Below are 230,686 nucleotides of genomic sequence, written 5' to 3'. Positions count from 1 at the left end.
CTGCTGCTGGGCGGTGGTTTGGCGGCGACACAGGCCATGGCGGTGACGACTGGTCTGCCGTTTACCATGGTGCTGTTGCTGGGTACTTTCTCATTGATCAAAGGGTTGATGAGCGAACCGAGAAAGCCGGCCAGTAAGCCTTCCGGTAAATCTGGTCCACTGCCAAGCGCGGCTAAATAAATACGGCGCTGGTCTATCGAAAAAGGGGCTTTGTGCCCCTTTTTTCGGTCATACCTTCGACACCAACTTTATGTTTGACGGAAGCAAAGATGGAAGCGGAACAGCTGGAAGTCCTCAACTTTATCGCGCAGTACCCGCCCTTTGACGAACTGCCGGAAGAGACGCAAAAGGAGATCGCTCTTAACGCGGAAGTCGCCTACTACCGTGCGGACAGCATGATTCTCAACCTGGGTGATAGCATCCATGACCTCTACCTGATTCGCAGCGGTATGGTTGAGGTCTACCGGCATGATGGTGAACTCTATAACAGACTCGACCGTGGCGCGGTGTTTGGCCATAAAGGCCTGTTGATGAACAACAAGGTGCGTATGCCGGCCAAGGCGATTGAGGATACGCTGGTCTACTGCATTCCCGATGCCCTGTTCAAAAGTCTTTGTGATGAGTTTGACCACTTTGCCGACTACATGGAGTTACAGGATGGCAACCAGCTCCGCAACGCTATCTCAACCCGTGCCAAAGGCAATGATCTTACGACAGTGAAAGCCCGTAAGCTGATTAGCCGGGAGCCGGTCAAGGTCGCGCCGGATATCTCTATTCAGGCTGCTGCCCGGTTGATGGATGAGGAAAACGTCACTTCTTTGCTGGTGGTTTGCCAGCAGGATGAACAGCATGAAGATGCCGACACACTGTTGGGTATTCTGACTGAGCGTGATCTCTGTGTGCGGGTGCTGGCTGCCGGCCTGGATAGAGATGCCACTGTAGCCGAGGTGATGAGCACCGATGTGGTCTCGGTGGATTACAACACCTACGTTTTTGAAGCCATGCTGATGATGTTGCGTTACAACCTACATCACCTGCCTATTCTCAAGGACAGAAAGGTTATTGGCATTATCGGGATGACCGATATCGTTCGCCACGAATCCCAGAACAGCCTGTTGCTGGTTCACTCACTGTTTACCTGCCATACCGTTGATGAGTTGAAAGCTGTTTCACGACAGGTGAAAGACTGCTTTGTTCGTATGGTGGATGAGGATGCCAACGCTCATATGGTGGGCAGTGCCATGTCGGTGATTGGGCGCAGCTTTAAACAGCGTCTGGCAGAAATTGCCGAAGAGGAGCTGGGCCCGCCACCTGTTCCGTATTGTCTACTGGCCATGGGTTCCATGGCCCGGGATGAGCAGTTAATCGTCACCGATCAGGATAACGCCCTGCTGCTTGATGACAGTTACGACGAAGCTCTGCATGGCGAGTACTTTGAGAAGTTCGCCGGCATTATTTGTGATGGTCTGGATGCCTGCGGTTACAGCTACTGCACCGGCGGTATTATGGCTTCCAATCCCAAATGGCGTATGACCCACACCCAGTGGGAAGAGTGTTTTGCCAACTGGATTGATCACCCCACACCGGAAACCCTGCTGAACTCTTCTATCTTCTTCGATATCGAAGGCGTCTATGGTCGTGTGAAGTGGGCCGAGCAGCTGCACAGTTTTGTTATACGACGTGCCCGCCGTAACAGTCGGTTCCTGGCCTGTATGGCTCATAACGCCGTGATGCGTACACCGCCGCTTGGGTTCTTTAAGGATTTTGTGATGGAGCAGGATGGCCGCCATCGCAACTCCATTAACCTTAAACGGCGTGGAACTGCTCCTTTAGCCGACCTTGTGCGTGTGCATGCCATGGCTGTGGGATCGCTGGCGAAAAATTCCTTTGAACGACTGGATGACATTATCGCAGCTGGCATTCTGCCCAAAGGTCGGGCTCAGGACTTGCGTGATGCCATGGAACTAATCTACATGGTGCGCATTCGCCATCAGGCACTGGATGTGGAACAGGGCGAACAACCGGACAACAGTGTTGAGCCGGAAAATATGTCGGACTTTGAACGACGGAATCTTAAGGCTGCGTTCCAGATCCTCAGCAATGCTCAAAGCTTTATCAAATTCCGTTATCAAAGGAGTCACTCATGATCTCCTTATTGGGATCTAAGGCATGTGGCGAGGCTGAAGCTGATAGTGGTGAAACGATTAACTGGCCTGAGCGGTTTGCCGTGCTGGCAGCGGAAGCCAAAGACGTAAGGTTAAAACGTTTTTATGAAACCTCGCTGGTTGGACCGGAAACGCCCATCAGTCAGGTGCCGTTTGTGGCATTGGATTTTGAGACCACGGGATTGAAGCCGGATGAAGATGAGATCATCAGTATTGGTCTGGTGCCTTTTACCCAGCAGCGCATTCAGTGCAAAGGTTCAGCGCACTGGATTGTGAATCCGAATCGCCCTCTCAATGATGAATCCATCGTGATTCATGGTATCACCCACTCGGATTTGGAGCAGGCGCCGGATCTGGAGGTGGTTCTTGATGAAGTACTGGATGCACTGGCCGGCAAAGTTGTGGTCGTCCATTACAAGTGGATAGAGCGGGAGTTTATGGACCGGGCGCTGCGGGCACGGTTGGGGGAGGGGATACTCTTCCCGGTGGTGGATACACTGGATATTGAAGCGTCGGTGCAGCGAAAAGCGTGTAAAGGTTGGTTTAACAAATTGATGGGCAAAAAACCTGGTACGGTTCGGTTAGGCGGCTCTCGGGAACGTTACGGATTGCCGGCTTATCAGCCTCATCATGCTTTGACGGATGCGCTGGCAACGGCGGAACTGTTGCAGGCGCAGCTGGCGTGGCATTTTACGCCCGAAACCTTGGTAGGGGAGATTTGGCAGTAAGGCTTGGGCTCAGTTTATTATTACGAAATCGTCGTTCACTTCATCGGGCTGATATTGGATGATAGCGGAGTTGTAATTTATCTGGTCTGCAGGGAATGTCAGATTCTGAATCCACTCAGCAAAGTTATCGCAAGATCATTGCCCACTATTCATCACGGGCTGATGAGTTAGGTGCCCAATATGATGCCTTGCCTGCCACGCAGGTACACGGGCAATGGATGCATACCCTTCCGAAAGCGCCAGGTCTGGCGCTGGATATTGGTGCGGGCTCCGGCAGAGATGCCGCGTGGCTGAGTAGCCTTGGTTTTGATGTGGTGGCGGTTGAGCCGGCTGAAGGTCTGCGTAATCGGGCCAGAGAAACCTAGCGCGCTCATCCCATCCAGTGGCTGGACGACACACTCCCGGCACTTAAGAAAACCATTGCGTTGAATTATCGGTACGACCTGGTTCTGGTGAGTGCTGTTTTTATGCACCTGTTAACGGCCGATGAGCGTAAAAGAGCTTTTCGCAAGCTGGCCGGGCTGTTAAAGCCCGGTGGTCGTCTGGTTATAACCCTGCGTCATGGGCCTGAGCCGGAAGGGCGCCCGATGGCTGAAGTCAGCAATGATGAGCTGTTGGCGTTAGGGCGCACTCAGGCACTCGATGCACTGGGTTTTGGTACTACACAGGATGAGCTGGGCAGGGGTGATGTTTACTGGAGTTATGTGGTTTTTCAGTTGCCGGATGATGGCACTGGCGCATTGCCTCTGCTTCGCCACCTAATTCTTCTGGATGATAAATCCTCTACCTACAAGTTGGCTCTTTTGCAGGTGCTGGTGCGTATTGCGGACAGTTGTCGTGGAGCGGTACTCCGCCGCGATGAAGAGTTTGTGACGCTTCCATTTGGGTTGGTCGCTCTTTACTGGATCAAGATCTATAAGCCTTTATTGTTGGATAACCAGTTTCGGCAGCAGCCAGGAAACCTCAACTGTGGATTTGCTAAAGAGAGCTTTCAAAGGCTGAATCAGATTGGGCATGATCTCCGCCTGGGAGCTGTACTCAGTGGAGAGCGTGCCAAAATACTTTTTGGCGCTCTTCGCGATGTCAGAGCGACCATTAAGGATATGCCGGCCCGTTACCTCACATTACCTAACGACACAGCACCGGTATTCCCTTGTTATAGCGAAAAGATAAGAGCACCAGACAGCATAACTCTGGACCTTCAATTTCTTTCAGCCTTTGGTGAATTTCGAGTTCCCACTCATCTTTGGGATGCCATGACCCACTATGCCTGCTGGATAGAGCCTGCGATTAATAATGAGTGGTGCCAGATCATGATGAGCTACCACCGTCGGCAGGGTGAGGATGTGAGTCTTGGTAATCTGTTTCAGGCACTGACGTGGAAAAACGATGAGCGAACGACGACGGAAGTGCGTGCCATTGTTGAGCGTATGAAGCATTCCGGGCAGACTCCACAGTGTGTGTGGACTGGTAATTCACTGGCAAGAGCTAAGTATGAGGTTGATCACTGCTTCCCTTATGCCAACTGGTTTAATAATGACCTGTGGAACCTGATGCCTGCCACTGAGAAGGCCAATGGCAGTAAGAGCAATAAATTACCGGCGGGCGAGTTGCTGCTGTTATCGAAAGACCGCATTTTGGAATGGTGGGAAGGGGCGTATCAGACACCGGTGCTGGAAAGCCGATTCTTTACCGAAGCTATTGCCTCACTGCCGGGGATTCGGGAAAGGTCGCTGGGCAGTGTGTTTGATGGCGTGGTCCGGCAGCGGGTGCATCTCAAGCATGAGCAGAATATGCCGGAGTGGAGTTCACCTTGAAAGTGCTGATTAGCACCCGGGAAAAACTATTACCTTCCCCCTAGAGCGCACTCAGCTATACCCCTGCAAGGTGATTAGTGGCAATATTCTTGTATGGATAACCAAGAAGCCCTGACTATTGTTGTCAGTAAAATACAGTCCCATTTTGGTGCTCAGTTGCAGGGAGTTCTGCTGTACGGCAGTAGAGCCAAAGGTAACTCGCGTCCCGGCAGCGACTACGATATAGCTATACTTTGCGACCAAAACATTCCTGCAAGTGAATGTTGGCGGCTTGCTCAGGATATCGCCGCTACGCTTAATCAGGATGTAGACTTGATAGACCTATGGCAGGCGACGACAGTTTTAAGGAAAGAGGTGGTCGTATATGGTGTTTGGTTGTATCAGCGTGACAGGGTGCAATGTGAGGAGTTTGTAACTCATACTTTGTCACAATATCAGAATCTGAATGTTGAACGTCGTGATCTTCTGGCGGCCATAGAAAACGATATCCGCAATAGCACTAAAGGAAACAATGCTGATGGATGATGTACTGCTCAATAAAATGGCCATCATTGAACGCTGTCTGGCCCGAGTTGATGAGGAGTACTGCGGGCATGAAGAAGAGTTGATGACCAATTTTACCCGTCAGGATGCCATTATCCTTAACATCCAGCGTGCCTGTCAGGCCTGCATAGATATGGGTAACCGTACTCTGGCATTGCTGAAATCGCAGACCGTTCAGGAGTCCCGGGAAGTTTTTGATGTTCTGGCGGAAAAAAAGATCATCAGCGCAGAGTTGGCGCATCGTATGAAAATGATGGTTGGCTTTCGCAATATTGCCGTTCACGAGTATCAGCGGTTGGATATTAATATTATGAAAGCCGTGATCGAAGAGCATCTTGGGGACTTAAGGTTTTTTGGTAAAACCTTGCTGGCTTCACAGCTCGACTAGTATCTCACTGGGGATAACACCAGTATTGGTCTCCGGAAGAGTGGTTTTTCTATTGGCTGGCTAGGCTGGTTCCTGCAAAACAATGAGCCGCAAGGACTCGGCGGTAATTGTGAATCCCTATCATATCTTCTGAAGGTTCACCTGCCACCAATTGTACAAGTCATCAATGTTGTTCGAGCAGATTAAAGGTATAGCTGCTTGAACCTGTTCATTGCTCCAAAGCCACCATTGCAATTCCAGTAGCTGGGCAATCTGTTTTTCATTAAAGCGATATTTGATAATGCGAGCAGGGTTTGATCCGATGACTGCATAGGGTGGTACATCCCGGGTGACAACAGCACGGCTGGCTATGATTGCACCATCGCCCACACTGATGCCGGGCATAATCATTGCCTCTGTGCCAATCCAGACGTCATTGCCAATGACCGTATCTCCAGCGCGCACATATCCGTCTTGTGCAGTGGGATAACCTTGTTGGTGAAAGAAGGGAAAGGTACTTGCCCAGTCAGTTCGATGACCCTGGTTGCCAGCCATCATAAAGACAGCTCCTGATCCAATAGAGCAGTAGCGGCCAATGATGAGTCGATCTACGTCATTTCGGTCTGGAATCAGATAGCGGGCACAGTCGTCAAAGCTGTGACCATGATAATAGCCGGAGTAGTAGCTGTGTTCGCCAACGATAATATTGGGGTTGGTAACCTGCTCTTGCAGAGATTTTCCGACGAAGGGACTTTCAAAGTAATTCATGTAGCGCTAACTCACGAGGCCATATGTAAGATTGGAAAAGGCTTTTCCTGACCATCCAGTGGTGAGCGGGAAACAACTTTAAATCCGCAGTGTTCATAAAATCCCCGAGCTTGTGGGTTCTGTTCATTGACATCTACCCGGTTGCAGCCAAACTCTGCCACCACATGATTCAGTAATGCCTTGCCAATCCCTTGCCCTCGAGCGTCGCTCAGAACAAACAGCATCTCGATACTCTGTTCATGAACGCCGATAAAGCCAAGAATGGCTCCGGCGTTATTTTTCACACAGCGAAGGATGACGGCTGGGAAAGCTTGTTCCAGCACAATAGGCTTCAAAAACTGGATATCGTCTTCGGAGAGGAAATCATGGGTAGCTCGAACAGAGTCTTCCCATACGGCAAGCATTTCTGGGAAGTCAGATGTTGTTACTTCATGAATCTGCATAAGGGTTCCAAGGTGGAGGAAAATTTTCGGAATTGCCAGCTCGCTCACCCAAGGCAAGTCAAATGGCATTGTCGTATATTGTCGTTATAACGCGCTGCACTAAAAGCCAAAAAACGGGGGCGATTTTGCTCTATCCTCTCTGTTTTCGAGCCAGGGAGCCAAAAGATGCAAAAATACTACAAAATGCTGGTTTTGTGTTTGGGGTAGTAAAACTTGGGAAGGTCTGGAAATACCGCCGTAGACAGGGGCGTTTCTTGAGGTGTGCACTTAGAGGAAAAGGTCTTCTGGAGAGAAAGTGGCAGGCCACGAGAGAATCGAACTCCCAACCCCCGGTTTTGGAGACCGGTGCTCTACCAATTGAGCTAGTGGCCTGCAGAAGACGGTGCAATTTATACCCCAATAGATTTTTTAAGTCTATCTTTTAGAACGATTTTTTATCGGTGGGAGTATCTGGCTTTCTATTAAAGTCTGTGTCGTTTACTTTCTTCATTTATATGGGAAGTAGTTTTCTGATCCGGTAGTGGAATTTTTCGGATTGGTGTTGACACTTTCCCGGTAGCTCAATAGAATTCGCTTCGTTCTTGGCGCTTCCTCTGAAGTGTTTAAGAGTTGGATGTAGGGGCCTTAGCTCAGCTGGGAGAGCGCAACACTGGCAGTGTTGAGGTCAGCGGTTCGATCCCGCTAGGCTCCACCAATTCAAAAGAACGTTGTGTCCCGTTCGTCTAGTGGCCTAGGACACTGCCCTTTCACGGCAGTAACAGGGGTTCGAGTCCCCTACGGGATGCCATTTTTAAAGGCATTGCATGAATTTGCGGTGTTTGTGCGGGAATAGCTCAGTTGGTAGAGCACAACCTTGCCAAGGTTGGGGTCGCGAGTTCAAGTCTCGTTTCCCGCTCCAGATAAAAGGCCTCGATCGAAAGATCGAGGCCTTTTTCGTTTTAAGCATGTTTCTAGCTTTAAAGCGGTTGGGGTCGTCTGCTTTCAAAAGATGGCGAGTCTCGTTTCCCGCTCCAGATAAAAAGCCCAGCCCTATATGCTGGACTCTTCCTCTTCTCGGCTACTTGTTCAAAAACGCAGCCACATCCTGGGCGCTCTGTTCAGGTATCTCTTCCATCGGCATGTGGCCGACTTCCGGATAGATGATCAGCTCGCTGCCTTTTATGGCATCGTGAAACTGCTGGGCGTGCCGCACCGGTATCCAGTTATCTTCTTCCCCCCAGATAATCAAAACCGGCATGGTCAGTTGATCGAGCTTACTGAGATCAAAGCCCATGCTGTTGCGGATATGGCGCACCATGCGTCCGCCCGCCTCTCGGTTGCCTTCCCGGCTTAACAGATCTGCGTAACGGTTAAGTTCTGTGTCGGTGACCTTGTCGGCATTGTGGTAGGCGTTCTTCAGCAGGCTTTCCATTACAAAGCGGGGCGGTTCTATTTCATCAACCAGTTGTCCCACAACAGGTGTGCCCCACAGCATCATCGCCGCTGGAGGAACAAAGAAGAACCCGGCAGGGTCCAGCATCACCAGCTTCTTAACTTGTTCAGGATTTCGGGCCGCATACTGGTAGGAGAAGTACCCGCCCAGAGAGTTGCCGGCCAGGTAGAACTCTTTAAGTTGCAGTTGTTCCGCGACTTCCTCCAATACAGCCATATAGGCGTCATCACTGGTCTCCCCGGAAGGGAAGGGGCCGGTCATGCCGAAGTTGGGGAGATCCAGGGAGATCAGGCGGAAGTCTTTCTCCAGATGCGGACGCCATTTCTCCCAAGTGTGCAGGGAGGAAAAGATACCGTGCAGCATAACCAGAGCCGGTTTGTCGGGATTGCCCTGATCCCGCACATGCACCCGCATGCCTTTTATAGATAGAAACTGCGAAGGTGGTTGTGCATAGCGGCTCAGCTCAGTAACAGGTACCTGTGTGGCACAGCCTGCTAAAAAAAACAGCGCCAAAGGCAGGACAAAACGGAGAATATGGCTTTTTATTATCATTCGTAGACCGTTGTCAGTGTGATGTTTTGCGCCAGAAGACTACAAACTGTAACAGTCTGAGCCTATGGCACTTGTGACGGAACTGTCAGTCAGGATAACGGTCATACAGGCATGTTGAGAAGAAACCCAAGCCATAATTATTCTCCGTTCTGGTGCTGTGTCAGGCAGTGGTTGGTCTGTGTGTGTGCAGCGATAACCTTGCTTTGCTCTACCTTTGCAACGGCGGAGAGTGATATCCCCGTCCCCGCGTCTCGCTCTTTTCATGTGACACCGGCCGGAACATTTATCCCGCTTGAGAATGGCCAGTGGCTGTTCTTTGAGGGGGTGGATGTGTTCACCGAGTTTGGGTTGGCTGTTCATGATGGCGTTTACTCGGCGCTGTTTAGCATGGTCGCTACGCCAGTGGTGATGATGACTATCGGTTTGCTGCCCTCAGCACTGTCAACCGGGCCGGTTGGGGCGATGCTGGTTCTGGCCTGGAAGTTTCGTACGCCGCTGAAGGGCTGGTGGTCTTATTTGCAGGGAGCGCGTGGGCTTTGGAATTACCAGTCCTGGCGTATCGGGCGTATGCCGGTGTACTTCTCCTCTGATGCCATTACCCGTAAGTTGCTGGTCAGTGTTCGCTACCCTCTGGGTGTCGAGCATCAACCGCAGCTGGAGATTGTACGCCTGCCTGATCATGAGGAGCTCTCTTTCCACACGCAGCCATTAACACCCGTCGAGCAGGCTTTTGATGAGCTGGCTGAGGCGATGGGAAAAGAGAGGCTGGCTCGGATGGTGGCAACGGTGAAGAGTCATAATATTGTTCTGTCGGTGCAGGATGCGGAAGGGCATTGGGTGCATCGGGATATGGTGCGGCCACAACAGCCCCTGCTGTTGGAGCAGTTATATTCCTGGTCTGGTCGCACCGCGAGTACACAGCTTCACTCCCTGCTTAAGCCCGAAGTGGTCAGTGCCTTTACCAAGGCGTTGTATTGCCGGGATCGTGCCAAAGACGCCTGGCAGATGATTTCACCTAAACTGGCTGAGAGTACGCAGGCCAGCCAATACCAGCTGGCACGTTCTGAGGGGCAATGTGATCTTTTGGAGGTGTCGGATGGGAGTACGCGTCTGGGTGGTTTTGCCGGCTTCATGCATGTGAACACTAACCGGAATTGTGAAGTGGCTCAGGAGCAACTTTCCCTCTTCGATGATGGTTATTATGAGAATGCTCTGATCGCTAACAGTCGGGTGAAAACCATCCCTTACTGGCTGAACCGGTTGGTGGCTCGCACGCTGGCAGAATCGGTGTCGCTGACCACTCAACTGGCCTTTACACCGTTGTGGTCAATCGCTGCTGGCAGCAGTAAGGGTGGTGTTGAAAGCACGGCAGCCCAGACCGATGGCGGCATGCTGGGGCTGATGGAGCGGCAAAGTCTGCGCTGTATCTCGCTCAGTCGGCCGGAGGCGGGTTCCATCACGCCGGCAGAAAGTGAACGTATTTGCAGCTGGAGACTGAGGCCTGCGCAATAATCAGGTATTCTAAAGGAAAGGTACTATTTGGCATGGATCGTCATTGATGACTACAGCAGCACTTCTTTTCTTTGTCATTGCTCTTCTTACCGTTTTGTTGTCCTCCTGGCTGAGCTGGCGGCTCGGCAGTAAGTCCACCCGTCATAAACTGGAAGCGGAGCAACGTGCCGAACAGCAGGCACGTTTGCACGAGCTGGTTGAGATGCGGCAGAAGGCCAGCCTCTATGGTGAGTCCATTCAGGAACTCAAGAAAACCCTTCAGGAAAAAGAGCAGAAGCTCGAGCAAACCCAAAAGGATTTGCGTCAGCATCATCTTGCCTATGTCGCAGCTCGTAAAGAGTTGGAAGCGGCTACGGATAAGCTGGCGCTGTTGGAGCAGTCCGAGAAGCGTCTGGGGCAGCAGTTTGAGAATCTGGCTAATCGCATTTTTGAAAACAAGGCCAGCCGTTTTTCCTCCCAGAGTAAAGTGGAACTGGAAAGTCTTCTGGGGCCATTCAAGCAGCAGATTGCGGATTTCCGTCAGCAGGTCTCCCAAGCTTACGATAATGAAGCTCAGCAGCGTCGTTCCCTGCGTGATGAAATTACCGGTCTGAAAGAGCTGAATCAGCGCATGAGCGAGGAAACACTCAACCTGACCAAAGCTTTGAAGGGCGATAAAAAACTTCAGGGTAACTGGGGCGAGCTGGTTCTGGATCGGGTTCTGGAAGAGTCCGGCCTGCGGGAAGGACATGAGTATGTGCGTCAGATTTCCCTGCGTAACAGCGAGGGCGAGCGGCAGCAGCCGGATGTGATTGTTCACCTGCCGGATGGCAAGGATGTAATCATTGATTCCAAGGTCTCGCTGGTGGATTACAATCGGGCTATTGAGGCGGATAATGATGTGGCGCGGGATCGGGCACTCAGTGCCCATGTGCAGTGTCTGCGCAACCATATCCGTACGCTGGGTGCCAAGAGTTATCAGGATCTGGATGCGGTGCGCACGCTGGATTATGTGCTGATGTTTATCCCGGTGGAAGCGGCCTTCTATAGCGCGATCGAGCATCAGCCCGGTCTGTTCCAGGAAGCTCTGGATAACAACATTATGCTGGTCAGCCCGACCAATCTTCTGGTCACCCTGCGTACTATTGAAAATATCTGGCGGTATGAGCATCAGAATCGCAATGCTCAGCAGATTGCCGAGAAGGCGGCTGCTCTTTATGACAAGCTGCGTGGCTTTACGGAAGATATGCAGAAGCTGGGCAACCAGCTGGACACCGCTCGTAAAACCTATGATGGCGCGATGAACAAGTTTTCAACTGGTCGTGGTAATGCGGTCAGTCAGGCGCAGAAGTTTGTTGAGCTGGGGGTGAAGGTGAAGAAGCCGCTATCACCAGAGCTGGTGGACAGGGCGACTACCGAGTTGGATGATGTGACTTTTGCTTTAGCGAAATCTGATACGTGATATTACTTATTATTTTTTGACCTGTGTCAAAACTCTTATCCCGGTAACAGGTAAAGTTGGATCCAGCAGCGGGGGGAAGCGGCTACCAACCAAGCCAACAAAAGCCGCTGCAGAGAGGCCGACTCGGTCACCCAGTTCAGGGAATTAATAATACCAACCGGGATGACTCAGGGAGCCGATCGATAGCCAGTGATTCTGAGGGGAAGTCACTGGCTTTTTTTTGCCTGTCATTTACCGGTCTGCTACCCGCGAACTGTCTTATTTACTGCTACATTTCTTTGCTCTTAATCGGCTATGAGACAGAGCATGTCTGCAGAGCACAGTCATACAGAATCTGAAAACCCAGAGCAGCGTGAACAGAAATCTGCTGCACCGGTCATTCTGGTCACTGGTGGTGCCCGGGGAATTGGCAAAGGGATTTCTTCTTACCTGCTAGGTTGCGGCTACCGGGTGGTGATGCTGGATATTCTCCGTGAGGATGGCGAACGGCTGGCGCGGGATCTGGCGCATCTGGGGGATATTCGCTTTATTCGTGCCGATGTTGCCGATGAAGATCAGGTGAGCAGTGCGATCAACCGGATCCGCAACTGGTTCGGTTATTTGAACGGCGTCGTTAATAATGCGGCAATTGCCGAACCCTACACCGGTCCGTTGGAGTTTTTAGCACTGGAAGACTGGCAGAGTTATATAGATGTCAATGTGACCGGTACCTTTCTGATATCCCGTGCCACCATTCCTTTGTTGCAGCAGAGTCAGGGGGCGATTGTGAATATTGCCTCGACTCGCTGGCTGCAGTCCGAGCCTCAATCGGAAGCCTATGCCGCCAGCAAGGGGGCGATTGTTTCTTTTACCCATGCGTTGGCAATCTCTCTCTCCGGACAGGTGCGGGTGAACTGTATCAGCCCGGGCTGGATTGCGGTGGATGCCGTAAGTGAAAACGGGCATCTCAAACCTGTGCACCTGACCGAAACCTGCCATCGACAACATCCTGCCGGGCGGGTAGGGCGGCCGGATGATATTGCGAGTATGGTGAAATTTCTGTTGTCGAACGAGAGTGGGTTTATCACAGGCCAGAATTTTGTGATCGACGGCGGCATGACCCGCAAGATGGTGTACGAGTAATTATTCAGTCTCACTCAGTGTTTCCAGAACTTCAGAGAACGAGTTTAAATCCAGAGCATTGAGGCAGGCCAAAAGTTGTTGTCTTGCCGTTGTGTGCTCGGGCTCGGAAAGCAGAGTGTTGACCAGTGCCTCCAGCTCCTCAATATCGCCGATATCAAGCAGAGTGTGGAAGCGTTTGGATAGCGTGTTGTCCAGCTTGATGTGGGGGGATCGGGTTTTTGTGTCATCCGTAGCGTTTTGCTCTGCAGTCTCCATAGTCTGGTGAGATGCAGGCTCGGGGTGGATATGCAATGCATCGTAAACCGTGCCCAGAAGCTTCGGTAGAGAGCAAGGTTTGGGGAGAAAGGTCCGGAAGCCCGCTTTGAGTACCTGCTGAATCTGATCCGGAAACACACTGGCAGAAATTGCAATACAAGGGATATTGGCCAGCTTGGGCTCTTGCAGGATGCTGGCGAGTAACTCCAGGCCTCCCATGACTGGCATACGCAGGTCGGAAAGCACCAGATCAAAGGTTCTCCGGTGGAGTTTATCCAAGGCATCCTGCCCGTTTTCGGCCAGACTGACCTTGAATCCTGCCATAGTCAGAATTTGTTTGAGAATATCCCGGTTAGATTCCCGATCATCCACCACCAGAATGCGTGGCGGTGGGTCCAGCTTCAATTTTTCATAGTTAAAGTTTGTCGTATCAGAGATATCTCTCTCGGGAAGGGTCGCCTCTTCAAAAGGAATGGTAATTGTAAACCGACTGCCTTCACCGACTTCGCTGTCGATAGCGATATGTCCATGCAGGGCATGGATAATATGGCTGGTGATGGCTAGCCCAAGCCCGGTGCCCTCGACGCTGTAGTGGTTGTCCAGCCGGGCAAAGGGTTGGAAAATGGTTGTCAGTTTATCCCTGGGGATGCCACAGCCGGTATCGGTCACCACAAACTGCAACTGTTCCTGTTGGCGCTGAACATGCAGGTCCACATGTCCCTTGTCGGTAAATTTTACGGCATTGTTCAAAAGGTTGATCAATACCTGCTTCAGGCGTGTGGCATCAATAAGAATACAGTCGGGTAAATCTGTGGCGGTGTGCAGTGAATAGTTCAAGCCATGGGAGGCTGCCAGAGGCGTGATCACGGAGCCGACATCAAATAATAGCTTCTGCAATAGAGTGGGTTTGGCCTGAAGTGATAAACGGCCACTCTCAATTCTGGCCATATCCAGCACATCATTAATGACGGCCAGCAGATGTTTGCCGCAGCGCTGCAGAGATTCAAGGTTGCGGGCATTCTGGCCGGTAAGGTCCAGCTGCCGGGAAAGAATCTGCGAATAACCCAGAATACCATTCAGAGGGGTGCGCATCTCGTGGCTGACACTGGCCAGAAAAGCACTCTTGGCTTTGTTGGCCTGCTCGGCTTTCTTTTGTGCGAGGCGCAGCTTCTTTTCCAGACTTTTCTCACGGGTGATATCAACAAAGTTGCTGACTCGGATTACGCTGTTGTCCGCCAAGGTGCCAAAGTGGCGGCTGGAAACCCGAACCCAGCTGGTTTTACCATCCGGCTTAATTACCCGCCAGCTGTAAACCCAATCTTTATTTTGGCTGACCGCTTCATGGATGCTGGCTTTCAATGGGGGAAGATCATCAGGGTGGCAGATATCAAAAAACAGCTGACTGTTGGCCTTCAGGGCTGAGCTTGATACCCCGAACACTTCCCGTGCGCCCTTGGATACGTAGAGAAAGGCTCGCGGGCCATCTACGGTATAGTTGCCCTGAACAACCACCCCCGGCATAGAGTTAAGAATCTCTTCCAGCTGGTTGTCCATAACCTCCGGCAGCGGCACACCGGGCATGGGGGGAGATGGGCGCTGATGCATGGCTGCGCTCCGATGGCTAAGACCGGTTATAGCATAGGCGGGAAAGTTTGGGCGTGAGAGGAGAGCAAGGAAAATGAGGCAGCCGAAGCTGCCATCAATTCAGTTTAGTGATTGAAGATCTGGCGCTTGGCATCGCTCCAGGACAGATTGTCATCTGCCATCTTGTCTTCCACTTTCTGGAACTGATCAATCTCCTCGTCTGAGAGGAAGTGCAGGCAGTCGCCACCTAAAAACCACAGCAGATCACGAGGCACAATCGGCGTGAGCTGAGGATGGTTGCCGATAAAGCTGAAAAACCAATTCTGGGCCAGGTGCCAGCCGTTGGCATGATCCTGATCCAAAGCTTCACAGGCGGCGGCAAGGTTGGCTACCAGTTCGTTTTTTTGTTCTTCCTGAACAACCTCGGCCAGAGCCACAGGCAGCTTTTCGGCAAACTCGGCCAGCTGCTGGCGGTGGAACTGAAAGGAGGCAACAGAGGAATCGCTCATAGGAGTGCTCATAACTCTTCAATATTTTGAGGCAGATTCTAAAGAAAATTCTTCAAAGTAGACAGTCAGACGCAACCGGGCAAGGTCTCTCTGTGTTCACCGGGAGGGTAAACCGATATGATGGCTGCCTCGAAAAACAACAATGCGTGACCGCTTTCCATGACGGATGCCTTAACAGATGCGCTGACACTCAGGCAGCTGACAAAAACTTACGACAATGGCCATCAAGCTTTAAAAGGGATCGATCTGACCGTCGCACCGGGTGATTTCTTTGCCCTGCTTGGCCCCAATGGTGCGGGCAAATCCACCACAATCGGTATTGTCTCCTCTCTGGTGAATAAAACCTCCGGCTATGTCGATATCTTCGGTTACGACATGGACAAGGATATGGTGCGGGCCAAGTGCCAGCTGGGTGTCGTTCCCCAGGAGGTGAACTTCAACCAGTTTGAAAAGGTTGAAGATGTGGTGATCACTCAGGCCGGTTATTACGGGATTGCCGGCCGTGAGGCTCGGATACGCTCGGAGAAATTTCTCAAGCAATTGGGGCTTTGGGATAAACGTGATGTCCAGTCCCGCATGCTGTCCGGTGGCATGAAGCGTCGTCTGATGATTGCCAGGGCGCTGATTCACCAACCGCGTCTGCTGATTCTCGATGAGCCCACTGCCGGGGTTGATATTGAGCTGAGAAGAAGTCTCTGGGAGTTTATTCGGGAGATTAACGAGCAGGGCACCACCGTTATTCTGACGACACACTATCTCGAAGAAGCCGAACAGATGTGCCGTAATATCGCCATTATTAACGAGGGCGAGATTGTCGAGAACACCAGCATGAAAGAGCTGCTGCGCAAGCTGGATCGAGAAACCTTTTACCTGGATGTACGCCAGCCTCTGCCCCTGGCTATGAATGAATCGGCCCGTTTTGCCGGGTATCAGGTTACACGACTGGATGAACATACTCTGGAAGTGGAGGTGCAGAAGCAGCAGGGCTTGAACGGTCTGTTCCGCCAGTTGAATGATTATCAGGTGGATGTCGTCAGCATGCGTAATAAAGCCAACCGACTGGAAGAGTTGTTTGTCGGCATGACCCGACGCTAACCGAATAACAGAAATAAGAACGAGTTTTATGGGATTTCAACAAAACTGGATTGCCTTCTGCACTATCTACATTAAAGAGGTGCGCCGCTTCCTGCGGATTTGGCCGCAAACCCTTTTACCGCCTGCGATCACAATGACTCTGTACTTTGTGATTTTCGGACATGTGATTGGTAGCCGGATCGGACAGATGGCCGGCTTTGACTATATGACTTTTGTCGTACCCGGACTGGTGATGATGTCAGTGGTCACCAACAGCTACAGCAATGTGTCGTCCAGCTTCTACAGCAACAAATTTCAGAAGAGTATCGAGGAGCTGCTTGTTTCGCCGGTACCCAACTGGATTATTCTGCTTGGCTTTGTGATGGGGGGCGTGACCCGTGGATTGATGACAGCCTTTATCGTCATCTTGCTATCGTTGTTCTTCGTAGACTTTCAGGTTTTTGATATTGTCGCTACTATTGCCGCCGTTCTGCTGACAGCCGTGATGTTTGCCCTTGGTGGCTTTATTAATGCCCTGTTTGCCAAAAGCTTTGATGATATTTCCATCATTCCAACCTTTGTGCTGACGCCACTCACTTATCTGGGCGGTGTGTTTTATTCCGTCTCTGTGCTGCCGGAGTTCTGGCAGGGGGTTTCTCAGATCAACCCTATCCTGTATCAGGTGAATGCCTTCCGTTACGGGATGCTGGGCTATAGTGGTGTGGTTGATCTGACGCTGGCATTTTCCATCATGACGGCTGCAGTTGTGGCTCTGTTTGGTATCTCCCTGCGCCTGTTGAACAAGGGCTGGGGACTGAGAAGTTAAGATAATGAGTAATACCGTTAATGATTCTCCCCTCGGGCGGCACAGTGAATACAAGAGTGAGTATGATGCCTCACTGCTGTTTCCGATCCCCCGTGCACCGAAGTGGGAGGCTCTGGCGCTGGACAGCAGCAACCTGCCTTTTACCGGTACCGATACCTGGAATGGCCCGGAGCTGTCCTGGCTGAATGAAAAGGGCAAGCCAGTGGTGATGGGCGGTGCATTTATCCTGCCTTGTCACTCGCCCAATATAATTGAGTCAAAGTCGTTCAAGTTGTATCTGAACTCCTTTAACCAGACCCGTTTTGGTTCACCGGAGCAGGTGCAGGCGATTATGGAGAAGGACCTTTCCGCGGCGGCAGGCGCTCCGGTAAAGGTTGCTCTGTATACGCTGGATGAGCTGACCGGTCAGGGGCTTCACCACATAGCTGGTGACTGCATTGATGATCTGGATGTCACCATTGATACCTATACGCTGGAAACCGGTTTTCTTGCAGCAAATACAGATGCGGTGATGACAGAAACCCTGTACAGCCACCTCCTCAAATCCAACTGCCCGGTTACCGGTCAGCCAGACTGGGGAACGCTGGTGATTGAGTACACTGGCCCGCAAATTGATCGTGAAGGCCTGCTGAAGTATCTCTGCTCTTTCCGTCAGCATCAGGATTTCCACGAGCAGTGCGTAGAGCGGATCTTTATGGATCTCAAGCGTCTGTGTGGTGCAGAGCAGCTGACGGTTTATGCCCGCTATGTGCGTCGCGGTGGTCTGGATATTAATCCATGGCGCAGTGACTGTGGTAAGGTGGTTGACAACCGTCGTCTGGCTCGTCAGTAAGTACTCTCTTTAAGCTCTATGAGTGAAAAAGGCGATAACGGTTGCACCGCTATCGCCTTTTTAATGAACTTAATTTTGATGATTAGCGACGGGCCGCTTCTTCAGTGGCAGGGCTTTTCGTGTTGGAGAGTGAATGCTCTTTCAACTGCTGAGCCGCACGATTCAGCGCTTTGATGGCTTTGGTGCGCTCAATGGGATCCAGGCGGGCGGTATCCAGCATCAATGAGAAGCCATCAATATTTTCTTCCACCCAGTTGCAGCGAGCCCCCAGATTTTTCCGGTAGTCGGTGACTTGATAAATCTGCACCGGTTTATGAAAACCTTTCACCTGTATCTGGTTGCTGCGTCGGCACATAATCTGATCTTCGATCAGGGAGTGGGTCTCTTCGGTAATTAATATCTGGTTTGATTCGGCCAGCCCTTCCAGACGGCTGGCCAGATTCACAGCCCGGCCAACAATGGTGTAATCCATACGATCGCGGGTGCCATAGTTGCCCACATTACAGTAACCGGTACTGATGCCCATGCGGATATTCAGGGGATGCATGATGCCCTGGCCGCGCCAATAACGGCGAATCACCGAGAGCTGACGACGCATCTCCAGAGCCATGGCAACGGCAGCCTTGGCATCCTGCTTATCACCCTGGCTGACCGGGTCGCCAAAGAAGACCATCAGGCTGTCGCCAATAAATTTATCGATAGTGCCGCCATGCTTTAAAGCAATGCGAGACATCTCATCCAGATAATGATTCAGCACCCTGGCCAGCTGGTCGGGTTCAAGGTCATCACTAAGCTGGGTAAAGCCTTCAATATCCGAGAAAAAAACTGTCAGTCGCCGTTTGCGGTTCTCCACCCGCTGCATAGAGCTGCGGCCACGGTAGATGAGTTCCCGTACCTGTGGTGATAAATAGCGGGCCATGGTCGTTGTCAGCCAGGCCTGCTGTTTGCGCAATTGCTTCTCGTTGGTAATGCCGTCAGCCAGTGTGCTCTTCTCCCGAGCCAGAAGCACACCGTTGATAACCAGAAAACTCAGCAGCCCGGCACAGGCTGCAAGGGTTGCCATCAGTGAGCTTTCAAATTGCAAAGGGCGTAAGGCGGTTGCAGCCAGAATAAGCATCCATCCGGCAAAGAGCAGAGTCGGGCCGACAGCGAGCCAGGCAAAGCGGGTGAGTGCTCCCGAGAGGGTGAGCATGGCCATGATCAGAGCTGATGCGGGAAGGCCGGGTTGAAGCGAGGCCAGAAAGGTCATCAGTATGACGCTGTCCAGTGCCAGCTGATAACGGTAGTTACGTTGCTCATAGGTCGCCCTAGCGAACAGGCGCTGGCTTAGAAAAGGGTAGATAAACAGAAAGGAGATGCCGGCAATCAGATAGATTGCTAGATCATTGTCGTACGACAGAGTCAGCAGAGCCACAACCCCCGAGGTAATCCATGGGAGTGCTTGGGCAAAAGCGAACAGGCGATCATTCCATTTCTGCTTGTTATTGTCGATCCTTGAGGTCACCGTCATCAGGATTTGTCAGCTTATTGTCGTATGCATAGAGTTATCGGGCAGATGTCGAATGTCAACATTTTTGATGTCTGGCTTATTACACAGGCTTGACGCTATGATGCGGACATCATAACAAAGAGGGGGAGCAGAGTGGACGCTCTGGATGTTTTAACACAACGCATTTCCAGACCGGTTCTGACGGAACCGGCACCCAGCTCTGAGCAGATTGAGCTGATGATCAGGGCCGCCTGTCGGGCACCGGATCATGCAGGTCTTCGCCCTTATCGTTTTATCCGTATAGAAGGTGAACGTCGGAAGGCACTGGGGGAGCTGCTGTGTGCAGCTGGGTTGGAACTCGATCCACAGTTAAGTGAGGTGGCTCAGGAGAAGCTGCGTAATGCGCCCCTGCGTGCCCCTATGTTATTGCTTCCCGTGCTTACTTCAGTATCGCATCCGAAGGTGCCTGAAGTGGAGCAGGTACTGACTGTAGGCGCTGCGGTGTCCAATATTCTTAATACAGCCTTTGCCCTTGGTGTCGGTGCCATGTGGCGTAGTGGGTTGCCCAGTTTTCAGCGCAGTCTGGCAAGAGGGCTGGGACTGGCTGAACATGAGCAGTTGCTGGGCTTTCTCTATCTGGGAACGCCGGCAGGTCGGGCCAAGCCTGTGTCCGAGGTTAACTTGGAAACGGTGCTGTCTGACTGGTAACCGATAAAATCCAGACTTCGCAGCGGTGTCACGGGGTAGCCGCTGTCCTGCCTGTATGCCGAAGCCGGCGCGATGATCGTCAAGGCTTCGGCTGAATCCTTTCACTTCCTTCTTTCCAGAGCTTTTTATATAGCCAAGACGCATAGCCTGAACCAATGCGATTCCCAATTACAACAAGCCCGGCACCTGCGGCTTTATAAGCTAATGGGAGTTACGTTCATAAGTTCAAGGAGAGACCAATGGGTGTACTCAGGGATGTACTTGGTGCCCTTGGGGGAGATCACCGGTTGCTGGGCCGGTTGCAGGATGGGGTGACGATCGCCCAGTGCAAGAATATTCCAGATGAGGTGCTGGAGGGTATTTATGCCCAGGGTTATGGGCACTATCAGTCCGGCAATATGCAGGAAGCCCATAACCTGTTTCTCTACCTCAGCTTTCACGACCATACCAATCCACGCTTTCTGGCGGCCTTTGGTGCGTCCTGTTTCAAGCTGGGCAAGGCGGATCAGGCGGCGGAAGTGCTGAAGAGTGCTTTGGACATGAACCCTTCCGATCCTGGCCCGGCTCTGAATCTGGCCCAGACGCTGGAATCACTGGGGCAGCATGATAAAGCCAGAGATGCACTGCTGCATGTATGTGCAGTCTCCAAAGGGAAAGATAACTATCAGCCACTGATGGCCATGGCGGAAGGCATGCTGGAGCGCCTTCCTGTTCAGACCGCAGGGCGGGGGGAGTAAGTTATGGCGATTTCAGGCGTTGATAGCAGTCAACATGCACAGCGCATGCACGATATGCGCGAGCTGGAAGCCCTGCGCGATAAGGATCAGATGGCCGCCGGGATGCTGGGTGGACAAAACACGGTCAGCTATTACGACGGTGGTCTTCAGGTCTCTTCGGGTGGCCAGACCATGCCGATCGCTGCGGCTCAGCCCGGTGCGACCGAGATGCTTGGGCAGATGGATACCAATGAGCTGATGGCTCTGCTGGAAGGTTTGAAGACCGATAGCGAAGACACCATGAATAAAGTCTCGGAAGAGGCCACCCTGGCCAACCGTGACAAAATGAAGACCGCCCGCGATCAGCGTATTCAGCAGCTGACTGATCAGCTGGACCCCAGCAAGAGTGACAAGGATGACAAGTGTGCCACTGCCAAAATCGTTATTGGCTCTCTGTTGCTACCGGCGGGAGCGGTACTGATTGCCGATGGTGCTTTGGATAAGAAAGCGATTTCTGCGACCCGGGAAGCACATGGGCAGATGATGCATTCTCACTTCGGGCAAGGGATGGAGCAGATCGAAAGCTTCCAGAAAGATTACAAAGAAGATGCCATTGTTGAGCGCATCACCGGTCAGCCTATGGACAAGATCAAGCATGTGAATCAGCTGCATGCTATGGAAAAGAGTGGCGTTATCTCCCCGGAGCTGCGCATGAATCTTGAGCGTATGGTGCTTGATGGTGCCGGCCCGGATGCAATAGGCGATCGTCTGCTGGCCGATGCAGTGGCGGCTTATGTGGATGGTCAGATGCCACCGATGTATAAGGTGGATAATCTGAATCAGCAGATTCAGGAGATGCGGGTCAGTGATAAGGAGATTGCCGGATCGGTAGAGTCAGTGGAATCTGATCTTGCCCAGGCTAAAGCCATGAAGGAAGCTGATGGCGATGATTTTCAGACCTTCCTGGCCAAACTGGCTGCGATGATGGAAGAGCAGGATGAAATCATGCGTCAGGTGCAGGAGGATTTGACCAGCGGTGTCAGTACCGCCATCCAGGGGCAGCAGAACAGCCAGTCGATGATGGGGCAGAGACAAAACCCGATCTAAGATTGTTCACGCATGTAAAACAAAGGGGCTTATTCGATAAGCCCCTTTTGCTTGGTTATTCCACCCAGTTAATCACGTGCTCTTCCCAGTCTTCTTCCGGGACAGAGTTATCCGGAATGACCCGGTCGCGTACGGAAATGCCCGCCAGATAAACCCCTTCCTGGGAACCGGTAATCAGCGGATGCCACAGTGGCAGATCCTTGCCTTCGGCAATCAGGCGATAGGCGCAGCTGTTAGGCAGCCAGTGGAACTGTGGAATATGTTCCGGCTTGAGCCAGACACAGTTCGGCACCTTCTCGCTGCGGGTTTCATAGATGGTGCACTGGCACTTGCGTTCATCCAGGTAATGACAGACCAGATCGGTGTAGTAAACCTCACCGGTGTCTTCATCTTCCAGTTTCTGCAGGCAGCAGCGTGCACAGCCATCACAGAGACTTTCCCACTCTTCGCGGGTCATCTCTTCCAGAGTTTTGGTTTGCCAGAAAGGTTTGTAAGGCAGGGCCATTCGTTCAGGGACTCAACTACAGTCAGCGCAATAATTATTGCGGGTCGTTAAAAGAAAGAAATTCATCCGGCAGGGTGATCATATAATCATCTTTCTGCTCGGCTGGCGGCATCTGCAGATAGTAGCCGGTTTCATTAATTTTGCTGAGCACTTCTGCGCTGTCAGCTTCTGCCAGATTACGCTCCGGGGTCAGCAGAAAATCTACAACATGCTGCGGCTGGCCCATCAGGGTGCGCAGCTGCTCGGGAATGCTGTCGAGACCCTTGAGCTTGTTAATGTACAGGTAAAGCCCTTCTTTCCGTTTGGTTTTGTAGACGGAAACAACCATTTTCATACTCACGTCCTCGGGCTGTTTTATTTATTGAATGACGGATTGCGCAGGTGATCAGGGAACTGTCTGGCATTCAGATGTTCGATCAGCGGCTGCAGAATTTCTTCCCGGCGCCAGCCGCCTTTCAGATTGTTCAGGTTGCTGTTATCAAAGCTGCCGGTCTTCAGCCAGCCGCGCAGCAGTTTACCCACCCAGGGCTTGGATGGTACCAGCTCCGGTAACAGTCCCAGTTGCTCAGCCCGCTGACGGCAGAAGGATTTGATCGCTTCCACCACCGGCTGTACCTGCTTGGGCAAAGGACCATTCGGGCGTTCCGGATAATGCTCCGGATCAACCTGTTGGCCTTGTTCAATCTGGACAAGGATCTCCTGCCCGGATTGGCGAATATTCTGTGGCTTCATGGCTTTGATCCGGCGCAGATCATTCAGGCTGTCCGGTTGATAGCGGGCCAGATCCCACAGTGCGCCGGCTGGAGCCAGACGGTTGCGGGAGAGGTTGCGGGCACGGGCTTCGTTCTCTCGCCACTCGCACAGTCTTTGCAGAACCGCCAGTTGCTGAGGACGCAGTTGCCAGGCCATTTTGACATCGCGCCAGGCCTCCCGTGGATCCGTATCCGTGCCAATGTTGCGAACCTGGTTGTCGCAGTCTTCCCGATGCCATTGGGTAAATCCCTTGTCTTCAAGCATCTCGCGGAGCAGTGGGTAAGCCTGACCGAGATAGAACACATCCAGTGCCGCATAGTCCACCTGACTTGGGGTCAGTGGCCGGGCCAGCCAGTCGGAACGGGTTTCCCCTTTGGGAATATCAATTTCCAGCAGGCGGGCTATCAGTTTCTGGTAGCCCATGGAAAACTCCAGCCCGGCATAGGCAGCCGCCAGTTGGGTATCGAACACATTCTCCGGTAGTGCATCCAGCAGATAGCGGAACAGTTCGATATCCTCGCTCATGGCATGCATCACCTTGGTGATATTTGGGTTGAGCAGGAGATCACGCAGTGGCTGCCACTCGCTGATGGTCAGAGGGTCGATCAACCAGACATCTTCGCCGTAGCCCAGCTGGATCAGGCCGGCCAGGGGCCAGAAGGTTTTGGTGCGAACAAACTCGGTATCCAGAGTCAGCCATGGCAGCTGTTGCCAATCCCGGGCCGCAGAGGCCAGTTGCTGGTTGGTGGTAAGCCAATGAATAGCAGGCTGAGACATGGAGAGTCCGGTTATAAAGAAAAGAGTGATTATACGGACAGAACGAGTTAGCGGCTACGGACTTTGTCGTTGTGGTGCGACCCGTGTCCGGAGCGATGATCAAGGTGATGTTGCCTCTGTTTTCCCGTCTGGCTTTGTCTATGGTGTACCGACGAAACGGCGGTTTTATACGTTTGCGATCCGGATGCACCGGGGCGGCGTGAGCGCACGGTTTTTTGGAACGTCTCAACAGATGCCTGATAGCTCTTTAAATAGCTTTGGTATTGATCGGCTTTGAGAAGGCGCAATTCCGGTTGTCCATCTCTGCGATGCTCTTTCAGCCGCCACTTGCTGGCATTCTGGCTATGCTGCCGGAAATTGTTGTGCATCTGTTGATCATCAAGGCCAGACTTCCGGTGTTTTTGCTTCTGGTAGCGGGCATAGATCTGACAGCTTTCACAGACTGGAACGTCCTTTTTATAAAGTTCTGGAACCATCTCAGGGTGTTTTTCATAGAACACCAGAGCCTGTCCACTTAATTTCGGATGTCGGTCCAACTGCTTGCGCCATTTCTTATAGGTACGGTGGGCATCCCGGAACTGTTGGTTTTTTTCCTGTATCAAGGCCAGCTTGGCGACAAGACTGTATTCCTCGGGGAAACGCTTGATGGCCGCTCTTGTCAGCCCCACCGCCGTTTCTGGTTCATAAGCTTTGTTGTTGAAGTGGTGAATGGTGGAATACAGCTGCTTTTGTGCCTGATCACCGTAAAAATTGCTGATGGTCTCCACCGCTTCCGGATACATCTTCAGGTGTGTTTCCACGGCAGAGCGACTGTAGACAATATGTCCAGGGCTGCCGAGATTGTTTTTGCTGGCATGCTCAAAGAACGTCAGGCTTTTTCTCAATACGGCTTCGTTCCTTTGCATGCTTAGGGCCGTCATCAATGTGTTCATATCGCTCGTGCTGGCTTGATCTATACAGACCGGCAGAATCAGGTTTAGAGCCTTCTCCGGTTCATCGGCTTTGGTATACGCCGAGGCCAGAGTGCGAACGACTTTTGGCAAGTGTCGATAATTAGGGATATCGGTCAGGGTTTTAATGCCTTCTTCAGTATGGGCATCACTGGCGAGCAGTGCGGCCAGACTGGTTTTTACATCAATATCCCATTTCACCTGCTCATCGATTGAACGAGCCAATGGAACCGCTTTCTCCAGTTGATGAATTTTGTCGTACATCACCGCACGCATCAGGCTCAGGCGTCGTGAGCTAAGGGTAATTTCCTCATAGGTTTCCAGTAGGGCTCGCGAGCGATGGTAAGCCTGCAGATGGAAGTCATTTATCGAAGTCAGTTCATGGATCAGGAAGGTCTGTAGATGGCGTGGAAGCCCCGGTTTCTTGAGTTGCTTCTCCAGCAGCTGGGCGCTGATATGAAAATCTTTTGCACGATAAGTCAGTTCGTACCTCAGGTTCACCAGTGCTGTCTGCCATTCCGGAGTATGGGGCCAGCTTAACGCATCAAGCTTCTGGCTGAGTTCCGGGTTACGAGAGCCAGAGGGTGTCTGGAAGAGCTCCCGCATCAGGGATAACAGCTGAAGATAGGGCAATGCCCCTGAAAGCTCACCATCAATAGTGATGTGCGCGGGGTAATCCGGGCCTGGGGTGCGATTTTGCATCATGGGCAGCATGGTTGCACTGAGCCAGGGAGCTTTGGCGGCAAGCGTATCGGTCTGGCGGGTCTCTGGCAGTGTATTCCAGAGCGTATGCCGAGGTTTGCGTTGATGAGGAGTTGTGGAGCGCCAGCGGCTGAAACGGTCTGCGCCTCCGCTATGGATAAGCGTGACGGGCTGATGCTCCCCAACCCACTCCGGCAGATTGTCATCACGAATAATCTTTCCGGGCTGCCAGGGCAGAAACAGCATCCCGGTATTGTCGGGTGTTAACGGGCTCAGCAGCAGAATCGGGGTGTTGTACAGACTGGCCAGTGTCGGGAGCAGGCAGGAGCTTTTCCAGGGATTGTGGCTGAAATGGTTGAGTTCTTGCAGTGCTCTGGTCAACGGTGACCGGTGGGGATCGCCATTCACACAAAAGGACAGGGCGCGTTCGACGCTTTGCCCAAGCACGGGCGTGGTGCTGGTTCGCTCCAGCAGCAGACGAATCTCCCGAATCATGGTCAGGTCGTGCAGGCGTTCTTTGTCGGACTGATGTCGAACCTGCACCAGACTGCGTCGTGAATAAAGCGCGCTGGCAAGTGCGCCATAAAAGCCACCAGCGATCTGGGTAATACCGGACATACCGATACGCAATGGATATCTCTGAAAGCTTTTACTCAACTCTTGATAGTTGTGAAATTCCCTAGCTAAGCCAGCCTGCCAACTTTTCAGTGGGAGTGGCAAGAAAAGGGACGTATCAATATCGTGGCTGTGGATCGTCCGAACTTCTACTTCCCAGGGGACGTCCTCATTAACGGATGAAATGGGCGAAAAAGCATCGGTAATAAAGATCTCGATAGTATGTTCAACCGAGTCATCCTGTTCTGTTGTTGAGGGCTCGGTCTGTTCGGATGGTGGTAGAGGTTTATCTGTCGTTTCACTCACAACGTCAGTAGGCGGAGGCGAGGTTTCGCGGGAGAGTGCGTTGAGTGAGTAAGCACCTTCATAGTGCCCTGAGCCATTACTGATTAAATAAAGTGGGTTATCAGGAATCAGGGATTCCCAGCTGGATGTATCCAGGTCCTTACCGGTTGCGCTGGTGGCCTGAATTTCCGGGAGTGATGATGATGGGCTGCGATTAATATGCAGCACCGGGCGCTGGTAAGTGAAGGCAATCAGTGGCGAAAGAATATAGGCATTGCCCCAGATTTGAGTATCACGCAGTTCTTCCAGCAGTCTTGGCGTGTTGTCCTTGGGGTTAATAGTCTGGGTATAGCCGTCCCAGAAGTGGTGAAGAGGGCTGTCGGCAAGTGAAGTTTCTGCCTGATTGATGGTGGCAATCAGATCCCGGCGAACATCATTGGAGGAGAAACCGTCTGGCTTTCCTCCAAGCAAGATCAGCTGCTGGGCCACGGCTTCATAAATACAGCTGCCATCGGGGGATGTTTCCAGAGATTCCAGCTCCAGACGTGATTTCAGCTCCCGCAGGCCGGTCTGATAGCGGCGTAGATTTTTGCGGGAGGTTTCAAGACGGGTCAGATCCTGAAGATAGTCATCTGTAATCGCCTTGCTGCTGCGGGTGTGGTAACGGCCGGTTTTCAGATCAGACTCTCCTGCCGCCCAGCCGAGGTTGTGCAGGATGAGTAGCAAGACTGCAAGAAAGATAGAGTGTGAATAATGTCCGAAGGTTCTCACCCATGCCTCCGTGGCTGTTTATTCTGAAAACCTGCCCAAAATTAGCTTATTTTTTCAATGTGTGTTCATTTTGTGATTCCCCTGAGATACTGGCAGAAAAATAATAGGGGAGTTATCGCTATGCCTCTGAATGTATGGATTCTTTTTGCTGCCCAGGCACTGGCTCTGTGTACAACACCGTTGATGGTGTTCGCCGGTGCGCTGGCGACCCGAAGCTTTGCACCTTCGCCGGCCTACGCCACCTTACCGGTCGCGGCGATTGTGGTCGGTACCGCACTCTCAGTTTTTCCTGCTGCGTTGTTGTGTCAGCGCTTCGGGCGTAAGGCGGTATTTCTTGGTGCGATGGTGCTGGGGGCAGGAGCATCGCTGTTGGCTTTGCAAGCCATGACGCTGCATTCCTTCTGGGGATTTGTCGGTGCTTCTTTGATACTGGGCGTGGTGGTTGCCGTGACCCAGCAATTCCGCTTTGCCGCCATGGAAAGTGTGACCCAGGAGCGTATGCCTCTGGCGGCTTCTCGCTTATTGGCGGCTGGGTTGATTTCGGCAGTGTTGGGACCGGAGCTGGTGATGCTGGGCGAGCAGGTTTATGGTGAACTGTTTACCGGTGCTTTTCTGCTGTTGGCCGGTTTGTTTGTGGTGGCCTTTGTGATTCTGGCGTTCGGGTTTAAGAATCCCCAAATGCACTCTGCCCCTCAACAGGGGAATCAACAGGAGCGTAAGCGGGATCTACTGACGCACAGCGGCTTTCTGGTCGCGGCCATGAGTGCGGGGATTGGCTACGGCGTCATGAGTTTTATTATGACGGCCACGCCCATCAGTATGCATGAGATGCAGGCGTTTTCGCTGGTGGATACCAAGTTGGTGATTCAGAGTCATATTTTGGCGATGTTTATTCCATCACTGTTTGCTGGCCGCTTAATTATTATGTTTGGTCACACCCGGCTGATTGTATTGGGGCTGGTGGCCTATGCCATCTGTGTGGTACTGGGAGTTCTGGATCATAGCTGGCTGCATTACTGGTGGGCACTGGTGCTGCTGGGTATTGGCTGGAACTTTCTGTTTGTGGCCGGTACCTCACTGCTGCCAAAAATGTACCGACCCGAGCAGGCCCACCGTGCTCAGGGAATTAATGATGCCGTTGTATTCAGTACCCAGGCGCTGGGCGCATTAAGCTCCAGTGCCGTGCTTTACTGGTTGGGCTGGAATGGTCTGTTGCTGCTGACACTGCCTCTGCTGGTGTTTATGGCGGTGATTCTATATCGCTGGCTCAGAGCGGGGCAGCCTGCGGCTATGCCTATGCAGCCGGAGCCTGTTTCAGAGCCTGATGGCAGGCCTGCCAGCGACTGATTGTTTCCGGCAGCGCTGGTGGATTGCCAAAGATATTGATAGGTGAAACAAGAGTCCCGTTTTTCAACAGGGCTTCCTTCACCAGTCCGTTCGCGACCAGAGATTCTTTGCAGAACACCTTGTGGGCGTAGTAAACATATTTGCTATCCCACCCGGCTATTTCTGTGGTGACTTTGAAACTCTGCAGCCGGCCAATCGGTTTGATATAGACAAGGTCCTGAGCGGCGATCATTCGGTGGGTGAACAGTCCTTTCAGTGCCAGCCTGCGGCTGTGCAGTAAATGAAAACGTCCCAGCTCCATAAAGTTAAAAAAACGCTGATTAGGCAGATGATCGCGCAGGCGCAGATCATGGGGCCAGGCTCGAAAACGGGCAGTGGACAAAGTCATACCGGGTTGTGCAGGAGTCAGGTAGGTTTTTAGCAGCAGCAGTGCCAGACGTAATACCAGATTCATAACAGCCTCATCGTCAGAGGTCATGATTGTTATGGTCTGGCCCGTTTCAGGCAATGTCCGTTTCGCTCACAGGTCTTGTCATTCTGGTCTTTCTGGCAGAAGCGTTACGTAGGCAAAATTACGCATAACAGCCCATTCCCGGGTGTCGTATTGTGTGGGTTGTTTGAATTTAAAGCAGAGATACGACATGGCACGTACTGTTCATGGCCGCAAGGTTTTGATGATGGTTCTGGAGTCCGGGCGTCATTGGCCACGGGCTGAGCTGGTGCAGGAGATGGCTGACAAGTTTGGCGCAGATTCCACTTTTCACACCTGCTCTGTTCAAGCTCTGAGTGCTAACGACCTGATCGATCTGTTTGTCGGCAAGGGCAAGATGGTTGAAAGTGACGAAGGTCTGTTTATCGATGCCGGTAAAATGTGCAGCGGTAATCACGCTGAAGGCCACCGCTGTGGCGGCCATCAGCACTGATAAGTCATGTATGAAAGAGAGCTGCCCGGTGCAGCTCTTTTTCATGGGGCTAAAAACGGGATGGCTTCAGCTTGAGCGCGTGAGCGGGAAGGTGGTGAACTGAATTTCAGTCACTCCGTCTTGTAACAAGCGGCGCAGGTTGTGGTGATTGTTTTCACCCGGAGTGGCCAGTACGTCCCGGTAGTGTTCACCAAAGCAGCACAGTGTTTGCTCTTTGCTGAGGTTGAGTAGTTGGGAAAGCGCCAGAACCTTGCAACTGCCCTGATTTTGTTCGGCACTGTTTCCGACGGGACCATTCTGGAAGGCAGTCGGTGCGAAATCATACCAGTTATCGACAAAGCTCAGCGTTTGGGCAAATGCGTGCGTGCCACTGTTCAGGCTATCCAAAAAATCTGCGCAAGCCTTGTTGAAGGCATCCATGATATCCATCCCCGTTTTATTGTTAACCACTATTGTTGAACGCAGTGGGCATTAATCAGGAAGTAGCTGGGTGCCGGCCAGGCTGTCGGTCAGTACCGCATAGCGATCCAGGTTTGGCAGCTCATAATGCCACCACTCGGTTGCCAGGCACTGAAAGCCGGCCGTGTGCATCAGGCCTGCCAGTGTCAGCCGGTTCTTCAAAGCTTCTTCGCTGATCTCGGTGTTGTTGTGGTGGGCCAGCTCCCGAAAGTCATCAAAAGCTGTCCCCATATCCAGTTCATTGCCATCGCTGTCGATCAGGGTCAGATCAATGGCCGCTCCACGGCAATGGGAGCGCGGGCCGTTGTCTGTAGGTGAGACATAGCGAGGGTCCGGGGTATGATCCCAGAGCTTCTGCTGAACTTCCAGTGGTCGGAAGGCATCCCAGATATGCAGTGTGAAGCCCGCTTTCAAGGCGATCATGCGGGCAATTTCCAGCTTCTTGGCTGCATCACGATGCAGGAAGGCTGCTGCCCGACCATAGAGAGTCTCTCCGGTAAAATTATCCGGAGTCGCCAGTTTGATATCGAGTTCCAAACCCTCGGCGGGGTGCAGTTCGACCAAAGAGTTCAGCATAAAAGAGCCCGTTACCAGTATGTGACTTCTTTCAGATTAGGTGACGCAAACAAAAACGGCTGAACATTCCTGTTCAGCCGTCGGATTCCGAGTTTGATCACCTGATGACTTTCGAGAGCTTCAGGATTTTATAAAGAGCTTCAGGATTTATTAGGGGCCAAATATTTCTGCAGGGCGTTCAATACCAGACCGTAGGCCGGCAGGAAGAACAGCATGCTGATCGCCAGCTTCCAGCCATAATCCACCATGGCAATCTCCATCCAGTGCTCGGCCATAAAGGCATCGCTGGACTGGAAGAACGCGACCGCAAAGAAGGCAATCGTATCAATCAGGTTGCCGGCAACGGTGGATGCCGCCGGTGCAACCCACCAGGCCTTAAGCGTGCGCAGCTTGTTAAATACGGTGATATCAAGCAGCTGGCCTACCAGATAGGCGGTAAAGCTGGCCAGAGCAATACGGGCTACAAAGCTGTTGAAGCCGTTCAGGCCATCAGGCTGGAAGCTGCCATTAGCAAACAGCACAGAGATCAGATAAGAGATCGCCAGTGCCGGGAACATGGCCCGGAAAATAATTTGTTGAGCCGGCTCACGACCAAACAGACGGACAGTCAGGTCAGTCGCCAGGAAAACAAACGGAAAAGTGAATGCGCCCCAGGTGGTATGCAGGCCAAACATCTGGAAGGGAATCTGCACCAGATAGTTGCTGGCGGTAATAATGGCGATATGGAAAAACGCCATAAGCAGAACCAGCTTGTGCGGGCTTTTGAAGGTTGCCGAAGAAGCGGCAGGCGATAAAGAATCAGTGTACAAAACAATTAACCTTTTTCTTGTACGAGGTGAGGGAACTCGGGAGGAGGTGATTGTAGGGATTTAAATGGCGGAGTCCACCCCTGACTTATCAGGATGTATACCGATGATGGCGTTAATCAGTGCGGGAACAGGTTGTTTGGTGAAGCACTGGGATCTGTTTCGATGATTTCCGCAGAGAGTGGTGGGGAGAGGCTGCTGATCTCAAGCTGCCAGGCACTGTTGCAGGCTGGGCAGCTCAGGGGAATCTTACCCAGCTTCTGACTCCATAGTCGGGCCATGGGGATTTCCAGGCGCGTGCCACAGCCCTCATGGCAGAACCAGCTAACGGTGTTGGCGTCCCAGGCGGCTTCAAAATAGCGACCATCAAAATAAAAGCCATCAAATCGCGATGAGTGTGCGCCATGACTGCTTGGTCGTGCAGGGTTCATGGCAGGTGACTCGTGATGTCTGCCAGGGTTTCCAAACGCTGGATATGATCAGGAGCCAGCGGAAAGGTCGTCTGCTGAATGCGCAGATGGGAGTGGGTGAGCTCTTCTGCCAAGGTCTCACAGCTGCCTGAAGCCTGCTGTTCGATGAAGCAGTGTTCTGCGTAACCTTCCAGTCGTTGAACAATGGCTTCCACTTCGCTCCAGCTTGAGAAGCGCTGTGGCGGGTTGTAGGGCTTGTATTTGAATGGGTAGTTGGCGCAGCCGCTGACAATCAGGGTAAGCAGGGCCGTGGCGGCCAGCTTGGGGAGGAATCCTTTCCGAACCATCTTAAACCTCACTGGTACTATCAAACGTCTCCAGACTTCCTTAAGCGTAGGTCTGGAAAGGCTTGTATGGCGTCAATCGCCTGCCAGATAAGGTCTTTTGTTCAGTTGGTGGTTGGTGTCTTTTTCCGTTTCCTCGCCCGGATGTTGAGGATTTCCACACCAAGCGAGAAGATCATCGCAAAGTAGATATAGCCCTTTGGAATATGAAAGGCGAGCCCTTCGGCGACCAAAGTGACGCCAACCAGAATCAGAAAGCTCAGTGCCAGCATCTTCAGAGTGGGATGGCGATCGACAAAGTCGCTGATGGTTTTGGCCGCAAACTGCATGATGCCCACCGAGATCACAATCGCTATCACCATCACCGCCAGATGCTCAGCCATACCGACGGCGGTAATCACTGAATCCAGAGAGAAGACAATATCGAGAATGGCAATCTGAACCAGCACTGAGACAAAGCTGCTCACCTTGCCCGGTTTATGCTCGGTTTCATGATCGCCTTCCACTGTGGCGTGGATTTCATGGGTACTTTTCGCTAATAAAAACAATCCGCCGCCAAAAAGAATCAGGTCTCGCCCGGAAATAGCTCTGGCGTATTCGGATTCTACCAGCAGGGTAAACAATGGTTCGGTCAGGCCAATCACCCAGGTAATGGAAATAAGCAGCAGGATGCGGGTGCCCATGGCTAACAGCAAACCAATTGTGCGGGCACGGTTGCGCTGGTGTTCGGGGAGCCGGCCAGCAAGAATACTGACAAAGATAATATTGTCGATGCCCAGAACGATTTCGAGGGCAGTGAGCGTTAGCAGGGATAGCCATGCCTGTGGATCACTCAACCATTCCATGGTCTTTTATCCGTGAGTTCTGCTGGTAGGAAAATATGATCGTTTGAGAAAAGAGTAGCGGGAATTGGAATGGAAATAAAAATGGAGCAGAAATAAAAACGCCACCTTGCGGTGGCGTTTTGGAGAGCGGGAGATTAACGCTGATCCAGAGGAACAAAGTCGCGTTTTTCTGGCCCGGTGTACAGCTGACGTGGACGACCGATGCGGTAGCTGCCGCTGATCATTTCATGCCAGTGAGCAATCCAGCCCGGGGTACGGCCGGTTGCGAAGATAACAGTGAACATCTCAACCGGAATACCCAGAGCTTTCAGGATAATGCCGGAGTAGAAGTCTACGTTCGGGTACAGCTGGCGATCGATAAAGTACTCGTCTTCCAGAGCGATCTGCTCCAGACGCTTGGCGATACGCAGCTGTGGATCGTTGATGCCCAGTTCACCCAGTACTTCGTCACAGGTCTTCTTCATCACTTTGGCGCGAGGGTCAAAGTTCTTGTAAACCCGGTGACCGAAGCCCATCAGACGGAACGGATCGTTCTTGTCCTTGGCCTTGGCAACAAATTCTTCAATGCGGGATTCATCACCGATTTCATCCAGCATCTTCAGTACGGCTTCGTTGGCACCACCGTGGGCTGGTCCCCACAGGGCGGCAATGCCGGAAGCGATACAGGCGAACGGGTTGGCACCACTGGAGCCGGCCAGACGCACGGTAGAGGTGGATGCGTTCTGTTCATGATCCGCATGCAGGGTGAAAATCTTGTCCATGGCGCGAGCCAGAACCGGATTCACCTTGTACTCCTCACATGGGGTAGCAAACATCATGTGCAGGAAGTTGCCGCCGTAGCTGAGGTCGTTGCGTGGGTACATGAATGGCTGGCCAACAGAGTGCTTGTAAGCCATGGCCGCCAGTGTTGGCATCTTGGAGATCAGGCGGTGCGCCGTGATCTGACGATGAGTCTCATTGGTGATGTCCAGGGAGTCATGGTAGAAGGATGACAGAGCGCCAACCAGACCACACATGATCGCCATTGGGTGAGCATCACGACGGAAACCTTTCAGGAACTCCACCATCTGCTCATGCACCATGGTGTGCTTCATCACCATGCTGGAGAACTGTTCCTTCTCAGCAGCGTTTGGCAGCTCTCCGTACAGCAGCAGGTAGCAGACTTCCAGGAAGTCAGACTCTTCAGCCAGCTGTTCGATAGGGTAGCCGCGATGGAGAAGAACCCCCTTGTCCCCATCAATGTAAGTGATTTTGGATTCACAGGCTGCTGTGGATACAAAGCCTGGGTCGTATGTGAAAACGCCGTTTGCGGTCAGCTTTCTTACGTCTATGACGTCGGGTCCAAGTGTTCCGCTATAAACCGGTAGTTCCAGAGTGTTATCACTACCTTCAATGGTCAGCCGCGCAAGCTTCTCAGCCATGGGCCCTCCTACTTGTACTATCAGATTGTGTATTACTTATTAGTATTCAGGTCATTAGTCGTTTGTGTGGAAAACCGTTTCTGACCTGAGTAAATCTGCCGGTATTTTGGTAGGCACCACTATAGAGAGATTAGTTTTTTTGTCAAACGACCTGTTGTGGTTGTTTTTGCTTAACTTTTCCCGCTGCATGTGCAGGCAGTAAGCGGCAAAACTACAGAAAGAGGCAGCGGGGTAACGGTGATTGAAAATCCGTATGTCTGTCATTGGTGCAGGCTATTGGTGGCGTTTTCTGTAGTCTTTGCAACACTTTACGGGGTGTGGTGGTGGCTGGTTGCTTCGTTGTAATCAAATACCGAAATGAATATACTTGCCCACGAAATTGTGGGGGTGGAACTACCTAAAGCTTTGTTCTTGATCAATTTTGACCGATAGGTTGGGAATCTAGTCAAAAGCCTCTCAGAATTTTCCATCGATAATGCATAATTCCAAAAACCCGTTCGGGTTACAGGGTGTCAGACCGTGAATAGTAAGAGACCAGTCAATCTCGACCTCACAACAATAAGGTTGCCCTTACCCGCCTACACATCCATCTTGCACCGTATCTCCGGTGTGATTCTGTTTGTGGGTATCGCCTTCCTTCTTTATGGGTTCGAGCTCTCTCTCTCCAACGAGCAGGGGTATCAGCAATTTGTAGCCATGCTGCAGTCACCGATCGCCAAGTTTATCACCTGGGGGCTGTTGACAGGCCTGGGCTATCACCTGGTTGCCGGTATCAAGCATCTGTTGATGGATGCTGGATTTGCTGAAAGTAAGGAGTCCGGAAAAATCGCCGCGCAAGTGACGCTGGTTCTGGGTGTTGTATTGAGCGTACTGGCAGGGGTGTGGGTATGGTAACCAATATTACAAACTTGTCCCGCAGTGGCCTGTACGACTGGATGGTGCAGCGGGTAACCGCCATCGTCCTTGCCGCCTACACCATCTTTATGGTGGTCTGGCTGCTCTGCAATGGCTCTGTTGATTTTGCCGCATGGCAGGGGCTGTTCCAGCAGACCTGGATGCGTATTTTCACCCTTATGGCTCTTATCTCTCTCGGCGCGCACGCCTGGGTGGGGATGTGGACTATTTCCGGTGACTATTTAAATGAGCGGGCCCTGGGTAAAAAAGCGCTGGTTTTCCGTTTTCTGTTTCAGGCGCTGTGCGGTGTAGTGATGTTCAGCTACGTCGTCTGGGGTATTCAGATTCTTTGGGGGCATTAAGGAATGTCGAAGATCCGTACCATGACATTTGACGCCATCGTAATCGGTGGCGGCGGCGCAGGTATGCGCGCGGCTCTGCAGCTCACCGAATCCGGTGTCAGCACAGCCTGTATTACCAAAGTGTTCCCAACCCGTTCGCACACGGTATCCGCCCAGGGTGGTATTACCTGTGCGATTGCCAGTGCTGATCCGAACGATGACTGGCGCTGGCACATGTACGATACCGTCAAGGGTTCCGACTATATCGGTGACCAGGACGCGATCGAGTACATGTGCTCCGTTGGTCCTCAGGCTGTTTTTGAGTTGGACCACATGGGTCTGCCGTTCTCCCGCACTGAAGAAGGTCGTATCTATCAGCGTCCTTTCGGTGGTCAGTCCAAGAATTTCGGTGAGGGTGGTCAGGCTGCCCGTACCTGTGCCGCAGCTGACCGTACCGGTCACGCCCTGCTGCACGCCCTGTATCAGGGTAACCTGAAGGGTGGCACGACTTTCCTGAATGAGTGGTATGCCGTTGACCTGGTGAAGAATGCCAAGGGTCAGATTGCCGGTGTTATCGCCATCTGCATGGAAACCGGTGAAACCGTATATATCAAAGCCAAGGCAACCGTTCTGGCGACTGGCGGTGCCGGCCGTATCTATGCCTCTACCACCAATGCTCTGATCAATACCGGTGACGGTATCGGTATGGCCCTGCGTGCCGGCTACATGGTTCAGGATATGGAAATGTGGCAGTTCCACCCAACCGGTATTGCCGGTGCGGGTGTACTGGTAACCGAAGGTTGCCGTGGTGAAGGTGGCTTCCTGATCAATGCCGACGGTGAGCGCTTTATGGAGCGTTATGCGCCGAACGCTAAAGACCTTGCCGGTCGTGACGTGGTTGCCCGCTCCATGATTCTGGAAATTATGGAAGGCCGTGGTGTGGGGCCAAACAAGGATCACGTACTGCTGAAGCTTGATCATTTGGGTGAAGAAGAGCTGCACAAGAAGCTGCCAGGTATCTGTGAGCTGTCCAAGACCTTTGCTCATGTTGACCCTGTAAAAGAGCCAGTGCCGGTTGTGCCAACCTGTCACTATATGATGGGTGGTATCCCGACCAATATCGGTGGTCAGGCGCTGATGCGTAATGCGGCCGGTGAGGATGAGATTGTTGATGGTCTCTACGCCTGCGGTGAGGCGGCCTGTGTGTCCGTGCACGGTGCCAACCGTCTGGGTGGTAACTCGCTGCTGGATCTGGTGGTATTTGGTCGTGCGGCCGGTCTGCAGATCAAGAAGAGCCTGGAAGAAGGTTTTGATTCTGTTGATGCCAGTGATGCAGATATCGAAGCAGCTATGTCGCGCCTCAACCGTCTGAATAACTCTACCGGCGGTGAGAAGGTGGCTGATGTTCGTCGCGATCTGCAAAGCATTATGCAGCTCAACTTCGGTGTGTTCCGTCAGGAAGACAAGATGGTTGAAGGTCTGAAAGAGCTGGATGCCCTGAGAGAGCGTGTGAATAACACCCATCTTGGTGATAAGAGCAAGGCCTTCAACACGGCGCGTATTGAGGCGCTGGAGCTGGATAACCTGTTTGAAGTCGCTTACGCCACAGCGGTTTCCGCTCTGGAGCGTAAAGAGTCTCGCGGTGCTCATGCCCGTAATGACTACCAGGAGCGTGATGATGAGAACTGGCTGAAGCACTCTCTGTACTTCCCGGTTGATAAGAGTGTTGGCAAGCGTGATGTAAACTTTGCTCCCACGACCATGGAAGCGTTTCCGCCGAAGAAGCGGACCTACTAAGAGACGGGAGGATAACGACTATGACTTTGAAGGTGAGCGTTTATCGCTACAATCCGGAAAAAGATGCTGTCCCTTCCATGCAGGACTTCGATATCGAAGTGCCTGAAGGTAAGGACCTCATGGTTCTGGATGTGCTGGCCTTGATCAAGGAGCAGGACGACAGTTTTGTCTATCGTCGCTCCTGCCGTGAAGGCGTGTGTGGTTCCGATGGTATGAATATCAGCGGTACCAACGGTCTGGCCTGTATTACCCCGATCTCCGAAGCTGTTCGCAAGGGCAAGCTGGTGTTGCGTCCGCTGCCGGGCCTGCCGGTGATTCGTGATCTGGTGGTGGATATGTCTCTGTTCTACAAACAGTACGAGAAGATCCGTCCGTTCCTGATCAACGACGCACCGCCGCCGGCAATTGAACGTCTGCAAAGCCCGGAAGAGCGCGCCAAACTGGATGGTCTCTATGAGTGCATCCTGTGTGCCTGCTGCTCTACGTCCTGTCCGTCCTTCTGGTGGAATCCGGACAAATTCGTTGGTCCGGCCGGTCTGCTGCAGGCTTACCGCTTCCTGGCGGATAGCCGTGACACCGCAACGGAAGAGCGTCTGTCAGCACTGGATGATCCATTCAGTGTTTTCCGCTGCCGTGGCATCATGAACTGTGTGAATGTCTGTCCGAAGGGGTTGAACCCAACCCGTGCTATCGGTCACATTCGCAACATGTTGCTGGCCAGTGGTACTTAACAGCGTTCGATTGATCGATTGAACGGCTGTATAAAAAATCCCCGGTTTGTCCGGGGATTTTTTATTTATGCTTATATTTGATCATATAGGTTTGTTCTATTGGGCTGATTGATAAAAAAAGTCACAGAAAACCGTAAGTTAACAGGTGATTTGTGTAGGGGAAAATGCCTATAATTGTCACCAAGTTTTCAGCATTCTCTTGATGGCTCTCTTTGCGTCGGCGTGAAACCCTGCGCAAGGTGCTGATGAAGCACGGATATCACTTAAAAAGTGGTGTGTTGAGAGAATGTGATCGAGACGTAACGAGACACCAGTTGTCGTCTGATTTAGCAGGGCTGCTGGTAAAAAGGTTGGTATCTCTTCTTTTATGTGTACTCGCCTGGTGTCGTGATATCTCTTTAGGTTTAACCAACAGGGGCTGCCGGGCACAACCCGGGCTGTTCGTGGGGGAGACCGGCCAGTGTTCAGGCTTGTTATCCGTTAAAGGCCTGTTATTTCATGACCAGTCGTTACCTGCTGGCAGATTTGCCCCATATCCCAGGGGTGGAAATTAATAATGCAAGATAGTGTCATGCAGCGTATGTGGCAAAGCGCCCACATATCCGGGGGGAACGCTGCATATGTAGAAGAAATGTACGAGCGCTATCTACGTGATCCCAACTCTGTGCCAGAACAGTGGCGCGATTACTTTGCCAGCCTTCCCCAGGTTGAAGGCGTCGGCGTTCAGGATGTACCCCATTCCACAGTTCGTGAAAACTTCCTTCACCTTGCCCGGAACCGTCACCGTGTTCAGCCGGTGGCTGCCAGTGCGGTCAGCAGTGAGCATGAGAAGAAGCAGGTTCAGGTTCTCCGTCTGATCAGCTCTTACCGGATTCGTGGCCATCAGAAAGCCAAGCTTGATCCTTTAGGTCTGATGACCCGTGAAAATATTCCGGATCTGAAGCTGGATTATCACGGTCTGACCGAAGCCGATGCGGACACTGTATTCCAGACCGGCTCTCTGTTTATTGGCAAAGATGACGCAACACTCGGTGAAATTCGCGAAACCCTGGAGGCTGCTTACTGTGGATCCATCGGTGTCGAATTTATGCACATCGTTGATACCGAAGAGCGCAGCTGGTTCCAGCAGAAGCTGGAAAGTGTTCGTGGCCGTCCGGATATGAGCACCGATGCCCGTCTGCACCTGCTCGAGCGTCTGAGTGCTGCCGAAGGTCTGGAAAAATATCTCGGTACCCGTTATCCGGGCACCAAGCGTTTCGGTCTGGAAGGGGGCGAATCCCTCATCCCGATGCTGGATGAAATGATTCAGCGTACCGGCGCCAGCTCCGTGCAGGAAATTGTTATCGGCATGGCCCACCGTGGTCGTCTGAACGTTCTGGTGAATATCCTGGGTAAGAACCCGGCCGAGCTGTTTGCCGAATTTGAAGGCAAGATCAGCCTGTCCGAAGGTTCCGGTGACGTGAAATACCACCAGGGCTTTTCTTCCAATGTGATGACCCCGGGCGGCGAAGTGCATCTGGCACTGGCCTTTAACCCATCTCACCTGGAAATTGTCAGCCCGGTAGTTGAAGGCTCGGTGCGTGCCCGTCAGGATCGTCGTAACGATAATGAACGTAAGGAAGTGCTGCCGATCTCCATCCACGGTGATGCGGCGTTTGCCGGTCAGGGTGTGGTGATGGAAACCTTCCAGCTGTCCCAGACCCGTGCCTACGGCACCGGCGGTACCATTCATATCGTGGTGAACAACCAGGTTGGCTTTACCACCAGTAAGCGTGAAGACGCCCGTTCCACCGAATACTGCACCGATGTTGCCAAGATCGTCGGCGCGCCGATTCTGCACGTGAATGGTGATGATCCGGAAGCCGTAATCTTTGCCACCAAGCTGGCGGTGGATTATCGGAAAGAATTCAAGAAAGACGTGGTGATCGATCTGGTCTGCTACCGTCGTCGTGGTCATAACGAAGCGGATGAGCCGTCTTCCACCCAGCCACTGATGTACGGTCAGATTAAGGTTCAGGAAACCACCCGTAACCTGTATGCCAAATCTCTGGTGGAACTGGGCGTGTTGTCCGGTGAGCAGGATACTGACATTGTAGAAGGCTACCGCAACGCCCTGGAAAACGGTGAGCACGTAGCTAACAGTCTGGTACGTGAACCAAACACCAGTCTGTATGTGGATTGGGCGCCTTACCTGAATCACAAGTGGACGGCCCAGCACGACACCCGTGTTGCGCTGGGAACTCTGCAGGAACTGGGTCAGGCTCTGACTCAGGTGCCGGAAGGCTTTGCGGTTCAGCGTCAGGTCAGCAAGATTATTGATGACCGTCGCAAGATGGCCGCCGGTGCGCTGCCAATCAACTGGGGTATGGGTGAATCCCTGGCTTACGCCACTCTGTTGATGGAAGGTCATCCGGTACGTATCACCGGTCAGGACGTAGGTCGTGGTACCTTCTCCCACCGTCATGCGGTTCTGCACAGCCAGAAAGATGGTGCCACCTGGGTGCCTCTGGCGCATCTGGCCGAAGAGCAGCCACCCCTGCAGATTTATGATTCTGTTCTGTCTGAAGAAGCAGTACTTGCCTTTGAATATGGCTATGCCACCACGCAGCCGAACTCACTGGTGATCTGGGAAGCCCAGTTCGGTGACTTCGTAAACGGCGCGCAGGTGGTGATTGATCAGTTTATCTCCAGCGGTGAAACCAAGTGGGGCCGTCTGTGTGGTCTGACCATGCTGCTGCCACACGGCTATGAAGGTCAGGGCCCGGAGCACTCTTCTGCACGTCTGGAGCGCTTCCTGCAGCTGTGTGCTGAGCACAACATTCAGGTGTGTGTACCGACCACACCTGCGCAGGTCTTCCATATGCTGCGTCGTCAGGTGCTGCGTCCACTGCGCAAGCCGCTGGTGGTGTTTACGCCGAAGTCCCTGCTGCGTCACAAACTGGCCGTTTCCACATTGGAAGATCTGGCTGACGGCTCTTTCCAGACCGTACTGCCGGAGCTGGATGAGCAGGACAAGAGCAAGGTTGAGCGTCTGGTGATGTGTAGCGGCAAGGTTTACTACGACCTGCTGGAACAGCGCCGCGCCCAGGAAATGGATAATGTTGCCATCGTTCGTATCGAGCAGCTGTATCCGTTCCCGGAAAACGATCTGCAGGCGATCATGGATGAATATCCAAACCTGACTTCTGTCGTCTGGTGCCAGGAAGAGCCTATGAACCAGGGCGCCTGGTACTGCAGTCAGCATCATATGCACCGTGTTATCGCTGGCCACAAGAACAAAAAGCTTTCACTGACTTACGCTGGTCGCCCGGCATCGGCAGCACCAGCCTGTGGCTACATGTCCGTGCATGTAGAGCAGCAGCAGAAGCTCGTTGCCGATGCACTGGGTACTAAGTAATCAGCCACTGGAGAATAAGGAACACAACACTATGGCCACTGAGATTAAAGCCCCAACGTTTCCGGAGTCCGTAGCTGACGGCACCATCGCTACCTGGCACAAGAAGCCTGGCGAGGCCTGTAAGCGGGACGAACTGCTGGCTGATATTGAAACCGATAAGGTGGTACTTGAAATTGTTGCCCCGGCTGATGGCGCACTCTCCGAAGTATTGAAGGAAGAAGGCGACGTTATCCTGAGCGAAGAAGTGATTGCTCGCTTTGAAGTCGGTGCTGCTGGCACGGCTGCGCCTGCCGAAGCAGCAAAGGCAGAAACAGAAAGGGCTGAAGCGGCTGTTCCAGCTGTTGCCAATAACGAAGATCCTATCCTGAGCCCGGCGGCCCGTCGTGCCGCTGAGGAAAATGGCGTTAATCCATCCCAGGTAACTGGCACCGGTAAAGATGGCCGGGTGACCAAGGAAGACGTTCTGGCCTTCGCCAAGAGCGGAGCCGCCACTCCTGCACCTGCCGCAGCGCCAGCACCTGTTGCCGCACCGGCTCCACAGCCAATTGCCGCCGGTGAGCGGGTTGAAAAGCGCGTACCTATGACACGTCTGCGTGCCAAGGTTGCCGAGCGTCTGGTGGAAGCCCAGCAGACTGCGGCCATGTTGACCACCTTCAATGAAGTCAACATGAAGCCAATCATGGATCTGCGCAAGCAGTACAAAGACGTGTTTGAAAAGCGTCACGGCACCAAGATGGGCTTTATGTCCTTCTTCGTGAAGGCGGCCTGTGAAGCTCTGAAGCGTCAGCCAGTGGTCAATGCCTCTATCGACGGCAACGATATTGTTTATCACGGTTACCAGGATATCGGTGTTGCCGTATCCAGCGACCGTGGTCTGGTAGTGCCTGTTCTGCGTGACGTAGACGACATGAGCCTGGCTGATATGGAAAGCTCCATCCGTGACTTCGGCATTAAGGCCCGTGACGGCAAACTGGGCATCGAAGATATGACTGGCGGTACCTTCACCATTTCCAACGGTGGTGTGTTTGGTTCCCTGCTGTCCACTCCGATTCTGAATCCACCACAGGCGGCCATCCTGGGAATGCACAAGATCCAGGAACGCCCGATGGCTGTTGATGGAGAGGTCGTTATCCTGCCAATGATGTACCTGGCCCTCTCCTATGATCACCGCCTGCTGGACGGCAAGGAAGCAGTTACCTTCCTGGTAACCATGAAAGAGCTGCTGGAAGATCCGGCTCGCATGCTGCTCGATATCTAAGCGGATCAACCGGTTATTAATTTGGGATAATGAAAATGTCCGATAAATATGATGTTGTAGTTATTGGTGCCGGCCCAGCAGGCTATGTCTGCGCTATCCGTGCCGCACAGCTGGGTCTGAAAACGGCCTGTATTGATAAGTGGATTGACGACAAGGGCAAGGCCAAGCTCGGCGGAACTTGCCTCAACGTTGGCTGCATTCCATCCAAGGCGCTGCTGGATACCTCCCACAAATTCCATGAAGCTCAGAAAGGCTTCAAGGTACACGGTATTTCCATGGACAATCTGTCCATCAATGTTGGCGAGATGCTCGATCGCAAGAACAAAGTGATCAAGCAGATGAACCAGGGTATCACCGGTCTGTTCAAGGCGAACGGTGTGACCTCCATCCTGGGTACCGGTAAGGTTCTGGCCGGCAAGCAGGTTGAAGTGACTGATACCGATGGCAAAACCTCCGTGATCAGCGCGGAAAATATTGTTATCGCGACCGGCTCCCAGCCAATCAATATTCCACCAACGCCTCTGCATGAAGATGTGATCGTTGATTCCACCGGCGCACTGGAGTTCACTGAAGTGCCTAAGCGTCTGGGTGTTATCGGTGCTGGTGTTATCGGCCTTGAACTGGGCAGCGTATGGTCCCGTCTGGGTTCCGAGGTTGTGGTTCTGGAAGCTCAGGACAGCTTCCTGGCTCTGGCTGATCAGCAGATCGCCAAAGAATCCGCCAAGATCTTCAAGAAGCAGAAGCTGGATATCCGTCTGGGTGCCCGCGTTGTTGGTTCCGAGCTGAAAGGCAAAGAAGTCGACGTACGCTACGTTGGCAGCGATGGCGAAGAGCAGACCGTGACTTTCGACAAGCTGATTGTTGCTGTTGGCCGTCGTCCGTTCACCGAAAACCTGTTTGCTGCGGATGCAGGCATCAACCTGGACGAGCGTGGTTTCGTCTTTGTTGATGACCAGTGCCGTACTGACGTACCTGGCGTATATGCGATTGGCGACGTGGTTCGTGGTCCAATGCTGGCGCACAAAGGTTCCGAAGAAGGTGTAATGGTTGCCGAGCTGATTGCCGGCAAGGTTGCCCAGGTGAACTACGAGCTGGTGCCTTCCGTTATTTACACCCATCCGGAAGTGGCATGGGCCGGTAAGACCGAAGAAGAAGTGAAGGCCAGCGGCGAAGAGTACAAAGTCGGTACCTTTCCGTTCGCAGCCATTGGCCGTGCAGTGGCTTCCAACGAAGCTGACGGTATGGTCAAGGTGATCGCCGACAAGAAAACTGACCGGGTTCTGGGCGTACACGCCGTAGGTCCGGTCGCTGCTGAACTGGTTCAGCAGGGAGTTATCGCCATGGAATTCCAGGCCAGCTCTGAAGATCTGGCACTGACCATGTTTGGTCACCCAACCTTTGGTGAAGCTTTGCATGAAGCGGCGCTGGCGGTTGATGGCCACGCCATTCACATGCCGAACCGCAAGCGTAAATAATCACCGCGACGGCATTGAATAGACTTCAATAATAAGAATAAAGGAGAGAGGCCGGCGGCGCTGGCCTCTCAAGAATGATAAAACGGCGCACAAAGCGCTCAAGGTGTTTGAATGAATCTGCACGAATATCAGGGCAAGCAACTGTTTGCCGAATACGGGCTGCCGGTTTCTACCGGTTACGCCTGCGATACCGCGGATGAAGCTGTAGAGGCAGCTGAAAAGATCGGAGGGGATATCTGGGTTGTTAAGGCTCAGGTTCATGCCGGTGGTCGTGGTAAGGCCGGCGGTGTAAAACTGGTTAAGACCAAAGATGAGGTCCGCGCTTTTGCCGAGCATTGGCTGGGTCGTAATCTGGTGACTTACCAGACTGATGAGAAAGGTCAGCCGGTCAGCAAGATCCTTGTTGAGAGCTGCACCGATATTGCCAGCGAACTCTATCTGGGTGCCGTTGTCGATCGTACCACTCGCCGTGTTGTATTCATGGCATCCACCGAAGGTGGCGTGGAGATCGAGAAGGTTGCCGAAGAGACTCCTGAAAAAATCCTGAAAGCAGAAATCGATCCACTGGTTGGCGCTCAGCCATACCAGGCGCGTGAGCTGGCTTTCCAGCTGGGTCTGGATGCCAAGCAGGTGAAGCAGTTCACCAAGATCTTCCTCGGCCTGTCCAAGCTGTTCCACGACTACGATCTGGCCCTGCTGGAAATCAATCCGCTGGTTATCACCGATGCCGGTGATCTGCACTGCCTGGATGCCAAGATCAATATCGACAGCAACGCTGTATACCGTCAGCCAAAGCTGAAGGCGATGCACGATCCATCCCAGGAAGATGCCCGTGAAGCACACGCTGCTGAGTGGGAACTGAACTACGTAGCACTGGATGGCGACATAGGTTGCATGGTAAACGGTGCCGGTCTGGCCATGGGTACCATGGATATCGTTAAGCTGCACGGTGGCGAGCCTGCCAACTTCCTCGACGTAGGTGGTGGTGCGACCAAAGAGCGTGTTACCGAAGCGTTCAAGATCATCCTGTCTGACGACAAGGTGAAAGCGGTTCTGGTTAACATTTTCGGCGGTATCGTACGTTGTGACCTGATTGCTGAAGGTATCATCGGCGCCGTTAAGGACGTGGGTGTTAAGGTGCCGGTTGTTGTCCGTCTGGAAGGTAACAACGCAGAAAACGGTTCCAAGCTTCTGGCCGAAAGTGGTCTGGATATTATTGCGGCCACCAGTCTGACTGACGCGGCCCAGCAGGTAGTTAAGGCAGCGGAGGGCCAGGCATGAGCATTCTGATCGATAAAAACACCAAAGTGATCTGCCAGGGTTTCACCGGTTCCCAGGGTACTTTCCACTCCGAGCAGGCGATTGCTTACGGCACCAAGATGGTTGGTGGTGTAACGCCGGGTAAGGGTGGTCAGGAGCATCTGGGCCTGCCAGTGTTTAACACTGTTGAAGAAGCCGTTAAGGCTACTGGCGCTGAAGCCAGTGTCATCTACGTGCCAGCACCTTTCTGTAAGGATTCCATCCTTGAAGCCGCCAATGCCGGTATCAAGCTGATCGTCTGCATCACTGAAGGCATTCCTACCCTGGATATGCTGGACGCGAAAGTGAAGTGCGACGAGCTGGGTGTGGTTCTGATCGGCCCTAACTGCCCGGGCGTTATCACTCCAGGCGAATGTAAGATCGGCATCATGCCAGGTCATATCCACAAGCCAGGTAAGGTTGGTATCGTATCCCGTTCCGGCACCCTGACTTACGAAGCCGTTAAGCAGACCACTGACTTCGGTTTCGGTCAGTCCACCTGTGTCGGTATCGGTGGTGACCCGATCCCTGGTTCCAACTTCATCGATATCCTGGCTCGTTTCGAGAAGGATCCAGCCACTGAAGCGATCGTTATGATCGGTGAAATCGGTGGTACCGCTGAAGAAGAAGCGGCTGCTTACATCAAAGAGAATGTGACCAAGCCTGTGGTTTCTTACATTGCTGGTGTGACTGCTCCTGCCGGTAAGCGTATGGGCCACGCGGGCGCAATCATCGCCGGTGGTAAGGGTACTGCGGATGAGAAATTCGCGGCACTGGAAGATGCTGGCGTGAAGACTGTTCGCAGTCTGGCTGACATCGGTCAGGCCCTGAAGGAAGTGACTGGCTGGTAAGCACTGCCTGGCCTGACACTTTCTCGGTAAACCCAAAACGGACGACCAAAGTCGTCCGTTTTTTTGTGCTCTATTTTTCTCGGCTATTTACTGTTTGGCCAGACGTTCAACCACAAACGGGTTATCCCAGCCCATAATCTTGCTGATCCGTTCATGGCGTTCCTCTTCCCACTCTGATACCGGATACTGGTTGTTCCAGGCGGTGTAGAGCTTCTGTTCCTGCTTACTGAGTTTTAATTGGTACTTGGCAGCCATATACAGGTAGGCGCGGGCTATCTTGCCGCGCTTGTTAACCGGCGGTTCTGCCCGGCGCTGTTTGAAATCGACTTTGAATTCGCACTGACCATACATATCCGGTTTGCTTGAGAGGTCACCAAAGCGGAAGTTGGAACGGTCACCATTCACCTCACCAATGCTGGGTACCAGGTTGAACAGGTCGGCTTCCATGGCGCGGAACTCACGATCCTTGTGGCAATTCTTGCGGCCGCCATCCTGCCAGCACTGGCGCTGATGGCCAAAGGCCCAGGCCGGCATAACATGTTCCCATTCTATGCGATTGGCGCGGGTTTCCTGTTTCCTGACTTCATAGCCACAGCTCTCAAGGTCAGGAATTAATTTCCAGCGTCCACGCTCATCCCGTATTTCCTGGTACGGACAGCTGCAATAAAAGGTTTGCTGATGATCCTGATAAACAACAGCGGCCAGTTTTTTTGCCTTGGAGAAATTGTCCGGTGCAGCCTGTGTGAAAGGGCTGATCAGAAGCAAAATCAGCAGGAGGTTTTTTATCGGTGCCATGAAGGGAAATAAAGTCAGGTGGAAAGACTTTATTCAATCATGTTTATGTCGTGTAAAAAAGAGCCGGCAAAAGGTTTGCGATTTGTGGACAATGCGTGTGGTAGTCTGGCCTGCGCTTCTCTATGATTGTCGTTTTTTCAGGACTGTCAGGCATCCATGTCTTCTGAAAGAACAGCACTTCCTGGACCGGCCAAATATTTCTTTTTGCGCGCCCTGCGTCCTTTTTCCCTTTCTGTCACTCTGGTGACCTGTGGGCTCGGTATCACTCTGGCCGGGCATGACGGTATGCTGGATGTCTCCCGTGCTGTACTGGTCATGATTGCCGGTATGCTGCTGCAATCGGCCGTTAACCTGTTTAATGATTATGCGGATGTTGAACTGTGGGAACGCAGTGATGGTTACTACGCCAATAATGTTCTGGCGATGATTCGTCGTAACCTGCTGGTGGCCAAGATTATGGCCGGCCTGTCTGTGGCTATTGGTCTGGTGCTGGTTTTCCAGGCGGGCTGGGAGCTGCTGGTGATTGGTGCCCTTGGTCTTGCCGGTGGTTATTTTTATACCGGACAGCCTATCGCCTATAAAAACCGTGGAGGTGGTGTATTCGCAGTTTTCCTGTTCACCGGTGTATTGATGGTGGTGGGCAGCTATGTTGCTGTGACCGGGGAGTGGTCTTACCCGGTGGTTCTCTATTCCATTCCTGTCAGTATGATTTCCAGTATGCTGTTGCTGGCTAATGAGCTACGGGATGTGCAGGACGATGCCGTTAATAATATCGGCACCTTCACCGTTCGCGCTGGTGCTCCGCTGGCAGAGTTGCTGTACCGGACGCTGGCTATTGGTGCATTGCTGTACGCATGGGGGCTGGGTTTCTCCGGTGGAATGAACTTCCCTTGGATTATGTTTGTTCCGGCGTTGGCTTTAAAAGAACCTTTCCAGATTTTGAAAGCGTCCAAGATGGCACACCAGCGTAATATTCTGGTGAAACTGCCACCTGTGACCGGACGCTACTTTGTTGTTTTTGGCATCTGCATGATGCTGGCTATCTAGTCCGTTATCTCGTTCAGGATTGCCTCGTGCCCATGATCATGTTCACTGTGATCGTGGGCGGGGTTGCCATTGATCCAGTCACTCAGTGCCTCTGCCAGCTCATAAATATGCAGGCCGGTATGAAGGGTTTCCACAAGTGCCATAATTTGCCCCCTCGCACTGTGAACGTGTTCATGATGTCCGTGTTCATGGAGTCTTTCGATAATGTCCAGAATCAATGCTGCGCTGGCCCAGCTAATGCTGGTTGCGTGTGGGTAGGGGCTGGCCTCGATGATGTCTCCGTGGAAATCGAGATGAATATGATTCCCAACACCGGCATGATCAAGGTGTTCCAGACTTTCCAGTCCATGAATCAACATGGACAACAGGTTCAGACCCAAATGACTCCAGTCACGGTGGTTTAAATAATGTAGTGCACCAGCAGTATGAATGCCCAACTCGCCACTGTGCCAGGCAGCCAGTGTCAGATTACCAAGGCTTTTATAGCTACCTGCAAGCCACTCCCAGAGGGCAACCGGAAGCGGTTCAGGGTGGATTCCCAGCCCTTTGTACAGGAGACCGTTACGCGTGGACATATCGAGCAGCTGTCCCTGCAGGTCAAACAGATGGTACATGCTGGGAGGGCTCAAAGGCGTATCAGCAAAGCGCATGCTTAGGGTACGCCAGCCGTTATGCCAGTGCAGCTCATGAACATGCCAGCGATCGCCTTCATAAACCAGCGTCGCATCCGAGCCAATGCGATGTATAAAGTTGTTACTGCAGTGATAGTGGGTATTGGCTGAAGACTGGGAAGATTCAAATGCCTTCCGGGCCTGATGAAACAAATGGCTGCACTCTGGTCTGTGCTCACTGTCGAGTGGAGCCAGAATGGAGTGAATGCCCGTTGGTGATCGTAAGCTCAAGGTTATTGCGTGTTTGTCTTCGAGCTTCCAGTTTTTAATTTGAATCCCACCGAAAGCCCACTTCTCTGGCTGCTCTTGCTCCTGATGCGGGAGCTCGGGTGTGGTTTCGCTCTCAGCCTGGGCAAGGCCTATATGCGCGGCCGCCAGAAGCGAAATCGAAAAACTGGAAATAGCTCTCCATAGCTTTCGCGAGGCGGAACAGTACTGCTTGTTCTGCATTATCTTCAGCCATTTTTATTGGGGTTGGCTTTTATTTAGCAGAAGACAGAAGGTTTGCCGGGAAAAGTGAGTATTTCCTTAGGTGCAGAGAGTAGTCGGGGAGGTTTGTTACAGAAGCACCTGGATGATGGGTACTTCTGTAACGGTATGTGTTATTTCTTTGCAGCGGGCTCCGGGAGAGCTTCCCGTTCAAACAGCTGGCCGACATCTTTCGGCAGAGAGCTATTCAGCGGTGACTTGTACTTGCCGGATTGAATCAGTTTGATCGCAGAATACTTATCATGGGTCGCTGATTCCAATTCACTGCTGTTACGAACAATGCTGGGCTTGAGGAACAGCATCAGATTCTGCTTCTCAACAATATCCTTCTTGTTTTTGAACAGCCGGCCCAGCAGAGGGATATCGCCCAGCAGGGGAACCTTATCGGTGTTTTTGGTCACAACATCCCGCAGAATGCCACCGAGAACAATGGTTTCCTGATTATCGACCACAATGACCGTCTTCAGCTTACGCTGGAAGGTGATTGGATCACCGGCACTGGCGGTCTGTTGGGTCAGGCTGGACAGCTCCTGTTCGATTTCCAGTCGCAGGGTGTTGCCATCACCAATGTGAGGGGTCACTTTCAGGGTCAGACCAACCGGCTTACGCTCGGTCGTGGTGAACGGGTTGCCGGAGCTGGTGTTGTTCTGCTGGTAGGAGCCGGTGGTAAAGGGCACTTCCTGGCCAACCACAAACTCGGCTTCTTCATTGTCCAGAGTCATCAGGCTGGGTGTCGACATCAGATTGGTATTGCTCTGGCTGCTAAGAGCATTCACCAGTACCCCGAAGTTACTGTTCCGGAGCAGCACCGAACCGTAAGGAATGCCATTCAGATTATTGGATGCATTAACCGCAGCACCAACTACTGAAATCGGGTCGCTGATGGAGCCTTCCCCGCCAGTACGCTGACCCACACTGTTCTTACCCTGATAACCCCACTGAATGCCCAGACTGTCGTTAACATTACCGGTCACTTCCACAATCGCGGCTTCAATCAGCACCTGGGAGCGGCGGATATCCAGCTGGCGTACCAGACCTTCCAGTTCAGTCAGCGTATCCGGGTCAGCAATCATCACCAGGGCATTGGTGGTTTCATCAGCGCGAATAAAGGTACCGTTGGCAAGACCGGACTTTTTACCGGATTTGCTGGAAGTCTGTGGTGTTCTTGAGCTGGTTGAGCGTGATTTGCTGTTGGGCGAAGCATTCGCTTTGCCATCAGGGCTGTCATCTTGAATGGTCTGTGAGGCTTCGTTGAGCATATCGGCCAGATTCTGGGCATCGGCATGGCGCAGGAAGATAACCCGGGTGGAGGATTTACGAATGCCTTCCTTATCCAGGGTATTAACCAGCTTGCGTACCCGAGCCCGCTTGTTGGCATTACCCTTGATGACCAGTCGGTTGCTGCGTTCATCGGCAATCACCTGCATGCCGCTGGGCAGCTGACCTTTGGCGGTTGCCAGAGTGTCCTGAATAATTTTGGCAACATCCCCGACCCAAGCATGTTCCAGAGAAATGACTTCGTAATCATTGTCACTGGCCTGATCCAGCTCCCGCACCAGACGGGTAATCCGGTCAACATTGTCTTTTTGATCGCTGATCACCACCGCATTACCGGAGGCGGAAGCCGCCGCATGGCCATACTGGGCAATCAAGGGACGAACAATGGGAATGACTTCCACCGCAGAGACGCTGTGCAGATCAATAACCCGGGTCACCATGGTGGCGCCGGCCGGACGTTCTTTGCCAACGTTTTGAGGGCTGGCGGTTTTAGCCGTTGTGCTGGGAATAATGCTGCGTACATCACCCTTCGGAATCACGGCATAACCGTTGGCATTCAGCACTTCCAGAAAAATATCGTAGATCTGGCCCTTGGTCATTGGCCGGGTGGAGATCACGCTGACGGTGTTGCCACCCTTGATGCGGGGATCAATAACAAAGGTTTCCCCGGTAATGGCAGCTACCTGGGCAATAAATTCGCGAATGTCGGCATTCTGCTGATTCAGGGTCCAGCGCTTTTCTTCAGCGCTTTTTTCCTGAGCCGGCTGACTGGCAGCTTCCTCGGAATAGGCCGGTACGGCCCAGGCGGAGCCCAGGGCCAGCAGTAATACACCAGCAGTTAGGCTGCTATGTAGAGATCTGCTGTGCAAAAAAAAGTTATGCATCGTCATTCGTTGGCCAATTCTTGAATTCTTTGGAGGTTATCGACTGTCCGTTAATTTCCTTGCCCGCCCGCATCATTATTAACACGTTGACGCAGACGTTCCATTCTCTCTTCTAACTCCCGGGCTTCGGCAACTGGGCCATCCGGCAACCGGTCGGAGCGGGCAGAGGATGGCGGTGGCGGAGTATAGGACTCCACCTGCTGGCTGCGGGCTTCCGGGAAAAGTAGTTTTTGCAGTCGTCCGTTGTGATTGATCACCACATGCTGGGTATGGACACTCTCCAGTACCGCACCGCCGGCAATGGTTTCACCTACCAGATAGAGTCGATCCTGACCGTCATTGCCTTGAATTATGGCACTGGCAGGCTCGCCGCCGGCCAGCGCACCACGCAGAATCAGGCTGAGGGTGGTGGCTGGAATCTCAGCACTACGAAGGTTACGGGGCTTGTCTTCGGCTTGCCCGAACAGCAGTTTGAATTCATTAATGGCCAGGGCTTTCTGGCGAGGTGCTTGAGTCTGCTGAATTTTTTCCGGGGCGGGTGTGGTGAAATCCAGATAGAACCGCTGGACATGGACACCCACGGAATAAATCAGACCGATACAGATCAGAATCAGCAGCAGCTGGCGATGGTATTTCATCAACCATTGTTGTGCCCGTACCATGGAGTCTGTGTTCATTATGTGGCTCAGCTGTCCGTAAGCGTGCTGGCTGTGATGCTGACTCTGGATTTCCCCGGCTGGTTTGATCCATCGTTTGGTAGAGCATTCACCGCATCATTCTTGTTTATGACCAAAATAACAGTCTCAATTTAATATCGTCAAATCAGACAAATAGTAGATGATTTGAACATCTCCTTATAAGTATTGCTACTTAGTCTAATTTATGATCAGGTACAGATGGGCAGATAAGGGAAAATAGTTATTACTATGTTCATTCGGAAAGTGGCCGATTGGAATAAATAACAAGACTGTCTGATTGGCACAGTTGATGTCGGATTGATTTCACTTGCAGGAGCCTGGAGTTGAGTACAGAGCTTACGGACATAGCTGATGAACAGGATACGCAGCTGGCTTTGCTGCCTTTTCCCTTTGCCAACCGTAATCAGGTCATCCTTACTCTTGAGCAGGGCCAGCCTGTGCTCTGCTGTCTGGGGCGGCCGCGCCCGGAGATTCTGACTGAGGTCCGCCGTTTTGCCGGCCAGCCCCTGCAATACCGGCAGGTCAGCAAGGATGATTTCGCTGAGCTGATGAGCCACTGTTATCACCAGAACAGCGGTGATGCCCTGCAGCATGTGGCCGGGATTGGTGATGATCCCGATCTGGGCAGTCTGGCCGATGCTGTTCCTGAAACCGAAGACCTGCTGGAACAATCGGATGATGCACCGGTTATTCGGTTAATTAATGCCATCCTCACCGAAGCTATTAAAGAAGGCGCTTCGGATATTCATATTGAAACCTTTGAATCCCGGCTGGTGGCCCGTTTCCGGGTCGATGGCGTATTGCAGGAGATTCTCAGCCTGAAGCGCACGCTGGCGGCTTTACTGGTGTCCCGGATCAAGGTTATGGCCCGTCTGGATATTGCAGAAAAGCGGGTGCCCCAGGATGGTCGTATCTCCCTGCGGGTAGCTGGTAAGGAAGTGGATGTGCGGGTTTCCACCCTGCCTTCCAGTAATGGTGAGCGGGTGGTGCTGCGTCTGCTGGACAAGGCGGCTGGCCGTCTGCGGCTGGAACACCTCGGGATGCCGGAACGGCATATGAGCCGTATTCGCAAAATGCTGGGCCAGCCCCACGGTATTATCCTGGTCACCGGTCCCACCGGCTCCGGTAAAACCACCACGCTTTATGCCGGGCTGTCCTCTTTGAATGATGCCACCCGTAATATTCTCACCGTTGAAGACCCCATCGAATACAACCTCGAAGGTATTGGTCAGACTCAGGTGAACACCAAGGTGGATATGACCTTTGCCCGGGGATTGCGGGCGATTTTGCGTCAGGATCCGGATGTGGTGATGGTGGGGGAAATCCGGGATACCGAGACGGCCGATATTGCGGTGCAGGCTTCATTGACCGGTCACTTGGTGCTTTCCACCCTGCATACCAATACAGCAGTGGGTGCGATTACCCGTTTGCAGGATATGGGTATCGAGCCATTTCTGCTCTCTTCCAGTCTGGTGGGGGTGATGGCCCAGCGGCTGGTGCGTTTGCTGTGTGATAACTGCAAAGAACCCTATACCGCTGATGATGCCGAGTGCGAACAGTTGGGTGTGGAGAAAAACAATGCGCCAACCCTTTACCACGCCAAGGGCTGCAAAGAGTGCAAGATGCATGGTTACCGGGGCCGAACCGGTATTTATGAGGTCGTCACTATTGATGACACCATCCGCCGGATGATTCACCGCAATGAAGGGGAGATGGCGATTGTTGATTACATGCGCCAGACCTCGCCCAGCATTCGTGCCGATGGTATGAGCAAGGTGCTGGATGGGCGCACCACGCTGGAGGAGGTCCTGCGGGTCACGCAGGACGATTAAGGCATGGCAGCGTTCGAGTTTACAGCCCTTGATGAAAGCGGGCGTGCCCAGAAAGGCACCCAGGAAGCTGACAGTGCCCGTCAGGTGCGGCAGATGCTGCGGGACAAGCAGTGGACGCCGCTCTCGGTTGAGCAGGTTGCCGAAGGCAAGGCCAAAAGCAGTCAGAGCTTTCAATTTTCCTTTGGTGGTGGGCTTTCCGCTTCCCAGCTGGCGCTGATTACCCGTCAGCTGGCCACGCTGGTGCAGGCGGCCATGCCGATTGAGGAAGCTCTTAAGGCTGTGGCCGAACAGCAGGAAAATCGCCGGGCCCGTAATGTGGTTTTGGCAATTCGTTCCAGGGTTCTCGAAGGTTATACCCTTGCCAAAAGCATGGATGCCTTTCCCAGCCAGTTTCCCCAGATGTACCGGGCTACCGTCGCGGCCGGTGAGCATGCCGGTTACCTCGACAAGGTTCTCAACCGGCTGGCGGATTACACCGAACAACGTATGCAGTCCCGCCAGAAGGTACAGTTGGCGCTGCTCTATCCCATGATTCTGGTGCTGGCCGCGATTGGTATTGTCAGCTTCTTGCTGGGCTTTGTGGTGCCGGATGTGATCAAGGTGTTTGCCGATGGTGGTCAGGAGCTGCCATGGATTACCAGTGTGTTGATATCTGCCAGTGACGGGTTTCAGGTGTGGTGGCCCTGGCTGCTGGTAGGCTCGGTCGCGCTGGTGTTTCTTATCCGCTATCTGCTGAAGCGACCAGCTATACGTTTGATCTGGCATGAGCGCCTGCTGTCTCTGCCGGTGATTGGTCGATTCAGTCGCGCTCTGAACACATCCCAGTTTGCCAGCACTCTGAGCATCCTGACCCGCAGTGGGGTTTCTCTGGTGGATGCACTGGCGATTTCCTCCCAGGTGGTCAGCAACGAAGCTATGCGCAAAGCTGTGGTATTGGTCGCCCGCCGGGTCAGTGAAGGTGCTAGTCTGCACCGCTCACTGCAGGACACCACGCTGTTCCCACCGCTGATGCTGCATATGATTGCCAGCGGTGAAGCGACCGGTGAGCTGGATAATATGCTGGAACGGACCGCCAACAATCAGCAGATGGAACTGGAAAACCGGATCGCCATGCTGGTGGGGCTATTTGAGCCATTGATGCTGGTGGTGATGGGCACCATTGTACTGGTGATCGTGCTGGCAATATTGCTGCCCATATTGAATATGAACACTTTGATCAGCTAGTGGTCGGAGTGTAAGGCCCTTATCGGGTCGCTTTTTTAAGAGCTAATTTAAGAACTATTTTAAAAACTAATTTAAGAACGAATCAGTTTTAAAGGGAGTGTGAGGTTATGACGCAGGTTCGAGGTGTATCCCGCAGACAGGCCGGCTTTACGCTGATTGAAATTATGGTTGTGGTGGTCATCCTCGGCGTACTGGCTGCGCTGGTGGTGCCGAATATTATGAGCCGTCCGGATCAGGCCAAGGTCACCGCTGCAAAGAGTGCGGTGAGTCAGATCAGCAGTGCCCTGGAACTGTACCGTCTCGATAACGGTTTCTATCCCAGCACTGAGCAGGGGCTGGAAGCGCTGGTCAATGAACCGACTGGTAACCCGGAACCCCGCAACTGGAATCCGGATGGTTATCTGAAGATGCGTGATCTTGAAGACCCCTGGGGTAACCCTTACCAGTATGAGCAGCCAGGCGCTCGCAACACCAATGGTTACGATATCTACTCATTGGGTGCCGATGGCCGGGTCGGTGGTGACGGTTTTAATGCTGACCTTGGCAACTGGGATCAATAAGTGAACGCAGGTCAGGCAGGATGCCTTTCCCGCTTTCCGGGTAGGATGCGCAGAGGCTGGACATGTCAGGGTAAGAGCCAAGGCTTTACCCTGATCGAAATTCTGGTGGTGTTGCTGATTATCGGCCTTGTGGTCGGATTGGCACTGGTGACACCGCGTTCTGCCGGGCCGGGTCAGCAGCTACAGGAAGAGTCCAACCGTCTGCAGATATTGATTGAACAGGCCCGGGAACGAGCCTTGATGGAAGATCGGGAACTGGGTTTTTCGTTGTCCGGCCAGTTTGGCTATCGCTGGTGGGTTTGGTCACGGGAGCAGGAAATCTGGCAGGAGCTGGAAGAGCAGAGCTTTCGGACCTACAAGCTCCCTGATGGAGTGCTACTCAATGATGTATCGGGTAAAAATAGCTCGACCACCGGCTCCCGGTTTATAGAAGAAGCCAAAAAGACACCCTCCTGGGTGATGTATTCCGATAACCAGATGACACCGTTCCGGCTGGAGTTTTCCCTGCGGGATGATGATCGACGAACAATGATACTGGAGAGTGATGGGATTGGACCGGTTACCAGCCCATGAGCCGCCAGGTCATGTTACCAACAGACGACAGCGCTCATCTGGCTTTACCCTGCTTGAAGTTCTGATTGCGCTGGCGGTCTTTGCCCTGGCGGCTTCGGCATTGCTGGTGACCGATGGTCGGGCCATCAAGCAGACCGCCCGTATCCAGGAGCTGGTGCAGGCTTCCTGGCTGGCAGAAAATCACCTCAACCGTTATTACGTCGAAGAAAACTTCCCGCCGACTGGAAAGCGTGCAACCAGTGTAGAGCAGAATGGCAAGAGCTGGACGGTTCGTGACCTGGTTACAGAGACCGGTCAAACCAATTTGCGCAAGGTGGAGGTGCAGGTCTTTGCCGGAGCCCGCAAGCCTGCCGACAAGGCCAAACCTCTTTACCGGCTGACCGGTTATGTGCGGAGGCCGGTCAATGACAAGTAGAGGTCGTGGTGCCGGTTTTACCTTACTGGAACTGCTGATCGCCGTTGCGATCTTCAGTCTGCTGGCTACGGCCTGTTACCGGTTATTCAAGTCGGTCAGCCGCACCCATGAAGTGTCTTCTGCGCTGTGGGAACAGAATGGTGATATCCAGCGGGCGCTGCTTATTCTGAATAAAGACTTTGCACAGCTGATACCCCGGCCTATTCGTAATGAGTTTGGTGATAAGGAAGCCTCACTGGTCGCTGCCAGTAATGGCAATGTGGTGATGAGTAAGGCCGGCTGGCGTAACTTTACCGGTGAGAAACGCAGCAATTTGCAACGGGTCGGTTACCGGGTTGATGGCGGACGGCTGATTCGCCGCTACTGGAACACTATGGACCGGGCGCCGGATACACCTTATGTGGAACAGGTTGTGCTGGATAATGTGCAGGGCTTTGTTCTGCGTTTCAGAGATGAGAAAAAGCGCTGGCAGAACAGCTGGCCGCCCTCCAGTGACAAGCAAAGTGAACGTTTGCTGATGTTGCCCTCGGCGGTTGAGTACACCATCGAGCATCAACGTCTGGGTAAGGTGCAGCAGCTGGTGGTCGGACCGGGCTTTGTGTTTAAGGAGCAGGAGGCCAAACCACCTGCGCCAGGGCCTCAATCTGGACCGCAATCGGGGCCCGATGGCAGGCCCGCACCACCTTCAGGTGATGAAACTTCTTCCGGTGATGCCACGATCTATCCGGGTGGAGCTGGCGGATGAGTTTCCAAAGCCCGAAGCGACAACAGGGTGTCGCGCTGATTTTTGTGATGTTGATCTTTGTGATGGTCACAGTGATGGCCAGCCGAATCATTACCGATCTGCATTTCAATACCGAGAAAACCGCCCGGCAGCTGCAATATCAACAGGCTCACCATTATGCGATGGGCGCGGAACAGTTTGTGGCTATGTTACTGGAAGAGGATTTTCAGCGGGACAAGCAATCCAAAAAGCCCAAAGATCACTGGTTTGAGCCCTGGGCAGAGCAGGATCAGCCGCTGGATACCGAAGAGGGTGAAATCACCATTATGACCCTCGATGATCAGGGTCGTTTCAATCTGAATATGCTGGCCAGCCATGGCAAAGAGGATAAGCCGGATAAAGACAAACTGGAGATGCTGATTCGCCTGCTGGCCTCACAGAATATTGATGCTCAGGTGGCTTACCGTCTGCAGGATTGGGTGGACAGTAATCAGGACCCGCTGCCCGGTGGTGCCGAAGATAATACCTATCTGTTGCTGACACCGCCGTACCGCACCAGCGACAGTGCGCTGGCTTCGGTGTCGGAGCTGCGGCTGCTGGATGTGCTGACTCCGGAAGAGTTTGATAAGTTGGTACCGCTGGTATCGGTTCTGCCCTCGGGTGATGGCATCAATATCAATACCGCCACGGCCGGCGTGCTCCGCAGCCTTAGCGAGCGGATCAGTGAGACAGACGCCAAAGGCTTTGTTGACGGGCGCAGTAAGGATGGCTTTGCTGATATGAAGGAAGTCACCAACCATCCATTGCTGAAAAACAAGATCAGTAAAAAAGCGGAAAGCCTGATCACCCTGAACAGCAGTTATTTCAGTGTCTATGTAAAGGCGCAGTATCGGGACATGACCTTTTACCAGCACAGCCGGCTGGCCCGTGACAAGGAAGGTAAGGTCCGCGTGATTTCCAGAGAGATGGGTGTGTTTCCCGGCTGGGTAAAAACTTTAAGAGAATCGGTGAGGTGACCATGAAAATACAGCTGGTGGTCAGACAACTTGCAGGTTTTTGGCTTGATGAGGGAGCCGGAACTCTGGAGTGGTGCTGGGTTGACCGGGATGGGCAACCGGATGGTCACTGCCTGACCGGAAGCCTCACAGAGCTGGGCGATTGGTATGGGCAGCTCTCCGATGATGATCAGGAGCTGCCGGTCAGCCTTGTGGTGTCGGGGGATCTCAGTGGTTGTTTCCGCAAAACTCTGCAAGATAATCAGCGCAAGCACTGGCAACAGGCCTTGCCTTATCTGCTGGAAGAGCAGCTGGCTTCGGATATTGATGCCCTGCATCTGGTCTCCAGCCCGGAAGAAGGGTTGGTGGCCGCCAGTGCCGGCTGGATTCGTGCATCCACCTTGTCAGCATTGATCAGGGTTTACCGTGAGGCTGGCGTCGAACTGCAGCGGGTGTTGCCGGAAAGCCAGTTCCTGCAGGCTGATGAGCAACAGGTTTCAGTCTGGATTGAAGGGGCATCGGCCTATGTCGCCATCCCGGGAAATTATGGCCAGTGGCTGGATAGCACGGCACTGGAACTGGTTGTGCCGAGTCTTCTGGCTGATGACGATGAACAGGACGAACTGGCGGTAGAGATTGAGTCGGATGAAGAGAATCCTGAACAGGAAACTGTGGTGGCCGCAGGTGTGCAGATCAGTTACGGCCCGGCGGACCAGGCAGCAGCGCAGCATTTAGCCGAGCTTGCCGGTGTCCCGGTGGATAGTCAGGAGCGGGCTGGTGAAACTCTGCTGCCGGTGATTCTTCCTGCCCTTGCTACCCGCATGCGTAATCGCAAGCTGTTGGATCTGCGAACCGGTGCGTTCAAATGCACGCGCCGATCTTCCAAACGCTGGCGGCTGTGGCGGCCTGTTGCGATAACTGCAGGTGTCTGGCTGGGGTTGGAACTGCTGTTTAATGTGGGTAGCGGTTTTTACTTCCAGAGCCGGACGGAAGCACTGAAAGAAGAGAATCTGGACACCTATCTTGAGTTGCGCCCGGATGACCGACGGGTTGTTGATGTGCGGCATAACCTGACCCGGTTTCTGAAAGAAGCCAACAGTCAGAACAGTAACCCTGCATTTCTGGATATCCTGAAAACCGTTTCGGTGGTTTCGGCCAGTGATGCTGGTGAACCGGTCACGCCCCGCAGTATCGACTTCAACGAATCCAATGGCCGGCTGTCTCTGGATGTGCGGGCCGAGAGTTTTGAATCCCTGAACCGTTATCTGGACGCTCTGAAATCTGCCGGCCTGCGCGCCCAGATGGAAACCGGTAACCAGGATGGTGAAGGTGTGGCTGCCCGACTGACTGTAAGGAGTGCCTGATGAGCGTCATTATGGATAAGCTGTCGCCTTACCTGGATCAGGCCCGTGATCGGTTTGAGCAGTTGCCGGTCAAGGATCAGCGTGCTCTTAGCGCACTGACTATTTTTCTGGTGATTGTGGTGTTCTGGTATTTGATCTGGGTGCCATTGGATCAGTGGGCGGACCGTGAGCATGATCAGCTGGTCACCGAGCGGGAGACTCAGGAGTTTCTGGCCAAGAACTATCAGCGGGCCAAAGAGATTGTGAAGTCTCGCAGCTCAGGCCCGAAAAAGGATGCGGCTTCCGTGATTGCCAGCAGTGGTCGTGCTGCTGGTCTTGAACTGGCGCGAGTGCAGCCGGCTCGGCAGGGCGTATCCGTCTGGCTGGATGAAGCGCCGTACCAAAAACTATTGGGCTGGCTGGTGCAGTTGCATAACCGGGAAGGTTTGGATGTGCGGCAGATCAGAATAGAAAAGACTGATCAGCCCGGTGTGGTCAAAGCCTTTCTGCGTCTCTCAAGATAATCCCATCATCGGGTTAGCTGGCTGAACAGCTAACCCGTACGCTTTTCTACTCTTAGCTCGACATCACAAAGAACGCCACATTACAGGCGACAGCGGCGACCCATACCAGGGAGCGCAGCAAGTGTTTATCGATCAGATAAAAAATACCGAACAGTACCCGCAGGCCAATATAAGTCAGTGCCAGGGTATCCATGGTGGACTGTTCCATCTTGCCAATCTGGTGAGCGATGATCACCGCAGCAGCAAAGAAAGGAAACGCTTCAAAACTGTTGAGGTGAGCCCCGTGAGCGCGGGCACCAAAGCCTTCCAGCGATGCCATAAACTGTCGTGGACGACGGTTGCTAAAACCGGGCTTGGATTTTTTTGCGATCAAGGCCCAGATCATGGGCATGAGAGCAGCAGCGAGTACGCACCAGTAAGCGATGGTCATGGATATCTATCCTTTGTTGTTATTGGTTATCAGGAAATTTCAAGGATTATGAATGGCTGAGCAGCAGGTGGGAAGTCTTTCAGGCTGGCGAGTGATGACTTGTCAGCCTGAAAGAGTGGATAACCGCTTTATTGTCTTTTCGATTTACGTTGAGCGGAACGCTTGGGGCGTGGCTCAATATCCTCTTTTATGCGTTTGGTTTCTGGCAGCGCATTGAATCTTTCTATCAGTTCAAGATGACGTTTTTGGGCGCGTGCTTTCACATCTGCCATAGAGCCAGAAAGGTTGCGTCGTGCGATCTCTTCCAGCATCTGACTTTTATAGCCTCTGACCTTGTCCTGATCCTCATCGCTCAGTCCATGTCGAGAATGCAATAGGTACTCACAGAGTGATTGAACATTGTTCAATGCATCCTCTTGAGCGGTCATAATTTTTGACAGGCTACCATGTCTGGTAAAGAGATAATCCAGGCCCGCCAGTACAGCCTTGGGCTCTTTAAGCGCCAGTTCACAGAACAGTCTTTTCTGGGTTGGATGTCCTGGCAGCGTTTCTAATCCAAAGACATAAAGATAGCTCCAGGGAGTAGGGGTGTGGGATTGCAGTGTTTCCAGAAAGCCTGGCTGTTGCTCGACGACAGTTGCAGTACGGGTTTGGATATTGGTATCGGCTGGTGGATTGACGGTTGCCTCATCTTTTGTTGGGAGTTGGTTGTGGGTGGAGCTGCTACCAACCGGTGATGCTGCTGGTGTGCCCCATAGCATTCCCCAAAGACTGGATCCTTTTTGAATCGCCCACTGCATACCTGTTACCTCGAATTGGTTGTCAATATCAGAGGTAAGACCGCCGGCAGGCTGAGTGTCGTCATCAAAGTATGGTTTGGTTAGTGGTTATTGCTGGCTAGTCAGTATTAATTGTTCACTGGCTGGTTCTGCCGGCGGTATTCACCCGGCGGCAGGCCGGTCCAGCGTTTAAACGCTCGCTGGAAGGCTTCTGTTGATGAGAAGCCGGTCAGGTAAGCGACCTCGGAAACCGCAGTGGCGGTATTGGCCAGATAGCTGCCGGCCAGCTCCTTGCGTGTCTGTTCAAGGATTTCTTTAAAGGTGGTGTTTTCTTCCTGGAGTTTCCGGCGAAGGGTCCAGTGCGGTGTTTTCAAAGCCTCGGCAATAATTTCCAAGGTGCATGGTTTTGGCAGGCAGGCTGCAATCGCTCTGGCGGTTTTATGGCTGATAGTCAGTGGATGAGAGATGCTTTCCAGCTGTGTTTGGCAAAGACTAACCATACGGCGATGGTCTGGTAGGGAAGCGAACAGCAGACGTGTTTGTTCGGCACCTTCTTTTAGAATGACGGCATTTTGCGGCTGGCCGAATTCAATCCTGCAGCTGAGTTCCCGGGTGTAGTGGCTGACATAGTGGGGGGCCTCAAACTCGATAGTCATGGCTTCCACCAGATCACTTCGTCCGGTCAGTTGTTCACAAAGTTGTACCCAGCCAGCCAGAATACTGTCCACGACAAAACGGTTGTACTCGTTATAAGGGGCAATGGAATAAAAACAGAGATGTGACTGAAGAGCATCTCTGTGCCACTGACTGCTGCCTCGGATATTGCGGGCATAGAGCGGCTCAAATCGGGTCAGCGTTTCCAGAGCATCACCTAAAGTTGGCGCGGTTATGGCCGCCATACCTGCCAGTCCGGCGCCAGTCAGGCCACCAAGTCTTCCAGCCTCAAGGCCTAAGCCTGGATTATCAGTCAGATCAATCAAAGCTTCGCCAATACGCATAAAACGGGCAATGCTCAACCACTGCCCGGGATGCTGCAGCTGCTCTTCCTGAAAGCCGTACTGAGCCAATACCTGTTCCGGGTTGCGGTCGTTTTGTCGGGTGGCTTCCAGAAGCGGGAGCAGGAAGTCGGTGGAGAGCTCGCCAAGATTCATATGCAACGTGCTCTCCCTTGGCCCGCTCGCAGTATGCCGTGCGGGATACTGTGCAGTGAAATCAACTTTTTGTTGGCGTTAGTCATTGCTGCGACCGGTTTCTATGGTTATGTTTTGCTGCAGTCAGTACATATCCCTAAAAATTATACTGAATTTATACGACGACAGATAACAACAATACCGCCATTGCCGCGATAACCGAAAGAATGAGAAAGCACCATGAGTGAACACTATCCCCACTTGATGGCTCCACTGGATCTTGGCTTTATGACGCTGCGCAATCGGTCCCTGATGGGTTCGATGCATACCGGTCTGGAAGAGCGTCCCAATGGTTTCGAGCGAATGGCCGCCTATTTTGCTGAGCGGGCCCGTGGTGGGGTTGGGCTGATCGTAACCGGTGGTATCGGTCCCAACGAGGAAGGCTGTGTGGCTATGGGGGCTGCCAAGCTGACCAATGAAGAAGAAGCTTTTCAGCACCGCAAGGTCACCACTGCGGTTCATCAGGAGGGTGGCGCGATCTGTTTGCAGATTCTCCATGCCGGCCGCTATGCCTATAACCCGAACAGTGTTGGCCCTTCTGCCGTCAAAGCTCCCATTAATCCGTTTACCCCGAAAGAGCTGAGCGAAGAAGAAATTGAAAAGCAGATTCGCGACTTTGTGAATTGTGCCGCTCTGGCTAAGCATGCCGGCTATGACGGTGTGGAGATTATGGGCTCAGAAGGGTACTTCATTAACCAGTTTATCTCTGAGCGGGTAAATAAGCGCACCGATCAGTGGGGCGGCAGTTATGAGAACCGCATCCGTCTGCCGCTGGAGATTATCCGACGGGTGCGCGAATCGGTTGGTGAAAACTTTATTATTATCTACCGCCTTTCCATGCTGGATCTGGTTGAAGGTGGCAGCAGCTGGGATGAAATTGTGACCCTGGCCAAAGAGGTGGAAAAGGCTGGCGCGACCATTATTAATACAGGTATCGGCTGGCACGAGGCGCGAATTCCTACGATTGCCACCATGGTGCCGCGAGGCGCTTTTGCCCAGGTGACTCAAAAACTCAAAGGCGAAGTGACCATTCCTTTAATTACCACCAATCGGATCAATACCCCGGATGTGGCGGAAAGCATTCTGGCTGCCGGGATGGCGGATATGGTGTCTATGGCCCGACCTTTGCTGGCTGACCCGGAGTTTATGAATAAGGCCGCAGCGGGCAAGAGTGAAGAGATCAATACCTGCATCGGCTGTAATCAGGCCTGTCTGGATCATACCTTCTCCGGCAAGCTGACCAGCTGCCTGGTCAACCCGCGAGCCTGCTATGAAACCGAGCTGAATTATATTCCGCTGCATCATAGTGATGGTGGAAAGAATATTGCTGTTGTCGGTGCCGGCCCTGCGGGTCTGGCTTTCTCTACCATTGCCGCCGAGCGTGGCCATACCGTGACATTGTTTGATCAGGGGGATGAGATTGGTGGGCAGTTTAATATCGCCAAAAAGATTCCTGGCAAGGAAGAGTTTCATGAGACCTTGCGCTACTTTGCCAACCGCCTGAAAAAGACCGGCGTTAAAGTACGATTGGGTAAACGTGTAGAGGCTGACCAATTAGCTGAGGCCGGGTATGACCATGTGGTACTGGCGACCGGTATCAGTCCACGCACTCCGGAGATTGAAGGTGTCGATCATCCCAAGGTGCTGAGTTACCTCGATGTGTTGAAGTCTGGCAAGCAGGTAGGCGACAAGGTTGCAGTGATTGGTGCGGGCGGGATTGGTTTTGATGTTTCTGAATATCTGACCCATGTCGGTAAATCATCCAGTACTGATATCAAGACCTTCTATAAAGAGTGGGGCGTTGACCCTGAACTTCAGGCCCGTGGTGGTGTGGAGGGGGTGGTTGCCCAGCCCGGTAAGTCTCCGCGTCAGGTCTGGTTGTTACAGCGCAAGCGTAACAAGGTCGGTCAGAATCTCGGTAAAACCACCGGCTGGATTCACCGTGCCACTTTAAAAACCAAAGGTGTGCAGATGCTGAACCTGGTGGAGTACCGGAAGATCGATGATGCCGGTCTGCATATCACCCGCGATGGAGAGGAGATGCTGCTGGATGTGGATAATGTGATTATCTGTGCCGGGCAGGAACCTTTGCGGGACCTTCAGGACGGATTGCAGTCCGCAGGTGTGGATGTGATTCTGATTGGTGGTGCCGATGAAGCCCGTGAGCTGGATGCCAAGCGGGCTATCGACCAGGCTTCACGGCTGGCGGCGGAGATCTGAATCTAATGGATAAACAGGCGTTGATCGACGCCTGTTTATCAGGCCGGATTGGTTAGCTTCTGGTTTAGCCGATCCAGCCAATCATCCGGTGTTACGAAAAAGGGTCGCCCTTCCGGAATTTGTGGCATCACCAGCTGTGGGCGTTTGCGTTGTTTGTTCTCGCCTGAGAAGTGTTGCTTTAGGTGGGCAATCAGTTCGTCTTCTGATAAGGCGGATACGTCATCGGTTTCCCCCTGTTCCGCCAGGGCGGTAAGGTTGAGCCACTGCTGCCGCGAAGGAATCATAAAGGCCTTTGCCGATAAGGTCGCAAGATAATCCGATAACTGTTCAAAGGGTAGCCAGTCACCACGCAGGTGATTCGGATTGACCTGTTCAGGCTCGGCGCAAGGCTGCTGCCAGGGGTAAAACAGATAGCCTTGCAGCAAAACTTCCTGCTGCCAGTCAGTATTTGCCGGGCTGATATGAGAAAGGGTCTGTTCACCGGGCTCGGTTTTGGAGAGATTGATCTGGTGTTCAAACATCAGCGCCATCTTTCGGCCCAGCTGATCGGCCTGATCCGGTCCCACCCAGTCATACCAGTCGCCCTTGCTCTCGGGTTTGCCAAGATAAAATTTTATCGCCAGCTCTTGATGAATATATCGGTCACCCGCCCGATAAAGCAGATCAAACTCTCCCAGTGTTCTTCCTTTCTCCTGAACCTGCAGGTTGGTCGCCAGCACCTCATATTCAGTGATGGACTGATACAGCGACAGCCACAGGGTTTCATAACGAATGCCCAGACGGGTGGAGCGCCGTGCCGTCAGGGTTTCCAGAAATGCGGTGGTTTGTTCATGGGAAGGATGGCTCAGATCATGGCAGACCTGCTTGCGCCTGTCCGGAGAAAGCCAGGGCAGCTGGCTGGATAGCAGGCACGGGTGGGCTGAAGGATCGAGAAGCATGGGGCTTTGTAACAGCCACTTGAGTTCGCCGGTTGTCAGAGCCAGTGGCTGTGTAACATAACCCATTCCCGCTCCCCGGCGATTGTTGATCCTGTACTTCATGCTACCAAACTCATGGCCTGCGGACTAACGTCTGGGCAGGTCGTACTTTTCACAGGCATCGCCGCAGGTTTTAGCAGAATCCTGCTTCACGATCGGGTATGCTCATTATTAGAGGCCAGAACCCATACCGCCCATGGAGGGATTTTTCTTGTTCGCTCTCTGACTGAGTGGGTAGTTTGTTTATAATGGCTATATAAATTAATTTCATAACGTCCCGCATTTATGGAACAGTTCAAACACATTGGGGTGATCGGTCGTATGGGCAGTGTCCAGGTTGTGGACACCCTGAAGCGTCTGAAAACCTTTCTGCTCTCCCGCGATCTTCATGTCATCATCGAAGACAGTATTGCTCAGCTGATGCCCGGTCATGGGCTGCAGGTCTGCAGTCGCAAGATGATGGGCGAGATCTGTGATCTGGTTATTGTTATTGGCGGTGACGGCAGTCTTCTGGGCGCGGCCCGGGCGCTGGCTCGTTCCAATGTGCCGGTGCTGGGAATTAACCGTGGCAGCCTGGGCTTTCTGACCGATATTCAGCCGGACAAGCTGGAAGAGCAGATCGGCGATGTGCTGGATGGCAAGTATATTGTTGAGAGCCGCTTCCTGCTGGAAGCCGATCTCAAGCGTAATGGTGAATCCATTGGTCATTCCAATGCCTTGAATGAGGTAGCGCTGCAGCCGGGTAAAGTGACCCGGATGATCGAGTTTGAACTGTTTGTGGATGGTCAGTTTGTTTACAGCCAGCGTTCTGATGGTCTGATCGTAGCAACACCGACCGGTTCCACTGCTTATGCGTTGTCTGGTGGCGGCCCGATCATGCATCCGCGGCTGGATGCGGTGGTGCTGGTGCCGATCTTCCCTCATACCCTGAGCAGTCGTCCTATCGTGATTGATGGCAACAGTGAGGTGAAGATTGTGATCAGCCGGGATAACCCGACCTACCCGCAGATCTCCTGTGATGGGCAGGTGCATATCACGGCTGCACCGGGTGATACCCTGTCGATTCGCAAGAAGCCGTTTAAACTGCGGCTGATTCATCCGTTGAATCACAATTACTATGAAGTGTGCCGAACCAAGCTGGGCTGGGGTAACCGCCTCGCCTGATGATTGATCCTGTGATGACAGATAGGCTGATTATCCTCAGCTCTGTTAAGGAAAAGCCCATTCATGCTGCGTCTATTTGACCGTCCGGTAGAAGAGGATCTTCTGCCTTTTTCCGCCTTTCTCTGGCGGCAGCGCGTCCCCCATAAAATTACCGAAGAGGGTGGTCGGCAGGTGCTCTGGCTGGAGCACCCTGCGCAGGAGGATGAGGTGCTGACCTGGTTTGCCCAGTGGCAGTCCGGTTTGCTGCAGTTAAGTAAGGTTAAGGTTTCCTGGAAGGGGGCTGGTGGTTTTCTGTCCGGCCCGCTGGCGGATTGGATGCGTATCCCGGTTACTCTGCTGCTGATAGTTGCTTCGCTGGTGGTCGCGTTTCTGACCGGGCTGGGCAACAACTATGAAACTGTCGCCTGGTTCAGTATGAGTGAGTATCTCGTACAGGGCGATAAGATCCGTTATCTGCCTTTGTCGGCTATGTATGAGCATGGTGACTTTTCCTGGCTGTTCAGTTGGCGGGTTATCACTCCTATCTTTCTGCACTTTGGTGTTTTCCATCTGGTCTTCAATATGCTCTGGCTTTTGGATCTGGGGCATCGTATAGAGTTACGCCATAAAGGGCTGTTTCTGGCGCTGCTGGTGCTGTTTACCGGAGCGGTGTCCAATATCGTTCAGTTTGTTTCCGCCGATGGTTTCCCCTTGTTTGGTGGTATGTCCGGGGTGATCTTTGGCCTGTTGGGCTTTTGCTGGATTCGGGAACGGTTTGAGCCCGGGTGTTATAAGGTTCCGTCCGGCATTTATATGTTTATGATGGCCTGGCTGTTGATTGGCTTTACCGGGATTCTCGGGAGTCTGGGGTTGGGCCAGATTGCCAATGGCGCCCATGCCGGTGGTTTGTTGTCCGGCGTCGCCTTTGGTTATCTTTATAATCGTTTTTTTGTGCGGTCTGCTATTTGAGCTTTCGGAGAAAAAACTTTGATTCACCACGCTGCAGGACTATCCCTGTCCTGAAGCGTTCTCAGGCCATCCCTGGCCTTTGTTCATTCAAAGCTTTTTCTCCTCTTTGAACGTTTCGCCACCGGCCTGTTTGTTGGTGAGTTGAGGGGGGAGTATGAGTTTCCAGGATTTTGTTGCGTCATTAACGCCGGAAGTTGTCGCCAATCTGCGTCGTGGTGTGGAACTGGGGAAATGGCCTGATGGTCGTCCGCTGACCCCGGAGCAGCGTGAGCAGAGTCTTGAAGCGGTGCTGGCCTGGGAGGCCAAACATCTGCCGGAAGATCAGCGTACCGGTTATATGTCCCAGAGCTGCAAAAGCGGTGGGAAAAAAGATGATGCCCAGGAAGAGTCCATTCTTCGTTTTCAGGATGCCTGATGTCTGAGTTGCTTTTAGAGACAGGTTCGGTGACCGGATCTGTCGTCAAAATGAAATCTGTTCTCGGTGAGAATGGGGAACCGGTCAGCTACAACCTGCCGATTGGTGATGAGCTGATCGATATGAATGCCTTGTTGGGCAGGCAGGTCTCTCTGGCTGCGACCGGTAATATCTTTTGTACCCACTGCAGCCGTAAAACCAAAAAAAGCTTTAGTCAGGGGTTTTGCTGGCCGTGCTTCCAGAAGCTGGCCTGCTGTGACTCCTGCATTATGAGCCCGGAGAAATGTCACTACGATAAAGGCACCTGTCGTGAGCCGGCCTGGGGCGAGGAGTTCTGCATGACAGATCATATCGTCTACCTGGCTAACTCTTCCGGCATGAAGGTGGGTATTACCCGTGCTTCCCAGGTGCCGACCCGCTGGATTGATCAGGGCGCTGTTCAGGCACTGCCGATACTGCGGGTAGCGACACGACAGCTGTCTGGTTTTGTGGAGGATATGCTGCGTCAGGAAGTGAAGGATAAAACCAACTGGCGGGCGATGCTGAAAGGGCAGGTGGATGTTCTTGATCTTGAGCAGGCTCGGGAAGATCTGCTGGATCGGTATGCCTATGGCATTGAGTCTCTGCTGGAAGAGCATGGTCTGCAGGCTGTGCAGCCGATCAGCAGTGATGTGCTGCCGATTGAAATTCGTTATCCTGTGCTGGAATATCCAACCAAAGTGACCTCTTTTAATCTGGATAAAAATCCGGTGGCCGAAGGAACGTTGCTCGGAATCAAAGGGCAGTATCTGATATTTGATACCGGTGTGATCAATATCCGCAAGTATACGGCCTACGAACTAACAATAACGACACCATGATTATTGCCGGGGCATTGGGTGATCCCTGATGTTCCGGTTCAGGAGATTGCATGAAAGACGCTCAACCCCGCGCGATTTATCTCAAAGACTACCAGCAGCCAGATTACTGGATTGAAACCACCGCTCTGAGCTTTGAGCTGGGTGAAGAGTCCACGCTGGTCACCTCGACCCTGAACTTCAAACTAAACGACACCAAGACCCACGCTCAGCTGCCTGAGCTGACGCTGGTCGGTGAGAATATGGAGCTGGTGTCCGTTGCTATTGATGGTGCGGTTCTGTCTGGCGACCAGTACAAGGTTGATAGCGAGCAGCTGGTGCTTCAGCCACAGAGTGAAGCATTTGAAACCTACATCGTGACCCGTATCAAGCCTCAGGAAAACACTTCTCTGGAAGGTCTGTACAAGTCTGGTGGCATGTTCTGTACCCAGTGTGAAGCTGAAGGCTTCCGCAAGATTACCTACTACCTGGATCGCCCGGATGTGATGTCCATCTTCACCACCACGGTGATTGGAGACAAAGACAAGTATCCGGTTCTGCTGTCCAACGGTAATGCCATTGAGCGCAAGGATCTGGACGACGGTCGTCATATGGTGACCTGGAACGATCCATTCAAAAAGCCGGCTTACCTGTTTGCGCTGGTGGGCGGTAACCTGGAATTTATCGAGGATACCTTCACCACCATGAGTGGTCGTGAAGTGACTCTGCGTATTTTTGTTGAGCCGCACAATATCACCAAGTGCGACCACGCCATGCGCTCTTTGAAGAAGTCCATGAAGTGGGATGAGGAAGTCTACGGTCGTGAATACGATCTCGATATCTTTATGATCGTGGCGGTGGACGATTTCAATATGGGCGCCATGGAGAATAAAGGTCTCAATATCTTTAACTCCACCTGTGTACTGGCCCGCCCGGATAATGCCACCGATGCTGCCCACGAGCGTATCGATGCCATCGTTGCCCACGAATACTTCCATAACTGGTCCGGTAACCGTGTGACCTGCCGCGACTGGTTCCAGCTGAGCCTGAAAGAAGGCTTCACAGTATTCCGTGATGCAGAATATACCGCTGATATGTATTCCCGCACTGTTAAGCGTATTCAGGATGTGAACTTCCTGCGTTCTGCCCAGTTTGTAGAAGACGCCGGCCCGATGGCTCACCCGATTCGTCCTGAGTCGTTTATCGAAATTAGCAACTTTTACACCCTGACTGTTTATGAAAAGGGTGCGGAAGTCGTGCGGATGATTCACAGCATCGTGGGTAGCGAAGGCTTCCGCAAAGGCAGTGATCTCTACTTTGATCGCCACGATGGTCAGGCAGTAACTACCGAAGACTTTGTGGCTGCGATGGAAGATGCCAACGGTGTTGATCTCAGCCAGTTCAAGCGTTGGTACTCCCAGGCGGGAACCCCGGTTCTGGACGTGTCTGATAGCTACGATGAAGATGCGCAGGAATATAGCCTGACCATCAAGCAGAGCTGCCCGGCCACACCGGGGCAGGACACCAAGTTGCCATTCCATATTCCGGTCGCAATTGGCCTGCTGGATGGTGAAGGTGAGCCAATGCCACTGAATGGCGAGGGTGAAACGACAGTAGTTCTGGATCTGAAAGAGCCAGAGCAGACTTTCACCTTCAAGGCTGATGAGCGTCCACTGCCATCTCTGCTGCGCGGCTTCTCTGCGCCTGTTAAGGTGAATTACGACTACAGTCGTGAAGATCTGATCTTCCTGATGAGTCACGATGAAGACGGCTTCAACCGTTGGGACAGCTGTCAGCGTCTGGCGATCAATGTCCTGATGGAGCTGGTGGCGGATATTCAGGCCGGTCGTGAACTGGCGGTTGATCCTCAGCTGTTGGCGGCCTATGGCAAGGTGCTGGCTGATGAATCTCTGGATCTGGCCATGATTGCCGAGATGCTGCTGTTGCCATCGGAAACCCTGCTGGCTGAGCAGATGGATGTGATTGATGTTGATGCTATCCATCAGGCGCGTGAGTTTGTTCGTGGAGCTATCGCTGAAGCGCACAAAGAGCGTCTGCAGCAAATCTACAACTCTCTGAATGTGGACAAGCCTTATCAGGCTGAGCCGGAAGATATTGCCGAGCGCCGCCTGAAGAATATTGCTCTGAGCTATCTGGTTGAGCTGGATGATGCTGCCAGTGTTGAGCTGGCTCAGGCTCAGTTCGCTGCGGCTTCCAATATGACCGACAGCATTGCTGCATTGTCCAATCTGATTGGCGCTGTGCATGAAAGTGGCAAGGCTGTTGCGGAGCAGGCGCTGGCCGAGTTCGCCGAAAAGTGGGCCGACGATACCAATGTGATGAATATGTGGTTCAGCACGCAGGTTACGGATTCCCGCTTTGGTACCCTCGCGAAAGTGCGTGAGCTGATGGAGCATCCGGGCTTCGATAAGAAGAACCCGAACAAGATGCGCTCGCTGGTTTCAGGCTACTGTTCCGGTAATCTGGTGAACTTCCACAATATCTCTGGTGAAAGCTATGAGTTCCTGGCTGATGAAGTGATCCGCATTGATGCCCTGAACCCGCAGCTGGCTTCCCGTTTGATTAACCCGCTGACCCGCTGGAAGCGTTATGACGAGAAGCGTCGTGAACTGATGTTGGCTGCCCTTAAGCGTATCCAGCAGCAAGACCTGTCCAAGGATCTGTTTGAGGTGGTGAGCAAGTCTCTCGCCTGATCAGATTTTCCTGCCTGAAAGTGGTCGTTTGTCGTCTTGTGACTCAAACGACCACTGGCATCTACCAAAACATTCACTTCCGGAATAGCCGATTGTCATAATCGGCTATTTTCTATGCATATAGTCGGCATTACCTAGCAAAATGACGACAGGGTCTATACAAATTCGACCAATCACGATAAATTGACCCCCAGCCCGGCGCGCCCAGGTCAGAAAGGTCAACCAGACGCTCTATTGCGGGGGGATTCGCGATGCGAGAGAAGTGGGAAGGCTGGTGATCTGCGTGAACGGAAGGGGCTCGTGTTTTTGCACAATTTTGGCCTCTCCATGCCACGGTGCAAAACAATAATAAATCCACAAGGTGATAATAAGAATGAAGCTGCGCAGGATTTCTATCTCCTCACCAATGCACTTAGCTCCAGCAAAAGCGGGTTTCGCTCTCGCTTCCATACTGGCAGTGTCGCCAGCCAACGCTATTGAGTTCGATCTGATGGACGGTGAAGTCGCCGGTTCATTGGATACTACTGTGTCCTACGGCGCCATGTGGCGTGTACAGGGACAGGACAAAGACAACGATGGTATCAATGGTAACGACGGTAACCGTAACTACGATACCGGTCTGGTTTCCCAGGTTTACAAGGTCACTTCCGACCTGAGCCTGAGCTGGGAAAACTACGGTCTGTTTGCCCGTGGTACCGCTTTCCACGATGCCGAAATGAATGGCAAGACCAACTTCGGTCAGGAATCCTGGCATGCAAGCCAGCCAAGCCAGGCTGGTATGCAGGGCTCCAAGCCTGCCAACCGCTTCACCAAAGATGCGGAAGATATCTCCGGTCAGGACGCCCAGCTGCTCGACGCCTATGTTTACGGTTACTGGGATCTGGGCGAAATGCCTGTTGATGCCCGTCTGGGTAAGCAGGTACTGAGCTGGGGTGAAGGTATGTTCTACCGCAGTGGTATCAACACAACTAACCCTATCGATGCGGCCCGTTTCCGTCTGCCGGGTTCCGAGCTGAAAGAAGCTCTGGTGCCGGTTGAAACCCTGTCTCTGAGTGTTGGCCTGACGGATAACCTGTCTGCCAATGCCTTTTATCAGTGGAACTTCCGCAAGACTCAGATTGATCCGGTAGGCACCTACTTTGCTGAAACCGATCTGTTTGCTGAAGGTGGTAATACTGCTTACAACGAGCTGGGTTCTCTGGCTGGTGTTAAGCCGCTTTATGATCAGCTGGCTGCAGGTGGTGTTGTTGGTGGCTCTGACTACCTGAAAGACGATGGTTTTAAGGTCGCTGCTATCGGCTCAGACATCAATGCCAAGGATGATGGCCAGTTCGGTATCTCCTTCCGCTATATTGCTGAAGAGCTGAATGACACCGAGTTCGGTTTCTACTTTGTAAATTATCACGCTAAAGAGCCTGTAATCTTTGCACAGATTGATGATGGCTATAACGGTGTGAATGTTGATGCGATTAAAGCTGCTGCAGTTACACCAACGGTATTGCAAGCATTTGCCGGCGCTAATACTGGTGGTGATGTAGAAGCGATGCAACGAGTTTTGGCTACAAATCCAGCAGTCAAAGCACAATTTGATGGTGCCGTGGCAGCTTTGTCGAATGGTCAGGCTATTCCAGGAGTCTCAGAAGAAGAGGCTGCGATGGCCGGCGCTCAGGCAGCCGCCGCTGCTGGTGGTGTTGCTGCTATTGACCTTGGCTCCAATCTGACCGGTCACCGTAAGTATCTTGAAGATATCCGTATGTACGGCGTAAGCTTCAGCACCACTTTCGGTAACACCTCTTTTGCCGGTGAACTGGCCTATCGCCCAAATATGCCTATCACCATCTCCGCAACTGATGATCTGATTGGTGATGCTCTGGCTCAGGCTGGTGCGCTATCTAGTGGCGCGACCATCAAGGTTGCCGATCAGATGGTTAACTATGCCAACCTGCGTGATCTGAATAACTACGAGCGTGTTGAATCCTACAACATCTCTCTGTCTGCGATTCACAGCTTTGGTCCAATGCTGAGCTTTGACTCCCTGTTCGGTGTGGTGGAAGTGGCTTCCGAACATCTGCGTGGTTCCGATCTGGAATACACCGATCAGGACGGCAATGTTCGTAAGTTCGCCGGTCGTGGTGACTGTGAATACGCTTCCTCCAACTGTGATGAAGACGATCAGATCGATGCCGATGCGTTCGGTTACAGTGCCGTACTGGCGGGTACCTGGAACGATGTCTATGCAGGCGTTAACCTGAACCCGTACATCCGCTGGAACCAGAATGTGAAGGGTAACTCCCACCGTACCGGTAACTTCCTGAAAGGTGCGAGCTCGACCACTCTGGGTATGAAGGCTCAGTACCTGGATCTGGAAGCTGAACTGCAGTACACCGAGTTCAATGGCCCGGATACCTACAGTCAGCGTGATCGTGATAACGTTTCCATTGGCGTGAAGTACTCCTTCTAAGCTTTTGGTTGACCGGAAAAAGGGCTGAACGGCATTTGTCGTTCAGCCTGATAAAAGAACCAACCAACAAAAACAATATCTTCCCGAAAGGGGCTTTACGGCAAACCGTGGAGTGAGAGACGATATGAAAACAAAAAGAACACTGATTGCCAGTCTGGCAGCGCTTATGTTGTGCGCCGGCCCGGTTTCGGCCAAAGTGTCTCCGGCTGAAGCAGCAAAGCTGGGGAATGAACTGACTCCTCTTGGCGCTGAGCGCAAGGGTAATGCGGACGGTTCGATTCCCGAGTGGAAGCCAATGACCGAAGCCGACATTCCAAAGAGTTATCAGGGTCCTGGCTCTCATCTGGCCAACCCTTACCCGAATGACAAGCCACTGTTTACGATTACCTCCAAGAATCTGGATCAGTACCGTGGCAACCTGACAGCTGGTCAGATCGCACTGTTTGAAGCTTATCCTGAAACCTTCCAGATGCCGATCTTCCAGAGCCGTCGTAACGCGACTCACCCAGAGCGTATTTACGAAAACACCAAGAAAGCCGCTGTAAACGCTGAGTTGCTGGATGGCGGTAACGGCTTTAAGGGCGCTTTTGATGCCTTCCCGTTCCCAATGCCTAAGAATGGTCTGGAAGCCCTGTGGAACCACGTGGTTCGTTACCGTGGTGAATACCTGGTGCGTCGTGCCTCCGAAGTGGCGGTACAGCGTAATGGTTCCTACTCTCTGGTAACCTCCCAGCAGGAAGTGTACTTCAAGTACAACGATCCTAAGCTGGCGGAAGAAGATCTGGATAACATTATCTTCTACTACCTCTCTTTCACCACGGCTCCTGCCCGTCTGGCCGGTGGCGCGGTACTGGTTCACGAGACTCTGGACCAGATTAAAGAGTCCCGTAAAGCCTGGGGTTACAATGCTGGTCAGCGTCGTGTACGTCGTGCACCGAACCTGGCTTATGACACCCCGATTGCTGCCGCTGAAGGTCTGCGTACCACCGATGACACCGATATGTTCAGTGGTGCTCCGGATCGCTTCAACTGGAAGCTGGTTGGCAAGAAAGAGATCTACATCCCGTACAACAACTACAACCTGATCAGCGACAAGCTGAGCTATGACGATGTACTGGATGCCGGCCACCTGAACCCTGCCAACACCCGTTACGAGAAGCACCGTGTATGGGTTGTTGAAGGCAGCCTGAAGGACGGTAAGCGCCACGTTTACTCCAAGCGTGTCTTCTACATGGACGAAGACAGCTGGAGCATCGCGGTTGCCGATCAGTATGACGGCCGTGGTGAACTGTGGCGTGTGAGCATGGCTTACCTGGCCAACATCTATGACCTGCCAACGACCTTCACGACTCTGGACGTATACCACGATCTGCAGTCCCGTCGTTACCACGTGCAGGGTCTGGCCAACGAAGAGAAGACCATGCTGGATTACACCAAGGCCATCCCTTCCAAGAGCTACTTCAAGCCGTCCGCTCTGCGTCGTCGCGGACGTAAATAAGACGACCATAGCAGTATCGGGCCCCTGTTCTGTGTAACGCAGACAGGGGCCTTTATGGAACACGAACACGAAAAAAGGGTTTTCTATGAAGTCTCCCTCAAAGTTTCTCGTGGCCAGCCTGCTTTCCAGTGCCGTTATTGCCAGCACGGGCATGTTGAGCGCACAGGCTGTGGCCGAGCCGGTCTCAGACCAGATTCTTTCTTCCCTGATGTTGGATGTCGATAAAGCCGGCACCAGTAATCACCTGGTCGCTGTCGGCGACCGTGGTCATGTGCTCTGGTCCGAGGACGAGGGCAAGGCCTGGCAGCTGGGTGAAAACAGCACTCAGGTACTGCTGACCGCCGTTGATTTTCCTACCGTAAATATCGGCTATGCCGTGGGCCATGATGCTGTGGTGCTGAAGTCCACCGACGGTGGCCGCAGCTGGAACAAGGTCTACGAAGATAAAGAAGCAGAAGTCCCGCTGCTGGATGTTCTGTTTACCGATGCCAACAATGGCTTTGTGATGGGCGGCTACGGCTACCTGCTGCAGACCACCGATGGCGGCAAGACCTGGCATAACCGTTTCGACAGTGTCGAGAACTTTGACGAGTTCCATTACAACGGTATGACCCAGCTCAAGAACGGTATGCTGATGATGGTCGGTGAAGCCGGCACCATGTACCGCTCTTCCGATAATGGCAAAAGCTGGGAAACTCTGGAAAGCCCGTATGAAGGTACCTTCTTCGGCGTCAGCGCGCTGGAACAGTTGAATGGTGCAGTGGCTTACGGCCTGCGTGGCAATGCCTTTATTACCAACGACAGTGGTGATACCTGGACAGAGCTGGACACCGGCACGGAACAGACCTTTTTCTCCGGTCTGGTGCTGAAGGGCAATATGCCTCTGCTGGTAGGAACCGGTGGCACCTTCTCCCGTAACGATGGTGATGATGTGCTGGTGAATAACCAGTCTGACCGCGCTGTGCTGACCGGGATTGTCAAAACTTCGGATAACGTCTTTGTGGTCACCGGCGAGAATGGTATTCGTCGCGTTGATCCGAGTGTTATCGGTCTTTAAGCCGGAACAGGAAATGCTGTTATGAGTAAACATATCTCTACTGAACCGGTACTCGAAAGACTGTTTTTTAACAATCGTGTGCCGGTTGTCATTCTCTTCTTTATTGCTTCGGTGGTGCTCTCTTTCCAGTTAATGGGCCTGAGAGTCGATGCCAGCTTTGAGAAGATGATCCCGCTCAAGCACCAGTACATTATGAACTGGCTGGAGCGTCGGGATGATCTGGGCAGTGCCAACAGTCTGCGTATTGCTGTGGCTCCGCAGGACGGTGATATTTTCGACGCGGAATACATGGACAAGCTGCAGAAGCTGACGGACGAAGTCTTCTATCTGCCGGGTGTTGACCGTGCGGCCATGAAGTCTCTGTGGACGCCAAACGTACGCTGGCTGGAAGTAACCGAGGAAGGCTTTGAAGGCGGCCCGGTAATTCCCCAGACTTACAATGGTGATGCGACTAGTCTGAAAGAGCTGCGGATTAATATTTTGCGCTCCGGTACGGTTGGCAGCCTGGTTTCCAACGATTTCAAATCCAGTATCGTGGAACTGCCGCTGTTTGAGTCCAACCCGGAAACCGGTGAAAAGCTGAACTATGCCGAGCTGTCCCAGGCTCTGGAAGAGATTCGTGACCGTTATGCCGAGCAGGGCATCAACCTCCATATCATTGGCTTTGCCAAGGTGGTGGGTGACCTGTTTGAAGGTGTGCAGTCCATCGGTATCTTCTTCCTAGTGGCGCTGGCGATCACTTTTGTTCTGCTGTTCGCTTACTCCCGCTGCCTGAAGTCCACTATTGTTCCGATCATCTGTTCCCTGATCGCTGTCGTCTGGCAGTTGGGGCTGCTGTCGGCGCTGGGCTTTGGTCTGGATCTGTACTCGGTACTGGTACCGTTCCTGGTCTTTGCCATCGGGGTCAGCCACGGTGTGCAGATTATTAATAATATTGCCATCGAGTCGGCCAAGGGGGCGGAAGCCCTGAAAGCAGCCCGTCTGACTTTCCGTGCTCTTTATATCCCGGGCATGCTGGCTCTGATCTCTGATGCGATCGGCTTCCTGACCCTGCTGGTGATCGAGATCGATGTGATCCAGTCTCTGGCGATTGCTGCCAGTATTGGTGTCGCGGTAATTATCCTCACCAACCTGATTCTGCTGCCGGTGTTGATGTCCTGGGTTGGCGTCAGCAAGGGCGTGCGTGAGCGTGGTGATATCTCCAAGCAGAAGTCACCGGTCTGGTCTTTGATCTCCCGCTTTGCCCATCCTTATGTTGCGCCGGTTTCTATCGTGATCGCCCTGTGTGGTTTCGGTTACGGTCTGATGATGAAGGATCAGGTAAAGATTGGTGATCTGGATCCGGGTGCTCCGGAGCTTCGCGCCGACTCCCGCTACAACCAGGATAACGCCTACATTACCGCCAACTACTCCACCAGTGCGGATACCTTTATCACCATGGTGGAAACCGGCCCTGAAATGTGTGCCAGCTTCGAGACCATGCAGGCGCTCGATAACTACATGTGGCATATGAAGCAGGTGCCGGGTGTGCAGGATGCGGTATCCATGGTCACGGTTGCCAAGCAGGTTATTAAAGGCCTGAACGAAGGTAACCCGCAGTGGCAGACCCTGTCCCGTAACCAGTACGTGCTGAACAATGCCATCAACAACGGTACGGCCTCCCAGCTGTATAACAAGGATTGCAGCCTGGCCCCGGTTCTTCTGTTTCTGGAAGACCACAAGGCGGAAACCCTTGAGCGTGTTGTTGATGCCACTGAAGCCTTTGCTCTGGCCAACAATACCGACGACATCAAGTTCCTGATGGCGACCGGTAATGCCGGTGTGGAAGCGGCGACCAACGAAGTGATTGGTTCTGCTCAGAATCTGATGCTGGTTTGGGTTTACTCTGTCGTGAGTATTCTGGTACTGATCACTTTCCGTTCCGTACGTGCCGTGGTCTGCATTATTGTGCCGCTGGCGCTGACCTCGCTGCTGTGTCAGGCGCTGATGGTGCATATGGGTATTGGCGTTAAGGTTGCAACCCTGCCGGTTATCGCGCTGGGTGTGGGTATCGGGGTGGATTACGGTATCTATATCTACAGTCGTCTGGAGAGCTTCCTCAAGCAAGGTATGAATCTGCGTCAGGCTTACTACGAGACGCTGCGCACCACAGGTAAGGCGGTTGTCTTTACCGGTGTGACTCTGGCAATCGGTGTCTGCACCTGGATCTTCTCGCCAATCAAGTTCCAGGCGGATATGGGCATGCTGCTGACCTTCATGTTCCTGTGGAATATGTTCGGCGCTATCTGGCTGCTGCCAGCACTGGCCCGCTTCTTTGTTCGCCCGGAAAAGGTGAAGAAGGATGAAGATATGCCGGCCGTTACCCTGTAACGACAGCTGATATCTCTGTAAAAATGCCCCGTCTGTTTAAACAGACGGGGCATTTTTTATGGCTGGGCTAATAGGGTAGTGAGTATCCGCTCGCTGTTTTTGGCTTAGTTCTCAATGGTTGCCAGCATTCGGTGCACGGCCTGACGCGCGCGCTCCAGTTGCAGCTCCCTGCTTAGTTCCTTGGCAACAAAACCCTGGGCTGCCCCTTTCCAAAGCTCTTTGCCGGTTTCTGCATGAATCAGACTAACGGCAATGGTCATCTTCTCTTCCCCGGGAACGGTCGTTAGCCCCGGTGTATTACCAAAGAAGTTGATGAGTGAGCTGTCACTGACCAGTTGCCCGGAGACCAGTCCGTAACGGACAGTCAGTGCCCCCAGTCGTGGGCCTTTCTCAGTCGAAAGTTTTGGCTTCAGTTCGCTGACCAGAATCGATTCTATTGCTGCATAAGCCTGCTTGCGCTCTGGCAGCAGCTGATCCTTCTTGCCAGCATAGATGGGTTCGATAATCAGCCGGTCATAACGGCCCGGCTGGAAATGTTGTTTGTGGGTCGCGGTGACTGCCAGTGCCTGTGGCCCTGAAGGCAGAAGTGACTCCGGTGCTTTTGGTGTTTGTGAACAACCGGATAGCACCAAAGATAAGGACAGGCCGGCTGCAATACAGAAGGCCTGGTGACGATTGTTATTTTTTCCCATGATATCCCCGTTCTTTGCGCTCGCCTCCCTGGAGCAGGAGCCTGTCGTGGAAGACAGGCTCTACAAACGATCAGGGATTAATGCGCAGGGTATTGTTGGACTTCTCTGATTGCTGATTGAACCATTGTTTACGGGCCTCTGTCAGCAGATTAACGAGTGGTGTCGTATCCAGTGCGGATTTCTCTGTACTGTAACGCTGTGACAGGAGTAGATTCCAGCCCTTGCTCAGCTCATCAGAGTTCAGAGTGCTGATGACCTCACTGCTGGTCAGTGACTCCTTACCGATCAGCTCTGTGCCCCAGCTCACCAGCCGTTGCTCAAGAATTGCCGCTTCGTTGTTCTGGCAGGCGTTGATCAGTGCCTTGAATAGCTCGGATTCCGAGGTATGACTTGGGAAGGATGTTTTAGTGGTTTTTGTTAGGGAAGGCGAGCCGCGTTTCAGGCGGACAACATAAGCCAGAGTCAGCAGCCAGAGCAGGGCAAAGACGGCGGTTGCTGCCTGCCAGATGAACAGTGAGTTCTCGCTTACCGGTTCTCCAATAGTCTGCAGGTCGCCACTTTGTAGCGTCTGCTCTGATGCGTTGGAGGACGGCGTTGTTGTGGTTGGACTCACTGCCACAGGTGCCTGTGGCTGCACAGCAGGCTGACTACCAGCCGCAATATTCAGCGTCTGTGCCGCCAGTGTACTGATTTCAATCTGTCCGGTTTTGGTATTAAACCAGGTGAGCTCAACGGCAGGCAGGGTGATCTCACCGGCCTGAGTCGGTACCAGGGCCACAGACTCACTGCGAATACCGGTGGTTTGTGTTCCCGAGAGACGGTTATCAGTAGCAGGCTGATCCGGATAGCTGTTCACACCATTCAGATTCAAGGCTGGTAATGGCGGAATCAATGCACTGTTGGTTCCTTCGGCCGTCACGGTAATGGTGCGGGTAATGGAATCCCCGGTCTTCAGTTGAGCCGGGTTACTGCTCCAGCTCTCCGAGAGTGACAGTGATTCTGCTGGCAGCCACGGTGTACCGGCCGGCCAGTTTTCTGGAGGAGGATTCACCGTCAGCAGCATCTCCGGCGAGCTGATCCGGAAAGGGCGGGAGCGGGTCATCCGCAGAAGGCTAGGGCGGCCGTAAGGGTCATCCTCAACCAGCGCGCCAGTGAGTACCTGCCCACTGATACGCAGTTCACCTGCGCGGGTTGGTGTTACCAGATATTCCAGACTGATCACCTGATAGCGCACGCCATTGATAATCCGTTCTTCACGTTTATCGTTGCTGATCAGCTTGATGATGGCACCTTCGGCCTGTGGGCTGCTCAGGTCGGGATTGTCGGCAAAGTCGGCACGGGTAAAGATTTTCAGGGTGAGTACTGCTTCCTGACCTTCCCAGAGTGTTTCTGCACTGAGGCTGCTGCGCATATAAACAGGAGAGCTGGCAGTGGCACCTTGTTGGGCGGAGGTTTTGTGAACCTTGATCTGAATGGGATTACTGGTGCTGTCACCAAAGGTCAGGGCAGGCAGAGTCAGAGTGCCTTCCCGCTTGGGCATCAGAGTGATATTCCACTCGACCCAGGATGCATTCTCGCCATTGATCATCCGGATCTGGTTGCTGCGGCTGGTGCCAAGAATATCAAAGTCTTTTTCCAGTGGTGCAAAGTCTGGTGAGCCTCGTAACGTCAGGCCATCACTGCGCAGGGTATAAACCAGTGCTTCCCCTTCCGTGATTTCGTTGCGATCAACCGTAGCGGAAAGACTGGCCCAGGCCGGCAGGCTGCCCATAATCAAAAGGATCAGAAGAGCCATAGCCAGGGCCGGCTGTTGCATCAGGTGCCGTATACTGTGTTGTTTTACCATGGCTGTGTATCCTGCGGAGCGTGTTGGCGTTTCTGCTGCATCTGTTTCTGTTGCTGCTCGAATTTACGGCGTAATAGACCACCCGGGTCGTTCGGTATACGCCGGAGCCAGGCTTCGGTCTGCTCGGCATCCATATCCTGTTCGGTTGCTTCCGTAGCTACTGGAGCCTGTTGTTCTTTACCGGTTTCATCGGATGGTTCAGTTGTTGCCTGTGACTGTTGAGACTCCGAATCAGCCTGCTCTTCCTCGTTCTGACCTTGTTCAGCGGATGAGGCATCTTGCTCTTGATCCTGTTCGCCTTGTTGCTCAGAGTCATTCTGTTGATTTTGCTGATCTGCAGAATCACTGTTTTGGGATTGGTTCTTATCAGATGGCTGATCTTTACCTTGGTCAGCAGACTCGTTCTTTTGCTGGCTTCCGGAGTCATCCTGCTTTTGCTCAGAACCTTGCTGATCCCCGGACTGCTCCTCTGAGTTGTTCTCAGACTTGTCCTGCTGATCGCTGTTTTGCTGCTGGTTGTTATCCTGATTCTGGTTTTGCTGATTTTGTTGCTGTTGTTTCAGCTCTTCCACAATCTTTTGATTGGTGCGGGCCTGTTCCATATCCGGATTAGCTTTTAGCGCTTCCTTATAGGCGTCCAGAGACTTTTGCAGCTCGCCGGCGCGGGCCAGAGCATTGCCCTGGTTATAGAAGGCATCCGCTTTAGCCATGGGATTGGAAGCAGCTTTAGCCTGCTCGCCAAACAGGGAGGCGGCTTCTGCATATTGGCCGGCCTGATCCAGTGCTTCGGCTTTCCATTGAGGATTGTCAAAGCGGGCGGCTGCCGCTGCACTGTTGCCTTGTTGGAGCAAAGCCTGCCCTTGTTGGTCCGGTGTTTCCCAGGCATTGCTCCAGGCCTTGTCTAGCACGCTTTCTTTATTGGCTGGAACTTGCTGTTGCTCTGCCAAAGAGTCCGGGCTGTGTAATCCAAGAGCACTGACCAGCAACAGTGGCAAAATAAGTCCTCGACGGAACCCGACCAGAACCAGAGGAATCAGCAGCAGGGTGAGCCAGCGGCCTTCGTCATACCAGCTATCAAAGTTACGATCGACCCGTTGCGTTGCATCCAGTGCTGAACTCTTGGGCAGCAGTCGGGTGATATCGCTGTTATCCAAAGTAAGGTCACTGTAACGGCCACCACTGGCGCGGGCTGTGGACTGCAGCAGATTACGTTCCAGCTGTGCCATAACAATCCCGCCTTGAGCATCACGCATAAACCCACCGCCCTCGGCCGGTACCGGGGCGCCGTTCTCTGAACCTATACCCAGAATCGACAAGGTATCGCCACTGTCAGAAACTTCACTTTCAATCGCCTTGCTCTGTTGTTCGGTCAGGCCATCGGTGATCAGCAGGATGCTGCCAGCCTGTCCACTGCCCTGACGCAACAGTTCAATTGCTTTGGCAACACCTTGCTGTGGCTGACTGCCTTGTACCGGCATTATGGATGGATCAAGGGCCCGCACCAGATTGGTCAGGGTGGCATTGTCGTCGGTTAATGGTGAGACTACATGGCTGCTGCCGGCATAAGCGACAATCGCCGTCAGACCATCCTGTCGTTGTCGGAGGATATCCGTCAGTTTCTGTTTAGCGCGTGTTAATCGATTAGGCGCCGGGTCAGCCGCCAGCATCGAGCGGGACAGATCCACCACAATCACCAACGGCGCTACGCTCTTTTCGACCGGGGTTTCAATCTGTTTCCAGGCCGGTCCAGCCATGGCCACAATAGCGATAATGCCAGCGATTGCGGCAACCAGTGCCGGCCAGCGGCTGCGGGTCTGTTCCTCACCTTCGAGAAGGTGCTCAAGCAAGTGCGCAGGAATCAGGGTTTGCCAGCTGCCTTTGTTGGTGTGGCTCTGCCAGAGCTGCCAGATCACCAGAGCCAGTGGTGCCAAAGCCAGCAACCACAACGGCCGCAGAAAATGAAAATTCTCAATCATAGTCATAGGGGCTGCTTCTCCTTATTGCTGGAGAAGCGGGAAGCAAAATGGATCAGTGCCATCAGGGCACTCAATAACAGCGCCAGACCAAGAGGCCAGTAGAACAGCTCTTTGACCGGGCGGAAGGTTTCCTTGCTCTGTTCGATGGGTTCGAGGCTGTCGATGGTACGGTAGATCTCCTGCAGGTCTTCCTGAGAGCGAGCCCGGAAGTAACGACCGCCGGTTTGTTCGGCAATTTTGGTTAAAGTCTCTTCATCCAGATCCGCAGACGGATTGACCCGCTGTGCACCAAAGTTGCTGCCAAACAGTCCGGGAATAATCATCTCGTCAGCGCCAACCCCGACAGAATAAATGGTGACGCCTTCCTTGGCCGCCAGCTCGGCGGCTTTTAAAGGACTGAGATTGCCGGCGGTATTGGCACCGTCGGTCAGTAACACCATTACCCTTTGTTCTTTCGGGCGTTTGCGCAGTTGGCGTACACCCAGACCAATGGCATCACCGATTGCTGTCATCGGGCCGGCAATACCGATAGTGGATTCATTCAGCAATGTGCGAACGGTTTCCACATCAAAGGTCAGGGGTGTTTGCAGGTAAGCATTAGAGCCGAACAGAATCAGACCCAATCTGTCGCCTTTGCGGTTATCAATAAATTTGCTGACCACATCCTTGATGACTTCCAGACGATCCGCTTCCCGACCATTCAGGGGCAGATCCTTGATAGTCATACTTTCGGACAGATCGACCGCCAGCATGGTGTCACGGCCAGTTACCGGCAATTCTACTGGATTGCCAATCCAGCGTGGACCGGCTGCGGCAGTGAGTACAGACAACCAAATAACGACAGCCAATGGCAGATTCCATCGGTTAGCGGGTGAGCTGGCGGCCGGTGTGCTGCCCAGTGGCAGGTCCGCATAAAACGGCACCAGCAGTGCACTTTGCTGACGACCCATGGGTTTGCTGAAGCGATACACCAACCAGGCCAGTGGCAGCAGCAGGAATAGCCAGGGCAGACCGAATTCAAACCGGCCAAACAGATGGGTGAGGGTAGGGAACCATTCAGTCATGATTGCTTCCCATACCGGCTTTTTTCAGGGAGTGTTTGCTAATCCACTGACGGGTCAGGGTTATAAGTTGCTCCCCTGAACCTGCCTGTTCTGTTTGGGGTTTGGCGTAGAGATTGGCGCCGAGTTGTTGACCGGTTTCTGACTGAAAATCGTTAAGGCCTGAGGAACGGGCTAAAAAGTCCAGCCAGTCTTTATCCACCAGATTCGCGACCTGTTCCCGAGGCCACACTTGCAGAGCAGTAGCTTTGAGCAGCAGATTGCAGTTTTTGGCCAACTGTCGGGCATCGCCGTCAAACTGAAAGCTTTGGGCGATCTGGTCGAGCTGCTTCAAAGCCTCGCGGCGATAAGCATTCCGGCGGTGACGCTGCACCAGCCAGATAACGACAGCTGTGATCAGGGTAATAATCAACAGAGCCAGAATCCACCATCCGGGGGCAGGCGGGAACCAGCTAATCGGTTCCGGCAGAATATTGGGTTCCAGGGCATCCAGTGGGTTGGCACCCTGCGCCATGGGTGAGGCGGATGGCATGGGAGCGGTGCCGTTCATTGTGCGCCTCCCCGATGCATGGCGATCAGCTGCTCATCAGTGGGCTGGCTGCTGTCGATGCGTAATAAAGGAATACGGTAACGCTGCAAGTGTTCTGTCAATGTCGTTTGTTTCTGTTGGGCCTGCTGCTGGTAGTGCTCCCGGGTCTGACGGGCGCGGGTATCCAGCAGGCCACGGTGTCGTCCATCACTGACGGCATAAAGGCCGGCAGGTGGCAGGTAGTAGTCCAGCGGGTCAAACACCTGCACAGCCATTACATCGTTATGGCGGGAGAGCAGGGCCAAATCTCTAAGACCAGTCTGGCTGATACCGTGAAAATCACTGATCACTACTACCAGCGTACCGGGATGGGCCAGTCGGGTGGCGCTGGCCAGCATCTTATCCAAGGCCTGGTCATCCCTCGGGATACCGGCTTTCAGGTTCTGGTTCATGGCTACTGTATGCTGGAAAATCTGCAGCAGATGCTGGCGTGAGCGACGTGGTCGTAGTTCCAGATGCTGCTTCTCACTGTTGTGTAAACCAGATAATAGGGCGCCGACACGATCACCATGATGCAGGGTTTTCCAGGCCATCAGGGCCATAACCTCTGCCGCTGCCACGGATTTGAAATTCAGTTGACTGCCAAAGAACAGCCCCGGCCCCTGATCAACCACCAACAGTACCGGGCGTTCCCGCTCTTCCCGGTAAACCCGGGTCTGGGTTTTGTTAGTGCGGGCACTGGCGCGCCAGTCGATAGTGCGGATGTCGTCACCGGGCTGGTAACCGCGAAACTCTTCAAAGTCCATGCCCCGGCCACGCATCCGTGATTGATGACCACCGGACATCAAGGCCCGGGCCGGACCGGGCTGATACAGAGGAATCCGCCGGGCCGGGCCTGCCAGACGGGTTAGTTCTTCAAGGCTGGTATAGGCGCCGCTCATCGGTCACTCCTTTGATGAGAGGCTTAGGCGACAGCGACTTGTTGAATCAGCTGGGCCAGAATGCGGTCGGCATTCATACCCCGGGCTTCGGCTTCATAGCTTGGGATAATCCGGTGGCGCAGCACATCATGGGCAGTGGCCTGCACATCGTCCGGAGTGACGAAGTCACGACCCGCCAGCCAGGCGTGGGCACGGGCACAGCGATCCAGAGCGATAGTGCCCCGCGGGCTGGCACCATATTCCAGAAGAGCGCCGAGGTTCTGCTGATACTTGGCCGGGTTGCGGGTGGCATCGATCAGATGAACGATATAATTTTCCACCGCTTCATCCATATGCAGCTCCAGCACTTCCTTGCGGGCGGCGAAGATCACGTCTTGGGAAATCACTTCCGGCTGAGGTTGTTCCAGCTCCAGAGCCTCGCCCCGTACCAGTTTAAGAATGCGGCGTTCATCTTCTACGGATGGATAGCTGATGCAGACATGCATCAGGAAACGGTCGAGCTGGGCTTCCGGCAGCGGGTAGGTGCCTTCCTGTTCAATCGGGTTCTGGGTGGCCATAACCAGAAACAGTTCCGGCAGCTTGTGAGTTGTGCCGGCAACACTCACCTGACGTTCAGCCATGGCTTCCAGCAGCGCGGCCTGCACCTTGGCCGGGGCGCGGTTGATTTCATCCGCCAGGACCAGATTGTTAAATACCGGTCCCTGCTGGAAACGGAAGCTGCCATCTTCCGGGCGATAGACTTCAGTACCAGTAATATCTGCCGGCAATAGATCCGGGGTGAACTGGATACGCTGAAAGCCGGCCGCAAGGCCGTTGGCCAGATCCTTGATCGCTTTGGTTTTTGCCAGACCAGGTGCACCTTCAACCAGCATATGGCCATCAGCCAGCAAGGCGATCAATAGTCGGTCCAGCAGGCGCTCCTGACCAATAATCATCTGGCGCAGGTAATTACGAAGAGAGAGTAGGGACTGGCGTGCCTCTGTGTTATTGGTGATGGATTCCATAGTTGACGCGGTCTCTCTGTGATTCCTGATAAGGGGATGACAATGAAAAAAGTTCAATGAAGCGTTGATGATTTATCAGTGAACAGAGGCGGGCTGTCAAGGTGGTGGACAGTACCCGCCCGCATCATTGACCACAGGTCAGCAAAAAAGTTCCCACAAGTGATGAAAAAATATCTGTGCATTTAAATGGATGGCGCCTTGTCTATTAGATGTCTCTAATGTATTGTTTGATAAAACATTAGGATTCTCTAATATAAAAATGAAAATACTGTTCACCACTTTTGCTCTTCAGCATCCCCGTAAGGTTTATGGGCTGGTGCTTCTTCTTACTCTGGCCTGTCTGGCCATGATGCCTCTACTGACTATTGATACCGACCCGGAAAATATGTTGCGGGAGGATGATCCCGCCCGGATTTTCCATAACCAGGTCAAGCAGCAGTTCATCATGCACGACACCATCGTCGTGGGTGCGGTCAGCGCGACGGGAGAGGGTATCTACAATCCCCAATCCCTGCAGGCTCTGCATCAGCTTTCCCGCGGCATTCTTGATATTGATGGTGTCGTCAGTCGGGATCAGATGTCTCTCGATACCGTAGATAACATCACCCAGCAAGGGCCAGGCACAATTCGATTTGAATGGTTGATGCAGCAGGCGCCGCAAACCCAGGCTCAGGCCGATGCCATTAAGCAGGCTGTGAACCGTCTGCCGATGCTGAACAATACTCTGGTATCCGGTGATGGTCAGGCCGCTGCCGTTTATGTACCGGTGGCAGATAAAGACGAAAGCTATCGTATAGCCGAAGAGGTTCGTGGGCTGGTGGCCGGTCTCGACAGCTCCGATCAATATCACATAACCGGCCTGCCGGTTGCTGAAGATCAGTTTGGCGTAGAAATGTTTATCCAGATGGGTATCTCAGCTCCGCTGGCCGGGCTGGCGATCTTTATCCTGATGTGGGTGTTCTTCCGCAGTCTGCCGCTGGTCACCGGGCCGATGATTGTGGCCATGGCGACGGTGATTATCACTATGGGCCTGCTCATTGGCATGGGCTTTACCGTTCATATTATGTCGTCGATGATTGCAATCTTCCTGATGCCAATCGCGGTGGTGGACTCAACCCATATCCTGTCCGAGTTTGCCGATCGGTTCCACCCTGGTGAAGATCCCAAGGCTGTCATCATTAAAGTGATGGATCATCTGTTTACCCCGATGCTGTATACCTCGGTTACTTCGGCGCTGGGCTTTCTGTCGCTGATGCTGACGCCGATTCCACCGGTACAGATTTTCGGAGCCTATATTGCCTTTGGTATCTTCCTGGCTTTCTTGCTGACCATTATTTTTATTCCGGCGTATATCTCTCGGATGTCTCCGGAGGCTTTGAAATCCCTGCAGAATGCCATTCATCGAATGGAGGACGGTGGTCGTCTGGGACGTTGGCTGCCAAGACTGGGTGGTTTTGCCACGGGTCGTCGGTTTGTTGTATTGCTGGTTGCAGCCGGTGCCTTTGCCATCAGCGTGGCGGGTATTACCCGTATCCAGATCAACGACAATCCGGTGAACTGGTTTAAGGCCGATCATGAAATCCGGGTGGCCGACAAGGTCCTTAACAACCACTTTGCCGGTACCTACGATGCCTGGCTGGTTCTGGAGAGCACTTCAGCGGATAACACCAGTCTGGCTAATGAGGTCAATCAACTGATTGCAGGGGCCGAGGCGCAGGGCATTGATCTGAGTGCTTATGCCGTTATTGGTAATCTTGAGCTGGATGTACTGGCCAGCCGTTTGGATGATCAGCTGTTTGCAGCTGGTGCGGATGAAGCTGTTTGGCTGGAACAGATGCTGGCTGTGGTTGAACAGGAGCAGCAACAACGTCGTACATTCCTGAACCCGGCGGTGTTGCAGTGGATGGAAGGTCTGCAGACGCATCTGTTGGCCTCGGATCTGGTCGGCAAGGTGAATGCTATGCCGGATGTGGTGAAAACCGTGAACCGGGAACTGCGTTCCGGTGCTGATGCCGACTTCCTGCTGCCCGATACCGCCAATGGCGTTGCCCAGACCCTGTTGCAATATCAGTCTTCCCACCGCCCGCAGGAGCTCTGGCACTTTGTTACGCCGGATTACCGTGACAGCCTGATCTGGCTGCAACTGACCAGTGGTGACAATCAGCATATGAGTCAGGTTGTTGCGCTGGTGGATGCTTATATTGCAGAGCATCCGTTGCCGGAAGGTTTACGCTATGGCTGGGCTGGCAAGGCGTATCTGAATGTGGTCTGGCAGGATGCCATGGTGAGCGGTATGGCGGACAGTTTGCTTTCGTCGTTTGTTGTGGTGTTTGTGATGATGGTGGTGCTGTTCCGTTCGCTCAAATATGGCGTTCTGGCCATGCTGCCACTGACATTTACCATCACCCTGATCTACGGCCTGATTGGCTGGGTTGGCAAGGATTACGATATGCCAATCGCAGTTCTGTCGGCACTCACTCTGGGCCTGTCTGTCGATTTCGCAATTCACTTCCTGCAGCGCTACCGGGAATTGCGCAAGCAAGGCACTAACGATATATCTCTGGCTGAGATGTTTCAGGAGCCCGGCCGTGCCATTACCCGCAACGCCATTGTTATAGCTGTTGGCTTCACCCCGCTGTTGTTTGCCCCGTTGGTGCCGTATATCACCGTGGGTATCTTCCTGGCGAGCATTATGGCGGCTTCGGCGCTGGTCACGCTGGTACTGCTGCCGGCTTTGTTGAAGTTTGAAACGATTGGCAAGGCTTAAGGAGCTGTTATGAGAGTGATCAAATCCCTGTTGGCTTTCGCACTGCTGAGCAGTTCCATGGCGCAGGCGGCAGTGCTGACGGATGCTGTCGAAATTGTCGAGAAAGCCAACCTTTCTTCCTATTACGCCGGCAAGGATGGCCGGGCGAAAGCGCGGATGCGTATCACCGATGCCCAGGGGCGTCAGCAGCTCCGTCAGTTCACGATTCTGCGCCACAGTAAAGAACCGGGTGGTGAGCAGGACATGATGGTGTTTTTCAGCCGCCCCAGTGATGTGCGTAACACGGTTTTCCGGGTAGTGCGCCACCCGGGTGAGGATGATGATCGCTGGCTCTATTTGCCGGGATTGGATTTGGTGAAACGTATCTCTGCCGGTGATAAACGGACGTCGTTTGTTGGCTCTGATTTCTTTTATGAGGATGTCTCCGGGCGTGATCCTTCTGCTGATCACCACCGTCTGGTTAAAACTACGGACGAGCATTATGTGCTGGAAAGCACGCCTAAGGATGCGCAGTCGGTTGAGTTTGCCAGTTATCAAAGCTGGATTAGTAAAGAGACGCTTATGCCAGTGACTGTGGAATATAAAAATCACAAAGGTGTTGTTTATCGCCGGATGGAAGCCCTGAAGGTTGAGTTGATTCAGGGTTATCCGACAGCGGTCTCTGCAAAGATTACCGATCTGGAGCGGGGGAGCAGTACTGAGATGCAGATGCGTGGAATTCAGTACGATATTGGTTTGCCTCAGTCTCTGTTTAGTGAACGCAGCCTTCGTAACCCTCCAGTTCAGTGGCTGAAGGGGCGTTAAGCTATGGATATGTCAGAGTTATCGCGCGACAGGCGGTTACTTGCTGTTTCCCGCTCTGGTGGACTGTCCTGTCCAGCAGAGCTATCAGGCCATCCCTGGCCTTTGAAAACATCAAGCAACCACCCATCACGCTCGGCATTGTCGAGCGTCTCGGAACTACTTTGTATTGCTCTTATCCTGGCTATCTCTGCCGAGGGCAGTTTTGCCAGTGAGGAAAGCTGGGATGAGTGGGGAGATGATAGCTGGGACGATATCGCAGAATCTTCTGCGCCTTTGTTTACAGGTTTTATTGAAGCCAGTTATGGGCGTCGTCTGCAGACTGACCCGGTTCTGCCTCATCACACAACGCTGTCAGAGTTCCGTGGTCGTCTGGAGTATGAGTACCAGCACGACAGCTTTACCGTCGAAGCTCAGGGCGATGTGGTGTACGACGATGTAATGGCTGAAACAGATTGGCAGACCCGCAGGTTAATGGTGCGTTTCAGTCCGACAGAGAATACCGATGTGAAGTTGGGACGGCAGGTCCTGACCTGGGGAACCGGGGACTATCTGTTTCTGAACGATCTGTTCCCCAAGGACTGGCAGTCATTCTTCTCTGGGCGTGAGGATGAATACCTGAAAGCGCCATCTGATGCTGTGATGGTGAGTTGGTACAACAACACATGGCTGGATAGCGAGCTGAGTCTGGATATGATCTGGCAGCCGGAGTTTACCCCTGATATCAGCCTGACCGGTGAACGCTTCTCGCTGTTCTCGCCAGAGCAGGGCGGCAATACTGCACCAAAGAATGGCTTAAACCCTGATGAGCCTTCCGGTGATGTCTGGTCAGCTCGTCTTGCGACCACTATTCACGGTACCGAGTATGCCCTTTACGGGCATCAGGGTTACTGGCCTGTGCCTCGTGGGATAAATGCTCAGCGTCGTATGACTTATCCTGAACTGGATGTCTGGGGAGCCAGTCTGCGAACCCCAGTAGGCTCCGGTCTTATTAATACGGAACTGGCCTGGTATGACAGTCGGGAAGATCGCTCTGGTGATGATCCGATGATTCCCAACTCTCAGCTGCGCTGGCTGGTGGGTTACGAGCAGGAAGTAGCCACCAACCTGACGGCAGCTGTTCAATATTACCTGGAATGGACTCATGATCACGATGAACTGCTGAAACATTCCATGGCTCGTCAGTTTGAGCCGGAAGAGTATCAGCAGCTGCTGACTCTACGGCTGACACAAATGACCATGAACCAGAAGCTGACCCTGTCGCTGTTTACCTTCTGGTCTCCAACCGATGAAGACGCTTATCTGCGCCCGAGTGTCAGCTATCGACTGGATGATAACTGGCAGCTGGCAGCCGGTATGAATCTGTTTGCCGGTAACGAGTCCCATACCTTCTTTGGCCAGTATGAAGACGCCAGCAATGCCTGGTTAAGAGTTCGTTACAACTATTGAATAACAACAAGTCTGATAACAAGAAATGAAAAAGGAGTGATCTTATGACTGTTGAACGTGCGGTATTTTGTTTTGCCGGGATTATGGTGTTGCTGTCGGTGGCTTTGACCCATTTTGTCAGCCCATTGTTTTTCTGGTTCACCGTATTTATTGGCGCCAATATGTTCCAGTTTTCCTTTACGGGTTTTTGCCCGGCTGCGATCGTATTTAAAAAGCTGGGCCTGAAAACCGAGCGGGAGTGTGGCGCGCAGGCCTGAGTATGCTGTCCTGCAGTCTATGAAGAACCACTACTTTGTCTGTTGCAATAAAAAGTAGTGGTTCGGTTAAACAAGACAGCGGCTTAAAGTGTTGTCTCAAATCAGCTCATGTCTTTTGGCGGCATCCAGTCCCGCCTGTCGTCCCTTGCGGTTGTAATGCACCTTGCCCCAGAGTCCATCCTGATACCAGGATGCTTTCAGTATCTGAGGCAGTGCCGGCAACCAGAAGTTATCAGCCGTTTTTCGGGTCACCTCTTGAGCGCCAATTTCTATATCCGCTGTAACAATGCCTGGCCCGGCATCACCATGACGGCGTGCCAGAATATGCCCATTGGCATCAACAATCTGGGTATGGCCGACAAAGTGGGAGCGGAACTTCAGGCCGGCAGTTGTGCCGGGAATGCAGCTGCTGGTGGTTTCAAAGTATCCGCAGTGATTGGCATGAACCAGTGGCGCTCCCAAACGCTGGGCAAATTCCACCGGCGCATTTTCGGCCAGATAACGGTTGTACTGTGCGGTTGAGGCCGACATCTTATTGAACAGCCAGCCCCAGTTGGACGGTGTCGTCCACCAGTGGGAGCCGGTCATTAACAGGTCCACTTTGCCGGACAGGCGTTGAATGCTCTGGCTGCGGATCAGCTCCCAGCAGACTGCCGCGCCAACACCACCCAGTTGGGTTTGAAAGTGTCCGTCATCTTTACCGGCGGTATAGAACGCCGCTTCCCACATGGTAGGAATATCCTTGTCATGGGGATGAACCGTGCCGTCCGGCTCGACAAAGTAGTAGCGGTTATAAACCTCGTCGCCATCGGCCACCATCATTGAACCACCAATCCAGCAGTCATGTTGGCTGGCCAGGCCGGTCATCATCCTGAGGGCTTCATTGTCTTTTGGCAGTACAGAGTCATAGACCTGCTGATCCAGCACAATCCGGGTGGTGAAAAATTCAGGCAGGGCGATCAGGCGCGCGCCTTCCTCAATGGCCTGCAGGCAAAGCTGTTCAGCGTTATGAATATTATCGGCGACATGGCCGGTTTGGACTTCCAGCTGGAGAGCTGCAGCTTTTATTGTTTTCATGAGCCTGCTTCTTTTATTTATAACGGCTGTTTGAATGCGCTGGAAAATTATGTGGGGTGCTGCCGGTGATGTAAAGGCGGAGCCTGTACGCAACCGGGCTACCCCGCCAATGCCTTCAGTACTGGCGAAACCAAAGCCTCACCCAGCAGCCGGTTGGCTTCCCTGTCCAGATGAACACCATCCTCATGGCTGGGAATGCAGACATGCCCGGCATCAAAAAAGGCCACACCCAGTTGCTTGGCGGTTTGTCGGTAGCAGCTGGCAAAGTTCTCGGAGTACACAGGATTGCCGTGGCAGAACATGTTCAGGTCGGCGGATAACGTGCCCAGTAGGGGTGGTGCCAGCAGCAATATCTTTGGAGGCCGATCATCGGGGCCACACTCAGATATCAGAATCTTTTTTATCAGTACCTCAGCGCCTCGTGCGGCATCCGCAGCGGTCACATCCTTCATATGCAGGATATCGTTGGTGCCCAGCATCAGTACCAGCAGATCAATTGGTTTGTGGGATTCCAGAACCGGCATCAGCAGGGTGTTGCCATTGCGGGCTTCATGCCAGGGATCATCATGAACGGTGAACCGGCCGCATAACCCTTCAACGATCACCTTATATTCATCCCCCAGGAAGTCCTGCAGAACAGAAGTCCAGCGATTGGGGTAGAGATGACGGCCACCGGTCGCCGGATCGAACCCCCAAGTGATGGAATCGCCAAAACAGAGAATGGTTTTCATGGTCCGCCCCCGATTTTTCCACCAAGGATAGGCGAGCCAGACCGAGCCGGTTAGGTTTGTGAGTGCAGGGGGGTGAGGGGTTAAATTATTGTTTGGCAGAAGCTGGTGAAGAGCAAAGGAAAACACTAAAAACCGGATGGTTTTTGGTGGAGTGTTTTGTTTAACAAATCTCTACAAAAAAATGTCGGTATCTGCCTGCAAACCGCTGGACAGAAGGGGGTGAGATAGGTGATTGTCACCAAAAAATAAGTAATAAGATCGAGCTTGCCATTTAGCAGTCATACTTATTACAGAAAGCATCATTAAGCTCGTAAAGGAACCCGTTTCCAGGCTGATCTGGATGGCGGTTCGCAGAACGCGTTTAGTTATACAGGCAATCATCCGGAAATCATCGACGTGTATAGTCAGGACGAATTTCTAAGCAAGTTGGAGAAGGAACTCTCCAAGCATCTCCCCGATGAGCAGCGTGCAGGACTGCAGGCATTTCTCAAGCCCTTTTTCGCTATCTCGACCCTGGACGAAATCACCGCCTACCGGCGTCGTGATCTGGTCGGCAGCACGCTGGCCTTCTGGCGCTTCTTCCAGACCCACGATCACACCAGCCCGAAGATCGAGGTGTTTAACCCCGACTATGAGAACAACGGCTGGCACTCGACCCATACCATCATCCAGATCGTCCAGCAGGATATGCCGTTTATTGTTGATTCCGTGCGGATGAAGCTGAACGAGCGGGGCATTACCATTCACCATCTGCGCAACTGTGTACTGCCGGTCGCGCGGGATAACAAGAACCAGCTGGCCGAGGCTGGCGAGGGCGGAGCCAAAGAGGCTCTCCTCTATGTTGAGGTGGATCGTCAGACCGACGAGGAAGACCTTGAACTGCTGCGTCAGGAACTGGCGGATGTGCTCTCCGATGTCCGTCGGGTGGTCACTGATTACCGTCCGATCTGCCGCAAGGTGGAAGAGCTGCTGGCCAGTCTGGAAGCCCGCAAGGATCAGGACACCAGCGAAGTCTGCGAATATCTGCGCTGGTTGCTCAGCAATAATTTCACCTTCCTGGCTTATGAAGAGCTGGCGATTGACTGCAGCAAAAAGGGTGAGCCCTGTGTGCGTCAGGTCGAGGGCGAGCGCCTTGGCCTGCTGCGCCCGCGCCACAGCGGCCAGCTGAACCGCATGAATCTGGAGCCGGAGCTGGACCGCAACCTGTTTGCGGACCAGAGCCAGCTCTCCTTTGCCAAAGCGTCTGTTCGCTCCAGCGTTCATCGTCCGGCCTATCCGGAATTTATCCTGATCAAGCGTTTTGACGACGAAGGTAAAGTGATCGGTGAATGCCGGATTATGGGTCTCTACACCTCTCCGGTGTATTTTCAGAGCCCACGCACTATCCCATGGCTCCGCAACAAGGTCTCCGCCATTCTGGAGATGTCCGGACTGGATATCCACTGCCACCACGGCAAGGAACTGGTGCAGATTCTGGATGTGTACCCGCGGGAAGAGCTGTTCCTGACCCCGACCGAGCAGCTGTTTACCACGGTGATGAGCATTCTGCAGATTCAGGAACGGAACCAGACCCGGGTGTTTATCCGTCGTGATCACAGTGATCTGTGCTGCTCCGCGCTGGTATACGTGCCCCGTGAACAGTACGACACCGCCCTGCGGATCAAGATGCAGAATATACTCTGCCAGCGCCTGAATGCGGTCGATGCCGAGTTCACCACCTACTTCTCAGAATCCACTCTGACTCGAGTGCATTATATTCTGCGCCGGGAAGACAACAGCACGACCGACTTTGATCCGGAGGCGATTGCCGCCGAGATTCAACAGGCGGCCTACTCCTGGGAAGCGGAATTCCGTGATGCCCTGCTGGAAGGGAAAGGTGAAGGGGATGGCAATGCCATACTGAAAACCTTCCGGGACAGCTTCCCGGTTAGCTATCGGGATGCCTTCTCACCACCAACGGCTGTGGCTGATATCGAGCATATGTATGGTCTGACCGCCGAACAGCCATTGTCGATGAGCTTTTATCAGCCAATTGATGATGATGGCCATCTGCACTTCAAGGTGTTCCATTACGGCTCAACCCTGCCACTGTCTGACCTGATTCCGATTATGGAGAACCTGGGGCTGAAGGTACTGGGTGAGCATCCGTACAAGATTCGACTGAGCGGCAATCGTGCCGGTGAGAAGATTTGCCTGCACGACTTTACCTTGTCCCTGACCGATGGCCAGCAGCTGCCATTGCGTAAGGTGGCGGATAAGTTCCGGGAGGCGTTCAAGCGTTCCTGGTACAAGCAGGCCGAAAATGACCGCTTTAACCGACTGGTGATGACGGCCGGTCTGGACTGGCGGCAGGTCACCATGCTGCGGGCCTATGCCAAATATATGAAGCAGATTCGTTTCGGCTTCAGTCAGGCCTATATCGCCAGCACCCTGACCAAGAACATTGACATCACTCTGCAACTGGTAAAGCTGTTTGAGGTGTCCTTTGATCCGGATATGGACCTGACTGTTGAACAGCGTCAGGCGCGCCGTCAGCAGTTGCAGCAGAAGATTATCGAGGCACTGGAAGAGGTCAGCGTACTGAGCCAGGATCGTATCCTGCGCCGGATTATGGATCTGATCGTCGCTACTCTGCGGACCAACTTCTACCAGCAGGATGCGGACGGCCAGCCTCACGATTATATCTCCTTCAAATTCTCGCCACGGGATATCCCCGATCTGCCGAAGCCGGCACCGATGTATGAGATCTTTGTCTACTCCCCGTATGTGGAAGGTGTGCATCTGCGCGGTGGCAAGGTGGCCCGTGGTGGTCTGCGCTGGTCTGACCGGGTGGAAGACTTCCGTACCGAAGTGTTGGGTCTGGTGAAGGCGCAGCAGGTGAAGAACGCGGTGATTGTGCCGGTCGGTGCCAAGGGTGGTTTTGTACCCAAGCGTCTGCCAGCCAACGGTACCCGCGAGCAGGTCATGGAAGAGGGTATCCGCTGCTACAAAACCTTTATCCGTGCTTTGCTGGATGTGACCGACAATCTGGTGGATAACGTTGTTGTCCATCCAGAACGTGTCGTGCGTTACGATGCCGACGACACCTATCTGGTGGTCGCGGCGGATAAGGGCACGGCCACCTTCTCTGATATCGCCAACGGTATTGCTGAAGATTATGGCTTCTGGCTGGGCGATGCCTTCGCCTCCGGTGGCAGTGTTGGTTATGACCACAAGAAGATGGGTATTACCGCTCGCGGTGCCTGGGTATCCGTGCAGCGTCACTTCCGTGAGCGCGGCATTGATGTCCAGAAAGAGCCGATTACTGTCGTCGGTATCGGGGATATGGCCGGTGACGTGTTTGGTAATGGTCTGTTGTCGTCCGAAGCCCTGAAGCTGGTAGCCGCGTTCAACCATATGCATATCTTTGTCGATCCTGATCCGGATCCTGCCACCAGCTTTGCCGAGCGTGAGCGTCTGTTCAAGCTGCCACGGTCAAGCTGGGAAGATTACAACAGCAAACTGATCTCCGAAGGTGGCGGTATCTTTAACCGCAGTGCCAAGTCGATCACTATCTCTGCTGAGATGAAGAAGCTGTTTGGTATCCGGGCCAGCAAGCTGACCCCGAATGATCTGATCTCTGCAATCCTGCGTTCCCAGGTGGATCTGATCTGGAATGGCGGTATCGGCACCTATGTGAAGTCTTCTGCGGAAAGCCATGCCGATGTTGGCGACAAGGCCAACGACACCCTGCGTATTGATGGCCGGGCTCTGCGCGCCAAGGTTATTGGTGAGGGCGGTAACCTCGGTCTGACCCAGCTGGGCCGGATTGAGTACACCCTCAACGGCGGCGCGATGAACACCGACTTTATTGATAATGCCGGTGGTGTGGATTGCTCTGACCATGAGGTCAATATCAAGATCCTGCTTAACCAGATCGTGGCTGCCGGTGATATGACCCGCAAGCAGCGTGATCGGATGCTGGCTGCGATGACCGACGACGTTGCCCGTCTGGTGCTGGGTAACAACTACCGCCAGACCCAGGCTATCACCATGGCTGAGTCCGAGTGCCTGAGCCAGATGGAAGAGTACAAGGGCTTTATCCATGATCTGGAAGAGCGTGGTCGTCTGGATCGGGCGATCGAGTTCCTGCCGGATGACGAAACCATCCGTGAGCGTCATGCCGGTGGTCAGGGTCTGACTCGTCCGGAACTGTCGGTGCTGATCTCCTACAGTAAAGCGGATCTGAAAGAGAAGCTGCTGGACTCCGCCATTCCGGATGATGCTTATCTGGCCCGCGAGCTGGTCACCGCCTTTCCGGCCCAACTGGTGAAAAAGTATGGCGAGCCGCTGGCGGAGCACCGTCTGCACCGTGAGATTGTGGCGACCCAGCTCTCCAACTACCTCATCAATATGATGGGTATCACTTTTGTCAGCCGTCAGCAGAAGTCCACAGGTGCCAGTGCGCCGGATATCGTGCGCGGTTTTGTGATCGCCCGGGATATTTTCGGGGCCGAGCAGCTCTGGTCGGATATCGAATCTCTGGATTACACCATCGACAGCAAGTTGCAGCTGGAGCTGATGGGCGAAGTGATGCGTATCCTGCGTCGTGCGACCCGCTGGCTGGTACGTATGAAGGTGGTGGATCGGGAAACCGGTGTCTGCGTCGAGCACTACAAGGGCCGTATCACTCAGCTGATTGATGGGCTGGATGATCTGCTGCCAGAGCGTCAGCGCAAGGAGTGGCTGAAGCGGGTAGAGCAGCTGACTGGTAAAGGTGTACCAGAGCCTGTTGCCCGTCGTGTTGCTGCCGTACGTCATCTGTTCAATATGCTGCCGGTGATTCAGGCGGTGGAAGAGACTGGCCAGTCTCTTGAGCGCGTGGCGTCCATGTTCTTCGCGATTGGCGAACATCTGGACCTGCATGGTTTCTACCAGCAGCTCAGTGCGCTGGATGTGCAGAACCAGTGGCAGTCTCTGGCCCGGGAAGGGATTCGTGATGAGCTGGTAATGCAGCAGCGTACCCTGACCGTGAACCTGCTGACTCTGCCGGATGCGCCGAAAGATCTGGGTGAACTGTTCACCTTCTGGAGTGAAGCGCAGGCCGCACCGCTGGCACGCTGGCATTCAGTGCTGGATGAACTGCGTGGTGAAGCGGCCAGTGAGTTTGCCATGTACACCGTGGCGACCCGCGAGCTGCTGGATCTGGCCCAGCGTCGTTAATCACTGTCAGCTGTAAACAAAAATGGGGTATCGCGTGGCGATACCCCATTTTTTATGGCCAGTTCGGCAGGTTGTTCTGGTTCCCACGCTCTGCGTGGGAACCCATAGTTTGGGAATGCGTTCCCACGGCGGACCGTGGGAACGAGATCGCAAGGGGATCAAGCAGCTGCGGCGGCAGCGGCACCCATCAACTTGTCGATGGTTCCTTTGTCCATATTCAAACCATGGGCCCGGAACTGGTGCTGCAGACGCTTACGGTTCTGCTTTGTAGCCATGGCCATTTCCGAGGTCATTATCGCGGTCAGTTCCTGCTTCATGGCGTCCTTCAGGCCGCCATCCTGACTCAGATCATGCTCGAACTGATCCTTGCGCATCTGTCCATTTACCCGGTTCTGGGAAGCCTGGGCGCGGTTGGTCATCAACTTTTGCATGGCTTTTACCAGTTCGCCGTCCAGACGTTCCTTCATGCGGGTATGGGTGTCCGCCAGCATCTCGTCTTCCTGCTTCACCGTCAGCCTGGCCAAAGCTTTGCCAGCCTTACCTTCGTTGGCGATATACAGACCCTTCTGGCGGTTGGTGTAGAAACGGGCCAGCTGGTCGGCAACCGCCTGATCGTCGACCGGAATCGTAGTGGTACCCAGGTGGATAGCCAGCTCCGCCCGCAGGGTGTCCTGTGCGGTGCGGATCCAGAATTCCAGATCACGGCCTTCGGCGGTCTTAGGCAGGTAGGCGGCATCTTCGGCCGGTAACAGCTGCTTCAGTTCATCCAGAGTGACCTTACCGGGATCAATCGTCTCAAGGGCGCGCAAGGTCGCTGCCATGTTTTGCAGACGAGTCACATCCTGCAGGTAGCTCTGATCCTTGGCCAGATTTAGCTCCACTTCCTGCATGATGTTGGCAGCCAGATCAGGGTGGTCGGCAACAAAGCTGTCCCACTCCTGCTCACCCAGCTCGGCATAGGCGCGGTTCTGAGCTACAGCATGGATATGGTTGCGATAGCCACTTTCGGCAAAGGCCTCATCAATATATTGATCGAGGTTAATAGCCGGATCAGCGGCCCACTCCCGGGCGCGTTCCATGGCCAGAATACCGATATCCACCAGACCCGTGTGGTGTGCCAGATAGCTGGCCCAGCGCCAGCCCAGATAGATGGCACCCGGGATGGTGGTGGCGGCAATGATAATAAAGGCCGGGCCAAGCAGCGGTACGGTCAGCAGCGAGAGGCAGGATGCGGCTGGAATACCGACAATCGGTGCCATCCGGACTACGTTCCATACCAGCTTGCCCAGTGCGCCCGGTTTGCCGGCGCGCCAGTCCTTGTAGGAATTCACCAGGCCTTCAGCCAGTACCTGGAACGGGTAGAAGATCGACGCGTTCAAGGCGGTGCGGACCAGACTCTTGCCACAGGCGACATCAGCCATGACGCGGCTGGTGCGTTCCATCACCTGCTGGTTGAAGGCGGCGTAGGCCGGGCCTCCGTACAGCAGATCCAGAGCGGTATTGGCAACCTTCAGGTCGCGGCCGTCCATGGCGTTGACCTTCTGATCGATCATATGGGTGGCCAGAAGGCGCAGACCGGTCTGACCGACATTCCACACCAGATTGAACGGTGAGGTGCCGCCAGCGGCTGTGCGGATCACGCCATCCACAACCACCGGAATATATTTACCGGAAGACATCAGCTGATTCAGGGCGACCAGACGCTTGACCTTGGCCATCTGCTCCGGTGTCAGTTTGTCCAGAGTCGGACGGTCACCGTGACGGTTCAGGGCTTCGATAAAGTACTGAACCTTGGTTTCCCCGCTGACCCGGGCATGGAATTCGTTATACACCGCGAACACCGGTGAGGTGCCGCTGACAGCCGAGCGTAGGTTGGCCCAGGCCTGCTCGGTATTCCCCTGCAGCGCACGCAGGGTTTCCGGGCTGACTTCGGCAATAGCCGCCGCGCCGTTGAGGGTATCGTTGATCATCTTGGCAACGCCGCTGGCGGCATCGCTGCCCAGTAGTTTCACCAGGTAGCCGATCAGCTCGGCAGACGACAGTTTGCCTGCGTAGCAGTCAACAAATTTCTGGCTGACTTCCCCATACAGCTCTTTGGCAAGGCCAGGGATCTCGCTGACCATGGCATAAACTTCGTCGTTGAAGTTGTAGTTATTCTTGGCCAGCTCGTGCTCCAGACGCAGCGTTGAAATACGACGGCCAAGCGGTTGTTCGTTATCCATCAGCATGGCGTAACCGGCACGCTTGCCGCGTTCCAGAAGCGTGAGGTTTTCAGCCAGCATGCATGGCAGAGGACGGTTCTGCTCGATCATGGCGATCTGGTCGAGAATGGCGTTAAAGGCTTCGTCGTTACCGCAGGCCTGTTTGGCCTGCTCCAGCAAATAGTTCTGCTGGGCGGTCAGCTGCTTATCCAGCAGTTGCAGATGGGCACGGTACTCTTGGGTGTTGGTACCCTGAGGCTGAGCCATATAAGCCTGCAGCGCAGCCAGAGCTGGCGTCAGCGGATGGCCGCTGTCCGGGTTCATGGCTTTGGCGACTTCCGCCAGAGACGGGGTGTTATCCAGATGCCAGACCTGCTCGCCGTTGACCTGTCCGGTCACCAGCACCTTGTGCAGGGGAATGGCGGCCATCTTGTCGAATTCGGTGTGGTACTCATCCATGCTTTCGCTGAGTGACCACTGGCCGAGGTTCTGAGCCAGCACCTGGCAAAGCCGGGTCTGTTCACGCAGTTCATCGATGGCTGCTTTTGGAAGCTCTTCGTAGGTTTTCAGAACACTCTGCATGCGCTCCTGTAACTTCGCATGGCTGTTCTGCAGGTACAGTTGCTGTACCCGTTGGGCCATGGTGTCACGCAGGACAGTCTGTTCGTTCAGCAGAGCAGCCAGCTGGACCGGATTCTGAGTTGAGTTTTGGACAGCCGCAGCCAGTTGTGCCTGTTTGGCGGCAGCCTGTTCACGAATCTTCGGATCGTGCTGGCAGGCCATATAGGTGTAGATATCCTGCAGCATCTGCTGCACCTGAGCGGGCTGGGAGCGGGTTAGTTCGACCACCAGCTGCTCTTTGTTTTCCAGCGACGTGCGGTCGGTAATATCCTGATCAGTAAAGCCGGCCACCATTTCCTGTTGTTTGGACAGCAGCACCTGCTGGTTGTGATCCACCAGAATTTTGCGGTTGAACTGCTGCAGGTTGTGGGCCTGGCTGAACACATAGCCGTCTTTGTACTTGGGCACCTGGGTCGGGTCGAGCAGAGCGGCATCGCCGGCTTCCAGCTGAGCAGCCGGCAGCAATGTCTTGAGCTGTTCGCCGAACTTGCCGGCCAACACATTGGCTGCACCCAGGAAGGCGAGGGTGGCCTTCTCGATCCAGGACTCTTTCTTGTAGGTGGCTTCGTAGTGACGAATGGCGGCCAGCAGATCGCGGAAGGCTTCTGTCGGAGATACATTGCCGATCTCTAACGCTTCATCAAGGGTTTCCAGCGCAGCACGCAGATGGCCGTGATCGGTCTGGGCCTGACGCTTGTTGCCCCACCAGTTGGAGAAGGTGCGGTCAATATCTTCGCCCAGAGCATCAACCCGGGCGGCAACCAGATCACGGGTACCTTGCGGATCGCGACGGTACTGCTCTTCCAGAATGGTGTGGCCGGGCAGGGTGAACAGCAGAGCTTCCGGTGCCTGACCGTTCAGATCGTCACGGATGGCCTGTTGGGTGGCAAGGGCGCTGTCGATCAGTTCGGCTGCGGGGATTCTGGCTGGCTTGGGAACAACTGTGAACGAGCCTTCAACCAGCGAACCTTCTATGAGGGAAGATTCGGGCGTGCGGAAATTGTCTTCCTGATCGGACTCCGACTGACGCAGGCTGGTATCCGGCGTGGCCAGTGAGGCTTCACGGTCGGTGATGGAGGTGTCCGAGGTAAAGCTATGGAAGGAATCGTCAGGGCGAAACGAGCCCTGTGCCGAGCAAAAACTGCCAACACTGTCTTCTGGCAGGGTGTAGCCCACCTGTTTGCCAGCAGCGGTCAGGGAACCGCTCGCACTACTCACCAAGGATGAGAATGACGTTGTTAAATCCATACCAAGCCTCCATGCCCGGGTACCCGGGGAACCGATCTGTTTCCCTTTCAGACCCGTCTATAGGAGGTTGGTTCAATCTCGACATAGGGCTTAAGACCAAGGTAGAAGCCGGAAAAGAGCGACTTGAGGCCAGCTGTGGCAAGGGTTTGGAGGTGTTGAAACTCATGCAGGGCTAGGCATAGAGAGGGGCTGTCCTTATAATGCCGCGTGGTTATAACCACACCCGGGTTTAACCGTATCCATCCCATATCAGAATAATCAAGGATCACGTATGTACAGGCTGGCTCGCTCCCTGCTGTTTCGCCTCAACCCGGAAACGGCCCATGATCTGACCCTGGATATGATGGGGGCCGCCCAGCGTCTTGGGCTGATGGGCACACTGGCCCGGTCCATGGCCCGACCGGTGATCAGCACCCCGGTCAAGGTGATGGGGCTCGAATTTCCTAACCCGGTCGGTCTGGCTGCCGGTCTGGATAAGGATGGTGAGTGTATCGATGCTTTCGACAGCCTCGGTTTTGGCTTTGTCGAGGTGGGTACGGTCACGCCGGTCGGGCAGGCCGGTAATGATAAACCCCGTATTTTCCGCCTGGCCGAGAATGAAGCCATTATCAACCGGATGGGCTTCAATAACCGGGGTGTGGATCATATGGTCGCCAACCTTAAGAAGGTGAAGTCCAAGGCGATCATCGGGGTGAATATCGGTAAAAACAAGGATACGCCGGTGGAAAAGGCCAATGATGACTATCTGGCCTGCCTGCGCAAAGTCTATGAATGGGCCGGTTATATCACCGTGAATCTGTCCTCCCCGAATACTCCCGGGTTGCGTGAACTGCAGTTTGGCGAGCACCTGCGTTCCCTGCTGAAAGCCCTCAAAGATGAACAGGCGATTCTGGCTGAGAAGCATGGCCGCTATGTGCCGGTGGCGATCAAGCTGGCCCCGGATATGACTGATGATGAGCTGCGGGAGATTGCTGCCGAGCTGGTGGCCTTTGGTATCGATGGGGTGATCGCGACCAATACCACTCTGGAGCGTGATGCGGTTGCCGGTCATGTTTATGGCAATGAGCAGGGCGGCCTCAGTGGTGCACCTCTGACCACACTCTCCACCGATAAGATCCGGGTGTTGGCGGAAGCCGTCGATGGCAAGCTGCCGGTGATCGGTGTTGGTGGAATTATGAGCGCTGGTGATGCGGTTGAGAAAATCCGTGCCGGTGCCAGCCTGGTGCAGATTTACACCGGCTTTGTCTACAAGGGGCCGGATCTGGTGTCTGAGGTTGCGGAAGCGGTAGGTGCTGAACTGGTGCGTACCGGCAAGGCAAGTCGCTAAGCAAGGCTGACCGTCTGGTTAGTGATAATGACGTTTGAAGGTGGTGGCTCGAAAGCAGCGCCACCAAAAGAGAAGGCCCTGACCAGGGCCTTTTTTATGCCCGGCGGGTGGCCGGGCTTTCAGCAAGAAAAGATTCTGCAATAAGAGTCTGAAGAGAGATCAGCTCATGTCGTACTCGGTCAGACCATTAACCCGGCTCAGACCGGAAATACCTACAAAGCCATTAACGTGATCAGTCCAGCCTTCCCGCCAGCCGTTCAACCAGGCCTGGCGCTGTTCGCTGACTTCATGGTGGGGACAGATTTCATTACCTCTGCCAGCGTTGCCAACATGATATCCCTTGGCAAATGCCCGTTCAGTCTTATCTCGTTTTTGTCTCTTCATTGCGAAGTAGCCTCCTTTACGGGAACTACGTCTCGGGGAGCTTCGCGGGCCGCCCGAAACTCATAGCTTCTGGGAAGGCATTGCTGACCAGTCCTCCACTGGGAGCCTTCCCGAGGTTGGGAGGGAATGTGTGGGTACGATGAATCGTACCGCTACGATGTTAAGTTCTATCGGAATAATGACGGGCTGTCGAGAAAACTCTGTTGATCGCCGTATAATTATTTTGCCTAACGGCTGAATTTTATAAGCGGAAGCGCGGCTAACAAATTGAATGGCAAGGAATTTGACCGTTGGTCAGATTTTCGGCGGGGCAGGGGAAAATAAGCTAAGACGTTTTCTATGCGAAGACAGTCGTCTAACTGCCTTCGCAGAGCCTTTTAAGAGCGATCAGCTCTTGCGGGAATTATCCCAGTCATTGGCCAGCAGGTAACCCAGAACGTGTACCTTCTGCTGGCTCTTGTCCACAGCCAGAAAGAAGGAGCCACCGTAGGTTTCCGGCTCGTGAATATCGAACTCAATCAGCTTGTTACCTTCCTTTTCTCCCAGTGCATCAATACAGGTGCTGTGGGTAACCAGAATCAGGTTTTTGCCATCCTGTTTGTACTTCAGAATATCCTGCAGCAGGTTTTCTTTGCAGCCTTCACGCAGCCAGTTTTTGGTTTCGCTGCGCTCGCCAAACATAAAGTCCGCTGACTGTTCGGTCCGTTTGACCGGACTGTTGTAGATGATGGTGTTGTCCATGGGCAGATGCTGCAGGTAGTCTTTACCGAGCTCGATGGTCTGCTCCTTGCCCACCAGGGTGATACCGTCCTCTCCATCCAGACAGATATTATCGGAGCGATCACAACGCTCCCCATGGCGCACCAGAGAAACAATATTGCCCTGAGCCCAGTGGCTCTTCAGATCAAACAGACCCTTGGCATCGTCAGCCAGCAGACTTTCGGTATCCTGCGGCAGCTGCTGAGTGAGCAGGCCGGTGAGAAAACCGGCTCCCAGAATGGCCACTGTAAAAAAGAAGCGGGTGAGGTATCGTTTCATGCTTAACTGCTTGCAACTACAGAACGCTGATAATGGCCTGCATGGTAGGGGCTCGATTCCGGGCTGTATAGTGGGTAAAGGTGCAGAGAGCTAGGTAGTGATGCAAACTTGGATATGGGCCTCCTTAGGTAATGCCTGCAGTTCGTTTTCGTGTTGAACACCTGTACAATCAGCGCCATTTTATCTGGCTGTCCGTTCCTGAAACGCAGTCCGTAAATCAGTGCGCGAACGATACGCGAAGGTCCTGATGTCCGAACATTCTATCTCTGAAGAATACGAATTCTTTGCCTCCTGCCCGAAAGGGGTGGAAGGTCTGCTGGCGGAAGAGCTGGCTTCGCTGGGCGGCGAGAGCATTCGTCTGACCACCGCCGGCTGTTATTTCCAGGGTGGCCTGAAGGCTGCTTACCGTGCCTGTCTGTGGTCCCGTCTGGCCAACCGGGTGATGCTGTCCCTGCGCCAGATCGATGCCGAGTCCCGTGACTTCCTCTACGATGGCGTAAAGGCTATTGCCTGGGAAGATCATTTCGAGCCGGGCTCTACTCTGGCAATCACCTTTAACGGTACCAGTAAATCCATCAATAACAGCCACTTCGGTGCGCTTGTTGTGAAGGATGCCATCTGTGACCGTCTTCGTGACAAGGCTGGTTTCCGCCCGGATGTCAACAAGACCCGCCCGGATATCCGGGTGCATGTGCGCCTGAACAGCAAGAACCGTGCGGATGTCTCTCTGGATCTGTCCGGCGATAGTCTGCACCGCCGGGGCTACCGTCTCGATACCGGTAAGGCACCGCTGAAAGAGAACCTTGCGGCCGCGTTGCTGATTCGTGCCGGCTGGCCGCAGATCGCCAAAGATGGCGGTTCGCTGGTGGACCCGATGTGTGGTTCCGGCACCTTCCTGCTGGAAGGCGCGTTGATGGCGGCAGATATCGCTCCGGGTCTGCTGCGCCTCGATTACGGCTTCCATAAATGGTCCGGCCATATTCCCAAGCTGTGGAATGATCTGATCGCTGAAGCCCGTGAGCGTCGTACCGTAGGTCTGGACAATCTGAAGAGCCGGTTTATCGGTTATGAAGGCGATGTGCGGGTGGTGCGTCAGGCCCATGAGAACCTGCGCCGTGCCAGTTTGGAGAAGCGTATCCATATCGAAACCCGCGAACTGGCGACTCTTGAGCCAATCAAGGGTTATACCGGCCTGGTGATCTGTAACCCTCCATATGGCGAACGTCTGGGTGAGGAGTCCAGCCTGGTGTGGCTGTACCAGCGTCTGGGTGAAACCTTCCGTACCTGCTTCGATGGCTGGCAGGGCGCGATCGTGACCAGCAATATGAATCTGGCCAAGCGTATGGGCCTGCGCTCCCGCAAGAGCTACAGCTTCTTTAACGGTGCGCTGGAAGTGAAGCTGCTGAATTTTGATATTCAGCCTGAGTCTTACTTCGGTTACCACAAGAAGGTGCAGGAAGCCGAGCAGGGCGGTCAGCCGGTAGAGGTAACAGCGACCAGTGTGACCCTGGGCAAGGGCGCAGAAATGTTTGCCAACCGCCTGCGTAAGAACCTGAAAACCCTGCAGAAATGGGCCAAGAAGAACGAGATCGAATGTTACCGTGTGTACGATGCGGATATGCCGGAGTATGCCGTAGCCATTGATCTCTACCGTGATCAGGTGCTGGTGTCCGAGTACAAGGCCCCGGCCAGTATCGATGAACAGAAGGCCCAAGAGCGTTTCAACGATGTGCTGCAGGCCATTCCAACCGTATTGCCGGTTAAGCCTGAGCAGATTCAGCTGAAGCAGCGCAGCCGTCAGTCTGGCAAGAGTCAGTACCGCAAGCTGAGCGATGAGAAGACTTACTTTGAGGTGACCGAAGGCGGCGCCCGTCTACTGGTGAACCTGACCGACTATCTCGATACCGGCCTGTTCCTGGATCACCGCCCGATGCGTCTGCGTATCCAGAAGGAAGCCCGAGGCAAGCGGTTCCTGAATCTGTTCTGCTACACCGGCGCGGCGACTGTGCATGCAGCTGTAGGTGGTGCCAGTCAGACCACCAGTGTTGACCTGTCCAAGACCTATCTGGAATGGGCGCGGCAGAATCTGTCTCTGAATGGTTTCAGTGATCGCCATAAGCTGGAGAACGCCGACTGCATTAAGTGGCTGAAAACCTGCACCGAGACTTACGATCTGATCTTTATCGATCCGCCAACCTTCTCCAACTCCAAGAAGATGCGCGATGTGTTCGATATCCAGGAAGAACACAAGGATATGCTGATCCGCGCCATGGGACGTCTGGCCCGTGATGGTGTGTTGTACTTCTCTAACAATTTCAGGAAGTTCAAGCTGGATGAGGAACTGAGCGAGAAGTTTGTGGTGGAAGAGATTTCCAGTCAGACCATTGATCAGGATTTCAAGCGTAACCAAAAAATTCACCGCAGCTGGAAGCTGACCCACCGCCATTAATGGTAAGAAGGTAACGCCTTGCGTCGTAAGGCGTTATCTTCCCCACTATTTCCAGTTAGCCATTATCAAGAGATTCTGAGAGATCCAGAGAATCTGAGAGACTGTCAATGGTGCTTGCCGAATCCGGCTCAATAGCTGGCAGATGAATCTCGTCATCATCTGGTACCCAGGGGTCCTGAGGATGGGTGTATGTATAAGCCGGTGTAATTCCCATCATGCCAAGATTGTCAGCGATAGCCCCGGCTTGCTCATCCAGAAAACGTTCAGCGGAATAGCTCAATCTCGGCCTTCTCGGGTTCTCCCTGGTTTGAAGATCTGCCATGAGAAGCCTCAAACCGTGAAACAGTGAATGCGGGATAACCAGATCACCAAGGTTGTTTAATCGGTGAAGTTTTGCGGGACAAGTACTGACATGATCGATTAAAAAACTGCGGGTATAGCCATTGTGGCAGGTTTGGCATCTCTCCTTTTCAAGGTGGCATATGCTCCGGTGATCGCTGAGGTAGTAGGGCGTGGCTTCATAGGTGCAATGCGTATTGATACAGGGAAACTTTGTCCGGCAGGAGCGTTCGTGAAATTTCAGCTGTGAAAGACGTCCTTGCCATCCACAGGGTTGGCAGCGAGCGGGTTTCCCTGCGTCCTTTCGTTCCACAATGCCGTATCTCAGTTCTTCGGGGCGAAAGTGGTAAGACATTGTGCATTGGGGGCACTCGGGTTTGAGATAGGGGTTGGCATAGCAGGCGACGCACACCCGGTGAAAGATGTTCTGTCTGGCGGCACCGCACATAAGCTTGATCTGTCCCAGTGAGTCCGAAAGCTGGCAGCAGCCACACTTATCAGTCTCAATGGGAACCAATACCTGATATCTGGCCCCAGAGCGACCATGATAGGTTCTCCACTCCTTCGTTGGCTCATCAGGCTTCGTCCGTTTGAGTGCGGGCTCGGGCAGACTCTTGGGTGAAGGCTGTTCCACCGGGCGTTGGCGTTTGCTCATACTGCGGGTGATCATCTGGACCTCTATGCTGTGTTCTTCTCCTGAGGTGTGGTTAGAGCGTTTGAACGGATATTCCGTGATGTGCAGTTAGGAAAAATAACTGTCTGGTTAGAAAAGTGTTGGTTTCTCTGAGACTGACGTTTAATTAGAAAGCCCCCAATCCCGTCCAACGATGGTTGACTACACTCCTCCCTCCGCTCCATCGTTTACTCTACGGATGCCGATATGACTGAAGCTGTACAGTTATTCTCTCGGAAAAGGTTTAGTGGGCACTGGTTGTCCAATATGTTGAAAATTGCACCGGCCTTGTTGCTGGTTGCTGCCAGCCACCTTTTTGCCGGTACTGACTGGGAACAAACCCCCTGGTTCGAGCATTTTCCCCCATCTATACAGGCAAAGCTCAAGGCCAATCCCGATCTGGACCTGACCGACAAAAGTATTCTCAAATTATGGGATGATTATTTTGATGCCAGCGATGCCGAAAGCCGCATCGCGGTGTCCGGACTGAAAAAGAGCCTGACCATTCGTCAGCTGGATGAGGAGAGCCGGGATCTGGCAGCTTATCTGCAAGCGCGATTGCAGGGGCAGAAACACCGGGTTGCGGTGATGATGCCGTCGTCACCTGAGCTGATGGTTGTGCTTTTGGGGGTGATCAGAGCCGGGTATGTGCCGGTTATCGTCTTGACCGCAGGCGATAACGATTTACTGACGCAGAAGCTGAAGAAACAACTGCAGCTCAGCAAACCTTCTGCCATGATCGGTATGGCAACCCATTCCAAGGTTATCCAGGATGCTTTGGAAGGGGCGCAGCAGGAAGACAATCCTGATGGTGACAGCTATACGTCAATGCCTTTGATTGTCTCGGGTCTTTTCGATACGGATCAGACAACAGGCTTGGTGGCCGGCGCCACAAGATGGCTTAGGTCGACAGGCGCGAGTTGGACAGGGATTACCCAAAGTCTTCCCGCAGGGGCAGTGACCTTGAAGAGCGCTATTCAGGAGGGTTCTGATAAGCAAGTTGCCAAAGTGCGTATGGGCTTGGATGATGAGGCCCTTGTGCAATTTACCAGCGGTACAACCGGTAATCCTAAAGCGATCTCTATCACGCAGAAAAACCTGTTAGCCAATCTTGAGCAGGTTGGCGATGTTTTGCGTTTTCAGATGGAAGGGGCTCCTCCCCAGCCGTCTTTGTGGATGCCGTTACCCATGACCCATGCTTTTGGTTTAATGATTGCGATGGGGGCTATGCCACTTTTGAAGGGCAGCCTTCAGCTGGTAACAGATCCGAGAAACCCCGAGGAATTGTTTTCAACCCTTGGCAGCAGTAAGCCTGATGCGCTATTTGGTGTTGATAAGTTGCTGGCGGGGATTACCGGGGAGAAAGGCCAGCCAAAAACCCTGAACGCCATGGGTGATAAAAAACCGACCATGATTGTCGCCGGTGCATCGGCGATCAAACAAACTACGCGGGATAGTGTGAAAGCAACCCTTGGTGTTGATATAACCGAAGGGTACGGAATGTCGGAATCTACCGTGGGAATCGCTTTGGAAATGAAGCCCGGTCAGGGACTGGTGCCACTGCCTTATATTGATGTCCGAATTGCCAAAATTCCTGAGGATGAACTCCTGCAGGAGGAGCAGTTTGATTTGAACAATTATGAAGTCCAGTCTGGAGATGAAGGAGAACTCTTTGTTTCCGGGGATAATATTTGTGGCGGCTATGACCAGTGTCCAGAGGAGACTGCCAAGACTTTTGTGACCGATAGCAATAGGGTGCGCTGGATCAGAACGGGCGACAATGCGGCATTTAATCCAAATGGTACGTTGAGAATTACTGCACGTGCCAAAGAGATTATTGTTGTGAATGGGCAAAACGTAAATCCGGAAAAGCTGGAGTCTATCGCTGCACAGATGGGCGATATTGAAGAGACTATGGCATTTGGCGTTCCCAAGGATCCCGCTTATCCCGCAGGTGATGAACGGGTTGCATTAATCGTCCGGCCCAAAGTGAGAGCCAATGTCTCTTCGATTGATGTCGTCAACTTCTTGAATACATCGAAAAGACTGGAGACCTATGAAACACCACTGTCAGAGCTGGTGCATATTGTTCCCCATGATGCTGTTTTACCCAGAAACCCTCTGACAAAACCCTTGCGTACCTTTCTGAAACGCGAGGCTTTAAGTCAACTACGCTCTACCTATGGCTCCCAGAGCCAGGAGCTTCAGCCAAAGGATATAACAGGGATCTTTGCTGCGATGTCTCTTAAGCCGGGCAAGTAGATAAGCAAGCAGGCCTGTTGCTTCTAATAGAGGCAGCAGGCTCTATTGAGCTAGGGCTTGTATCGGCAGCCAGGCAATGGAAAGAATTCAATTTATAACATTATGTTTTAAGAAATAAGTGAACTATTAAGTTGAGTGGGTATCAAAAAGGGAAGGGAAGATCCAAATAGATGATGGAAGGAATGCCAAAATGAAAATCAAAACCAAATGTTTTTTAATGTTGTTTTTAGTGCTTCAATCTAGCGCTTCATTTCTTTATGCGAACTCATTTCTGATTGAGGCTTCCAGCAAAGCACAAATAGCAGAATTTAAAGATACAATAGACAAGAAAATGATCAGCTGTCTGGGAGGCTGTAAAGTCCAAAGTGGATCCTCATATTCTGCAGTTGCAATCCCTAATTTTGGAACATATCTCATTAGTTCAAAAGCTTACGGATTTGCTGTTCTCTTCAAGAGATCGAAAAATGCGTATCGGCTCTCTCCACAAACAAACGCTCTTGCCCTGCTAAAGGGTTTTACATCCGATTCAGTCTGTCAGTTGTTATCTAATCCAGATGGTGGAATGGCAAAAATAAAAGAGTACGCGCGGGATGATTTCAATTATTTTATAGAGACGATCTCAGAGAGGAGAACTCCCAGAGAAAGTAAAATATTTGTTATGGTTCAACCAAGCGATTTAGATCCTCGAAAAAAAGACTACTTTTATTGCTCAGAGCATTCCTATTAAAATCAGTTTCATCCTGAAACACTATCCTGATACGTTGGCGTGAATCCCGCCGTATCAGGATTTCAAGAGGCCTTTGTTTATTGAAAAGCCTTGCTCTTGCTTGCACACTCGCTGCATGAAAACTCCCTACGAATTTCTTCAAGCCATTCGTGATGGCAAGGACGTGCCCTGGAATAAGGGCGTACAGCTTTTGGCGCGAAGGGGCGTTAAACCGGCCCGGCTGAATCGTATCTTTGAGCCTGATTCCAGCTTTGATACCAAGACCTCGGTACAAGTGCTTGACTGGGAAGCCTTTGAGGCTCTCTGCTCGCAGTTTCCCGCACCTGTTGAAGTCACTAATCGTCAATCGGCAACCGAGGCGGGTGACTCCCATCGCAAATCGGTTACCGGAAGTATGTTGACCCTGTTCAAGCCCGGCTGGCCGGAACCCCGTGCTGCGGTGTGCTGGGATGGAGTTGAGTGGACAGGTCTACCTGAGCCTGAACAGCATCTTCTGCTGGTGGAAAACCTTGAAAACTTTCTGCGCCCGAATGAAACCCTTGATCTGGCTCTGACCCGGTGTGGTCTTAATGTTCCAGCTGATCAGGTGATGCTGGCCTTTGGCTCTGGCAATGCAGCAGCCAAAGCCTGCAATGCTCTCTTTTATCAGCACTTTATGTCGGTAAATTGTCTGTTTGATGTGGATTTGGGTGGTATCCAAATCTGGCAAAATATTAAACAGTTACTGGTTATCCGTGATATGCCGGTTCGGTTTCTGGTTCCGGAAAATATTGCCGATCTTTTGCAGCAATCACGGCGCAAGCTCTCGCAGGACGAGCGCCAGCAGCTTAAGGCTCTGCATGAACAATGCCCAGAACTTCGATCACTCATCGCCATGATGTACAAGAGCCACCGCAAGCTGGAACAGGAAACTTATCTGGATTGATATTCGAGCGCCCCTGGGGAAATGACCTGCAGGCTCTGGCTACAGGTCGATCGGAGAGGTAGGTTGGGGCGATGTCACCTTAGTTTGAACGGTGCTGATTAAAGCCCCGTATGCCGTATCAAAGGGCGTGATACCCTGCAAAACAGATGTGTATCTCCTTCAGATTCTTCATTGATAGTGTTCCGGGAATAGAGGCCAACGGAATATATGTTCTCATAAGATGCACAGACGGACGTGTTGCTGAACTGAAAGACGCTGGCGTTCCCCCGGCAGCGAAGCAGCAGCAAATCGGTTGAAGAGTTGTAGGCGACATCTTCAGGTGTGCAATTGGTGACGCCACCTGAGTGAAGCATGAAGCCAGGGTTATGGCACGTTATGATATTGCCGACCCTGCGATGGGTCATCCCCTGATCCGCACACGTTCTCATGATTTGATACCAGGCACCAATGGGCTGCGTGTAGTCCTCTTCCCTGGCTTCGCTTACGGGATTAACAGGTTTCAGACGTCCATCACTGTTGATGATGACAGCGCCATGTTTTCGGTAAATGGAAAGATAGGTGATCGAACTCTGAATGTGGGTCTGGCCATGAAAACGACCCTGATGCTCTTCTTTTTTACAGGACGCATGCAAGGTATCCGTCTCGTTGTCGTAGATAATATCCTTGCAGCCGTATTTGAAGGAGTTTTCGTGCTTGTTCAGCCATTCGGTCATTGAAAGAGCATCGTCGGGCCTGTCGTTCTTCTGCTCCTGAATGTTGTCATATCTTGGGAACTTAAGATTGTTCAGCTTTTTAATGGCCAGAAGCTCCGTATGATTGTAATAAATCCATCCGGAAACTATGTTGACATGAAGTTTGAAGCCTTTATTAACAAGGGCGCAAGCGTTACTGACAACCATGGTTTTCTCCCCGGGAAGACTAAAAATGCCGGGGTCGTCCAGAATAATCCTGAGCTCATCATTGTGAGGCAAATAGGATACTCGTCTGTTCAGGCAATCATCATTGTCCTCACAGAGTTCTTTGAGATAAGGGCCGTCGGGTACTTGCCATAAGCCGTTAAGGCACTGTTGGAGATCAATGTTCGCGTAAACGGGTATGTTCATACCAAGCACTATGGCGACACTCAGCCACTTGATGGCCTTGAAAATACACTTTCGTCTCTCTGCTGGCATAAAGCCTCCTCCATTGGGATTATTGCGAACATTTTGTGCTGCAGATCCCTTAGACCAGCCAGAACGGGAAAAACCTTAAGCGAACTGTTTTTGGGAGTGTCTCTGACCATCTGTTCAGAGTCTCTTACGGGGATGGAGTACCTTTTTACGTCATTTCAATAGAATCTCCCCCAGATTTGAGGCATCTGCGAATACTCTTGGTGCCTTCAGGCAAGGCGGCTGCAAAAGCCTGCATCACTCGCTTTTATCAGTATTTTATTTCGGTAAACTGTCTGTTTGATGTGGATTTGGCAGGTATCCAAATCTGGCAAAATATTGAACAATGGTCGGCTGGTAGTGATCTTGCTGTTCATTGCCTTTTTCGATTACTCATCGCCTTGATGTACAAGAGCCGCCGCAAGCTCGAACAGGAAACCTATCTGGATTGATATGCAATTATTGGATGATTCTTTAACTGGCCCTGAAGGCTCCCTGTTCGACGGTGATCGCTACGAAGTTCTGCGGCTGATTATGGTGAACTCCGGCAGCTCCGCCTATGTCGAGCTGCCCTTGGATCAGACTGCAGCGCTACTGGGCAGCAATAACCAGGGCAAGACCTCGGGTCTGCATACTCTCAAGCTGTTCCTGCTGCCGGAGGTGAATTTCCGCAACTGTGAAAACAAATTTGGCTTTGCCTCCAAGGATCGTGAGTACACCGGCCTGGAGAGTTATCGCTATTATTTTCCCAGCGCCAGCTCCTTTATCATTCTGGAAGCCAGCAACCCCCGTGGTGAGTTCTGTATTGTCCTCTATCAGAGCAATCAGGAGCTGGGCTATAACCGTCTGGCGGTGCCACGCCCTTATGAACATATCAAGCATCTGTTCTGGGATGAGAACAGTGGTGCCAACCAGGGCGTAGGCTCCCATCCGTCCGATATGGATCTCAGTGCGATTACCTCTCGCCTGAAAAAGCTCGGCGGCCGCACGCTTAATGATGTGGCTTCCATTCGAGAGGCCCTCTACACCCGGGTTGACCCGAGTGATGACGATACCCGTTTCTGCCTGATGCCGCTGGTGCAGTCACCCAGCCAGCATATGATGCGTTCTATCAAGGCGCTGCTGCAGCTCTCCTTTGATATCAAGGGCGCAGACCATAAGAACCTGCCCCAGGCCATCGCCAATATTATTGATGCGGATTTGTCTTCCCAGAAGGAGACCATCAGCATCGACTTCCGCCGGATTCAGGATGACCGTGAGCGTCTGAGCCAGAACCAGCGGGAGATTCGCGCCATCCGTGATCATATGGATGACTGGAACAGCCTGCGAAAAAATTATCAGGTGAGCTATCAGGAGCAGAGCTTAGCTCTGCGTAATGGTTATCAGTCTCTTCTGGCAGCTTTAGCGCAGCATTCTGACTCTATCGATCCGCAGCTAAGTGATGCTCGTGCAGAACATGAGAGCATTCAGTCTCGATTCAAAGATGTTAACGGGCAATTGGACAGTATCCGGAGTCAGTTTGATGAGGCGAAGGGTATTTACGGAAATCTTTCTAAAGATGTTTCTGATCTTGGAGAAGCCATTGCCCTGGCCAATGATGTGGTGGAACGGGAAGCGCCTGCTGCAGGCAGCTCTGATCCTGATCGGGTACAGGCCTGGTTGAAGGAGTGCTTGCAGGAAGTTCAACAGGAGCTGATCGAGATTCAGAATCTGGAACAGACCCAGAATGCCCTGCAGCGAGAATTGTCCCGAAAACCCCAAATTCAGCAGGATATTGCTCGGGCCACGGCTGTGCTTCAGCAGCAGAAGGGCAGTACGCTCTCCTATCTCGATAAGCACAGCGCGCTGGTACTGAACAGCCTGAACGGCGGCTTTTGCGAGATGGTGACTGTTCCGTCCGATGAGCAGAAAGCCGCACTTCAGCCATTTACCCAACTGTTTACAGTGAACGAGCAGGGTCGCCTGTTGTTCTGTGGCGAACCGATGCCTCGCACTCAGGTTGTGCCGTTTGATGCGCTGGCAGTGAAGGAAGCTCACACCGCCCGCCTGCATAAGCTGGAAGATGATCTACAGAACTGCGAACGCCGCATTGAAGAATACCGCCGTGCATTGACTGGCAGTGATGAGCAGCGCAAGGAATCCCTGAAAGAGAAGCAGACCGAGATTGGTGAGATCAATCGGGAGATTGAGGTGATTTCTGGCTTGGCTTATACATCTAATCGCTATGCTCAGAAAAAACCTGAACTGGAAGCCCTGGCTCTTTATCTGGAAGAGCAGGGGAGCTGTAAGCAAACTTTAACCGAGCAACTTCAGCAGCTTAAAGCAGATCGGGAAAACAGTCGTGAGTTAGTTCACAGTCTAGAAATCCAGAAGAAGAGTTTACAAGGGGCTTCTGAAAGCTTGGACACTCTGCAGAAGTTAACAGGTTTTCAGCAAATACCAGCAGCAAATACAGAAGCTTATTCACCTCAAGAAATTGCTCTGAAGGCAAATGAGCTGATTCGTCTTTATCACAACGAGTTTGTGCCAACTAGAGAGCGGTGTATAGCGAAGTTTCAGCTTCTCATTAGTGAGGGGATTGCTGGACTTGATCCTCAAATGGCATTCAGGGTCGATCTGAAAGGCAAAGAATTTGATGATGCTTATCAAAAGCTTAAGGCCGAGTTTGAAAATATTGATTCGCGGGAACGTGATCACCGCAGCCAGGTTCAGAACCATAACCACGACACTGGTCGCCAGATCAGTCTGCTGGATAAGATGGACCTGGCCATCCGTAACTTCCAGGATCGGATTAATGGGGAACTGTCCCATATTCGTATCTCCAACCTGACCGGTGTACGGGTAGAGATTGGCACCCTCGACAGCTTTAATACCCTGCGCCATGAGCTGAAAGACCATGGCACGGAGTCCGACCGGTTGATGAAGGAATCCTTCTACAACCGTCTGCAGGACTTCTGCGAGAAGTATCTGATGACGGGGCACAATGCTGGTCGCCTCGATCTGGAACGGATCGTTAAGAGCGTGAAGTTTATTTACCAGATCAATGGTCGCGATGAGGTGACGCCACAGTCCAACGGCACCAGCTCGATGGTGAATGCGGTGCTGCTCTCCATTCTGATGCATAAGCTGGTGCCGGAAGATGTGGTGTTTGCCCTGCCGGTGATCTTCGATGAGGTGGGCAGTCTGGACGACAGCAACCTGGCTGAGCTGCGCCGGATTGTGGAAGAGCATAACTTCCAGCTCCTCGTCGCAAACCCGACCAACCAGGGCAATATCGCTCAGCATATCGGGGTCTGGCACGATCTGTTCCTGCATCAGGTCACCGAAGGTTCCCCGATAGGCAAGTGTCTGGCTATTTATACCGGCAGCAGCGAATCCCTGAAGGATATTGTTGATACCGTTGAACTTGCGGTCAACGAGCCGGAAACTGAGGATTCAGATCTTGAGGCTGAAGCATGATGCGGGTTGGCAGCGACCGTACGCTGGTCGCAATACTTCAGCATAAGTCGTTGTTTTTCCAGCTGATGGACTTTGTGCAGCACAGCCTGAACAACCCATCACTGGAATTTACTATCAGCGATTACCAGAAGCTGCTGGCCCGTACCGCAGAAGGGATGGATTCTGGCAAACGCCGTACCTTTCTCAATACCCTCGGCCTGGAAAACCTGAATCAGAATGGTCTGCTCAGTTATCTGGATCGCCGTAGCGGCCGCTTTCGTCTACAGCAGTTTGTGCTGGATATGCTGCGGCATCTGGACAGCAAACGTCTGCGGGAGCTGTCGTCCGCCGAATTGAACCAGTTGCTGAAACAGCTGGAAGAGTGTGAACGACAGCTTTCTGATAGCAATATCATCTGGTTAGACGACAATCCTGACTTTCAGGAGATGGTAGAATCCGCTCATAACACCCTGAACGAGGTGAATGCTCGGCTTCAGTCCAATGTGCGGGCGCTCAAGGGCCAGGCCTCTCATCTTGCTGAGCTGGTAGACCGGCAGGACTATACCCGGCTGGAACGCAGCGAGCAGGTGGGCTTTGCCTTGAATGAGATTCTGCGTATCCATGAGCGGCATGTGACGCCTATGCTGCAGTTTCTGGACGAGCGGCTGGATATCAGCCGTGCCGCTCACAGTACCAAGTCGGAGCTGCATGGCAGCCAGTCGCCTATGGCGCTGGTGCAGAAGATTATTAACCGCTTCTATGAACACCGGAAAGGCGACCATGTCACCCGTCTGCAGCGGGTGCAGTTCCATATTCTGCGCCTCGGTGAAGAGGTGGCGGCCATTGCCAAAAGCCTGGAAACCTATGTGCGCTATGCCCGCCAGGAGCGTCAGCGTTATAACCGCACCGAAGAGCTCTACAACAGCCTGTTGACTGCCGTGCAGGAGAAACAGCAAGGCCAGTTGCGGGACTTTCTGCTGAAGCCGGAACATCCGGTATTTGAGCCTTCCCGGGTATTTGGCAACTTCAAAAACTTCAGTAGAACTCTTGCAAGTAATATTAACTGGCCGGCCGAGCAGGGCACCGATGCCCTGGATGAAGTGCTGCGGGTACGGCTGGAACGCACGCCAAAGGTCTTGCAGGATAACCATTCCAAACCGGGCAAGCCCCGCTCGGAAGAGGAAATGCTCAAGCGCACCACCATCAACCGGATTATGAAGGCGATGGAACGGTTTGAGTACGATGTGCAACAGGATGATATCTATACCGTTTTGCACGAACATCTCTGTGCGCAGATGCAGTCCTATGGCTTGCCGAACCTTGTGGATGCGTTGGCCTTCCTGGGTGCCCATGGCAAGGTTGAGATTGTTTCGCCACCCCGGTTTAACAAGCTGGTGTATCAGGGGCAGCAGCTCAGTTACCGGCTGCGCAGCTATACCCCGAAAGGGCAGAAAGAGCCGGTACGACAGGCGGTTAACGTCGTTAAATCAATTGAGATGCAGGAGCGGGAAGCCCCATGAGACAGGATTTAAGCCGGGCGATTTACCGTCAGCTGATTAACGGCAATGTGATTAACAAGCAGATGCTCGATGGCAGCCTGCTGGTGCCTAACCCGTTGTTTGATGAGCTGGCCAGCGATGAGAATCGGGAGCACTACGATCATCTGTACAGCTATATCGGTTATGAGCTGAAGCAGCTGGGTGACAGCTTCTTCCTGAATGAGATCGGCAAGGATGATGTCTTGTCGGAAGTGGCGATGAAGGTGCAGACACTGCTCGTCGTGCTAACCCGTGGCGTGGCTGATCGTCATCTCTATACCGGTATTCTCACCGATCTGCGCGGTGGCCTGACCCGCCAGCAGATTGATGAGATGGGGGACCAGGAAGAGAACCAGCAGATTCTCGCCGCTGTCGGCTTTAAGGGCCGACTGATTGTGGAAGTGCAGAATGTTCTGGTTACCCGCCAGCTGGCGTTCTGGAATGGCCAGGATCATCTGGTGCTGTCAGATGGCGGCAAAGGTTTTCTGGATCATCTGCACGGGGTGTAGTGCTCCTGGGTTGACCATACCCAGTTCCTGCTGTTGAGGGCTGGGTATATAGGGGATCTGGTCGATAACTCTGGAAATAACCGGGTTATTGATTATGAAAATCCCACGCTTCTTTCGCTCCAACAGTGCACCGGCTCGCATGAATCCCATTGAAGAGTCGTCTTCTGGAAAATCCCGTATCAGCAAACGTCAGCTCAAGCGAGCTCTGGCGCGGCTTTTGCCCAAGTCCTTGTCCGATAAGCTCTTAAGTACCCGATCGGCCAAAGTGGTTGAGCCCAGACTTTCCATGAAATCGGATGCGGTCGTGTCGCTTGCCGCTCTGCGCCCGGAAGGGCAGCAGCGCTTGCAGCAGGATCTGGAGGCTTTGCAGCAGCCCCTGCGTAATGATGATTACACCGCCTTTGTGACCGGTATGACACAGTTTCTTGAACATCTGCAGGCCGAGACAGCAGAGCTGAAATTAACCCCTGAGCAGCGGGAGCGTATGGTTGAGAGTCTGGCTCGGAATTGTATAAAGCAGCTGCCCGCAAGTCAGAGACGAGCCGTGCGCAAGGCACTGCAGCAGCGGGGCTCGGCCATGGAACAGTGGATGGGGATAATGAAAATGCAGGCGACAATGGCCGGTAATCAGAAGCTGCAGACTATTTGTCAGGCGACTGAGCGCGTGCTGGCCGGCTTTGAATCCCGTGCCCATGCCGGAAAGAGCAAGTCTCTGCCAGAGCGTGCCGAGGGACTGGCTAAAGCGTTGCTTGCCCGTGATAGTTCGGCGTTGTCAGCGTCTTCAGTACGGGGTATTGAGCGTCATATCAGGCTCCAGCCTCTCTCCAAAGAGTGTCTGGACTTATTCCCGCACTGGGATCGGGGCGAGGAGTTTACAGCTCGGGCAGATAAAACCCTGCAAACCTATAATGCCAAACCCAATGCTACTCTTTCGCAGCAGATGCAGCACAGTACCTCCCGGTTTCTGGACGCGATGGTGAATCAGGATAGGGATGCTCTGGTTCTGGGCAGTTATGCACTGGTGCGGGATGCGTGCATGCTGGCGGTGGATAAAAATCCCGGTAAGGGGATAGGCACAGAAGATGCCATTGCCGAGGCGGAACCATTCTTTAAAGAAGCACTTGCACAACTTGCAGAATCAAACCGTGAGGTGCTGGTAAAAAATCTTAACCAGAGGGCCCCGCGCCTGCCGGAAGTTCTGGCTTCGGTGATTACCTGTATGGAGTGGCATGCCACCCAGTTGGGGCATAGGGATCATATGGTACAGAATGCCGCAGTGAATGGTCTTCCGCTGGTGACAGCTCTGGTAAACCAATTGCTGCCTGACGGCAGCAAGTCATTTCAGGATCAGGTGAATGCTATGGCGGCAGCCTCGGATAAAGGGCTCAATCCCCCCAAGGCATTATCGACAGGGCAGGTGGCGCAGACGCTGGGGCTACTCACCCATATTTCATCCTGAACGCTGTTACTGTGATTTGGTTATCATGCCGGGGTAACTGGTGCTGATATTCCAGCCTTTTCTTTTTAGGCGTGCAAGAAGCCCGCTGGGGCCGGGATAATGGGCTGCGCCTGTCAGGACAAAGAGTGAGGCATCCGGATTGTTTTCAATATAATCGGCAATCTTGTCAGTCATGACTTTATTGCGTGCCGCGCATTGGAATGCATCGCCAAAATCACCGGCATGAATCGGAATTTTATTGAATATCTGTGATTCCGTGGCGCCATTAAGTATCTGACCCAGATTATTCATGGCCTGATTCAAACTGGCCGTAGATGAGTGGATGCGATCAAGAATCTGCTGCAGTATCGCCTGACTTGAGGCATTTGTTTCCAGTGAAATCAGCGCCGGGCCATAGGGCGACTGGCAGTAGTCGCTAAAGGCTTTCTCCATGGAGCTGGTTTCAAGGTCAAAATGTTTAAGCCATATGTCCTGCAGCTGATTTGAAAATTCAACCATAGATCCGGTATGGCTACAGAATGTGTGGCTGCATCCGGTTGATTCGCAAAAGGCATGGTAAAGCGCTTTGTTATCCTCTGACAGTTGCTGATAGCCATGCAGGCCTGCAGCCTTAGGCGTGCGATGGGAGCCGTGTTTTTTGCCCTTGAAGAGCGCGTCATAATCTTTACCGGCTATTTCCATGGCGACGGCCGTTGATCGCCGGGCCTGCTCCATCACCTTTTTAGGCACCGGGAAGGTTTTCAAGTCGGTGCTGTGAATGGAACCGTAGAGATGAATAACAGATTTGCATCCAGAGCGCCGCGCTTTCCATAAAGGTCGCTGGTCCTGCAGCCTTTTTACGCGGGTAAGATGTTTATGGTTTTTGGCGGCCAGATGCTGCAGGGCTTCCCGGTATTGAGCGGCTCTTTTCTTCAACGCCTTCGGTGTGCGCCGGGGCAGATATCCCGGAGTTGTTCCTGGCAGCCTTGATGGCGCAGACAGGGCTTTTACAGTTCGTAAACCTGAACGGGTGGTGCAACGGCCGTTTTGGTCAAACCTGCTGCTTGAGCGCAGCCGGTAAGGACTGATGTTTACTGTGCTGGCAGCTGCTTTCGGGGTTTTGGGCATGCTGAACGTTCCTTTTCAGGCAAGCCGCCATAATCACTGATCCGCCAGTAAAATAGACTGTCAGTGCTGTCAGAATGTCTGACAGAACTGACAGTTGAGCGAGGAGAGCGGTCAGACCGAAGCAATCTCTTCAGCGGTCAGCTCACGCCATTCACCCGGCTCCAGGTCCGCATCCAGAGCAATGGCGCCAATCTGCTCGCGATGCAGGGCAATTACCCGATTATCCAGGGCGGCGAACATACGCTTGACCTGATGGTATTTTCCTTCACAGATGGTCAGCAGCACTTCATGATCAGAGAGCCGTTCCAGCTGAGCCGGTTTGGTCAGCTTCTTCTCGTTGTGCAGTTGAATACCTTCTGCGCAACGCTGCTCAGCATCTTCTACCAGCGGTGATTCCAGCGTCACCCGGTAACGCTTGCCCAGATCCTTGTTCGGGGAGGTGACCCGGTGATTCCACTGACCGTCACTGGTAATTAACACCAGACCGGTGGTGTCCGCATCCAAACGGCCGGCAATACCCAGCGTATGGGCCTTGGGAATATCCAACAGGGTCAGGATGGACTCATGGCTGCCTTCGCCAACATTGGAGCAGACCATATCCATCGGCTTGTTGAGCATGATGTAGTGTTCACTCTGGTGGTGCAGGCGTTCGCCGACCAGACGCACATCATCGCTATCACTCACTTTGAAACCGGAGTTTTTCACCACCTCACCATTAACGGTGACATCGCCCCGGTGCAGGGCCTTTTTGGCATTGGCGCGGGAGAGTTCGGTGCACTCACAAAGGAAACGGTCGAGGCGCATAGTTCGGGACAGGTCAGGAAGAAAGGGCGGGCATTATGCAGCGGACTCCGGTGTTATACCAGCGTCATCCTCTCTGAGCAGGGCACGGTAATTGCTTTACGGTGGCAGGCAATCGCTGTGGGGTGACCGTTATGGACGCACTTCAGGAAGTACAGCAGGAGGTACTGGTAAGGGCTCTGGATGCCCTGTTTATTATTCAGGGTGGTGCGCTTGTTCTGTTAATGCATGCGGGGTTTGCCTTTGTGGAGGTTGGCACTGTTCGTCGTAAGAATCAGGCGAATGGTCTTTGTCGCGTGTTGTGTGATCTTTCGGTGTCGGTGCTGGCCTATACCCTGATCGGAAGTGTGATCTTTGCGTGGCCGTTCAGCCCGCCTGCCATTTGGTCGTCTTGGGCAGCACCTGCGGATATTTGGCCCCGACACTTCTTTATTCTTCTGTCGATAGCCGCGATTCCAGCCATTATTTCAGGTGGCATTGCAGAGCGGGTGCGATTTGTGCCCCAGCTTCTGGCAACGGCTCTTATCATGGCCTTTCTTTTCCCGTTTCTGGATGCACTGGTTGTTCATGACCGGTTTGGCTTTCAGGCGCAGCTCTGTTGTTGGTTTGCCGCACCCTTTCATGATTATGCGGATGCTGTGGTAATCCATGGGTTTGCGGGTTGGGCCGCCCTTGCCGCCACGCTGGTGATTGGTCCGCGTCAGGGACGGTTTGGCCCCAAAGGCCGTAAAGATTTTCCTCCCTCAAATATCCCCTTTATGGCACTGGGTACCTGGATTCTTATGGTGGGCTGGTTTGGCTTTACCGTTCTGGCCGTTCCGGCCATACATCAGATAAACGGTCTGGTGGTGATGAATGTGGTGATGGCAATGGCCGGAGGCATCGTAGCCGGTCTGATTATCGGTCGTGGTGACACCGGTTTTATTCATAATGGTGCGCTGTCGGGGCTGGTTGCAATCTGTGCCGGGGCCGATGTTATGCACCCGCTGGCGGCCCTGCTGACTGGCAGTGTCGCCAGTGTGGGCTTTGTGCTGATTTTTACCCGAATTCAGCAGCGGCGCAGGGTGGATGATGTTCTAGGCGTGTGGCCTCTGCATGGAGTGAATGGAATCTGGGGTGTTGTGGCTGCTGGCCTGTTTGGTCAAACCGCACTGGGCGGGCTGGGCGGTGTTTCCTTATATGCGCAGATCGTGGGAGCCCTGGTGGGCATTGTTGTCGGGTTTATCGGTGGATTGCTGGTGTATGGGCTGATTCATCTCTTTATTGGTCTGAGGCTCTCTCCCGAACAAGAGGCCAGAGGGGCCGATCTCTCGCTGCACCGCATTCGATCAAGCCGTAATGAGTGAACAGATTGTGCACTTGTTTAATCCGGCATGGGAATTGCTCACACCCTCAATGGTTGGTTTTGGTGCAGTCCATTCGGTGGAGAGTGAGCCTGTCGAGTGCACGAAACAAGAATAAAGCACCGATATGGTGCAAATGTGTAGACGAAAAGAGGTGATGTTATGGAGTTATCCAGTGCGGTTGAATCCCTGATGCAGGGCACCAATACCCTGTTTATTCTGCTGGGGGCCATTATGGTTTTGGCCATGCATGCCGGGTTTGCGTTTCTTGAGGTGGGAACCGTTCGGCTGAAGAATCAGGTGAATGCACTGTCCAAGATTATCAGTGATTTCGGTGTCTCTACTCTGGCTTATTTCTTTATCGGTTATCAGCTTTCCTATGGCGTGAACTTTTTTGGCAGCGCAGATGAGCTGGTCGCAGGGCAGGGCTATGAGCTGGTGAAGTTCTTCTTCCTGCTGACGTTTGCGGCGGCCATTCCTGCGATCGTCTCTGGAGGTATTGCCGAGCGGGCAAGGTTTATGCCCCAGCTGCTGGCGACCTTTCTGATTGTGGCGCTGGTTTATCCATTGTTTGAAGGTATGGTCTGGAATGGCAACTTTGGTTTCCAGGGCTGGCTGGAGCAGCAGTTCGGGTTTGGCTTTCGGGACTTTGCCGGTTCTATTGTTGTTCATGCCGTGGGTGGTTGGATTGCACTGGCTGCGGTGTTGCTGTTGGGTGCCCGTAATGGCCGTTACCGCAATGGTCGGCTCGTAGCTTTTGCCCCTTCCAATATTCCTTTTCTGGCATTGGGCTCCTGGATTCTGACTGTGGGCTGGTTTGGCTTTAATGTGATGTCTGCCCAGACCGTCGACAGTATCAGCGGCCTGGTTGCCGTGAACTCCCTGATGGCGATGGTTGGTGGCACGCTGGCTGCACTGGCCGTAGGCCGTAATGACCCGGGCTTTATTCATAATGGACCGCTGGCCGGCCTGGTGGCGATCTGTGCCGGTTCCGATATTGTCCATCCGATCGGTGCGCTGGTGATTGGTGCAGTGGCGGGTGCGTTGTTTGTCTGGGCCTTCACCGCGACCCAGAACAAATGGAAGATTGATGATGTTCTCGGTGTGTGGCCGCTGCATGGTTTGTGCGGTGCCTGGGGTGGTTTGGCGGCCGGTATCTTTGGTTTACAGGCGCTGGGCGGTCTGGGTGAGGTGTCTTTCCTGTCCCAGCTGGTAGGTACGCTGACCGGTATTGTGATCGCTTTTGTGGGTGGTTATCTCGTCTATGGCCTGATCAAAGCGGTCTTTGGTCTGCGCTTGTCCGACGAGGAAGAGTTTATCGGGGCTGATCTGGCGATTCACAAGATTGGTGCGGTAAGCGACGATTAAGGCTTGAATGGTTTGTCTGGCAAGGCTTGGTTAATTCGACCGGGTCTTGTCTGTTACTTTTCACTCATTTTCCATCCAGCGGAAAGCATTCGGCTGTTTGCCAGCGGCCAGATATCTTCTGGCACAGCGCCACATCTCCCACTGTAAAACGTTGTGGCTGATCAATCTCCATATCCAGATAGTCCTGAACTGCCTGATCCAGAACCGGAACCGAGGCTGAGCAGGCAATGCTGATATGAAAGACCGGTTCGCCTTCCCAGGGAATGCGGTAATGAAAAATATCGGGAAAGGCCTGCCCTAAATCACGGTGCATCTTCATCAGGGTGTTATGGGGCTCTATTGCCAGATAGAGTGCTTCAGGGAATCCACACAGACCCTGTATATCGAGATCAAAACTGTGCCAGCGGTTGGCCAGCTTTTGTAGAGTGCTGATATCACTTTCACTCAGGCGCGTGGGTTCGATAAAGGGATACAGCAGGCTGATATGGGCTACGCTGCCTTGCTGCCAGGTGGAGTCATAACGCTGTCTCAGACTTCCATAAACCTGATCGACTTCGGGGAGCAGAATAGAAATGGCAGTACAGTCACCCTCTGCATAAAACTGCTCCTCCAATGGCATACAGGCCAGATCCTCCCGAGTTCTTATTCTTTGTAAATGTTATAAGAGCCGACAGGGTGCCATTTCCGGGGTAATTTTCCCAGAGGTTGAGATCTTAACTTTCAGGATCGCCAGTCTCTGGCATAATGGACGTTTTCGTTTCGGCTCTTGGACAGAGTCGGGCTGTGAACAGGCAAAAGGAGCCCTGGATGTTCAGACCCCTGCCGTTCTTTATTGGCCTGCGTTATACCCGGGCCAAAAGGCGCAATCATTTTATTTCGTTTATTTCTGCCATTTCCATGGGGGGACTGGTGCTGGGTGTGATGGCGCTGATTGTGGTGCTGTCGGTCATGAACGGTTTTGACCGGGAGCTGCGTCAGCGCATTCTCGGAATGGTTCCCCACGCTACGATTACCGCTGCCCGTGGTGAACTGACCGGCTGGCAGGATATCCAGAAGACCGTCGAAAGCATTGATGGTATTGAAGCCTCGGCCCCCTTTATTGAAGGGCAGGGGATGGTGACCAGTAATGGTCAGGTAAAGGGTATGATGCTGTACGGCATCGATCCCAAGCTGGAAAAGACAGTGTCCATTCTGCCAGACCATATGACTGCCGGCTCTCTGGAAGGGCTGGAGTCTGGCTCCTTTGATATTGTGCTGGGTGAAATTCTGGCCCGTTCGCTGGGGGTCTCTGTCGGCGATAAGGTCACTGTTGTACTGCCGGATGCGGCGGTCAATCCGGCGGGTATCTTTCCGCGGATGAAACGTTTCCGGGTTTCTGGCCTGTTTGCTGTGGGGGCGGATCTGGATGCCTCGCTGGCTTATATCCATATTGATGATGCTGCTCGCTTTATGCGTTACAAAGAGGGCGTGGAAGGTCTGCGCCTGCGGATGGATGATCTGTTTGCTGCGCCTCGTCTGGCCTGGGATGCAGCGATGCAGCTGCCGGGACAGTATTACATTAATGATTGGACCCGCACCCAGGGGCGATTGTTCCAGGCGATTCAGATGGAAAAGACCATGGTGGGTCTGCTGCTGACTCTGATCGTGGTGGTCGCGGCATTTAATATTGTTTCCACGCTGGTGATGGTGGTCACCGACAAACAAGCAGATATTGCCATCCTGCGCACCTTTGGCGCCAAGCCGGGTGCGATTATGGGCATCTTTATGGTGCAGGGCTCGGTGATCGGTGTGATCGGTACCATTGTCGGAACCTTGCTGGGGATTCTGTTGGCGCTGAATGTCTCCGCAGCGGTGGAATTTCTGGAGATGATTCTCGGAGTAACCTTCCTCGACCCGGGCGTTTACTTTATCAGCGATTTGCCTTCCCAGCTGCTTTGGAGCGATGTGGTGATGATTGCCAGTGGCAGTCTGCTGCTCAGCTTTATCGCCACCCTGTATCCGTCCTGGCGCGCTGCCAAAACCCAACCGGCGGAGGCGCTGCGTTATGAGTGAACACTGTTTAAATGATCCAGGCTTGAATGATGATGTCGTGCTGGCCTGCCGGGATTTGGTGAAGAGCTACGAAGAAGGCCCGGAAAAACTGGTTGTTCTTAATGGCGTGAATGTCGAGATTCGTAAAGGCGAGCGGGTAGCGATTGTCGGCAGTTCCGGCTCCGGTAAAACCACGCTGCTGAATATGCTGGCCGGACTGGATACTGTCTCTTCCGGCGTGGTGTCTATCTGCGGCACCGATATGGCCACCTTAAGCGACAGTCAGCGTGGTGATCTGCGTAACCAGTCCCTCGGCTTTGTTTACCAGTTTCACCATCTGTTGCCAGAGTTTACTGCGCTGGAAAATGCGGCGATGCCGCTGCTGCTGCGCAAGAGCTGCTCGGTCAGTGAAGCTCGGAAAAAGGCGGAAGAGATTCTGGTACTGGTCGGACTAGAGCATCGCCTTAGCCATAAGCCGGGTGAGTTATCCGGCGGTGAGCGCCAGCGTGTTGCGATTGCCCGTGCTCTGGTGGCGCAGCCTTCGCTGGTATTGATGGATGAGCCGACCGGTAATCTGGATAACCATACTGCCGAACGAATTCATCAGCTGATGCTGGATCTGGCGGAAAAGGTGGATACGGCATTTGTGGTGGTCACCCACGATCCAGAGCTGGCCCGCCGTATGAACCGGGTTCTGCATCTGACAGAAGGTCAGCTGGTAGAAGAGTAATTGTTCTCCGGACTCTTTCCAGAGAATATAAAAACGCCAGCATTTGAAGCTGGCGTTTTTATTACAGATTCAGGGTTGCCGGATCGATGGCAATGCCCAGGGAGCGTTTGTCGATACGCTTCTCTTTGCCCATTTCCTGGTAGCGGAAGCAGACCAGATCACCAACATTCACTTCCAGTTTTTCATCGCCGCTCAGGTATTTGTAATCTTCACCTTCCACGGTCAGGGTGTGGAGGTAGTAATCCGGCATGCCCAGCCAGTCACTGTGCGGGCCATCGGTAACAACATTTTCCAGGGTACCGCGACCTTGCAGTTTTGGTTTACGACGGCTGAAGCCACGATTGCTTCTGTTCATAGTGCACTCTTGCTAAAACAAATAATTAACAGGTAACCAGAATCGGTATGGAAAATACGGTTATCAGGTTATCAGGAACGACAGGCTTTGAAAAAGCCTGTCGTCAGAGGTGTTGGGTTCGTTGGCTTAACGTTTGGTCCGGCGTCGCCAGGAGCGGACAATATGCCAGCGCCAGAACAGGCGGATGCCAACATAGCTCAGCCCGCCCAGAACCAGCCCAGAGATAATCGAGCCAACATATAGAGGCAGCCAGATACGGCCCAGCTCACTGGCCAGCCATTCCATGCTGATCTCAAAACCGTGATGGGGAACAACCGGAGTCTGCAGAATAAAACAGCCAAGCTTGTAAGTGCCAAACCACATAATCGGCATGGTGACCGGGTTGGTAATCCAGACCAGCGCTACGGATACCGGCAGGTTACAACGCACCAGTAATGCCAGCACAGCAGCCAGTACCATCTGGAAAGGCATAGGGATAAATGCGACAAATACGCCAACGAAGAAAGCCAGCGCAGCTGAGCGCCGGTTAAGATGCCAGAGGTTCGGGTCCAGCAGATGTTCGCCCAAAAACTTCAGAGAGCGGTTTTCCCTGATTCGGGCCGGGTCCGGTAAATACCGTTGAATCAGTTTCCTGGCCATGCCGATAGATTAGGCTCTGTTCCTTAATAAATCACAACGAAATCATTCCAGATTGACTCAGCTTAGGTCAGCCCATCCTGATTGCATCCCTATTGATAGTCTACTTTTGGCAGACCCTGAAATAGCCGTGCAGTATGCCCTGAATAAGCGAATTTCTCCATATGTGGCAAACACTTGCCGGAATATGTTCCGGAATTCTGTTAGTAACAGGTCTAAGTCGTTTGCCACCCTACAGCTTCTGGGCAGGCTGTCTGGCAGTTCTGGCTGCTGTCTGGATCGTCTTTCGCTTCATCCGTAAAACAGCACCGAAACCACAGCATTCGACCATGCCTGCCACGGAAAGGTTCCCAGGCGCATCTCTTTACCACAGTCTGTTTATCTATCTGCTTTGCCTGTGTTTGGGAGCGGTTTATGCCCAGTGGCGCATTACCTATCAGATTGATAACTGGCTGCCGCCATCCCTGAATAGAGTGAGTCTCTGCCTGACCGGAACCGTTACAGGTTTACCGGAGGTGCGAGATGAGCGCACCCGTTTTCTATTTAAACCTTCATTGTCCCATTCGGCTTTTAAAGGGTTGCTGCAGCTGAGTTGGCAGGATGCACCTGTCCTCAAGCCGGGGCAGGTTTGGCAGCTGTGTACGCGATTAAAGCGCCCCCATGGTTTTGCCAGCCCCGGTGCCGGGGATTATGAAGCCCGGCTGATGCGGCAGGGTGTAGTGGCTACCGGTTATGTGCGTAAAGAAGAAGGTTGTCCGAATCGGTGGCTGGAAGAGTCAGACAGCTTTCCTGTTGATCGCTGGCGGGCACGTTTATCGCAATGGCTGGATGAGCAGCTGGGAGAGCAGAGTGGTCTGGTCAAAGGGCTTTTGGTGGGTGATGGACGGGGGATCAGCCCTGAGCAGTGGCAGCTGTTTCGTGATACCGGCACCGTGCATCTGTTGGTGATCTCCGGTCTGCATATCAGTCTGATCTCCGGTTTTGTCTGGTTGCTGGTCAGAGCTCTTGCTCTCATTGGTTTGGTACCAGTGTTGTGGGTGCCGGTTCCTCAGATGGCTGTTCTTCTGGGGCTGTTGGCCGGTGTGGTTTATGGTGTATTGGCCGGGTTTGGATTGCCCGTTCAGCGGGCGTTGGTCATGTTGCTGGTTGGCGTCGGTAGTTTGTTGCTGGGTTTTCGTCTGCCTCTGATGACACTCTATCTTCTGGCGCTCTCTGCCGTACTGATTATTAATCCGCTGGCTGACACGGCGCAGGGCTTCTGGTTGTCGTTTTTGGCGGTTGCGATTCTGTTGCTGGCCTTTAGTCATCGGCGGGGACAGTCGCGACTGACGCTGCTGTTGGTGACCCAGCTGGTGATTGCTGTGGGCCTGGCTCCGGCCATGGCCTTTATTGGGCAACCACTCACTTTGTTGTCTCCGATATTGAATCTGATCTCCATTCTGCTGGTGGGTGGTCTGCTGTTGCCACTGTTACTGCTGGCATTATTTATCGCTGGACTGAATGAGGTGGCAGGTGTGTGGCTGCTTCAGCATGTTGGCAAGGTGCTCACACTTTGGGAGCAGTGTCTGGCTTATACCGTTCGTACGATGAGTGAAGTGGGGGATAACTGGTTTATCGCCTGGCCGGTTCCTGATGCTGTGGCGGTAATCTTTGCGGCTGTGGGTGTCGGGCTTTTGTTGCTCCCCGGAGCCTTAAGGTTGAGGTGGTTGTCGTTGTTTTGTTTTCTGCCCTGGCTCTGGCCGGCAAATAACAACCCGAAACCGGGTGTTGCAGAGATGGCTGTACTGGATGTGGGGCAAGGGTTGAGTGTGGTGGTTCGCACTCACCAGCATGTGCTGGTTTATGATACCGGTGATCGTTTTTCTCCTGACTTTACTGCGGCCGAAGCGGTAGTGATACCTTACCTTGCCCGGTTGGGGCTGAGACCGGATCGGATCGTGATATCTCATAGCGATCGTGACCATATCGGTGGTCTGGAATCTCTAGAGAAACACTTTCCCAAGGCCGGGGTTGTCAATGCAGATGGTAGCGGCGAAGCCTGTAACCCCTCGGCAAGCTGGGAATGGGATGGTGTGCAGTTTCAGTTTCTGGCTGGGCAGATTTCGGGAACGGGGGTTGTGAGTGCCAATGATCGCTCCTGTGTGTTGCAGGTCTGTGCTGGAGATGTCGGGGTTGAAGAACGATGTGCTCTGCTAACTGGAGATATAACCCGCAGGCGAGAAAAGCAGCTGGTATCTGAGTATGGGAAGTCATTGAGAAGTCGTTTGTTGCTGGTGCCGCACCATGGTAGCCAGACTTCGTCCTCGGCAGAGTTTTTGGCAGCTGTGAGCCCGCAATGGAGCAGTATCTCTGCCGGTTATGCCAACCGTTTCGGACACCCCTCACGGGTTACCATTTCCGGGTTGGCATCCAGTGGTGAGGTGTGGACTACGGCCGATACCGGGACCCAGATTTTCCGGCTGGGTGAGTTGAGTTCTCCGGTTTTTTATCGTTGTGGCAGTGCCTGGTGGCGGGGCTCTGCTCACGTTTGCGATCAGCAAACGTCAACAGCCCCGAATAGTCTGTGATCCGCATCATAGAGAGGGGGAGGATTTCAGTGGCATCGGTAGACTCACCTATATGTTGTGGTAAAGTGGGCGCTCGATTTTAATTAAGCATTCCAGAGGAATCCCCACAGGTGTTCGAGCTGATCAAGGCTGGCGGCTGGCTGATGCTGCCGATTATTCTCTGTTCCGTTCTGGCAACGGCCATCATTATTGAACGACTCTGGTCGCTGCGCCGTGAACGTGTTGCTCCACGAAACCTGCTGCCGCAAGTGTGGAAGTGGTACAAGGATGGTCAGCTCAACAACGCCAAGCTGAAAGAGCTGCGCCGGCAGTCTCCTCTGGGTGAAATTATGGCCGCTGGTCTGGCCAATGCCCGCCATGGCCGTGAGATTATGAAAGAGAGTATTGGTGAAGCGGCCAGTAAGGTGATTCATGACCTGGAGCGTTACCTGAATGCTCTGGGCACTGTGGCTGCCGTTGCGCCGCTGTTGGGTCTGCTGGGTACCGTTATTGGTATGATCGACGTATTTACCGTGATTATGCTGGAAGGCAGCGGTAATGCCGGCGTTCTGGCTGGCGGTATCTCCAAGGCGCTGATCACCACAGCAGCCGGTTTGAGCGTGGCGATTCCTGCGGTAATTTTCCATCGTTTCCTGGTTCGTCGTGTCGACGAGCTGGTGGTGATGATGGAGCAGGATGCGACCCGTCTGGTGGAAGTGGTGCAGGGCGAGCGCAAGGTGGACTTCAGTGAGGGCGCCAGCGCATGAAGTTCCGGCGCCAGCCCGTAGCGGAGGTGTCGGTCAACCTGACGCCTCTGATTGATGTTGTTTTCCTTCTGCTGATCTTCTTTATGGTGTCCACCACCTTTACCAAAGAGACCCGGCTGGAGGTGGATCTGCCTGAGGCCAGTGCGTCTGCCTCTGTACAAGAGAAGCGGGAAATCACCATCGAGATCAGCCAGACCGGTGTGTTTGCCGTGGCCGAACAGGTGTTGCCGGGTTCCAGTCTGGAAGTGGTCAAGGCGGCTATTAGTCGTGCCTCAGCCGGTAATACCGAGATCCCTCTGGTGATTTCAGCCGATGCCAAGACACCCCATGAGTCGGTAGTGACTGCGATGGAAGCAGCCGGAGCCTTGGGCTTCTCCAAGCTCAGTATTGCCACCCGTACGCCGGAAGCCCAGCCGTGAGTGAGAGCTTTGGCTGGAAGGCCCGGCTGGAAAAGACCTTTGTTAATGCCTGGTATCAACCGGTTCTCAAACCCTGGTTGATACCTTTTCTTCCCCTGTCTGCGCTGGTTGCCTTTGAGGCTCGTCGCCGTTTGCGTGCTTTTCGTCAGCAGCCACCTGCCGGGCATTCTGTTCCGGTGATTGTGGTGGGCAATGTCACTGCCGGTGGTACCGGCAAGACACCCCTGGCGGCGGTTCTGGTTGAGAAACTGATTGCTCAAGGGTATCGGCCCGGCATTATCAGCCGGGGTTACGGTGCTCAGGCCAGTGATTCAATACTGGTAACTGCTGACAGTGACCCTGCCGTGTGCGGAGATGAGCCGGTTATGCTGGCCGGGCTGACCGGGATTCCGGTGGTCGTGGATCGGGATCGTAACCGGGCGGTGGACTATCTGCTCAAGCATACCGACTGCAATCTGGTGATCAGTGATGATGGGTTGCAGCATTACCGTCTGGCCCGACAGCTTGAGATTGCTGTGGTGGATGGACAGCGTCTGCTGGGGAATGGCTGTTGCCTGCCCGCGGGCCCTTTGCGTGAGCCGGCCTCTCGTCTCAGTGAAGTCGATTTCGTGATCAGTAATGGTCAACCGGATGCGCATTGTTCCCGTCTGCCACTGATGGGCGGTCAGGAAGGCAATGTTCACATTATGACTCTGCAGCCCGGCGATCTGCGCCCTGTCTCCGGAGATGAACAGGGCGGTATGCCTCAGTCTGGCGATGTGGTTTATGGTGTGGCCGGGATTGGTAATCCGGAGCGCTTCTTTGATTCGCTCAGCCAGCAGGGTTTTCAGGTGAATCCACAGCCATTTCCTGACCATCATCCGTTCTCGGTTGAGGATTTTTCCTCCCTTGTGCCGGGAGCCGTTATAATGACCGCCAAAGATGCGGTGAAGTGTCGACCTTTGGTGTCATCTGTGTTTCCGGAAGCTGCCCGGTGTAACTGGTGGTATCTTCCGGTTAAGGCAGAGCTGCCGGAGGTTTTCTGGTCGTCACTGTTCAGCCGTTTGGCTGCGCTTTCCTCTGATGCTGCACCGGCAACATCGGTTTAATTCAATGGTTCAGGAATGAAGCCATGGACAAGAAACTGTTTGAAATTCTGGCCTGTCCCCTGTGCAAAGGGGATCTCAGCCATAATCGCGAGAAAGATGAGCTGGTCTGCCGTCCCTGTGGTATGGCATTCCCGGTGCGTGATGATATTCCGGTGATGCTGGAATCCGAGGCTCGCACTCTGACTACCGACGAGCGCCTCTGACTCGTACTTTAAGGTTTAGCCGGCACCTGCTGCCGGTTCTTCTGATCGGCTGATAACCATCCGCCGATTTTGTTGATTCAGACACAGAGAAAGAACGATCTCCATGTCGTATACCGTTATTATCCCGGCCCGTTATGCATCCACCCGCCTGCCAGGCAAGCCTCTGGCCGATATCGGTGGCAAGCCCATGATCCAGCATGTCTGGGAGCAGGCGTCGCGCAGTGGTGCCGGGCGGGTAATTATTGCCACGGATGATGAGCAGGTGCGTGGTGTGGCGGTGCGTTTTGGCGCGGATGTCTGCATGACCAGCCCGGATCACCCGACCGGCACGGATCGTCTGCAGGAGGTGGTCAAGCAACTGGATCTTCCGGATGACCAAATCGTGGTGAACGTGCAGGGTGATGAGCCGCTGGTGCCGGTTGAGGTAATTGATCAGGTGGCGGAAAATCTGAAGCGCTGTCGTAGTGCCGCGGTGGCGACACTGTCTCACCCAATATCCGGTGTGGATGAGCTGTTTGATCCGAATGCCGTTAAGGTTATCAGTGATGCCCAAGGGCTGGCGCTGTACTTCAGCCGATCAGCTATTCCCTGGGATCGTGACCGTTTTGCTGAAGAGTCTGGTCGCGCGACCATGGCCAACTCTCCGCTCTATCAGCGTCACCTGGGGATTTATGCTTACCGGGTGAGCCTGCTAAACAAGTTTGTGACCTGGAGCGAATCCCCGCTGGAACAGCTGGAAAAGCTGGAACAGTTGCGGGTGATGTGGAATGGTGAACGTATTCATGTGGCCGAGGCCTGTGAAGTCCCTCCGGCTGGTGTTGATACCGAAGCAGATCTGGAACGGGTTCGGGCGGTTTATCTGGCGCGTCAGGGAGTGATTGTTTGAAGCCGGTAGAAAACATATTGCTGGTTTGCCTGGGAAATATCTGCCGTTCACCAACGGCAGAGGGCATACTTCAAAAGAAAATTGATGAGGCTGGCCTGGCTGATCGGATCAGTCTTGATTCTGTTGGTACCGGCCCTTGGCATGTGGGCAAGTCTCCGGATTCTCGGGCACAGTCTGCAGCGGCTGGGCGGGGATATGATCTGTCCCGGTTAAGAGGACGTCAGGTCTCTTCAGCTGACTTTGCACGGTTCGACCTGATTCTGGCAATGGATCACAGCAATCTGCAGGATTTACAGATTGCCTGCCCAGCAGAGTATCGTCATAAGCTGCACCTGCTTTTACCTTTCTCCGAAGTCGCTGTCATGGACGAAGTTCCTGATCCTTATTACGGTGGCGATCTGGGCTTCCAGCAGGTGATCGACCTTATCGAAGAGGCTGCTGATAATCTGGTAGCCCGTATCAGCAGTGGGGCTCTGTGAGCTTTACGGAAATGTTATGAGAAACGATACCCCTGCCTGGTTGCAGCAGAATGTACAGCTGCAGCCTTATAACACTCTCTCCCTTCCTGCTATAGCGCGTTACTTCACCACCGTTGATTCCCTTGCTGATCTTCAGGCTGTTCTCGTGTGGGCCAAAGAGAAGGATGTCGATGTGCTGCCGCTCGGTGGTGGCAGCAATGTGGTTCTGGCTGATGATTATGACGGGCTGGTGATTTGTCTGCGCTTTATGGGGCGTGAGCTGATCGATGGTCAGGATGGTGAGGTGCTGGTTCGGGCTGCCGCCGGTGAAGAATGGCATAGCTTTGTGTGCTGGACGCTTGAGCAGGATTGCTTTGGTCTGGAAAACCTGTCCCTGATTCCCGGAACGGTTGGCGCAGCGCCTATCCAAAATATCGGAGCCTATGGTGTTGAGATCCAGGATGTGTTCCACAGTCTGGAGGCGGTTAATGTCCGCACCGGTGAGCTGGTTACTTATGCTGGTGACGATTGCCGGTTTGGGTATCGGGATTCCGTCTTTAAAGGTGAAGATCGGGACTGCTTTATTATTACCTCCGTGACTTTTGCTCTCACCCGGACCTTTGCACCCACGCTGGGTTATGGTGAGTTGCATCGCGAAGTTGAGTGTGAGGCACAGGAGCGTGGTTGCCCGGTGTCTGCAGCACTGGTCAGTGACGTCGTCTGTCGTATTCGTGAGGCCAAACTCCCTGATCCCGGCCAGATTGGCAATGCGGGAAGCTTCTTCAAGAACCCGGTCGTGGCTGAGACGCATTTCCAGAGACTAAAGGGTAAGTTTGAAAATCTGGTTGCTTATCCGGCCGGAGAAGGGCACTGGAAGCTGGCTGCGGGTTGGCTGATCGATCAGTGTGGCTTTAAAGGTGTCACCCATGCGACCAGTGCCGGTGTGTATCAAAATCAGGCGTTGGTATTGGTGAATCATGGCGGTGCCAGTGGTAAGGATATTCTCGCGCTGGCGGATGAAATCAAAGCGGCGGTCTGGGCTCGCTTCGCTGTCGAGCTGGAGATTGAGCCAAGAATCTACGGGTAGTTGTTGCCTTGAGTAATAGCTTCAAAAAATCCTGCTGTTAATATTTTCAATGCTCAAAAAAAATCCCCGATCAATGATCGGGGATTTTTTTTATCCGAAGAGGAATTACTCGTTAGGGTTGGAGGCCTTGTTTGGCTCTTCATCCGCTTTCGAGGATTCCGTCTCCTGCTGTGGTGCAGCAGCTTCGGTTACAGGCTCGGCCTTGCGCTCTACAGGAGCAACGGCAGCTTCTACAACCGGCTTGGCTGGTTCTGTAGGTGCAGGAGCAGGAGCTTCTGGTGCAGGCTTGCTTTCAGAAACAACAGGCTTCTCTGCTGCAGGGGCTTCAGCCTTAGGCTGTTCCATTGCGGCAACCGGTTCCGGCTTGGCTTCTGCAGGAGCAGCGGTAGCAACTGGCTGAGCGTTAGCCTGAGCGGCTTCCGCCTCCAGCTGGCGACGACGGATCTCGCGAGGGTCGTTAGCAGCACGGGTGCGGCGACGACGTGGAGCTTTTGCTTCGGTTGCTTCCGGCTTGGCTTCTTCCTTAGGCTGTTCAGCCTTTGGTTCGGCGGCAGGCTTGGCAGCTTCCTGGGCATGCTCAACAGTCTTCTCTTCAGCAGGCTTGCTGGCGACTGCTTTCACCTCGGCAGGTGCTTCGGCTTTAGCTTCTGCTTCGCGAGCTGGCTTTGCCTCTACAGGCTTGGCTGCTTCTTCAGCTGCCGCAGCAACAGGCTTGGCTTCAGCTTCAACCTTGTCAGCCTTCTCGGCACGTGCTTCAGGCTTTGGCTTGCGCTCTGCAGGTGCAGCTTCGCTCTGGCTTGCCGCTTCTGCTACAGCTGGCTTAGGAGTGGATTCGGCAACAGGCTTGGCGGGCTCTTTAGCGCGTTCTTCCTGTGGAGCCTTGGCTGGCTCAACCGGCTTCTCAGCCGCTGGTGTTGCAGCTTCTGTGGTAGCGTCCTGCTGAACACGATCGCGCTGGGATGGACGGTTGTTACGACGACGGTTCTGCAGGTTGCGAGGGCGACGACGCTTCTCTTCCTGATCACCATTATCGCTGGTCTGCTGGGTGTTCAGGTTTTCGGCCTGAGTATCGCCCTGGTGCTCATCCTGGCGACGACGGTCATCACGGCGCTCATTACGCTGGTCGTTGCGTTGATCATTGCTGCGCTCATCGTTACGGCTGTTGCCGCGTTCGCTGCGCTGATCATTGCGCTGGTCGTTGCGTTGCTCATTACGGTCACGACGCTGCTGCGGCTGACGACGCTCGCGACGCTCTTCATTGCCCTGACGTTCGTTGCGCTGATCACGATCATCGTTACGATTGCCGCGCTCATTGCGCTGGTCGTTACGTTGATCATTGCGATCAGAACGCTCGCGACGCTGTTCGTTGCGATTGTTGCGATCTTCCCGGCGGCGGTCGTTGTTGCGACCGTTGCGGTTGTTGCGATCGTTGCGCTCACTACGATCACCGCGCTCATTGCTGCGGCGGTTGTCGTTATCGCGGGTGTTCTTCTTGGTGCGCGGAGTCGCTTCCGGCTGTGCCTCTTCCGGAGCGGAGAACAGGCTGCCAAAGGTCTTGGCGATAGCGCGCAGCAGGCCGCCGGATGGCTTCTCAGCAGGCTTGGCAGCCTTTTGTGGTGCCGGGGCAGCTGGAGTAATGTTACGAACCGCCGCTTCAGTGGTTGGCTTTGGAGCCTGTTCCTGCAGATAAACCGGTTCTTCCGGCTGGTTCTGCTCGCTCAGTTCAAAGCTGTTCACGGACTCTTCGGCTACGTGGTCGTCACGCAGGCGCTGCACTTCAAAGTGCGGGGTTTCCATGTGTGGGTTTGGAATAACCAGAACGCGGGCCTTGCTGCGCTTCTCGATACGGCTGATGGCATCACGCTTTTCATTCAGCAGGAAGGTGCCAACCGGTACCGGAACCTGGGCGCGGATTTCAGAAGTACGCTCTTTGAGAGCTTCTTCTTCCACCAGGCGCAGGATGGACAGGGACAGGGAGTGGATGTCACGGATAGTGCCCTGGCCGTTACAGCGTGGGCAGACAATACCACTGGTCTCTTCCAGGGATGGGCGCAGACGCTGACGGGACATTTCCAGCAGACCGAAGCGGGAGATGCGACCCAGCTGTACGCGGGCACGGTCCATCTGCAGGGCTTCGCGCATCTTGTTTTCAACGTCGCGCTGATTCTTGTTGGAACCCATATCGATAAAGTCGATAACGATCAGGCCGCCGATATCACGCAGGCGCAGCTGGCGGGCGATTTCTTCAGCCGCTTCCAGGTTGGTGTTGCGTGCGGTTTCTTCGATATCACCGCCGCGGGTTGCACGGGCGGAGTTGATGTCGATGGAAACCAGAGCTTCGGTTGGATCGATAACGATAGAGCCACCGGAAGGCAGTTTCACTTCCCGCTGGAAGGCGGTTTCAATCTGGCTTTCGATCTGGAAACGGTTGAACAGAGGTGTGTCGTCCTGATACAGCTTCACACGGCTCTGGTATTGCGGCATCACCTGGCTGATAAAGTCCAGGGCTTCCTTGTGAACAACCGGATTGTCGACCAGAACTTCACCGATATCCTGACGCAGGTAGTCACGGATCGCACGGATAGTGACGTTGCTTTCCTGATACACCAGGAATGGCGCTGGGCGATCCTGAGTGGCAGTTTTGATGGAGTTCCAGACCTGCAGCAGGTAGTTCAGATCCCACTGAAGTTCTTCAGCGCCGCGGCCCAGGCCGGCGGTACGGACGATTACACCCATTTCGGATGGAATATCCAGCTGAGCCAGAGCTTCACGCAGTTGAGTACGTTCGTCGCCTTCGATGCGGCGGGAGATGCCACCGGCACGAGGGTTGTTTGGCATCAGGACCAGGTAGCGGCCGGCCAGGCTGACCAGAGTGGTCAGGGCGGCACCCTTGTTGCCACGCTCTTCCTTATCAACCTGAACGATAACTTCCTGGCCTTCGCGGATCAGATCCTTGATGCTGGCACGACCGGAACCGGAGTTTCCGGAGTAGTATTCGCGGGAGATCTCTTTCAGGGGGAGGAAGCCGTGGCGCTCGGAACCAAAGTCAACGAAGGCGGCTTCAAGGCTGGGTTCTACGCGGGTAATCTTGCCTTTGTAGATATTGGCTTTCTTTTGCTTGCGGGCGCCGGACTCAATATCAAGATCATACAGACGCTGGCCATCGACCAGAGCAACACGCAGTTCTTCCTGCTGTGTCGCATTGATAAGCATTCTTTTCATGCAAATCCAAATTGTATTGTAGGGCTATCCAGACTGTGTCCGACGGCTCCTAATATTCATTCTTTTTCTCATCCTGCAGCCATCACGAGGAGCTGTTCAGGGATTTGCCTCTCCGGGTGTAACGGGAGAAGCTGATCTCGCCTTCGGGCGGGTAGCCCCGGCGAACCAAGGTTCAGGTCTTATCTGTTGTCTGGTTTGCGTGTTCCGTTTGTTGAGGAACTTTCCAGCAATGTTTTCCAGACAGTGATCGAGTGCCTGAGCGCTTGACTACTGAGTGAATTTTTAGGAGCGCCAGCAATAGGCTGAATAGCGCTGGTTTACTCAAAGCCTGCAGATCGAAAATTAGCTGCAGGCGCTCAAAATATGGGCCTTACCGGTCACAGCGGCGTTTTCTCGTGCTGTCCGTACAGACTCACCTTGGACAAAAACCGCTGAAAATGACTTCGGCATCTTTTCATCAGGCTTCATCAGAGTATCTGACAACCTGTGTGGAGATGACACTCTTCCACTGATGGCGGTCACAGGGTTTTTGTGCAGGTTACTTATCGCTTTGTTACATTTTCTGACCACGGCTTTGCACCAGCCGGGGTAACTCTGGAAATATATCAGCTATTCGCAAGTGCTTCAAACTACTAGAAAACTGGTAACATAAGCGAATGATGAAAGATGTTTCTCCCTCTGCGCGTAAAATGAACCGAAAGTCTCATCGGGATAAGCCCGTATCCGCCCGTCAGGGTGCCAAAAGCAGTACCCGTCCGGATGCCCGTAAGGGTAGTCGTGATGGCGCACGTGGCCCCAGAAAGCCGACTGCTGACCGTGGTGCTGCCCGTGTTTCTGAAGCGACACCTGCGGCAGTTAGTGTACGTATGGTGACCGTTGATGAAGATCAGGCCGGTCAGCGGCTGGATAATTTTCTTCGGGTTGTTCTGAAGGGTGTTCCCAAAACTCACGTTTACCGCATTATTCGCAAAGGCGAAGTGCGGGTGAATAAAGGTCGGGCCAAAGCGGAAACCAAGCTGGCAGCCGGTGATGTGGTGCGGGTGCCGCCGGTACGAGTCTCTGAAGCCAAGGCACCGGTTGTTCCGGGTATGCAGGTGGCTCAACAGATAGAAAGCGCCATTCTTTATGAAGATGATGCTTTGCTGGTGCTGAACAAGCCGAGCGGTCTTGCGGTGCATGGTGGCAGTGGCGTCAGTCTGGGGGTTATTGAGGCGTTGCGTCAGCTGCGTCCGGATTGTCGTTTCCTGGAGTTGGTGCACCGGATCGACCGGGATACCTCAGGTTGTCTGCTGATTGCCAAGAAACGCAGCCTGTTGCGTCATCTTCACGCCCAGATTCGTGAGCACCATATGTTAAAGGTGTATAACGCTTTGGTGGATGGTCGCTGGCCGGCCCGTAAAGAGCTGGTTGATGCACCGCTGCAGAAAAATATTTTGCAGTCCGGCGAGCGCATGGTGACGGTGCACCCTGAAGGTAAGCGATCGAAAACCCGTTTCCGGGTCATGGAGCGTTATCAGGATGCAACACTGGTTGAAGCCAGTCTGGAGACCGGGCGTACGCATCAGATTCGTGTGCACACTCAGCATACCGGGCATCCGATTCTGGGTGATGTGAAGTATGGCTATGAACAGACCCGTGAGCTGGCGGAGAAGGTCGGTTTGGATCGGCTGTTTTTGCATGCGAGAAAGGTCGGCGTTAACCTACCTGATGGGAGTTATCGGGAGTTTGAGGCTCCTTTGCCGGCAGAACTGGTAAAAGTTCTGGATGGTATGGCCCGCTGAGCATGTTGGTGTCAGCCGGCACGATTATAACGACAGCTAAGTTTGAGGAAGAAGAATGTCCGAAAGCCGGGATGCAGGTGTGTCTGAGGACCGCCAGTTAATAGAAAAACTGCTGATGGGTGCACTGCTGGAGCAGCGTCGGTCCCGTCGCTGGAAAATATTCTTCCGTGTGCTGCTGTTTATCTGGTTGTTTGCAGCTATCGGGTCTGTGGCGTTCTCCATGAAGTCGGCGAAGCCGCAGCCTCAGGAATATACCGCCCTTGTGGAAATTAACGGGGTGATAGCTGCTGATCGTGATGCCAGTGCTGACACTGTTGTGACCGGTTTGCGCGGCGCTTTTGAGGATGCCAAGGTGAAGGGCGTGATCCTGCGGATCAATAGCCCGGGTGGCAGTCCGGTTCAGGCGGGTTATATCTACGATGAGATTAACCGCCTTAAGGCGACCCGTGAGGATGTCAAAGTCTATGCGGTGATTTCCGATGTTGGTGCCTCTGCAGCTTATTATATAGCGTCCGCTGCAGATGAGGTTTATGCCGACCGTGCCTCTGTTGTGGGTTCTATTGGTGCCTATATGGCGACCTTTGGTGTGACTGAGGCTATGGAGAAGGTGGGTGTGACTCGTCGTTTCTATGGGGCTGGTGATCACAAGGCTCTGACGGATCCTTTCCAGCCGGAAGATCCAGTCGCTGCTGAGCATCTGCGAAAAACCGTGGGCAATATCCATGAGCAGTTTATTGAAAGTGTGAAGGCGGGGCGTGGTGATCGCCTGTCCGATGATCCTTCTCTGTTTACCGGCCTGATCTGGACCGGTGAGCAGGCCAAGGACCTGGGTCTGGTTGACGGTCTGGGCAGCTCTGGTTATGTGGCGCGGGAAGTGATTGGTGCTGAGGATATTGTCGACTTCACCATGAAGCCGAATGTGCTGGATCGCTTTGCCAGCCAGATTGGTGCCAGCATGGCCCACACGCTGAGTGTGAGCCTGGGGCTGGAAGGTCCTGTGGTTCGCTGATCTTTAGAATCTGTTAAGGAATTTGGTGGCCCAGATCCCTTAACCATGCGCTCAGGGTGATGAGTGGCAGCCCTTCCAGAGCTGTCGGGTCATCACCCTCCATTCTTTTGAAGAGGCTGATGCCCAGCTTTTCCCATTTAAAGCTGCCAGCACAATCCAGTGGCTGGTCACTGTCGATATAGCGCTCAATTTCTTCCTGCTTTAGCTCTCGAAATTCCACATGGTAGGGAATTGTGCTGACTCGCGGTTCTGCCAGCCCGGGTGCGATAATGCACAGACCGGTCAGAAAGGTGACCCGCTGGCCAGAGGCCTGGGTGAGCTGTTCTATGGCTTTGTCCCGGGTGCCGGGTTTGCCGAGAATCTGTCCGTGTAATACGGCAATCTGATCGGAGCCGATAACCAGAGCGTCTGGATGCAGGCTGGAAATCGCCTGGGCTTTTTCCAGGCTGAGTCGCAGAGCCAAGTCTGTCGGTGATTCATTGGGGTGGGGTGTTTCGTTAATATCGGGGCTGATACCTGTAAACGCGAGGTTTAGCCGCTCGAGCAGCTGGTGCCGATAGCGTGAGCCTGAAGCCAGAATGGTTTTCATGTTGGTCTGTAAGCAGTTGTTCGGTAAAATAATACCCAAAAAGCGCGTTTGTTCGGCTTTATGTAAGCAATCGCGCTAGTCTATAGGGTCAATTCCCTGCGGGGAAATCATGCTTTGCATCTTTACACTGGGATGGCATGTCCCTATTATGGCGCGCTTATGTTTACCGGACAGTTACCCAAGCACTTTTCACCACGCAAGCTGGCATATCAAAATGCCTTCTTTGAAGGGGAAGTGCCTGTAGCCTCATGCCCCAGGTTGACAGAGCTGTTGGCAGATGATCGAGGTGTGGTGAAAGTCTCGCTCCAGTTTGAGGTTGATGAACAACGTCGACCTCTGATTAAGGGCCAGGTTTCCACTACGATCGATATGATCTGTGAACGCTGTCTTGATGTGGCTGAGATTGACGTTGTGGCTCCTGTCAGTGTGGCAGTTGTGCGGAATGAAGAGCAGGCTGGTAACTTACCGGCTGATCTCGATCCGCTGATCGTGGAAGAGGAAGCTGTTGAGCTGCTGCCTTTCATCGAGCAGGAAATCCTGCTGTGTATGCCGGGTTTTGCTTACCACGAGAACGAAACTTGTCACAGCGGGCAGGAAGCATACAGCACGATGCCGGAAGGCAGTGCTGAGGAGCTGGAGCCAGAACCCCAGCGTCCTAACCCGTTTAGTGTGCTGGCCGGTCTGAAAGCCGGCAAGTGATTATTTAGGAGATTTACCATGGCAGTTCAACAGAACCGTAAAACCCGTTCCAAGCGCGACATGCGTCGTTCCCACGATGCTCTGACTGGCCCAGCTCTGTCTGTAGACGCAGCTTCCGGTGAAGTTCATCGTCGTCACCACGTGACTGCAGACGGCTTCTACCGCGGCAAGAAAGTTATCGCTTCCAAGGGCGAGTAATCCGCGTTTTGGGTCAGATAACGACCATTGCGCTGGATGTGATGAGCGGGGACTGCGGTCCCCGTTCTCGTATCTGCGCGGCGCAGGATGCGCTGACACGGCACCCGCATCTTCATCTGGTGCTGGTAGGTGATTCGCGGTTTATTCGTGAGCATCTGTCGCGTGAGGTGAGTGATCGGGTGACCGTTGTTCATGCTGCCCAGACGGTCAGTATGGATGAACGTCCTTCCCGAGCTCTGCGTTCCAAGCAGGACTCGTCCATGTGGCTTGCCGTTGAGCAGGTTGCCATGGGAATGTCCCAGGCCTGTGTCAGTGCCGGTAATACCGGAGCGCTGATGGCAATGGGGCGTCACCTTCTCAAGACTTTCCCCGGTATCGACCGGCCCGCACTTGTCGGGCAGGTGCCAACCAGTGCAGGCGGCACGCTGCTGCTGGATTTGGGTGCCAATGTCGATTGCTCCGCTGATCTCCTGTTTCAATTTGCCGTACTGGGCTCGCTGCTGAAAAGCGAAGTCTATGATGTGGTCAACCCTTCCGTTGGTCTGCTGAATGTCGGCGAAGAAGATATCAAGGGCAGTGAGACCGTTCGTCTTGCCCAGCAGCTGATTGAAAGTCACGAGTCGTTAAATTACGCCGGCTTTATCGAAGGCGATGATCTGTATTCCGGTCGGGTTGATGTCGTGGTCTGCGACGGCTTTGCCGGTAACGTTGCGCTGAAGGCCAGTGAGGCTGCGGTGCGTATGGTGGCACACAAGTTGGCGGCTGGTGTCGGGCTCAACAGCTGGCAGAAGGTTCTGCTCAAATTGTTGAAGCCGTTATTTAAGCCGATGGCGGCCAGTATTGATCCCGGTCGTTATAATGGTGCCATGTTGCTTGGCCTGCAGGGTATCGTGGTGAAAAGCCACGGGGCGGCCGATGCCCGCCAGTTTGGTTTTGCCATTGATCAGGCGGTCCGGGCGGTTGAGCACAATGCCGTGCATCGCATTAATGAGCGACTGGAAGAGTTGCTGTAGTTTTTGTGAATCCTTTCTTAAACGGCGAGTGTCGTTCTTTATCTGTTTTCAGTGGCCGAGGCGGCTGATAAAAAATTCTGTATTATGTATCTTCGGCTTTTCAGGCGCTCTAGTCTCAGGTGTGTCTTGAAGTTGTCATACGGTTGTTACCATACGGCAATGTCCGAGAAACATTTTATTACCTACTGCACATTTCGTTTCCCTATAATGGGGTCATTCAGAAACAGGACTTTGCAGCTTCCATGAGTACCAGTACTGCATTTATTTTTCCAGGGCAGGGTTCCCAGTCAGTTGGTATGCTGGCTGATATTGCTGATGTTGAACCGGTTGTGAACGAAACACTGGTTGAAGCCAGTGATGTTCTCGGTTTTGATTTGCGCAACATGATTCTTAATGGTCCAGCTGAACAGCTGAACTCTACACAGAATACCCAGCCGGCTTTGCTGGCGGGCAGTATTGCACTGTGGCGTCTGTGGAGTGCCCGTGGCGGTCAGGTGCCGGCCTACGTGGCAGGTCACAGTCTGGGTGAATACTCGGCTCTGGTGGCTGCGGGTGTGATCGAGTTTGCTGATGCTGTACGCATCGTTCATAACCGTGGCCTATATATGCAGGAAGCGGTACCGCAGGGTGAAGGTGCCATGGCCGCAGTGCTGGGTCTGGATGATGACAAGGTGATTGCCCTGTGTGCAGAAACCGCCCATCCGGGTGAGGTTTTGTCTGCAGTGAATTTTAACTCGCCGGGTCAGGTTGTGATCGCAGGCTCTGCGTCCGCCGTCAAGCGTGCGGTAGAAACCTTCTCTGCGGCAGGTGCCCGCAAGGTTATGCCTCTGCCGGTGAGTGTTCCATCCCATTGTGCGCTGATGGAGCCTGCGGCAGTTCGTCTGGAGCAGGATCTGGCCGGTATTACCTTCTCGGTTCCACAGATTCCTGTGGTGCAGAATGTGTCTGCGGCCATTGTCACCGATGTGAATGCATTGCGTGCTAATCTCGTTGATCAGCTGAGCCAGCCGGTACGCTGGGTAGAAAGTGTTCAGCTGATGATTGCCAATGGCGTTGACCAGTTTTATGAGTGCGGCCCGGGCAAGGTTCTGGCCGGCTTGAGCAAGCGGATTGATCGCAGTGCGACTGTGACTCCGCTGGAAAGTTTGTCGGCTTTTCCCATGGTTGGGGAAGGCTGAGTCCCTTTTGTTGAGAGAGGATGCATAGGCATGCAGCAGGAGAGTGCAGCACTGGCCGGTAAGGTCGCGCTGGTAACAGGTGCCAGCCGTGGTATCGGCCGGGCAATTGCTCTGCGTCTGGGCGCGGCGGGTGCTACCGTAGTCGGCACGGCGACCAGTCAGTCGGGTGCTGATGCCATTTCTGCCGTGCTGGCCGAGCATGGCGTGCAGGGCACAGGTCTGTGTCTGGATGTGACTGATGCGGCATCTGTAGATGCAGTGATGAAAACCGTCACAGAGCAGTTTGGTGCGCCGCTGGTACTGGTGAACAATGCCGGTATCACCAAGGACAACATCCTGATGCGCATGAAAGATGACGAATGGGGCAGTGTGATTGATACTAACCTGACGTCTATCTACCGGATGAGCAAGGCCTGTATGCGGGCCATGACCAAAGCGCGCTTTGGCCGGATTATCAACATTAGTTCCGTGGTGGGTTCCATGGGCAATGCCGGACAATCCAACTATGCTGCAGCCAAGGCGGGCCTCGAAGGCTTTACCCGTTCCCTGGCGCGCGAGCTGGGCAGTCGGAATATTACAGTTAATGCTGTTGCGCCGGGCTTTATCGATACCGATATGACCAGTGGCCTGCCGGAAGAGCATCGTCAGAACCTGCTGAATCAGGTTCCGCTGGGCCGTCTTGGTCAGCCGGAAGAGATTGCCGGTGTCGTGGCTTTCCTTGCTGGTGCAGAAGGTGGCTACATTACCGGTGAGACCCTGCAGGTCAATGGCGGCATGTATATGGGGTAGGTCTTTATGCGTATTTCACGGTATTTTGATGTTTTTGCCGTGAAAATATGCGGAGTTTAAAGACAGACTCGGTTATTATTGGAACGTTTAAAGGCTTGAAATTATTTCAGCCGTTTATATAAACTAGTCTCTCGCAGCAAGGCTGCATGGATTAACAGGAGCAAAGTTAGGCATGAGTACTATTGAAGAGCGCGTCAAGAAAATTGTTTGCGAACAGCTTGGCGTGAAGGAAGAGGAAGTAAGCAATGAGTCTTCCTTCGTTGAAGATCTCGGTGCTGACTCCCTTGACACGGTAGAACTCGTGATGGCACTGGAAGAAGAGTTTGAAACTGAAATTCCAGATGAAGAAGCTGAAAAGATCACGACTGTGCAGGAAGCCATTGATTACGTTGTTGCTCACCAGTAATCGATAAAAAATTCCTGAAAGGCCGCACCTGACATCCGTTAAGTGCGGCCTTTCTGTTTAAGGGGTTTGGACGTGAACCTCTGACAAAAATAAAAAAATCTGCAACAGGAGATGCAGGAGAGCATCATGGCGCATCAGGCCAATAATCAATCCAATAGAAGACGCGTTGTGGTTACCGGGGTGGGAGCGATTACACCTCTGGCTTCCGGATTCCGGAAAACCTGGCAGGGACTGTTGGCCGGGCAGAGCGGCATCAGTCGAATAGAGCATTTTGATACCAGCGATTACCCGGTAAAAATCTGTGGGGCTGTCAAAGACTTTCAGGCCGGGGACTGGTTCTCGCCCAAAGATGCCCGCAAGATGGATATCTTTCTTCAGTACGGTATGGCTGCAGCTGTGGATGCCATGCAGCAGGCCGGTCTGGAAATTACCGATGCACTGAGCCCTCGTGCCGGTGTTGCCTTTGGTTCCGGGATCGGTGGTATTACCGCTATTCAGGATACTGTTGGCCTGCTTGAGCAGAAAGGCCCTCGTCGTGTGTCTCCATTTTTTATTCCCTCTGCGATTACCAATATGATTGCCGGCTGGTTGTCGATGCAGTACAACCTGCGTGGGCCGAATTATGCCATTACCACCGCCTGCACCACCGGCACCCACTGTATTGGCATGGCTGCCCGCACCATTGCCTGGGGTGATGCCGATGTGATGATTGCCGGCGGAGCCGAGAAAGGTTCGGCGTCTATTGGCATTGCTGGCTTCTCTGCCGCCCGTGCTCTCTCTGCCAATAACGATAATCCGGAAGCGGCCAGTCGCCCCTGGGATCGTGATCGTGATGGCTTTGTTCTGTCGGACGGTGCTGGAGCGGTGGTGCTGGAATCACTCGAACATGCTCAGTCCCGTGGTGCCACTATTCTTGCCGAACTGACCGGTTTTGCCATGAGCGGCGATGCCCATCATATGACCACGCCACCTGAGGATGGTCATGGTGCTGTGCAGGCCATGCAGGGCGCTTTGCGTGATGCTGGATTGAATGAGAGCGAGATTGACTATATCAATGCCCACGGTACCTCGACCCCGGCCGGTGATGTTGTGGAATCCAGAGCTATAGAGCAGGTGTTTGGCGATCATGCGCGCAAGCTGGCGGTCAGTTCCACCAAATCCATGACCGGACATCTTCTGGGCGCGGCAGGTGCGCTGGAAGCAGCGATTGTGGTGCAGGCCCTGCAGGAGCAGGTCGCACCTCCCACCATTAATCTGGATAATCCCGACGAAGGCTGTGTCCTGGATTATGTGCCTCACGAGGCGCGCGCCATGACGATTCGTCATGCGCTGTCTAACTCGTTTGGCTTTGGTGGCACCAATGCGACACTGGCCTTTTCCCGTTTTGAATAAACAGAAGGTAAGCGTGTGAGCAGCGAACAGGCACCGATGTTCTGGGTGGATGGTGAGCCTGCCACGGCGGTGCCATTGACCGACCGTGGCTTCCAGTATGGTGATGGTGTTTTTGAAACCATCCGGGTTGTGCAGGGTCAGATCCCCTTCTTTGATCTGCACTGGCAGCGTCTCACAGACTCCTGTCGTGCATTATCTCTGCCGCTGGATGAAGTGTTGCTGCGTACTCAGCTGAACGACTTTCTGGCTGGCCGGCAGGATGGCACCCTGAAGATTATGGTGACCCGGGGCAGTGGCGGACGGGGTTATAATCCCGCCGGTGCTGGAGGACGAACCGTGTTGGGCTGGTTTGCACCGGTTCCGTTACCGGATCATCGTTCCCGTGATGGTGTCAGCGTGATGTTCTGTACGACACCTTTAGGGCATTCACCCGCTCTTGCCGGACACAAGCATCTCAACCGCCTGGAGCAGGTGCTGGCGCGGGATGAACTGAATGGCACCGACTTTGGTGAAGGGTTGATGCAGGATCTGCAGGGGCGGGTGATTGAAGGCACCATGTCCAATCTGTTTCTGGTAGAATCCGGGCGCATTATCACCCCGGATCTCAGTCTGTGTGGTGTGAACGGTGTATTGCGCCGGTGGCTTTGCCAGAGTGAAGCCGTGACGATTGCATCGGTTAGCCGAGAGCAGCTGCTGGCTGTGGATGAAGTATTTATTGGTAACAGTGTGATGGGTGTGGTGCCTGTTGTCTCCTGCGAAGGCAGACAATGGCAACCTGGCCCGGTGACCCGCAGGGTTCAGCAAGAGGTTTTTCAGCTCTTTCATGTCGATGGTTAAACGTTTATTGATCGTTGTTGCGGTCTGCTTTGTGCTGGCGGTGGCTGCTGCAGCGGCAGCCGGACTCTATTTTAAAAACTGGCTGAACAGTTCAGTCCCTGCCCATGATGGCACCGTCTTTGTTGTCGAGCGGGGGCAAAGCTTCTCCCATGTGACCGCAGCCTTACATCAGGTCGGTCTGGTTGATGAGCCGCTGTTGTTGCGTCTTTATGGTCGTATTTCCGGACTGGAAACCCGCCTGCGGGCTGGCGAGTATGAGATTGAACCGGGCCTTACCGTTGCCGGTCTGGTGGATCATCTGGCGTCCGGTGATGTGATTCAGCATGAAGTGATGTTGGTGGAAGGTCGCACTCTCGATGAAAGTCTGGCCCAGTGGTCGGACAGCCGTCTGAAACTGACCGCCGATGAACCGCGCCAAACAGCGATCACCTCGCTGCTGCAGATGAAGGCACCTTCTTCGGAAGGTCTGTTCTTTTCTGATACCTATTTCTATGAGGCCGGTGCCACTGATCTCGATATTCTTCGCCGCGCCCATGAGCGTCTGGTGGATGTCCTCGAGGAAGAGTGGCAGCAGCGTCAGCCGAATCTGCCTTATAAGACACCTTATGAAGCGCTGGTGATGGCTTCTATTATTGAGCGCGAGACGGCTGTACCGAGCGAGCGGCCAGTGATTGCCGGCGTTTTTGTTCGTCGACTGCAGAAAGGTATGCGTCTGCAAAGTGACCCCACCGTGATTTACGGTATGGGTGATAATTATGATGGTCGTATCCGCCGCAAGGATCTCAACACCCGCACGCCATGGAATACCTACCGTATCAATGGTCTTCCCCCGACACCTATCGCTTCGGTAGGGCGGGATGCGATTCATGCAGCCCTGAACCCGGCAGATGGCAAAGCGCTTTACTTTGTTGCCCGCGGCGACGGCACCCATGTTTTTAACAATACGCTCGCGGAACATAACCGAGCTGTGCGAAAGTATCAGCTGAACCGCCGCAGCGATTATCGCAGTACACCGGATTTGCCGGTGGCCGCGAGTGAACAGGATTCTGAATGATGACACCGACCCAATTAACTTCAGACGCATCGCAGGGATTCTTCCTGACCGTAGATGGCGGTGAAGGGGCCGGCAAGACCACCACTCTGGAATTTATCGCCCGGTGGTTGGAAGAGCAGGGCATTGATTATGTCCGTACCCGCGAGCCGGGCGGTACACCGTTTGCGGAACGTATCCGTGAGCTGTTGTTGCAGGCCAGTGATGAGAAGGTCTGTGATATGACCGAGCTGCTGTTGGTGTTTGCAGCCCGGGCCCAGCATATTGAACAGGTGATCAAACCGGCTCTGGCGGCCGGCAAACTGGTACTGTGTGATCGATTTACCGATGCCAGCTTTGCCTATCAGGGCGCCGGTCGAGGGCTGGATCTGAACGCGCTCTCAACCCTGGAAAATCTGGTGCATGGTGATCTGCAGCCAGATATGACGCTGCTGCTGGATATCTCCGTAGCGGAAGGCATGGCCAGGGCCGGCGCCCGTGGTGCACTGGATCGCATTGAGCTGGAGAAGCATGACTTCTTTGAGCGGGTGCGTCAGGGGTATCTTGATCGTGCTGCGGCCCACGCCGATCGGTTTGTGATTATTGATGCCGCCAAAACCATTCCTGAGGTGCAGGCGCAGATTGCTCAGGCTCTGAATACACGGGTGTCGAATGCCTAGTAAAAGCGGGTCCAGTAAGTCTGATACCAGCGTGCCGGAGAATCGTCTGGTTGAGCCAATGAGCTGGCAGACAGATAACTGGCAGCAGTTATCCCGCCGTCTGGCGGAAGATCAGCTTCCCCATGCTTTGCTGTTGAAAGGTCAGACCGGCGTAGGCAAGCGTCAGTTTGCTTTGGCCTTTGCCCAATATGTGCTGTGCCAAAACAAACAGGGTGAAAAGATCTGCGGGCAGTGCCGAAACTGTTTGCTGAATAAGGCGGGCACTCATCCGGATCTGCTGTTAATTGAGCCGGAAGAGCGCGGCAAGCAGATCAAGGTGGCGCAGGTGCGCCATATGATCGAGTTTACCGAGAAGACCCCGCAGCAGGGCGGTTACCGGGTTGTGGTGTTGTGTCCTGCGGAAGGGATGAACACCAGCTCTGCCAACGCATTGCTGAAATGTCTGGAAGAGCCGGGTCGGGATACGCTGATGTTGCTGGTCAGTGAGCAGGTCAGCAGCCTGTTGCCGACCATTCGCAGCCGCTGCCAGCAGATTCTGTTCTCACGCCCTTCTACGGATGAGGCGTTGCAGTGGCTGGCGCACGCGATTCCTGATCAGGAACGGGCCCGTACACTTTTACAGCTGGCGGCCGGTGAGCCATCCACGGCCCTGCGCTATGACAAGGAAGGGCTGCTGGATCAGCGGGACGCAATGAAAAGTACGCTGGCTGAATTAACCCGCGGACAGAAGACTCCGGCAGAGATCGCCATCAAGTGGCAGAACTATGATGCGGTTGTGGTGCTGGAATGGCTGACCCTGTGGCTGCAGGAAATGATTCGTTACTCTGCCGCCCAGGATAAACAGTTTCTGGCAACTGAAGATATGCAGAAGATGCTGGCTTATATTGCTGACCGTGCCGGCCAGAAAACACTGCTGGAAACCCATGCCTGGCTGGTGAAGCAGCGTTCCCTGATGCTCTCTCAGGTGAACCTGAACAAGCAGCTGTTGCTGGAGTCGGTTTTGACCCGCTGGCTCGGGCTGAGCGTTTGATCGCTGCTGATTGCAGCCCATTGCCGAAAAAGCCTGTAGACTAATAGAGATAAGTGTCGTCTGAGTGCAGGCGCACAGATAGAAGAAGGAAGAAATGCCATGTCGGAGGCGAAATCCGGTCGCGGCAGTATGCTGACCGTCACCATTAAAGATAAGCCGACCCTCTATGCGGCCTATATGCCTTTTCTACAGGGGGGAGGGCTGTTTATTCCTACACTCAAGGCGTATGAGGTAGGTGATGAAGTTTTCCTGCGGTTGAGCCTGATGGATGAGCCGGGCAAGTTGCCGGTGGCCGGGCGTGTTGTCTGGGTGACACCTGCGGGTGCCCAGGGTAACCGCAAGCCGGGTATCGGTATCCAGTTTACCGACACCGACGATACGGTGCGCGGCAAGATTGAAACCCATCTGGCCGGTGCACTGAAATCCGATCGTCCAACCAATACCCTATAAGGCCTGTCTTGGTTATTGCAGGGCGTGATTTGTTGAGAAGTTATGTTTATTGATTCCCACTGCCATCTTGATCGTCTGGATCTGACCCCGTACGACGGTGATGTGCAGGCTGCCATTCGCGCTGCCCGTCAGGCCGGGGTGGATGGCATCCTCTGTGTCTGTATTGATATGGAGAACTTTCCGGCGGTACTGAAACTGGCTGAGCAGGATAATATCTGGGCTTCCGTCGGTGTTCATCCCTTGGAAAACAAGGCTCGTGAGGCTACGGCTGATGAGCTGCTGGCTATGGCTCGCCACGATAAGGTGGTCGCCATTGGCGAAGCCGGTCTGGATTATTTTTACGCCAAAGAGCGTAAGGATGTGATGTTGTCCCGCTTTGTCACTCAGCTGGAAGTCTCCAAGGCGTCAGGCCTGCCGGTGATTGTGCATACCCGCGATGCCCGTCAGGATACGCTGGATCTGTTAAAGGCCCACGCCAGTCCTGAAGCTGCCGGTGTATTGCACTGCTTTACCGAAAGCTGGGATATGGCCAAAGCGGCTATGGATCTGGGCTTCTATATCTCTTTCTCCGGTATTGTCACCTTCCGAAATGCCGAGGCTCTACGGGAAGTGGCGAAAAAGATGCCACTGGACCGGATGCTAATTGAAACAGACTCGCCGTATCTTGCGCCTGTGCCTCATCGAGGCAAATCCAATGAGCCGCAGTTTGTGGCCGATGTCGCCCGATTCCTTGCAGAGCTGAAAGGTGTATCTGTTGAGGAGCTGGCTCAAACGACAACGGATAACTTTTTCCGGCTGTTCCCCAAGGCTCAGTTGGTGAAATAAATTACCCCAATTGGGAATATCGAGAGGGCAGGCTTATGAACCTGCCCTTTTTTGTACGTATTATTTCTGCAGGTTATCTTCTTCCAGAATCTTGTAGGAAGTTGGTCCCGGCCAGATGCCGTAAAGATCGATATGGCGCTGTCCGGTCAGCCAGTGGCCCAGAGGCTTCTCCCAGTGCATGGTGTAGTAACTGCTGTGAATGGTGCCGACAAAGCGCAGCTTCAATGACAGGTTGGTTGCGTCCAGTGGGATATCGCTGAGTGACGTGCTCAATCCGCCGGTGACAGAGGTACTGCTGGTGACGGTTTTTCCTTCCGTCGTCACATACTCCAGATCGGCTTCCACGATATAGCTGCTGTGGGTATTGTTCAGCACGATTTCAAATGCATTCACCGTACCAATCCAGCTGGGAATAATGGTGGTCCCGCTGGCCGAAGCAAAGCTGTAGGCGATGGGGATCAGGGTGGACGTGGTGGTATTGCTGGTCGCCGGCCAGGAATAAGTGTTCAGTGCGCCATCGGTCGACATGGATGAGAAGGCGGCGCTGTTATTACTGTTAGCGCCATCCAGACCAAACATGCTTTCAATACCGTTAACCTTGCCGGTAAAGCTCAGCGTCGATGAGTCGGAGAGGGAGCCGGCATTCATACCACTGCGCGCCCAGACGACACCGGTTACCATACCAAAGCCCTGTTGAATACCATATTCGCTGTCGTACATGCCCACCTTGCCGGCTTCCGACTCCAGCCAGGTCAGATTCTGGGTCATGGTCGTGACTGGATTATCTATCTGCTCCTGACTCTCGGTTGCCCATTGCACGGCCAGAGAGCCACTGCGTTTGAACTCCCACTCCGCCGTTAAGCCGATATTGGGGGTGACCGTCGCTCCCGGGGTGATATGTACCGGGATGTCATCGTCCAGATTCACATTAAATTGTCTGGAGGTGACATAGTCGGTGGAAAGTTTGATTGAAGCGGAGAGGGGAGTGGTGGTTGACGTTGTACCGGGCATAACCGCCAGACGAACAAACTCACCGGAGTTGGTATCAATATATCCGACTGCGCCGGGCGTGATGGACGTATCCAGATTCCAGTTGCCCCATTGATCGGGTTCAGCAGAACGCAGGAGGGTGGTGAAGTTGTGAGCCCAGATCCCCTGTGGAGGAATATTATTAATAAGTTCGGCCATGGCTGACTCACCATGGCTATGGGCGGCTAAGGCAAACACAGAACTGAACAGCAAGGCCTGACTTCGGTTCATGGTGTTAACTCCGGTCGGTAAAAAGGAGGGACGGCAAACCAGTGGATGACAGGCTGTTTTGCCGCGGCAGGAGTATAGAGAAGCCTTGTACATCAAGTGGGACGTTGTGTTTGATATTTAATTTATACAATCATATGTGTGGGGCTTATTCCGCTCACATCAACTTCGTGCCAGCTTGCCTGATTGAAATCAGGGTGAAACCGGCGTCTTCTCGTTGCTAAGGGGTTAGGGCGGTGACTCTGGAAAAGCGACACTGACCATCTGCTGGGTGTAGGGGTGTTGCGGGTTGGTTAATACCTGCTCGGTGTCGCCGGTTTCGACGATATGACCATGCTGTATCACTGCCAGCCGATGACTGAGACAACGCACCACACTCAGATCATGGCTGATAAACAGGTAGGCGATTTGGTAGCGATGCTGGAGCTGACGCAGTAACTCGATAAGTTGCTGCTGAAGGGAGCGGTCCAATGATGAAGTTGGTTCATCCATGATAATCAGTTTCGGTTTCAGTACCAGAGCCCGCGCAAGGGCAAAGCGTTGACGTTGCCCTCCGGAAAACTCATGGGGGTATCTGTTCAGTAGGGCTTCCAGACAGCCCTGATGTTCACCAAAACCCACATCCTCCAGGGTTTGTCGTATCAACTGCTGCCGCTGCTCTCTGGTAAGGTCTGTATGCAGAACAAGACCTTCTTCAATAATGTCCCGAATAGTCAGCCGGGGATTCAGGCTGCCAAACGGATCCTGGAGCACCAGCTGGATCTCTTTACGGTAAGGTCGGAACTGTTTTTCATTGCAGTCGTGCAAAGGGTGACCACAAAACTGATAAGCGCCCTCGGTCCTTAAGAGTTTTAATAGGGCCATACCCAAGGTGGTTTTTCCTGAACCACTTTCACCCACCAATCCCAGGGTTTCGCCAGCCCGGATGTTGAGATCAAGCTGTTGGACTGTAGGCTTGGCCTGCTCTGTGCTTCTGAACCAGCTGCGGCGAGCCGGTTGGTAGAAAACGGAAAAGTCTTCCAGCTCCAGGCAACGTTCAGGCTTCACCAGCAACGGAGAAGGGCGGCCGGAGGGTTCACTGCAAATCAGATTCCTGGTGACGGCATGCTGAGGCTGAGTAAACAGGGTTTCCGTATCCCCCTGCTCAACAATCTTTTTATTGGCCATAACACAGGCTCGCTGGCAATAACGTCGCACCAGTCCCAGATCGTGGCTGATAAACAATAGCGCCATGCCATATTTATTCTGGATTCGGATCAGCAAATTCATAATCTGATGCTGCAGGCTGACATCCAGCGCGGTGGTCGGCTCATCAGCGATCAGCAGGCGCGGTTTGCAGGCGATGGCCATAGCGATAACGACGCGCTGACGTTGTCCCCCGGATAGCTGGTGGGGCAGGCGTGTGAATAGCTGCTCAGGCTCTGGCAGCTCCACCTCTTCAAAAAGTTTGATGACCTCGGTTCGAGCGTTCTGTCTTTTCAAACCCAGATGACGAATCAGCACTTCAGCAACCTGATCTCCAACCCGGTGCAGGGGGTTCAGGGCTGTCATTGGTTCCTGAAAGACAAAGCCGATCTTGTCGCCACGCAGATTCTGTAAATAGCGATTGTCCTGTTGATCGAGTCGAACGCCTTCAAAATGGATTTCTCCGGTGATCGTCATGGAGTCCGGTAACAGGTGGGCAATGGCAAAAGCGGTTAAGGATTTGCCGGCACCAGATTCACCGACCAAAGCTAAGGTTTCCCCCGAGTGAAGAGTCAGGCTGACATCTTCAACCAGTGTGCGTTGGTTGTTCTTGATCACCACCGACATATCGGTGAGCTGTAAAAGTGGTGTGTTTTTCTTGTTTTGTGAGGAGGTCATGACTGTCCCCCCGTAACAATTTTTGGATCAAGGGCATCCCGGGCCGCTTCGCCAATAAATACCAGTAGCACCAGCAACAGTGTGGTGGTCAGAAATGCGGAAATACCCAGCCAGGGGGCCTGAAGGTTATGTTTGCCCTGGGCAATCAGCTCACCCAGTGATGGGGAGCCGGAGGGCAGTCCAAAGCCAAGGAAGTCTAGAGAGGCCAGTGTGGTAATGGCTCCGCATAACAGAAACGGCAGATAGGTGAGGGTGGCGACCAGCGCATTGGGAAGGATATGACGCAGGATTAAACGATGATGGGGTAGCCCCATGGCGCGGGCGGCAAGCACATATTCATAATTCTTTGCTTTGAGGAATTCTGCCCGCACCATATCTACCAGTGGCATCCAGGAAAACAGCAGCAGAATAATCAGCAGACTCCAGAAGCCGGTATCCACCAGACCGGACAGAATAATCAGCAGGTAAAGTACCGGCAGGCCGCTCCACACCTCCATAAATCGCTGACCGTACAGATCGACTCGTCCACCAAAGTATCCCTGCAACGCTCCAACGGTAACACCCAGCAGTGTGCTGCCGAGGGTAAGCATCAGGCCGAACAGAATCGAAAGACGCAGGCCGTATAAAATGCGGGCCAGCACATCACGGCCCTGATCGTCTGTTCCCAGCCAGTTCTCTGCAGACGGTGGCGCTGGTGCCGGGCGATTGAAGTTAATAGTGCCGAAGTCATAGGGTATAGGCGCATGGATAACCATGCCGTCGGCCTCATGAATACGCTGATAAATATAATTATCCTGCCAGTCTGGCCCCACACTTAGCTCGCCACCAAAAGTGGTTTCCGGATAGGTGGTCAGGAATGGTGTATATATTTTTCCCTGATAGGTGACTAATAAAGGCTTTTCACTGGCCAGAAAGTCTGCACATAAGCTCAGGGTAAAGATCAGCAGAAAGGCCCAAAGTGAGAAGTAACCCAGCCGGTGTTGCTTGAACACCCACCATCGCCTTTGGTTCAGAGGATTCAGAAAGCGTGTCATCGGCTGGCCCCGCTCTCGAAATGGATACGGGGATCAACCAGTACATAGGTCAGATCGCCAATCAGTTTGATTATCAGCCCTATCAGCGTGAAGATATAAAGAGTGCCGAAGATAACCGGATAGTCTCGCTGGATCACCGCTTCAAAACCCAGCAGGCCCAAACCATCCAGCGAGAAGATAATTTCGATCAGCAGGCTGTTGGTAAACAGAATACCGATCAGTGCTGCGGGAAAGCTGGAGATCACCAGCAGCATGGCATTGCGGAATACATGGCCAAACAGAATCTGACGCTCGTTAAGACCTTTGGCTCTCGCTGTTATCACGTACTGACGGCGAATCTCTTCAAGAAAACTGTTGCGCGTCAGCAGGGTCAGGGTGGCAAAGCTGCCGATAATCATCGCTGTTACCGGCAGCACCATATGCCAGAGATAGTCACCCATTTGTTGCCACAGGGGCAGCTCATCAAAGTTATCAGATGTGAGTCCGCGCAGGGGAAACCATTGCCACCAGGAACCGCCGGCAAACAGCACCACCAGTATCATCGCCATCAGGAACCCCGGCACGGCATAACCGGCGGTAATAATCAGACTGGTTAACCGGTCCAGACGGCTGCCTTGCCGGGTGGCCTTAACAATGCCGAGGGGAATGGAGATCAGGTAAACAATCAAGGTGCTCCACAGTCCCAGAGAGATCGAGACCGGCAGCTTTTCGAGAATCAGGTCTGTGACATCAATAGAGCGGTAAAAACTCTGGCCAAGGTCAAAGCTCAGATATTCGGTGAGCATTTTTAGAAAGCGTTCATGGGCCGGACGGTCGAAACCATATCTCTTTTCGATCTGGGCAATCAGTTCTGGCGAAAGCCCCCGAGTACCCTGATATTCATTGAACTGGCTGGCTTCGAGGCTGGTTTCGCCCATGCTGCCACCAATCCGGCTGGTAGCGCTGGTATCAAAGCCCTCCAGCTTGGCAATCATTTGCTCCACCGGCCCACCCGGTGCTGCCTGCACAATAATAAAATTCAGCAGCAGAATGCCGAGCAATGTGGGAATCAGCAGTAACAGCCGACGACCGATATAGTTGATCATTGTCTTTTATTGGCGATTTGTATGGGCTATTTGCGTCTATCGTGATTATTTTCGCTTTGATTCAGTGTAGCTGCCGACTGAGCGGCTGTGCTCCACCAGGTTGATCGATCAAAGGTGTAACGTGGTTTCGTTGCCGGCAGAACCATGCGGTCGCTGACGATCACCTGCCAGTTGGGCGCGTAGGAGAGGGGGATAACCTGAAACTGCCAGAGCAGCAGCCGATCCATAGCCCGGATAGTGGTTAGCAGCTCCTGCCAGCTGCGGGTCTGGGGAATGCGATCGGTCAGGTGGTCGATAGCCGGGTGCTGAACACCCGCCAGATTGAGCGTACCGGGCTCGTTACTGTTTTCGCTGCCCCAGAAACTGCGTTGTTCCGAGCCGGGTACCGGCGTATGGCGAAAGGTATGAATAATGAGTTCAAAATCCAGTGCGCGTACATATTTCAGATAGCGGGCGCTTTCCACTGTGCGCAGGGATAACTGAATGCCGGCACTGGCAAACCGCCGCACCTGACTCTGCATCAGCCGTTCCAGGGTTGGGTCGGTCAGCATCAGTTCCAGAGTAAAAGGCTTGCCGGCAGGTGTGAGGAGTGTTCCGTTGTCGAGGGTGAAGCCGGCCTGCTGCAAAAGGTTTAATGCGTACTTGAGTCGTTCACGCTTGCTCAGTGTTTGTGCCGGCGGCCAGTTCTCCGAATAAAACCGGCTGGGAATCTGGTTATGAAAGGCATCGACCAGTTCCCGCTCGTCAGGTCCGGCTATAGGAGGGGCGGCCAGTTCGGTACCGGCAAACAGACTGGTGGCACGGTTCATGGTGCCATCCAGTAATTTGTCGAGTACCCAGTCAAGTTCCAGCAACACCGCTAACGCTTCCCGCACCCGGATATCATTCAGCCAGGGGCGGCGGCTGTTGATAACCAGTGATTGGGTTTGCGGGTTATGGTTGGGCCAGAGTTTTTTGACCAGTCGTCCCTCGTTCAGGGCTGAGCGGCTGTAACCACTGTTCCAGTAACGGGCATCCGATTCCAGCCGTATATCTAACAGCCCGCTGTTCATGGCTTCAATCACCACATTCACATCGCCGTAGAACTCGGTGCGCACGGTATCGAAGTTAAAACGCCCCACGTTGACCGGATGATCCTTGGCCCAGTAATCCCTGACCCGTTCATACTCCACATAGCGACCGGGCTTATAACGTTTCACCCGATAGGGGCCGCTGCCCACTGGGATGTCCAGCGTGGTGGCAGTAAAGTCCCGACCCTGCCACCAGTGGCTGGGCAGTACCGGCATCTGACCAAGGGTTAATGCCAGCTCCCGGTTACGGTTATGTTTGAAGGTAAACAGCACCCGCTGACGGCTGGTGGCTTCGACCTTCTCGACATCCTGATAGAACTGGCGCCAGAACAGGCCACCTTCGTCAGTCAGTTTGTAGAAGGTAAACACCACATCCTCGGCCGTGATTGGCTTGCCATCATGAAAGCGCGCCTCGGGATGAAGATGAAAGGCCACCCAGCTTTTATCCTTCGGCTCCTCGATGGTTTTTACCAGGACCCCATATTTGGTCAGCGGCTCATCCCAGCTGCGGGTCAGCAGGGTTTCGTAGGTGAAGAACAAAAAGTGAGGGGCTTTGCCATTGGGGCCATAGAGGTGAAAGGTATCAAAGTTGCCAATCTGGGCCTGGCGAAAGCTGCCGCCTTTTGGAGCCTGAGGGTTTACATAGTCAAAGTGTTTCATATCCGGTCCATGGCGTGGCTGACCATGGATGGCAATAGCATGGGTAAAGCTCACATCCTCTTCGGCCTGGGCAAGCAGAGTGAGAAGCCAAAGCCCGCCACAAAGAATGTGCAGAAAATAGTGAAGGGGAAACTTGGTTTGGCCGGTGGTCAATTTGTGAGCCAAAGTTATGCCTGTGTTTTTGCTGTTCTGTTTGTCACTATAGAAGGGAATAGTCGAGAAATGTTGTAAGAAGGCTTTGGCCGGTCAGTACCGGCATCGCAGTTTGCAAGGCCAATAACCTGCCGGCCTCTGGCTATTAGCATTCCATTGGTGCTGCTCAAGAATAATAACTATAAAAGGGAGCTTGATTTATGTCTGTCCAACCAATCTCCGCACAGGCGATGTGGATGAAGAAGCTGGGTTACCTGATCTTTTTGCTACCGCCTTTGCTGCTGCCGCTGTCGGAATGGCTTTGGAACCAGTATGGGGCGGCTGATCTGTTTGCCTTTACCGCCGTGGTGGTGGTTTTTGGAGTGATTCCACTGCTGGATCATCTGCTCGGGCAGGATGCTGTGAATCCGGATGAGAGCGAGGTCGAGTCTCTTTCCGGTGAATGGTATTACCGGTTGCTGACTCTGGCCTGTGTGCCTCTGTATGGCAGTGTTCTGGTTTATGGATATCTGATCTTTCAGGGCGATCAGTTCTCTTTAATTGGCCAGTTAGGCTGGTTGCTGTCGATGGGGACAGTGGGCGGTATTATTGCCATTAACGTGGCCCATGAGCTGATTCATAAAGAACCTGCGCTGGAGCAGAATGCCGGTGGCCTGCTACTGGCCATGGTTTGCTATGGCGGCTTTAAGGTGGAACATGTACGCGGGCATCATGTGCAGGTGTCTACGCCGAATGATGCGTCATCCTCTCGCTACGGCCAGAACCTCTACAGCTTTTTGCCCCATGCCTGGCTGCATAATTTTCTCAATGCCTGGAAGCTGGAAGCCAAAAAACTGAAAGTGAAGAAGCAGTCAGTATGGAGTGTGCACAACGAACTGATCTGGTGGTACGGCATCAGTCTGGTACTGGCGATAACCTTTGCTGTGTTGGGTGGTGTGGAAGGGCTGATGTTCTTCCTAGGGCAGAGTTTCTTTGCCTTTACCCTGTTGGAAATTATTAATTATGTTGAGCATTACGGCCTGCACCGCCGCAAACTGGAGAGTGGTCGTTATGAGCGACCGAATATTCGCCACTCCTGGAACAGCAATTATCTGCTGACCAATCTGTTTTTATTCCAGCTGCAGCGCCACTCTGATCACCACGCTTTCCCTCGTCGCCGTTATCAGGTTTTGCGACACCATGAGGAGAGTCCGCAGCTGCCCAGCGGTTATGCAGGTATGGTTGTGCTGGCTCTGTTGCCGCCCTTATGGTTTCGGGTGATGAACCCGCGGGTAGAGGCCTACTATCAGGGAGAAGAGCATCAGCTGCAGAGCTGATGCTGAATAGGGGCACAAAAAAGGATCACCGAGGTGATCCTTTTTTGTTATAAGCAGTAATCAGCGGCTGCGGGTGACATCAACAAACAGAGTCAAGGTATCACCAGGCTGCAGATACTTGGCATTCAGGGTGTTCCAGCTGCGAATATCACTAACGCTGATGCCGTAGCGGTTAGCGATGACCGACAGATTATCACCATTGCGTACCCGGTAGTTCACCTTGCGGACAACACCGTTGCGGCCCTGAGTCTTTGCCTCAGTCCAGATCACCAGTTTCTGACCAACACGCAGAGTGTCCTTAGGCGCCATGCTGTTCCAGGCTGCCAGGCTCTTGACCGAAACCTTATGGTCGCGGGCAATATCCCAGAAGCTGTCGCCGCTGCGTACGACATAGTTCACCTTACTGCGGCCGGAACGTGGACGGCTGGCCTTGGCCAGTTGGCGCTGTTCAGCTGTCAGGGTGTAGTCTTCGCTACCGGCGGATGGCACCGGAATCAGCAGGGTTTTACCGGCGACAATACGGGAACCATCGATCTGGTTGATATCCTGGATCAGATCAACCGTGGTGCTGAAACGCTTGGCAATTTTGATCAGGCTGTCGCCGGAACGAATATCATAACGCTGCCACTTTAGGCGCTGCTCCATCGGCAGTTCTGCCAGAGAGGTCTTGAACTCGTCAGCGAGAGCGACCGGAATCAACAGATGGTGAGGGCCGTCCGGGCTGGTAGCCCAGCGGTTGAAGCCGGGGTTCAGACGGTACAGTTCATCCAGCTCCATACCGGCCAGACTGGCGGCGCGAGCCAGGTCAATCTGCTGCCCGATATCCACCTTCTCAAAGTGCGGCTCGTTAGGGATCTCTTTCAGGGTCAGGTTGTACTTGGCCGGATCCCGGAATATTTTGCCAACAGCCAGCATCTTCGGAACATAGGCGGAGGTTTCCCGTGGCAGGGACAGCGCCCAGAAATCGGTCGGCTTGCCAGCTTTCTTGTTACGACGAATCGCATTGGAAACAGTGCCCCGGCCAGAGTTGTAGGCCGCCAGTGCCAGCTCCCAGTCATTGAACTGACCATGCAGTTCCTGCAGGAAGGTCAGGGCGGCATCCGTTGCGGCCACAACATCGCGACGGCCATCGTACCACCAGTTCTGTTCCAGACCGTAATGACGTCCGGTGGAAGGAATGAACTGCCAGAGGCCGGCGGCACGGGCAAAGGAGTAGGCAAACGGATCAAAGGCACTTTCCACGACCGGCAGCAGGGCAAACTCCATAGGCATGCCACGGCGCTGGGTCTCACTGACGATGTAGTGCAGATAAGGGGAGGCGCGATCAAGAACCCGATCAAAGTAAGCCTGATTGCGGCTGTACCAGCGCAGTTGCGCACGGATACGGGCATTGTCGGCATCCAGGTCGAGTGCCAGACCATCACGAATGACTACTACCAGATCGTCCGGTGGCAGGTCGGGTTGGACTTCTTCCTGCTGTTCTGCAACGACAACCGTTTGTTCGGTCAGTTGCTGTTCGGCTTCAGGTGTCAGCGTTGGCTGGTTATCAGCGATATCGGACTGCGGCGTCATGGCCTGACAACCGCTCAGTGCGATCACCAGTGCCAGGGGCTTGACCAACTTATAGGGAGAGCTGGGCTGGCCCGAGGTTGAAGTCTGTGTGGTTAAACCCTTTGTACAGGCGTCCTGTGCGGGCGTCTTTTCTTGCATTGGGATCCGGAACTTTTCTTTTCAGTCTACAACAGTCCTTAAAAATTATCCTTCCACTGACGAATAATTGCGAAACTGTCTTCGTTGGAATTCACAGGCCGGCCACTGAAGCGGCTGGCGGCTTGTTGCACTGCCGGCAGGGCGGTGCGTAAAAACGGGTTGGTTTTCTGTTCCAGCGCAATGGTTGAAGGAACAGTAGGCAGACCCAGTCGCCTAAGTTGTTGGACCTGCTGAATACGTTCAGCAATCTCCGTGTTGTTGGGTTCGACCGCGTGGGCAAATTTCAGGTTGCTCAGGGTGTATTCGTGGGCGCAGTATACCCGGGTCTCTTCCGGAAGCTGGCTCAAGCGAGTGAGTGAACTCAGCATCTGAGCCGGTGTCCCTTCAAACAGACGACCACAGCCGCCGGCGAACAGGGTATCACCACAGAACAATACCGGTCCGATATTTTCCGGTTGGCCAAAGTAACAGATATGTCCTTTGGTGTGGCCCGGGGTGTCCAGAACCTGAAACGTGCCGCCAAAAACATTTACCGTGTCACCATCACTCAGCGGATGGGTCAGCACGGAAATATTATCATGGGCCGGCCCAAACATCGGAATACTGCGATCTTTGGTGAGAGCGTTAACGCCACCAATATGATCCGCATGGTGATGGGTTACCAGAATGCCGGCCAGTGTCAGTTGTTGTTCCTGACAGGCACGTTCAACAACCTGGGCATCTCCCGGGTCGACAACATAACAGGTTTGGCTTTCAGAATCGGCAAGCATCCAAATATAATTGTCATTGAATGCTGGCAGGCCGGTGATTGATAGCATAAGCAGCCTGGATGGAAATAGGTCGAAATTTTCGTCTATGTGTGAAATCGTACTTGCTAACTGGCATGATGCCAATAGTCATGGATACTAGGAAAGACATGTTCGCGAGAAAAAAGCGTCCCGTCTATTGTCTGAAAGACTCCCTGCCCGAGGCCAGGACCTGGTTTGAAAGCGAGCGCGGGCAGTATCTGTTGGAGGCGGAAAAACGTGTGCTTCACGAGCTTCTGCCCCGGATGTTCGGACACCATGCCAGCACACTGGGGGTTCACCCCGATGCTTCGTTGCTGGACCACACACATATTGTTTATAAAACCTTTTTGACGCCCCTGCAGGAGCCGGCCGGGCCGGGTAGTGTCTGCATTTCTCCCAATGAGTGGGGTATTCAGCCCCGCAGTATGAATATGGTGCTGCTGCATCATGCCCTGGATTTTGCCGGACGACCGCACCGGGTGTTGCGGGAAGCCTGCCGGGCGATTCTGCCGGGTGGCAAGCTGGTTGTGGTAGGCTTTAATCCCCGCAGCCTGTGGAATCCTGCGCGTATGCTTGATCGCCGGGCGGAAGGCATTATGGGGCGGGCCCGGTTTTATCAGCCCCGTCGTATCAAAGACTGGCTGACGCTGTTGAACTTTCGGACCACCGAGCTGCGTTATGGCGATGGTCTGTTTCCGGTGACCTGTCATCTCAATCCGGAACGGCTGAAAACCGTGGAAAGCTTTGTGGCGGCGACACGTCTGGAGATGGGGGCATTCTATGTGCTGGTGGCGGTGAAGGAGCGCTCCGGCCTGATTCCTTATGACCGGCGCTGGCGCAGCACCGGCAACCGGCTGCTGGGAACAACCGCCTGTCGTACCGGCAACATGATGAATAAATCCGATGGCCGTTAAGTGCTGATGCGTTGAATAATGGCTACCAAGAAAGCGAGAGACTGTTGAGTAAAATTGTCGAGATCTATACCGATGGCGCCTGCAGTGGCAACCCTGGGCCGGGAGGCTGGGGAGCTGTGCTGCGTTACGGTGAAAAGGAAAAGCATATCTACGGCGGTGAGAAGGAAACCACCAATAACCGTATGGAGCTGTTGGCTGCCATCGAAAGTCTTGAGCTGCTGAGTCGCCCCTGTGAGGTAAAACTGACGACGGACTCCCAGTATGTCCGTAAAGGCATTACCGAATGGCTGGCCGGCTGGAAACGGAAAAACTGGATGACGGCCAGCCGAAAACCGGTTAAAAATGTTGATCTCTGGAAGCGTCTGGAAGCTGCGGCCGCCAAGCATCAGGTGGAATGGTGCTGGGTCAAGGGGCACAGTGGCCATCCGGACAATGAGCAGGCCGATGAGCTGGCCCGTCGTGGTGCCAAAGAAGCTGCTGGCAAGCAGTGATGGTCGGAACACATTTGAGAGCGAATAAGTCATGTCCCGCATAATTGTACTGGATACGGAAACCACCGGTCTGGAACCCTCACTGGGACACCGGGTCATTGAGATTGGTTGTGTTGAACTGGTTAACCGTCGTCTGACCGGTAACCATTACCACGTCTATATCAACCCGGAACGGGAAGTTGAAGCCAGCGCCATCGAAGTTCACGGCATCACCAACGAGTTTCTGGTGGATAAGCCGGTGTTCTCCCAGATTGCCGAGGAGTTCCTGGCGTTTGTCAAAGGGGCCGAGCTGGTTATTCATAACGCGCCCTTCGACGTTGGCTTTATCAACCACGAATTTAATCTGCTGGCCCGGTCTCCCGGTGCAATAGAGGACTATTGCCGGATAACCGACAGCCTGATGCTGGCCCGTAAGAAGCATCCGGGCCAGCGCAACAGTCTGGATGCGTTGTGTAAGCGCTATGGCGTTGATAACTCCAGCCGAACCCTGCACGGCGCTTTGCTTGACTCCGAGATTCTGGCCGATGTCTATCTGCTGATGACCGGTGGTCAGACTTCGTTCTCCCTGGCCGGTCAGGGCGGCGAAGATGGTGACAGTGATGAGCAAGGGGGGATTCGTCGTTTATCCGGCGATCGCCCGCCTCTGAAAATTATTCAGGCTTCCAGTGAGGAGCTGGCGCTGCACAGGGAGAAGCTGGATGTGGTCGAAAAGGCCGCTGGCTCCTGCCTTTGGCGCTCAGTTTGGCCGGAACAGTCCTGAGGGTAGGCTGCCGCGTTGTTTGAACAGCATCACTCTATTCGGAGTTATATCTGTAGCATCCACAGGCAAGCTGTTATAGTTGAGATCCGGCGGGTAAGTAGACGTTGATGTTATTCTATTTTCCCGGCCAGGGTCACATGTGATTATGGTCGCATATCCATAATAAGAAGGAGCGTGAAGGATGGCCGGAGTTGCGTCCCTGTCGCCACTGCGTACGGAACTGGATAATACGCTAGGGGACATTGTTCATCGTCTGGAAATCTTTACGGAAAACCGTTCGGATTCATCCCCGGTTCAGGAAGCTGCACAGCAACTTAATCAGGTGCTGGGCATTATTCGCATGATTGAGCTGGGCGGCGCGGAACTGCTGCTGCAGGAATTGCTGCACTTGTCTGAAGCACTGGCCAATGGGGAAGATTCCGATGAGAATCTGGAATCCCTGGGGCAGGGTTTGTTGTTGTTTCAGCGCTATATCGATTTTATCTGTACCCGTCGCGATGAGCTGCCTGAGCTGCTCCTGCCTCTGATTAATACCCTGCGTATGCGACGCGGTGTCTCTTCTCTTCCGGAAAGTCAGTTCTTCTTTGTGCGGCTCGATAAGCCGGCAACGGTCGGCGAACCACTCTGTTCTGATCCGGAACGCACCCGGATGACCACTCGCCGGTTGCGTCAGATGTACCAGATCGGCCTGCTGGGTCTGCTCACTCATAAAGAGCCTTATGCCGGCATGCGGTTGATGCAACGCTCAACCCGTCATCTGTCCGAGCTGCACCGTCATCTGCCTTTTGCTCGCTTCTGTCGTGTGGTTTCCGCCTGTCTGGAAGCCTTTGTGGATATGGAGCTGGAGCTGAGCCGCCCGCGCAGTGTTCTGTTTTCCCGGGTTGACCGCATGCTGCGTAAATTGCAGATGCCGTCTGATATTGAAGCCCTGGATGTACCGGATGCCTTTATCAAGGAGATGCTCTATCTGATTGCCGTCTCCGGCAGTTGTGGCTCTCTGGTTGAGCAGGTGAAAGACGATTTTTCCATGTCAGCGCTGCCGTTCAATGACCGCAGCCTGAAAGAAGCCCGCAAAGCCATGACCGGGCCAGATTCGGAAGTCTTTATTTCCCTTGCCGGTGCCCTGAAAGAAGAGCTGGGTGCGGTTAAGGATATGCTGGATCTCGCTGAACGCGGTGCCAGCAGTACCGATCTTGATTACGCAGGACTGGTGTCGTCCATGTCCACGCTCAGCAAAACTCTGAGCATGGTCGGTATGCACTCCGCGGCCAACACTATGCAGAAGCAGCAGCGTAATGTGCAGATCTGGCAGGAACAAAAAGACGGTGCCAGCAGTGAAAGCCTGCGTGAGGTTGCGGAAGCGGTTCTCTATGTGGAAGCCATGATTACCTCCATGGCCGAAGTGTCAGCACCGGTGAATGCCCTGGAAAATGTGAAGCCGGAAGATTCTGTATTGCGCACCCAGCTGGGTGAAGCGGCGCTGGTGGTTTGGGATGAAGCTATGGCGGGCCTGACTCTGGCCAAGCGGGCTGTGAATGCCTATCTCGAATCCGACTTCGACAAGATTCATCTGGAAAACCTGCCGCGAATTCTGCAATCCGTACGCGGTGGTCTGCAGTTTGCCGGTGAAGAGCGTGGTGCTCGATTGCTGCAGGGCTGTGCCAACTTTATCCGCGACAAAATTCTGCTCGGTGATGAGCGTCCGGACGATGCCGTTTTGGAAGTGTTCGCCGACGTACTCTCCAGTATGGAGTACTTTATAGAGGCGGCTGCGATTGATGGTCCACACCGGAACCAGGCGCTGGATCTGGCGGAAACCAGCCTGCGTGATCTGGGCTTTGGACAGGCTGCAGAAGCACTGCCAGAAAAAACCGAAGAGCCGGCCTGATCCGGCTCTGATCTTTATTGACTGGGCCGTTTTAACCGAGGCCGTAGCGTGATGACTGATTCTCAGGTTTCCCCGCAGTGGTTAATCTTTGCCGGTGGTCGGATATTGCCGACCGCGCCGGGAGTCTATCTTTGGTCGTCATTGCCTGCCGGCTGTGACGATATCCGTCAGCGTCATCCCTTGGGTTATGCCGCCAGTGATCATGCCAAAGGCGGTGTTGTTGCTGTGGAAGTGAACCTGCCGGATGATCTCTATGAACAGACGGTACCGGTTCGCCAGGCCATTATTGATGATTCCGTGCAGGGCTTTCTTCTGCATCAGGCTGCCAGTCTGGTGAACTGGGGGCGCAGCCAGAAGTGTTGTTCCCGCTGTGGTGAAGCTCTAAAGGAAAGTGAGCGGGTCGATGATCGAGCCCGCATCTGTCCGAGCTGTGATTATCGCAGTTATCCTGTTGTCAGCCCCTGTGTGATTGTTTTGATTCACCGTGATGAGGAAATTCTGCTGGCGCAGGGTGTTCGGCATCCAGCAGGATTTTTCTCCCTGATAGCCGGCTTTGTTGAGCCCGGCGAGACTCTGGAACAGGCGGTGGCTCGGGAGGTTAAGGAAGAAACTGGGCTGGACGTCACAGATATTCAGTACCGAAATAGTCAGCCATGGCCGTTTTCCCATAATCTTATGGTTGGCTTTACTGCCCGTTATGCTGGCGGTGAGCTGACACTGGATCCTGAAGAGATCCTGCAGGCGGACTGGTTCCCGCTACACAAGCTGCCGCAGTTACCACCTCCTCAAACCATTGCCCGCCGTTTGGTTGATGACTACATCGCTACCCGGGTGATGGCGAGTGAAGATGCGGATAAAACTTAAGGACGGGTAAGTTTTCGCGATGCAAACATTTCTTTTGATACTCCTCCCACTGCTGGTGACTCTGCTGCTGGTCTGGCTGACTGGTCGTCTGCTGTTGAACAAAGACTGGCTGCTGGGCTGGTTGCGCGGCACGGTAGGACTGCTGTTTCTGGTACTGTCAGTGTTTGCGATTCTGCTGACCTGGGATATGCGTACCTTCTCCAAGGGTGTCGCTGAGCGTCCTTTGGCAGTGGTCAGTTTCTCCGAAGAGAGCCCGCAGATGTGGAATGCTGATGTCTCTCTGGAAGGGGAGCTGAACAGTTTCGCCATTGAAGGGGATCTCTGGTCTCTGGATGTCAGTTACCTTAATGCCTCCATGGGGCAGTACAAGCTGAATCTTCTGCGCCCTGAGGCGTTGACCGGACGTTACCTGACACTGGAACAGAACCGTCAGGGGTTGGCGCTGGACTACCGCCTGCATCAGCCGTTTCAAAAACTGGATAGCTGGCTGCTGCTGGAGAAGGTTGATCCGCTACGATATGTGACAGCAGAAACCCTGAACCTGCCGTTTATTCCCATGGCTGATGGCGCCATCTTTGAGGTGTATCTGCGCAGCGATGCCCTGGAAGTGGAAGCTGTGAACAAGCCGGCCAAAGAGGCCATGGAGTCTGCTGGCTAAATTCCTTTTCTCCTTCTTATTCCTGAAAGCAGAAAGCCTCCCAATGGGAGGCTTTCCAGTTCACTTGTCCGGTAAGGGCAAGGAATCAGGCCGGGAACAGCTCGCTCAGTTTGGTAGCCAGCATCATGTCGCCTTCAGCGCGCAGCTTGCCCATCATGAACGCCTGCATACCATCCATTTGACCGCTCATAACGCCAGTCATGGTTTCAGTGTCCATGATCAGGGTTACGTTTGGATCATCGTTGGCGCCTTCAACAATCTCACAGGTACCGTCTTTTACGATCAGGTGATAGGTGTCACCGTCTTCGATATCGAACTGGAAGACCAGATCCAGACCGGCGGCAGCATCGGAGTTGAACTTGCCTTTCATGTCATCAAAGACTTCGAGGAGATTCGCCATCGTTATGTCCCTTACTGAATTTACAGTGCATCGGCTCGGCACGCATACGCGCAAATAGTGTGACCATGAAAATGCCGCCAGCTTTTTTTATTTATCACGGCAGACCGTCCTGTAGGAGGGTAGACCGCGTCATGGCTGTCGAAGCACGCGATGGTTATCGCTCATGGCTTATCGGCTGCGACCGGATTTTCAAACGCTTGTATTAATCAAGCCGGCTCAGGTTATTTGACCTGTTTATAGGTGTCAACCGAAATATCGCCCCGTCTGTGCGAGCTTGTCACGCAAATTTCAGTACGATGGGTACCTGTTTGGAAAAATTATCGGATAACGGATGAGCTTGGCTGCGCTCTGGTTTACTCTATTGGCATTATTGGGATGGTGGGTCATTGGATTCATTCGTCCTCAGTAGCAGCATCAAGCAGATGATTGCGTCAGGCCACGGCGGCGCAGGTAAGAACAGAGCTGGCAAGGAGACTGTAATTTGGAATTTCTATGGGAGATTGGCCTGTTTCTGGTCAAGGCCGTCATTATTGTCGGTGGCATTCTGGCGGTTGTCGCAGGTGTTGCGGCAACTGGCGGGAAGGGTAAGGGCGAAGCCCGTGGGCATATCAAGGTGCGCGAGCTCAGCAAGGAGTATCGTGAGACCCAGAAGGCGCTGGAAGGCGAACTGCTCGATAGTGACGCCCTGAAGAAAAAGCATAAGGAAGAGAAGAAAGCGGAAAAGGCCCGCAAGAAAGCCCAGAAGAAACAACCGGATGATGAGGAGTCTCTCAAGCCCCGGGTGTTTGTGCTCGACTTCCACGGCGATATTCGAGCCTCTGCTGTTAGCCGGTTAAGAGAAGAAATTACTGCTGTTCTCGGCCAGGCTCGCCAGCAGGATGAGGTACTGGTGCGTCTGGAAAGTGCCGGGGGTATGGTGCACTCCTATGGACTGGCGTCCTCCCAGTTGCAACGTATTCGCGACAAGGGCATCCCGCTGACAATCGCTGTTGATAAGGTGGCGGCCAGTGGCGGTTATATGATGGCCTGTCTGGCAGATAAACTGGTGGCGGCTCCGTTTGCCATTATCGGTTCTGTGGGCGTGATGGCGCAGCTGCCAAATATTCATCGTCTGCTCAAGAAGCATGATATTGATGTGGAACTGCATACCGCCGGTGAGTTCAAGCGTACGCTGACGGTGATGGGTGAAAACACCGAAAAGGGGCGGCAGAAATTTATTGAAGACCTGGAACGCACCCACGAACTGTTCAAGGATTTTGTGGTGCGGGCACGTCCGGTGGTGGATGTGGAGCAGATCTCTACTGGTGAGATCTGGTATGGCTCCGAGGCCATGGCCAAGAAATTGGTGGATGAACTGAAAACCAGTGATGCCTACCTGTGCGAATGCTTTGAGCGTGACCAGAAGGTATTCCTGGTGAACTGGGCGGAGAAGAAGTCTCTGCCCCAGAAGCTGGGTGTCAGCGCCGAGCAGGCAGCCGGTGGTGCGATGAATGCGGTTTGGGAAAAACTGCAGAGTGCACGTTTTCCCAGTTAAGTAGCAATGCAAGCAGCAATATAAATAGCTATGTAAGTGGCTATATAAGCGATAGTAACGAGTGCCGGGATTTCTCGGCACTCGTTATGTTAGACATCTAATCCCGCCGCAAGCGATCCGATACCGCAATCGGGGATTCATAATTAAACACCACGATATAGGATGACAGCAGCAGAGTCAGAATGGCTGCTGCCTGAATTACGTGGGAGGCTTCCACATCAATCAGCCCCTGTGCCGTCGCAACAGTGGCAATCAACAGAGCAAATTCACTGTTCTGTCCCAGGCGAACACCCACCTCCCAGGCTGTTTTCTTCTTTTCACTCACGCCTCGCAGGAAGAACCAGAACACTGGTGGTTTCACAATCAGGCAAAGCAGTGCCAATACCGCTCCCGGAACGATGACTGCAGACAGTAGGTTGAGATTGAAGCTGGCACCGACCGAGAAGAAGAACAAAATCAGAAAGAAGTCCCGCAACGGTTTGAGGTTAATGGCAATAAATTGCGAGATCGGACTGGTCGCAATGGTGACGCCGGCGACAAAAGCACCGATCTCGGCCGAGAGTCCGAGACTGTGGGCCAGCTCGCTCAAACCCAGACACCAGCCGATTGCCAGCAGAAACATATATTCGTGAAAGCGATCGTAGCGAGCCATCAATGGCAGCAGGATGTAGCGAACACTCAGCCACGCACTCAATACCAGAATCGGCAGCATGGCGAGCGTACCTAACAGTGGTAGATAGCCATTAGCCAGATCCTTGCTGTTGTAGAGCACCAGCAGCATCAGGATGGCGAGCAGATCCTGCAGCAGCAACAGGCTGACCAAAAGCTCACCGGTGTGCTTGTGGTGCAGTACCGTAGTGGGAAGCAGTTTGATGCCAATAATGGTGCTGGAAAACATCACGGCACCACCAATCACCAGACTTTCAGTATCGTTGAAGCCAAAGGCTTTGGCGCAGCCATAACCCATCACGGCAAAAATCACGGAGCTCAGCAGCCCGACAATGGCGGTTTTGCGGAGCATATGCAGAAGGTGGCTGGGCTGCATATCCAGCCCCAGAAGAAACAGCAGAAACAGAATGCCGGCATGGGCAATATCGGTGAGCAGGCCGGTATCGGTAATCATCGCCAGCCCTGAAGGGCCAAAGATGCCGCCCAGAACGATATAGGCAACGATCAGGGGCTGGCGGGTTGCCAGGGCAACGGTGGCCAGCAGGGCGGCACCGGTAAAAATCAGAAAGAAAGAGTAAAACAGGGATCCTGAATCCATAAGCCCACCGCTGACAGACTTGATTCAGTATATCGGTTTATACATACAAAAAAAGGTAGGGTTTGCTGTCGCAAGATTTTCTGACTTGCGACAGCAATGGCGTTACTGTCTTCTGAACAGTGGTTCAGGACGTTCAACGCTGGTCTGGTAGGCTTCAGTGAAAGCATTCAGGCAGGCTGTTGCTGTCTCAGGGTGCGTCCCTTCAGGCAGAACAAAGCTGTCGAAACCGCAGCGAGCCAGATAGTGCATCTGGTCCGGCAGGAAGTCGCCCATGGCACGCAATGTACCCTGAAAGTTTCTCTGTTCCCGCAGCATGCGTGCCAGCGAGAAGCCGCGACCATCGGTGAATGCTTCAAAGCGGATAGCGATAACGTCCACACTGTCGGTAGCCGTTATGGCCTCCAGTTCGGTATCGGTTTCCAGAACCAATATCTGGCTGTTGTTAATCGCCGCATCATCGGAGGCCAGTAGTTCAGGCTGCTTTAGGGGCATACACTTTCTCCTTGAACGGGGCCAGGCCAACACGGCGGTAAGTGGCAATAAAGCTTTCCTGCGGCTCGCGCAGCTCAACGTAGGTCGCCAGGATGGTGGCAATCACTTCCGGAATCGCTTCATGGTTGAAGGACGGCCCGATGATTTTGCCCAGTGAAGCATCGTGGCTTGCAGAGCCGCCCAGCATTACCTGGTAAAACTCTTCGCCTTTTTTATCGACACCCAGAATGCCAATGTTGCCAATATGATGATGGGCACAGGCATTCATGCAGCCTGAGATATTCAGGCTGAGATCGCCCAGGTCATGCAGGTAATCCAGATCATCGAACCGACGTTGAATTGCCGCCGCAACGGGCAGGGATTTTGCGTTGGCCAGGGAACAGAAGTCGCCACCCGGGCAGACAATCATATCCGGCAACAAACCCCAGTGCGGGGAGGCCAGATTGTTTTCCACCAGATGCTGCCACAGCTCAAACAGCTGATCCTGACGAACATCCGCCAATACCAGATTCTGCTCGTGGGTTGAGCGGATTTCGCCAAAGCTGTAGTGATCTGCCAAGCGGGCCAGATTATCCATCTGGGTGGCGCTGATATCACCAGGCGCTGCGCCGGTATTCTTCAGAGTGATGATCGCTGCAGCATAACCCGCTTCCTGATGCCGCATCACATTACGCTGGTACCAGGCTTGGAAGTCGGCATTGGTTTCCAGAGCAGTGGTAAGTTCGGCTGGTTGTTCCGTTAGTGTCTGGTAAGCAGGACGGGTGAAATGCGCCTGAACCCTTTTGAACTCCGCTTCTGTCAGCGTTGCCGGACCGTCTTTGGTAAATGCCCACTCGTGTTCAACCTTCTCGCGGAAGGCTTCAATACCCATGGCTTTCACCAGAATCTTGATGCGAGCCTTGTACTTGTTATCCCGACGACCATAGCGGTTATAAACCCGCAGAATGGCATCCAGATAAGTCAGCAGATGCTGCCAGGGCAGGAACTCAACGATTGTCGTGCCAATCACCGGAGTTCGGCCAAGGCCTCCGCCGACCAGCACTTTAAAGCCGGTTTTGCCGTCAGCATTACGAACAATCTGAATACCGATATCGTGCAGCTGAACGGCAGCACGATCCTGTTCCGGGTCAGCCGTCACAGCAATTTTGAACTTCCGTGGCAGGAAGGCGAATTCCGGATGCAGGGTTGACCACTGACGGATAATCTCGCACCAGGGGCGCGGGTCTTCGACCTCACCGGGCAGAACGCCGGCAAACGGATCGGTGGTGGTATTACGGATACAGGCACCGCTGGTCTGGATGGCATGCATCTGGACCGTGGCCAGCTCGGCAAGGATGTCCGGCACCTGTTCCAGCTCCGGCCAGTTGAACTGCACATTCTGGCGGGTGGTAAAGTGCATGTAGCCCTTGTCATAGAAGCGGGCAATATAAGCCAGCTTGCGCATCTGGGCGGTATTGATCATCCCGTAGGGCACGGCCACCCGAAGCATGGGGGCAAAGCGCTGGATGTAGAGGCCATTCTGGAGCCGCAGGGGAAGGAAGGCCTGCTCTGTCAGCTCACCGGCCAGATAGCGACGGGTCTGGTCGCGATACTGTTCAACGCGTTCATCAACGATGCGTTGGTCGACTTCGGTGTAAACGTACATGATTTTTTGTCTGGCTCTTGTATCAGGCTCTTGTATCAGGCACTTGTGTCAGCGCCTTTGAGGCAACGACTTATTTATTCGGCCAGCGTACGGTATCAGCCTCTCTATATATGTAAAAGTAATGTTTATTTATATATTGAGATTTGATGGTTATATCGGAATGACGGTTAGTACGTAATGTTTGCTGGGTTTGTATAGGTTCCAGAAGGAGGAAACTTGCTCAGTTTGAAACGGTGCGATAACTTGTAGGTGTTCCTTTTTATTGAACGTCTACTAAAAATAATAATTTCACCGGTCATCAATGGAGCAGGTTATGGGGCATATGTCTGATATTGAAGTCGATCTGGAGCGCAGTAATCAGGAAGAATATGGGCAGGATGGTCGTGCGGATGCACTCTCTGCTGTGGCGCTGATTCTTCTGGCTGTTGGTGTCGCTGTTTTCTGGGTATCCGGACACTAAAACTTCCACTGAATAAAGAACATAAAAAAGCCGACACTGTCCCAACAGGTCGGCTTTTTTATGGTGTTTAGAGAGTTACGGGATCACAAGATTTACGATTAGCAAAAGTGCCAGAACAAACACGGCGGTAAAAATTATACCGGCGATAATAAAGTGATCGGCTCTTCCCTCGGTAAAATCCTGTTCCCGCTTGCGATTGCTTTGTACCCCAAAGGCGGCAGCCAGAGTGCTTTGCATAATCGATAACAGACCTTGTCTGCGTGGCTTTTCCATACCCACCTCCGGATGATGCTGAAACAGTCTTTTAACCTCTGTTCCTAACTATCCACCGTTGGCGAAAAAATAGCCAGTCTCTCTTGGCTGCTTTCTATATGAGAATGCTGAACAGGCTATACGAGAGTGCAGAACAGGCAATCTCCCCCCGGTATTGCCTGTTCTGCATAGCCTTCTCTCGTTTATTCCATAACGACAGTCGCTGGTGTCAGCATCTGCGCGGTAGGATTCAGGCGTTGAGCCTTGATATCCAGGTCCAGAGTAATCGGTTGTGGAGGCTCAACCCCGCGGACAATATCTTCAATCAGGCCGGTAACACCATTGGTGATAGTGGCGATATAGACCCCATCGCGGAATTTATGCAGTGCCTCTTTCAGCAGAGGATTGCTCTTTCCGACCGGCATGCCGTAGATACTGTAAATCTGGTTGGCGAGCAGACTCATGGAGAGATAGCTGAGTGCCTTGGTGGCCGTGGTTGTCCAGTCCCTGCGTTCGCCCATCATCAGGTTAATGGTTTTATTGCCAACCATCTCTGCAGCTGATGTACCTGCCAGCTTCATAAAGCTTCCGGCAATCAGTTTGGTCGCATAGAGGCCGCCAGCCAGTTTATGGGAAGGTGTGCGGCTGACCAGGGCATAGAGACCGCCGGCGGCAGAGAGTGAAACCACCTCCAGCAGGGCATGGGTGCCAATATTTTTCAGCAGCGGATCATCTGTGCCGAGGGAGATGAAATCATCAATAAACGGTGTGCTGGCCTTGGCAATACCGAGAATGGTGGCATTACTGATCTTGCTGTGCAGATCGATGGTGCTATCACGACCGCCCAGCAGTTCGGTTGTGAGGTAATAGGACGTCGCTGTGGCAGCACCACCAATCGCTGAGGTTAAAACCTTACGGGTTTCTGGAGACAGGCTGGTCACCCGATCCAGCGCTTGACCGGAAACTTCGCCCAGCATCAGAGAAGCCTTGCCAATAAACTGTGACTGGGAGAAGAAACGAATCGATTTGCCCACACTCAAATGAGCCTTGTCACCCACGGATTCCAGCTGACCGGTACCCAGCATCAACAGAGCCACCGCCCCTTTGGCTGCCCACTCCGGAGGAATGACGCCTCCAAGGTGATGTTCACCCAGTAGTTCAACCAGAGATTCGTCCACATAGTTGGCGAGGTTGTTGACTGTGGCAATCACCATGTAGTGACCAAAGTTGGTGATCAGATTGTCGTTCTTGTAATCCAGATCAGGGTCACTGATACCGCCAAAGGCCGCTGCGGCGGCGGCAAAAGGCAGCAGTATGCGGCCAACATGTTCCCGGTGGGAACGGACATGTTTTTTGCCTTTAGTAGTCCAGTCCGTGGTGATCGGTGTGTTGGCCATATGGGGGCCAAGTTCAAGATCGAGATTCTGGAAATAGTTGCGGGAGGCATCCCGGTAATAACTGTCGTTATAGGGGGTATTGAGTGAGACTTTGCCAAGCGGTGCGTCGGCGGACCCTATACCCAGCAGCAGGTCACCATCTTCATTGGTCTCGGTGACAAAACTGCCGGAACCATCCTTGTAAATCACCATCAGTGCCGTTCGCTCGGGCTCGGCAACCGCACTGGCCAGCGCCTGAAAGGTAAGCAGGAGACCTGAGAACAGGGCGGTCAGGAATTTCAGGCAAGGCTTCGCCATTGGCGCATACTCCCATAAGATTCTTGCGTGTTGTTCATGCGTCTTGCGGGAGGAAAGGGTAGACGGGGAGGGCAGCCCTGCAAGGCCAAAGGGCCATGCAGGACATTCGTGTTTACAGAAAAGGTCTGGCTGGTAACAGAGGGATAAGAAAATTAACCGCGCAGCAGTAGAATTTCGCCCTGTTCTATCTGCTTCTGGGTGCCCTTGATCAGCAGGGCATCGCCCACGGTCAGGCGTAGCTGCTCGTCGATATCCAGCTCTTCACCATCCCGGGTGATACGCTTGAGATGAATGCCGGCTTCATCCAGTGGCAGTTCGGCAACAGTTTTACCCACCGCCCAGGCTTTATCAGCGAGAGTGATGCCTTGCAGCAATTCACAGTCTTCACCTTCCTGGGTGCGCAGGGTTTCAGACTGACCAAAGAAGAAACCGTGGAGAATATCGTAACGTTCCCGGCGTACAGACTGAATACGCTGGCGGATGGAGAACTCCGGCTGCCCCAGCATGGTCAGTACATGGCTGACGATCACCAGGCTGGACTCCAGCACTTCCGGCACAACCTCTGTGGCGCCACCTTGTTTCAGCAGCTCCATCTTGTTGTCATCCCGGGTTCTGACCAGAATCGGAATGGTTTTGTTGATGGAACGAATACCTTCCAGTGCCGCCTGGGCAGCCCGGGAGCTGTCGATACAGATCACCACCATCCGCGCCCGCTCAAGACCTGCAGCCTGCAGCAGTTCTGTACGACGACAGTCGCCAAAGAACACCGGCTCACCGGCGCGGCTGGCTTCACGCACATGGATCGGATCATCGTCAATGGCCACGTAAGGCAGATTGTCTTCCCTCAGGAAGCGGCTGATAACCTGACCCACACGGCCATAACCGAGAATCAGAATATGACGATCAACATCGCAGGTCTGTTCGCTGATCACATCAACGGCTTTCTTGGGTTCCTTGCTCTGTTTCTGCTGGGTAATCCGGCTGGCCAGCGGGCCACTGTAGCGGATGAGTAGCGGTGTGGCCGCCATGGACACAATAGTGATCGACAGGATCATCGAGCTGGTACTCATCTCCAGCAGGCCATACTGGCCGGCCAGAGCTACCAGAGCGAAACAGAACTCACCACTCTGGGCCAGACAGATACCAGTGCGGATCGCATGCTTTTTATTGTTCTGGATAAACCAGGCCAGCATGGCAATCATGGTGGCTTTAAACAGGATCAGACCCAGACTGGCGAGCAGGATCATCGACCAGTTTTCCAGGAACAGGTCCAGATTCAGCATCAGACCGACCGAGACAAAGAACAGCCCGAGCAGAATATCCCGGAATGGGCGGATATCGGTTTCAATCTGGTGGCGATAGTGGCTTTCACCCAGCATCATACCAGCGACAAAGCCGCCCAGAGCCATGGAGAGATCCAGCAGGTGGGTCAGCCAGGCCGCAACCAGACAGACAACAATGGCACTGAGTACGAACAGTTCTTCTGACTTGGTGCTGGCAATCTCATGGAACATCCGGGGCAGCACCCAGCGACCAAACAGCACCATAAAGGCGACAAAGCCCAGGCCTTTACCAAGACTGAGAAGCAGGGAGACGGCCAGGCTGTTCTCGCCAATCCCCGCCATGGCCGGAATCAGGATCAGGAAGAAGACCGCAGCGATATCCTGAAAGATCAGGGTGCCAATAGCCAGCTGGCCATGGTTGCTGCGCAGCTCATTACGACGGGTCAACTCTTTGGAAACGATCGCGGTGGACGACAGCGACAGACCGGCTGCCATCACCAGAGTGCCGACCGGTGAGAAGCCGAGCATCAGGCCGCAGAAACCAATCAGCAGGGTACAGATCATCACCTGCAGACCGCCCAGCCCAAACACAATCCGGCGCATGGCCAGTACGTTGGCAAGGGAGAACTCAAGGCCCAGGGAGAACAGCAGGAACACCACGCCGATTTCAGCCAGCAGGGTGATATCGAAACTGGTATCAATAATGCCTGTCGCGGTTGGTCCCAGTGCGATGCCGACCATCAGATAGGCAAGGGTATCGGGGATACGCAGGCGGTGAAACAGAGCGATAGCAAAGACAGAAACAGAAAATATAATCAGCAGCTGGTTAAAAAAACCGAAGTCCATCCCCTGATCTCTCCCGACGATAGCGTTTTTATAAAAGTTAATGTCACGTTAGAATTATTATTGTTTGTTCCAATGCCTTGATTTTACAGTCTAAATCCTTTGGTCGCAGCTCATAATCGGCCATAGGGAACAATAAATTGAGATGGATCAATAGTCCTATTTTCGGCCGGACTCTACGATCATATCGTCTAAATAAGTCATTAAAAATAATACGCTTATAGCATAGCAGTATTACTACAAAGAGAATGTCCTCCCTATGAATGCCGCTAAGAAGTCAGCCGCGCCCACTCAAGCATCGAGCACCGTTATCGAGTTTCTGACCACTGCCGGGTGTCATCTGTGTGAACAGCCACTGAGCTGGCTGGAGCGGATGACCCTGCAGTCATCTTTGCAACAACCACTGCAGCTGGAATGTGTTGATATTGCTGAGGATGATCAGCTGGTTGAGGACTATGGCACCCGCATTCCTGTATTACGCAGGCAGGCCAGTGAGGGCTGGGATGAGCTGGCCTGGCCCTTCACTCTGGGGGATTTAAGATGCTGGCTGGAAGGGGTACTGCCGGGAGGACTGGAATCCAACTGGTATGAGCAGCCGGTGAAAGCTATCAGCGAGATACATGCCGCAGCGGCCAAGGCTCATCAGGAACAGCTCACCAAACCATCCGGTTCCCTGGGGCTGCTGGAAGAGGCAGTCATTGCTCTGGCCGGTATGCAGGGCACGGACAGGCCAGCACTTGATGCGGTAGCGATTACCGTCTTTGCCGGTGATCATGGTGTGGTGCAGCAGGGTGTATCGGCCTTTCCTCAAGAGGTCACGCCGCAGATGATCGGTAACTTTGTCCATGGCGGTGCTGCGATTTCGGTGTTGGCCAGACAGCAGAATTGCCGTTTGTCGGTGTTGGATACCGGTACCTGTGTTTCTCCATTGGGCTGGCCCGGGGTCATTGATCAGGCGGTTGGTCTGGGGACGGCTGATTTCTCCGAAGCGCCAGCTATGAGTCAATCTCAGCTGGACTGGTGTCTGGCTGCGGGGGCTGCCCATATTGATCAACTGCTGGAAGACGGACCGCTGCAACTGTTTATTGCCGGCGAAATGGGTATTGGCAACACCACCACAGCGACTGCTGTCAGCTGTGCTCTGACCGACTTCGCGCCCGCGTTAATGGTAGGGCGGGGCACTGGTCTGGACGACGACGGTTTACTGCGAAAGCAGAAGATTGTCGAGCAAGCCTTATCGGTTCATAAAGATGCATTGGCAACGCCGCTGGATGTGCTCCGTTTTGTCGGCGGTTTTGAACTGGCGGCCATGTGTGGCGCGGTATTGCGCTGTGCCCAGAAAGGGGTTCCGGTGCTGGTGGATGGTTTTATTGTCTCTTCCGCCGTACTCTGCGCCGTACGTCTGCAGCCTTCTGTGGCAGAGTGGCTCTTATGGGGACATACCTCCATGGAGCCAGGGCACCGTTTGATCCAGCAAACTCTGATGGCTGAACATCCATCGGTTCGCCCGCTATTGGATTTGAATATGCGTCTTGGTGAAGCCAGCGGTGCCGCTGTAGCATTACCACTTTTACGGCTGGCCTGTGCGTTGCATAATGAGATGCATACTTTTGAAGAAGCCGGCGTTGCAGCGTCCTCCTCCGCTGCCGGCTGAACTCATAACTAACGGTTGGCTATGTTGAGATTGTTTTCCCCTCTTGTTGCGGTGTTCCTGTGGCTGACCGCGGCGCAGGCTTTTGCTGCGCCGATTACGGTGACCGATGCCACTGGTCAGACCGTGTCGTTAAAAGATTTACCAAAGCGAATTGTCAGCCTGTCACCCCATGCTACGGAACTGATGTTTGCCGCTGGAGGTGGTGATCGGCTGGTTGCGACCAGTTCGTTCAGTGATTATCCGGAAGCGGCCAAAGAGCTGCCGGTGATTGGGGGATACAATTCGATCAGTGTGGAGTCCATTATCGCGCTGCATCCGGATCTGGTGTTGTTCTGGCCAACGGGCAACAACCCGGATATTGAAACGCAGTTGAATAATTTTGGCATTCCGGTGTATCACTCGGAGCTGCGCAGCATTGGCGATATCGCTTCCGAGCTACGTAACCTGGGCGCCTTGTCCGGCAGTGACCAGGGTGCGAAAGTGGCGGATGAACTACTGACCGGCTGGAATGAGCTGGAAGCGACCTACGGAAAGAAGAAGACGGTGCCAGTATTTCTGGAGGTGTGGAACAATCCACTGAAAACCCTCAACGGTGATCATATGGTGTCGCAATTGTTCCGGGTGTGTGGGGCAGAGAATATTTTTGCCGATGCGCCAATGCTGGTACCGACCATATCCCGGGAAGAGGTGATTGCCCGTAAACCTCATATCATTCTTGAAGGGGATCATGGTGACCGGTTAACGACGGATACTCTGTATCAGGAGTGGAAGTTGTTTGACTCGATACCGGCAGTACAGAATAAGGCAGTGTACAGTTTGGATGGCGGGATTTTGCTCCGGCCAACGCCCCGTATTTTGCAGGGAGCACGCGCGTTTTGTGAAAAGGCCGATCAGGCCCGCACCCTGATGTAAGCGTTATTTAGAGATATTAATAAAAAAGGGAATTGCTTCATGTCCGCGTTGACGGAACAGAACAAAGCCACACTCCTTAAGCGTGCTTCACGCGCTTCCGTGGCCACGGCAACGATTTTGCTGGTGGCCAAGCTGGGAGCCTGGGGGATGACCGGTTCGGTTAGTATTCTGGCCACCTTTATGGATTCGATGCTGGATGCCTTTGCTTCCATTATCAACCTGGTGGCGGTGTCTATCGCCCTGAAACCGGCCGATGATGATCACCACTTCGGCCATGGTAAGGCAGAACAACTGGCAGCTTTGGCGCAATCCGCGTTTATTGCCGGCTCGGGATTGTTTCTGATTCTGCATGCTGTAGAAGGTATCCGCGATGGAACGAACATTGATAACAACCGGATTGCTCTGGGAGTAATGGCCTTCTCCATGGCCCTGACGCTGGTGCTGGTGACGTATCAGCACTATGTGGTGAAGAAGACCGGCTCTCTGGCCATTCAGACCGATGCCATGCATTACCGGATGGATTTGCTGACCAACCTCGGTGTAGTGATTGCCCTGATTGTCGCTTCGATGGGTTTTCCGCTGGCGGATCCACTGATTGGTATGGCGATTGCCGTATATATGATTGCCAGTGTTGGCAGGGTGGCCTGGGAAGCGATTCAGATGCTGATGGACAAGGCGCTGGACCAGGAGAGTGAAGATTTGATTCGTGAGCAGGTACTCAGTGTGGAGCAGGTGATTGATCTGCATAACCTGCGCACCCGGATGTCCGGTATTACCCCGGTGATCCAGATGGATTTGGACCTTGATGGTCGTTTAAGCCTGGAAGAGGCCCATGAGATTGGCCGTAAGGTGAAGCTCCGTCTGTTGGAGCAGATGCCAGACGCCGATATCACTATTCACCTGGATCCCAACTGATCAATCGCCCGGGCCAAACTTACTCTGATCCGGGCATTATTCTTCCCAAATTACCTCTGTCGTCTTATCGGATTAAATATTGGTGGACAGATCCCCTTCGGTTGATGAGCTGACTTCAGGCTTGATGCGTTTAGCCAGCACCGAGTACATCACCGGAATCACAAACAGGGTGAACAGGGTACCGATCGACATGCCCGTGGTGATCACCAGTCCGATATTAAACCGGCTGACGGCACCGGCTCCGGATGCAAACAACAGTGGCAGAATGCCAAACACCATCGCGGCGGTGGTCATCAGCACTGGCCGTAGCCGCAGCTCGGATGCCTCAACAATGGCTTCCCGCAAATCCTTGCCCTGTTCCTGCTGAGCATTGGCAAACTCAACAATCAGTATGCCGTGCTTGGAGATCAACCCGATCAACGTCACCAGTCCGATCTGGGAATAGATATTCAGCGAAACATCTATCCCCAGCAGCCATTCAAACAGTGGCCCGTACATCACCGAGAACAGTGCGCCGCAGATGGACATGGGCACTGTCATCATCACGATCAGTGGATCGCGGAAGCTTTCAAACTGGGCGGCCAGCACCAGATAAATCACAAACAGCGCCAGCACAAAGGTGTAGATCAGGCTGTTGCCTTCGGTCATAAACTGGCGAGAGGTGCCTTCGTAGTTGTAATTGAAGCCACTGGGAGCAATCGCGTTTGCCTCTTGTTGTAGCCATTCCAGTGCTTCACCCAGGCTGACACCCGGCATGGTAGAACCCTGAATGGTGGTGGAATTGAGCTGCTGGAACTGGGTGAGCTGATTGGGCAGTGTGCCGGTTGTAATCGTCACCAGCGTGGACAGAGGCACCAGATCACCGCTGCCGGTGCGCAGGTAATAACGGCTCAGCCACTCCTTATCAAAACGGAACTCCTGAGCCGCCTGGGGAATGACTTTATAGCTGCGACCATCCCGACTGAACCAGTTGATATAGTTGCCGCTGAGCATGGTGGACAGGGTGGCACCAATTGTATCGACACTGATACCGAGAGCACCGGCCTTATCCCTGTCGATGGTGAGATGGGTTTCAGGTTTATCAAAGGTGAGGGTGCTGTCTATAAACAGGAACAAGCCAGATTCTCTGGCCTTGTTCACCAGCTTGTTGGCTGTTTCACCCAGCGTCGTGTAGTCAGAGGTGGTCTGCAGAATAAACTGCACTGGCAGACCACCGCCGCTGCCAGGCAGTGACGGCATAATCACCGCATAGCCTTTCAGTCCGGTGATTTCCGGAAGAATAGTCTGCTGCACCTCCCTTTGAATGGTAAACAGACTGCGGTCACGGTCTCCCCAGGGAACCAGCAATAGCCCGGCCATGGAGTTGGTCGGACTCTGGTTAATCAGAAAGGTGTGCTGGTTTTCCGGAATCCTGCGCAATAGGGCACTGAGGTTGATGGAATAGTCATTGGTGTAATCAATATTGGCGTACATGGGAGCAACGGATGAGACAAACAGTACTCCATTGTCTTCTTCCGGGGCCAGCTCCTGTTTGCAGGCCAGAAACATAAATGGCAGGGAGATCAGTACCGCAGCCGCAAACAGCAGGGTTACCGGGCGACTATCGAGGTTCTTCTCCAGCCGGTTGCGATAGGATTTTTTCAGACGTTCAAAATTATTATCCAGCCACCGGGTATAACGGGTTTCCTGATTGCGGCTATCCAGCATCCGTGAACACATCATCGGAGAGAGGGTCAGGGCAATAACGCCTGATACGATGACCGAACCCGCCAGCGTCAGGGCAAACTCCTTGAACAGTCCGCCAGTCAGCCCACCCATAAAACCGATAGGGGCATAAACCGAGGCCAGAGTGATGGTCATGGAAATCACCGGCACAGCAATTTCCCGGGCGCCAATCAGGGCAGCATCAATCTTGCTTTTGCCCTCCTCAATATGACGCTGGATATTTTCCACCACCACAATGGCATCATCGACCACCAGACCAATAGCCAGCACCATGGCCAGCAGCGTCAGCAGGTTGATGGAATAACCCATCACGCTCAGAAAGAACAGTACCCCGATCATCGACAGAGGAATGGTCACGACCGGAATCACCACGGTGCGCAGGCTGCCCAGGAACAGGAAGACGACAGCGATAACAATCAGGGCAGACTCCACCAGAGTGCTGATGACCTCGTCAATGGAGGCATGAATGAAGGTTGTGGAGTCGTAGGCAATTCGCACTTCAAGGCCGGCCGGCAAATGCTTCTGCATGGTGGGCAGCATTTGATTAATACTGGCGGCAACCTCCAATGGATTGGCAATGGAGGTGGTTTCAATACCGATATAAGTGGCCGGCTCACCATTAAAGGCGACATAGTCGTCAGTCGTCGCCGAGCCCAGCTTGATATCGGCCACATCCTTCAACCTGACCAGTGTTTCTCCGCCACTGTCTGTGGTGTTGCTGCGAATGACGATATTGGCAAACTGTTCGGCTGTAGACAGGCTGGTGCTGGCAGTGACATTGGAAAGCACCAGTGCCCCTTTAGTCTGACCGGCTGCAGACTGGACGTTACTGTCTTCTATCGCCTGACGGACTTCGGTAGCGGTCACCTGATAGGCGGCCATCCTGACCGGGTCCAGCCAGATGCGCATGGCATACTCCTGTCCGCCCAGAATGGGGGCGGCCGCCACACCCGGTACGGTTTGCAACTGAGGTTGAATCACCCGACTGAGATAGTCCGTAACCTCCTCGGCCCCCATGGTGTCACTGTAAAAGCCGAGATACATCAGATCGCTGCCATCATTGGATTTTTTGGCAATCACTGGGTTCTCGGCTTCTTTGGGCAACTGGTTGGTGACCTGATTCACCTGAGCCATGATCTCCACCAGAGCAATATCTGTGTCATAGCCCAATCGCAAAAAGGCAGTAATGGTTGATGTACTTTCACTGCTGACCGAGGTCATGTAATCAATGCCACTGGCACTGGCAATAACTTGTTGCAGCGGCGTAGTAATAAAACCCTGCACGAGATCAGCGCTGGCCCCAGGATAGGCGGTAGTTACGGTCACTACGCCGTTTTCCATTTCCGGGTACTGGCGAATGGGCAGGGTGGTATAGGCATGCAGCCCAAGCAGTACCATCATCAGGCTGATAACGCAGGCCAGTACCGGCCGACGAATAAACAGGTCGGTAAAGCCATGATCCTTATTCATGGCCGGTCACCGTCGCTTGGACTTTGTCGTCTTTATCGCTTTTATCGATGCCCTGCTGGATTACCACCTTCTGACCGTTGGACAGTTTGATCTGTCCGGCAGACACCACCCGCTGACCGGCCTTAACACCGCTGATGATCTCGACACTGTCCTGACGTACCTGACCGGTGGTAACCGGTACCAGATTGACCGTGAGATCGGTATTGCCCACGCCTTTAATCAAGTAGACGCTGGTGCCATATAGAGAGCCAGTCACAGCTGTGCGGGGCAAGGTAACAACATGTTGAGCCTTGCGCTGAATCACCCGCAACTCGGCAAACATACCCGGCACCAGCATGCCGCTGGTATTATCCAGCTCGGCCCGCAGGGCAATATTGCGGGTCTGTGTATCCACCTGCGTATCGACAGTCAGAACCTTGCCGGAGAAGGTGCGATCCGGATAGGCCTGAACCGTCAGGGTGACCGTCTGACCGGGAAATAGCTGCGGGTAGTTTTGCTCCGGCAGAGAGAAATCAACATAGAGGTGATCATTACTGCTCAGGGTGGTGATGGTGTCACCAACATTCAGATAATCCCCGACTCGCTGCAGGGTAATATCCGCCAATCCGTCAATCGGGGAGAGGATGGCTTTCTTGTTGAGGGTGGCCTGGGTCTGTTCGACGGCGGCCATGGCTTCCCGGTATGAAGCTTTGGCCTGATCCAGCGTGGTTGAGGAGATTGCCCCGGTCTTGAACAGCTTCTGATCCTGGTTCCAGATAATTTTCGCCAGCTCGGCACTGGCTTTATTGCTCTTTAACTGGGCTTCATCAACATCGTTATTGATCTGGATAAGCAATGCATCTTTTTTTACCGGCATGCCGGGTTGGAAGTTCACCTGACTGATCACCCCGGCAACTTCGGTTTGGACGACCACCACGCTTTGCGCCTGCAGGCTGCCGACCGAGGTCATGTACGGGTACCAGTCTTCGGCCTTGGCCGTGGTGACTGTTACCGGTGTAGGGGGTGGCCGGTAGTTCTTCATCGCCTCGGTCTGTTTGTCAGACAGTAGTTTGTGGCCACCAAAGACAATGCCGAACACAATCAGGATGCAGATCAGCGTGAAGGCTATTTTACGAAGCATGGCGAGGCTCTTACTGGTTGATCTTCTGATTCAACGGCAGGTTGAGAAAACACGAAGCCGGGCGGGAAAGCATAGTTGAAGTTCAGCGGCTCTCTGGTTCTTCATCGCAGATACGATGAAAGTCGATATTTTCGTCCTGCTCACCGGCATGGTCGTCATCAAAAACACTGCGATCCAGCTCTCCTTCCATCTGGGCAATGGCACAGGTGACTGTGCAGTCGCCGGTGACATTAACGACAGTGCGTACCATATCCAGCAGTCTGTCCACGCCCATGATGATGGCTATCCCTTCCAGCGGCAGACCCACCTGTTGCAGCACCATGGCCAGCATAATCAGACCAACACCCGGAACACCGGCGGTACCAATAGAGGCCAGCGTCGCAGTCAGGATAACGGAGAGGTAGTCCATCAGGGTGAGATCAATGGAGAGCGCCTGAGCAATAAACACTGTAGCCACACCCTGCATCATGGCGGTGCCATCCATATTAATGGTGGCTCCGAGAGGGATAGTGAAGGAGGAAATACGGTTGTTGACGCCTAATCGCCGATTGACGGTTTCAAGGGACACGGGAATCGTCGCGCTGCTGGATGAGGTGCTGAAGGCAAACAGCAGGGCATCTTCCATCTTCTTCAGAAATTTTAGGGGATTGATGCGGGCGACAAAGTGCAGAATCAGGAAGTAGGTGACCACTACCTGCAAAACCAGAACAAACAACAGCAAGAAGAAATACTGCAACAGGTTGAGAATGGCATCGAAGGAAATGCCATAAAACAACCGGGCCATCAGTGCGAACACGCCATAAGGCGCAAGGTTCATCAAAAGCGTCACCAGTTTCATCACCACTTCATTCATGCTGACGAAAAAGTCGGCAATCGGTTTGCCTTTACGGCCCGAAGCAGCGATGGCAATCCCGAACAACAGGGCAAACACAATAATCTGCAGAGCATTCCCCTTTGCCATTGCGGCGATCGGGTTGCTGGGGAACAGATTGATCAGGACATTGCTGAGTGGTGGCGCTTCCTTGGGAACAAATTCACTGGAGCTGGTCAGGTGGGCACCCACTCCGGGTTCAGCAATTAACGCGGCAGTAATAGCCATGGTTATGGCAATGCAGGTGGTCAGGATATACAGGCCAACGGTACGGGCACCCAGCCGACCAAGAGAGGACACATCCTGCAGTGTGCAGGTGCCACACACCAGCGAGACAAAGATCAGCGGTACAACCAGCATCTTCAGGCAGGTGATAAAAATCTGCCCCAGTACAAACAGCACACCTTCAACCAGATAACTTCTGACCGGTTCGCTGTCTGGCCATAACCAGCGGATCAGAAAACCACAGGCAATACCTGCCAGCATTCCGATCACAACTTTGGTGGTCAGGGAGTTTTTTCCAGACACCATAACAGCACTGACTTATCCAAACGGAGTCAGCCAGTATAGAAGGCAATTAACAGATGTGATCGGTCACTAATGAGAGGATTGTTTCGAGATATTGAAGAGGGGCTGCTTTAAATCACACCTATGCTTGCGGTTGTAATTTTACGACTGTGGATGAATATGCATAAGCCTCAGCGCAGCAAACCGTTGTTGTTCTTTTCTGCACTTGTCCTGAAGTTTACGCCATTGGGACTGGTGGTTTGTGGGTATGCCGACACCACATATAACACTGGTACCTATACCCAGCCTATCCAGGCTTCTCAGGATAGCGTGACCCTGCAGGGGAATATTACCGTAAATTTCTCTGATACCACTCCGGGTCAACCCGCTGTTGTCGCAGAGAATAACGGTACTATCACCGGTGATGTGCAGGCGCTGACTATTAATCTGGATTCGTCGTTTGCAATGGGGATAGTGGGGCAGTCGGGTGGACAGGTGAATCTCTCCGGCCCCCTCACTATCACAACCAGCAATGGGCTGTCACAGAATTACGGTGTGGTTTCCTACACAACACCGGGCCTTGTGTTTAATGGGCCGGTAAATATTAATCTCAGCGGGCAGTATACCCATGGCGCTTTGGCCGCATCTGGCAGCATAGACTTCAATCAGCCACTCACGATCAATCATAATGGTACGGGAAGTTATGGCTTGCACCTGGATGAACAGGAAAGCTCTGGTCAGGCTCAGGCTTTGGTTCATTTGAATGCAGCCACCACCTTAGCCACTCAGGGGGAAGGCTCTGCATCGGTTTACGTGAATGGTGGACAGCTTGTGGTGCAGGCACCGTTGACGGCCACCAACAGCAATGGTTATTCCGTCTTCATGCCACCCGCGAGTACACTATCCAGTTTGTCGACACGGCAACCCGCCAGTCCAAACACTCCAAGCCCTCAGGTTATCCGTCTGCAGGGGTTGATGACATTGTCGGGAATGCAGAATCAAGTCACTCTGGATCTTGCGGCGGGCTCTGACATCAATGGCCCGGTGAACATAACCTCTGGCAAAAGTCAGCTCTATTTTTATAGCCCTACAGCGAAGTGGCAGCTCAATAGTGGCTCCATGCTGACAAATGCTGGTTCGCTGTCGTTAAATTTTGTCGATGGTGGTACCTGGCAGGTACCCTTATCGAGCAGTAATGAAACCAGTGCCGGCGGTGTGGCTCCGTTGTTAATTATTAATGGCAGCAAACTGTCGGTGACTGGCAAAGGTACCGTTCTGGGTGATCTGCAGATAACGCCTTCACAGGAACAGTCCCAGCAATTCCGCCTGATCAAAATAGAAACCGATCAAGGTGGTCAGCTGGATATTAATCTTGCTGACCTGACTCCCACAGTCAGCAACCCGGATTATTCCATGACCCTGGCGCAACTAGCTGATGGTGGTAATGATTATCTGGTGGCAAACCTGACTTATACTCCACAGGAAACACCTCTGACTCCAGCAACACCGATCACACCAGAAACCCCGCTTACGCCCGCTACCCCGATCACTCCGGAAACACCTTTAACGCCGGCCGCCCCGATCACACCCGAAGTCCCTCTTACACCGGCAACACCGATCACTCCAGAAGTCCCACTTACTCCTGCTACTCCGATTGCCCCGGAGACGCCCTTAACACCGGCCACCCCGATTACGCCAGAAACGCCACTCTCACCTTCTACGCCTGTTACTCCGGAAACCCCTTTGGTGCCAGCCGCGCCGGTTATGCCATTTTTACCTACTGCGAACACCAGTTCCCGTCCGCCGTCTTATTATCAGCCTGTCCCGGCGAGCTGGCTGGATCATCAGCTGGCAATCCAGTTACTGCCGCCCCCTTTAGATATGGGCCCCTGCAATGAAGTGATGAACTCTTTATGGGTGGGGCTGTGTCCTGATCCATCAAATGCGCAATCTTCTTTTTGGGTTCTTCCCCTTTATGATCAGGTTTACGGGAAAAATTTTCCCAGTAGTAATCAGCTTGTTGATGTACGAGGTCATCGGCAGGGGCTGGGAATTCAGTGGGTGCAGGGGCTGAGCGAAGGGCAGTTGTTTTTTGGGCTCTTTGGCGGTTCGGGCCGGTTGCATAGCCATAATGCTCTCTACTCCTCCCATGATAAGAGCGAAACTCAGGCTTTGTTTGCAGGGGGCTCTCATTTTATTGGTGTTACGCGGGTTGATGTGGAAGCTGTGTTTATGCACACACGTCATCACTTGCAACAGCAGTTTGATCAGACATTACTGGAATCTGTTTTTCCGGTGACCGTTGGTGGATTGAATGTTGGACTTAGCCAGGCGTTTACGTTGTTCGCCGATCGTCACTCAGGCTGGACGGTCATACCGACTCTGGCGCTCAATTACTGGCAGATCACACAGTCTGGCAGTCATGTGAAGGTGAATGGGCAGAACTCTTTCAATAGTACCTCAAGCCGGCAGAGTATCTGGAAAATACCGATCGGCGTGGAGCTGCGGGGAGATAACCTGCTGAAGTCCTCCCGCACCGTTTTGGCACCGTCGCTGGGAATGCAGGTGTCCACGGTCTGGGGGCAGAGAAAGCGGAAGAGTTATTTTTATAATGCGGAAAGTCCTGGTCGGATAGCGGTACTGGAGCCGGAGATCGACAGCCACAGTCAGGCGGGTCAAGTGGGCTTTAAGTTGAGTCATGGGGCATTAGAGGGCTCGGTGCAATATGGCGTTACGCGCTCACATCATCTGCAGTCCCGACAGATCAGTGCTGATTTGGTATGGCTGTTCTAAAGAGATAGAGAACATCAGCCGTGTTATACAGAGTTTCTGCATAACACGGCTGAAGGTTGCGTACTGACGGGTTAGTAAGCGACAGGTTTAGGTTGAGCGTCGGTGGTTGTGTCCGCCGCTTCACGACGGGCCAGATAGGAATACATCACTGGCACCACAAACAGGGTGAACAGGGTGCCGATAGTCATACCTGAGGTGATCACCAGACCGATATTGAATCGGCTGACTGCCCCGGCACCGGAAGCAAACAACAGCGGAAGAATACCCAGTACAGTTGCACCGGTAGTCATCAGGATCGGACGCAGACGCATGGCTGAGGCTTCCAGAATAGCCTCTTCCAGAGTCTTACCCTGCTGACGCAGCTGGTTGGCAAACTCAACGATCAGGATACCGTGCTTGGAGATCAGGCCGATCAGAGTCACCAGACCAATCTGGGTGTAAATGTTCATGGAAACATTAATGCCCAGACCAAACTGGAAAATAAAGCCCAGCATCAGCGGAATCAGCGCACCACAGATCGACATTGGCACGGTTATCATCACCACCAGAGGGTCCCGGAAGCTTTCAAACTGGGCAGCCAGCACCAGGAAGATCACCAGCAGCGAAATGGCAAAGGTGATAATCAGGGCGTTGCCTTCGTTCATAAACTGACGGGATGTTCCTTCAAAGTCAGTACCAAAGCCGGCCGGAGCCAGTTCACGGGTCTGCTCCTGCAGGAAGGTCAGTGCTTCACCCAGGCTGACACCCGGCAGCAGCATGCCCTGGATTTTGGTGGAGTTCAGCTGCTGGAACTGGGTCAGCTGGTTCGGACGCGCTTCACTCTTCAGGGTAATCACAGCCGACAGCGGCACCAGCGCATCGCTGGCCGAGCGAACATAGTAACGACCCAGCCATTCACGGCTCAGACGAAACTCCTGATTAGCCTGCGGAATGACCTTGTAACTGCGGCCATCAATGCTGAAGCGGTTCAGATCACCATCACCCAGCATGGTGGCCAGGGTGGTGCCGATATCGCTCATGCTGATACCGAGGTTGGCAGCCTTATCACGGTCGATCAGGATTTCGGTTTCCGGTTTGTTAAAGGTCAGCTCGGTCTCCGCGAACATAAACATTCCGGACTGCATCGCCTTACCAACCAGCTGGCCCGCAACCTGCGACAGAGTTTCATAGTCGCTGGTGGTGTTGAGGATAAACTGCACCGGCAGACCACCACCGGAACCCGGCAGGGTAGGCATTACAAACGAGAAGGTGTTGATACCGGTGATCTGGCTCAGATGATAGTCCTGCAGTTCTTTCTGAACCGCAAAAACACTACGCTCCCGCTCATTCCAGGGCTTCAGACCCATCCCGGCAAAGGATGAGGTCGGGCTCTGGTTTATCAGGAAGGACTGCTCGTACTCCGGGAAGGTCTGGAAAGCGGTTTCCAGCTCGGCGGTGTAGGCATTCATATAATCAATGCTGGCGTACTGCGGAGCCTTGGATACCATAAACACCAGACCATTGTCTTCCGCAGGTGCCAGTTCCTTCTTGGTGAACATAAACATCGGCGGAATGGTCATCAGGACGATCATGGCAAAGACCAGGGTCACAGCACGGGTTTCCAGAGCGCTGGTCAGTCGACGCTGATAGCGATCCTTCAGGCTGTCAAACTTGCGGTCCAGCCACTTCACAAACTTGCTGTCGTTGCCAGCTGGCAGCAACAGGCGGGAACACATCATCGGAGACAGGGTCAGGGCGACAATACCGGACACGATGACGGCACCGGCCAGGGTAAAGGCAAACTCCTTAAACAATGCACCCGTCAAACCTTCCATAAACCCGATTGGAGCGTATACCGCTGCCAGGGTCACGGTCATGGCAATAACCGGGAGAGCAATCTCACGGGCACCCATAATGGCGGCATTAAATGGTGTCTGGCCTTCCTCGATATGACGGTGAATGTTTTCCACCACGACGATGGCATCATCGACCACCAGACCGATGGCCAGAACCATCGCCAGCAGCGTCAGCAGGTTGATGGAGTAACCCATCATCTGCATAAAGAACAGTACGCCGATCAGGGACAGGGGAATCGCGACAATCGGGATAATTACAATCCGCACGGAACCCAGGAACAGGAAAACTACCAGGATAACGATCAGAGCGGCTTCAACAATGGTCTGAATAACCTCGTCGATAGAAGCCTGGATAAACTCAGTCGCATCATAGACAGGTTCAAGGCCCATGGAGTTAGGCAGCTGGCTGCGAATCTCCGGCAGCTTGTCGTGTACCCGACTTATCACATCCAGCGGGTTGGCAGACGGTGTGGCGTTGATCGCCACGTAAGTTGACTCTTTGCCATTAAAGGCCACAAAGCTGTTCGGGTTTTCGGCGGACAGTTCAATGGTGGCGACATCCGCCAGACGAACCAGCACATCGTCCTGATTCTTGATCACGATGTCAGCAAAGTCTTTTTCCGTAGACAGACTGGTGCGGGCATTCACATTGGAAATGACCATCTCACCCTGGGTCTGGCCCGCTGCTGACTGCACGTTATTGTTGAGCAGGGCGCCGTTGATCTCCGCCGCAGTCACTTCAAAGGCGCTCATCCGGATCGGATCAAGCCAGATGCGCATGGCAAAGGTTTTAGCGCCGAGAATATCGGCCGAACCAACCCCTTCAACGGTGGCCAGCTGTGGCTGGACAACACGGGTCAGATAATCGGTAACCTGCTCACCACTCATCCGATCACTGTAGAAGCTGATATAGAGCAGGGCGGCACCCTGATTGTTGCCCTTGGTGATTACCGGATCCTGGGACTCAGCAGGTAGCTGGCTGCGGATCTGGTTGACCTTGGACATAATCTCGGTCAGAGCTTTATCGGCGCTATAACCCAGACGCAGCTTCACGGTGACTGTGGAAATGCTTTGGTTACTGGAGGAGGTGATGTAATCAATACCTTCCGCCGAGGCGATGGCCTGCTGTACCGGGGTCGTAATAAAGCCCTGTATCAGCTCGGCACTGGCGCCCGGGTAGGCGGTGGTGACAGTGATGACGGCATCTTCCAGATCGGGGTATTCCCGCACCGGAAGCTTCTGAAAGGCCTGCAGGCCAAGCAGAATAATTAACAGGCTGACCACCGTCGCCAAAACCGGCCGACGGATAAACAGGTCGGTAAACGACTCTTTGGGAGAGAATTTCTGTTCTGACATCGACGTTTACTCCCAGCCGCTCTGGCCGGAGTCGTCACCGGCACCTTTAATGGCGACGCTGGCACCGTTGTAGAGTTTCAGCTGGCCGCCATCAACAACCTGTTCATTGCCTTCCAGTCCGGAGAGGATGGCAACCCGGTTGCCTTGGATATCACCGGTTTCAATCTGCACCAGTTCCACGGACAGCTGCTCGGCATCGCCTCGGATCACGTAAACACTGTCACCATAGAGGGTGTAGGTAATGGCGGTTTCCGGCAGGGTGATAACATCCACCGGCTTTTCGGCCAGCACTTGAAGGTCGGCAAACATACCCGGTACCAGCAGGCGATCACGGTTGTCCATCAGGGCGCGGACTTCAATATTACGGGTGCTGCTGTCGACCTTGGCGTTGATAGCGTCAACCTTGGCAGTGAAAACCTGATCCGGATAGGCCTGCACGGTGAAGTTCACAGTCTGGCCAATAAACAGTTTCGGGTAGTCCTGTTCTGGCATGTTGAAGTCCAGATACAGCTCATCAATATTCTGCAGGGTAGCCAGCTTGTCGCCATCGCGAATGTAGTCGCCAGCTTCGGCACGGGAAATACCGATGCGGCCGCTGAACGGGGCGGTAATCTTCTTGTTGTCCAGTACTGCCAGTGTTTGTTCCACAGCCGCTGCCGCTTCATCCAGGGTGGCGGTGGACTGGTCAAATTGAGTGCGGGAAATGGCTTTCTGAGCCAGCAGGGACTTGTCCCGTTCCCAGGTCAGCTGAGCCAGCTTTTTACGGGCCTGGAAGCTTTTCAGGTTGGCGCGTTCAACGTCGTCATCCAGAGTGATGAGCAGTTGACCTTCGGTAATGTCCTGACCGGAGCGGAAGTTCAGCTCCTTGATAATGCCGGAGACCTCCGAACGGATGTCTACACCCTGTCGTGCGGTTAGAGTACCGATACTGGAGAGGTAGGGGTGCCAGCTCTCCTGAGTGGCATCCGCAGCCTTGACGGCCGTCGGTGGTGGAACATAGCTGGCCATGCCCTGGGACATGCCCTGCATCATCATAAAATAAACCCCAAAAACTGCACCGAACAGGACGCCTGTCACGGTTAACATCAGCAGCATTTTTTTTAGCATTGGTTTTATTTCCCTTTCCCTTGCCTGAAGGCGAATTATTGCTGCGACTATACCGCAATCGGATTGTGGTTTGTACGTTGATTGTTTCGCGTTTTTGTGAGCAAAAATATGCTCTACTGCGCGGTTTAACGGTATACGGCAGAGGCTGGTGAACGGTTCTTTTTTCGCAGTTTCTAATTGGCGATTCCGGCAAACTTAGTCCATATACATGTCTGCCGGAATACAGGTATACGGTTGTGTTCCGACATCCTGACAGTGTCATTTGACGAGAGGTAAGACATGGCAGCGGGCACTCCTAATCCTGATTCCCACCCTCATCCGGATCACGGTCTGAAAGCCAAGGCCCATGAAGCCTTTGACTCGGCAGCGCACCGGGCCTCATCGGCAGAACATTATGTGCGTGACCATGTGGGGGAGGCGGCTCACCGGTTGCACGACAAGGAGCGTGAAATGGAACGGGCATTGCGTGATTCTGCGGATCGGGTCAGACACTATGCCGGTCAGCATCCGCTCATGACCGTAGGCGTGGCCTTTGGCGCCGGTATTCTGTTGACGCTGCTGTTGCGCCGTCACTGATATATGGTTGAGGCAAAAGCAGACAAAGAAACAGCAAAGCCTTCAGAGCCACCACCAGAGTCGCCAGGGGCTGAGAGCCCATCAGGTCCTGTTCTTCTGGAGCTGTTTGATCTGCTTCAGGTGATCTGGCAATCCTGGGGGCAGAGAACCCGTACCCTGCATCAGCTGGTGCGTGCAGAGAGTCAGCTTAATCTGCGTGCCGTAATGGTGATGGTCGGGCTGATTATGCTGATAGCCATGGTGGTTTTTTCCTTATGGATAGGTTTGATCGGCCTGGTGGGGGTTGGTGTGTTTTTGTTGACCGGAACCCTGGGGCATACCTTGATTGTTATGGCACTGCTGCAGTTGATTCTGCTGGTTTGGCTGGCTGGTGAGCTGCGCAGGATCTGGCGCAGGTTAGGATTTCATCGTACGGCTTCTCTGTTGTCGTCATCTACACAGCTTTCCGGCAGAGGTAAACATTGTGATTGAGCATCTGGCTCTGAAATCTTGCGAAAGAAAGATCGATGCACTTATGCAGGAACATCAGTATTGGGCGGAACAGGGGCACAAGGCTGAGCAGCAGCTGAAGAGTTCAGTGACGGCCTTGTTTTTATCTCCCGGGGGGCTGGCTGGGCTGACCGCAGCAGGCGGCTTGACCGAACTGCTGCGGGAAAAGATGGATGTCAGCTGGTGGGTATTGCTGAAACGTTTTCTATAGCTTTGCTGCGTGTTGCGGCTCAGTTGCTCATTGCTGACCGTATCGCTTCAATACGGCTGCGATTGGCACCGAAGTCGTAGTAGCCGGTGCGTGAAGCGGATCGCACCTCGACTTTGCCGGGCAGGATGACCAGCGTTACGTCATCAACAAAACCAAACACCCGGGAGGTAAATTCAGCCTGAATGCTATTGGCATCGTTATGGGTAATCGCTACTCGGGGTTGTTGTTCAAGCCATTGGGTTAGTGTCTTATTGATTTCGTCAGGCGGTGCGCCGGGAAATAATAAGGGCGCAATGGAGTGGTCTCCCTCTGCCTGACTGCTGACACAGTTGGGGCTTGAAGGGCAGGTCATGTCTGTGTGGGCATTCGCTTTGGTTTCAGCCAGAGCCAGTGTTGGCACAATAATCAGTGCGGCAGCCAGTATGGGCACGGAGGCCGCTGGTTTGATGGGCTTTTCTGCTGTAGCAAAGATAGTTTTGTCAGCCTTTTTCATAGGTTATTCTTCTCCTGACTTACACGGGAAAGTATAACTTCAATGTCTTCTAATTCGTCTTCTGCCCTGGCCGGTTTATCGGAAAAGACTTCAGGGCCGGTGGTTTCACAACTGGCTGTGTATCCGGTCAAGTCTCTGGCGCAGTATACCGCGTCCTCTTTTCAGGTCGATAGTTTTGGTTTTGCCGGTGACCGACGCTGGATGGTAGTGAAGAGCCAGGACGGCAGTTTTATTACGGGTCGTGCTCATCCCGCTATCGTGTTGTTGCGTGCCCTGATCGGGGCTGATGGTCTGACATTAATCAGTCCGCATGGTGATCAGGTGCAGGTACCGTACCCGGTGAGTGATCAGCGGGTGATGGCAACGGTCTGGGGTGATACCTGTGCCGCAATCGATGCCGGCGATGAAGCGGCACACTGGCTCAGTGCCTACCTGAAAGAAGACTGTCGTCTGGTCTATATGCCGGAGAGCACGCACCGGCAGGTTGATCCGCGTTATGCCGAACAGGGCATGCGCACGGGCTTTGCCGATGGTTTTCCCTTCCTTTTGATCTCCGAAGCCTCACTGGAACTTCTGAACAGTAAACTGGAACAGCCTATCACCATGAACCGATTCCGGCCGAATATCGTGGTATCCGGCTGTGAGCCCCATGAGGAAGACAGCTGGAAGCGTATCCGTATTGGCGATATTGAGTTCTCTTTGGTGAAAAACTGCACCCGGTGTGTCTTTACCACAGTTGACCCGGCCACCGGAGAAAAGGGCACGGAACCGTTAAAGACGCTGGCCGGTTATCGTCGAGCCGAGAAAGGCATTATCTTCGGTCAGAATATGGTGCATCACGGAGTTGGTCAGATTGACCTGGGTATGCCGGTCGAAATTTTGGAATAGCAGCTTCTGAGAAAACACCTTTGGCAGTGCTGGCTATAGCCGGCACTGCCTTCTGATTTGTCAGGCTGCAGGTCATGGAACAGACTTACTTGAAAGCAGACATTGCTCAGAGAGTTTGTTGATGGCCAATAAGGTTCTGGTGCTCTATGCCCACCCTTCCCAAAACCGTTCCGAAGTGAATCAGCCTCTGTTTGAGGCAGCCCGCAGGATTGAGGGTGTCACCTGTGTGGATCTTTACGCGGAATATCCAACCTACCACATCAATATTGAGCGCGAGCAGCAGCGGCTGTTGCGCCATGATGTGATTGTTTTCCTTTTTCCCCTCTATTGGTATTCGACCCCTTCCATTCTTAAGGAGTGGCAGGATCTGGTGCTCGAATATGGCTTTGCTTACGGTAAGGAAGGGACGGCTTTACGCGGGAAATTATTTTTCTGTGCCCTGAGTACTGGTGGAGAAGAGCATGCCTATAAGCGTGAAGGCTTTAACCACTTTACGGTCAGTGAATTACTTCAGCCCCTTGAGCAGACCGCCAATCTGACAGGCATGATTTATCTCCCACCGATGGTGCTGTTTGGTGCACGCACCGCAGTGGAGGATCAGCGTCTGGCTGAGCATGTGGCTCGATGGGAACGTCTGCTGAAGGCATTTGTGTCCGAACAGGTGGATATCACGGCAGCCCGGCAGGAGATATTAATGAATCCTCTCGCAGAGCTGCTGACAAAGGAACTGGGAGAAAGATCATGACCGGATACTTTATTCAGGCCTTTATCTTTCTCTTTGCGGCTGTGGTTATGGTGCCTCTGGCCAGACGCCTCGGATTGGGTTCGGTACTGGGTTATCTGATTGCCGGGGTTATTATCGGGCCAGTCACCGGTCTGGTCGGACAGGAAACCAATATTATCCAGCACTTTGCCGAGTTTGGCGTGGTGATGATGTTGTTCCTGGTCGGTCTTGAACTCCAGCCTCGCATGTTGTGGGAGATGCGTAACAAACTGCTGGGGCTGGGTGGTCTGCAGGTCGGGCTGACGACACTTGCTGTCTGCGGAATTGCTATGGCTCTTGGTGTGAAATGGACCATGGCATTGGCCATTGGGTTGATCTTCTCTCTGTCGTCTACAGCGATTGTGCTGCAAACCTTTAACGAGAAAGGACTGACCAAAACGGAGGGCGGCAATAGCGCCTTCTCTGTACTGCTGTTTCAGGATATTGCCGTTATCCCGATGTTGGCACTTATGCCGTTATTGGCTCTGCCGGAGTTACAGGCGACAGCGGTTGCTGGTGATGACGGTGCCCATGGTGATCTCAGTCTGGTTGCAGATCTGCCGGGATGGGCGACAGCGCTTGTGGTTGTTGCCACTGTGGCCGGCTTGGTATTGGCCGGACACTTTCTCAGCCGTCCGCTGTTTCGGTATGTGGCGGATTCGGGTTTGCGGGAAACCTTTACCGCAACCGCGCTCATGCTGGTGATCGGGATAGCTGCTCTGATGGGATTGGTGGGCCTGTCTCCGGCTTTGGGAACCTTTCTGGCGGGTGTGGTGCTCGCCAACAGCGAGTTCCGCCATGAGCTGGAGGCTAATATCGAGCCTTTTAAAGGTTTGTTGCTGGGATTGTTCTTCATCACTGTCGGGGCTGGTGTCAATTTCACTGTGCTGGAAGCCAATCTTGGATTGGTTGTTGGTCTGACCTTAGGGCTGATGCTGTTAAAAGTCATGGTTCTTCTAGTTTTGGCCGTTTTGTTTCGGGTGCATTACGGCAACCGCTGGCTGTTCGGTCTGAGTCTGGCTCAGGCTGGTGAATTTGGTTTTGTGTTGCTGGGTTATGCCGTCAGCAGTTATGTGCTTCCGGAAGGGCTGGCACAGATTTTGGCTATGGTTGTCGCTTTGTCGATGTTCCTGACCCCGCTCCTGTTTATTATGCTGGAAAAGGTTATTTTTCCACGCTACGCACAACGTGATGAGGCGAGGGAGCCGGATGCGATAGACGAGCAGGGCAGTGTCATTATCGCCGGCATTGGTCGCTTTGGTCAGATCGTTAACCGCCTGCTGGTGGCGAATGGGGTCAAAACTATTGTGCTTGATCATCAGGCCAGTCAGGTGGAACGGTTACGGGCCGTGAATATCACCAGCTACTATGGCGATGCGACGCGCCCTGATCTGCTGGAAACAGCAGGTATCGCCAATGCCAGAATGCTGGTGGTCGCCATAGACGACAAAACCCGTGCGGTAGAACTGGTGTCGGAGGTGAGGCGTCAGTTCCCCCATGTTCAGATTCTGGCCCGCGCCTATGACCGGGGCCACCATTATGAGCTGCAGGATGCGGGGGCGGATTTTACCGTGAGTGAAACCTACAAGTCAGCGCTGAATATGGGCGGTGAAGCTCTGCAACGCCTGGGCATTCACCCGTTCAGGGTTGAGCAAGTGAAACAGAGCTTTTGTGAGATGGAATCACAGCATTTCGATGAGATGTTCCAGACCTGGCGGGAGGAAGGAAACCAGACCGGCGACCACTACCGCTCCCTGTTTATCTCCCTTGAGAAGGAGATTCTAGCGGCTATGCAGACCGATCGCTCGGATCGTCATAGCCGCAGTGAGCGAGGCTGGACTCCTCCACCCAAAAACTATCTGGATGATTTTGAGGAGCCTTAGAACTTTTTGCGTTTCCGGACCGGCGTAGACGGGATATCGGACTGCAGCAGTTCCTGTTCGCGGTTTTCCAGAACTTTTCTCAGTTCTCGCATGCCCGGTAAAAAGACTGAATATTCTCCACTCATTTCTTTTTTTAACCTTTTCTCCTCAAGGAAAGCCAGAGCATGCTGGCACTGTTCAAGCGTGCGGGAGTCGGCATACTCTTTGTGCTGCTTCTTTTCCGAGGCATATGGGTCAGAGCGCTGACACATAAAGTCCATGTGGAGATCAAAGGCTGAGTTGATGGAGCGTTCCATCTTCTCACGGCCAGGGTGTTCAGCTTTCAGCTGCTGCATTCTTTCTTTACGGGAGAGTGCTTTGGGTGTAACTGCTTTTTTTGTGGGCTTGGGAGGCTCTGGATATTGTCCTTTGCTACCGGCTTTGAGGGCCGTGCGCATTTTCAGAGCATTCTGGTAATCCCGTGGGTATTTTGCTTTCGGGTAGAACTCGCTGATATTGGCATCGGTAAACAGTCTTAACAGCTCTTTACACTGTGTCTTGCTGCGATTCTCTTTGAGAAAGGTGTAATAGCTGTCCTGACGGCTAGAGTCACAGGCAGGATGTTCTGCGATATAGGATGAGAAGTCGTTCATAAGCCGATGCAGGTCCATCTTGCTGGCCATGGCCGTCTCTTCACGGATGATACTCATAAGGCGGGAAGAGATCCCTTTTTTATGGGGATGTGTTGCCTCGTCGTCTGATTCGTTATCGCTCAAATAGCTGCTGGACGAGTCGGTTGACTCAGTTTCCCACTGCTCGAATCTGACTTGTTTCGAGCGGGATGTCTCTCCCTTTGTAGAAGCGGTGCTGGCACTGCCGCCGAAGAAAAAACCTTTTATCATATCCATGGCGGAATCCTGTCTGTCTGGTCTGATGTTCGGGCTTAGAGCGCAAGATATGGGGGCGGTTCCTGTTCCGGTGTCAGCAGGGCTGACCAGCAGGATAAATTTTTAATTTCGGATAACACCTATGGGGTCGTTTGGGTTCCGGGTGTATAAACGATGCATACATAACTAGAAGGATTAAGCCCGTGTCTGAACATCAAAGTGACATCAAGCAGCTAGCTCCGGCGGCTGTATGGCAATATTTCCACGATATCTGTCAGATCCCTCATCCGTCTGGTGAAGAAGAAGCCCTGCGCAACTATGTGTTGAACTTTGCTGCTGAGCATAAGCTCGAAGCGGAAGTCGATGCTGTCGGTAATGTTGTTGTCCGTAAACCGGCTACGCCGGGTATGGAAAACCGTTTCGGTGTCGTTTTGCAGGGGCATCTGGATATGGTGCCGCAGAAAAATGAAGACACGGATCACAACTTCTCTACCGACCCGATCCAGCCATGGATTGATGGTGAATGGGTGAAAGCCCGTGGCACCACCCTGGGTTCCGACAATGGTATGGGCGTTGCGGCCAGTCTGGCTGTGCTGGCCAGTACTGATCTTGAGCACGGCCCCGTTGAAGCCCTGTTCACCATTGATGAAGAGCGCAGCATGGTAGGCGCAGAGGCTCTGCAGCCGGGCTGGCTGAAAGGCGATATTCTGCTGAACTTGGATACCGAAGAAGAAGGCGAGCTCTATGTTGGCTGTGCCGGCGGTGTCGATGTTGACGCTTCTGCAAGCTATGAGCAGGAAGCCACTCCAGCGGACAGCCAGTGGTTCCGCATCGCCGTGAAAGGCCTGAAAGGCGGACACTCCGGCTGTGATATCCACCTGCAGCGCGGCAATGCTAATAAGATTCTGGTTAGCCTGCTGAAAGAGCTGAGCAAGCTGGGTGTCCGTGTCGGCAGTATTCGTGGCGGCAGCCTGTCCAACGCCATTCCACGGGAAGCCTTTGCCACAGTTGCGGTTCCGGCTGATCAGATCGAGGCTGTGAATGCTGCCATGGATCATCAGCAGGCCATCGCCCGCAATCTGCTGGCCGCAACAGATGCCGGCGTTACCATTACGGCTGAAAACTGTGAGGCCGCAGGTTCCGTTATGGCGGCCCGTGATCAGCAGATCTGGCTGGATGCTTTCCATGCTGTGCCGAACGGTGTGGATCGGATGAGCGAAAGTGTGGAAGGTGTTGTTGAGACATCCAACAACTTCGCCATCATGAATGTTGCGGAAGGCAAGGTTGTGGTGAACTGCTTCGCGCGTTCTCTGGTTGATGACTCTACTTCCGAGATTGGTGAGCGGATTGCCGGCCTGTTACGCCTTGCCGGTGCAGATGTGGCTCTGAAAGGCCAGTTCCCCGGCTGGCAGCCAAATATGGATTCCCCGATTCTCGCCGCCATGCAGGAAACCTACATGGATGTGTTTGGCAAACAGCCGGAGATTAAAGTGATTCACGCCGGTCTGGAATGCGGCATTCTCGGCAGTGCCTACCCGAACTGGGATATGATCTCCATTGGCCCAACCATCTGCTTCCCGCACTCTCCGGATGAGATGGTGCATATTGCCAGTGTCGAGAAATTCTGGACGCTGCTGACCGCCTCTCTGGCACGGGTGCCAGTAAAAGCCTGAGTGCTCTAAGGCTTAACCATTCTGAGAATCCCCCGTCGCATGTTTATGTGGCGGGGGATTTTTGTTTTAGGGCTGGCTTGCCTTGTCAGGAAATGATCCGATAACTTCAGACAGAGACACTGCAATGGTTGGACTATGACAATCAGCATTTTTGATCTGTTTAAAATCGGTATCGGACCTTCCAGCTCCCATACGGTTGGCCCCATGTTGGCCGCACGGGCATTTGCCAGGGAGTTGTCAGGCCTGGGTGTGGCTCGTATTGAAGTCACGCTTTATGGCGCTCTGTCTTTAACCGGCCGGGGACATGCTACGGATCGGGCGGTGATATTAGGGCTGGCCGGTTGTCATCCCGCTACGGTTCCGGCTGATGAAGCGGCGATGATCTGGCAGACCGTGAAAAGCACCGGTGAACTGACTTTGCAGCATCGTGAAAGCATATCTTTCTCCCTGAAGCACGATCTGCTGTTTGTGGATCAACCTCTGCCAGAGCATCCCAATGGTTTGCGGCTGATTGCCTTCAATGCTGAAGGGACAGAACTGTTAAACCAGGTTTGGTTTTCTCTGGGCGGTGGCTTTATTACCCGCAGGGATCAGCAGTCGGCTGAGAGTCAGACTGTGGAAGAGGTTTCTGTGCCTTTTGCCTTCTCGTCTGCAGCAGAGCTGCAGACTTTATGTGAACAGCATCATATCTCCATGGCTGAGCTGGTGCGGGCCAATGAGCAGGCGTTAGGGCATTCGGAACAGGCGGTTGCAGAGGGGCTGGATGATTTGTGGTCGGTGATGGAGGACTCGATTCAGCGCGGTTGCCAGACCGAAGGAGAGTTACCGGGCGGCTTGCAGGTGCAGCGCCGTGCACCAGTGTTGTTCCGGCGTTGGCAGGCAGAGGAAAAACAACAGGATCCTCTGCGGGTGATGGACTGGGTCAGCCTGTGCGCCATGGCCGTGAATGAAGAAAATGCTGCCGGTGGTCGTGTAGTGACCGCACCGACCAATGGTGCTGCAGGGGTGATTCCTGCGGTGGTGGCTTTTCATCAGCAGTATGACAGTCATGCCAGCCGTGACAGCATTCACACTTTGCTTCTGACCGCAGCAGCCATTGGCATGCTGTACAAACGCAATGCTTCTATCTCTGCGGCGGAAGTCGGGTGTCAGGGCGAGATTGGTGTGGCCTCTTCGATGGCAGCTGCAGGGTTGACTGCAGTCTGGGGCGGTACTGTAGCTCAGGTCGAGAATGCCGCCGAGATAGCCATGGAACACCATCTGGGAATGACCTGTGATCCGGTTGCCGGACTGGTGCAGGTACCCTGTATTGAACGCAATACCATGGGGGCAGTAAAAGCGATTAATGCTGCGCGTCTTGCCCTGTCGGGTGATGGTATTCACCGGGTTTCACTGGATCAGGTGATAGCCACCATGTACCAGACGGGTCGGGATATGCAGGATCGATACAAGGAAACTTCGCTTGGGGGGCTGGCAGTCAACGTCATTTATTGCTAGTGTACGCCCCGCAACGCTGGGTCGGGTTCCCCCGCTCGCTATTGTTCCTATCATGAAGTCGTCGTTTGATTCTGTGATCTGAGTAATAACGTTACCCTGCGAAATAAAAACTGGTGTCCGGATCAAGCAATGAAGTAATAAACCGTCAGTAATTTTTTCGACAAAAAGGGCTGACATCTTACTCAGAGTGTGTATAATCCGGCGGCTTCATACACTTCAAAAAATTCACTTCAAATTGATTCCCGCACAGAAAGATATCGTCCAAGACGTAGAGGTACATTCAATGGAAACGCTCAGCATGGGCGGACGTTTCTTCAAAAATGAAGAGCTCGAGCTGATTGAGCAGCGTCGGCTGGAAGCGCTTCTGGATATTACCACGAAGCACAGTGAAGAAGTTCAAGGTCTGAAGAGCAAGCTGGAACAGGCGGAAGGCAAGTCTGTTAAAGCCGCTGACCAGATCAAGGTGCTCGATAAAGAAATCAAGACTCTGCGTGAGCATAACCCTGACCGCATGAAGAAGCAGATCAAGCGTCTTCAGGATCAGAACCGTGCAATGACTGCAGAAAACAACACCATGAAGACCAAGCAGAAGCAGCTCCAGCAGCAGCTTGATGCGGCCAAAGTGGAGTTGGACAAACTCAAGGCAGAACAGACTGAAGCGCAGGCCGAGCCAGCGTAAGTACTGTTTCTACCATGGCGGGGGAAGTGTTGTGCATTTGGCAATGGCTAACATTGCCAATGCCTGCAAATAAGCTTCCCCAAAAGCCAAATGCAAGACGCTGCACCCAATACAAGACACAGCACAAAATGCAAGGCACGTAGTAAGACACGTCGTGTCGTACGCTTTGATAGTGTGTCAGAAGTATCTCTATCCTAAAATTGACGTTTAATAAGCATATAAACGGCAACGCATTTCTTTTCTCTTCCTGTTTTCTTTTTTCTTGTCCTTCTCACTCTTTAATTGTTCAGTTTTCTTTGTGTCTTTTTAACAGGCTTTCGTTGAGCCTGGGCTTTCAGATCAAAGCAATATTTACGACGATTTCTATATAAAAAGATTATCTAATACTGAACTGGCAATGGTGGCATTCTGGTTAATACTAACTCTCGCCAATGCGATTGATGTCCCCCAACAGTTGTATTGGCAAGGCTAGTTCTTTGGCGAACATTTATGTCATTTATGAGTTGGCCTTGGTACTTGGATTGTGTACCTAATGTTTCACTCCTATATGGTCTTGACCCGGTTTGCTCCCCCCAGCTGCCGGGTTCTTTTTTTGTGTCAGTCGAATAATTTCAGGTTTGCAGTGAGCGGGAGCGATGGCTGCGCAGCTGTTCCAGCGTCTCGCCATCAAGGTGTTCATGGGTCAGCTCTTCTGAACCTTCCTGTTGCCAGGGGAGTCGCTGGTAGTAGCCACGAGCACTGGTTTCTGGTGCCGGGAACTTCATCACCTGAAACCAGGGGGAGTAATCAAAATCCCCGGGGGTGCAGTACAGCGGGTTAAGGGGATAAAGGCGGCGGCCCTGCTTGTCCTGAGTAACCAGTGGCCGTACCGGAAAGTTCACCAGGCTAAAGGCCTCGGCAATCAGAGTGGCGCAGGTGGTGCGCGGCGCGGGAGCCGGTTTGCGAAACAGAACTGAGCGCCAGCGGCTGAAGATGCCACCTGGCATTAGCAGACGGCAGAGGTCCAGTATCTGGCGAATATCATAGGCATGGCCAAGGCGCGATGAGGCATAGGTCAGAACCCTGTTACGATCTAAAGGTGTTAATCCTTCCGGTCGGCATATTCTGAGATGCTCACCCTGATAGACCGATAGTGGCCGCACTACTGTGCCGATGCCCAGTTCGCTTTCAATAATCAGCTGCGGGTTGCGCTTGTGAGTCGATGAGCGATCAAAGTGCTGTATCACCGGCTGTTCAAAAGGTTCGCCATCCATATCGTCAAGCCGACCGAGGTAAAGCACGGCATGACTCCAGCGGCTCATGGTCAACCGTTGAATAATGCGGGCAACTCGGGAGCGGCCTTCAACCAGAACGACATCGCCGGGTTTGAGTTCATGGCGCAGCTCTTCGTAGTCGCTGATCGGGTGGGGGAGGGGTGGTTCGTGGGTCAGCCAGTGACACACCTTGTCAAACAGGCGTTGCCAGACTCTCTGCCATACCGTTTTCATATTCAGAAACGATAGGTAAGAAGCCTGGTGCGCTTTGTCAGCGTCTGACATGGTTGTTTCCTCGATTTTACAGCCTGACAACCCATATACTACCTATAAAAACTATGGCATCTGTGTGTTGCAGATCTGTGAAGATTCGGGGACGGAGTAATGACAGCAGAAAAGGCAAACAACCTGTTGGAGCAGATTGCCCGCAGTAAAAAGGAAGGTCGGTTGCCCCCGGTGCACGACTGGCATCCTCCCTTCTGCGGCGATATTGATATGGTCATCAAGGCTGATGGCAGCTGGCACTATATGGGTAGCCCGATTGGTCGGGAACGGATGGTGCGCCTCTTTTCCACCGTGCTGCGTCGTGATGATGACGACTATTTTCTGGTGACCCCGGTCGAGAAGGTGGGGATTACCGTTGAAGATGTTCCTTTTGTGGTCACTGCAGTCCAGGTCCGTGATGTGGAAGGGGCTCAGGTGCTGGAATTTACCACCAGTGTTGGTGATACCGTTGTGGCCAGTGCCGAGAATCCCATGCGGGTTGAGCTGGACCCTCAAACTCAGGAGCCTCGCCCCTATATTCTGATTCGTGACCGGCTGGAGGCACGTATTCACCGGAATGTGTTTTATGAGTTGGTGGAAATGGCCAAACCGACATTGATCGATGGTGTTGAATGGTTTGGTGTGGAAAGTGCGGGTGAGTTTTTCCGGATTGCTCCGGTTTCCTAGGGGCTGCCACTATTTGTTGCCCCGAAATCGCAGGCCGCCACCGGAGTGGTCAAAACGAATCATTGCAGTCTGGTTATGGCTGGCTTGCTGAATTGGGGCATAAGGTGTTCTGCGTGTGCGGACTTCCGCTTCGACGGCATGAAATCCACGGGACGATGAGAATGAGGCGGTAATAGGTGAGGCTGTGTTGGGTCTTGCGACATCCGGATGATTATGGGTCAGCACGGTGGTGACCAGCCACTTGGCAAAGTCGATCGGCTGTGTATCTCTTCGTACCTTGTACTGATAGGCCATGCCGCCGTGGTAGGCAAGCCCTCCGCCCATGGCTATTGCCCCTAAAATGACTGGCATTTTGGGTGGCACCATATCAACGGCGCTCCGTAATGTCTCTTGCAGTGTGCTTAATGAGCTGAGGGCAGAGGAAAGGCCTTCGGTGATATAGATTGAAGTGCCAGTGAGGTGGTACGCAGCTCCGTAGAAGTAGGGGTAGGCTGCCGTTGCAGCGGCAAGCAGGATGGTTGGCAGAAGTGCCCCGAAAGATGGTGGTGACTCGTGCCGGGCCACCCAGAATTCGCCATTGAGCTGGGGGTGACTGCTCGGCTGAATCGAGACAGACAGGCCGCTGGAAAAATGGCTGAGGCGGGGGACGCTGATATCCTCTGGACGATAAATATTGATGCGCAATGGGGTAATGGCATCGTCTGTACATCGGGTGAATATATATTCAATTACGGCCCGGGCGGGCTCTGTCATAACATAGACGTCCACATCCTTATTCTCATTAATGGTTCTGTACAGTTTTTGCCTGATTACGACCAGAGATTCAGTGCTTTCGGGTATTTGGGTGGCATCTTGTTTATGGTCAGAAGGCTTTCTGATCGGTATAGGGTCAAGTTGTATATCTCCCTCAAAGCGGGAGGCGAAAGTCTCTCCTGGATTTTGAAACGAGAGGTTGGGGAGGGTTTTTTGGGTAAAAAGCTCGTTCATAAAAATAATGTCTACACCCTCAGCTCTGATCTGGCGGTCTCCCTTATGCAGGGCGAGAGCCATGTCATGTATATTGCGTAGTGTTGTTCTACCAATAGTCAGGTTGTTCTCTCCGGGTTCGACAAATTCTTCTCTCTCTTCATTTGTGAAGTGCCCTACCAGCCAATCAAGCAGCTCCGTATCGTTATGGCTTTCAGCCTGCTGATTCGTTTTGAAGGGAAGACGATCACCACTGCCAACATAGTGGTAGTTAATCACGTAGCCGGAAGGCTTTTCATTAACGTACAGAGGCACCGTAGCGGCTTTGGCCTGTAAGCTGAAAAGGTTGAGCGTTGTCAGTATGAAAGCTGCGCAAAGATGGAAATAGATGCGAGGCATAGGCTGTCGTTATTGGAAGAGGCGCTATTGGCAGAATGGAAGAGACTGGGAGCTATCACTACCAGTCATGGCCTGAGGTGAAACTATAGAAAAGCTTTCCAATCCTGTCGCTCTCAGGCCCTTGGTGCCATCGCTTAAGAAAGGTGTTTAGCTGACGCTTTCTGTTCAGTGTCTTTTTCTCAAACCGGAATGGCTGGAATGGCTGGGGTGGCAAGTTGCCAGAGAAGTATTGCTGTGACTGGCACCTTGAACGGCATCAGGTCGACTGTTTCGCGTGCGAATTTCTGTATTGACAGTTTGCAGGCTTGAAGTGCGGGAGATGGCTGAACGAAGCGGTGAGATGGATAAGGGAGCTTTCACACCCGCCTCATGGTTGTTTTGCAGGGTGTAGTTTATGAGGTCTTTAACAAAAACCTTAGGTCGGGCTTCATTGTTGATTTTTCGGAATGACAGGGTTGCACCGACAGTGGTTGTGCCGAAGAGTGCGGCCGTTAACTCCGCTGGAACTTCGGTATAGGCGGCCATGGCGGCATCTTTCCAGAGTCCCCAGGTGCTGAAGGCGGTGGACAGGCCTTCCACGGTAGGCGGTATTGTTTCGGCCAGATGGGCAAGTCCTACGCCGGCATAGGGAAGGGCAGCTGCACCTATGCCCCATATAGCTCCTTGTTCAATAACACCGAATGTCGATGCCTGTTGCTGACGAGGTACCCAGACACCGTCCTGGGTAATGCTGTTTACATAGGATGGGTGTCCGGTGCGTTGATTCTGAAACAGAGTTGCCGAAGCGGAGGTGCGCATGTAGTTCAGTCGTGTGGCAAGGCCGCCCACCGATTCTGGTCTGTAGATATTGATGTAGGCCGGGATGACATTGGCTCCGGTTGTGCGGGTAAATGCATATTCGACGACAGCGTTTGGTCTAAGATCTTGTGCCTCGCGGCCTGATGGTTTGCGATAAAGGCGCTGGCGGATCACGATAAGCGCGTTGGTTGTTGTTTTTTCATCCTTGCCCTTGATCTGACGTTTACTTATGGGGTCAACCTGCACATCGCCTTCAAAGCTGGAAAAGTGATTAAGCCCCTGCTTGTCGAAATGAAGTTGTGGCACGCGCTCATTCACAAACAGCTTGCGCATATTGATGGCTTCTTCACCTAAACGTACAAGTCGATCACCCTGATGCAGGGCGCGGGCAAGACTGTAGATGGTGTTAGTCGTCGTTTCACCGATTACAGGGTTGTCATCATCGGGCTCATCGAAGCCATCACGATCGTCTTCAGAGAAATGACCGACCAGCATATCGAGCAATTCTTCGTCGGCAATATCCTCGTGTTGCTGATGGGCATTAAATTGCGTTGGTGCACCTCCGGCTCTGATGTCGATGGAATATCCTGTTGGCTTGTTGTTGGCATAGAGTGGTGTCTCATAGGCCTGACTGGCTGAGCTTAACAATGATAAAGCAGAGGCTGTTATGGCGCTGGACAGAATGTTTCTGAAAAAACGATGCTGAGCCATCAGTGACTCCTTTGGTGAGAGGTCAGAAAGGTTTAACGAGCTGCATGGAAGCTGTAGGAATGTACGACAGTGAGAATATAGGCAAGGTTCAGGGGCTTGTCGTTCTTGGTGCTTTGGTGCCATTGCTTAAGAAAAGGCGTGTGGAAAAAGCTTTCTGTTCAACTGTTATTTTCTTTTTCTTAAATTGGATTGGATGGGTGGAAAGGTTGCCAGAGCGGTATAGGCGTGATTGGCACCCTGAACCGCTTCAAGCGGGCTTTTTCGCGTGCGAATTTCAGTATTGATAGTTTGCTGGCTTGAAGTGGAAGAGAAGGCTGAACGGAGCGGGGAAATGGAATGGACATCCTTCACGCCTTCATCATGGTTATGTTGCAGGGTGTAGGTCAGCAGATCTTTGGTAAAGATCAGAGGGCGTGCTTCGTTATTGACCCTTCGGAAATAACGCATCGTGCCAATGCTGGTCCCGGCGGCGAGCAGGGATGGTATTGTTGAGGGAACCTCTGCATAGGCGTGCATAGCGACGTCCTTCCATATCTCCAGTGAGCTGAATGTGGTTGAAAGGCCTTCAACGGTGATTGGAACGGCTCCTGCCAATTGGGTGATTCCGGAGCCAATATAAGGCACGGCAGCAGCTCCCAGTCCAAACAGAACGCCTCGTTCAATGATGTCGAAGGCAGATTCCTGTTGTTTACGGGGTATCCAGACATCGCTATTGGTTGTGCTGTCCACAAAAGATGAGTGCCCAATGTACTGGTTCTGGAACAGCATTGCGGAGCCAGCTGTGTGCATATAGTCCAGTCGTGTGCCGAGACCACCCACCGATTCCGGTCTGTAGATGTTGATGTAGGCTGGGAAGATACTGTCGCCGGTCGTGCGGGAAAATGCATATTCAACGACAGCACTAGGTCTAAGATCTTGTGGCTGATGTTCTTTTGGCGTGCGGTAAAGGCGCTGCCGTATCACGATCAGTGCGTCAATTGTTGTTCTTTGATTCTTATCCTTGATCTGGTGTTGGCCAATAGGATCAACCTGTACGTCACCTTCAAAGCTGGAGAAATGGCTACAACCCTGTTTTTTAAAATAGAGTTGCGGCGGCTGCTCTCTGACAAACAGCTTGCGGATATTGATGGTTTCTTCGCCTGACCTTACCAGTCGATCTCCAAGATGCAGTGCGCGGGCAAGACTATAGATGTTATTAGTGGTGGCTTCACCAAGAACCAGGTTGTCATCATCGGGTTCATCGAAGCCTGCACGGTCATCCTCAGAGAAGTGGCCAACCAGCCAGTCGAGCAGTTCTGTGTCGGTAATATCCTCGGGCTGTTGACGGGAATTGAATGGTGTTTTTCCACCTCCGGCCCTGATGTCAATGGAGTATCCGGTTGGCTGATTGTTGGCATAAAGATTGATAATAACCGCAGGACTGTTCAGGCTGAGCAGTGACAATACCAAGGCCGCAATGGCACCGGATACGATGTTTCTGAGGCGGCAATGCTGAACCATAAGTGACCATTTCGGTGAGATGGGTTGAAACTGCGGCTGGGAATATAGGCAAGGTTTTTGGGGTTGTCGCACTTGGTGCCTTAGTGCCATTGCTTAAGAAAAAACGAGTGGTTAACGCTTTCTGTTCAGCCGTTATTTTCTTTTTCTCAAAACTGAGTGGATGGGCTGGAAGTTTGCCAGAGAGGTATAGTTGTGGCTGGCACCCTGAACAGCTTCTGGCTGACTTTTCCGTGTGCGAATTTCAGTATTGATGACTTGCGGGCTTGAAGTGAAACAGAAGGCTGAGCGAAACGGGGAGATGGAATGGACTTCCTTTGCGCCTTTATTATGGTTGTGTTGCAGGGTGTAGGCCACCAGATCTTTGGTAAAGACCACGGGCCGAGCTTCGTCATTGATTTTTCGACAATAGTGTGTCGTGGCCGTACTGGCCCCGCGAGCGAGCAGGCATGACAGTCTCAAAGGAACCGTGGCATAAGCGTGCGAGGCTGCATCCTTCCAGATATTCAGTGAGCTGAGTGTGGTTGAAAGACCTTCAATGGTCATTGGGGTTGCTCCTGCCATATGGATGAGCCCAGAGCCAATATAGGGCAGGGCAGCGGCTCCCAGTCCAAACAGAAGGCTTCGATCAATGATGTCTAAACCTGATTGCAGTTGTTCGTGGGGGAGCCAGAAATCTTCATTGATCGTACTGTCCACAAGGGAGATATGGCCAGTAAGTTGATTCTGGAACAGGGCTGCAGAACCTGCTGTGCGCATGTAGTTGAGTCTTGTGCTAAGGCCGCCTACCGATTCCGGTCTGTAGATGTTGATATAGGCTGGGAAGACATCGTCGCCGGTCGTGCGGGTAAAGGCATATTCAACGACTGCGGCTGGTTTAAGATCGGGTGTCGCGTCGGCTGTCGGCGTAGGGTAAAGGCGCTGGCGTATCACGATGAGTGCATTCGTTGTCGCTCTTCGGTCATCCGCCCTGATCTCGTTTTTGCTAATGGGGTCAACCTGTACATCACCTTCAAAGCTGGAAAAATGATTGAGGCCTTGCTTGTGGAAATAGAGTTGCGGTGGCTGTTCATTTACAAACAGCTTTTTCATATTGAGGTCTTCGTCACCTAATCGCACCAGGCGATCACCCTTGTGCAATGCGCGGGCAAAGCGGTAGATGTTGTTCGTGGTGTTTTCACCAAGAACTGGGTTGTCATCATCGGGTTCATCGAAGCCATTGCGCTCATCTTCGGAGAAGTGACCAACCAGCCAATCGAGTAGTTCGGTGTCGTCGCTATCCTCGGGCTGCTGATTACGATTAAAGGTTGTTTTCTCGCCTCCGGCCTTGACGTCAATGGAGTATCCGCTTGGCTGGTTATTGACATACAGTTTGATGATAACCGCAGGGCTGCTCAGACTGAGCATTAACAATGCCGAGGTTGCAATGATGTTGGATGCAATATTTACAGGGCGGTAATGCCGAGCCATAAGTGACCATTATTGTGAGTTATGTTGAAACTACGGTAATGCACGGTGGTGCGAATATAGACAAGGTTTCAGGGTATGTCGTACTTGGAGCTTTGGTGCTAAATCGGTGTGTTGAGTGTCGTCTGTAATCTGTATACAAGCTTCAGGGAATCGTATTACGGGCCGTTAGTTGTTTCGCTTCATAATCAAACCTGTTATTCACAAAAATAAAAGGGCATGACCATGAAGTGGAACAGTGATCATATCGGCAATCAGTCGGGTAAGCGCTTTTTGATAACGGGCGCAAATAGCGGCATTGGTCTGGAAGCAGCAAAGGTGCTGGCCGGTAAGGGAGCGGAAGTTATTCTTGCGGTGCGGGATCTTGAAAAGGGACAGCGGGCTCAGCGTTTGATCGACAGCGTTGTTCCGGGAGCGGAAACCCGTCTCATCCAGCTGGATCTTTCTGATTCGGCCTCTGTGGCCAGTTGCGTTCAGCAGCTGAAGGATTGGGCCTTGCCGATTGATGTGCTGATCAACAATGCCGGGGTTATGAATTTTGGGGATCGCCAGGAGTCTGTTGAAGGCTATGAGCTGATGTGGGCTACCAATCATCTGGGTCATTTTGCTTTGACGGCGGGAATCCTGCCGCTGCTTGAGCAGGCGCACAGCCCTCGTGTCGTATATTTAAGTAGTCTTGTTGCCAAGATGAAGCAGGCTGATATCTACTATCAAGACTTGAATTTTGAAAAGTCATTCGATGGTATGGCGGCTTATTCCCAGAGTAAGCTGGCAAACAGCATGATTGCGGCAGAGCTGCAGGAGCGTTTGAAAAAGGCTGGCAGCAAGGTGATCGCTCTTGCTGCGCATCCGGGTTATACCGCTACCAATCTGCAACGTACTATGGGAGTCACCGGCATCATCATGAATGCATTGCTGGCCCAGAAGCCTGTTATGGGGGCTTTGCCCACTCTGATGGCGGCTACGGATGAAAGTCTGGTGGGCGGCGAGTATATTGGCCCCATGCGAATGAATAACTGGCGCGGTTATCCTGGTCGGAACTCTTTGCCGAAAGCGGCTGAGGATAGCCTTCAGCGTAAGCGTTTGTGGGAAACGACTGAAAAGATTCTTGGTCTGTTGTTTTTATCCCCGGCCTGATCGGGGTTCTCAAAATAAGAATCGTGGCTATGTCTGATGTGTCTGATTTGATTGTGTTCGATAGCGTGACCGACGCTGTGCAAATAACTTCGGGAAAAGCCCCTGATCATCCGCTGATTCATGTTATGAATCTGGCGGATACCCATGTGCCGGAGAGTTATCGGAATGCCAGAATCTGCTGCAACCTTTACCAATTGGTATTGAAGCGAAATAACACCTGTCAGGTGCGATACGGTCGCAGACAGTATGACTTTGCTTGTGGAGTCATTGGGGCTTATGCGCCGGGGCAGGTGATGCAGGTGGATGAGGCTTACCGGCCGGGAGATCTTGAAGGCTGGTCGCTGATCTTTCATCCGGATTTATTGCTGCAGCACCCTTTGGGTCAAAGGATTCAGCAGTATGGCTTCTTTTCTTATGATGTCTGTGAAGCCTTGCATGCCTCGGAGCGCGAACAGCAGGTATTGAATCGGCTGGTGGATGAGGTGCGCAGCGAAACCCGGCAGAATCTGGATGAGTTCAGTCTTGGTATTCTACTGTCCAGTATTGAGTTGTTGCTGACCTATACCGATCGGTTTTTCAATCGACAGTTCCTCACCCGTAAACCCTACTATCAGGACAGTGTTGAACGTTTTAAAGCGCTGGTGGATGAGCATCTTGAGCAGGCTTCTTTGTCAGGGGCCGGATTGCCATCGGTGAAGCAGCTCGCTGCGGAAATGAATATGTCACCCAACTATATGAGTGATCTGTTGCGAAAGTATACCGGCAACTGTGCTCAGGAGTTGATTCATCTGCAGCTGGTGGAAAAGGCTAAATACCGCCTGCTGAACACCAATGACAGTGTGTCGACCATCGCTTACCAGTTAGGTTTTGAATATCCGCAGTACTTCAGTCGGATCTTTAAAAAGAAAACGGCGATGAGTCCGCAGGATTTTCGCAAGCTGCAATAAAACTGTTGGTTTTTTGGTTGTTAAGTGGGGAATAAGTAAAGGCGAGTCATGCTCGCCTTTATTTGTTTGGATACCCTTACATGTTCGGGTAGTTCGGGCCGCCGCCGCCTTCTGGTGTTACCCAGGTAATGTTCTGGGCAGGATCCTTGATATCGCAGGTCTTGCAGTGAACACAGTTCTGGCTGTTGATCTGGAAGCGTGGGCTGCCATCGTCGTTTTCTACCACTTCATAAACACCGGCCGGGCAGTAGCGCTGGGCGGGTTCGTTGAACTTGGGCAGGTTGTCACGGATTGGCAGATCGGCATCTTTCAGCTGCAGATGGCACTTCTGGTCTTCCTCATGGTTGGTATTGGAGAGGAATACAGAGGTCAGCTTGTCGAAGCTGAGTTTGCCGTCTGGTTTCGGATAATCAATCTTGGCGCAGGCGGAAGCCGGTTTCATCTGAGCGTGGTCAGGCGTGCTGTCGCGCAGAGTAAACGGCAGCTTGCCGTTAAAGATGTTCAGATCCAGCCAGGACAGACCGCCGCCCAGCAGTGGGCCATATTTGTGAACCAGTGGGCCGAAGTTGCGCTGCTGATGCAGTTCTTCGTACAGCCAGGAGCCTTCAAAGGCAGTGGTAAAGCTGGTCAGCTCGTTGCCGCCTTCATCGCCACCCTTAATCGCTTCAAATACCGCTTCAGCCGCCAGCATGCCGGACTTCATGGCCGTGTGGGAGCCTTTGATTTTGGCGTAGTTCAGGGTGCCGGCATCGCAGCCGATCAGCAGGCCGCCGGGCATGGTCATTTTCGGCAGAGACTGCAGGCCACCTTTGGCGATGGCACGGGCACCGTAGGAAACACGCTTGCCGCCTTCCAGGAACTGGCTGATTACCGGGTTGTGCTTCAGGCGCTGGAACTCATCAAACGGACTCAGGTGCGGGTTGCTGTAGTTCAGGTCGGTGATCAGACCAACAACCACCTGATTGTTTTCGATGTGGTATAGGAAGCTGCCACCCATGGAGCCACTTTCTGCCAGCGGCCAGCCCGCGGTATGCACAACCAGGCCTTGCTTGTGCTGTTCGGCAGGGATGTCCCACAGCTCTTTAATGCCAATACCGTAGTGTTGTGGATCCTTGCCGGCATCCAGCTGGTACTGGCTTATCAGCTCTTTACCCAGGTGGCCACGGCAGCCTTCGGCAAACAGGGTGTACTTGGCGCGCAGCTCCATGCCTGGCATGTAGCTGTCTTTCTCTTCGCCGTTCTCACCGACACCCATATCACCGGTGATCACACCTTTGACCACGCCATCTTCAATCAGTGGGGACTGAGCAGCAAAGCCGGGGAAGATTTCCACGCCCAGCTGTTCGGCCTGCTCACCCAGCCAGCGGCACAGGTTACCAAGGCTGATAATGTAGTTGCCTTCGTTGTGCATGGTTTTGTGGGTGAGGGCGTGAGGGATCTGCTTGCCCTTGTCGGCGCCGGTCAGGTAATAAATTTCATCCCCTTCCACCGGCGTGTTCAGTGGTGCGCCTTTCTCTTTCCAGTCCGGGAACAGTTCGTTCAGGGCGCGAGGCTCAAAAACAGCACCAGACAGAATATGGGCACCCACTTCGGAGCCTTTTTCAACCAGACAGACGCTCAGCTCCTGTCCGCTTTCCTGGGCCTGCTGCATCAGCCGGCAGGCGGCAGACAGGCCGGAGGGACCACCACCTACGATGACAACATCAAATTCCATGGCTTCACGTTCCATGACAGACCTCCTGCTTGGGGGTTCGGCAGGTTGCAGTACTGCGGGGGAGTCTGCAACACACGGCTTTGTAATTCGTTATAAATAAAAAGGGAGCTGTTTCAAACGCCCGTTTTAATTTTTTGTGAGCATTATACTGACGGTGAATGAAAGTGCCAACGGCATCTACCTACAGAAATGTTCATGCTGCTATATAAGTGCCATTTATGGCCGGTATGCCCCTTGGAAATAGTCCAAACGCGCGTTTGAATACGTATTGCGCTGCTGATAAACTCGGTGGCGCATGGGGGTGAGAGCCGCCTGTTTTTCCGTTATCTGCGAGGTTTCGGAAGGTTGTTCTCACAAACCGCTACAGCCCAACACTCCAACAAAAGGAAGGCTGCAAACGTATGAAGGTTCTTGTAGCTGTCAAACGCGTTATCGACTACAACGTCAAGGTACGCGTCAAGTCTGACAACACTGATGTCGATCTGACCAACGTAAAAATGGCTATCAACCCGTTCTGTGAAATCGCTGTTGAAGAAGCGGTTCGCCTGAAAGAGCAGGGTGTTGCCAGTGAAATCGTTGTGGTTTCCATGGGCCCTAAAGCCTGCCAGGAACAGATCCGTACCGCTCTTGCTCTGGGTGCCGATCGTGGCATTCAGGTAGAAACTGAAGATAAGCTCGACTCTCTGGCCGTGGCCAAGCTGCTCAAGGCTGTTTACGACGAAGAGAAGCCTGATCTGGTTATTCTCGGTAAGCAGGCTATCGACAGCGACAACAACCAGACCGGCCAGATGTTTGCCGCTCTGACCGGCCTGCCTCAGGGTACTTTCGCTTCCGAAGTGAAAGTGGCTGACGGCAAAGTGAGTGTCACCCGTGAAATCGACGGCGGTCTGCAGACCGTTGCCCTGAATCTGCCAGCCGTAGTCACTACCGACCTGCGTCTGAATGAGCCACGTTACGCCTCCCTGCCTAACATCATGAAGGCCAAGCGCAAGCCGCTGGACGTGAAGACCCCTGCGGATCTGGGTGTTGAAGTCGCTTCTTCCGTGACTCTGCTGAAAGTGGAAGCGCCAGCTGAGCGTTCTGCCGGTATCAAGGTCGGCAGCGTGGATGAGCTGGTTGAGAAACTCAAGAACGAGGCAAAGGTGATCTGATGAGCATTCTGGTTTTAGCTGAACACGACAATGCCAGCCTGAATGCCGCGACGCTGGCTGTTGTCTCTGCCGCCAAGGCCATTGGTGGTGATGTTGATGTGCTGGTTGCCGGCGAAGGCTGTGGTGCCGTAGCTGAGCAGGCCGCTCAGGTTGATGGTGTGAGCAAGGTTCTGGTGGCTGATAATGCCGCTTACGGTCATCAGCTGGCCGAAAACCTCAGCCTGCTGATCACTGAGCTGGGCAAGGGCTACAGCCATATTCTGGCTGCTGCTTCCACCACTGGTAAGAACGTGCTGCCACGTGTGGCTGCGCTGCTGGATGTGGATCAGATCTCCGACATTATTGCTGTTGAGAGCGCTGATACCTTCAAGCGTCCTATCTATGCCGGTAACGCGATTGCGACTGTACAGTCCTCCGCACCGGTTAAGGTGATCACCGTTCGTGGTACCGCCTTCGACAAGGCTGCCGAAACCGGTGGTTCCGCCTCTGTTGAGCAGGTTGGTGCTGCTCACGACGCTGGCACCTCTGCCTTCGTTGGTGAAGAGCTGGCCAAGTCCGACCGTCCTGAGCTGGCTGCTGCGGGTATCGTAGTGTCCGGTGGTCGCGGTATGGGTAACGGCGAGAACTTTGAAATCCTTTACAGCCTGGCTGACAAGCTGGGTGCTGCGGTGGGTGCTTCCCGTGCCGCTGTTGATGCAGGCTTTGTACCAAACGATATGCAGGTTGGTCAGACCGGTAAGATCGTTGCTCCTGAGCTGTATGTGGCTGTCGGTATCTCCGGTGCCATCCAGCATCTGGCGGGTATGAAAGAGTCCAAGATTATTGTTGCCATCAACAAGGATGAAGAGGCTCCGATCTTCCAGGTTGCCGATTACGGCCTGGTCGCTGATCTGTTTGAAGCGGTACCTGAGCTGACCGGTAAGGTTTAAGTTCAACCGCTGATACGGCCCTGTGAAAGGCCCGCGCTGAGCAATCAGCGCGGGCCTTTTTATTCTGGCTCTTCGCTGTTTAGCGTTTCCTGCTCAAAGCCATAGTTCTTCTCCAGCAGTCGCGCCATGCCCGGCGGATGTGCCATGCCCGCGATCACCAGCATGGTGTCTTGCTCCGGGTAGTCCCTGAACCCCTGAATGATATTGTCCACCATGATCCGGTTGCGGTAGCTGGTGATGTAATACGGCAGCGGAAACACCGGGGCGGCAAAGGTACGTAGATGTTCTGCGGCATTCGGGAAGTTCAGCCAATCCAGCAGGGTGTCTGCCAGCAGGCTTAGCTGGCTAAGGTTCAGGTACTTTATTGTCCAGTAGGGTACCGGGTGGCTTAAGGTTGATGGTGAAACCAGTCCACTGTATTTGGCGGCTGCGACCAGGATGGGGGTGGCTATGGTTGCGGCAACCGCATTGATGCCCAGAATATGCGCCAGCTGACTACTGCCCTGTTCCAGATAAAGATTGATGGCCGGGTTTTGACAGTGATGATTACCTTCTGCCTCGCTGTCATCACTATCCAGACAGCAGATGTCCTCTGCGGTGACAATGGTGGAATCATAATTTCTACACAGAAGGGTGCCAAATATCGCTGCCGAGCTGTTCAGGGTTATTTTGGCTGGTGTCATCAGGAATTTTGCGGCAGGGCTTTCAGAGGGGACAGATTCAAGGCCGCGCAAGGGAAACAGTTCCAAAAGTCTACGGCCTACAGCATCGGCCAGCCCGCCTTTAATATGGATTTCACCCAGAAGAACGATATTGCGCTTCACACCATCGACCTCACCAGACATTAGAGAGACGGTGTAATCGGTTTTCAGGGCAGTATTGAGCAGTTTGGTTTGAGGCTCGCTGAGCCAATGGGTATCGGCCGTGTAGCCATTGGTTACGACTGTGAACAGCAGGCAGAGAATGGCTGCCCGGAATCCTTTGTGGTGGTAAGTCTGGGACATGATGGCTCGGGCATAGAGAGAGGTCTATTCAATCTAGAAGGTTTTCTTCTGGAGTCTGGTAGCGTTCTGTGGGTTGTGTGTAAGCCGGGGTGTCAGTTGTTTTTGTTGTGTAATTCACGCAGACTGCGCGCTGGATTCTCCAAAAAAGAAATGTGATAGATGTCTAACTACGAAACTGTAGAGCAGAAAGCCAGCTACGGCATCGGCCGCCAGATGGGTGATCAACTGGCACGTCAGGCCTTTGAAGGTCTGGATATTGCTGCCGTTCAGCAAGGTCTGGCTGACTCCCTGCAGGGTGAGGAATTTGCGGTATCTGTTGAAGATATCAATGCGGCCTTCCAGGTGATTACCCAGAAGATGCAGGAAGCGCAGGAAGCACAATCCGCAGAAATTATTGCTGCCGGCCAGGCGTTCCTGGACGAAAACGCAGCCCGTGAAGGCGTGACCGTGACGGATTCCGGTCTGCAGTACGAAGTACTGGCCAAGGGTGAAGGCGAACGTGTTGGCAAAGACAACACCGTTAAGGTTCACTACCACGGCACCCTGATTGACGGCTCTGTATTTGACAGCTCCGTGCAGCGTAACGACCCGGCCACCTTCCCGGTGACTGGCGTGATCGCCGGTTGGGTTGAAGCCCTGCAGCTGATGAATGTTGGCGACAAGTTCAAGCTGACCATTCCTCACAACCTGGCTTACGGTGAGCGTGGTGCGGGTTCCATCCCTCCATACTCCGTGCTGGTATTTGAAGTCGAAGTTCTGGATATCGTTGCCTGATAGCCAGCTGTTTCACTGAGAAACGGAAAGGGGAAAGATGAATGTCTTTCCCCTTTTTTTTCTGCCCTTGTTAAATCGCTTTTCGGAAAACGACACGATCAACCTGTTTAATAAAACTCGAATTTTTAAGCTGGCAAAGAGTGGACTGTAAAGGAAATATTTCTGTCTATTCCGGCTTGTCTGGCGGAAAGTGGGTACTTTTTCAACAGGGACATGTTATCCTGTGATCACTGTCAAACTTTCTCTCGTATTGACAGGGCATTCCTAAAGAAAAAACAGGCAGGACGCCTTCGCAGTTAAAAAGAATAAACGGGGTAGCCAGTGGTTCCTATTCGTGTGCTGGTCGCAGACGACCATGATCTGGTTCGCTACGGCATCACCTTGATGCTGAAAGAGGTAGCCAATATCGAAGTCGCTGGTGAAGTCTGCTCTGGCGAAGAGGCCCTCGAGTTCTGTCGCAATCACCCTGTCGATGTCGTGTTAATGGATATCCGCATGCCCGGTATGGGCGGGTTGGAAGCCACCCGTCGTATGCATGCCAGTCGTCCCGAAGTCAAAATTGTTGCCCTGTCGGCCATGGATGATCTTGTCCATGCCAAGAAGATTCTCGAAGCCGGCGCCTGGGGGTATTTGACCAAAGGTGGTGATCCTGCGGAAATGACCCGCTGTCTTGAATCAGTCGCCCGTGGACGTCGCTTTATCTGTGCCGATGTGGCTCAGGAAATGGCGGTTGGATCTGTTGATCCAGTGAGTGACAATCCTTTCGATAAGCTTTCTCCTCAGGAATTTCAGGTCGCCAATATGGTGATCGATTGTTATAAAACGGCGGATATTGCCTCGTCCATGGGCATTGAAGGCAAAACCGTGAACAGCTATCGCTACCGCATTTTTGAAAAGCTGGGTGTGAAAAGCGATGTGGCGCTGGCCAGGCTCGCCATACAGCATGGGCTGGTAGATGTGGCTCAACCGGTTGAGCCGTCGTTGGCTTCTGCTGATTCCTGATCGAGCATTTCCTGGCGAAGGTCTTTCGCCTGATAAGCGTGCGGGTTAACCTTGGGGCATTATGATGTCGTATTGATATCGCTTGTCAGTGCCAGCCCAGCGGTTATTTGTTATGCCTGCTTCCGAATCCGACAGTGCCTTTGATCATAAGGCGTTCCTCCAGACGGCCTCTCAGGAGCCGGGCGTTTACCGGATGCTGGGTAAAGACGGCAAGATTCTTTATGTTGGCAAAGCCAAGTCCTTGAAAAACCGTCTGGCCAGTTATTTTCGCGCGCAGGGTCGCAGCGTAAAAACAGAAGCACTGGTTGCACGTATCCATAATATTGAAACCATTGTCACCAACAGTGAGAGTGAGGCACTGATCCTTGAGCAGAACCTGATCAAGGCCAACCGTCCGCCTTACAATATTCTGCTGCGCGATGATAAATCCTATCCCTTTATCTTTCTTTCTGAAGATGAGTGGCCCCGGCTCTCTCTGCATCGGGGCACGAAACGTAAAAAAGGTCGTTACTTTGGGCCTTATCCTAGTGCCGGTTCAGCCCGTGAGAGTCTGATCCTGCTCCAGAAAGTATTTCGGGTCCGCCAATGTGAGGATTCCTACTTCCGTAACCGGACCCGGCCATGCCTGCAGTATCAGATTAACCGCTGCAAGGCGCCGTGTGTGGATCTCGTGGGTGATGATGAATACCGGCAGGATGTGAAGGACTCGGTGGATTTCCTCGAGGGGCGCAGCCAGCAGCTGCTATATGACCTGATCAAGCGTATGGAGTCGGCAGCGGAGAATCTGGAGTTTGAAGTGGCAGCGGGTTATCGCGACAGCATCCATTACCTGCGTAAGGTGCAGGAGAAGCAGGTGATTGATGTGGAATCTGGCGATGCCGATGTGTTTGGTGTCGTCAGTGAGCCCGGCGGTAACTGTGTACAGGTTATGTTTGTCCGGCAGGGCCGTATTCTCGGAACCCGGCACTTCTTTCCGGAGTTTACCGAGGGTGATCTGGCTGAAAATCTGGAAAGCTTTCTTGGCCAGTTTTATATCAGTCTGGCGGATACTCGGGATTTCCCCCGGGATATTATTCTGCCGGTGGCGATTCCCGGCCATGAGGCACTTGCAGAGGCCATTCGTACCGTAGTCGGTCGCACCGTTAAGCTGCGTCATAACGTGCGCGGTGAGCGTAAGGATTGGCTGGCCCTGGCGGAGCGTAATGCCCGCCATACCCTCAATACCCATCTGGCCGATCGCCGTAACATCTATGAGCGTTTTCTGTCCCTTCAGCAGTCGCTGGAGCTGGAGAGTATGCCTGAGCGCATTGAGTGCTTCGATATCAGCCATACCATGGGTGAGGGCACAGTTGCATCCTGTGTGGTTTTTGATCAGCAGGGTGCCCGTAAAAGCGATTATCGCCGCTTCAATATAAAAGGCATCATCCCGGGGGATGATTATGCGGCCATGGCCCAGGCGGTAGAGCGTCGTTACTGTCGGGTGCTGGATGAGGGCGGGGTGTTGCCTGATCTACTACTTATTGATGGTGGCAAGGGACAGCTCAGTAAGGCGATGGAGATTATGCGCGGCCTGCAGCTGGAGCATGTGACGGTTTATGGCGTGGCCAAGGGCGAAACCCGTAAGCCGGGGCTGGAAGTGTTGATCAATGGTCATACCGGTCGTGAATATGCGTTGGATGGTGGCACGCCCGGTCTGCATCTGGTTCAGCAGGTACGGGATGAATCCCACCGCTTTGCCATTACCGGACATCGTAACCGGCGAGATAAAAAGCGTACTCGCTCGCAATTGGAAGATATACCGGGCGTGGGTGCCAAGCGCCGTGCAGCTCTGCTGTCTTTCTTCGGAAGTGTGAAGGCGATTCGAGAGTCCACCGTAGAGGAAATTGCCAAGGTGCAGGGAGTGAGCAGGGCGATGGCACAGCAGATTCTGGATGCCTTATCGTGAAGGGAATGGTGTTTTCCGGTTTTCCCCGGGTTGATATGCTCCGGGGCTATGCCAATCCGTCGGATGACCTGATAGACTCTGGCGCTGTTTTGTTTTTTGCGCCAGGGAATAAGGGTTAGCCGTACGCCATGAATATCCCCAACATACTGACCTCCCTTCGACTCTTTCTCATCCCGGTCATTGTGGTGGTGCACTATCTTCCCTTTGCCTGGATGAACTGGGTTGCTGCCATTATTTTTATGGTGGCCTCGTTTACCGACTGGTTTGATGGTTACCTGGCTCGTCGCTGGAATCAGACTACACCCTTTGGTGCGTTCCTCGACCCGGTTGCCGACAAGGTGATGGTTGCGGTGGCGCTGGCCATTCTGATCGAAAAGTTTGATAACCCAATGATGACCGTGCCCGGCCTGATAATTATTGGCCGTGAGATCGTGATTTCCGCTCTGCGGGAGTGGATGGCAGAGCTGGGCAAGCGCACCAGTGTGGCCGTCAGCTTTATCGGTAAGCTGAAAACCGCTGCGCAAATGTCCTCCATTACCTTACTGCTGCTGGCTCAGCAGATGGATGAAGGGCTGGCTGGAATCAGTGGCTCGATTTTGCTGGCGATTGCTGCAGTTTTGACCATTTGGTCCATGTTTGTGTACCTGCGGGCGGCCTGGCCTGATCTCACGCCGTTCAAAAAAGACACAAAATAAAAAGTCTTTATATTTCAATGTATTGACAAAAAAGACGGTTTCCATAAAATAGCCAGCGTTCCTGAGGCGCTGGTCTCAGAGGAAAAGCGGGAATAGCTCAGTTGGTAGAGCACAACCTTGCCAAGGTTGGGGTCGCCAGGGGTTAAGAGAGTGAGTCTCGTTTCCCATGTGCTGAAAGCACACTAAAAACACAGTGCGGGAATAGCTCAGTTGGTAGAGCACAACCTTGCCAAGGTTGGGGTCGCGAGTTCGAGTCTCGTTTCCCGCTCCAGTTTGAAGATCTGCGAGAAGGTTGGGGTCGTCGCTTCATAAAAGATGCGAGTCTCGTTTCCCGATCCAGATTTAAACTCCACCAAAGCTCTGGTAGAGTTGGAAAAGTTAAAGGCGAGTTAGCAAAGCGGTTATGCAGTGGACTGCAACTCCATATAGACCGGTTCGACTCCGGTACTCGCCTCCAAATATCATCGCAGTGTTGAAGCTTACGTGAATACACTGCGATGATTTTTTACAGGTGCATTATTAATTAATCCCTGTAGCCCGAGTGGTGAAATTGGTAGACACAAGAGACTTAAAATCTCTCGACTTTCGGGTCGTGCCGGTTCGATTCCGGCCTCGGGCACCAATAAAATCAAGTGGTTACAGTTGTTTGAATATTAGAGAAAACTGATTTCCTAATATTTCCTAATACCGCTTCCTAATATCCAGTAGTTTCTGGAGACATAAAAAAGCCCACTTTAGAGTGGGTTTTTTTATGTCTTCGATTTATTGATCCAATGCATTCAATCCCGGCTGAGATATTTCAATCGTCCAGCCATGCTGCTTAAGTAGTGTCAGCATATTGCTCTCCCCTAAAAGATGCACGCCACCAACCAGTACGAAAATAGATTTATTGGGTTGTTTATTGTGCAGAGCAAGTAGCTCATCCACCATATTTTGGTTTCTTTTCAGATCCAGTTCTCTCTCGGAGTGTTTCGCGTTTTCCGGGTTCAGTATGTCCTGCCTATTGCAGGCCATCAATGTTGTGTATGCCTTCAGCAGTCTTGGAAGATCTTCCATCTGTTCATTCCAGAAGCTGGTAAAAGTTGGATCTTCCGGCGTTAAGAACAAGGACTTTGTCACTTGCTCTCTGAGGGCCAGTCCGGTTGGATTGGCTTCCAGTGAAGCCAATTGTGGGCCGTCTGGGTGTTGGCAGTGTCGGATCATAATATCATCCATGCTCTCACCCTCTATTCCCAAGGATGTAAGCCAGGCGACGGCTATGCAGGTTAACAGGCCGTCTGAATCGCGCTGATGCTTACACGTATCGTGAGGCAGTCGAGTCAGTTGGCAGTAAGCGTGATACCAGATTCTGCTTTTATCGGACAGGCAGCGATACCACTCCATTCCATAGAGCTCCGCAGGAGGAGGGGTGGTTAGGCTGATTTTTTTTTGCTCTTCCGGGATGATTTCCAATGCCAGCGTATCTGAGTTTCTGGCCTTTTCCAGAACTGAAGTGGGGATAGGGAAAGCCTTTTCATCACTGAAATGCATAGAACCATAGAGGTAGATGCACCCATTATGGCCCGATTGGCTGGCAGTCATCAGTGGCCGTGTATCGCGGAGACCCTGGATGATTTTGATCTCTTGAAGGCAGTTGCGCTGCAGTTGCTCTAGTGCCTGATGGCAGTCAGTCAGTTGCTCCGGAGGGCAATCATGATTTCCAGCAGATAAGCCGGGTGTGCTGAGAGTGCGTGTCGTCGCAACTTTTGGAGTAGCACCTGGGCTTGATCCTTGCCCATAGTCGTTTGCGGCAGATGTTATTGGCTGCGGATGGGGAGGTGCTTTCTTCTCTCGTGGTGTATTGGGGGGGCTCGATACGTGCATATCGTTTATCTCGGGCAAAAAAACACAGCCAGCATATAAAGTTTTCTATCAGTATGGGCTGACAGGGGTGTTAGGCGCTTTTGGCTGAGAAGAGGAGGTTAACAATCTTCCCAGGACTCAGAATCCCAGTTCGGCCAGTCTTCGCATCGAATGATGCCGATATGATTTTGTTTTTGGGTCGCTCCATCATAATACGCGATGGCATCGGGTAGCTGCTGAGCCATCAGGCAGGGGCCGGTCAGTGAGAAGATCAGATCATGGCCAAGATAAAAGGCAGCGTGGGTTGGTTTGCCTTCGGCGATCAGATAGATCGGATAGAAAAATGGCAGCACACCGAGGTGGTTTTTGATCTGGGTATAGGATGCTGTATGCAGGATCGGCATGGAATCTTTTAGTGACATTTTTCCGAACTGAATCTGCTCAACAAAATCCCAGCATACTGGGTGTTCAGGAGCCTGATCAGCAAACCAGTTCTTCAGGCGCTGCGAGCGAAGCGGATCAAGAATGCCTAGAAGAGTGTCTTCTGCTGTAAATTTTATAGTTCCGCAATCTTTGAAGTCATTGGTCTCTAGCCGAGCGTCTTTGCGTGCGGGAATAGCTTCATAGCATTGACCCGTTAATCCCAGGCGCATGGGGTAGAGTGTCGGTGACGTGACGTCATCAGTCATTAATGTCGATTTTTGTTGGCGGTTGATCAGGATGCGAATCTCCTGCTGGCGGCAAACCTTGCCATTGATCTCTTCCTGCTGACCTTTTAATGGTGGCCGCTTCATCCATGCAGATATCAGACATTGGGGTCTTATCTCGGTATAGCCGGTGTCGAATAATCCTCTTATGGCCCCTGATTTTTGTTCGGGACTCAAACGGTCGAACCAGAGTTGTTCAACACGGTTCAGGCTTTGGCTGCTGAGCAGTGGATGAAGGAAATGGTGGTGTGCCGGCACGTCCAGGTGATAGCTGACAATTCCCTGTCTCAGCCAGCCCACTCTTGTGTAGATCATCTCAGGAGTGTCAGTTAGAGAGAAAAGAAGACGTTGCATGGTTTTGTGTGACACTGCATCGTTGAGATCCTCAACAATGGTGTTGAGCTCAGTGAACGTGTCCCTTAAGGGCGTGGCGGTGAGTGGCGTTGCTCGCCTTGGCAATGCGCTCTTATCGTCAGTTGTTTGATCCTGATGTGAAAACAGGGTGGGTAAAAGAAAGGTCATGAAGCGATCAAAGCATGCCTTTTTCTCGGCCTCGGTCATAGAGGGCGGTGGTGTCCTGGTTTTCTTGTAAGGTGTGGCATGGTTTCGGCCGGTCATGCGGCGGCGAAGTGACCTCTTGGTTAAGGACTTTTGAGCTTTATATTTTCTGGTCGTCCGTTGGCCGCTTTTAGGTGGTTGGCAAATTTTGCCACCGACTTCGTTGCACTCTGCTATTGGCGCAATGGAAATAGTGCGGTGATGAAAGCGATAGTGAGTGGACGGTTGAAGGGCTTTCTCCAAACATGAGTCGAGAATCGAGTTGTCCAGGGTCGGTTTGGCCGCCTTTATCATGATCATCATCCCTGTGATTGATCCGGATGAGACTAGTCAGGCGGCAGGTGTTGGCCAATGACAGGTTGGTTATTGG

Annotated in this window: 197 protein-coding genes and 8 tRNA genes (1 of these 205 running past the window's edge); 127 read left to right on the top strand and 78 right to left on the bottom strand. The window is 53.3% G+C overall.

Going from position 1 to position 230,686, the window contains the following annotated elements; translation table 11 throughout:
* The 7 genes from EHSB41UT_RS16220 to hepT all read left to right on the top strand — a co-directional run.
* A protein-coding gene (locus EHSB41UT_RS16220) for a BCCT family transporter (protein ID WP_087111692.1) crosses the window boundary here: on the top strand, nucleotides 1-180 show its 3' portion. Its footprint begins 1,542 nt before the window's first position; only the last 180 of its 1,722 coding nucleotides appear in the window; its start codon lies beyond the left edge, outside the window; it ends in the stop codon at nucleotides 178-180.
* An 89-nt stretch (nucleotides 181-269) separates the two neighbouring features.
* Nucleotides 270-2,147 (top strand): DUF294 nucleotidyltransferase-like domain-containing protein, encoded by a 1,878-nt coding sequence (locus tag EHSB41UT_RS16215; protein WP_087111690.1) that lies wholly within the window; start codon nucleotides 270-272, stop codon nucleotides 2,145-2,147.
* A complete protein-coding gene (locus tag EHSB41UT_RS16210; RefSeq protein WP_087111688.1) occupies nucleotides 2,144-2,893 on the top strand; it encodes a 3'-5' exonuclease in 750 nt (249 codons plus the stop codon). Before EHSB41UT_RS16215 ends, EHSB41UT_RS16210 begins: the two co-directional genes overlap by 4 nt.
* A gap of 95 nt (nucleotides 2,894-2,988) precedes the next feature.
* Nucleotides 2,989-3,258 (top strand): class I SAM-dependent methyltransferase, encoded by a 270-nt coding sequence (locus EHSB41UT_RS16205; RefSeq protein WP_087111687.1) that lies wholly within the window; start codon nucleotides 2,989-2,991, stop codon nucleotides 3,256-3,258.
* A gap of 60 nt (nucleotides 3,259-3,318) precedes the next feature.
* Nucleotides 3,319-4,710, top strand: a complete 1,392-nt coding sequence (locus EHSB41UT_RS16200; protein WP_087111685.1) for an HNH endonuclease domain-containing protein — start codon at nucleotides 3,319-3,321, stop codon at nucleotides 4,708-4,710.
* A gap of 93 nt (nucleotides 4,711-4,803) precedes the next feature.
* Nucleotides 4,804-5,235 carry a type VII toxin-antitoxin system MntA family adenylyltransferase antitoxin gene (mntA, locus tag EHSB41UT_RS16195; protein WP_087111683.1) on the top strand — a complete coding sequence of 144 codons (432 nt, stop codon included), beginning with the start codon at nucleotides 4,804-4,806 and terminating at the stop codon, nucleotides 5,233-5,235.
* On the top strand, nucleotides 5,228-5,641 hold the full coding sequence (gene hepT, locus EHSB41UT_RS16190) for a type VII toxin-antitoxin system HepT family RNase toxin (RefSeq protein WP_087111829.1): 414 nt from the start codon (nucleotides 5,228-5,230) through the stop codon (nucleotides 5,639-5,641). The genes mntA and hepT overlap by 8 nt, the downstream gene beginning before the upstream one ends.
* A gap of 120 nt (nucleotides 5,642-5,761) precedes the next feature.
* Here the strand turns inward: hepT and catB are convergent, their stop codons facing one another.
* The 3 genes from catB to EHSB41UT_RS16175 all read right to left on the bottom strand — a co-directional run bounded on the left by catB (nucleotide 5,762) and on the right by EHSB41UT_RS16175 (nucleotide 7,203).
* Nucleotides 5,762-6,388: a type B chloramphenicol O-acetyltransferase gene (gene catB, locus EHSB41UT_RS16185; RefSeq protein ID WP_087111681.1), complete on the bottom strand. Its 627-nt coding sequence runs from the start codon at nucleotides 6,386-6,388 to the stop codon at nucleotides 5,762-5,764.
* Nucleotides 6,389-6,399: 11 nt separating this feature from the next.
* The gene (locus tag EHSB41UT_RS16180) at nucleotides 6,400-6,831 is read right to left on the bottom strand and encodes a GNAT family N-acetyltransferase (protein ID WP_087111827.1); all 432 of its coding nucleotides are present in this window, start codon (nucleotides 6,829-6,831) and stop codon (nucleotides 6,400-6,402) included.
* Nucleotides 6,832-7,127: 296 nt separating this feature from the next.
* Nucleotides 7,128-7,203, bottom strand: a tRNA-Trp gene (locus tag EHSB41UT_RS16175).
* Between the two features lie 246 nt (nucleotides 7,204-7,449).
* Here EHSB41UT_RS16175 and EHSB41UT_RS16170 point away from each other — a divergent pair.
* From EHSB41UT_RS16170 to EHSB41UT_RS16160, 3 genes are all read left to right on the top strand, one after another.
* Nucleotides 7,450-7,525 (top strand) — tRNA-Ala (locus tag EHSB41UT_RS16170).
* A 17-nt stretch (nucleotides 7,526-7,542) separates the two neighbouring features.
* Nucleotides 7,543-7,618 (top strand) — tRNA-Glu (locus EHSB41UT_RS16165).
* A gap of 35 nt (nucleotides 7,619-7,653) precedes the next feature.
* Nucleotides 7,654-7,729, top strand: a tRNA-Gly gene (locus EHSB41UT_RS16160).
* Between the two features lie 159 nt (nucleotides 7,730-7,888).
* On the opposite strand, the gene EHSB41UT_RS16155 is transcribed toward EHSB41UT_RS16160, so the two are convergent.
* Complete coding sequence (locus tag EHSB41UT_RS16155) at nucleotides 7,889-8,815, bottom strand: alpha/beta fold hydrolase (protein WP_087111679.1); 927 nt, start codon at nucleotides 8,813-8,815, stop codon at nucleotides 7,889-7,891.
* Nucleotides 8,816-8,926: 111 nt separating this feature from the next.
* Here EHSB41UT_RS16155 and EHSB41UT_RS16150 point away from each other — a divergent pair, with 111 nt between their 5' ends.
* From EHSB41UT_RS16150 to EHSB41UT_RS16140, 3 genes are all read left to right on the top strand, one after another.
* Nucleotides 8,927-10,327, top strand: coding sequence for a hypothetical protein (locus EHSB41UT_RS16150; RefSeq protein WP_165767292.1), 1,401 nt, complete (start codon nucleotides 8,927-8,929; stop codon nucleotides 10,325-10,327).
* A gap of 46 nt (nucleotides 10,328-10,373) precedes the next feature.
* On the top strand, nucleotides 10,374-11,768 hold the full coding sequence (gene rmuC / locus EHSB41UT_RS16145) for a DNA recombination protein RmuC (RefSeq protein WP_087111675.1): 1,395 nt from the start codon (nucleotides 10,374-10,376) through the stop codon (nucleotides 11,766-11,768).
* Between the two features lie 306 nt (nucleotides 11,769-12,074).
* Nucleotides 12,075-12,890, top strand: a complete 816-nt coding sequence (locus EHSB41UT_RS16140; protein ID WP_087111673.1) for an SDR family oxidoreductase — start codon at nucleotides 12,075-12,077, stop codon at nucleotides 12,888-12,890.
* On the opposite strand, the gene EHSB41UT_RS16135 is transcribed toward EHSB41UT_RS16140, so the two are convergent.
* Together EHSB41UT_RS16135 and EHSB41UT_RS16130 are read right to left on the bottom strand one after the other, a co-directional pair.
* Nucleotides 12,891-14,750, bottom strand: coding sequence for a PAS domain-containing hybrid sensor histidine kinase/response regulator (locus EHSB41UT_RS16135; protein ID WP_087111671.1), 1,860 nt, complete (start codon nucleotides 14,748-14,750; stop codon nucleotides 12,891-12,893).
* A gap of 104 nt (nucleotides 14,751-14,854) precedes the next feature.
* Nucleotides 14,855-15,238 (bottom strand): PA2817 family protein, encoded by a 384-nt coding sequence (locus EHSB41UT_RS16130; protein WP_087111669.1) that lies wholly within the window; start codon nucleotides 15,236-15,238, stop codon nucleotides 14,855-14,857.
* A gap of 159 nt (nucleotides 15,239-15,397) precedes the next feature.
* On the opposite strand from EHSB41UT_RS16130, the gene EHSB41UT_RS16125 reads away from it, so the two are divergent.
* From EHSB41UT_RS16125 to queF, 3 genes are read left to right on the top strand one after another with little or no spacing between them, the layout of a single operon-like run.
* The gene (locus EHSB41UT_RS16125) at nucleotides 15,398-16,333 is read left to right on the top strand and encodes an ABC transporter ATP-binding protein (protein ID WP_087111667.1); all 936 of its coding nucleotides are present in this window, start codon (nucleotides 15,398-15,400) and stop codon (nucleotides 16,331-16,333) included.
* A gap of 28 nt (nucleotides 16,334-16,361) precedes the next feature.
* Nucleotides 16,362-17,138: an ABC transporter permease gene (locus EHSB41UT_RS16120; protein ID WP_087111665.1), complete on the top strand. Its 777-nt coding sequence runs from the start codon at nucleotides 16,362-16,364 to the stop codon at nucleotides 17,136-17,138.
* 4 nt (nucleotides 17,139-17,142) lie between these two features.
* Nucleotides 17,143-17,970 carry an NADPH-dependent 7-cyano-7-deazaguanine reductase QueF gene (gene queF, locus EHSB41UT_RS16115; RefSeq protein WP_087111663.1) on the top strand — a complete coding sequence of 276 codons (828 nt, stop codon included), beginning with the start codon at nucleotides 17,143-17,145 and terminating at the stop codon, nucleotides 17,968-17,970.
* Nucleotides 17,971-18,052: 82 nt separating this feature from the next.
* Here the strand turns inward: queF and EHSB41UT_RS16110 are convergent, their stop codons facing one another.
* The gene (locus EHSB41UT_RS16110; RefSeq protein ID WP_087111661.1) at nucleotides 18,053-19,480 is read right to left on the bottom strand and encodes an adenylate/guanylate cyclase domain-containing protein; all 1,428 of its coding nucleotides are present in this window, start codon (nucleotides 19,478-19,480) and stop codon (nucleotides 18,053-18,055) included.
* A 132-nt stretch (nucleotides 19,481-19,612) separates the two neighbouring features.
* On the opposite strand from EHSB41UT_RS16110, the gene EHSB41UT_RS16105 reads away from it, so the two are divergent.
* The 3 genes from EHSB41UT_RS16105 to EHSB41UT_RS16095 all read left to right on the top strand — a co-directional run bounded on the left by EHSB41UT_RS16105 (nucleotide 19,613) and on the right by EHSB41UT_RS16095 (nucleotide 21,990).
* Nucleotides 19,613-20,167 carry a nitroreductase family protein gene (locus tag EHSB41UT_RS16105; RefSeq protein ID WP_087111659.1) on the top strand — a complete coding sequence of 185 codons (555 nt, stop codon included), beginning with the start codon at nucleotides 19,613-19,615 and terminating at the stop codon, nucleotides 20,165-20,167.
* 239 nt (nucleotides 20,168-20,406) lie between these two features.
* The gene (locus tag EHSB41UT_RS16100; protein WP_087111657.1) at nucleotides 20,407-20,904 is read left to right on the top strand and encodes a tetratricopeptide repeat protein; all 498 of its coding nucleotides are present in this window, start codon (nucleotides 20,407-20,409) and stop codon (nucleotides 20,902-20,904) included.
* Between the two features lie 3 nt (nucleotides 20,905-20,907).
* Nucleotides 20,908-21,990 (top strand): hypothetical protein, encoded by a 1,083-nt coding sequence (locus tag EHSB41UT_RS16095; protein ID WP_087111655.1) that lies wholly within the window; start codon nucleotides 20,908-20,910, stop codon nucleotides 21,988-21,990.
* Between the two features lie 55 nt (nucleotides 21,991-22,045).
* Here EHSB41UT_RS16095 and EHSB41UT_RS16090 read toward each other — a convergent pair whose 3' ends face one another.
* The 4 genes from EHSB41UT_RS16090 to EHSB41UT_RS16075 are packed head-to-tail and all read right to left on the bottom strand — an operon-like array spanning nucleotide 22,046 to nucleotide 27,348.
* Nucleotides 22,046-22,495 (bottom strand): YcgN family cysteine cluster protein, encoded by a 450-nt coding sequence (locus EHSB41UT_RS16090; protein ID WP_087111653.1) that lies wholly within the window; start codon nucleotides 22,493-22,495, stop codon nucleotides 22,046-22,048.
* Nucleotides 22,496-22,529: 34 nt separating this feature from the next.
* Nucleotides 22,530-22,829, bottom strand: coding sequence for a YcgL domain-containing protein (locus EHSB41UT_RS16085; RefSeq protein WP_087111651.1), 300 nt, complete (start codon nucleotides 22,827-22,829; stop codon nucleotides 22,530-22,532).
* Nucleotides 22,830-22,849: 20 nt separating this feature from the next.
* On the bottom strand, nucleotides 22,850-24,025 hold the full coding sequence (gene rnd, locus EHSB41UT_RS16080) for a ribonuclease D (RefSeq protein WP_087111649.1): 1,176 nt from the start codon (nucleotides 24,023-24,025) through the stop codon (nucleotides 22,850-22,852).
* Nucleotides 24,026-24,072: 47 nt separating this feature from the next.
* A complete protein-coding gene (locus EHSB41UT_RS16075; RefSeq protein ID WP_087111647.1) occupies nucleotides 24,073-27,348 on the bottom strand; it encodes an OTU domain-containing protein in 3,276 nt (1,091 codons plus the stop codon).
* A 120-nt stretch (nucleotides 27,349-27,468) separates the two neighbouring features.
* Here EHSB41UT_RS16075 and EHSB41UT_RS16070 point away from each other — a divergent pair, with 120 nt between their 5' ends.
* Entirely contained in the window at nucleotides 27,469-28,695 is a 1,227-nt protein-coding gene (locus EHSB41UT_RS16070; RefSeq protein ID WP_165767291.1) for an MFS transporter, read from the top strand.
* Here the strand turns inward: EHSB41UT_RS16070 and EHSB41UT_RS16065 are convergent.
* Nucleotides 28,643-29,149 carry an acyl-CoA thioesterase gene (locus EHSB41UT_RS16065; protein WP_133060540.1) on the bottom strand — a complete coding sequence of 169 codons (507 nt, stop codon included), beginning with the start codon at nucleotides 29,147-29,149 and terminating at the stop codon, nucleotides 28,643-28,645. The genes EHSB41UT_RS16070 and EHSB41UT_RS16065 overlap by 53 nt on opposite strands.
* A gap of 187 nt (nucleotides 29,150-29,336) precedes the next feature.
* On the opposite strand from EHSB41UT_RS16065, the gene EHSB41UT_RS16060 reads away from it, so the two are divergent.
* Nucleotides 29,337-29,618: a YecH family metal-binding protein gene (locus EHSB41UT_RS16060; protein ID WP_087111641.1), complete on the top strand. Its 282-nt coding sequence runs from the start codon at nucleotides 29,337-29,339 to the stop codon at nucleotides 29,616-29,618.
* Between the two features lie 66 nt (nucleotides 29,619-29,684).
* Here EHSB41UT_RS16060 and EHSB41UT_RS16055 read toward each other — a convergent pair whose 3' ends face one another.
* From EHSB41UT_RS16055 to gltA, 7 genes are all read right to left on the bottom strand, one after another.
* On the bottom strand, nucleotides 29,685-30,038 hold the full coding sequence (locus EHSB41UT_RS16055; protein WP_087111825.1) for a HopJ type III effector protein: 354 nt from the start codon (nucleotides 30,036-30,038) through the stop codon (nucleotides 29,685-29,687).
* Nucleotides 30,039-30,089: 51 nt separating this feature from the next.
* Complete coding sequence (gene ddpX / locus EHSB41UT_RS16050; RefSeq protein ID WP_087111639.1) at nucleotides 30,090-30,653, bottom strand: D-alanyl-D-alanine dipeptidase; 564 nt, start codon at nucleotides 30,651-30,653, stop codon at nucleotides 30,090-30,092.
* A gap of 140 nt (nucleotides 30,654-30,793) precedes the next feature.
* Nucleotides 30,794-31,402, bottom strand: coding sequence for a 7-cyano-7-deazaguanine/7-aminomethyl-7-deazaguanine transporter (locus EHSB41UT_RS16045; protein WP_415837440.1), 609 nt, complete (start codon nucleotides 31,400-31,402; stop codon nucleotides 30,794-30,796).
* 176 nt (nucleotides 31,403-31,578) lie between these two features.
* Nucleotides 31,579-31,890: a hypothetical protein gene (locus EHSB41UT_RS16040; RefSeq protein ID WP_087111637.1), complete on the bottom strand. Its 312-nt coding sequence runs from the start codon at nucleotides 31,888-31,890 to the stop codon at nucleotides 31,579-31,581.
* Nucleotides 31,887-32,216: a hypothetical protein gene (locus EHSB41UT_RS16035; protein WP_087111635.1), complete on the bottom strand. Its 330-nt coding sequence runs from the start codon at nucleotides 32,214-32,216 to the stop codon at nucleotides 31,887-31,889. The genes EHSB41UT_RS16040 and EHSB41UT_RS16035 overlap by 4 nt, the downstream gene beginning before the upstream one ends.
* Nucleotides 32,217-32,317: 101 nt before the next feature.
* Nucleotides 32,318-33,058 (bottom strand): TerC family protein, encoded by a 741-nt coding sequence (locus tag EHSB41UT_RS16030; RefSeq protein WP_087111632.1) that lies wholly within the window; start codon nucleotides 33,056-33,058, stop codon nucleotides 32,318-32,320.
* Between the two features lie 134 nt (nucleotides 33,059-33,192).
* Complete coding sequence (gene gltA, locus EHSB41UT_RS16025) at nucleotides 33,193-34,479, bottom strand: citrate synthase (protein ID WP_087111630.1); 1,287 nt, start codon at nucleotides 34,477-34,479, stop codon at nucleotides 33,193-33,195.
* A 519-nt stretch (nucleotides 34,480-34,998) separates the two neighbouring features.
* Between gltA and sdhC the strand changes: the two genes are divergently transcribed.
* The 9 genes from sdhC (at nucleotide 34,999) to sucD (ending at nucleotide 46,522) form a co-directional block, all read left to right on the top strand.
* Nucleotides 34,999-35,373, top strand: coding sequence for a succinate dehydrogenase, cytochrome b556 subunit (sdhC, locus tag EHSB41UT_RS16020; protein ID WP_087111628.1), 375 nt, complete (start codon nucleotides 34,999-35,001; stop codon nucleotides 35,371-35,373).
* Complete coding sequence (sdhD, locus tag EHSB41UT_RS16015) at nucleotides 35,367-35,735, top strand: succinate dehydrogenase, hydrophobic membrane anchor protein (RefSeq protein WP_087111626.1); 369 nt, start codon at nucleotides 35,367-35,369, stop codon at nucleotides 35,733-35,735. Before sdhC ends, sdhD begins: the two co-directional genes overlap by 7 nt.
* 3 nt (nucleotides 35,736-35,738) lie before the next feature.
* Nucleotides 35,739-37,511, top strand: a complete 1,773-nt coding sequence (gene sdhA / locus EHSB41UT_RS16010) for a succinate dehydrogenase flavoprotein subunit (protein WP_087111624.1) — start codon at nucleotides 35,739-35,741, stop codon at nucleotides 37,509-37,511.
* A gap of 26 nt (nucleotides 37,512-37,537) precedes the next feature.
* The gene (locus tag EHSB41UT_RS16005) at nucleotides 37,538-38,242 is read left to right on the top strand and encodes a succinate dehydrogenase iron-sulfur subunit (RefSeq protein ID WP_278248160.1); all 705 of its coding nucleotides are present in this window, start codon (nucleotides 37,538-37,540) and stop codon (nucleotides 38,240-38,242) included.
* A 556-nt stretch (nucleotides 38,243-38,798) separates the two neighbouring features.
* Entirely contained in the window at nucleotides 38,799-41,639 is a 2,841-nt protein-coding gene (locus tag EHSB41UT_RS16000) for a 2-oxoglutarate dehydrogenase E1 component (RefSeq protein WP_087111621.1), read from the top strand.
* Nucleotides 41,640-41,670: 31 nt separating this feature from the next.
* Complete coding sequence (gene odhB, locus EHSB41UT_RS15995; protein WP_087111821.1) at nucleotides 41,671-42,897, top strand: 2-oxoglutarate dehydrogenase complex dihydrolipoyllysine-residue succinyltransferase; 1,227 nt, start codon at nucleotides 41,671-41,673, stop codon at nucleotides 42,895-42,897.
* 35 nt (nucleotides 42,898-42,932) lie between these two features.
* Nucleotides 42,933-44,372, top strand: a complete 1,440-nt coding sequence (gene lpdA / locus EHSB41UT_RS15990) for a dihydrolipoyl dehydrogenase (protein ID WP_087111819.1) — start codon at nucleotides 42,933-42,935, stop codon at nucleotides 44,370-44,372.
* 111 nt (nucleotides 44,373-44,483) lie between these two features.
* Nucleotides 44,484-45,653, top strand: coding sequence for an ADP-forming succinate--CoA ligase subunit beta (gene sucC / locus EHSB41UT_RS15985; RefSeq protein ID WP_087111619.1), 1,170 nt, complete (start codon nucleotides 44,484-44,486; stop codon nucleotides 45,651-45,653).
* Nucleotides 45,650-46,522 carry a succinate--CoA ligase subunit alpha gene (gene sucD, locus EHSB41UT_RS15980; protein ID WP_087111617.1) on the top strand — a complete coding sequence of 291 codons (873 nt, stop codon included), beginning with the start codon at nucleotides 45,650-45,652 and terminating at the stop codon, nucleotides 46,520-46,522. Before sucC ends, sucD begins: the two co-directional genes overlap by 4 nt.
* Before the next feature lie 87 nt (nucleotides 46,523-46,609).
* Here the strand turns inward: sucD and EHSB41UT_RS15975 are convergent, their stop codons facing one another.
* On the bottom strand, nucleotides 46,610-47,317 hold the full coding sequence (locus EHSB41UT_RS15975) for an endonuclease (protein ID WP_087111615.1): 708 nt from the start codon (nucleotides 47,315-47,317) through the stop codon (nucleotides 46,610-46,612).
* Nucleotides 47,318-47,473: 156 nt separating this feature from the next.
* Here EHSB41UT_RS15975 and EHSB41UT_RS15970 point away from each other — a divergent pair, with 156 nt between their 5' ends.
* Nucleotides 47,474-48,364 (top strand): prenyltransferase, encoded by an 891-nt coding sequence (locus tag EHSB41UT_RS15970; protein WP_087111613.1) that lies wholly within the window; start codon nucleotides 47,474-47,476, stop codon nucleotides 48,362-48,364.
* On the opposite strand, the gene EHSB41UT_RS15965 is transcribed toward EHSB41UT_RS15970, so the two are convergent.
* The 3 genes from EHSB41UT_RS15965 to EHSB41UT_RS15955 all read right to left on the bottom strand — a co-directional run bounded on the left by EHSB41UT_RS15965 (nucleotide 48,361) and on the right by EHSB41UT_RS15955 (nucleotide 52,363).
* Entirely contained in the window at nucleotides 48,361-49,485 is a 1,125-nt protein-coding gene (locus EHSB41UT_RS15965) for a hypothetical protein (protein ID WP_087111611.1), read from the bottom strand. The genes EHSB41UT_RS15970 and EHSB41UT_RS15965 overlap by 4 nt on opposite strands.
* 152 nt (nucleotides 49,486-49,637) lie before the next feature.
* Complete coding sequence (gene gspD / locus EHSB41UT_RS15960; RefSeq protein ID WP_165767290.1) at nucleotides 49,638-51,671, bottom strand: type II secretion system secretin GspD; 2,034 nt, start codon at nucleotides 51,669-51,671, stop codon at nucleotides 49,638-49,640.
* A 65-nt stretch (nucleotides 51,672-51,736) separates the two neighbouring features.
* Entirely contained in the window at nucleotides 51,737-52,363 is a 627-nt protein-coding gene (locus tag EHSB41UT_RS15955) for a type II secretion system protein N (protein WP_087111607.1), read from the bottom strand.
* 344 nt (nucleotides 52,364-52,707) lie between these two features.
* Here EHSB41UT_RS15955 and gspE point away from each other — a divergent pair, with 344 nt between their 5' ends.
* The 9 genes from gspE (at nucleotide 52,708) to gspM (ending at nucleotide 60,574) form a co-directional block, all read left to right on the top strand.
* Nucleotides 52,708-54,216, top strand: a complete 1,509-nt coding sequence (gene gspE / locus EHSB41UT_RS15950) for a type II secretion system ATPase GspE (RefSeq protein ID WP_278248158.1) — start codon at nucleotides 52,708-52,710, stop codon at nucleotides 54,214-54,216.
* Nucleotides 54,217-54,219: 3 nt separating this feature from the next.
* Nucleotides 54,220-55,440: a type II secretion system inner membrane protein GspF gene (gene gspF / locus EHSB41UT_RS15945; protein ID WP_087111606.1), complete on the top strand. Its 1,221-nt coding sequence runs from the start codon at nucleotides 54,220-54,222 to the stop codon at nucleotides 55,438-55,440.
* Nucleotides 55,441-55,547: 107 nt separating this feature from the next.
* Nucleotides 55,548-56,000 (top strand): type II secretion system major pseudopilin GspG, encoded by a 453-nt coding sequence (gene gspG, locus EHSB41UT_RS15940; RefSeq protein ID WP_087111604.1) that lies wholly within the window; start codon nucleotides 55,548-55,550, stop codon nucleotides 55,998-56,000.
* Nucleotides 56,001-56,573: a type II secretion system minor pseudopilin GspH gene (gspH, locus tag EHSB41UT_RS15935; protein WP_133060539.1), complete on the top strand. Its 573-nt coding sequence runs from the start codon at nucleotides 56,001-56,003 to the stop codon at nucleotides 56,571-56,573.
* Nucleotides 56,551-56,988 (top strand): type II secretion system minor pseudopilin GspI, encoded by a 438-nt coding sequence (gene gspI, locus EHSB41UT_RS15930; RefSeq protein WP_165767289.1) that lies wholly within the window; start codon nucleotides 56,551-56,553, stop codon nucleotides 56,986-56,988. Before gspH ends, gspI begins: the two co-directional genes overlap by 23 nt.
* The gene (gspJ, locus tag EHSB41UT_RS15925; protein ID WP_165767288.1) at nucleotides 56,978-57,733 is read left to right on the top strand and encodes a type II secretion system minor pseudopilin GspJ; all 756 of its coding nucleotides are present in this window, start codon (nucleotides 56,978-56,980) and stop codon (nucleotides 57,731-57,733) included. Before gspI ends, gspJ begins: the two co-directional genes overlap by 11 nt.
* Nucleotides 57,730-58,728, top strand: a complete 999-nt coding sequence (gene gspK, locus EHSB41UT_RS15920; protein ID WP_087111596.1) for a type II secretion system minor pseudopilin GspK — start codon at nucleotides 57,730-57,732, stop codon at nucleotides 58,726-58,728. The genes gspJ and gspK overlap by 4 nt, the downstream gene beginning before the upstream one ends.
* A 2-nt stretch (nucleotides 58,729-58,730) precedes the next feature.
* Nucleotides 58,731-60,071, top strand: coding sequence for a type II secretion system protein GspL (gspL, locus tag EHSB41UT_RS15915; protein WP_087111594.1), 1,341 nt, complete (start codon nucleotides 58,731-58,733; stop codon nucleotides 60,069-60,071).
* Nucleotides 60,071-60,574, top strand: a complete 504-nt coding sequence (gene gspM / locus EHSB41UT_RS15910) for a type II secretion system protein GspM (RefSeq protein ID WP_087111592.1) — start codon at nucleotides 60,071-60,073, stop codon at nucleotides 60,572-60,574. The genes gspL and gspM overlap by 1 nt, the downstream gene beginning before the upstream one ends.
* A gap of 52 nt (nucleotides 60,575-60,626) precedes the next feature.
* On the opposite strand, the gene EHSB41UT_RS15905 is transcribed toward gspM, so the two are convergent.
* The 3 genes from EHSB41UT_RS15905 to EHSB41UT_RS15895 all read right to left on the bottom strand — a co-directional run bounded on the left by EHSB41UT_RS15905 (nucleotide 60,627) and on the right by EHSB41UT_RS15895 (nucleotide 62,934).
* Complete coding sequence (locus EHSB41UT_RS15905; protein ID WP_087111590.1) at nucleotides 60,627-61,004, bottom strand: MAPEG family protein; 378 nt, start codon at nucleotides 61,002-61,004, stop codon at nucleotides 60,627-60,629.
* A 128-nt stretch (nucleotides 61,005-61,132) separates the two neighbouring features.
* The gene (locus EHSB41UT_RS15900; protein WP_133060538.1) at nucleotides 61,133-61,804 is read right to left on the bottom strand and encodes a hypothetical protein; all 672 of its coding nucleotides are present in this window, start codon (nucleotides 61,802-61,804) and stop codon (nucleotides 61,133-61,135) included.
* 107 nt (nucleotides 61,805-61,911) lie between these two features.
* Nucleotides 61,912-62,934 (bottom strand): AraC family transcriptional regulator, encoded by a 1,023-nt coding sequence (locus EHSB41UT_RS15895; RefSeq protein WP_087111586.1) that lies wholly within the window; start codon nucleotides 62,932-62,934, stop codon nucleotides 61,912-61,914.
* 219 nt (nucleotides 62,935-63,153) lie between these two features.
* Between EHSB41UT_RS15895 and EHSB41UT_RS15890 the strand changes: the two genes are divergently transcribed.
* Nucleotides 63,154-65,193, top strand: coding sequence for an NADPH-dependent 2,4-dienoyl-CoA reductase (locus tag EHSB41UT_RS15890; RefSeq protein ID WP_087111584.1), 2,040 nt, complete (start codon nucleotides 63,154-63,156; stop codon nucleotides 65,191-65,193).
* Between the two features lie 38 nt (nucleotides 65,194-65,231).
* On the opposite strand, the gene EHSB41UT_RS15885 is transcribed toward EHSB41UT_RS15890, so the two are convergent.
* Entirely contained in the window at nucleotides 65,232-66,233 is a 1,002-nt protein-coding gene (locus tag EHSB41UT_RS15885; RefSeq protein WP_087111582.1) for a DUF1853 family protein, read from the bottom strand.
* A 222-nt stretch (nucleotides 66,234-66,455) separates the two neighbouring features.
* Here EHSB41UT_RS15885 and EHSB41UT_RS15880 point away from each other — a divergent pair, with 222 nt between their 5' ends.
* From EHSB41UT_RS15880 to EHSB41UT_RS15840, 9 genes are all read left to right on the top strand, one after another.
* Nucleotides 66,456-67,334: an NAD(+) kinase gene (locus tag EHSB41UT_RS15880; protein ID WP_087111580.1), complete on the top strand. Its 879-nt coding sequence runs from the start codon at nucleotides 66,456-66,458 to the stop codon at nucleotides 67,332-67,334.
* 63 nt (nucleotides 67,335-67,397) lie between these two features.
* Nucleotides 67,398-68,282 (top strand): rhomboid family intramembrane serine protease, encoded by an 885-nt coding sequence (locus EHSB41UT_RS15875; protein WP_087111578.1) that lies wholly within the window; start codon nucleotides 67,398-67,400, stop codon nucleotides 68,280-68,282.
* Nucleotides 68,283-68,436: 154 nt separating this feature from the next.
* Nucleotides 68,437-68,697 carry a YeaC family protein gene (locus EHSB41UT_RS15870; protein ID WP_087111576.1) on the top strand — a complete coding sequence of 87 codons (261 nt, stop codon included), beginning with the start codon at nucleotides 68,437-68,439 and terminating at the stop codon, nucleotides 68,695-68,697.
* The gene (locus tag EHSB41UT_RS15865; protein ID WP_207626667.1) at nucleotides 68,697-69,557 is read left to right on the top strand and encodes a DUF2797 domain-containing protein; all 861 of its coding nucleotides are present in this window, start codon (nucleotides 68,697-68,699) and stop codon (nucleotides 69,555-69,557) included. Before EHSB41UT_RS15870 ends, EHSB41UT_RS15865 begins: the two co-directional genes overlap by 1 nt.
* Nucleotides 69,558-69,607: 50 nt before the next feature.
* Nucleotides 69,608-72,247 carry an aminopeptidase N gene (gene pepN, locus EHSB41UT_RS15860; RefSeq protein ID WP_087111574.1) on the top strand — a complete coding sequence of 880 codons (2,640 nt, stop codon included), beginning with the start codon at nucleotides 69,608-69,610 and terminating at the stop codon, nucleotides 72,245-72,247.
* Nucleotides 72,248-72,620: 373 nt separating this feature from the next.
* Nucleotides 72,621-74,708, top strand: coding sequence for a DUF1302 domain-containing protein (locus tag EHSB41UT_RS15855; protein ID WP_087111572.1), 2,088 nt, complete (start codon nucleotides 72,621-72,623; stop codon nucleotides 74,706-74,708).
* 124 nt (nucleotides 74,709-74,832) lie between these two features.
* Nucleotides 74,833-76,206: a DUF1329 domain-containing protein gene (locus tag EHSB41UT_RS15850; protein ID WP_087111570.1), complete on the top strand. Its 1,374-nt coding sequence runs from the start codon at nucleotides 74,833-74,835 to the stop codon at nucleotides 76,204-76,206.
* Between the two features lie 85 nt (nucleotides 76,207-76,291).
* Complete coding sequence (locus tag EHSB41UT_RS15845; protein WP_087111568.1) at nucleotides 76,292-77,263, top strand: WD40/YVTN/BNR-like repeat-containing protein; 972 nt, start codon at nucleotides 76,292-76,294, stop codon at nucleotides 77,261-77,263.
* A gap of 21 nt (nucleotides 77,264-77,284) precedes the next feature.
* A complete protein-coding gene (locus EHSB41UT_RS15840) occupies nucleotides 77,285-79,633 on the top strand; it encodes an efflux RND transporter permease subunit (protein ID WP_087111566.1) in 2,349 nt (782 codons plus the stop codon).
* A 104-nt stretch (nucleotides 79,634-79,737) separates the two neighbouring features.
* On the opposite strand, the gene EHSB41UT_RS15835 is transcribed toward EHSB41UT_RS15840, so the two are convergent.
* The 7 genes from EHSB41UT_RS15835 to EHSB41UT_RS15805 form a co-directional block, all read right to left on the bottom strand.
* Nucleotides 79,738-80,325, bottom strand: coding sequence for a DUF4136 domain-containing protein (locus tag EHSB41UT_RS15835; RefSeq protein WP_087111564.1), 588 nt, complete (start codon nucleotides 80,323-80,325; stop codon nucleotides 79,738-79,740).
* 70 nt (nucleotides 80,326-80,395) lie between these two features.
* Nucleotides 80,396-82,171 (bottom strand): BatD family protein, encoded by a 1,776-nt coding sequence (locus EHSB41UT_RS15830; RefSeq protein WP_087111562.1) that lies wholly within the window; start codon nucleotides 82,169-82,171, stop codon nucleotides 80,396-80,398.
* Nucleotides 82,165-84,153, bottom strand: coding sequence for a vWA domain-containing protein (locus EHSB41UT_RS15825; protein WP_087111560.1), 1,989 nt, complete (start codon nucleotides 84,151-84,153; stop codon nucleotides 82,165-82,167). The genes EHSB41UT_RS15830 and EHSB41UT_RS15825 overlap by 7 nt, the downstream gene beginning before the upstream one ends.
* The gene (locus EHSB41UT_RS15820; protein WP_087111558.1) at nucleotides 84,150-85,211 is read right to left on the bottom strand and encodes a vWA domain-containing protein; all 1,062 of its coding nucleotides are present in this window, start codon (nucleotides 85,209-85,211) and stop codon (nucleotides 84,150-84,152) included. The genes EHSB41UT_RS15825 and EHSB41UT_RS15820 overlap by 4 nt, the downstream gene beginning before the upstream one ends.
* Nucleotides 85,204-85,758: a DUF4381 domain-containing protein gene (locus tag EHSB41UT_RS15815; RefSeq protein ID WP_087111556.1), complete on the bottom strand. Its 555-nt coding sequence runs from the start codon at nucleotides 85,756-85,758 to the stop codon at nucleotides 85,204-85,206. The genes EHSB41UT_RS15820 and EHSB41UT_RS15815 overlap by 8 nt, the downstream gene beginning before the upstream one ends.
* Nucleotides 85,755-86,678, bottom strand: a complete 924-nt coding sequence (locus tag EHSB41UT_RS15810) for a DUF58 domain-containing protein (RefSeq protein ID WP_087111554.1) — start codon at nucleotides 86,676-86,678, stop codon at nucleotides 85,755-85,757. Before EHSB41UT_RS15810 ends, EHSB41UT_RS15815 begins: the two co-directional genes overlap by 4 nt.
* 23 nt (nucleotides 86,679-86,701) lie before the next feature.
* Nucleotides 86,702-87,682 carry an AAA family ATPase gene (locus EHSB41UT_RS15805; RefSeq protein WP_087111552.1) on the bottom strand — a complete coding sequence of 327 codons (981 nt, stop codon included), beginning with the start codon at nucleotides 87,680-87,682 and terminating at the stop codon, nucleotides 86,702-86,704.
* 259 nt (nucleotides 87,683-87,941) lie between these two features.
* Between EHSB41UT_RS15805 and EHSB41UT_RS15800 the strand changes: the two genes are divergently transcribed.
* From EHSB41UT_RS15800 to EHSB41UT_RS15785, 4 genes are read left to right on the top strand one after another with little or no spacing between them, the layout of a single operon-like run.
* Complete coding sequence (locus EHSB41UT_RS15800; protein WP_087111550.1) at nucleotides 87,942-90,449, top strand: efflux RND transporter permease subunit; 2,508 nt, start codon at nucleotides 87,942-87,944, stop codon at nucleotides 90,447-90,449.
* 9 nt (nucleotides 90,450-90,458) lie between these two features.
* On the top strand, nucleotides 90,459-91,253 hold the full coding sequence (locus EHSB41UT_RS15795; protein WP_087111548.1) for an outer membrane lipoprotein-sorting protein: 795 nt from the start codon (nucleotides 90,459-90,461) through the stop codon (nucleotides 91,251-91,253).
* Between the two features lie 3 nt (nucleotides 91,254-91,256).
* The gene (locus EHSB41UT_RS15790; RefSeq protein WP_133060537.1) at nucleotides 91,257-92,699 is read left to right on the top strand and encodes a hypothetical protein; all 1,443 of its coding nucleotides are present in this window, start codon (nucleotides 91,257-91,259) and stop codon (nucleotides 92,697-92,699) included.
* A gap of 44 nt (nucleotides 92,700-92,743) precedes the next feature.
* The gene (locus tag EHSB41UT_RS15785) at nucleotides 92,744-92,956 is read left to right on the top strand and encodes a YgaP family membrane protein (protein WP_087111544.1); all 213 of its coding nucleotides are present in this window, start codon (nucleotides 92,744-92,746) and stop codon (nucleotides 92,954-92,956) included.
* Nucleotides 92,957-93,052: 96 nt separating this feature from the next.
* Here EHSB41UT_RS15785 and EHSB41UT_RS15780 read toward each other — a convergent pair whose 3' ends face one another.
* Nucleotides 93,053-94,033 (bottom strand): carbon-nitrogen hydrolase family protein, encoded by a 981-nt coding sequence (locus EHSB41UT_RS15780; RefSeq protein WP_087111543.1) that lies wholly within the window; start codon nucleotides 94,031-94,033, stop codon nucleotides 93,053-93,055.
* Between the two features lie 98 nt (nucleotides 94,034-94,131).
* Nucleotides 94,132-94,764 (bottom strand): SGNH/GDSL hydrolase family protein, encoded by a 633-nt coding sequence (locus tag EHSB41UT_RS15775; RefSeq protein ID WP_087111541.1) that lies wholly within the window; start codon nucleotides 94,762-94,764, stop codon nucleotides 94,132-94,134.
* A gap of 396 nt (nucleotides 94,765-95,160) precedes the next feature.
* Here EHSB41UT_RS15775 and EHSB41UT_RS15770 point away from each other — a divergent pair, with 396 nt between their 5' ends.
* Nucleotides 95,161-99,966 carry an NAD-glutamate dehydrogenase gene (locus EHSB41UT_RS15770; RefSeq protein ID WP_242667339.1) on the top strand — a complete coding sequence of 1,602 codons (4,806 nt, stop codon included), beginning with the start codon at nucleotides 95,161-95,163 and terminating at the stop codon, nucleotides 99,964-99,966.
* Nucleotides 99,967-100,124: 158 nt separating this feature from the next.
* Here the strand turns inward: EHSB41UT_RS15770 and EHSB41UT_RS15765 are convergent, their stop codons facing one another.
* A complete protein-coding gene (locus EHSB41UT_RS15765) occupies nucleotides 100,125-104,036 on the bottom strand; it encodes a hypothetical protein (protein ID WP_133060536.1) in 3,912 nt (1,303 codons plus the stop codon).
* Between the two features lie 271 nt (nucleotides 104,037-104,307).
* Between EHSB41UT_RS15765 and EHSB41UT_RS15755 the strand changes: the two genes are divergently transcribed.
* Nucleotides 104,308-105,363 carry a quinone-dependent dihydroorotate dehydrogenase gene (locus tag EHSB41UT_RS15755; protein ID WP_087111534.1) on the top strand — a complete coding sequence of 352 codons (1,056 nt, stop codon included), beginning with the start codon at nucleotides 104,308-104,310 and terminating at the stop codon, nucleotides 105,361-105,363.
* Nucleotides 105,364-105,522: 159 nt separating this feature from the next.
* On the opposite strand, the gene rmf is transcribed toward EHSB41UT_RS15755, so the two are convergent.
* Together rmf and EHSB41UT_RS15745 are read right to left on the bottom strand one after the other, a co-directional pair.
* Nucleotides 105,523-105,747, bottom strand: coding sequence for a ribosome modulation factor (gene rmf / locus EHSB41UT_RS15750; protein WP_087111532.1), 225 nt, complete (start codon nucleotides 105,745-105,747; stop codon nucleotides 105,523-105,525).
* Between the two features lie 387 nt (nucleotides 105,748-106,134).
* On the bottom strand, nucleotides 106,135-106,785 hold the full coding sequence (locus EHSB41UT_RS15745; RefSeq protein WP_087111531.1) for a histidine phosphatase family protein: 651 nt from the start codon (nucleotides 106,783-106,785) through the stop codon (nucleotides 106,135-106,137).
* A 247-nt stretch (nucleotides 106,786-107,032) separates the two neighbouring features.
* On the opposite strand from EHSB41UT_RS15745, the gene rlmKL reads away from it, so the two are divergent.
* A complete protein-coding gene (gene rlmKL / locus EHSB41UT_RS15740; RefSeq protein WP_207626666.1) occupies nucleotides 107,033-109,234 on the top strand; it encodes a bifunctional 23S rRNA (guanine(2069)-N(7))-methyltransferase RlmK/23S rRNA (guanine(2445)-N(2))-methyltransferase RlmL in 2,202 nt (733 codons plus the stop codon).
* Between the two features lie 55 nt (nucleotides 109,235-109,289).
* Here rlmKL and EHSB41UT_RS15735 read toward each other — a convergent pair whose 3' ends face one another.
* Nucleotides 109,290-109,514: a hypothetical protein gene (locus tag EHSB41UT_RS15735; RefSeq protein WP_087111529.1), complete on the bottom strand. Its 225-nt coding sequence runs from the start codon at nucleotides 109,512-109,514 to the stop codon at nucleotides 109,290-109,292.
* Nucleotides 109,515-110,513: 999 nt separating this feature from the next.
* On the opposite strand from EHSB41UT_RS15735, the gene EHSB41UT_RS15730 reads away from it, so the two are divergent.
* From EHSB41UT_RS15730 to EHSB41UT_RS15720, 3 genes are all read left to right on the top strand, one after another.
* The gene (locus EHSB41UT_RS15730; RefSeq protein ID WP_165767286.1) at nucleotides 110,514-112,508 is read left to right on the top strand and encodes a class I adenylate-forming enzyme family protein; all 1,995 of its coding nucleotides are present in this window, start codon (nucleotides 110,514-110,516) and stop codon (nucleotides 112,506-112,508) included.
* Between the two features lie 190 nt (nucleotides 112,509-112,698).
* Nucleotides 112,699-113,235: a hypothetical protein gene (locus EHSB41UT_RS15725; RefSeq protein WP_087111525.1), complete on the top strand. Its 537-nt coding sequence runs from the start codon at nucleotides 112,699-112,701 to the stop codon at nucleotides 113,233-113,235.
* A 115-nt stretch (nucleotides 113,236-113,350) separates the two neighbouring features.
* Nucleotides 113,351-114,160 (top strand): hypothetical protein, encoded by an 810-nt coding sequence (locus EHSB41UT_RS15720; RefSeq protein ID WP_087111522.1) that lies wholly within the window; start codon nucleotides 113,351-113,353, stop codon nucleotides 114,158-114,160.
* A gap of 98 nt (nucleotides 114,161-114,258) precedes the next feature.
* Here the strand turns inward: EHSB41UT_RS15720 and EHSB41UT_RS15715 are convergent, their stop codons facing one another.
* Nucleotides 114,259-115,332, bottom strand: coding sequence for a hypothetical protein (locus EHSB41UT_RS15715; protein WP_087111520.1), 1,074 nt, complete (start codon nucleotides 115,330-115,332; stop codon nucleotides 114,259-114,261).
* A 200-nt stretch (nucleotides 115,333-115,532) separates the two neighbouring features.
* Between EHSB41UT_RS15715 and EHSB41UT_RS15710 the strand changes: the two genes are divergently transcribed.
* From EHSB41UT_RS15710 to EHSB41UT_RS15690, 5 genes are all read left to right on the top strand, one after another.
* Nucleotides 115,533-115,760: a hypothetical protein gene (locus tag EHSB41UT_RS15710; protein ID WP_133060535.1), complete on the top strand. Its 228-nt coding sequence runs from the start codon at nucleotides 115,533-115,535 to the stop codon at nucleotides 115,758-115,760.
* Between the two features lies 1 nt (nucleotide 115,761).
* On the top strand, nucleotides 115,762-118,767 hold the full coding sequence (locus tag EHSB41UT_RS15705) for a coiled-coil domain-containing protein (protein ID WP_087111517.1): 3,006 nt from the start codon (nucleotides 115,762-115,764) through the stop codon (nucleotides 118,765-118,767).
* Complete coding sequence (locus EHSB41UT_RS15700) at nucleotides 118,764-120,266, top strand: hypothetical protein (protein ID WP_087111515.1); 1,503 nt, start codon at nucleotides 118,764-118,766, stop codon at nucleotides 120,264-120,266. Before EHSB41UT_RS15705 ends, EHSB41UT_RS15700 begins: the two co-directional genes overlap by 4 nt.
* A complete protein-coding gene (locus EHSB41UT_RS15695) occupies nucleotides 120,263-120,793 on the top strand; it encodes a condensin complex protein MksE (RefSeq protein WP_087111513.1) in 531 nt (176 codons plus the stop codon). Before EHSB41UT_RS15700 ends, EHSB41UT_RS15695 begins: the two co-directional genes overlap by 4 nt.
* A 94-nt stretch (nucleotides 120,794-120,887) precedes the next feature.
* Entirely contained in the window at nucleotides 120,888-122,252 is a 1,365-nt protein-coding gene (locus EHSB41UT_RS15690; RefSeq protein ID WP_087111511.1) for a hypothetical protein, read from the top strand.
* A 6-nt stretch (nucleotides 122,253-122,258) separates the two neighbouring features.
* Here EHSB41UT_RS15690 and EHSB41UT_RS15685 read toward each other — a convergent pair whose 3' ends face one another.
* Nucleotides 122,259-123,359 (bottom strand): TraB/GumN family protein, encoded by a 1,101-nt coding sequence (locus EHSB41UT_RS15685; RefSeq protein WP_087111510.1) that lies wholly within the window; start codon nucleotides 123,357-123,359, stop codon nucleotides 122,259-122,261.
* 111 nt (nucleotides 123,360-123,470) lie between these two features.
* On the bottom strand, nucleotides 123,471-124,163 hold the full coding sequence (rsuA, locus tag EHSB41UT_RS15680; RefSeq protein ID WP_087111508.1) for a 16S rRNA pseudouridine(516) synthase RsuA: 693 nt from the start codon (nucleotides 124,161-124,163) through the stop codon (nucleotides 123,471-123,473).
* Nucleotides 124,164-124,294: 131 nt separating this feature from the next.
* On the opposite strand from rsuA, the gene EHSB41UT_RS15675 reads away from it, so the two are divergent.
* Both EHSB41UT_RS15675 and EHSB41UT_RS15670 read left to right on the top strand, forming a co-directional pair.
* Entirely contained in the window at nucleotides 124,295-125,506 is a 1,212-nt protein-coding gene (locus tag EHSB41UT_RS15675; protein ID WP_087111506.1) for an ammonium transporter, read from the top strand.
* A gap of 159 nt (nucleotides 125,507-125,665) precedes the next feature.
* Nucleotides 125,666-126,871, top strand: a complete 1,206-nt coding sequence (locus EHSB41UT_RS15670) for an ammonium transporter (protein WP_087111504.1) — start codon at nucleotides 125,666-125,668, stop codon at nucleotides 126,869-126,871.
* A gap of 64 nt (nucleotides 126,872-126,935) precedes the next feature.
* Here the strand turns inward: EHSB41UT_RS15670 and EHSB41UT_RS15665 are convergent, their stop codons facing one another.
* Entirely contained in the window at nucleotides 126,936-127,490 is a 555-nt protein-coding gene (locus EHSB41UT_RS15665) for a 2'-5' RNA ligase family protein (protein ID WP_087111502.1), read from the bottom strand.
* A gap of 188 nt (nucleotides 127,491-127,678) precedes the next feature.
* Here EHSB41UT_RS15665 and EHSB41UT_RS15660 point away from each other — a divergent pair, with 188 nt between their 5' ends.
* The gene (locus tag EHSB41UT_RS15660; protein ID WP_087111500.1) at nucleotides 127,679-128,923 is read left to right on the top strand and encodes a lipoprotein-releasing ABC transporter permease subunit; all 1,245 of its coding nucleotides are present in this window, start codon (nucleotides 127,679-127,681) and stop codon (nucleotides 128,921-128,923) included.
* Nucleotides 128,916-129,632, top strand: a complete 717-nt coding sequence (gene lolD, locus EHSB41UT_RS15655) for a lipoprotein-releasing ABC transporter ATP-binding protein LolD (RefSeq protein ID WP_087111498.1) — start codon at nucleotides 128,916-128,918, stop codon at nucleotides 129,630-129,632. Before EHSB41UT_RS15660 ends, lolD begins: the two co-directional genes overlap by 8 nt.
* Nucleotides 129,633-129,693: 61 nt before the next feature.
* Here lolD and EHSB41UT_RS15650 read toward each other — a convergent pair whose 3' ends face one another.
* Together EHSB41UT_RS15650 and EHSB41UT_RS15645 are read right to left on the bottom strand one after the other, a co-directional pair.
* On the bottom strand, nucleotides 129,694-129,987 hold the full coding sequence (locus EHSB41UT_RS15650; RefSeq protein WP_087111496.1) for a hypothetical protein: 294 nt from the start codon (nucleotides 129,985-129,987) through the stop codon (nucleotides 129,694-129,696).
* A gap of 126 nt (nucleotides 129,988-130,113) precedes the next feature.
* On the bottom strand, nucleotides 130,114-130,626 hold the full coding sequence (locus EHSB41UT_RS15645; protein WP_087111494.1) for a DUF2062 domain-containing protein: 513 nt from the start codon (nucleotides 130,624-130,626) through the stop codon (nucleotides 130,114-130,116).
* A gap of 221 nt (nucleotides 130,627-130,847) precedes the next feature.
* On the opposite strand from EHSB41UT_RS15645, the gene EHSB41UT_RS15640 reads away from it, so the two are divergent.
* From EHSB41UT_RS15640 to murB, 8 genes are all read left to right on the top strand, one after another.
* Nucleotides 130,848-133,190 carry a DNA internalization-related competence protein ComEC/Rec2 gene (locus EHSB41UT_RS15640; RefSeq protein ID WP_165767285.1) on the top strand — a complete coding sequence of 781 codons (2,343 nt, stop codon included), beginning with the start codon at nucleotides 130,848-130,850 and terminating at the stop codon, nucleotides 133,188-133,190.
* Between the two features lie 110 nt (nucleotides 133,191-133,300).
* A complete protein-coding gene (locus tag EHSB41UT_RS15635; protein ID WP_087111490.1) occupies nucleotides 133,301-133,936 on the top strand; it encodes a MotA/TolQ/ExbB proton channel family protein in 636 nt (211 codons plus the stop codon).
* Complete coding sequence (locus tag EHSB41UT_RS15630; protein ID WP_087111488.1) at nucleotides 133,933-134,355, top strand: ExbD/TolR family protein; 423 nt, start codon at nucleotides 133,933-133,935, stop codon at nucleotides 134,353-134,355. Before EHSB41UT_RS15635 ends, EHSB41UT_RS15630 begins: the two co-directional genes overlap by 4 nt.
* The gene (lpxK, locus tag EHSB41UT_RS15625) at nucleotides 134,352-135,443 is read left to right on the top strand and encodes a tetraacyldisaccharide 4'-kinase (RefSeq protein ID WP_242667338.1); all 1,092 of its coding nucleotides are present in this window, start codon (nucleotides 134,352-134,354) and stop codon (nucleotides 135,441-135,443) included. The genes EHSB41UT_RS15630 and lpxK overlap by 4 nt, the downstream gene beginning before the upstream one ends.
* 23 nt (nucleotides 135,444-135,466) lie before the next feature.
* Nucleotides 135,467-135,646 carry a Trm112 family protein gene (locus EHSB41UT_RS15620; protein ID WP_087111486.1) on the top strand — a complete coding sequence of 60 codons (180 nt, stop codon included), beginning with the start codon at nucleotides 135,467-135,469 and terminating at the stop codon, nucleotides 135,644-135,646.
* A 103-nt stretch (nucleotides 135,647-135,749) separates the two neighbouring features.
* A complete protein-coding gene (kdsB, locus tag EHSB41UT_RS15615; RefSeq protein WP_087111484.1) occupies nucleotides 135,750-136,532 on the top strand; it encodes a 3-deoxy-manno-octulosonate cytidylyltransferase in 783 nt (260 codons plus the stop codon).
* On the top strand, nucleotides 136,529-137,011 hold the full coding sequence (locus tag EHSB41UT_RS15610; protein ID WP_207626665.1) for a low molecular weight protein-tyrosine-phosphatase: 483 nt from the start codon (nucleotides 136,529-136,531) through the stop codon (nucleotides 137,009-137,011). The genes kdsB and EHSB41UT_RS15610 overlap by 4 nt, the downstream gene beginning before the upstream one ends.
* Before the next feature lie 16 nt (nucleotides 137,012-137,027).
* On the top strand, nucleotides 137,028-138,077 hold the full coding sequence (gene murB / locus EHSB41UT_RS15605; protein WP_087111482.1) for a UDP-N-acetylmuramate dehydrogenase: 1,050 nt from the start codon (nucleotides 137,028-137,030) through the stop codon (nucleotides 138,075-138,077).
* Between the two features lie 105 nt (nucleotides 138,078-138,182).
* Here murB and rne read toward each other — a convergent pair whose 3' ends face one another.
* A complete protein-coding gene (rne, locus tag EHSB41UT_RS15600; RefSeq protein ID WP_087111480.1) occupies nucleotides 138,183-141,299 on the bottom strand; it encodes a ribonuclease E in 3,117 nt (1,038 codons plus the stop codon).
* Between the two features lie 656 nt (nucleotides 141,300-141,955).
* Between rne and rluC the strand changes: the two genes are divergently transcribed.
* Together rluC and EHSB41UT_RS15590 are read left to right on the top strand one after the other, a co-directional pair.
* Nucleotides 141,956-143,080, top strand: coding sequence for a 23S rRNA pseudouridine(955/2504/2580) synthase RluC (gene rluC, locus EHSB41UT_RS15595; protein WP_242667337.1), 1,125 nt, complete (start codon nucleotides 141,956-141,958; stop codon nucleotides 143,078-143,080).
* Nucleotides 143,081-143,135: 55 nt separating this feature from the next.
* Complete coding sequence (locus EHSB41UT_RS15590) at nucleotides 143,136-144,089, top strand: S49 family peptidase (protein ID WP_087111478.1); 954 nt, start codon at nucleotides 143,136-143,138, stop codon at nucleotides 144,087-144,089.
* Nucleotides 144,090-144,102: 13 nt separating this feature from the next.
* On the opposite strand, the gene EHSB41UT_RS15585 is transcribed toward EHSB41UT_RS15590, so the two are convergent.
* Entirely contained in the window at nucleotides 144,103-144,678 is a 576-nt protein-coding gene (locus EHSB41UT_RS15585; RefSeq protein ID WP_087111476.1) for a Maf family protein, read from the bottom strand.
* A 270-nt stretch (nucleotides 144,679-144,948) separates the two neighbouring features.
* On the opposite strand from EHSB41UT_RS15585, the gene EHSB41UT_RS15580 reads away from it, so the two are divergent.
* The 13 genes from EHSB41UT_RS15580 to EHSB41UT_RS15520 all read left to right on the top strand — a co-directional run bounded on the left by EHSB41UT_RS15580 (nucleotide 144,949) and on the right by EHSB41UT_RS15520 (nucleotide 155,205).
* The gene (locus EHSB41UT_RS15580; protein ID WP_165767284.1) at nucleotides 144,949-145,377 is read left to right on the top strand and encodes a YceD family protein; all 429 of its coding nucleotides are present in this window, start codon (nucleotides 144,949-144,951) and stop codon (nucleotides 145,375-145,377) included.
* A gap of 18 nt (nucleotides 145,378-145,395) precedes the next feature.
* Nucleotides 145,396-145,575 (top strand): 50S ribosomal protein L32, encoded by a 180-nt coding sequence (gene rpmF / locus EHSB41UT_RS15575; RefSeq protein WP_087111472.1) that lies wholly within the window; start codon nucleotides 145,396-145,398, stop codon nucleotides 145,573-145,575.
* Between the two features lie 8 nt (nucleotides 145,576-145,583).
* Complete coding sequence (plsX, locus tag EHSB41UT_RS15570) at nucleotides 145,584-146,588, top strand: phosphate acyltransferase PlsX (protein ID WP_087111470.1); 1,005 nt, start codon at nucleotides 145,584-145,586, stop codon at nucleotides 146,586-146,588.
* Nucleotides 146,589-146,830: 242 nt separating this feature from the next.
* Nucleotides 146,831-147,766 carry an ACP S-malonyltransferase gene (gene fabD / locus EHSB41UT_RS15565; protein WP_087111468.1) on the top strand — a complete coding sequence of 312 codons (936 nt, stop codon included), beginning with the start codon at nucleotides 146,831-146,833 and terminating at the stop codon, nucleotides 147,764-147,766.
* A 30-nt stretch (nucleotides 147,767-147,796) separates the two neighbouring features.
* A complete protein-coding gene (gene fabG / locus EHSB41UT_RS15560; RefSeq protein ID WP_087111466.1) occupies nucleotides 147,797-148,555 on the top strand; it encodes a 3-oxoacyl-ACP reductase FabG in 759 nt (252 codons plus the stop codon).
* 172 nt (nucleotides 148,556-148,727) lie between these two features.
* Nucleotides 148,728-148,961, top strand: a complete 234-nt coding sequence (acpP, locus tag EHSB41UT_RS15555; protein WP_087111464.1) for an acyl carrier protein — start codon at nucleotides 148,728-148,730, stop codon at nucleotides 148,959-148,961.
* A 126-nt stretch (nucleotides 148,962-149,087) separates the two neighbouring features.
* The gene (gene fabF, locus EHSB41UT_RS15550) at nucleotides 149,088-150,353 is read left to right on the top strand and encodes a beta-ketoacyl-ACP synthase II (RefSeq protein ID WP_087111805.1); all 1,266 of its coding nucleotides are present in this window, start codon (nucleotides 149,088-149,090) and stop codon (nucleotides 150,351-150,353) included.
* A gap of 15 nt (nucleotides 150,354-150,368) precedes the next feature.
* A complete protein-coding gene (gene pabC, locus EHSB41UT_RS15545; protein ID WP_207626664.1) occupies nucleotides 150,369-151,190 on the top strand; it encodes an aminodeoxychorismate lyase in 822 nt (273 codons plus the stop codon).
* Nucleotides 151,177-152,244, top strand: coding sequence for an endolytic transglycosylase MltG (mltG, locus tag EHSB41UT_RS15540; RefSeq protein WP_087111462.1), 1,068 nt, complete (start codon nucleotides 151,177-151,179; stop codon nucleotides 152,242-152,244). Before pabC ends, mltG begins: the two co-directional genes overlap by 14 nt.
* The gene (gene tmk, locus EHSB41UT_RS15535) at nucleotides 152,241-152,900 is read left to right on the top strand and encodes a dTMP kinase (protein ID WP_242667336.1); all 660 of its coding nucleotides are present in this window, start codon (nucleotides 152,241-152,243) and stop codon (nucleotides 152,898-152,900) included. Before mltG ends, tmk begins: the two co-directional genes overlap by 4 nt.
* A complete protein-coding gene (locus EHSB41UT_RS15530) occupies nucleotides 152,893-153,930 on the top strand; it encodes a DNA polymerase III subunit delta' (protein ID WP_087111460.1) in 1,038 nt (345 codons plus the stop codon). The genes tmk and EHSB41UT_RS15530 overlap by 8 nt, the downstream gene beginning before the upstream one ends.
* 99 nt (nucleotides 153,931-154,029) lie before the next feature.
* Nucleotides 154,030-154,380, top strand: coding sequence for a PilZ domain-containing protein (locus tag EHSB41UT_RS15525; protein WP_087111458.1), 351 nt, complete (start codon nucleotides 154,030-154,032; stop codon nucleotides 154,378-154,380).
* Between the two features lie 42 nt (nucleotides 154,381-154,422).
* The gene (locus EHSB41UT_RS15520; protein WP_087111456.1) at nucleotides 154,423-155,205 is read left to right on the top strand and encodes a TatD family hydrolase; all 783 of its coding nucleotides are present in this window, start codon (nucleotides 154,423-154,425) and stop codon (nucleotides 155,203-155,205) included.
* Nucleotides 155,206-155,265: 60 nt separating this feature from the next.
* On the opposite strand, the gene EHSB41UT_RS15515 is transcribed toward EHSB41UT_RS15520, so the two are convergent.
* The 5 genes from EHSB41UT_RS15515 to EHSB41UT_RS15495 form a co-directional block, all read right to left on the bottom strand.
* Entirely contained in the window at nucleotides 155,266-156,465 is a 1,200-nt protein-coding gene (locus EHSB41UT_RS15515) for a hypothetical protein (protein WP_087111454.1), read from the bottom strand.
* Nucleotides 156,466-156,690: 225 nt separating this feature from the next.
* Nucleotides 156,691-158,325: an ABC transporter ATP-binding protein gene (locus EHSB41UT_RS15510; RefSeq protein WP_087111452.1), complete on the bottom strand. Its 1,635-nt coding sequence runs from the start codon at nucleotides 158,323-158,325 to the stop codon at nucleotides 156,691-156,693.
* Complete coding sequence (locus EHSB41UT_RS15505) at nucleotides 158,322-159,359, bottom strand: ABC transporter permease (protein WP_087111450.1); 1,038 nt, start codon at nucleotides 159,357-159,359, stop codon at nucleotides 158,322-158,324. Before EHSB41UT_RS15505 ends, EHSB41UT_RS15510 begins: the two co-directional genes overlap by 4 nt.
* The gene (locus EHSB41UT_RS15500) at nucleotides 159,356-160,444 is read right to left on the bottom strand and encodes a microcin C ABC transporter permease YejB (RefSeq protein WP_087111448.1); all 1,089 of its coding nucleotides are present in this window, start codon (nucleotides 160,442-160,444) and stop codon (nucleotides 159,356-159,358) included. The genes EHSB41UT_RS15505 and EHSB41UT_RS15500 overlap by 4 nt, the downstream gene beginning before the upstream one ends.
* A 26-nt stretch (nucleotides 160,445-160,470) precedes the next feature.
* Complete coding sequence (locus EHSB41UT_RS15495; RefSeq protein WP_087111446.1) at nucleotides 160,471-162,339, bottom strand: extracellular solute-binding protein; 1,869 nt, start codon at nucleotides 162,337-162,339, stop codon at nucleotides 160,471-160,473.
* A 188-nt stretch (nucleotides 162,340-162,527) separates the two neighbouring features.
* On the opposite strand from EHSB41UT_RS15495, the gene EHSB41UT_RS15490 reads away from it, so the two are divergent.
* The gene (locus EHSB41UT_RS15490) at nucleotides 162,528-163,643 is read left to right on the top strand and encodes an alkane 1-monooxygenase (protein ID WP_087111444.1); all 1,116 of its coding nucleotides are present in this window, start codon (nucleotides 162,528-162,530) and stop codon (nucleotides 163,641-163,643) included.
* A gap of 60 nt (nucleotides 163,644-163,703) precedes the next feature.
* Here the strand turns inward: EHSB41UT_RS15490 and EHSB41UT_RS15485 are convergent, their stop codons facing one another.
* Together EHSB41UT_RS15485 and gloB are read right to left on the bottom strand one after the other, a co-directional pair.
* Nucleotides 163,704-165,353 (bottom strand): lytic transglycosylase, encoded by a 1,650-nt coding sequence (locus EHSB41UT_RS15485; RefSeq protein ID WP_087111442.1) that lies wholly within the window; start codon nucleotides 165,351-165,353, stop codon nucleotides 163,704-163,706.
* 38 nt (nucleotides 165,354-165,391) lie between these two features.
* The gene (gloB, locus tag EHSB41UT_RS15480; protein ID WP_087111440.1) at nucleotides 165,392-166,171 is read right to left on the bottom strand and encodes a hydroxyacylglutathione hydrolase; all 780 of its coding nucleotides are present in this window, start codon (nucleotides 166,169-166,171) and stop codon (nucleotides 165,392-165,394) included.
* Nucleotides 166,172-166,269: 98 nt separating this feature from the next.
* Between gloB and EHSB41UT_RS15475 the strand changes: the two genes are divergently transcribed.
* The 6 genes from EHSB41UT_RS15475 (at nucleotide 166,270) to EHSB41UT_RS15450 (ending at nucleotide 171,716) form a co-directional block, all read left to right on the top strand.
* On the top strand, nucleotides 166,270-167,055 hold the full coding sequence (locus EHSB41UT_RS15475) for a class I SAM-dependent methyltransferase (RefSeq protein ID WP_087111438.1): 786 nt from the start codon (nucleotides 166,270-166,272) through the stop codon (nucleotides 167,053-167,055).
* A 44-nt stretch (nucleotides 167,056-167,099) separates the two neighbouring features.
* Nucleotides 167,100-167,546 carry a ribonuclease HI gene (gene rnhA / locus EHSB41UT_RS15470; RefSeq protein WP_207626663.1) on the top strand — a complete coding sequence of 149 codons (447 nt, stop codon included), beginning with the start codon at nucleotides 167,100-167,102 and terminating at the stop codon, nucleotides 167,544-167,546.
* 31 nt (nucleotides 167,547-167,577) lie between these two features.
* Nucleotides 167,578-168,306, top strand: coding sequence for a DNA polymerase III subunit epsilon (dnaQ, locus tag EHSB41UT_RS15465; RefSeq protein ID WP_087111436.1), 729 nt, complete (start codon nucleotides 167,578-167,580; stop codon nucleotides 168,304-168,306).
* Between the two features lie 181 nt (nucleotides 168,307-168,487).
* The gene (locus EHSB41UT_RS15460) at nucleotides 168,488-170,194 is read left to right on the top strand and encodes a FimL-related protein (RefSeq protein WP_087111434.1); all 1,707 of its coding nucleotides are present in this window, start codon (nucleotides 168,488-168,490) and stop codon (nucleotides 170,192-170,194) included.
* Nucleotides 170,195-170,245: 51 nt separating this feature from the next.
* Entirely contained in the window at nucleotides 170,246-171,058 is an 813-nt protein-coding gene (gene nudC, locus EHSB41UT_RS15455) for an NAD(+) diphosphatase (RefSeq protein WP_087111432.1), read from the top strand.
* A gap of 19 nt (nucleotides 171,059-171,077) precedes the next feature.
* Nucleotides 171,078-171,716 carry a hypothetical protein gene (locus tag EHSB41UT_RS15450; RefSeq protein ID WP_087111430.1) on the top strand — a complete coding sequence of 213 codons (639 nt, stop codon included), beginning with the start codon at nucleotides 171,078-171,080 and terminating at the stop codon, nucleotides 171,714-171,716.
* 85 nt (nucleotides 171,717-171,801) lie between these two features.
* On the opposite strand, the gene EHSB41UT_RS15445 is transcribed toward EHSB41UT_RS15450, so the two are convergent.
* Nucleotides 171,802-172,116 (bottom strand): SCP2 sterol-binding domain-containing protein, encoded by a 315-nt coding sequence (locus EHSB41UT_RS15445; RefSeq protein ID WP_087111428.1) that lies wholly within the window; start codon nucleotides 172,114-172,116, stop codon nucleotides 171,802-171,804.
* A 481-nt stretch (nucleotides 172,117-172,597) separates the two neighbouring features.
* On the opposite strand from EHSB41UT_RS15445, the gene sohB reads away from it, so the two are divergent.
* On the top strand, nucleotides 172,598-173,650 hold the full coding sequence (gene sohB, locus EHSB41UT_RS15440; protein ID WP_087111426.1) for a protease SohB: 1,053 nt from the start codon (nucleotides 172,598-172,600) through the stop codon (nucleotides 173,648-173,650).
* Nucleotides 173,651-173,747: 97 nt separating this feature from the next.
* Here sohB and EHSB41UT_RS15435 read toward each other — a convergent pair whose 3' ends face one another.
* The 3 genes from EHSB41UT_RS15435 to EHSB41UT_RS15425 form a co-directional block, all read right to left on the bottom strand.
* Nucleotides 173,748-174,917 carry a cation:proton antiporter gene (locus EHSB41UT_RS15435; protein WP_087111424.1) on the bottom strand — a complete coding sequence of 390 codons (1,170 nt, stop codon included), beginning with the start codon at nucleotides 174,915-174,917 and terminating at the stop codon, nucleotides 173,748-173,750.
* 102 nt (nucleotides 174,918-175,019) lie between these two features.
* On the bottom strand, nucleotides 175,020-175,409 hold the full coding sequence (locus EHSB41UT_RS15430) for a DUF934 domain-containing protein (protein WP_087111423.1): 390 nt from the start codon (nucleotides 175,407-175,409) through the stop codon (nucleotides 175,020-175,022).
* Nucleotides 175,390-177,054 carry a nitrite/sulfite reductase gene (locus tag EHSB41UT_RS15425; protein ID WP_087111421.1) on the bottom strand — a complete coding sequence of 555 codons (1,665 nt, stop codon included), beginning with the start codon at nucleotides 177,052-177,054 and terminating at the stop codon, nucleotides 175,390-175,392. The genes EHSB41UT_RS15430 and EHSB41UT_RS15425 overlap by 20 nt, the downstream gene beginning before the upstream one ends.
* 313 nt (nucleotides 177,055-177,367) lie before the next feature.
* Here EHSB41UT_RS15425 and EHSB41UT_RS24650 point away from each other — a divergent pair, with 313 nt between their 5' ends.
* Nucleotides 177,368-177,514, top strand: a complete 147-nt coding sequence (locus EHSB41UT_RS24650; RefSeq protein WP_165767278.1) for a hypothetical protein — start codon at nucleotides 177,368-177,370, stop codon at nucleotides 177,512-177,514.
* 75 nt (nucleotides 177,515-177,589) lie between these two features.
* Here the strand turns inward: EHSB41UT_RS24650 and EHSB41UT_RS15420 are convergent, their stop codons facing one another.
* From EHSB41UT_RS15420 to EHSB41UT_RS15410, 3 genes are all read right to left on the bottom strand, one after another.
* Nucleotides 177,590-177,787 carry a DUF2970 domain-containing protein gene (locus EHSB41UT_RS15420; protein ID WP_087111419.1) on the bottom strand — a complete coding sequence of 66 codons (198 nt, stop codon included), beginning with the start codon at nucleotides 177,785-177,787 and terminating at the stop codon, nucleotides 177,590-177,592.
* A gap of 182 nt (nucleotides 177,788-177,969) precedes the next feature.
* Complete coding sequence (locus EHSB41UT_RS15415) at nucleotides 177,970-179,460, bottom strand: hypothetical protein (RefSeq protein WP_087111417.1); 1,491 nt, start codon at nucleotides 179,458-179,460, stop codon at nucleotides 177,970-177,972.
* A 152-nt stretch (nucleotides 179,461-179,612) separates the two neighbouring features.
* Nucleotides 179,613-181,589 (bottom strand): monovalent cation:proton antiporter family protein, encoded by a 1,977-nt coding sequence (locus tag EHSB41UT_RS15410; RefSeq protein ID WP_087111415.1) that lies wholly within the window; start codon nucleotides 181,587-181,589, stop codon nucleotides 179,613-179,615.
* A 256-nt stretch (nucleotides 181,590-181,845) separates the two neighbouring features.
* Here EHSB41UT_RS15410 and cobT point away from each other — a divergent pair, with 256 nt between their 5' ends.
* Genes cobT through EHSB41UT_RS15395 form a run of 3 tightly spaced genes read left to right on the top strand, consistent with a single transcriptional unit; the run spans nucleotide 181,846 to nucleotide 185,067 of the window.
* Nucleotides 181,846-183,240: a nicotinate-nucleotide--dimethylbenzimidazole phosphoribosyltransferase gene (cobT, locus tag EHSB41UT_RS15405; protein WP_087111413.1), complete on the top strand. Its 1,395-nt coding sequence runs from the start codon at nucleotides 181,846-181,848 to the stop codon at nucleotides 183,238-183,240.
* Between the two features lie 21 nt (nucleotides 183,241-183,261).
* Complete coding sequence (locus EHSB41UT_RS15400) at nucleotides 183,262-184,152, top strand: cobalamin-binding protein (RefSeq protein WP_087111411.1); 891 nt, start codon at nucleotides 183,262-183,264, stop codon at nucleotides 184,150-184,152.
* A 39-nt stretch (nucleotides 184,153-184,191) separates the two neighbouring features.
* Nucleotides 184,192-185,067 (top strand): cation diffusion facilitator family transporter, encoded by an 876-nt coding sequence (locus EHSB41UT_RS15395; RefSeq protein WP_087111410.1) that lies wholly within the window; start codon nucleotides 184,192-184,194, stop codon nucleotides 185,065-185,067.
* A gap of 72 nt (nucleotides 185,068-185,139) precedes the next feature.
* On the opposite strand, the gene EHSB41UT_RS15390 is transcribed toward EHSB41UT_RS15395, so the two are convergent.
* The 3 genes from EHSB41UT_RS15390 to EHSB41UT_RS15380 form a co-directional block, all read right to left on the bottom strand.
* Entirely contained in the window at nucleotides 185,140-188,262 is a 3,123-nt protein-coding gene (locus tag EHSB41UT_RS15390) for an efflux RND transporter permease subunit (protein ID WP_087111408.1), read from the bottom strand.
* A complete protein-coding gene (locus EHSB41UT_RS15385; RefSeq protein ID WP_087111406.1) occupies nucleotides 188,255-189,382 on the bottom strand; it encodes an efflux RND transporter periplasmic adaptor subunit in 1,128 nt (375 codons plus the stop codon). The genes EHSB41UT_RS15390 and EHSB41UT_RS15385 overlap by 8 nt, the downstream gene beginning before the upstream one ends.
* 82 nt (nucleotides 189,383-189,464) lie before the next feature.
* Nucleotides 189,465-190,784 carry a dicarboxylate/amino acid:cation symporter gene (locus EHSB41UT_RS15380; RefSeq protein ID WP_087111403.1) on the bottom strand — a complete coding sequence of 440 codons (1,320 nt, stop codon included), beginning with the start codon at nucleotides 190,782-190,784 and terminating at the stop codon, nucleotides 189,465-189,467.
* Between the two features lie 156 nt (nucleotides 190,785-190,940).
* On the opposite strand from EHSB41UT_RS15380, the gene EHSB41UT_RS24960 reads away from it, so the two are divergent.
* Nucleotides 190,941-193,553: a hypothetical protein gene (locus EHSB41UT_RS24960; RefSeq protein ID WP_278248156.1), complete on the top strand. Its 2,613-nt coding sequence runs from the start codon at nucleotides 190,941-190,943 to the stop codon at nucleotides 193,551-193,553.
* A gap of 71 nt (nucleotides 193,554-193,624) precedes the next feature.
* Here the strand turns inward: EHSB41UT_RS24960 and EHSB41UT_RS15360 are convergent, their stop codons facing one another.
* Both EHSB41UT_RS15360 and EHSB41UT_RS15355 read right to left on the bottom strand, forming a co-directional pair.
* Nucleotides 193,625-196,744 (bottom strand): MexW/MexI family multidrug efflux RND transporter permease subunit, encoded by a 3,120-nt coding sequence (locus EHSB41UT_RS15360; protein ID WP_087111395.1) that lies wholly within the window; start codon nucleotides 196,742-196,744, stop codon nucleotides 193,625-193,627.
* A gap of 6 nt (nucleotides 196,745-196,750) precedes the next feature.
* A complete protein-coding gene (locus EHSB41UT_RS15355; RefSeq protein WP_087111393.1) occupies nucleotides 196,751-197,851 on the bottom strand; it encodes an efflux RND transporter periplasmic adaptor subunit in 1,101 nt (366 codons plus the stop codon).
* Nucleotides 197,852-198,130: 279 nt separating this feature from the next.
* Between EHSB41UT_RS15355 and EHSB41UT_RS15350 the strand changes: the two genes are divergently transcribed.
* From EHSB41UT_RS15350 to EHSB41UT_RS15340, 3 genes are read left to right on the top strand one after another with little or no spacing between them, the layout of a single operon-like run.
* Complete coding sequence (locus EHSB41UT_RS15350; RefSeq protein WP_087111391.1) at nucleotides 198,131-198,427, top strand: ElaB/YgaM/YqjD family protein; 297 nt, start codon at nucleotides 198,131-198,133, stop codon at nucleotides 198,425-198,427.
* Nucleotides 198,428-198,430: 3 nt separating this feature from the next.
* The gene (locus tag EHSB41UT_RS15345; protein WP_087111389.1) at nucleotides 198,431-198,898 is read left to right on the top strand and encodes a hypothetical protein; all 468 of its coding nucleotides are present in this window, start codon (nucleotides 198,431-198,433) and stop codon (nucleotides 198,896-198,898) included.
* Complete coding sequence (locus tag EHSB41UT_RS15340; RefSeq protein ID WP_087111387.1) at nucleotides 198,891-199,127, top strand: hypothetical protein; 237 nt, start codon at nucleotides 198,891-198,893, stop codon at nucleotides 199,125-199,127. The genes EHSB41UT_RS15345 and EHSB41UT_RS15340 overlap by 8 nt, the downstream gene beginning before the upstream one ends.
* 19 nt (nucleotides 199,128-199,146) lie before the next feature.
* Here EHSB41UT_RS15340 and EHSB41UT_RS15335 read toward each other — a convergent pair whose 3' ends face one another.
* On the bottom strand, nucleotides 199,147-199,620 hold the full coding sequence (locus EHSB41UT_RS15335; protein WP_242667334.1) for a DUF1499 domain-containing protein: 474 nt from the start codon (nucleotides 199,618-199,620) through the stop codon (nucleotides 199,147-199,149).
* A 42-nt stretch (nucleotides 199,621-199,662) separates the two neighbouring features.
* Here EHSB41UT_RS15335 and EHSB41UT_RS15330 point away from each other — a divergent pair, with 42 nt between their 5' ends.
* The 3 genes from EHSB41UT_RS15330 to EHSB41UT_RS15320 all read left to right on the top strand — a co-directional run bounded on the left by EHSB41UT_RS15330 (nucleotide 199,663) and on the right by EHSB41UT_RS15320 (nucleotide 203,154).
* Nucleotides 199,663-200,508, top strand: coding sequence for an MOSC domain-containing protein (locus EHSB41UT_RS15330; protein WP_087111385.1), 846 nt, complete (start codon nucleotides 199,663-199,665; stop codon nucleotides 200,506-200,508).
* A gap of 121 nt (nucleotides 200,509-200,629) precedes the next feature.
* Nucleotides 200,630-201,253, top strand: a complete 624-nt coding sequence (locus tag EHSB41UT_RS15325; protein WP_207626662.1) for an NAD(P)H-dependent oxidoreductase — start codon at nucleotides 200,630-200,632, stop codon at nucleotides 201,251-201,253.
* The gene (locus tag EHSB41UT_RS15320; RefSeq protein ID WP_087111381.1) at nucleotides 201,250-203,154 is read left to right on the top strand and encodes a monovalent cation:proton antiporter-2 (CPA2) family protein; all 1,905 of its coding nucleotides are present in this window, start codon (nucleotides 201,250-201,252) and stop codon (nucleotides 203,152-203,154) included. The genes EHSB41UT_RS15325 and EHSB41UT_RS15320 overlap by 4 nt, the downstream gene beginning before the upstream one ends.
* On the opposite strand, the gene EHSB41UT_RS15315 is transcribed toward EHSB41UT_RS15320, so the two are convergent.
* Nucleotides 203,151-204,041 carry a hypothetical protein gene (locus EHSB41UT_RS15315; RefSeq protein WP_087111379.1) on the bottom strand — a complete coding sequence of 297 codons (891 nt, stop codon included), beginning with the start codon at nucleotides 204,039-204,041 and terminating at the stop codon, nucleotides 203,151-203,153. The genes EHSB41UT_RS15320 and EHSB41UT_RS15315 overlap by 4 nt on opposite strands.
* Before the next feature lie 182 nt (nucleotides 204,042-204,223).
* Between EHSB41UT_RS15315 and EHSB41UT_RS15310 the strand changes: the two genes are divergently transcribed.
* The 3 genes from EHSB41UT_RS15310 to EHSB41UT_RS15300 all read left to right on the top strand — a co-directional run bounded on the left by EHSB41UT_RS15310 (nucleotide 204,224) and on the right by EHSB41UT_RS15300 (nucleotide 207,869).
* On the top strand, nucleotides 204,224-205,693 hold the full coding sequence (locus EHSB41UT_RS15310) for an aminoacyl-histidine dipeptidase (protein ID WP_087111377.1): 1,470 nt from the start codon (nucleotides 204,224-204,226) through the stop codon (nucleotides 205,691-205,693).
* Nucleotides 205,694-205,828: 135 nt separating this feature from the next.
* On the top strand, nucleotides 205,829-207,190 hold the full coding sequence (locus EHSB41UT_RS15305; protein ID WP_087111375.1) for an L-serine ammonia-lyase: 1,362 nt from the start codon (nucleotides 205,829-205,831) through the stop codon (nucleotides 207,188-207,190).
* Nucleotides 207,191-207,473: 283 nt separating this feature from the next.
* The gene (locus tag EHSB41UT_RS15300) at nucleotides 207,474-207,869 is read left to right on the top strand and encodes a hypothetical protein (RefSeq protein ID WP_087111373.1); all 396 of its coding nucleotides are present in this window, start codon (nucleotides 207,474-207,476) and stop codon (nucleotides 207,867-207,869) included.
* A gap of 611 nt (nucleotides 207,870-208,480) precedes the next feature.
* On the opposite strand, the gene EHSB41UT_RS15295 is transcribed toward EHSB41UT_RS15300, so the two are convergent.
* Nucleotides 208,481-209,407, bottom strand: a complete 927-nt coding sequence (locus EHSB41UT_RS15295; RefSeq protein ID WP_087111371.1) for a hypothetical protein — start codon at nucleotides 209,405-209,407, stop codon at nucleotides 208,481-208,483.
* Between the two features lie 99 nt (nucleotides 209,408-209,506).
* On the opposite strand from EHSB41UT_RS15295, the gene EHSB41UT_RS15290 reads away from it, so the two are divergent.
* Entirely contained in the window at nucleotides 209,507-210,073 is a 567-nt protein-coding gene (locus tag EHSB41UT_RS15290; RefSeq protein WP_087111369.1) for a DUF1285 domain-containing protein, read from the top strand.
* A 9-nt stretch (nucleotides 210,074-210,082) separates the two neighbouring features.
* Here EHSB41UT_RS15290 and EHSB41UT_RS15285 read toward each other — a convergent pair whose 3' ends face one another.
* From EHSB41UT_RS15285 to EHSB41UT_RS15270, 4 genes are all read right to left on the bottom strand, one after another.
* A complete protein-coding gene (locus tag EHSB41UT_RS15285; RefSeq protein ID WP_133060533.1) occupies nucleotides 210,083-211,354 on the bottom strand; it encodes a hypothetical protein in 1,272 nt (423 codons plus the stop codon).
* A 249-nt stretch (nucleotides 211,355-211,603) separates the two neighbouring features.
* Nucleotides 211,604-212,947 carry a hypothetical protein gene (locus EHSB41UT_RS15280; protein ID WP_087111365.1) on the bottom strand — a complete coding sequence of 448 codons (1,344 nt, stop codon included), beginning with the start codon at nucleotides 212,945-212,947 and terminating at the stop codon, nucleotides 211,604-211,606.
* A gap of 165 nt (nucleotides 212,948-213,112) precedes the next feature.
* Nucleotides 213,113-214,447 (bottom strand): hypothetical protein, encoded by a 1,335-nt coding sequence (locus EHSB41UT_RS15275; protein ID WP_087111363.1) that lies wholly within the window; start codon nucleotides 214,445-214,447, stop codon nucleotides 213,113-213,115.
* A gap of 132 nt (nucleotides 214,448-214,579) precedes the next feature.
* The gene (locus EHSB41UT_RS15270; protein WP_087111361.1) at nucleotides 214,580-215,914 is read right to left on the bottom strand and encodes a hypothetical protein; all 1,335 of its coding nucleotides are present in this window, start codon (nucleotides 215,912-215,914) and stop codon (nucleotides 214,580-214,582) included.
* 222 nt (nucleotides 215,915-216,136) lie between these two features.
* Here EHSB41UT_RS15270 and EHSB41UT_RS15265 point away from each other — a divergent pair, with 222 nt between their 5' ends.
* Together EHSB41UT_RS15265 and EHSB41UT_RS15260 are read left to right on the top strand one after the other, a co-directional pair.
* A complete protein-coding gene (locus EHSB41UT_RS15265) occupies nucleotides 216,137-217,048 on the top strand; it encodes an oxidoreductase (RefSeq protein ID WP_165767283.1) in 912 nt (303 codons plus the stop codon).
* 29 nt (nucleotides 217,049-217,077) lie between these two features.
* Nucleotides 217,078-217,995, top strand: coding sequence for a helix-turn-helix domain-containing protein (locus EHSB41UT_RS15260; RefSeq protein ID WP_087111357.1), 918 nt, complete (start codon nucleotides 217,078-217,080; stop codon nucleotides 217,993-217,995).
* 76 nt (nucleotides 217,996-218,071) lie between these two features.
* Here EHSB41UT_RS15260 and EHSB41UT_RS15255 read toward each other — a convergent pair whose 3' ends face one another.
* On the bottom strand, nucleotides 218,072-219,724 hold the full coding sequence (locus EHSB41UT_RS15255; RefSeq protein ID WP_087111355.1) for an electron transfer flavoprotein-ubiquinone oxidoreductase: 1,653 nt from the start codon (nucleotides 219,722-219,724) through the stop codon (nucleotides 218,072-218,074).
* A 386-nt stretch (nucleotides 219,725-220,110) separates the two neighbouring features.
* Here EHSB41UT_RS15255 and EHSB41UT_RS15250 point away from each other — a divergent pair, with 386 nt between their 5' ends.
* Nucleotides 220,111-220,860 (top strand): electron transfer flavoprotein subunit beta/FixA family protein, encoded by a 750-nt coding sequence (locus EHSB41UT_RS15250; protein WP_087111353.1) that lies wholly within the window; start codon nucleotides 220,111-220,113, stop codon nucleotides 220,858-220,860.
* Entirely contained in the window at nucleotides 220,860-221,789 is a 930-nt protein-coding gene (locus EHSB41UT_RS15245; RefSeq protein WP_087111351.1) for an electron transfer flavoprotein subunit alpha/FixB family protein, read from the top strand. Before EHSB41UT_RS15250 ends, EHSB41UT_RS15245 begins: the two co-directional genes overlap by 1 nt.
* Before the next feature lie 59 nt (nucleotides 221,790-221,848).
* Here EHSB41UT_RS15245 and EHSB41UT_RS15240 read toward each other — a convergent pair whose 3' ends face one another.
* The gene (locus EHSB41UT_RS15240) at nucleotides 221,849-222,793 is read right to left on the bottom strand and encodes a hypothetical protein (protein WP_087111349.1); all 945 of its coding nucleotides are present in this window, start codon (nucleotides 222,791-222,793) and stop codon (nucleotides 221,849-221,851) included.
* 159 nt (nucleotides 222,794-222,952) lie between these two features.
* On the opposite strand from EHSB41UT_RS15240, the gene bamJ reads away from it, so the two are divergent.
* The 8 genes from bamJ to EHSB41UT_RS15200 all read left to right on the top strand — a co-directional run bounded on the left by bamJ (nucleotide 222,953) and on the right by EHSB41UT_RS15200 (nucleotide 227,831).
* A complete protein-coding gene (gene bamJ, locus EHSB41UT_RS15235; protein WP_087111347.1) occupies nucleotides 222,953-223,567 on the top strand; it encodes a BamJ family beta-barrel-assembly machinery protein in 615 nt (204 codons plus the stop codon).
* 321 nt (nucleotides 223,568-223,888) lie between these two features.
* Entirely contained in the window at nucleotides 223,889-224,569 is a 681-nt protein-coding gene (locus EHSB41UT_RS15230) for a response regulator (RefSeq protein ID WP_207626661.1), read from the top strand.
* Between the two features lie 112 nt (nucleotides 224,570-224,681).
* On the top strand, nucleotides 224,682-226,514 hold the full coding sequence (gene uvrC / locus EHSB41UT_RS15225) for an excinuclease ABC subunit UvrC (RefSeq protein ID WP_087111345.1): 1,833 nt from the start codon (nucleotides 224,682-224,684) through the stop codon (nucleotides 226,512-226,514).
* A gap of 128 nt (nucleotides 226,515-226,642) precedes the next feature.
* A complete protein-coding gene (gene pgsA, locus EHSB41UT_RS15220; RefSeq protein ID WP_087111344.1) occupies nucleotides 226,643-227,209 on the top strand; it encodes a CDP-diacylglycerol--glycerol-3-phosphate 3-phosphatidyltransferase in 567 nt (188 codons plus the stop codon).
* 86 nt (nucleotides 227,210-227,295) lie between these two features.
* Nucleotides 227,296-227,378: transfer RNA gene (locus tag EHSB41UT_RS15215), tRNA-Gly, on the top strand.
* Nucleotides 227,379-227,404: 26 nt separating this feature from the next.
* A tRNA-Gly gene (locus EHSB41UT_RS15210) sits at nucleotides 227,405-227,480 on the top strand.
* Between the two features lie 112 nt (nucleotides 227,481-227,592).
* Nucleotides 227,593-227,666 (top strand) — tRNA-Cys (locus tag EHSB41UT_RS15205).
* 78 nt (nucleotides 227,667-227,744) lie between these two features.
* Nucleotides 227,745-227,831 (top strand) — tRNA-Leu (locus EHSB41UT_RS15200).
* A 140-nt stretch (nucleotides 227,832-227,971) separates the two neighbouring features.
* Here the strand turns inward: EHSB41UT_RS15200 and EHSB41UT_RS15195 are convergent.
* Both EHSB41UT_RS15195 and EHSB41UT_RS15190 read right to left on the bottom strand, forming a co-directional pair.
* Entirely contained in the window at nucleotides 227,972-229,072 is a 1,101-nt protein-coding gene (locus EHSB41UT_RS15195) for a TraB/GumN family protein (protein WP_087111341.1), read from the bottom strand.
* Between the two features lie 98 nt (nucleotides 229,073-229,170).
* The gene (locus tag EHSB41UT_RS15190; RefSeq protein WP_133060532.1) at nucleotides 229,171-230,610 is read right to left on the bottom strand and encodes a hypothetical protein; all 1,440 of its coding nucleotides are present in this window, start codon (nucleotides 230,608-230,610) and stop codon (nucleotides 229,171-229,173) included.
* Nucleotides 230,611-230,686 lie beyond the last annotated feature (76 nt).

The organism is Parendozoicomonas haliclonae, from assembly GCF_900174585.1.
GTDB lineage: Bacteria > Pseudomonadota > Gammaproteobacteria > Pseudomonadales > Endozoicomonadaceae > Sansalvadorimonas > Sansalvadorimonas haliclonae.
This window is presented reverse-complemented; position numbering and strand designations above follow the sequence as displayed.

Coding starts and splice junctions, on each gene's coding strand:
- EHSB41UT_RS16215 (WP_087111690.1), top strand. CDS start 270: ATGGAAGCGGAACAGCTGGAAGTCCTCAACTTTATCGCGCAGTACCCG.
- EHSB41UT_RS16210 (WP_087111688.1), top strand. CDS start 2,144: ATGATCTCCTTATTGGGATCTAAGGCATGTGGCGAGGCTGAAGCTGAT.
- EHSB41UT_RS16205 (WP_087111687.1), top strand. CDS start 2,989: ATGTCAGATTCTGAATCCACTCAGCAAAGTTATCGCAAGATCATTGCC.
- mntA (WP_087111683.1), top strand. CDS start 4,804: ATGGATAACCAAGAAGCCCTGACTATTGTTGTCAGTAAAATACAGTCC.
- hepT (WP_087111829.1), top strand. CDS start 5,228: ATGGATGATGTACTGCTCAATAAAATGGCCATCATTGAACGCTGTCTG.
- catB (WP_087111681.1), bottom strand. CDS start 6,388: ATGAATTACTTTGAAAGTCCCTTCGTCGGAAAATCTCTGCAAGAGCAG.
- EHSB41UT_RS16180 (WP_087111827.1), bottom strand. CDS start 6,831: ATGCAGATTCATGAAGTAACAACATCTGACTTCCCAGAAATGCTTGCC.
- EHSB41UT_RS16155 (WP_087111679.1), bottom strand. CDS start 8,815: ATGATAATAAAAAGCCATATTCTCCGTTTTGTCCTGCCTTTGGCGCTG.
- EHSB41UT_RS16150 (WP_165767292.1), top strand. CDS start 8,927: ATGTTGAGAAGAAACCCAAGCCATAATTATTCTCCGTTCTGGTGCTGT.
- rmuC (WP_087111675.1), top strand. CDS start 10,374: ATGACTACAGCAGCACTTCTTTTCTTTGTCATTGCTCTTCTTACCGTT.
- EHSB41UT_RS16140 (WP_087111673.1), top strand. CDS start 12,075: ATGTCTGCAGAGCACAGTCATACAGAATCTGAAAACCCAGAGCAGCGT.
- EHSB41UT_RS16135 (WP_087111671.1), bottom strand. CDS start 14,750: ATGCATCAGCGCCCATCTCCCCCCATGCCCGGTGTGCCGCTGCCGGAG.
- EHSB41UT_RS16130 (WP_087111669.1), bottom strand. CDS start 15,238: ATGAGCGATTCCTCTGTTGCCTCCTTTCAGTTCCACCGCCAGCAGCTG.
- EHSB41UT_RS16125 (WP_087111667.1), top strand. CDS start 15,398: ATGACGGATGCCTTAACAGATGCGCTGACACTCAGGCAGCTGACAAAA.
- EHSB41UT_RS16120 (WP_087111665.1), top strand. CDS start 16,362: ATGGGATTTCAACAAAACTGGATTGCCTTCTGCACTATCTACATTAAA.
- queF (WP_087111663.1), top strand. CDS start 17,143: ATGAGTAATACCGTTAATGATTCTCCCCTCGGGCGGCACAGTGAATAC.
- EHSB41UT_RS16110 (WP_087111661.1), bottom strand. CDS start 19,480: ATGACGGTGACCTCAAGGATCGACAATAACAAGCAGAAATGGAATGAT.
- EHSB41UT_RS16100 (WP_087111657.1), top strand. CDS start 20,407: ATGGGTGTACTCAGGGATGTACTTGGTGCCCTTGGGGGAGATCACCGG.
- EHSB41UT_RS16095 (WP_087111655.1), top strand. CDS start 20,908: ATGGCGATTTCAGGCGTTGATAGCAGTCAACATGCACAGCGCATGCAC.
- EHSB41UT_RS16090 (WP_087111653.1), bottom strand. CDS start 22,495: ATGGCCCTGCCTTACAAACCTTTCTGGCAAACCAAAACTCTGGAAGAG.
- EHSB41UT_RS16085 (WP_087111651.1), bottom strand. CDS start 22,829: ATGAAAATGGTTGTTTCCGTCTACAAAACCAAACGGAAAGAAGGGCTT.
- rnd (WP_087111649.1), bottom strand. CDS start 24,025: ATGTCTCAGCCTGCTATTCATTGGCTTACCACCAACCAGCAACTGGCC.
- EHSB41UT_RS16070 (WP_165767291.1), top strand. CDS start 27,469: ATGCCTCTGAATGTATGGATTCTTTTTGCTGCCCAGGCACTGGCTCTG.
- EHSB41UT_RS16065 (WP_133060540.1), bottom strand. CDS start 29,149: ATGAATCTGGTATTACGTCTGGCACTGCTGCTGCTAAAAACCTACCTG.
- EHSB41UT_RS16060 (WP_087111641.1), top strand. CDS start 29,337: ATGGCACGTACTGTTCATGGCCGCAAGGTTTTGATGATGGTTCTGGAG.
- EHSB41UT_RS16055 (WP_087111825.1), bottom strand. CDS start 30,038: ATGGATGCCTTCAACAAGGCTTGCGCAGATTTTTTGGATAGCCTGAAC.
- ddpX (WP_087111639.1), bottom strand. CDS start 30,653: ATGCTGAACTCTTTGGTCGAACTGCACCCCGCCGAGGGTTTGGAACTC.
- EHSB41UT_RS16040 (WP_087111637.1), bottom strand. CDS start 31,890: ATGAACCCTGCACGACCAAGCAGTCATGGCGCACACTCATCGCGATTT.
- EHSB41UT_RS16035 (WP_087111635.1), bottom strand. CDS start 32,216: ATGGTTCGGAAAGGATTCCTCCCCAAGCTGGCCGCCACGGCCCTGCTT.
- EHSB41UT_RS16030 (WP_087111632.1), bottom strand. CDS start 33,058: ATGGAATGGTTGAGTGATCCACAGGCATGGCTATCCCTGCTAACGCTC.
- gltA (WP_087111630.1), bottom strand. CDS start 34,479: ATGGCTGAGAAGCTTGCGCGGCTGACCATTGAAGGTAGTGATAACACT.
- sdhD (WP_087111626.1), top strand. CDS start 35,367: ATGGTAACCAATATTACAAACTTGTCCCGCAGTGGCCTGTACGACTGG.
- sdhA (WP_087111624.1), top strand. CDS start 35,739: ATGTCGAAGATCCGTACCATGACATTTGACGCCATCGTAATCGGTGGC.
- EHSB41UT_RS16000 (WP_087111621.1), top strand. CDS start 38,799: ATGCAAGATAGTGTCATGCAGCGTATGTGGCAAAGCGCCCACATATCC.
- odhB (WP_087111821.1), top strand. CDS start 41,671: ATGGCCACTGAGATTAAAGCCCCAACGTTTCCGGAGTCCGTAGCTGAC.
- lpdA (WP_087111819.1), top strand. CDS start 42,933: ATGTCCGATAAATATGATGTTGTAGTTATTGGTGCCGGCCCAGCAGGC.
- sucC (WP_087111619.1), top strand. CDS start 44,484: ATGAATCTGCACGAATATCAGGGCAAGCAACTGTTTGCCGAATACGGG.
- sucD (WP_087111617.1), top strand. CDS start 45,650: ATGAGCATTCTGATCGATAAAAACACCAAAGTGATCTGCCAGGGTTTC.
- EHSB41UT_RS15975 (WP_087111615.1), bottom strand. CDS start 47,317: ATGGCACCGATAAAAAACCTCCTGCTGATTTTGCTTCTGATCAGCCCT.
- EHSB41UT_RS15970 (WP_087111613.1), top strand. CDS start 47,474: ATGTCTTCTGAAAGAACAGCACTTCCTGGACCGGCCAAATATTTCTTT.
- EHSB41UT_RS15965 (WP_087111611.1), bottom strand. CDS start 49,485: ATGCAGAACAAGCAGTACTGTTCCGCCTCGCGAAAGCTATGGAGAGCT.
- EHSB41UT_RS15955 (WP_087111607.1), bottom strand. CDS start 52,363: ATGAACACAGACTCCATGGTACGGGCACAACAATGGTTGATGAAATAC.
- gspF (WP_087111606.1), top strand. CDS start 54,220: ATGGCAGCGTTCGAGTTTACAGCCCTTGATGAAAGCGGGCGTGCCCAG.
- gspG (WP_087111604.1), top strand. CDS start 55,548: ATGACGCAGGTTCGAGGTGTATCCCGCAGACAGGCCGGCTTTACGCTG.
- gspJ (WP_165767288.1), top strand. CDS start 56,978: ATGACAAGTAGAGGTCGTGGTGCCGGTTTTACCTTACTGGAACTGCTG.
- gspK (WP_087111596.1), top strand. CDS start 57,730: ATGAGTTTCCAAAGCCCGAAGCGACAACAGGGTGTCGCGCTGATTTTT.
- gspL (WP_087111594.1), top strand. CDS start 58,731: ATGAAAATACAGCTGGTGGTCAGACAACTTGCAGGTTTTTGGCTTGAT.
- gspM (WP_087111592.1), top strand. CDS start 60,071: ATGAGCGTCATTATGGATAAGCTGTCGCCTTACCTGGATCAGGCCCGT.
- EHSB41UT_RS15905 (WP_087111590.1), bottom strand. CDS start 61,004: ATGACCATCGCTTACTGGTGCGTACTCGCTGCTGCTCTCATGCCCATG.
- EHSB41UT_RS15900 (WP_133060538.1), bottom strand. CDS start 61,804: ATGCAGTGGGCGATTCAAAAAGGATCCAGTCTTTGGGGAATGCTATGG.
- EHSB41UT_RS15895 (WP_087111586.1), bottom strand. CDS start 62,934: ATGAATCTTGGCGAGCTCTCCACCGACTTCCTGCTCCCGCTTCTGGAA.
- EHSB41UT_RS15890 (WP_087111584.1), top strand. CDS start 63,154: ATGAGTGAACACTATCCCCACTTGATGGCTCCACTGGATCTTGGCTTT.
- EHSB41UT_RS15885 (WP_087111582.1), bottom strand. CDS start 66,233: ATGAAGTACAGGATCAACAATCGCCGGGGAGCGGGAATGGGTTATGTT.
- EHSB41UT_RS15880 (WP_087111580.1), top strand. CDS start 66,456: ATGGAACAGTTCAAACACATTGGGGTGATCGGTCGTATGGGCAGTGTC.
- EHSB41UT_RS15875 (WP_087111578.1), top strand. CDS start 67,398: ATGCTGCGTCTATTTGACCGTCCGGTAGAAGAGGATCTTCTGCCTTTT.
- EHSB41UT_RS15870 (WP_087111576.1), top strand. CDS start 68,437: ATGAGTTTCCAGGATTTTGTTGCGTCATTAACGCCGGAAGTTGTCGCC.
- EHSB41UT_RS15865 (WP_207626667.1), top strand. CDS start 68,697: ATGTCTGAGTTGCTTTTAGAGACAGGTTCGGTGACCGGATCTGTCGTC.
- pepN (WP_087111574.1), top strand. CDS start 69,608: ATGAAAGACGCTCAACCCCGCGCGATTTATCTCAAAGACTACCAGCAG.
- EHSB41UT_RS15855 (WP_087111572.1), top strand. CDS start 72,621: ATGAAGCTGCGCAGGATTTCTATCTCCTCACCAATGCACTTAGCTCCA.
- EHSB41UT_RS15850 (WP_087111570.1), top strand. CDS start 74,833: ATGAAAACAAAAAGAACACTGATTGCCAGTCTGGCAGCGCTTATGTTG.
- EHSB41UT_RS15845 (WP_087111568.1), top strand. CDS start 76,292: ATGAAGTCTCCCTCAAAGTTTCTCGTGGCCAGCCTGCTTTCCAGTGCC.
- EHSB41UT_RS15840 (WP_087111566.1), top strand. CDS start 77,285: ATGAGTAAACATATCTCTACTGAACCGGTACTCGAAAGACTGTTTTTT.
- EHSB41UT_RS15835 (WP_087111564.1), bottom strand. CDS start 80,325: ATGGGAAAAAATAACAATCGTCACCAGGCCTTCTGTATTGCAGCCGGC.
- EHSB41UT_RS15830 (WP_087111562.1), bottom strand. CDS start 82,171: ATGGTAAAACAACACAGTATACGGCACCTGATGCAACAGCCGGCCCTG.
- EHSB41UT_RS15825 (WP_087111560.1), bottom strand. CDS start 84,153: ATGACTATGATTGAGAATTTTCATTTTCTGCGGCCGTTGTGGTTGCTG.
- EHSB41UT_RS15820 (WP_087111558.1), bottom strand. CDS start 85,211: ATGACTGAATGGTTCCCTACCCTCACCCATCTGTTTGGCCGGTTTGAA.
- EHSB41UT_RS15815 (WP_087111556.1), bottom strand. CDS start 85,758: ATGAACGGCACCGCTCCCATGCCATCCGCCTCACCCATGGCGCAGGGT.
- EHSB41UT_RS15810 (WP_087111554.1), bottom strand. CDS start 86,678: ATGAGCGGCGCCTATACCAGCCTTGAAGAACTAACCCGTCTGGCAGGC.
- EHSB41UT_RS15805 (WP_087111552.1), bottom strand. CDS start 87,682: ATGGAATCCATCACCAATAACACAGAGGCACGCCAGTCCCTACTCTCT.
- EHSB41UT_RS15800 (WP_087111550.1), top strand. CDS start 87,942: ATGAAAATACTGTTCACCACTTTTGCTCTTCAGCATCCCCGTAAGGTT.
- EHSB41UT_RS15795 (WP_087111548.1), top strand. CDS start 90,459: ATGAGAGTGATCAAATCCCTGTTGGCTTTCGCACTGCTGAGCAGTTCC.
- EHSB41UT_RS15790 (WP_133060537.1), top strand. CDS start 91,257: ATGGATATGTCAGAGTTATCGCGCGACAGGCGGTTACTTGCTGTTTCC.
- EHSB41UT_RS15785 (WP_087111544.1), top strand. CDS start 92,744: ATGACTGTTGAACGTGCGGTATTTTGTTTTGCCGGGATTATGGTGTTG.
- EHSB41UT_RS15780 (WP_087111543.1), bottom strand. CDS start 94,033: ATGAAAACAATAAAAGCTGCAGCTCTCCAGCTGGAAGTCCAAACCGGC.
- EHSB41UT_RS15775 (WP_087111541.1), bottom strand. CDS start 94,764: ATGAAAACCATTCTCTGTTTTGGCGATTCCATCACTTGGGGGTTCGAT.
- EHSB41UT_RS15765 (WP_133060536.1), bottom strand. CDS start 104,036: ATGGATTTAACAACGTCATTCTCATCCTTGGTGAGTAGTGCGAGCGGT.
- EHSB41UT_RS15755 (WP_087111534.1), top strand. CDS start 104,308: ATGTACAGGCTGGCTCGCTCCCTGCTGTTTCGCCTCAACCCGGAAACG.
- rmf (WP_087111532.1), bottom strand. CDS start 105,747: ATGAAGAGACAAAAACGAGATAAGACTGAACGGGCATTTGCCAAGGGA.
- EHSB41UT_RS15745 (WP_087111531.1), bottom strand. CDS start 106,785: ATGAAACGATACCTCACCCGCTTCTTTTTTACAGTGGCCATTCTGGGA.
- rlmKL (WP_207626666.1), top strand. CDS start 107,033: ATGTCCGAACATTCTATCTCTGAAGAATACGAATTCTTTGCCTCCTGC.
- EHSB41UT_RS15730 (WP_165767286.1), top strand. CDS start 110,514: ATGTTGAAAATTGCACCGGCCTTGTTGCTGGTTGCTGCCAGCCACCTT.
- EHSB41UT_RS15725 (WP_087111525.1), top strand. CDS start 112,699: ATGAAAATCAAAACCAAATGTTTTTTAATGTTGTTTTTAGTGCTTCAA.
- EHSB41UT_RS15720 (WP_087111522.1), top strand. CDS start 113,351: ATGAAAACTCCCTACGAATTTCTTCAAGCCATTCGTGATGGCAAGGAC.
- EHSB41UT_RS15715 (WP_087111520.1), bottom strand. CDS start 115,332: ATGCCAGCAGAGAGACGAAAGTGTATTTTCAAGGCCATCAAGTGGCTG.
- EHSB41UT_RS15705 (WP_087111517.1), top strand. CDS start 115,762: ATGCAATTATTGGATGATTCTTTAACTGGCCCTGAAGGCTCCCTGTTC.
- EHSB41UT_RS15700 (WP_087111515.1), top strand. CDS start 118,764: ATGATGCGGGTTGGCAGCGACCGTACGCTGGTCGCAATACTTCAGCAT.
- EHSB41UT_RS15695 (WP_087111513.1), top strand. CDS start 120,263: ATGAGACAGGATTTAAGCCGGGCGATTTACCGTCAGCTGATTAACGGC.
- EHSB41UT_RS15690 (WP_087111511.1), top strand. CDS start 120,888: ATGAAAATCCCACGCTTCTTTCGCTCCAACAGTGCACCGGCTCGCATG.
- EHSB41UT_RS15685 (WP_087111510.1), bottom strand. CDS start 123,359: ATGCCCAAAACCCCGAAAGCAGCTGCCAGCACAGTAAACATCAGTCCT.
- rsuA (WP_087111508.1), bottom strand. CDS start 124,163: ATGCGCCTCGACCGTTTCCTTTGTGAGTGCACCGAACTCTCCCGCGCC.
- EHSB41UT_RS15675 (WP_087111506.1), top strand. CDS start 124,295: ATGGACGCACTTCAGGAAGTACAGCAGGAGGTACTGGTAAGGGCTCTG.
- EHSB41UT_RS15670 (WP_087111504.1), top strand. CDS start 125,666: ATGGAGTTATCCAGTGCGGTTGAATCCCTGATGCAGGGCACCAATACC.
- EHSB41UT_RS15665 (WP_087111502.1), bottom strand. CDS start 127,490: ATGCCATTGGAGGAGCAGTTTTATGCAGAGGGTGACTGTACTGCCATT.
- EHSB41UT_RS15660 (WP_087111500.1), top strand. CDS start 127,679: ATGTTCAGACCCCTGCCGTTCTTTATTGGCCTGCGTTATACCCGGGCC.
- lolD (WP_087111498.1), top strand. CDS start 128,916: ATGAGTGAACACTGTTTAAATGATCCAGGCTTGAATGATGATGTCGTG.
- EHSB41UT_RS15650 (WP_087111496.1), bottom strand. CDS start 129,987: ATGAACAGAAGCAATCGTGGCTTCAGCCGTCGTAAACCAAAACTGCAA.
- EHSB41UT_RS15645 (WP_087111494.1), bottom strand. CDS start 130,626: ATGGCCAGGAAACTGATTCAACGGTATTTACCGGACCCGGCCCGAATC.
- EHSB41UT_RS15630 (WP_087111488.1), top strand. CDS start 133,933: ATGAAGTTCCGGCGCCAGCCCGTAGCGGAGGTGTCGGTCAACCTGACG.
- EHSB41UT_RS15620 (WP_087111486.1), top strand. CDS start 135,467: ATGGACAAGAAACTGTTTGAAATTCTGGCCTGTCCCCTGTGCAAAGGG.
- kdsB (WP_087111484.1), top strand. CDS start 135,750: ATGTCGTATACCGTTATTATCCCGGCCCGTTATGCATCCACCCGCCTG.
- murB (WP_087111482.1), top strand. CDS start 137,028: ATGAGAAACGATACCCCTGCCTGGTTGCAGCAGAATGTACAGCTGCAG.
- rne (WP_087111480.1), bottom strand. CDS start 141,299: ATGAAAAGAATGCTTATCAATGCGACACAGCAGGAAGAACTGCGTGTT.
- rluC (WP_242667337.1), top strand. CDS start 141,956: ATGATGAAAGATGTTTCTCCCTCTGCGCGTAAAATGAACCGAAAGTCT.
- EHSB41UT_RS15590 (WP_087111478.1), top strand. CDS start 143,136: ATGTCCGAAAGCCGGGATGCAGGTGTGTCTGAGGACCGCCAGTTAATA.
- EHSB41UT_RS15585 (WP_087111476.1), bottom strand. CDS start 144,678: ATGAAAACCATTCTGGCTTCAGGCTCACGCTATCGGCACCAGCTGCTC.
- rpmF (WP_087111472.1), top strand. CDS start 145,396: ATGGCAGTTCAACAGAACCGTAAAACCCGTTCCAAGCGCGACATGCGT.
- fabD (WP_087111468.1), top strand. CDS start 146,831: ATGAGTACCAGTACTGCATTTATTTTTCCAGGGCAGGGTTCCCAGTCA.
- fabG (WP_087111466.1), top strand. CDS start 147,797: ATGCAGCAGGAGAGTGCAGCACTGGCCGGTAAGGTCGCGCTGGTAACA.
- acpP (WP_087111464.1), top strand. CDS start 148,728: ATGAGTACTATTGAAGAGCGCGTCAAGAAAATTGTTTGCGAACAGCTT.
- fabF (WP_087111805.1), top strand. CDS start 149,088: ATGGCGCATCAGGCCAATAATCAATCCAATAGAAGACGCGTTGTGGTT.
- mltG (WP_087111462.1), top strand. CDS start 151,177: ATGTCGATGGTTAAACGTTTATTGATCGTTGTTGCGGTCTGCTTTGTG.
- tmk (WP_242667336.1), top strand. CDS start 152,241: ATGATGACACCGACCCAATTAACTTCAGACGCATCGCAGGGATTCTTC.
- EHSB41UT_RS15530 (WP_087111460.1), top strand. CDS start 152,893: ATGCCTAGTAAAAGCGGGTCCAGTAAGTCTGATACCAGCGTGCCGGAG.
- EHSB41UT_RS15525 (WP_087111458.1), top strand. CDS start 154,030: ATGTCGGAGGCGAAATCCGGTCGCGGCAGTATGCTGACCGTCACCATT.
- EHSB41UT_RS15520 (WP_087111456.1), top strand. CDS start 154,423: ATGTTTATTGATTCCCACTGCCATCTTGATCGTCTGGATCTGACCCCG.
- EHSB41UT_RS15515 (WP_087111454.1), bottom strand. CDS start 156,465: ATGAACCGAAGTCAGGCCTTGCTGTTCAGTTCTGTGTTTGCCTTAGCC.
- EHSB41UT_RS15510 (WP_087111452.1), bottom strand. CDS start 158,325: ATGACCTCCTCACAAAACAAGAAAAACACACCACTTTTACAGCTCACC.
- EHSB41UT_RS15505 (WP_087111450.1), bottom strand. CDS start 159,359: ATGACACGCTTTCTGAATCCTCTGAACCAAAGGCGATGGTGGGTGTTC.
- EHSB41UT_RS15500 (WP_087111448.1), bottom strand. CDS start 160,444: ATGATCAACTATATCGGTCGTCGGCTGTTACTGCTGATTCCCACATTG.
- EHSB41UT_RS15490 (WP_087111444.1), top strand. CDS start 162,528: ATGTCTGTCCAACCAATCTCCGCACAGGCGATGTGGATGAAGAAGCTG.
- EHSB41UT_RS15485 (WP_087111442.1), bottom strand. CDS start 165,353: ATGCAAGAAAAGACGCCCGCACAGGACGCCTGTACAAAGGGTTTAACC.
- gloB (WP_087111440.1), bottom strand. CDS start 166,171: ATGCTATCAATCACCGGCCTGCCAGCATTCAATGACAATTATATTTGG.
- EHSB41UT_RS15475 (WP_087111438.1), top strand. CDS start 166,270: ATGTTCGCGAGAAAAAAGCGTCCCGTCTATTGTCTGAAAGACTCCCTG.
- dnaQ (WP_087111436.1), top strand. CDS start 167,578: ATGTCCCGCATAATTGTACTGGATACGGAAACCACCGGTCTGGAACCC.
- EHSB41UT_RS15460 (WP_087111434.1), top strand. CDS start 168,488: ATGGCCGGAGTTGCGTCCCTGTCGCCACTGCGTACGGAACTGGATAAT.
- nudC (WP_087111432.1), top strand. CDS start 170,246: ATGACTGATTCTCAGGTTTCCCCGCAGTGGTTAATCTTTGCCGGTGGT.
- EHSB41UT_RS15450 (WP_087111430.1), top strand. CDS start 171,078: ATGCAAACATTTCTTTTGATACTCCTCCCACTGCTGGTGACTCTGCTG.
- EHSB41UT_RS15445 (WP_087111428.1), bottom strand. CDS start 172,116: ATGGCGAATCTCCTCGAAGTCTTTGATGACATGAAAGGCAAGTTCAAC.
- EHSB41UT_RS15435 (WP_087111424.1), bottom strand. CDS start 174,917: ATGGATTCAGGATCCCTGTTTTACTCTTTCTTTCTGATTTTTACCGGT.
- EHSB41UT_RS15430 (WP_087111423.1), bottom strand. CDS start 175,409: ATGCCCCTAAAGCAGCCTGAACTACTGGCCTCCGATGATGCGGCGATT.
- EHSB41UT_RS15425 (WP_087111421.1), bottom strand. CDS start 177,054: ATGTACGTTTACACCGAAGTCGACCAACGCATCGTTGATGAACGCGTT.
- EHSB41UT_RS24650 (WP_165767278.1), top strand. CDS start 177,368: ATGGGGCATATGTCTGATATTGAAGTCGATCTGGAGCGCAGTAATCAG.
- EHSB41UT_RS15420 (WP_087111419.1), bottom strand. CDS start 177,787: ATGGAAAAGCCACGCAGACAAGGTCTGTTATCGATTATGCAAAGCACT.
- EHSB41UT_RS15415 (WP_087111417.1), bottom strand. CDS start 179,460: ATGGCGAAGCCTTGCCTGAAATTCCTGACCGCCCTGTTCTCAGGTCTC.
- EHSB41UT_RS15410 (WP_087111415.1), bottom strand. CDS start 181,589: ATGGACTTCGGTTTTTTTAACCAGCTGCTGATTATATTTTCTGTTTCT.
- cobT (WP_087111413.1), top strand. CDS start 181,846: ATGAATGCCGCTAAGAAGTCAGCCGCGCCCACTCAAGCATCGAGCACC.
- EHSB41UT_RS15400 (WP_087111411.1), top strand. CDS start 183,262: ATGTTGAGATTGTTTTCCCCTCTTGTTGCGGTGTTCCTGTGGCTGACC.
- EHSB41UT_RS15395 (WP_087111410.1), top strand. CDS start 184,192: ATGTCCGCGTTGACGGAACAGAACAAAGCCACACTCCTTAAGCGTGCT.
- EHSB41UT_RS15390 (WP_087111408.1), bottom strand. CDS start 188,262: ATGAATAAGGATCATGGCTTTACCGACCTGTTTATTCGTCGGCCGGTA.
- EHSB41UT_RS15385 (WP_087111406.1), bottom strand. CDS start 189,382: ATGCTTCGTAAAATAGCCTTCACGCTGATCTGCATCCTGATTGTGTTC.
- EHSB41UT_RS15380 (WP_087111403.1), bottom strand. CDS start 190,784: ATGGTGTCTGGAAAAAACTCCCTGACCACCAAAGTTGTGATCGGAATG.
- EHSB41UT_RS24960 (WP_278248156.1), top strand. CDS start 190,941: ATGCATAAGCCTCAGCGCAGCAAACCGTTGTTGTTCTTTTCTGCACTT.
- EHSB41UT_RS15360 (WP_087111395.1), bottom strand. CDS start 196,744: ATGTCAGAACAGAAATTCTCTCCCAAAGAGTCGTTTACCGACCTGTTT.
- EHSB41UT_RS15355 (WP_087111393.1), bottom strand. CDS start 197,851: ATGCTAAAAAAAATGCTGCTGATGTTAACCGTGACAGGCGTCCTGTTC.
- EHSB41UT_RS15350 (WP_087111391.1), top strand. CDS start 198,131: ATGGCAGCGGGCACTCCTAATCCTGATTCCCACCCTCATCCGGATCAC.
- EHSB41UT_RS15345 (WP_087111389.1), top strand. CDS start 198,431: ATGGTTGAGGCAAAAGCAGACAAAGAAACAGCAAAGCCTTCAGAGCCA.
- EHSB41UT_RS15335 (WP_242667334.1), bottom strand. CDS start 199,620: ATGAAAAAGGCTGACAAAACTATCTTTGCTACAGCAGAAAAGCCCATC.
- EHSB41UT_RS15330 (WP_087111385.1), top strand. CDS start 199,663: ATGTCTTCTAATTCGTCTTCTGCCCTGGCCGGTTTATCGGAAAAGACT.
- EHSB41UT_RS15325 (WP_207626662.1), top strand. CDS start 200,630: ATGGCCAATAAGGTTCTGGTGCTCTATGCCCACCCTTCCCAAAACCGT.
- EHSB41UT_RS15320 (WP_087111381.1), top strand. CDS start 201,250: ATGACCGGATACTTTATTCAGGCCTTTATCTTTCTCTTTGCGGCTGTG.
- EHSB41UT_RS15315 (WP_087111379.1), bottom strand. CDS start 204,041: ATGGATATGATAAAAGGTTTTTTCTTCGGCGGCAGTGCCAGCACCGCT.
- EHSB41UT_RS15305 (WP_087111375.1), top strand. CDS start 205,829: ATGACAATCAGCATTTTTGATCTGTTTAAAATCGGTATCGGACCTTCC.
- EHSB41UT_RS15300 (WP_087111373.1), top strand. CDS start 207,474: ATGGAAACGCTCAGCATGGGCGGACGTTTCTTCAAAAATGAAGAGCTC.
- EHSB41UT_RS15295 (WP_087111371.1), bottom strand. CDS start 209,407: ATGTCAGACGCTGACAAAGCGCACCAGGCTTCTTACCTATCGTTTCTG.
- EHSB41UT_RS15290 (WP_087111369.1), top strand. CDS start 209,507: ATGACAGCAGAAAAGGCAAACAACCTGTTGGAGCAGATTGCCCGCAGT.
- EHSB41UT_RS15280 (WP_087111365.1), bottom strand. CDS start 212,947: ATGGCTCAGCATCGTTTTTTCAGAAACATTCTGTCCAGCGCCATAACA.
- EHSB41UT_RS15275 (WP_087111363.1), bottom strand. CDS start 214,447: ATGGTTCAGCATTGCCGCCTCAGAAACATCGTATCCGGTGCCATTGCG.
- EHSB41UT_RS15270 (WP_087111361.1), bottom strand. CDS start 215,914: ATGGCTCGGCATTACCGCCCTGTAAATATTGCATCCAACATCATTGCA.
- EHSB41UT_RS15265 (WP_165767283.1), top strand. CDS start 216,137: ATGAAGTGGAACAGTGATCATATCGGCAATCAGTCGGGTAAGCGCTTT.
- EHSB41UT_RS15260 (WP_087111357.1), top strand. CDS start 217,078: ATGTCTGATGTGTCTGATTTGATTGTGTTCGATAGCGTGACCGACGCT.
- EHSB41UT_RS15255 (WP_087111355.1), bottom strand. CDS start 219,724: ATGGAACGTGAAGCCATGGAATTTGATGTTGTCATCGTAGGTGGTGGT.
- EHSB41UT_RS15250 (WP_087111353.1), top strand. CDS start 220,111: ATGAAGGTTCTTGTAGCTGTCAAACGCGTTATCGACTACAACGTCAAG.
- EHSB41UT_RS15245 (WP_087111351.1), top strand. CDS start 220,860: ATGAGCATTCTGGTTTTAGCTGAACACGACAATGCCAGCCTGAATGCC.
- EHSB41UT_RS15240 (WP_087111349.1), bottom strand. CDS start 222,793: ATGTCCCAGACTTACCACCACAAAGGATTCCGGGCAGCCATTCTCTGC.
- bamJ (WP_087111347.1), top strand. CDS start 222,953: ATGTCTAACTACGAAACTGTAGAGCAGAAAGCCAGCTACGGCATCGGC.
- uvrC (WP_087111345.1), top strand. CDS start 224,682: ATGCCTGCTTCCGAATCCGACAGTGCCTTTGATCATAAGGCGTTCCTC.
- pgsA (WP_087111344.1), top strand. CDS start 226,643: ATGAATATCCCCAACATACTGACCTCCCTTCGACTCTTTCTCATCCCG.
- EHSB41UT_RS15195 (WP_087111341.1), bottom strand. CDS start 229,072: ATGCACGTATCGAGCCCCCCCAATACACCACGAGAGAAGAAAGCACCT.
- EHSB41UT_RS15190 (WP_133060532.1), bottom strand. CDS start 230,610: ATGATAAAGGCGGCCAAACCGACCCTGGACAACTCGATTCTCGACTCA.